General features: G+C 31.7%; 218 protein-coding genes, 5 tRNA genes and 1 pseudogene (2 of these 224 cut by a window edge). 154 read left to right on the top strand and 70 right to left on the bottom strand.

Features of this window, described 5'->3' with window-relative positions; all coding sequences use genetic code 11:
- From Q0739_RS02165 to Q0739_RS02145, 5 genes are all read left to right on the top strand, one after another.
- Positions 1 to 1,051 carry the 3' portion of a TonB-dependent receptor gene (locus tag Q0739_RS02165; protein ID WP_298237049.1) on the top strand. Its footprint begins 2,099 nt before the window's first position, so the window shows 1,051 of its 3,150 coding nt (coding positions 2,100–3,150); the start codon falls outside the window, past its left edge; the stop codon is at positions 1,049 to 1,051.
- Between the two features lie 13 nt (positions 1,052 to 1,064).
- Positions 1,065 to 2,609 carry a RagB/SusD family nutrient uptake outer membrane protein gene (locus Q0739_RS02160; RefSeq protein WP_298237048.1) on the top strand — a complete coding sequence of 515 codons (1,545 nt, stop codon included), beginning with the start codon at positions 1,065 to 1,067 and terminating at the stop codon, positions 2,607 to 2,609.
- Between the two features lie 16 nt (positions 2,610 to 2,625).
- The gene (locus Q0739_RS02155; RefSeq protein WP_298237047.1) at positions 2,626 to 3,741 is read left to right on the top strand and encodes a hypothetical protein; all 1,116 of its coding nucleotides are present in this window, start codon (positions 2,626 to 2,628) and stop codon (positions 3,739 to 3,741) included.
- Positions 3,742 to 3,765: 24 nt separating this feature from the next.
- The gene (locus Q0739_RS02150) at positions 3,766 to 6,072 is read left to right on the top strand and encodes a fasciclin domain-containing protein (protein ID WP_298237046.1); all 2,307 of its coding nucleotides are present in this window, start codon (positions 3,766 to 3,768) and stop codon (positions 6,070 to 6,072) included.
- Positions 6,073 to 6,256: 184 nt separating this feature from the next.
- Entirely contained in the window at positions 6,257 to 7,942 is a 1,686-nt protein-coding gene (locus Q0739_RS02145; RefSeq protein WP_298237045.1) for a glycosyl hydrolase, read from the top strand.
- A 98-nt stretch (positions 7,943 to 8,040) separates the two neighbouring features.
- On the opposite strand, the gene Q0739_RS02140 is transcribed toward Q0739_RS02145, so the two are convergent.
- Positions 8,041 to 11,310: a VCBS repeat-containing protein gene (locus Q0739_RS02140; RefSeq protein WP_298237044.1), complete on the bottom strand. Its 3,270-nt coding sequence runs from the start codon at positions 11,308 to 11,310 to the stop codon at positions 8,041 to 8,043.
- Between the two features lie 303 nt (positions 11,311 to 11,613).
- On the opposite strand from Q0739_RS02140, the gene Q0739_RS02135 reads away from it, so the two are divergent.
- Positions 11,614 to 12,612, top strand: coding sequence for a sugar phosphate isomerase/epimerase family protein (locus tag Q0739_RS02135; protein ID WP_298237043.1), 999 nt, complete (start codon positions 11,614 to 11,616; stop codon positions 12,610 to 12,612).
- A gap of 75 nt (positions 12,613 to 12,687) precedes the next feature.
- Here Q0739_RS02135 and Q0739_RS02130 read toward each other — a convergent pair whose 3' ends face one another.
- The 4 genes from Q0739_RS02130 to Q0739_RS02115 form a co-directional block, all read right to left on the bottom strand.
- Entirely contained in the window at positions 12,688 to 14,208 is a 1,521-nt protein-coding gene (locus tag Q0739_RS02130) for an aminotransferase class V-fold PLP-dependent enzyme (protein WP_298237042.1), read from the bottom strand.
- Positions 14,209 to 14,318: 110 nt separating this feature from the next.
- Complete coding sequence (locus tag Q0739_RS02125) at positions 14,319 to 15,389, bottom strand: TlpA disulfide reductase family protein (protein WP_298237041.1); 1,071 nt, start codon at positions 15,387 to 15,389, stop codon at positions 14,319 to 14,321.
- 12 nt (positions 15,390 to 15,401) lie between these two features.
- Positions 15,402 to 17,393, bottom strand: a complete 1,992-nt coding sequence (locus Q0739_RS02120; RefSeq protein WP_298237040.1) for a thioredoxin family protein — start codon at positions 17,391 to 17,393, stop codon at positions 15,402 to 15,404.
- Between the two features lie 874 nt (positions 17,394 to 18,267).
- A complete protein-coding gene (locus tag Q0739_RS02115) occupies positions 18,268 to 18,573 on the bottom strand; it encodes an EF-hand domain-containing protein (protein WP_298237039.1) in 306 nt (101 codons plus the stop codon).
- Between the two features lie 190 nt (positions 18,574 to 18,763).
- Here Q0739_RS02115 and Q0739_RS02110 point away from each other — a divergent pair, with 190 nt between their 5' ends.
- Genes Q0739_RS02110 through Q0739_RS02100 form a run of 3 tightly spaced genes read left to right on the top strand, consistent with a single transcriptional unit; the run spans position 18,764 to position 20,484 of the window.
- Positions 18,764 to 20,047: a DEAD/DEAH box helicase gene (locus Q0739_RS02110; RefSeq protein WP_298237038.1), complete on the top strand. Its 1,284-nt coding sequence runs from the start codon at positions 18,764 to 18,766 to the stop codon at positions 20,045 to 20,047.
- Positions 20,048 to 20,054: 7 nt separating this feature from the next.
- On the top strand, positions 20,055 to 20,279 hold the full coding sequence (locus Q0739_RS02105) for a DUF6500 family protein (RefSeq protein ID WP_298237037.1): 225 nt from the start codon (positions 20,055 to 20,057) through the stop codon (positions 20,277 to 20,279).
- On the top strand, positions 20,260 to 20,484 hold the full coding sequence (locus tag Q0739_RS02100; RefSeq protein WP_298237036.1) for a VF530 family protein: 225 nt from the start codon (positions 20,260 to 20,262) through the stop codon (positions 20,482 to 20,484). The genes Q0739_RS02105 and Q0739_RS02100 overlap by 20 nt, the downstream gene beginning before the upstream one ends.
- Positions 20,485 to 20,669: 185 nt before the next feature.
- Here Q0739_RS02100 and Q0739_RS02095 read toward each other — a convergent pair whose 3' ends face one another.
- The 10 genes and pseudogenes from Q0739_RS02095 to Q0739_RS02050 form a co-directional block, all read right to left on the bottom strand.
- A complete protein-coding gene (locus Q0739_RS02095) occupies positions 20,670 to 22,103 on the bottom strand; it encodes an AbgT family transporter (protein ID WP_298237035.1) in 1,434 nt (477 codons plus the stop codon).
- Between the two features lie 112 nt (positions 22,104 to 22,215).
- Positions 22,216 to 22,674, bottom strand: coding sequence for a tRNA (cytidine(34)-2'-O)-methyltransferase (locus Q0739_RS02090; RefSeq protein WP_298237034.1), 459 nt, complete (start codon positions 22,672 to 22,674; stop codon positions 22,216 to 22,218).
- A 42-nt stretch (positions 22,675 to 22,716) separates the two neighbouring features.
- Positions 22,717 to 23,481, bottom strand: a complete 765-nt coding sequence (trpA, locus tag Q0739_RS02085; protein WP_298237033.1) for a tryptophan synthase subunit alpha — start codon at positions 23,479 to 23,481, stop codon at positions 22,717 to 22,719.
- 119 nt (positions 23,482 to 23,600) lie between these two features.
- Entirely contained in the window at positions 23,601 to 24,782 is a 1,182-nt protein-coding gene (gene trpB / locus Q0739_RS02080; protein WP_298237072.1) for a tryptophan synthase subunit beta, read from the bottom strand.
- A 33-nt stretch (positions 24,783 to 24,815) separates the two neighbouring features.
- Positions 24,816 to 25,403: pseudogene (locus Q0739_RS02075) on the bottom strand (phosphoribosylanthranilate isomerase); the annotation flags it as partial.
- A gap of 17 nt (positions 25,404 to 25,420) precedes the next feature.
- On the bottom strand, positions 25,421 to 26,206 hold the full coding sequence (gene trpC, locus Q0739_RS02070) for an indole-3-glycerol phosphate synthase TrpC (protein ID WP_298237032.1): 786 nt from the start codon (positions 26,204 to 26,206) through the stop codon (positions 25,421 to 25,423).
- A gap of 121 nt (positions 26,207 to 26,327) precedes the next feature.
- Entirely contained in the window at positions 26,328 to 27,320 is a 993-nt protein-coding gene (gene trpD, locus Q0739_RS02065; protein ID WP_298237031.1) for an anthranilate phosphoribosyltransferase, read from the bottom strand.
- A gap of 332 nt (positions 27,321 to 27,652) precedes the next feature.
- Positions 27,653 to 28,219, bottom strand: a complete 567-nt coding sequence (locus tag Q0739_RS02060) for an aminodeoxychorismate/anthranilate synthase component II (protein WP_298237030.1) — start codon at positions 28,217 to 28,219, stop codon at positions 27,653 to 27,655.
- Positions 28,220 to 28,475: 256 nt separating this feature from the next.
- Positions 28,476 to 29,882, bottom strand: coding sequence for an anthranilate synthase component I family protein (locus tag Q0739_RS02055; RefSeq protein ID WP_298237029.1), 1,407 nt, complete (start codon positions 29,880 to 29,882; stop codon positions 28,476 to 28,478).
- 299 nt (positions 29,883 to 30,181) lie between these two features.
- Complete coding sequence (locus Q0739_RS02050) at positions 30,182 to 30,643, bottom strand: MarR family transcriptional regulator (protein WP_298237028.1); 462 nt, start codon at positions 30,641 to 30,643, stop codon at positions 30,182 to 30,184.
- Between the two features lie 145 nt (positions 30,644 to 30,788).
- Here Q0739_RS02050 and Q0739_RS02045 point away from each other — a divergent pair, with 145 nt between their 5' ends.
- The 6 genes from Q0739_RS02045 (at position 30,789) to Q0739_RS02020 (ending at position 34,269) form a co-directional block, all read left to right on the top strand.
- Positions 30,789 to 31,337: a TlpA family protein disulfide reductase gene (locus Q0739_RS02045; RefSeq protein ID WP_298237027.1), complete on the top strand. Its 549-nt coding sequence runs from the start codon at positions 30,789 to 30,791 to the stop codon at positions 31,335 to 31,337.
- A gap of 6 nt (positions 31,338 to 31,343) precedes the next feature.
- The gene (locus Q0739_RS02040; protein WP_298237026.1) at positions 31,344 to 31,973 is read left to right on the top strand and encodes a thioredoxin family protein; all 630 of its coding nucleotides are present in this window, start codon (positions 31,344 to 31,346) and stop codon (positions 31,971 to 31,973) included.
- A gap of 127 nt (positions 31,974 to 32,100) precedes the next feature.
- The gene (locus Q0739_RS02035) at positions 32,101 to 32,418 is read left to right on the top strand and encodes a rhodanese-like domain-containing protein (protein ID WP_298237025.1); all 318 of its coding nucleotides are present in this window, start codon (positions 32,101 to 32,103) and stop codon (positions 32,416 to 32,418) included.
- Positions 32,419 to 32,429: 11 nt separating this feature from the next.
- Positions 32,430 to 32,816 (top strand): rhodanese-like domain-containing protein, encoded by a 387-nt coding sequence (locus Q0739_RS02030; protein WP_298237024.1) that lies wholly within the window; start codon positions 32,430 to 32,432, stop codon positions 32,814 to 32,816.
- Positions 32,817 to 33,054: 238 nt separating this feature from the next.
- The gene (locus Q0739_RS02025; protein WP_298237023.1) at positions 33,055 to 33,825 is read left to right on the top strand and encodes a hypothetical protein; all 771 of its coding nucleotides are present in this window, start codon (positions 33,055 to 33,057) and stop codon (positions 33,823 to 33,825) included.
- Positions 33,826 to 33,984: 159 nt separating this feature from the next.
- Entirely contained in the window at positions 33,985 to 34,269 is a 285-nt protein-coding gene (locus Q0739_RS02020) for a hypothetical protein (protein WP_298237022.1), read from the top strand.
- Between the two features lie 117 nt (positions 34,270 to 34,386).
- Here Q0739_RS02020 and Q0739_RS02015 read toward each other — a convergent pair whose 3' ends face one another.
- The gene (locus Q0739_RS02015) at positions 34,387 to 37,656 is read right to left on the bottom strand and encodes a glycosyl hydrolase (protein ID WP_298237021.1); all 3,270 of its coding nucleotides are present in this window, start codon (positions 37,654 to 37,656) and stop codon (positions 34,387 to 34,389) included.
- 106 nt (positions 37,657 to 37,762) lie between these two features.
- Positions 37,763 to 38,410, bottom strand: a complete 648-nt coding sequence (locus tag Q0739_RS02010) for a hypothetical protein (RefSeq protein ID WP_298237020.1) — start codon at positions 38,408 to 38,410, stop codon at positions 37,763 to 37,765.
- Positions 38,411 to 38,442: 32 nt separating this feature from the next.
- Between Q0739_RS02010 and Q0739_RS02005 the strand changes: the two genes are divergently transcribed.
- Positions 38,443 to 39,243 carry a class I SAM-dependent methyltransferase gene (locus tag Q0739_RS02005; protein WP_298237019.1) on the top strand — a complete coding sequence of 267 codons (801 nt, stop codon included), beginning with the start codon at positions 38,443 to 38,445 and terminating at the stop codon, positions 39,241 to 39,243.
- Positions 39,244 to 39,376: 133 nt separating this feature from the next.
- Here Q0739_RS02005 and secA read toward each other — a convergent pair whose 3' ends face one another.
- The 5 genes from secA to Q0739_RS01980 all read right to left on the bottom strand — a co-directional run bounded on the left by secA (position 39,377) and on the right by Q0739_RS01980 (position 47,269).
- The gene (gene secA, locus Q0739_RS02000; protein WP_298237018.1) at positions 39,377 to 42,730 is read right to left on the bottom strand and encodes a preprotein translocase subunit SecA; all 3,354 of its coding nucleotides are present in this window, start codon (positions 42,728 to 42,730) and stop codon (positions 39,377 to 39,379) included.
- A gap of 164 nt (positions 42,731 to 42,894) precedes the next feature.
- Positions 42,895 to 43,116 carry a DUF2795 domain-containing protein gene (locus Q0739_RS01995; protein ID WP_019387375.1) on the bottom strand — a complete coding sequence of 74 codons (222 nt, stop codon included), beginning with the start codon at positions 43,114 to 43,116 and terminating at the stop codon, positions 42,895 to 42,897.
- Between the two features lie 545 nt (positions 43,117 to 43,661).
- Positions 43,662 to 44,234 (bottom strand): cob(I)yrinic acid a,c-diamide adenosyltransferase, encoded by a 573-nt coding sequence (locus tag Q0739_RS01990; protein WP_298237017.1) that lies wholly within the window; start codon positions 44,232 to 44,234, stop codon positions 43,662 to 43,664.
- A 253-nt stretch (positions 44,235 to 44,487) separates the two neighbouring features.
- Positions 44,488 to 45,261 (bottom strand): class I SAM-dependent methyltransferase, encoded by a 774-nt coding sequence (locus tag Q0739_RS01985; RefSeq protein ID WP_298237016.1) that lies wholly within the window; start codon positions 45,259 to 45,261, stop codon positions 44,488 to 44,490.
- A 145-nt stretch (positions 45,262 to 45,406) separates the two neighbouring features.
- Positions 45,407 to 47,269 carry an ABC-F family ATP-binding cassette domain-containing protein gene (locus Q0739_RS01980; RefSeq protein ID WP_298237015.1) on the bottom strand — a complete coding sequence of 621 codons (1,863 nt, stop codon included), beginning with the start codon at positions 47,267 to 47,269 and terminating at the stop codon, positions 45,407 to 45,409.
- Between the two features lie 153 nt (positions 47,270 to 47,422).
- Here Q0739_RS01980 and Q0739_RS01975 point away from each other — a divergent pair, with 153 nt between their 5' ends.
- The 50 genes from Q0739_RS01975 to Q0739_RS01730 all read left to right on the top strand — a co-directional run bounded on the left by Q0739_RS01975 (position 47,423) and on the right by Q0739_RS01730 (position 96,838).
- The gene (locus tag Q0739_RS01975) at positions 47,423 to 48,226 is read left to right on the top strand and encodes a polysaccharide biosynthesis/export family protein (protein WP_298237014.1); all 804 of its coding nucleotides are present in this window, start codon (positions 47,423 to 47,425) and stop codon (positions 48,224 to 48,226) included.
- Position 48,227: 1 nt separating this feature from the next.
- Positions 48,228 to 50,702: a tyrosine-protein kinase family protein gene (locus tag Q0739_RS01970; RefSeq protein ID WP_298237013.1), complete on the top strand. Its 2,475-nt coding sequence runs from the start codon at positions 48,228 to 48,230 to the stop codon at positions 50,700 to 50,702.
- A 21-nt stretch (positions 50,703 to 50,723) separates the two neighbouring features.
- Entirely contained in the window at positions 50,724 to 52,016 is a 1,293-nt protein-coding gene (locus Q0739_RS01965) for a nucleotide sugar dehydrogenase (RefSeq protein WP_298237012.1), read from the top strand.
- 233 nt (positions 52,017 to 52,249) lie between these two features.
- Positions 52,250 to 52,609, top strand: coding sequence for a GIY-YIG nuclease family protein (locus Q0739_RS01960; protein WP_298237011.1), 360 nt, complete (start codon positions 52,250 to 52,252; stop codon positions 52,607 to 52,609).
- 797 nt (positions 52,610 to 53,406) lie between these two features.
- The gene (locus Q0739_RS01955) at positions 53,407 to 53,703 is read left to right on the top strand and encodes a GIY-YIG nuclease family protein (protein ID WP_298237010.1); all 297 of its coding nucleotides are present in this window, start codon (positions 53,407 to 53,409) and stop codon (positions 53,701 to 53,703) included.
- Positions 53,693 to 54,658 (top strand): SDR family oxidoreductase, encoded by a 966-nt coding sequence (locus Q0739_RS01950; RefSeq protein WP_298237009.1) that lies wholly within the window; start codon positions 53,693 to 53,695, stop codon positions 54,656 to 54,658. The genes Q0739_RS01955 and Q0739_RS01950 overlap by 11 nt, the downstream gene beginning before the upstream one ends.
- 25 nt (positions 54,659 to 54,683) lie before the next feature.
- Positions 54,684 to 55,529 carry an ABC transporter permease gene (locus Q0739_RS01945; protein WP_298237008.1) on the top strand — a complete coding sequence of 282 codons (846 nt, stop codon included), beginning with the start codon at positions 54,684 to 54,686 and terminating at the stop codon, positions 55,527 to 55,529.
- A gap of 2 nt (positions 55,530 to 55,531) precedes the next feature.
- Positions 55,532 to 56,734 carry an ABC transporter ATP-binding protein gene (locus Q0739_RS01940; protein ID WP_298237007.1) on the top strand — a complete coding sequence of 401 codons (1,203 nt, stop codon included), beginning with the start codon at positions 55,532 to 55,534 and terminating at the stop codon, positions 56,732 to 56,734.
- A gap of 11 nt (positions 56,735 to 56,745) precedes the next feature.
- Complete coding sequence (locus Q0739_RS01935; protein ID WP_298237006.1) at positions 56,746 to 57,813, top strand: DegT/DnrJ/EryC1/StrS family aminotransferase; 1,068 nt, start codon at positions 56,746 to 56,748, stop codon at positions 57,811 to 57,813.
- A gap of 4 nt (positions 57,814 to 57,817) precedes the next feature.
- A complete protein-coding gene (locus Q0739_RS01930) occupies positions 57,818 to 58,534 on the top strand; it encodes a WbqC family protein (RefSeq protein WP_298237005.1) in 717 nt (238 codons plus the stop codon).
- 17 nt (positions 58,535 to 58,551) lie between these two features.
- A complete protein-coding gene (locus Q0739_RS01925; protein WP_298237004.1) occupies positions 58,552 to 59,268 on the top strand; it encodes a class I SAM-dependent methyltransferase in 717 nt (238 codons plus the stop codon).
- Entirely contained in the window at positions 59,265 to 60,077 is an 813-nt protein-coding gene (locus Q0739_RS01920) for a sulfotransferase domain-containing protein (protein WP_298237003.1), read from the top strand. The genes Q0739_RS01925 and Q0739_RS01920 overlap by 4 nt, the downstream gene beginning before the upstream one ends.
- A 2-nt stretch (positions 60,078 to 60,079) precedes the next feature.
- Complete coding sequence (locus Q0739_RS01915; RefSeq protein ID WP_298237002.1) at positions 60,080 to 61,087, top strand: glycosyltransferase family 2 protein; 1,008 nt, start codon at positions 60,080 to 60,082, stop codon at positions 61,085 to 61,087.
- Positions 61,084 to 61,956 carry a sulfotransferase gene (locus Q0739_RS01910; RefSeq protein WP_298237001.1) on the top strand — a complete coding sequence of 291 codons (873 nt, stop codon included), beginning with the start codon at positions 61,084 to 61,086 and terminating at the stop codon, positions 61,954 to 61,956. Before Q0739_RS01915 ends, Q0739_RS01910 begins: the two co-directional genes overlap by 4 nt.
- 67 nt (positions 61,957 to 62,023) lie before the next feature.
- Entirely contained in the window at positions 62,024 to 62,767 is a 744-nt protein-coding gene (locus tag Q0739_RS01905) for an FkbM family methyltransferase (RefSeq protein WP_298237000.1), read from the top strand.
- Between the two features lie 3 nt (positions 62,768 to 62,770).
- Positions 62,771 to 63,565, top strand: coding sequence for a glycosyltransferase family 2 protein (locus Q0739_RS01900; protein ID WP_298236999.1), 795 nt, complete (start codon positions 62,771 to 62,773; stop codon positions 63,563 to 63,565).
- Positions 63,566 to 63,569: 4 nt separating this feature from the next.
- A complete protein-coding gene (locus Q0739_RS01895; protein ID WP_298236998.1) occupies positions 63,570 to 64,391 on the top strand; it encodes a glycosyltransferase family 2 protein in 822 nt (273 codons plus the stop codon).
- 1 nt (position 64,392) lies between these two features.
- Positions 64,393 to 65,397 (top strand): glycosyltransferase, encoded by a 1,005-nt coding sequence (locus tag Q0739_RS01890; protein ID WP_298236997.1) that lies wholly within the window; start codon positions 64,393 to 64,395, stop codon positions 65,395 to 65,397.
- 14 nt (positions 65,398 to 65,411) lie between these two features.
- Positions 65,412 to 66,125, top strand: coding sequence for a glycosyltransferase family 2 protein (locus tag Q0739_RS01885; RefSeq protein ID WP_298236996.1), 714 nt, complete (start codon positions 65,412 to 65,414; stop codon positions 66,123 to 66,125).
- Between the two features lie 34 nt (positions 66,126 to 66,159).
- Entirely contained in the window at positions 66,160 to 66,975 is an 816-nt protein-coding gene (locus Q0739_RS01880) for a glycosyltransferase (protein WP_298236995.1), read from the top strand.
- Positions 66,968 to 67,855 carry a glycosyltransferase gene (locus Q0739_RS01875; protein WP_298236994.1) on the top strand — a complete coding sequence of 296 codons (888 nt, stop codon included), beginning with the start codon at positions 66,968 to 66,970 and terminating at the stop codon, positions 67,853 to 67,855. Before Q0739_RS01880 ends, Q0739_RS01875 begins: the two co-directional genes overlap by 8 nt.
- Positions 67,856 to 67,859: 4 nt before the next feature.
- A complete protein-coding gene (locus Q0739_RS01870; protein ID WP_298236993.1) occupies positions 67,860 to 68,426 on the top strand; it encodes a glycosyltransferase family 10 in 567 nt (188 codons plus the stop codon).
- A gap of 8 nt (positions 68,427 to 68,434) precedes the next feature.
- Positions 68,435 to 68,779 (top strand): hypothetical protein, encoded by a 345-nt coding sequence (locus Q0739_RS01865; protein WP_298236992.1) that lies wholly within the window; start codon positions 68,435 to 68,437, stop codon positions 68,777 to 68,779.
- Positions 68,773 to 69,684, top strand: coding sequence for a glycosyltransferase (locus Q0739_RS01860; RefSeq protein ID WP_298236991.1), 912 nt, complete (start codon positions 68,773 to 68,775; stop codon positions 69,682 to 69,684). Before Q0739_RS01865 ends, Q0739_RS01860 begins: the two co-directional genes overlap by 7 nt.
- Before the next feature lie 102 nt (positions 69,685 to 69,786).
- The gene (locus Q0739_RS01855; protein WP_298236990.1) at positions 69,787 to 70,749 is read left to right on the top strand and encodes a glycosyltransferase family 2 protein; all 963 of its coding nucleotides are present in this window, start codon (positions 69,787 to 69,789) and stop codon (positions 70,747 to 70,749) included.
- A gap of 74 nt (positions 70,750 to 70,823) precedes the next feature.
- Positions 70,824 to 71,738: a sulfotransferase gene (locus Q0739_RS01850; protein ID WP_298236989.1), complete on the top strand. Its 915-nt coding sequence runs from the start codon at positions 70,824 to 70,826 to the stop codon at positions 71,736 to 71,738.
- 178 nt (positions 71,739 to 71,916) lie between these two features.
- On the top strand, positions 71,917 to 72,750 hold the full coding sequence (locus Q0739_RS01845) for a glycosyltransferase (protein ID WP_298236988.1): 834 nt from the start codon (positions 71,917 to 71,919) through the stop codon (positions 72,748 to 72,750).
- A gap of 236 nt (positions 72,751 to 72,986) precedes the next feature.
- Positions 72,987 to 73,622, top strand: a complete 636-nt coding sequence (locus Q0739_RS01840) for a class I SAM-dependent methyltransferase (RefSeq protein WP_298236987.1) — start codon at positions 72,987 to 72,989, stop codon at positions 73,620 to 73,622.
- Positions 73,622 to 74,392 (top strand): glycosyltransferase domain-containing protein, encoded by a 771-nt coding sequence (locus tag Q0739_RS01835; RefSeq protein WP_298236986.1) that lies wholly within the window; start codon positions 73,622 to 73,624, stop codon positions 74,390 to 74,392. The genes Q0739_RS01840 and Q0739_RS01835 overlap by 1 nt, the downstream gene beginning before the upstream one ends.
- The gene (locus Q0739_RS01830; RefSeq protein ID WP_298236985.1) at positions 74,382 to 75,041 is read left to right on the top strand and encodes a methyltransferase domain-containing protein; all 660 of its coding nucleotides are present in this window, start codon (positions 74,382 to 74,384) and stop codon (positions 75,039 to 75,041) included. The genes Q0739_RS01835 and Q0739_RS01830 overlap by 11 nt, the downstream gene beginning before the upstream one ends.
- Positions 75,031 to 75,948: a glycosyltransferase family 2 protein gene (locus tag Q0739_RS01825; RefSeq protein ID WP_298236984.1), complete on the top strand. Its 918-nt coding sequence runs from the start codon at positions 75,031 to 75,033 to the stop codon at positions 75,946 to 75,948. Before Q0739_RS01830 ends, Q0739_RS01825 begins: the two co-directional genes overlap by 11 nt.
- The gene (locus Q0739_RS01820) at positions 75,941 to 76,888 is read left to right on the top strand and encodes a glycosyltransferase family 2 protein (protein ID WP_298236983.1); all 948 of its coding nucleotides are present in this window, start codon (positions 75,941 to 75,943) and stop codon (positions 76,886 to 76,888) included. Before Q0739_RS01825 ends, Q0739_RS01820 begins: the two co-directional genes overlap by 8 nt.
- Positions 76,885 to 78,267, top strand: a complete 1,383-nt coding sequence (locus Q0739_RS01815) for an asparagine synthase-related protein (RefSeq protein WP_298236982.1) — start codon at positions 76,885 to 76,887, stop codon at positions 78,265 to 78,267. Before Q0739_RS01820 ends, Q0739_RS01815 begins: the two co-directional genes overlap by 4 nt.
- A gap of 104 nt (positions 78,268 to 78,371) precedes the next feature.
- Positions 78,372 to 79,502 carry an acyltransferase gene (locus Q0739_RS01810; RefSeq protein WP_298236981.1) on the top strand — a complete coding sequence of 377 codons (1,131 nt, stop codon included), beginning with the start codon at positions 78,372 to 78,374 and terminating at the stop codon, positions 79,500 to 79,502.
- A gap of 155 nt (positions 79,503 to 79,657) precedes the next feature.
- The gene (locus Q0739_RS01805; protein WP_298236980.1) at positions 79,658 to 80,428 is read left to right on the top strand and encodes a class I SAM-dependent methyltransferase; all 771 of its coding nucleotides are present in this window, start codon (positions 79,658 to 79,660) and stop codon (positions 80,426 to 80,428) included.
- A gap of 128 nt (positions 80,429 to 80,556) precedes the next feature.
- The gene (locus tag Q0739_RS01800) at positions 80,557 to 81,666 is read left to right on the top strand and encodes a glycosyltransferase family 4 protein (RefSeq protein ID WP_298236979.1); all 1,110 of its coding nucleotides are present in this window, start codon (positions 80,557 to 80,559) and stop codon (positions 81,664 to 81,666) included.
- Positions 81,667 to 81,676: 10 nt separating this feature from the next.
- Positions 81,677 to 82,846, top strand: a complete 1,170-nt coding sequence (locus Q0739_RS01795; protein ID WP_298236978.1) for a glycosyltransferase family 4 protein — start codon at positions 81,677 to 81,679, stop codon at positions 82,844 to 82,846.
- 1 nt (position 82,847) lies between these two features.
- Complete coding sequence (locus Q0739_RS01790) at positions 82,848 to 84,041, top strand: glycosyltransferase family 4 protein (RefSeq protein WP_298236977.1); 1,194 nt, start codon at positions 82,848 to 82,850, stop codon at positions 84,039 to 84,041.
- Positions 84,042 to 84,108: 67 nt separating this feature from the next.
- Positions 84,109 to 84,840: a methyltransferase domain-containing protein gene (locus Q0739_RS01785; protein WP_298236976.1), complete on the top strand. Its 732-nt coding sequence runs from the start codon at positions 84,109 to 84,111 to the stop codon at positions 84,838 to 84,840.
- A gap of 15 nt (positions 84,841 to 84,855) precedes the next feature.
- A complete protein-coding gene (locus Q0739_RS01780) occupies positions 84,856 to 85,473 on the top strand; it encodes a sulfotransferase family protein (protein WP_298236975.1) in 618 nt (205 codons plus the stop codon).
- 28 nt (positions 85,474 to 85,501) lie between these two features.
- Positions 85,502 to 86,341: an FkbM family methyltransferase gene (locus Q0739_RS01775; RefSeq protein WP_298236974.1), complete on the top strand. Its 840-nt coding sequence runs from the start codon at positions 85,502 to 85,504 to the stop codon at positions 86,339 to 86,341.
- A 16-nt stretch (positions 86,342 to 86,357) separates the two neighbouring features.
- Complete coding sequence (locus Q0739_RS01770) at positions 86,358 to 87,434, top strand: glycosyltransferase family 4 protein (RefSeq protein WP_298236973.1); 1,077 nt, start codon at positions 86,358 to 86,360, stop codon at positions 87,432 to 87,434.
- Between the two features lie 50 nt (positions 87,435 to 87,484).
- Complete coding sequence (locus Q0739_RS01765) at positions 87,485 to 88,816, top strand: glycosyltransferase family A protein (RefSeq protein WP_298236972.1); 1,332 nt, start codon at positions 87,485 to 87,487, stop codon at positions 88,814 to 88,816.
- On the top strand, positions 88,813 to 89,910 hold the full coding sequence (locus Q0739_RS01760; RefSeq protein ID WP_298236971.1) for a glycosyltransferase family 4 protein: 1,098 nt from the start codon (positions 88,813 to 88,815) through the stop codon (positions 89,908 to 89,910). Before Q0739_RS01765 ends, Q0739_RS01760 begins: the two co-directional genes overlap by 4 nt.
- 87 nt (positions 89,911 to 89,997) lie before the next feature.
- Entirely contained in the window at positions 89,998 to 91,128 is a 1,131-nt protein-coding gene (locus Q0739_RS01755; protein WP_298236970.1) for a glycosyltransferase, read from the top strand.
- Positions 91,128 to 91,931 carry a transglutaminase domain-containing protein gene (locus Q0739_RS01750; protein WP_298236969.1) on the top strand — a complete coding sequence of 268 codons (804 nt, stop codon included), beginning with the start codon at positions 91,128 to 91,130 and terminating at the stop codon, positions 91,929 to 91,931. The genes Q0739_RS01755 and Q0739_RS01750 overlap by 1 nt, the downstream gene beginning before the upstream one ends.
- Positions 91,932 to 91,948: 17 nt before the next feature.
- Positions 91,949 to 93,307 (top strand): O-antigen ligase family protein, encoded by a 1,359-nt coding sequence (locus tag Q0739_RS01745; protein ID WP_298236968.1) that lies wholly within the window; start codon positions 91,949 to 91,951, stop codon positions 93,305 to 93,307.
- On the top strand, positions 93,264 to 94,274 hold the full coding sequence (locus Q0739_RS01740; RefSeq protein WP_298236967.1) for a glycosyltransferase family 4 protein: 1,011 nt from the start codon (positions 93,264 to 93,266) through the stop codon (positions 94,272 to 94,274). The genes Q0739_RS01745 and Q0739_RS01740 overlap by 44 nt, the downstream gene beginning before the upstream one ends.
- A 60-nt stretch (positions 94,275 to 94,334) precedes the next feature.
- The gene (locus Q0739_RS01735; RefSeq protein ID WP_298236966.1) at positions 94,335 to 95,279 is read left to right on the top strand and encodes an NAD-dependent epimerase/dehydratase family protein; all 945 of its coding nucleotides are present in this window, start codon (positions 94,335 to 94,337) and stop codon (positions 95,277 to 95,279) included.
- A gap of 161 nt (positions 95,280 to 95,440) precedes the next feature.
- Complete coding sequence (locus Q0739_RS01730) at positions 95,441 to 96,838, top strand: sugar transferase (RefSeq protein ID WP_298236965.1); 1,398 nt, start codon at positions 95,441 to 95,443, stop codon at positions 96,836 to 96,838.
- A gap of 158 nt (positions 96,839 to 96,996) precedes the next feature.
- On the opposite strand, the gene Q0739_RS01725 is transcribed toward Q0739_RS01730, so the two are convergent.
- Complete coding sequence (locus Q0739_RS01725; protein WP_298236964.1) at positions 96,997 to 98,178, bottom strand: DUF4105 domain-containing protein; 1,182 nt, start codon at positions 98,176 to 98,178, stop codon at positions 96,997 to 96,999.
- A gap of 12 nt (positions 98,179 to 98,190) precedes the next feature.
- A complete protein-coding gene (locus Q0739_RS01720; RefSeq protein ID WP_298236963.1) occupies positions 98,191 to 99,261 on the bottom strand; it encodes a PorV/PorQ family protein in 1,071 nt (356 codons plus the stop codon).
- Between the two features lie 177 nt (positions 99,262 to 99,438).
- On the opposite strand from Q0739_RS01720, the gene Q0739_RS01715 reads away from it, so the two are divergent.
- Together Q0739_RS01715 and Q0739_RS01710 are read left to right on the top strand one after the other, a co-directional pair.
- Complete coding sequence (locus Q0739_RS01715; protein ID WP_298236962.1) at positions 99,439 to 100,164, top strand: CDP-alcohol phosphatidyltransferase family protein; 726 nt, start codon at positions 99,439 to 99,441, stop codon at positions 100,162 to 100,164.
- A gap of 9 nt (positions 100,165 to 100,173) precedes the next feature.
- Positions 100,174 to 100,953 (top strand): tellurium resistance protein TerC, encoded by a 780-nt coding sequence (locus Q0739_RS01710; protein WP_298236961.1) that lies wholly within the window; start codon positions 100,174 to 100,176, stop codon positions 100,951 to 100,953.
- A 94-nt stretch (positions 100,954 to 101,047) separates the two neighbouring features.
- On the opposite strand, the gene lptB is transcribed toward Q0739_RS01710, so the two are convergent.
- From lptB to Q0739_RS01690, 4 genes are all read right to left on the bottom strand, one after another.
- Positions 101,048 to 101,788, bottom strand: coding sequence for an LPS export ABC transporter ATP-binding protein (lptB, locus tag Q0739_RS01705; protein ID WP_298236960.1), 741 nt, complete (start codon positions 101,786 to 101,788; stop codon positions 101,048 to 101,050).
- Positions 101,789 to 102,030: 242 nt separating this feature from the next.
- On the bottom strand, positions 102,031 to 102,375 hold the full coding sequence (locus Q0739_RS01700; RefSeq protein WP_298236959.1) for a carboxymuconolactone decarboxylase family protein: 345 nt from the start codon (positions 102,373 to 102,375) through the stop codon (positions 102,031 to 102,033).
- Positions 102,368 to 103,186 carry a twin-arginine translocase subunit TatC gene (gene tatC, locus Q0739_RS01695; protein ID WP_298236958.1) on the bottom strand — a complete coding sequence of 273 codons (819 nt, stop codon included), beginning with the start codon at positions 103,184 to 103,186 and terminating at the stop codon, positions 102,368 to 102,370. Before tatC ends, Q0739_RS01700 begins: the two co-directional genes overlap by 8 nt.
- The gene (locus tag Q0739_RS01690; RefSeq protein WP_298236957.1) at positions 103,186 to 104,151 is read right to left on the bottom strand and encodes a KpsF/GutQ family sugar-phosphate isomerase; all 966 of its coding nucleotides are present in this window, start codon (positions 104,149 to 104,151) and stop codon (positions 103,186 to 103,188) included. The genes tatC and Q0739_RS01690 overlap by 1 nt, the downstream gene beginning before the upstream one ends.
- Positions 104,152 to 104,353: 202 nt before the next feature.
- Between Q0739_RS01690 and Q0739_RS01685 the strand changes: the two genes are divergently transcribed.
- A complete protein-coding gene (locus tag Q0739_RS01685; protein ID WP_298236956.1) occupies positions 104,354 to 106,558 on the top strand; it encodes an ATP-dependent DNA helicase RecQ in 2,205 nt (734 codons plus the stop codon).
- Between the two features lie 32 nt (positions 106,559 to 106,590).
- Here Q0739_RS01685 and Q0739_RS01680 read toward each other — a convergent pair whose 3' ends face one another.
- The gene (locus Q0739_RS01680) at positions 106,591 to 106,809 is read right to left on the bottom strand and encodes a GNAT family N-acetyltransferase (RefSeq protein ID WP_298236955.1); all 219 of its coding nucleotides are present in this window, start codon (positions 106,807 to 106,809) and stop codon (positions 106,591 to 106,593) included.
- A gap of 298 nt (positions 106,810 to 107,107) precedes the next feature.
- Between Q0739_RS01680 and Q0739_RS01675 the strand changes: the two genes are divergently transcribed.
- The 3 genes from Q0739_RS01675 (at position 107,108) to Q0739_RS01665 (ending at position 109,323) form a co-directional block, all read left to right on the top strand.
- Positions 107,108 to 108,040: a peptidylprolyl isomerase gene (locus Q0739_RS01675; RefSeq protein WP_298236954.1), complete on the top strand. Its 933-nt coding sequence runs from the start codon at positions 107,108 to 107,110 to the stop codon at positions 108,038 to 108,040.
- A gap of 254 nt (positions 108,041 to 108,294) precedes the next feature.
- Entirely contained in the window at positions 108,295 to 108,837 is a 543-nt protein-coding gene (locus Q0739_RS01670) for a YfiT family bacillithiol transferase (protein WP_298236953.1), read from the top strand.
- Positions 108,838 to 109,323 carry a GNAT family N-acetyltransferase gene (locus Q0739_RS01665; protein WP_298236952.1) on the top strand — a complete coding sequence of 162 codons (486 nt, stop codon included), beginning with the start codon at positions 108,838 to 108,840 and terminating at the stop codon, positions 109,321 to 109,323. It begins immediately after the preceding gene.
- Here Q0739_RS01665 and Q0739_RS01660 read toward each other — a convergent pair.
- Positions 109,320 to 109,877, bottom strand: a complete 558-nt coding sequence (locus Q0739_RS01660) for a thioredoxin family protein (RefSeq protein WP_298237071.1) — start codon at positions 109,875 to 109,877, stop codon at positions 109,320 to 109,322. The genes Q0739_RS01665 and Q0739_RS01660 overlap by 4 nt on opposite strands.
- 46 nt (positions 109,878 to 109,923) lie before the next feature.
- Between Q0739_RS01660 and Q0739_RS01655 the strand changes: the two genes are divergently transcribed.
- From Q0739_RS01655 to Q0739_RS01645, 3 genes are read left to right on the top strand one after another with little or no spacing between them, the layout of a single operon-like run.
- Entirely contained in the window at positions 109,924 to 110,259 is a 336-nt protein-coding gene (locus tag Q0739_RS01655; RefSeq protein ID WP_298236951.1) for a tRNA-binding protein, read from the top strand.
- Between the two features lie 3 nt (positions 110,260 to 110,262).
- The gene (locus tag Q0739_RS01650) at positions 110,263 to 111,156 is read left to right on the top strand and encodes a bile acid:sodium symporter family protein (protein WP_298236950.1); all 894 of its coding nucleotides are present in this window, start codon (positions 110,263 to 110,265) and stop codon (positions 111,154 to 111,156) included.
- Between the two features lie 13 nt (positions 111,157 to 111,169).
- On the top strand, positions 111,170 to 112,201 hold the full coding sequence (locus tag Q0739_RS01645) for a lysophospholipid acyltransferase family protein (protein WP_298236949.1): 1,032 nt from the start codon (positions 111,170 to 111,172) through the stop codon (positions 112,199 to 112,201).
- Positions 112,202 to 112,250: 49 nt separating this feature from the next.
- Here the strand turns inward: Q0739_RS01645 and Q0739_RS01640 are convergent, their stop codons facing one another.
- Complete coding sequence (locus tag Q0739_RS01640) at positions 112,251 to 112,643, bottom strand: PUR family DNA/RNA-binding protein (protein ID WP_298236948.1); 393 nt, start codon at positions 112,641 to 112,643, stop codon at positions 112,251 to 112,253.
- A gap of 153 nt (positions 112,644 to 112,796) precedes the next feature.
- Positions 112,797 to 114,560 (bottom strand): ABC transporter ATP-binding protein, encoded by a 1,764-nt coding sequence (locus Q0739_RS01635; protein WP_298236947.1) that lies wholly within the window; start codon positions 114,558 to 114,560, stop codon positions 112,797 to 112,799.
- A 218-nt stretch (positions 114,561 to 114,778) separates the two neighbouring features.
- Here Q0739_RS01635 and nusB point away from each other — a divergent pair, with 218 nt between their 5' ends.
- From nusB to yajC, 3 genes are all read left to right on the top strand, one after another.
- Positions 114,779 to 115,723 (top strand): transcription antitermination factor NusB, encoded by a 945-nt coding sequence (nusB, locus tag Q0739_RS01630; protein ID WP_298236946.1) that lies wholly within the window; start codon positions 114,779 to 114,781, stop codon positions 115,721 to 115,723.
- A gap of 82 nt (positions 115,724 to 115,805) precedes the next feature.
- Positions 115,806 to 116,285, top strand: coding sequence for a DUF1573 domain-containing protein (locus tag Q0739_RS01625; RefSeq protein ID WP_298236945.1), 480 nt, complete (start codon positions 115,806 to 115,808; stop codon positions 116,283 to 116,285).
- A gap of 13 nt (positions 116,286 to 116,298) precedes the next feature.
- Entirely contained in the window at positions 116,299 to 116,586 is a 288-nt protein-coding gene (gene yajC, locus Q0739_RS01620) for a preprotein translocase subunit YajC (protein ID WP_298236944.1), read from the top strand.
- Between the two features lie 169 nt (positions 116,587 to 116,755).
- Here yajC and Q0739_RS01615 read toward each other — a convergent pair whose 3' ends face one another.
- Together Q0739_RS01615 and pepT are read right to left on the bottom strand one after the other, a co-directional pair.
- Positions 116,756 to 117,355 (bottom strand): DUF1801 domain-containing protein, encoded by a 600-nt coding sequence (locus Q0739_RS01615; RefSeq protein WP_298236943.1) that lies wholly within the window; start codon positions 117,353 to 117,355, stop codon positions 116,756 to 116,758.
- A 16-nt stretch (positions 117,356 to 117,371) separates the two neighbouring features.
- Positions 117,372 to 118,610 carry a peptidase T gene (pepT, locus tag Q0739_RS01610; protein WP_298237070.1) on the bottom strand — a complete coding sequence of 413 codons (1,239 nt, stop codon included), beginning with the start codon at positions 118,608 to 118,610 and terminating at the stop codon, positions 117,372 to 117,374.
- A gap of 91 nt (positions 118,611 to 118,701) precedes the next feature.
- Here pepT and Q0739_RS01605 point away from each other — a divergent pair, with 91 nt between their 5' ends.
- The gene (locus tag Q0739_RS01605; RefSeq protein WP_298236942.1) at positions 118,702 to 119,733 is read left to right on the top strand and encodes a quinone-dependent dihydroorotate dehydrogenase; all 1,032 of its coding nucleotides are present in this window, start codon (positions 118,702 to 118,704) and stop codon (positions 119,731 to 119,733) included.
- Here the strand turns inward: Q0739_RS01605 and Q0739_RS01600 are convergent.
- Positions 119,704 to 120,399: a spondin domain-containing protein gene (locus Q0739_RS01600; protein ID WP_298236941.1), complete on the bottom strand. Its 696-nt coding sequence runs from the start codon at positions 120,397 to 120,399 to the stop codon at positions 119,704 to 119,706. The genes Q0739_RS01605 and Q0739_RS01600 overlap by 30 nt on opposite strands.
- Positions 120,400 to 120,490: 91 nt before the next feature.
- On the opposite strand from Q0739_RS01600, the gene Q0739_RS01595 reads away from it, so the two are divergent.
- The 6 genes from Q0739_RS01595 to guaB all read left to right on the top strand — a co-directional run bounded on the left by Q0739_RS01595 (position 120,491) and on the right by guaB (position 126,061).
- Entirely contained in the window at positions 120,491 to 121,354 is an 864-nt protein-coding gene (locus Q0739_RS01595) for a hydroxymethylglutaryl-CoA lyase (protein ID WP_298236940.1), read from the top strand.
- A 169-nt stretch (positions 121,355 to 121,523) separates the two neighbouring features.
- A complete protein-coding gene (locus Q0739_RS01590; RefSeq protein ID WP_298236939.1) occupies positions 121,524 to 122,702 on the top strand; it encodes a hypothetical protein in 1,179 nt (392 codons plus the stop codon).
- Between the two features lie 78 nt (positions 122,703 to 122,780).
- Entirely contained in the window at positions 122,781 to 123,305 is a 525-nt protein-coding gene (locus tag Q0739_RS01585) for an FMN-binding protein (protein WP_298236938.1), read from the top strand.
- Positions 123,306 to 123,794, top strand: coding sequence for a hypothetical protein (locus Q0739_RS01580; protein WP_298236937.1), 489 nt, complete (start codon positions 123,306 to 123,308; stop codon positions 123,792 to 123,794). It abuts the gene before it with no gap.
- 33 nt (positions 123,795 to 123,827) lie between these two features.
- A complete protein-coding gene (locus Q0739_RS01575; RefSeq protein ID WP_298236936.1) occupies positions 123,828 to 124,532 on the top strand; it encodes an Insecticidal toxin complex protein in 705 nt (234 codons plus the stop codon).
- 56 nt (positions 124,533 to 124,588) lie between these two features.
- Positions 124,589 to 126,061 carry an IMP dehydrogenase gene (guaB, locus tag Q0739_RS01570; RefSeq protein ID WP_298236935.1) on the top strand — a complete coding sequence of 491 codons (1,473 nt, stop codon included), beginning with the start codon at positions 124,589 to 124,591 and terminating at the stop codon, positions 126,059 to 126,061.
- A gap of 299 nt (positions 126,062 to 126,360) precedes the next feature.
- Here the strand turns inward: guaB and msrA are convergent, their stop codons facing one another.
- From msrA to Q0739_RS01555, 3 genes are all read right to left on the bottom strand, one after another.
- Positions 126,361 to 127,023, bottom strand: coding sequence for a peptide-methionine (S)-S-oxide reductase MsrA (msrA, locus tag Q0739_RS01565; RefSeq protein ID WP_298236934.1), 663 nt, complete (start codon positions 127,021 to 127,023; stop codon positions 126,361 to 126,363).
- 123 nt (positions 127,024 to 127,146) lie between these two features.
- Positions 127,147 to 127,926, bottom strand: coding sequence for a C4-type zinc ribbon domain-containing protein (locus tag Q0739_RS01560; RefSeq protein WP_298236933.1), 780 nt, complete (start codon positions 127,924 to 127,926; stop codon positions 127,147 to 127,149).
- Positions 127,927 to 127,929: 3 nt separating this feature from the next.
- The gene (locus tag Q0739_RS01555; RefSeq protein WP_298236932.1) at positions 127,930 to 129,024 is read right to left on the bottom strand and encodes a Nif3-like dinuclear metal center hexameric protein; all 1,095 of its coding nucleotides are present in this window, start codon (positions 129,022 to 129,024) and stop codon (positions 127,930 to 127,932) included.
- A 54-nt stretch (positions 129,025 to 129,078) separates the two neighbouring features.
- Here Q0739_RS01555 and lpxK point away from each other — a divergent pair, with 54 nt between their 5' ends.
- Complete coding sequence (gene lpxK, locus Q0739_RS01550) at positions 129,079 to 130,089, top strand: tetraacyldisaccharide 4'-kinase (protein WP_298236931.1); 1,011 nt, start codon at positions 129,079 to 129,081, stop codon at positions 130,087 to 130,089.
- On the opposite strand, the gene Q0739_RS01545 is transcribed toward lpxK, so the two are convergent.
- From Q0739_RS01545 to Q0739_RS01520, 6 genes are all read right to left on the bottom strand, one after another.
- Positions 130,086 to 132,323 (bottom strand): ATP-binding protein, encoded by a 2,238-nt coding sequence (locus Q0739_RS01545; protein ID WP_298236930.1) that lies wholly within the window; start codon positions 132,321 to 132,323, stop codon positions 130,086 to 130,088. The two genes, lpxK and Q0739_RS01545, sit on opposite strands and share 4 nt — an antisense overlap.
- 28 nt (positions 132,324 to 132,351) lie before the next feature.
- Positions 132,352 to 133,368, bottom strand: coding sequence for a type I glyceraldehyde-3-phosphate dehydrogenase (gene gap / locus Q0739_RS01540; protein WP_298236929.1), 1,017 nt, complete (start codon positions 133,366 to 133,368; stop codon positions 132,352 to 132,354).
- 3 nt (positions 133,369 to 133,371) lie between these two features.
- Positions 133,372 to 134,250, bottom strand: a complete 879-nt coding sequence (gene lipA, locus Q0739_RS01535; protein WP_298236928.1) for a lipoyl synthase — start codon at positions 134,248 to 134,250, stop codon at positions 133,372 to 133,374.
- 99 nt (positions 134,251 to 134,349) lie between these two features.
- Positions 134,350 to 134,898, bottom strand: coding sequence for a sigma-70 family RNA polymerase sigma factor (locus Q0739_RS01530; protein WP_298236927.1), 549 nt, complete (start codon positions 134,896 to 134,898; stop codon positions 134,350 to 134,352).
- Positions 134,889 to 136,001 carry a glycosyltransferase gene (locus Q0739_RS01525; RefSeq protein ID WP_298236926.1) on the bottom strand — a complete coding sequence of 371 codons (1,113 nt, stop codon included), beginning with the start codon at positions 135,999 to 136,001 and terminating at the stop codon, positions 134,889 to 134,891. Before Q0739_RS01525 ends, Q0739_RS01530 begins: the two co-directional genes overlap by 10 nt.
- 6 nt (positions 136,002 to 136,007) lie before the next feature.
- Entirely contained in the window at positions 136,008 to 136,211 is a 204-nt protein-coding gene (locus tag Q0739_RS01520; protein ID WP_298236925.1) for a membrane or secreted protein, read from the bottom strand.
- Positions 136,212 to 136,358: 147 nt separating this feature from the next.
- On the opposite strand from Q0739_RS01520, the gene aqpZ reads away from it, so the two are divergent.
- Complete coding sequence (gene aqpZ, locus Q0739_RS01515) at positions 136,359 to 137,045, top strand: aquaporin Z (RefSeq protein ID WP_298236924.1); 687 nt, start codon at positions 136,359 to 136,361, stop codon at positions 137,043 to 137,045.
- A 175-nt stretch (positions 137,046 to 137,220) separates the two neighbouring features.
- Here aqpZ and Q0739_RS01510 read toward each other — a convergent pair whose 3' ends face one another.
- From Q0739_RS01510 to Q0739_RS01495, 4 genes are all read right to left on the bottom strand, one after another.
- On the bottom strand, positions 137,221 to 138,009 hold the full coding sequence (locus Q0739_RS01510; RefSeq protein ID WP_298236923.1) for an anti-sigma factor: 789 nt from the start codon (positions 138,007 to 138,009) through the stop codon (positions 137,221 to 137,223).
- A gap of 12 nt (positions 138,010 to 138,021) precedes the next feature.
- Positions 138,022 to 138,552 carry an RNA polymerase sigma factor gene (locus Q0739_RS01505; RefSeq protein ID WP_298236922.1) on the bottom strand — a complete coding sequence of 177 codons (531 nt, stop codon included), beginning with the start codon at positions 138,550 to 138,552 and terminating at the stop codon, positions 138,022 to 138,024.
- A 67-nt stretch (positions 138,553 to 138,619) separates the two neighbouring features.
- The gene (murB, locus tag Q0739_RS01500; protein WP_298236921.1) at positions 138,620 to 139,633 is read right to left on the bottom strand and encodes a UDP-N-acetylmuramate dehydrogenase; all 1,014 of its coding nucleotides are present in this window, start codon (positions 139,631 to 139,633) and stop codon (positions 138,620 to 138,622) included.
- On the bottom strand, positions 139,633 to 140,823 hold the full coding sequence (locus tag Q0739_RS01495) for a pyridoxal phosphate-dependent aminotransferase (RefSeq protein ID WP_298236920.1): 1,191 nt from the start codon (positions 140,821 to 140,823) through the stop codon (positions 139,633 to 139,635). The genes murB and Q0739_RS01495 overlap by 1 nt, the downstream gene beginning before the upstream one ends.
- Before the next feature lie 125 nt (positions 140,824 to 140,948).
- On the opposite strand from Q0739_RS01495, the gene Q0739_RS01490 reads away from it, so the two are divergent.
- Positions 140,949 to 142,283 carry an aspartyl protease family protein gene (locus Q0739_RS01490; protein WP_298236919.1) on the top strand — a complete coding sequence of 445 codons (1,335 nt, stop codon included), beginning with the start codon at positions 140,949 to 140,951 and terminating at the stop codon, positions 142,281 to 142,283.
- 161 nt (positions 142,284 to 142,444) lie between these two features.
- Here the strand turns inward: Q0739_RS01490 and Q0739_RS01485 are convergent, their stop codons facing one another.
- Positions 142,445 to 142,861: a DUF1573 domain-containing protein gene (locus Q0739_RS01485; RefSeq protein WP_298236918.1), complete on the bottom strand. Its 417-nt coding sequence runs from the start codon at positions 142,859 to 142,861 to the stop codon at positions 142,445 to 142,447.
- Positions 142,862 to 143,162: 301 nt separating this feature from the next.
- On the opposite strand from Q0739_RS01485, the gene Q0739_RS01480 reads away from it, so the two are divergent.
- On the top strand, positions 143,163 to 145,793 hold the full coding sequence (locus Q0739_RS01480; RefSeq protein ID WP_298236917.1) for a valine--tRNA ligase: 2,631 nt from the start codon (positions 143,163 to 143,165) through the stop codon (positions 145,791 to 145,793).
- 36 nt (positions 145,794 to 145,829) lie between these two features.
- Here the strand turns inward: Q0739_RS01480 and Q0739_RS01475 are convergent, their stop codons facing one another.
- Positions 145,830 to 146,225, bottom strand: a complete 396-nt coding sequence (locus tag Q0739_RS01475) for a DUF2721 domain-containing protein (RefSeq protein ID WP_298236916.1) — start codon at positions 146,223 to 146,225, stop codon at positions 145,830 to 145,832.
- A gap of 98 nt (positions 146,226 to 146,323) precedes the next feature.
- On the opposite strand from Q0739_RS01475, the gene Q0739_RS01470 reads away from it, so the two are divergent.
- The 24 genes from Q0739_RS01470 to Q0739_RS01355 all read left to right on the top strand — a co-directional run bounded on the left by Q0739_RS01470 (position 146,324) and on the right by Q0739_RS01355 (position 168,241).
- Positions 146,324 to 147,601, top strand: coding sequence for a DUF2851 family protein (locus tag Q0739_RS01470; protein ID WP_298236915.1), 1,278 nt, complete (start codon positions 146,324 to 146,326; stop codon positions 147,599 to 147,601).
- 36 nt (positions 147,602 to 147,637) lie between these two features.
- On the top strand, positions 147,638 to 147,865 hold the full coding sequence (locus Q0739_RS01465; protein ID WP_298236914.1) for a PspC domain-containing protein: 228 nt from the start codon (positions 147,638 to 147,640) through the stop codon (positions 147,863 to 147,865).
- Positions 147,862 to 148,881 carry a potassium channel protein gene (locus Q0739_RS01460; RefSeq protein ID WP_298236913.1) on the top strand — a complete coding sequence of 340 codons (1,020 nt, stop codon included), beginning with the start codon at positions 147,862 to 147,864 and terminating at the stop codon, positions 148,879 to 148,881. The genes Q0739_RS01465 and Q0739_RS01460 overlap by 4 nt, the downstream gene beginning before the upstream one ends.
- Before the next feature lie 109 nt (positions 148,882 to 148,990).
- Positions 148,991 to 150,595 (top strand): alanine/glycine:cation symporter family protein, encoded by a 1,605-nt coding sequence (locus Q0739_RS01455; RefSeq protein WP_298236912.1) that lies wholly within the window; start codon positions 148,991 to 148,993, stop codon positions 150,593 to 150,595.
- Between the two features lie 16 nt (positions 150,596 to 150,611).
- Positions 150,612 to 151,502, top strand: a complete 891-nt coding sequence (locus Q0739_RS01450) for a helix-hairpin-helix domain-containing protein (RefSeq protein WP_298236911.1) — start codon at positions 150,612 to 150,614, stop codon at positions 151,500 to 151,502.
- A 2-nt stretch (positions 151,503 to 151,504) separates the two neighbouring features.
- Positions 151,505 to 152,671, top strand: coding sequence for an acyl-CoA dehydrogenase family protein (locus Q0739_RS01445; protein WP_298236910.1), 1,167 nt, complete (start codon positions 151,505 to 151,507; stop codon positions 152,669 to 152,671).
- An 84-nt stretch (positions 152,672 to 152,755) separates the two neighbouring features.
- Positions 152,756 to 152,950: a 30S ribosomal protein S21 gene (gene rpsU, locus Q0739_RS01440; RefSeq protein WP_298236909.1), complete on the top strand. Its 195-nt coding sequence runs from the start codon at positions 152,756 to 152,758 to the stop codon at positions 152,948 to 152,950.
- A 124-nt stretch (positions 152,951 to 153,074) separates the two neighbouring features.
- Positions 153,075 to 153,965 carry a tyrosine-type recombinase/integrase gene (locus Q0739_RS01435; RefSeq protein WP_298236908.1) on the top strand — a complete coding sequence of 297 codons (891 nt, stop codon included), beginning with the start codon at positions 153,075 to 153,077 and terminating at the stop codon, positions 153,963 to 153,965.
- 35 nt (positions 153,966 to 154,000) lie between these two features.
- Positions 154,001 to 154,303, top strand: coding sequence for a ribosome-associated translation inhibitor RaiA (gene raiA, locus Q0739_RS01430; protein WP_298236907.1), 303 nt, complete (start codon positions 154,001 to 154,003; stop codon positions 154,301 to 154,303).
- A gap of 100 nt (positions 154,304 to 154,403) precedes the next feature.
- Positions 154,404 to 154,477, top strand: a tRNA-Thr gene (locus Q0739_RS01425).
- A gap of 54 nt (positions 154,478 to 154,531) precedes the next feature.
- Positions 154,532 to 154,613: transfer RNA gene (locus Q0739_RS01420), tRNA-Tyr, on the top strand.
- A gap of 44 nt (positions 154,614 to 154,657) precedes the next feature.
- Positions 154,658 to 154,730 (top strand) — tRNA-Gly (locus tag Q0739_RS01415).
- Positions 154,731 to 154,861: 131 nt separating this feature from the next.
- A tRNA-Thr gene (locus Q0739_RS01410) sits at positions 154,862 to 154,933 on the top strand.
- Between the two features lie 68 nt (positions 154,934 to 155,001).
- Positions 155,002 to 156,189, top strand: coding sequence for an elongation factor Tu (gene tuf, locus Q0739_RS01405; RefSeq protein ID WP_298236906.1), 1,188 nt, complete (start codon positions 155,002 to 155,004; stop codon positions 156,187 to 156,189).
- Positions 156,190 to 156,311: 122 nt separating this feature from the next.
- A tRNA-Trp gene (locus tag Q0739_RS01400) sits at positions 156,312 to 156,384 on the top strand.
- A gap of 140 nt (positions 156,385 to 156,524) precedes the next feature.
- A complete protein-coding gene (gene secE, locus Q0739_RS01395; protein WP_298236905.1) occupies positions 156,525 to 156,722 on the top strand; it encodes a preprotein translocase subunit SecE in 198 nt (65 codons plus the stop codon).
- A gap of 10 nt (positions 156,723 to 156,732) precedes the next feature.
- Positions 156,733 to 157,287, top strand: coding sequence for a transcription termination/antitermination protein NusG (gene nusG / locus Q0739_RS01390; protein WP_298236904.1), 555 nt, complete (start codon positions 156,733 to 156,735; stop codon positions 157,285 to 157,287).
- A 72-nt stretch (positions 157,288 to 157,359) separates the two neighbouring features.
- Positions 157,360 to 157,797 carry a 50S ribosomal protein L11 gene (gene rplK / locus Q0739_RS01385; RefSeq protein ID WP_189360534.1) on the top strand — a complete coding sequence of 146 codons (438 nt, stop codon included), beginning with the start codon at positions 157,360 to 157,362 and terminating at the stop codon, positions 157,795 to 157,797.
- 20 nt (positions 157,798 to 157,817) lie between these two features.
- Positions 157,818 to 158,507: a 50S ribosomal protein L1 gene (gene rplA, locus Q0739_RS01380; RefSeq protein ID WP_298236903.1), complete on the top strand. Its 690-nt coding sequence runs from the start codon at positions 157,818 to 157,820 to the stop codon at positions 158,505 to 158,507.
- A gap of 20 nt (positions 158,508 to 158,527) precedes the next feature.
- The gene (gene rplJ / locus Q0739_RS01375; RefSeq protein ID WP_298236902.1) at positions 158,528 to 159,049 is read left to right on the top strand and encodes a 50S ribosomal protein L10; all 522 of its coding nucleotides are present in this window, start codon (positions 158,528 to 158,530) and stop codon (positions 159,047 to 159,049) included.
- Between the two features lie 64 nt (positions 159,050 to 159,113).
- Positions 159,114 to 159,488, top strand: a complete 375-nt coding sequence (rplL, locus tag Q0739_RS01370; RefSeq protein ID WP_298236901.1) for a 50S ribosomal protein L7/L12 — start codon at positions 159,114 to 159,116, stop codon at positions 159,486 to 159,488.
- 124 nt (positions 159,489 to 159,612) lie between these two features.
- A complete protein-coding gene (gene rpoB, locus Q0739_RS01365; protein WP_298237069.1) occupies positions 159,613 to 163,425 on the top strand; it encodes a DNA-directed RNA polymerase subunit beta in 3,813 nt (1,270 codons plus the stop codon).
- 32 nt (positions 163,426 to 163,457) lie between these two features.
- On the top strand, positions 163,458 to 167,759 hold the full coding sequence (rpoC, locus tag Q0739_RS01360; RefSeq protein ID WP_298236900.1) for a DNA-directed RNA polymerase subunit beta': 4,302 nt from the start codon (positions 163,458 to 163,460) through the stop codon (positions 167,757 to 167,759).
- A 164-nt stretch (positions 167,760 to 167,923) separates the two neighbouring features.
- Complete coding sequence (locus Q0739_RS01355) at positions 167,924 to 168,241, top strand: DUF3467 domain-containing protein (RefSeq protein ID WP_298236899.1); 318 nt, start codon at positions 167,924 to 167,926, stop codon at positions 168,239 to 168,241.
- A gap of 171 nt (positions 168,242 to 168,412) precedes the next feature.
- On the opposite strand, the gene Q0739_RS01350 is transcribed toward Q0739_RS01355, so the two are convergent.
- Together Q0739_RS01350 and Q0739_RS01345 are read right to left on the bottom strand one after the other, a co-directional pair.
- Positions 168,413 to 168,649 (bottom strand): (4Fe-4S)-binding protein, encoded by a 237-nt coding sequence (locus Q0739_RS01350; RefSeq protein ID WP_298236898.1) that lies wholly within the window; start codon positions 168,647 to 168,649, stop codon positions 168,413 to 168,415.
- A gap of 119 nt (positions 168,650 to 168,768) precedes the next feature.
- Positions 168,769 to 170,358 (bottom strand): peptide chain release factor 3, encoded by a 1,590-nt coding sequence (locus tag Q0739_RS01345; RefSeq protein WP_298236897.1) that lies wholly within the window; start codon positions 170,356 to 170,358, stop codon positions 168,769 to 168,771.
- Positions 170,359 to 170,477: 119 nt separating this feature from the next.
- On the opposite strand from Q0739_RS01345, the gene idi reads away from it, so the two are divergent.
- The 3 genes from idi (at position 170,478) to Q0739_RS01330 (ending at position 171,997) form a co-directional block, all read left to right on the top strand.
- Positions 170,478 to 171,008, top strand: coding sequence for an isopentenyl-diphosphate Delta-isomerase (idi, locus tag Q0739_RS01340; RefSeq protein ID WP_298237068.1), 531 nt, complete (start codon positions 170,478 to 170,480; stop codon positions 171,006 to 171,008).
- Entirely contained in the window at positions 171,001 to 171,414 is a 414-nt protein-coding gene (locus Q0739_RS01335) for a 6-carboxytetrahydropterin synthase (protein WP_298236896.1), read from the top strand. The genes idi and Q0739_RS01335 overlap by 8 nt, the downstream gene beginning before the upstream one ends.
- A 313-nt stretch (positions 171,415 to 171,727) precedes the next feature.
- Positions 171,728 to 171,997, top strand: a complete 270-nt coding sequence (locus Q0739_RS01330) for a hypothetical protein (protein ID WP_298236895.1) — start codon at positions 171,728 to 171,730, stop codon at positions 171,995 to 171,997.
- Positions 171,998 to 172,079: 82 nt separating this feature from the next.
- On the opposite strand, the gene Q0739_RS01325 is transcribed toward Q0739_RS01330, so the two are convergent.
- From Q0739_RS01325 to Q0739_RS01310, 4 genes are all read right to left on the bottom strand, one after another.
- On the bottom strand, positions 172,080 to 172,784 hold the full coding sequence (locus tag Q0739_RS01325; protein ID WP_298236894.1) for a DUF4369 domain-containing protein: 705 nt from the start codon (positions 172,782 to 172,784) through the stop codon (positions 172,080 to 172,082).
- A 58-nt stretch (positions 172,785 to 172,842) separates the two neighbouring features.
- Positions 172,843 to 174,105, bottom strand: a complete 1,263-nt coding sequence (locus tag Q0739_RS01320) for a DUF819 family protein (protein WP_298236893.1) — start codon at positions 174,103 to 174,105, stop codon at positions 172,843 to 172,845.
- 220 nt (positions 174,106 to 174,325) lie between these two features.
- Positions 174,326 to 175,045, bottom strand: a complete 720-nt coding sequence (locus Q0739_RS01315; protein WP_298236892.1) for an outer membrane beta-barrel protein — start codon at positions 175,043 to 175,045, stop codon at positions 174,326 to 174,328.
- 133 nt (positions 175,046 to 175,178) lie between these two features.
- Positions 175,179 to 176,108 (bottom strand): alpha/beta hydrolase, encoded by a 930-nt coding sequence (locus Q0739_RS01310; protein ID WP_298236891.1) that lies wholly within the window; start codon positions 176,106 to 176,108, stop codon positions 175,179 to 175,181.
- Between the two features lie 404 nt (positions 176,109 to 176,512).
- On the opposite strand from Q0739_RS01310, the gene Q0739_RS01305 reads away from it, so the two are divergent.
- On the top strand, positions 176,513 to 177,178 hold the full coding sequence (locus Q0739_RS01305) for a M15 family metallopeptidase (protein WP_298236890.1): 666 nt from the start codon (positions 176,513 to 176,515) through the stop codon (positions 177,176 to 177,178).
- Between the two features lie 58 nt (positions 177,179 to 177,236).
- On the opposite strand, the gene Q0739_RS01300 is transcribed toward Q0739_RS01305, so the two are convergent.
- Complete coding sequence (locus tag Q0739_RS01300; protein WP_298236889.1) at positions 177,237 to 177,581, bottom strand: DUF6249 domain-containing protein; 345 nt, start codon at positions 177,579 to 177,581, stop codon at positions 177,237 to 177,239.
- A 143-nt stretch (positions 177,582 to 177,724) separates the two neighbouring features.
- Here Q0739_RS01300 and Q0739_RS01295 point away from each other — a divergent pair, with 143 nt between their 5' ends.
- Both Q0739_RS01295 and Q0739_RS01290 read left to right on the top strand, forming a co-directional pair.
- Positions 177,725 to 178,312, top strand: a complete 588-nt coding sequence (locus Q0739_RS01295) for an RNA polymerase sigma factor (protein ID WP_298237067.1) — start codon at positions 177,725 to 177,727, stop codon at positions 178,310 to 178,312.
- Complete coding sequence (locus Q0739_RS01290; protein WP_298236888.1) at positions 178,293 to 178,706, top strand: hypothetical protein; 414 nt, start codon at positions 178,293 to 178,295, stop codon at positions 178,704 to 178,706. Before Q0739_RS01295 ends, Q0739_RS01290 begins: the two co-directional genes overlap by 20 nt.
- Before the next feature lie 12 nt (positions 178,707 to 178,718).
- Here Q0739_RS01290 and Q0739_RS01285 read toward each other — a convergent pair whose 3' ends face one another.
- From Q0739_RS01285 to htpG, 4 genes are all read right to left on the bottom strand, one after another.
- Positions 178,719 to 179,222 carry a cupin domain-containing protein gene (locus Q0739_RS01285; RefSeq protein ID WP_298236887.1) on the bottom strand — a complete coding sequence of 168 codons (504 nt, stop codon included), beginning with the start codon at positions 179,220 to 179,222 and terminating at the stop codon, positions 178,719 to 178,721.
- Positions 179,223 to 179,232: 10 nt separating this feature from the next.
- On the bottom strand, positions 179,233 to 180,474 hold the full coding sequence (locus Q0739_RS01280) for a DEAD/DEAH box helicase (RefSeq protein ID WP_298236886.1): 1,242 nt from the start codon (positions 180,472 to 180,474) through the stop codon (positions 179,233 to 179,235).
- A 44-nt stretch (positions 180,475 to 180,518) separates the two neighbouring features.
- A complete protein-coding gene (locus tag Q0739_RS01275) occupies positions 180,519 to 181,154 on the bottom strand; it encodes an MOSC domain-containing protein (protein WP_298236885.1) in 636 nt (211 codons plus the stop codon).
- A 171-nt stretch (positions 181,155 to 181,325) separates the two neighbouring features.
- Positions 181,326 to 183,236, bottom strand: a complete 1,911-nt coding sequence (gene htpG / locus Q0739_RS01270) for a molecular chaperone HtpG (protein ID WP_298236884.1) — start codon at positions 183,234 to 183,236, stop codon at positions 181,326 to 181,328.
- Positions 183,237 to 183,478: 242 nt separating this feature from the next.
- On the opposite strand from htpG, the gene Q0739_RS01265 reads away from it, so the two are divergent.
- Positions 183,479 to 184,486: a beta-ketoacyl-ACP synthase III gene (locus tag Q0739_RS01265; protein ID WP_298236883.1), complete on the top strand. Its 1,008-nt coding sequence runs from the start codon at positions 183,479 to 183,481 to the stop codon at positions 184,484 to 184,486.
- A gap of 453 nt (positions 184,487 to 184,939) precedes the next feature.
- Here Q0739_RS01265 and Q0739_RS01260 read toward each other — a convergent pair whose 3' ends face one another.
- Positions 184,940 to 187,417: a TonB-dependent receptor gene (locus Q0739_RS01260; RefSeq protein ID WP_298236882.1), complete on the bottom strand. Its 2,478-nt coding sequence runs from the start codon at positions 187,415 to 187,417 to the stop codon at positions 184,940 to 184,942.
- A gap of 99 nt (positions 187,418 to 187,516) precedes the next feature.
- On the opposite strand from Q0739_RS01260, the gene Q0739_RS01255 reads away from it, so the two are divergent.
- Positions 187,517 to 187,879, top strand: a complete 363-nt coding sequence (locus tag Q0739_RS01255) for a CoA-binding protein (RefSeq protein ID WP_298236881.1) — start codon at positions 187,517 to 187,519, stop codon at positions 187,877 to 187,879.
- Here the strand turns inward: Q0739_RS01255 and Q0739_RS01250 are convergent.
- Positions 187,850 to 189,292, bottom strand: a complete 1,443-nt coding sequence (locus tag Q0739_RS01250) for a sodium:solute symporter (protein ID WP_298236880.1) — start codon at positions 189,290 to 189,292, stop codon at positions 187,850 to 187,852. The genes Q0739_RS01255 and Q0739_RS01250 overlap by 30 nt on opposite strands.
- A 121-nt stretch (positions 189,293 to 189,413) precedes the next feature.
- Between Q0739_RS01250 and recR the strand changes: the two genes are divergently transcribed.
- The 14 genes from recR (at position 189,414) to ftsY (ending at position 201,162) form a co-directional block, all read left to right on the top strand.
- Entirely contained in the window at positions 189,414 to 190,031 is a 618-nt protein-coding gene (gene recR, locus Q0739_RS01245; protein WP_298236879.1) for a recombination mediator RecR, read from the top strand.
- A gap of 34 nt (positions 190,032 to 190,065) precedes the next feature.
- Positions 190,066 to 190,869 (top strand): glycosyltransferase, encoded by an 804-nt coding sequence (locus Q0739_RS01240; RefSeq protein WP_298236878.1) that lies wholly within the window; start codon positions 190,066 to 190,068, stop codon positions 190,867 to 190,869.
- A gap of 17 nt (positions 190,870 to 190,886) precedes the next feature.
- Positions 190,887 to 191,984: a glycosyltransferase family 2 protein gene (locus Q0739_RS01235; RefSeq protein WP_298236877.1), complete on the top strand. Its 1,098-nt coding sequence runs from the start codon at positions 190,887 to 190,889 to the stop codon at positions 191,982 to 191,984.
- A 76-nt stretch (positions 191,985 to 192,060) separates the two neighbouring features.
- Positions 192,061 to 193,380, top strand: a complete 1,320-nt coding sequence (locus Q0739_RS01230) for a dihydrolipoamide acetyltransferase family protein (RefSeq protein WP_298236876.1) — start codon at positions 192,061 to 192,063, stop codon at positions 193,378 to 193,380.
- Between the two features lie 89 nt (positions 193,381 to 193,469).
- Positions 193,470 to 194,246: a 3'-5' exonuclease gene (locus Q0739_RS01225; protein WP_298236875.1), complete on the top strand. Its 777-nt coding sequence runs from the start codon at positions 193,470 to 193,472 to the stop codon at positions 194,244 to 194,246.
- 93 nt (positions 194,247 to 194,339) lie between these two features.
- Positions 194,340 to 195,863, top strand: coding sequence for a Helicase associated domain protein (locus tag Q0739_RS01220; protein ID WP_298236874.1), 1,524 nt, complete (start codon positions 194,340 to 194,342; stop codon positions 195,861 to 195,863).
- A 144-nt stretch (positions 195,864 to 196,007) separates the two neighbouring features.
- A complete protein-coding gene (locus Q0739_RS01215) occupies positions 196,008 to 196,535 on the top strand; it encodes a hypothetical protein (RefSeq protein WP_298236873.1) in 528 nt (175 codons plus the stop codon).
- Between the two features lie 429 nt (positions 196,536 to 196,964).
- Positions 196,965 to 197,576 carry a fumarylacetoacetate hydrolase family protein gene (locus tag Q0739_RS01210; RefSeq protein ID WP_298236872.1) on the top strand — a complete coding sequence of 204 codons (612 nt, stop codon included), beginning with the start codon at positions 196,965 to 196,967 and terminating at the stop codon, positions 197,574 to 197,576.
- A complete protein-coding gene (locus Q0739_RS01205) occupies positions 197,576 to 197,917 on the top strand; it encodes an Hpt domain-containing protein (RefSeq protein ID WP_298236871.1) in 342 nt (113 codons plus the stop codon). The genes Q0739_RS01210 and Q0739_RS01205 overlap by 1 nt, the downstream gene beginning before the upstream one ends.
- A gap of 2 nt (positions 197,918 to 197,919) precedes the next feature.
- Complete coding sequence (locus tag Q0739_RS01200; RefSeq protein ID WP_298236870.1) at positions 197,920 to 199,170, top strand: competence/damage-inducible protein A; 1,251 nt, start codon at positions 197,920 to 197,922, stop codon at positions 199,168 to 199,170.
- Positions 199,171 to 199,252: 82 nt separating this feature from the next.
- Positions 199,253 to 199,489: a 50S ribosomal protein L28 gene (rpmB, locus tag Q0739_RS01195; RefSeq protein ID WP_298236869.1), complete on the top strand. Its 237-nt coding sequence runs from the start codon at positions 199,253 to 199,255 to the stop codon at positions 199,487 to 199,489.
- A 58-nt stretch (positions 199,490 to 199,547) separates the two neighbouring features.
- Positions 199,548 to 199,730, top strand: coding sequence for a 50S ribosomal protein L33 (gene rpmG, locus Q0739_RS01190; protein ID WP_298236868.1), 183 nt, complete (start codon positions 199,548 to 199,550; stop codon positions 199,728 to 199,730).
- Between the two features lie 11 nt (positions 199,731 to 199,741).
- Positions 199,742 to 199,891 carry a DUF4295 domain-containing protein gene (locus tag Q0739_RS01185; protein ID WP_298236867.1) on the top strand — a complete coding sequence of 50 codons (150 nt, stop codon included), beginning with the start codon at positions 199,742 to 199,744 and terminating at the stop codon, positions 199,889 to 199,891.
- 317 nt (positions 199,892 to 200,208) lie between these two features.
- Positions 200,209 to 201,162 (top strand): signal recognition particle-docking protein FtsY, encoded by a 954-nt coding sequence (ftsY, locus tag Q0739_RS01180; RefSeq protein WP_298236866.1) that lies wholly within the window; start codon positions 200,209 to 200,211, stop codon positions 201,160 to 201,162.
- 63 nt (positions 201,163 to 201,225) lie between these two features.
- Here ftsY and Q0739_RS01175 read toward each other — a convergent pair whose 3' ends face one another.
- On the bottom strand, positions 201,226 to 202,308 hold the full coding sequence (locus tag Q0739_RS01175) for a serine hydrolase (protein WP_298236865.1): 1,083 nt from the start codon (positions 202,306 to 202,308) through the stop codon (positions 201,226 to 201,228).
- A 320-nt stretch (positions 202,309 to 202,628) separates the two neighbouring features.
- On the opposite strand from Q0739_RS01175, the gene rimO reads away from it, so the two are divergent.
- The gene (gene rimO, locus Q0739_RS01170) at positions 202,629 to 203,930 is read left to right on the top strand and encodes a 30S ribosomal protein S12 methylthiotransferase RimO (protein ID WP_298236864.1); all 1,302 of its coding nucleotides are present in this window, start codon (positions 202,629 to 202,631) and stop codon (positions 203,928 to 203,930) included.
- A 2-nt stretch (positions 203,931 to 203,932) separates the two neighbouring features.
- Here the strand turns inward: rimO and Q0739_RS01165 are convergent, their stop codons facing one another.
- Positions 203,933 to 205,195 (bottom strand): carboxypeptidase-like regulatory domain-containing protein, encoded by a 1,263-nt coding sequence (locus Q0739_RS01165; RefSeq protein WP_298236863.1) that lies wholly within the window; start codon positions 205,193 to 205,195, stop codon positions 203,933 to 203,935.
- A gap of 153 nt (positions 205,196 to 205,348) precedes the next feature.
- Between Q0739_RS01165 and bshC the strand changes: the two genes are divergently transcribed.
- The 6 genes from bshC (at position 205,349) to Q0739_RS01135 (ending at position 213,005) form a co-directional block, all read left to right on the top strand.
- On the top strand, positions 205,349 to 206,947 hold the full coding sequence (gene bshC / locus Q0739_RS01160) for a bacillithiol biosynthesis cysteine-adding enzyme BshC (protein ID WP_298236862.1): 1,599 nt from the start codon (positions 205,349 to 205,351) through the stop codon (positions 206,945 to 206,947).
- Between the two features lie 3 nt (positions 206,948 to 206,950).
- Positions 206,951 to 208,321: an aminotransferase class V-fold PLP-dependent enzyme gene (locus Q0739_RS01155; protein ID WP_298236861.1), complete on the top strand. Its 1,371-nt coding sequence runs from the start codon at positions 206,951 to 206,953 to the stop codon at positions 208,319 to 208,321.
- 63 nt (positions 208,322 to 208,384) lie between these two features.
- Positions 208,385 to 209,920 (top strand): glutamine-hydrolyzing GMP synthase, encoded by a 1,536-nt coding sequence (guaA, locus tag Q0739_RS01150; RefSeq protein WP_298236860.1) that lies wholly within the window; start codon positions 208,385 to 208,387, stop codon positions 209,918 to 209,920.
- A 334-nt stretch (positions 209,921 to 210,254) separates the two neighbouring features.
- The gene (locus Q0739_RS01145) at positions 210,255 to 212,186 is read left to right on the top strand and encodes a LysM peptidoglycan-binding domain-containing protein (protein ID WP_298236859.1); all 1,932 of its coding nucleotides are present in this window, start codon (positions 210,255 to 210,257) and stop codon (positions 212,184 to 212,186) included.
- A gap of 48 nt (positions 212,187 to 212,234) precedes the next feature.
- On the top strand, positions 212,235 to 212,774 hold the full coding sequence (locus tag Q0739_RS01140; protein ID WP_298236858.1) for a DUF922 domain-containing protein: 540 nt from the start codon (positions 212,235 to 212,237) through the stop codon (positions 212,772 to 212,774).
- 3 nt (positions 212,775 to 212,777) lie between these two features.
- Complete coding sequence (locus Q0739_RS01135; RefSeq protein ID WP_298236857.1) at positions 212,778 to 213,005, top strand: DUF3820 family protein; 228 nt, start codon at positions 212,778 to 212,780, stop codon at positions 213,003 to 213,005.
- A gap of 218 nt (positions 213,006 to 213,223) precedes the next feature.
- Here Q0739_RS01135 and Q0739_RS01130 read toward each other — a convergent pair whose 3' ends face one another.
- Positions 213,224 to 213,583: a hypothetical protein gene (locus Q0739_RS01130; protein ID WP_298236856.1), complete on the bottom strand. Its 360-nt coding sequence runs from the start codon at positions 213,581 to 213,583 to the stop codon at positions 213,224 to 213,226.
- A gap of 473 nt (positions 213,584 to 214,056) precedes the next feature.
- Here Q0739_RS01130 and Q0739_RS01125 point away from each other — a divergent pair, with 473 nt between their 5' ends.
- The 3 genes from Q0739_RS01125 to Q0739_RS01115 all read left to right on the top strand — a co-directional run bounded on the left by Q0739_RS01125 (position 214,057) and on the right by Q0739_RS01115 (position 218,586).
- Positions 214,057 to 215,685: a CTP synthase gene (locus Q0739_RS01125; protein ID WP_298236855.1), complete on the top strand. Its 1,629-nt coding sequence runs from the start codon at positions 214,057 to 214,059 to the stop codon at positions 215,683 to 215,685.
- Positions 215,686 to 215,762: 77 nt separating this feature from the next.
- Positions 215,763 to 217,670, top strand: coding sequence for a membrane protein insertase YidC (gene yidC / locus Q0739_RS01120; protein ID WP_298236854.1), 1,908 nt, complete (start codon positions 215,763 to 215,765; stop codon positions 217,668 to 217,670).
- A gap of 169 nt (positions 217,671 to 217,839) precedes the next feature.
- Positions 217,840 to 218,586, top strand: coding sequence for a toxin-antitoxin system YwqK family antitoxin (locus Q0739_RS01115; protein WP_298236853.1), 747 nt, complete (start codon positions 217,840 to 217,842; stop codon positions 218,584 to 218,586).
- An 80-nt stretch (positions 218,587 to 218,666) separates the two neighbouring features.
- On the opposite strand, the gene Q0739_RS01110 is transcribed toward Q0739_RS01115, so the two are convergent.
- The gene (locus tag Q0739_RS01110; protein ID WP_298236852.1) at positions 218,667 to 220,067 is read right to left on the bottom strand and encodes a fasciclin domain-containing protein; all 1,401 of its coding nucleotides are present in this window, start codon (positions 220,065 to 220,067) and stop codon (positions 218,667 to 218,669) included.
- A gap of 181 nt (positions 220,068 to 220,248) precedes the next feature.
- On the opposite strand from Q0739_RS01110, the gene mnmA reads away from it, so the two are divergent.
- The 3 genes from mnmA (at position 220,249) to Q0739_RS01095 (ending at position 223,109) form a co-directional block, all read left to right on the top strand.
- Positions 220,249 to 221,436, top strand: a complete 1,188-nt coding sequence (gene mnmA, locus Q0739_RS01105; RefSeq protein ID WP_298236851.1) for a tRNA 2-thiouridine(34) synthase MnmA — start codon at positions 220,249 to 220,251, stop codon at positions 221,434 to 221,436.
- A gap of 53 nt (positions 221,437 to 221,489) precedes the next feature.
- Entirely contained in the window at positions 221,490 to 222,431 is a 942-nt protein-coding gene (locus Q0739_RS01100; RefSeq protein WP_298236850.1) for a nitronate monooxygenase, read from the top strand.
- A 114-nt stretch (positions 222,432 to 222,545) separates the two neighbouring features.
- Positions 222,546 to 223,109 (top strand): DUF4870 domain-containing protein, encoded by a 564-nt coding sequence (locus tag Q0739_RS01095; protein WP_298236849.1) that lies wholly within the window; start codon positions 222,546 to 222,548, stop codon positions 223,107 to 223,109.
- Here Q0739_RS01095 and Q0739_RS01090 read toward each other — a convergent pair.
- Entirely contained in the window at positions 223,090 to 224,016 is a 927-nt protein-coding gene (locus Q0739_RS01090; protein WP_298236848.1) for a hypothetical protein, read from the bottom strand. The genes Q0739_RS01095 and Q0739_RS01090 overlap by 20 nt on opposite strands.
- Positions 224,017 to 224,402: 386 nt before the next feature.
- Here Q0739_RS01090 and Q0739_RS01085 point away from each other — a divergent pair, with 386 nt between their 5' ends.
- The 3 genes from Q0739_RS01085 (at position 224,403) to Q0739_RS01075 (ending at position 226,682) form a co-directional block, all read left to right on the top strand.
- Positions 224,403 to 225,794, top strand: coding sequence for an MATE family efflux transporter (locus tag Q0739_RS01085; RefSeq protein WP_298236847.1), 1,392 nt, complete (start codon positions 224,403 to 224,405; stop codon positions 225,792 to 225,794).
- Positions 225,795 to 225,861: 67 nt separating this feature from the next.
- The gene (locus Q0739_RS01080) at positions 225,862 to 226,089 is read left to right on the top strand and encodes a hypothetical protein (RefSeq protein ID WP_298237066.1); all 228 of its coding nucleotides are present in this window, start codon (positions 225,862 to 225,864) and stop codon (positions 226,087 to 226,089) included.
- Positions 226,090 to 226,109: 20 nt separating this feature from the next.
- Positions 226,110 to 226,682, top strand: coding sequence for a phosphatase PAP2 family protein (locus tag Q0739_RS01075; protein ID WP_298236846.1), 573 nt, complete (start codon positions 226,110 to 226,112; stop codon positions 226,680 to 226,682).
- A gap of 84 nt (positions 226,683 to 226,766) precedes the next feature.
- On the opposite strand, the gene meaB is transcribed toward Q0739_RS01075, so the two are convergent.
- The gene (gene meaB, locus Q0739_RS01070; protein ID WP_298236845.1) at positions 226,767 to 227,837 is read right to left on the bottom strand and encodes a methylmalonyl Co-A mutase-associated GTPase MeaB; all 1,071 of its coding nucleotides are present in this window, start codon (positions 227,835 to 227,837) and stop codon (positions 226,767 to 226,769) included.
- Positions 227,838 to 227,888: 51 nt separating this feature from the next.
- Positions 227,889 to 228,443, bottom strand: coding sequence for a DUF2911 domain-containing protein (locus tag Q0739_RS01065; RefSeq protein ID WP_298236844.1), 555 nt, complete (start codon positions 228,441 to 228,443; stop codon positions 227,889 to 227,891).
- A 176-nt stretch (positions 228,444 to 228,619) separates the two neighbouring features.
- On the opposite strand from Q0739_RS01065, the gene Q0739_RS01060 reads away from it, so the two are divergent.
- The 3 genes in view from Q0739_RS01060 to Q0739_RS01050 are tightly spaced (at most 10 nt apart) and all read left to right on the top strand, a layout consistent with a single transcriptional unit that may run on beyond the window.
- Positions 228,620 to 229,171, top strand: coding sequence for an RNA polymerase sigma factor (locus Q0739_RS01060; RefSeq protein ID WP_298236843.1), 552 nt, complete (start codon positions 228,620 to 228,622; stop codon positions 229,169 to 229,171).
- Positions 229,155 to 229,727, top strand: coding sequence for a hypothetical protein (locus Q0739_RS01055; RefSeq protein WP_298236842.1), 573 nt, complete (start codon positions 229,155 to 229,157; stop codon positions 229,725 to 229,727). Before Q0739_RS01060 ends, Q0739_RS01055 begins: the two co-directional genes overlap by 17 nt.
- A gap of 10 nt (positions 229,728 to 229,737) precedes the next feature.
- On the top strand, positions 229,738 to 230,686 hold the 5' portion of the coding sequence (locus Q0739_RS01050) for a hypothetical protein (RefSeq protein ID WP_298236841.1). It continues 554 nt past the right edge of the window; only the first 949 of its 1,503 coding nucleotides appear in the window; it begins with the start codon at positions 229,738 to 229,740; its stop codon lies beyond the right edge, outside the window.

Here is a 230,686-nt window from a genome sequence, read left to right as displayed (position 1 = left end):
TTCACTTTTTAATGGTCATTTACAAACCACGGTTGAGGTATATAGAAAAGTGAGTAGTGATTTCTTATTTCAATTAGCCTTAACAGACTTTGCGCTTGGTGGAACAAATACAGGATTGGGGTCAATTGCACCTCAATGGGTAAACTTAGGTGAAATGGAAAATAAAGGAATTGATTTAACATTAAACTTTGATACCTTAAGTAGTGGAGATTTTTCATGGAATTCAACACTTACTTTTTCACATTACAAAAACAAGGTTTTAGAATTGAAGGACGAAGTTACCATAAATGGTCAGACAAATTTGTTGGATACCAATGAGATTTTAACGGAAACATCTGTGGGACAGCCAATAGGTGTGTTTTATGGGTATCAGGTTGAAGGACTTTTTAGAACTTTAGACGATTTAAATGGAGCTCCAATACAATTTGGACAACCAGTTGGAGATGCTAGTGTTGCTGGTAGAACTTGGGTTGGAGATATTAAATACAAAGATGTTAATGGTGATGGTATTGTTGATCCTACGGATAGAACCGTAATTGGAAACCCGCATCCTGATTTCACTTTTGGATGGCAGAACAATTTAAGTTATAAAAACTTTGATTTGGCTTTCTTTTTGCAAGGTTCGGTTGGAAATGATATCTTTAATGCTAACGGAAGAACTTTAACTACAAGTAATCTTACTTATAGAAATCAATTAGAATCAGTAAGGGATTTTTGGTCGCCACAAAACACCAATTCAACGCACCCAAGATATACTCAAAATGCAACCAGTAATATCTTTATCTCTGATCGATATATTGAAGATGGTTCATACCTAAGAATTCAAAATGTTAGATTGGGCTATAATTTACCATCTGAGATATTTGAAAAAATAGGACTTAGTAGAGTGAATATTTACGGATCGGTTCAAAACCTTTACACCTTTACTGACTACTCGGGATATGATCCTGAGGTAGGTTCCTTAAATCAGAACCCATTGTTGCAAGGTGTTGATAATGGTAGATACCCTACTCCAAGAACATTTACTGTAGGTTTAGATATTGAATTTTAAAAAAAGCTTGATTATGAAAAATTTTAAAATAAGAAAAGAATTATTAGCGATATCAGCACTTCTTATGGCATTTTTGTCATCTTGTAGTGAAGAGTTTTTAGATCGACCGCCAGAAGACTCATATAGTGCCAGTGAGTTTTATCAAACATCTGAACAAATAGCCACGGCAACAAATGTTTTATATACAGTACCTTGGTATGATTATGTATCGAGCGTTTCTTGGTGTATAGGAGACCTTGCAGGTGGTACAGGAAGAACGTGGGATCCTCGAAATCAAGATTTTGATTTATTCGCAGTTAACGGTAGTCATAACACCTTAAGTAGAGGCTGGTCTTCACTTTGGGCAGTTGTGGCGCAATCAAATGCTGTTATCAATGCGATAACGGTTTCAGCAGGTGCAGATGTGCCCGTCTCAGAGGTAAATAATGCCATTGCAGAAGCGAGAACTATGAGAGCACTATCCTATTTTCACTTGGTTAGGATATTTGGTTCAGTTCCAATTATAGAGGATAATACCTTATGGGTAAACGAATCATACATACCTAGGCATTTGGTTGATGATATTTATACATTTATTAAAACTGATTTACAGTTTGCTGTTGACAACCTAACTAATACAAAGACAACCGAACCAGGGAGAGTTTCTAGTAATGGTGCTAAGGCCCTTTTAGCAAAGGTTCATCTAACTAGAGAAGAATATCCAGAAGCTTATCAGTTAGCTTCAGAAGTTATTGCTGCTGGAGAGTTCAAGCTATTGGGTGGGACTGGTGCTGATGGAGCTCCTGGAAATTACAATGATTTATTCTTGACAGAGAATGATAATAACCTAGAAAGTATTATTGCATGCCAATGGACAGATTCTGGCGCTCAAGGTGAAGGAAATGCGGTACAATCCTTATATGCGTTATCAGGAATTACTGGATTTAATGATGGATGGTCTGCAATTGGACCTTCATTAGATTTACAGGATAGTTATGAAGATAAGGTGTTAGATCAACGATACAAGGCAACCATTATGGATCCAGAATCGTTCTACCCTGATTTAAATGGTGGATATACTGCGCCTCCCCCTGCAAACTGTAATGCGCAAGGTACTGGGGTAGCTATTAAAAAGTATGTAGTAGGTAAAGTAGGTGGTTCCCAGCAGCAATATCCAAACAATACATACATGTTGAGATATGCTGATGTGTTACTTATTCATGCTGAAGCCATTATACTAGGAAGTATTGGGTCAATGGCAGAAGCAGAACAATCTATTAATAAGGTTAGAAATAGAGCAGGTTTAGGCTCCATTTCAAATCCTACTTTTGATGATGTTTTTCAAGAGAGAAAGATTGAGTTTGCTTTAGAAATGGAGCATTGGTTTGATGCTATTAGAAGAGATGATGCTACTACTTACCTCTCAAACATTGAAAGAGGGTGGTACGAGATAGATAACAATAATGCTTTGTTTTCTAGAAAAATAACAGTGACTGAAGATAAGTTATTGTTTCCATATCCTACAAATGAGGTTTTGAATAATCCAGCGTTTCTGGATCCACCAGTACCTTTTTATTAATTAAAAAAAATTAAAAATGAAAAAACTTATAAATTTTAGAAATATTTTTTATGCCCCAGCAGTCCTCATCATGGTGCTGTTGGTAGGAAGTTCATGTAGCAATGAATTTCATGACCCTGATTCTGTAGGTAATGAGGCACCTCCAATAATTACAAGTGTTGTCTCAGCCGAATCAAATGCTTCGGTTGGTACTGGCGTATTGAATAATGTATATTATATCAAGGGAGAGAATTTAGGCTCTCTTAAATCAATAAAGTATAATGGTTTTGAATCAGGTTTCAACCCTGTTTTTGTTACAGAGAATGTAATAATTTCAAGAATTCCAAGAGAAGCACCGTTTTTAAATGTGCCAAATAAATTAACTGTTGAAACCGCTTATGGAATTGCAGAATTTGACTTTACACTTTTTACAATTACAGGTTTTGATGAACAGGTGGTAGATGGTAAAAATGCCGTTATATTGAACGGTGGAGATTTTTCTGGAGCCAATAAAGTAGTCTTTGCTTCAGGATCAGAAGAAGAAGGAAATCTTGTAGAACGAGAAGCAAATATTTTGGATGTTTCTGTAGAAACTTTAACTGTTGAAGTACCAGCGGGTGTGATTCAAGCCTTTATTCAAGTACATAATGATGGTGTTGTTGCTACATCAACATCTTACGGGTTTAACTATCCAATATTTACTGATCAATCATTTGATTGGGACTTGGCTGGATGGAGTGGTACTCAGGAGTTATCTAGTGAGATTACTATAGGAAGTACTTCTGTAAAAAGAACTAGTGATAATTGGGGAGGTTTTACTTTAAGACCTTCAGACTTAGCACCGCCATTAAGATTTGGAGATTATAGTACATTTTCATTGAGTATATACCCAACAAACCCTAGCGGTACTGGAATTGCTTTTATTATTAATGGATATGATGATGCGGATGATGCATGGAAACTTAAGATCGAAAACTTAGTTCCTAATCAATGGAATAAGTTAAACATACCTATTACAGACTTTTTAAGTGTGTTAGCGCCTTCTGCTTTTACAAAAGACGAAAAGATATTTGAAATTTCAATTCAAGAATATTCAAGGTCTGGTAATGGACCATACGTATTTTATTTTGACCAAATCGGGTTTATAGAATAAGGTAATAATTTAAAAACTAAGAAAATGAAACATATATATAAATCCTTTTTTAAATATTTCTTGGCTGTTTTGACTGTGGTAAGCTTTTCATCATGTAACAATGATGATGATTTATACCCATCTTTAGGCAATGAAATAAAGAGTATATCCGATATTTTGGATGAAACCGCAGAGATTTCAGCATTAAAGGGAGCATTAGAGCAGGCAGGTTTGTATGCCACTTTGAAGGATAACACGACATTTACATTATTTGCTCCTACCAATACAGCTTTTGGTGGTGCCGATTTATCTGGACTTTCTGATGATGAGCTGGAGAACTTGTTGTTAAACCATGTTTGGAATACATCTACCGCAGATTTTTCTAAAAACCTTCAAACAGGTTATAGAAATACTATGGCAGCAGGCTATGATGGTAACAACCTCAGTTTTTTTGTAAATACATCCGACCCAATAACATTTAATGGTGGGGTTTCACCTGTAAGCGGCATGTTTGATAAGGGTGCTATAAATGGTGTGGTACATGTTGTTGATGGTGTAATTGATTTGCCCACAGTAGTAGATCTTATTGCACCTAATCCTGAATATTCTTCATTGGCAGCCGCATTGGCTAATGCTGATTTGGTAGATACATTAAAAGGAGACGGACCATTTACTATTTTCGCTCCTGATAACGCAGCTTTTGATGTATTAATGACTCAATTAAACGATATTTTTGGTTGGGCAACAATTGAAGATATCCCCTCAGAAGTACTCACGGCTGTCTTACAATATCATGTTATTGAGGGAATAAATACTATTTCTGACGAGGTAAGTGGAAAAACATTTAATTCTATGCAAGGAGAACCTTTTCTTGTTACGGGAACAACTATTGATGATGCATCGTATACTAATGGAGAAATCAATTTGTTAGATGTACAGGGAACAAATGGTATAGCACACGGAACAGATAAGGTGCTTTTACCAGATGCTGTTTTTCAACAAGTATTGTCAGCAACATTACCGTTAAATGAAAGGTTGGCTGATAAAGGATATTCTTCATTTTTAGCAGCAGCAGAATTGGCTGGATTGACTGATATGCTTACTCAAGATCAATTGACAGCTTTTGTTCCAAACAATGCAGCATTTGATGTACTTTTCTTAATTATTGAAAACTTTGATAGCTTAAGTGATTTTGATACACCAGAGGAAATAGATGCGTTGAGAGCGCTACTTGAATATCATTTAACGGCAGGAATAACAATGAGTAACCAATTGAGCAACACTGCACTAACTACAGTTCAAGGTGAAGATATTACTGTTGATATATCAAATGGAGTATCTCTTACTCCAACTCGTGAAAATGCTCCTGCTGCTATAGTTGGTATGGCAGATATTGGAGCTAGTAATGGGGTTATCCATGAGATTGATAATGTGTTAATACCTGAAGGGTTAGCAGAAGCATTAGGATATCCAGAGCCTATTACAGATGGACAACCAGTTTATGGATTCGAAATTTATGATGATGCCTTACGTGAAGGTATGTGGGTAGGTGGATGGACAGCACCTGATTTCTCAAATACAGATCCAGTAAAATCGGGTGTTTATTCTATTGGAGTAACATTCCCTAATGGTGATGAAGGCTGGCAAGTTGGTGGTGCATCATTAAATGTACAAGACTATAGTTTTGTAAATGCGTCTATTTATTCAGAAACTGGAACAACCGTTGGTTTCGTATTAAATGAACAATGGGGAAGTACCTTTAATGTAGAAATCCCTGCAGGAGAATGGACAGAAGTTGCAGTTCCAATTTCATCTGTAGCAAATGGTACAACAACATTTACTCAATTAGTAATTAGAGGTGCTGCAGGTACTCCTGGAGATACTATTTATATTGATGAGGTCGGTTTTGATGTGACTTTTGTATCATCTGTACCATCTTTAGCAGTTGAAGTTTATACTGATGCTTTAGCTGATGGCATGTGGGTAGGAGGATGGACAACTCCAGATTTCCTTAACACAGATCCAGTAAGAGAAGGTATATATTCTAGTGCTGTTACATTCCCTAATGGAGATGAAGGATGGCAAGTAGGTGGTTTAGCTTTGAATGTACAAGATTATGATTTTGTTAATGCATCTATTTATTCTGAGTTAGGAACTACTGTAGGTTTTGTATTGAATGAACAATGGGGAAGTACATATAATGTTGAAATTCCTGCAGGAGAATGGCTTGATATAGCTGTCCCTATATCGCAAGTAGCCAATGGTACTGAAGCATTTTCACAGTTAGTGATTAGAGGTACTGGTGTAAGAACAAATGACACTGTATTTATTGATAACGTAGGTTTTAATTAAAAATTGAGTTAGTTTGAGTTAGTTTGATAATTAATACTCCATGATGCTTGTTTGGCTTCATGGAGTATTTAATGTATTACTCATTATATATTTAATTTAATGAATAAATAATACATTTTAAGAAAAGCTTTTACCCAATTGCTTGATATAGAAAAAGAAAAATAACTAAAAAAAAAGAAAAAAAATGAAGTATTTTAAGTTTTTGGTAGTAACATTATTATTATTCTCTTGTTCTAGTGATTCTGATGAAGAAGTGTTTTTAAGTAGTAATAAATCACTCTTTTCTTTCTCAATTGAAGAAATGCCAAGTCTTGTGTTTTCAGGCTTAAGCCAGAATAAATTGGAAGCAACTTTAGAAGACGTAGCAGATTTAAGCCAATTAACAGCTGTTTTTACAGTATCAGAAGGCGCTAGTGTTTACATTGGTAATACCAAGCAACAATCTGGTGTTACAAAAAACAATTTTAATAGCACTGTTACTTATATTATTGAAGCTGAAGACGAAAGTAGAGTAGAATTTACTGTTCTTATTAATCCTAAAGAAAATACTGCTCCTGTGGCTGATGCTGGTGATAATCAGATAGCATTTTTGGGTTCTGGGGGTAGTAATGCACAAGTTACTTTAGATGCATCGGCATCAAGTGATGCGGATGGAGATACACTTACTTATGAGTGGAAAATAGATAATAGTGTTGTTGGTTCAAGTGAAATTGTGCAGGTGGATTTAGCATTAGGTAATTATACTGTTGAACTTACCGTTACAGATGGAAAAGGAGGTTCTGATACTGCGATTATAACAGTAGAAGTAAAAGAACTACCAGTACAAGTAGCTATAGATTTGAATGCATCGGCTGAGACACAAAATTTATTAACGAATCTAGTTGCTTTAACAGCTAGTAATCAATTTGCTTTTGGTCAAGAGTTTCCATTATCATTTAAATTAAATGGTTTAAGTTTTGATTTGAATACATCAGACTGTAAAGATGTTTCTGGTGATCACCCTGGCGTTTTCGGTATAGATCCACATTATATGCTGTATAAAGGTGCTGCAGAGCGTCAATTACACATTGATGAAGCTAAGGCGGCATACGATAATGGGGCTATTGTTACTTTCGATTTCCATCAACGAAGTAGAACAGATGGAAAGATATATTATAACGAAATGACCACTGATACTGATAAAAGCTTAGTGTATGATATTGTAAATGATTTAAATACGGCTAAAGCTTGGTATTTTAGTGAAATTGATGAGGTTTTAGATATTATTAATAATGATTTAGGATTTCCAGTAGTCTTTCGCCCTTTACATGAAATGAATGGTAACTGGTTTTGGTGGGGTACAAACACTCTAAATCACTCACCTTCTCTTTATATCGATTTATACAGGTTAACAGTAGATTATGTTAAGGATAGAACTAATAATGTACTTTTTGCTTGGTCACCAAATTGGGATGCAGATGAAGCATATTATCCTGGAGATGATTATGTAGATGTTGTGGGTGTTGATTATTATGAAGCCACTAAGACTGCTTTAGGACAAAGTTTAAGAGACCTTACTACGTTTGCGGCACAACATAATAAAGTAGCTGCATTAACCGAAACAGGCGATCAAGGTTTTGTGAGTACTAATCCAGATTTTTGGACAGATAATATACTTTCTGTAATAGAAGATGGTGGTAACGATATTAGATTGGCTTGGGTTCTAGGATGGTTTAATGCACCTTGGGATAATAGTCAGGATAACTTATTTATACCTAATGCTAGTAGTTCACAAAATGCAAAAGATGATTTTGTTGCTTTTAAAAATAATAGCAATGTCCTCTTTCAGGAAGAAGTAAAAGCATTGAATGTCTATAGTTCCAGTAACTAAAGAAAAAATAAATTAAAAACTATAAAACTGGTCAGGTAATCTATAATTGAATATCTGACCAGTTTTTTTTGGATAGGATTGTAAGGACATAAAAACTTCTATAAAACCTTCAAAAACCTCAAAGGCTGATTATTATTTGCAATAATTAAGTAAGTGTCATTATTAATTATAATCTTTTTCATGTCTTTCACATTTCCAGATTCATAAAAACTAATATCCGTTTTTGGATTAAAATTTCCCTTAGAGTCTCCTAATAGAATATACCCAGTATTACCATCATAACGAATAGTTTCCACCTCTGCTTCATGAATAGCACCCATTCCTAAAATATCTAAATGACCATCGTTGTTTATATCCATTATTTCAAACGAAAGCGTAGGGCCTACTTGTGCAGTAGCAGGCAGCTTTTTAATAGTAAACGAACCATTACCATTATTTATAATGAGTGAAGAACTAAAGGTATGCGCTTTTAAATGATAGGCTTCATTTATATTATCTTCTCCATAAATATCGGTTAAAGACGCATTGGCAAAAGCATTGTAAGATTGTATTTTTTGATTCAAAAATGGTGTTTGTTGTGAGGAACATTCTTTACCGCGTGTAGGTACTAAAGTCCCTTTGTATTTTTTACTTAAAAGCATATCATACGATGCATTATCATCAAAATGATTGGCATAAATATGGAGCGGTTTTTCAGCAGTGGGTTTAAATTTATTGTTGTCACCCAAATTTCCTACTATATAATCTTCATCACCATCACCATCAATATCAATAGCTTTAGTAGTATTCCACCAACCTTCGGTTTGAGAAAAAGAGGGGGTATTTAATTTTGTAAAATGCCCATTGTTATTTTCAAATAAGGTTAAAGGCATCCATTCGCCGACAACAAAAAAATCAGTATCACCATCATTGTCAAAATCCGAAAGTGTGATATCATTTACTAACCCTATTTTCTGAAATTCAGAAGCTACCTCTAGAGTAACATCTATGAATTTACCATCGTCGTTTCTTAATACGTAAGAGTTAGTTGCTAATGGATACTTATTCGGTACAACCTGACCTCCAATAAGTAAATCCATGTCACCATCATCATCAAAATCGAAAGGTGTGATGCTTTTTGTTGACGTTTTTATATTGTTGAAGGACTTGTTTTTTGAGAAATGCCCTTTGCCGTTATTCAAGTACAATCTATCTTTTAAAAGATGTTCATCTTCTGAAAATTCATAACCCCCACTGCTTACCAATAAATCTAAATCACCATCATTATCAGCATCAAAAAAATCAGCATCTTGATCTTCAAAAGAAGCATCTTTTTTAAATAGTGATGAGTTAGTTGCTTTAAATTTCCCCGAAGAAGTTTGTATAAATATACTAGAGGGTTGGTCTTTAGCACCGCCAACAAAAAAATCATCTAAACCATCATTATTAATATCAGCCACAGCAATGGTAGGGCCTTTGGCAGATTGTTTTTGAGGTAAAAGGACTTGGTCTTTAAAATCGTCAAAAACATTTTCTTGATGACTATAATTAATACCTAATGTTGTTGGGTCGATAGATGTGAATAATGGCTCTTTTTTTGGTTTGTTAATTGGAGTTGCTATGGAGTTTTTATCTATAATAATAGTTTGGTTAGCCTTAATATTTTTTAAAACGGAGGTTTTACCATCTCCCCAAATCACTTCAATTTTATTTACAACATTATCTGTATGCAAACCAAAATTTAAAACATCAGAGACTGAAGATTGAAACCCTCGGCTATTGTAATTTTCTTGGGATTGTTGTAAATGCTCACTAAAAACAGAAACTTTTGACCCTATAGCTTGAAGGTTTTTAGTGCCGCCTTTCAATTTTATTTTAATATAATTATTGGTCGAATTATTTTTATACACTATGGCTTTATCAGATAGGTTGTTACAAACAAGATCTAAATCACCGTCGTTATCTAAATCTGCATAAGCTACCCCATTGGTATTAATAGCTTTATCTAAACCCCATGCTTTTGTCATTTTTTCAAAAGTAAGATTGCCATTATTTTTCAAGACATAGTTTGGAAGTTTAGTAGCTGGCATTAAGTTTATCGCATCCTTAAGAGTTAATGTCGTCTGTTTTGCTGGATTACTTGCCACGTTCTTTTTATAATCTTGATTCGCCAAATCTCTTTCAATACCGTTAGATACAAAAATGTCTTTATAGCCATCATTATCATAATCTGCAATTAAAGGTGCCCAACTCCAATCTGTTTTTGAGACACCAACTAATTGTCCAATATCTTTAAAAGTACCATTCCCATTATTGAGTTGTAATACATTTGCCATATAGCTATGATGGTAGTTGTGTTTTACCATAAACTCAAACCCTTTAGTACTCATCGTTGCCATGTTTTCTTTACTACGTTTATGGTCTTCGGCAGACATGTCTAAGACTAATAAATCGGGTAGCAAATCGTTGTTAATGTCGGCGTAATCAGAACCCATACTGTTGTAAGATATGTGTTTGAAGGTGTTTAAAACATCATCTGTAAAAGTGCCATTTTGGTTGTTTATATAAAGATGGTCAGGTTGAATATAATCATTACCTACATAAATATCATCCCAACCATCATTATTAAAATCTCCAATAGATGCACTTAGTCCCCACGCTTTATTGATTAGTCCTGCTTCTTCTGTTACATTTACAAAAGTGTTTTGGTCGTTTCTGTATAATTGATCTGATAATTCATAATAGTATGTAGTATATTCTGGTTTATCAATTTGTCTAGCCATATTAAAATCTGGACGATGACTTACTAAATACATATCTAAATCACCATCTTTATCATAATCAAAAAAATAAGATTGTGTCGAGTAGCCATAATTATCTAATCCCCATTTTTTGGCTTCTTCTTTAAATGTTAAATCTCCTTGATTGATGTAGAGTTTGTTTTTTCTTAGTGCGTCATGTTTTATTGAAGCAGATTTACAAACATATATATCTAAAAAACCATCGTTATTAATGTCTATAACGCTCACTCCAGTTGTCCAACCTTGAGCGTCTTCAACATGAGCAGATTTGGTAATATCTTCAAATTTAAAATCACCTTTGTTGAGGTATAATTTATTAGAGTTTTGGTTTGCTGTTAAATAAATATCTTGTAATCCGTCATTATTAAAATCACCAATAGCTACACCACCACCATTATAGATGTATGGATAATTTATGAAGTTGAGATTATAGTCTTGCTGAATAGTATTCGTAAAATTAATGTTAGATTCTGTTTCTGATACAATAGAAAATAGTGTGGTTTCTATATTAGAATTTGTATCTTTAGGTTTGCATCCAAATATAAAAGCTACAGATATTAAGATTGTTATATAGTTTTTAAAAATCATACTTTTTCAGGTTGCTAGAGTTAAAAGAGAAATTGTAAATACGGCTTCTTCAATAATTCAAATTGAAAGAGAACATCTGTTGATGATTTAGTTGCCAATTTAGTCTTAAAAATAGGAATAATTTTATTGATTTTTAGTTAAAGGCTGTTATATAATAAGCAATAGACAAAATAATATTAGTGTCGCTTTGAAGCTTGGTTTAGTTTTGATAAATACCAATGAAAGTGATATCCAGTAAGGAATTTCTGTATAGGATTTTGTGTTTAAGAAGCTCAATAAATAAGAAAATATAAAAAAATAGCCATGGCGAAAAATGAAACATTATTAATGAGTAGAGGAGCATTTATTAAATCAAGTGCTATGGTATCCGCATCATTGCTTTTAGGGGGCTGTAATTTTTTAGGTTCTCAAAAGAAGAAGCAAAAGCTGTCACTTTCGCAATGGTCTTTACACAGAGCACTTTTTGGAAATAGTAAAGAAAACTACAGTCTATGGCAAGAATGGTTAGCAACAAATCCAGATAAGGTACTACAAGGTACTTTAAACTCGTTAGACTTTCCGTCGGTTGCCAAAAACACTTATGGATTTAATGCTGTAGAATATGTAAACACTTTTTTTTACGGTAAGCAAGAAGACTATTTTAACGAGTTAAAAAAACGTTGTGATGATGTAGATGTGGAAAGCCTACTGATTATGGTAGATGAAGAAGGAATGTTGGGAGATCCTAGCTCTGAAAAAAGAAAAGAATCTGTTGAGAGGCATAAAAAATGGTTATATAATGCAGCTATTTTAGGATGTCATTCGGTACGAGTAAATGCCCATAGTAAAGGGACAAAAGCCGAACAACAAGATTATGTGATTGAAAGTTTAACAGCGTTATGTGATTTAGCAAAACCTTTAAGTTTAGATATTATTATAGAAAACCATGGCGGAATGTCTAGTGAGCCTAATTGGCTTGTAGATACCATAAAGAAAATAGATAAACCTAATCTAGGAACCATGGTAGATTTTGATAATTTCAAGTATTCTGAAACCAAAATATGGAATGGCGAATTAGTTTACGACCGATATGAAGGTGTTGAGTTATTGATGCCCTATGCAAAATCGGTGAGCGCAAAATCCTATTCTTTTGATGCTAATGGTTTGGAAGAAACCGTCGATTACAAGAGAATGGTAGAAATTATTGAAAAATCAAACTTTTCAAATCACATTAGTGTAGAATACGAAGGAGAAGGGGAGCATAGCCTTAATGAGAAAGATGGTATTTTTGCTACTAAAAATTTATTGGAGCGGTATATTTAAATTTTTGACTTTTTTCTGGTTCTTAAAATTATACGAGGTCTATTACCAAGAAAAACAATATGGTTTAAAAAGTAATTATAAACTAAACCAATCCTGTGTAATCTCCTTTTCAACCACTTTATTGCTTTTATGAATAAACTCATTTTTAGAAGCGTTGTATTCATAATCTGCGCCCCAGATTTTATGGTTTTTTGCAACGTCACTTATAGATTTACATATAAATTTAACCTCCTCATTAGTCATTGTTGGGTGGATAGACATACGAATCCAACCTGGTCTTTCAATTAGGCAACCATCTAATATTTTTTGTTCAATAGATTTAGATGTAGATTCATCAACATTTAGTAGATAATGTCCGTAAGTACCTGCACAGGAACAACCACCACGAGTTTGTACTCCAAATTTATCATTCAGAAGCTTTACAATTAAATTATAGTGTACATCTTCAATATAGAAAGAAAACACGCCTAATCTATCTGTGTGGTCTGGTGCTAAGATTTTTAAGTTTTCAATGGCATTTAACTTTTTGAATATAATGGCATTTAATTCATGTTCTCTATCTAAGATGTTTTGAACTCCCATTTTATCTTTAAGTTGAATGGACAGTGCAATTTTTATGGCTTGTAAAAAACCTGGTGTTCCTCCATCTTCACGGGTTTCAATATCATCAATATAATCATGATCGCCCCAAGGGTTGGTATAGCTTACTGTTCCACCTCCAGGGTTGTCTGGTACCAAGTTCTTATATAGCTTTTTATTGAAAACTAAAACGCCTGAAGATCCAGGGCCACCTAAAAATTTATGCGGAGAAAATGTGATGGCATCTAAATATTCATCTTCATTTTCGGGATGCATATTAATATCAATGTAAGGAGCAGAACAGGCAAAATCTACAAAACATAATCCATTATTTTGATGCATGATTTTTGCAATTTCGTGATAGTTAGTTCTTATGCCTGTAACGTTAGAACATCCTGTAATTGCTGCTATTTTTATAGGGCAATTTTTATGTTTTTCTATGAGCTTTTCCAAATGTTTCAAGCAAGGGAGTCCTTTTTCGTTAGAAGGAATGACTTCAACTCTTGCTATGGTTTCCAACCAAGACGTTTGGTTAGAGTGATGTTCCATGTGAGACACAAAAATAATGGGTCTTAACGCCTCTGGAACTTGGGTATGATCTTTTAAGTTTTCATTAAGTTTTATGCCTAAAATACGTTGAAATTTATTTATAGCTCCTGTCATACCTGTACCAACAGTAATAAGCACATCATCTTCTGAAGCATTAACGTGTTTTTTGATGATGTTTCTTGCATTGTGATATGCTAAGGTCATCGCTGATCCTGTAATAGAAGTTTCAGTATGTGTATTGGCAACAAAAGGCCCAATATCATTTAATAACTTTTCTTCAATAGGTCTGTATAATCTCCCGCTAGCAGTCCAGTCGGCATAAATAATTTTTTGGCTACCATAAGGCGATGTAAATTCTTTATCTATACCTACAATATTAGTTCTAAACGGTTTAAAATACTGTTCTAAATTAGTGGGTTTAGACTTTGTAGATAATATTTTTTTTATACTGTTAGTTATTGAATTCATAGAAAAATATGCCTTATTAAATTAATACAAAAACCACTTTAACTTAAAAAGTTAAAGTGATTTCTAACACTAAAACAAACGAGTAAATTATTACAATTTACTTGCGCTTTCTATATGTTTAACTCTGTAAACAAATCCTTTAACTTCTCATCAGAAGGTCTAGGAGCATCTGGAGTTACTATATTACCATTTGGATCTATCAAAATAAATCTTGGAATACCTTGAATAGCATAGTCTTGAACAAATTGGGATTTCCAATCGGCATCGGCCAATAATTGTACACCTCCTAATTCTTTGTCAGCTATCATTTTTTTCCATTTTTCATGGTCGCTAGCTTTATCAATTGAAATGCTTACAAATTCTATATTTTTATTATGATATGCTTTTTCTACCTTTTTTAAGAAAGGGATTTCTCTTTTACAAGGCCCACACCAAGTTGCCCAAACATCAACATATACATATTTTCCTTTTAAATCGTCTAAAGATGTAGTACCTCCTGCATTGTTTTCGTAATCTGTAAATTTTGGAGATGCTTTTCCTTTGGTTAAGGCTGTTAACTTTAAATTATTTTGAAACCTATTAGTTAATTGTTTTGAGACACCTTCTATATCTTTTTGCTGACGAGACATAAATGCGGTATCAGCTTCTTTTATTGGCTTAATAGTTTCTACCAATGCTTCATAATCTTTAGTTGTAGTGGCTATTCTTTCATTAAAAGCTTCCTCACTCAAATCATATAAACTTTCATCATAAAACAATTTAGAAAGTAACTCATTTTTTTTGTTTATATAGGTGTTTACTTCCGAACCAATTCCGGTAAAAGACATGTTTTCATTAAAAGATTCACCATTTAATGTAACTTGTAAGTCATAGCCGTTTTCTAAATATAATCGACTACGTTCTTTACCATCCATAATCATGAAATTTCCTTTTTCTACTTTTAAAGTATCAGAAAAAGTGCCATCTTCATTCACCGTGATTTTTTTTGAGAAAAATACTGGTTTCATTTCCATTTTATTGGTTTCAGGATTGAGAACCTCTTTCATACTACGAGACATGACTACTAAGGAATCGGAATTTTTGTTTGTAATGGTTCCTGAAAGTGTAGCATAGTCTTTAGGAGTTTCTTTGCAAGAAACAAATGCTAGGGCTATTGATAATATGTAAATTAATTTTTTCATTGTGATTGTTTATTATTTCAGAGATTGCTTTTTAAAAGTTTTTAATCCACTTTCTAAAAATTGAGCATATTCTTCTTCGTCTGGTGTATATCCCACAGGTTTAGTTAACATTTTATTTCCTTCAGAATTTAGTAACACGTAGTAAGGCTGTGAATTCGATTTAAAAAATTGAGTTTGAAAATTTGCCCATTTATGCCCATAATTTTTTAAAAGTCTATTACCTCCGTTAACTCTACTAACTTCAACTTTTTCGTTTTCAGGGAGTTCTTTTTTATCATCAACATATAATGAGATTAAAACATAGTCATTCCTTAAGTAACTATCTATTTTTTCTAATGGCCATACATGTTCTTCCATTTTCCTACAGTTTACACAAGCGTACCCCGTAAAATCAATCATAATTGGTTTGTTAACCTCTTTTGCGTAAGCAATACCTTCTTTTAAATCTTTAAACGTTTTCAAATTGTTTGTGGTGCTACTTGGATAAAACCAACTATAACCTACAGGAGGTGCTAAACCACTTAAAAGTGTTAATGATGTAAAGGTGTTTGTTTCTTTATTTACTCGAAATCCTGAAGCTAAATAAATAGTAAAAGCTGATACCAAAATTGCAAATGAAATTCTGAAAAAGGACAGCTTTTTGATTGGTGAATCATGGGGAAACTTAATTTTACCAAATAGATATAGAGCTAAACCTCCAAAAACAATAATCCAAATAATTAAAAATGGCTCAATTTTTAAAAGCCCCCAATGAGCAACTAAGTCGGCATTGGATAAAAATTTAAAAGCCAATGCCAGTTCTAAAAACCCTAAAATAACTTTGGTTGTATTTAACCAACCTCCAGATTTAGGTAAGGCGTTCATCATATTTGGAAACATTGCAAATAACGCAAAGGGAAGACCTAATGAAACACCAAATCCAGCCATACCAGCAGTTAATTGCCATGCGCCTCCATCGGAACTTAAAGAACCTGCTAACAAAGATCCTAATATTGGACCCGTACACGAAAAAGATACAATGGCTAAAGTTAATGCCATAAAGAAAATGCCTATTAATCCACCTGCGTTTTCTCCTTGAGTTGTTTTATTTGTCCAATTAGAAGGTAAAGTCAATTCATAATATCCAAAAAATGAAAATGCAAAAAATAGAAATATTACAAAGAATATAATATTGAGCCAAATGTTTGTGGAGATTTCGTTTAAGATGTCTGGATTTACCGAATCTAAAAGATGAAATGGAATACTTAGAATTAAATAGACTAATAAAATAAAGAAGCCATAGAGTAAGGCTTTAGACACACCAGTACCTTTACTTTGATCTCCCTTTTTAGTAAAGAAGCTTACTGTTAAAGGTATCATTGGAAATACACAAGGTGTTAACAACGCTAGTAAACCTCCTAGAAATCCTAAACCAAAAATTGTCCAAAGTGATTTTTTTTGTACAACTTCACTTTCTGCTAATGTTATATCCTCTGGGTTCATGCCGTAGAGTGCTTGATTAACATTGTTATTGTCAATATTTGGAGAGACAGGCGCATTTGTTTTTAATTCTTCTTTCTTATTAAGATTAAAGACCAAATCTACCTCAGTTGGAGGTAAACATCTGGTGTCATCACATACCATAAACTCTACAATACCTTTAATTGAGGTAACGTCTCCAGTAATCTCGATTTTTTGTTCAAAAGCGACACTTTTTTCAAAAAACGTAATCTCCATTTCAAACACCGGGTCGTTAACGGTATGTCCTTCTTCTTCTGAAGTATTGCCTATTATTTTGAATGCTCCGCTAGAATCATCAAATGTGAAAGTAGTTGGAATAGGACCGTCTTCAGGCACGTTTTGAGAATATAGATGCCATCCAGATTCAATGGATGCTTTGGCAATTAATTTGTATTCGGTATCCGAAAGCTTTTCAACGGATGTTTTCCATTTTACAGGTTCTAAAATTTGTGAATGGCTTATTGTGAAAACCAATAAGGAAACTAATAAAACAAGTTTTTTCATGTGCATACTATTTAATATTGAAAGGCAAATGGCAAAGGTATTAATTCTGATACAGTCACTTTTCTTATTAACTCTAATTTAACTGTGGTTTAAATACAATTTCGTACGATTTGTAGTCGGTTAAAACTGTAATTGCAATATCTTGAATATCTTTTTTGGTAATTGAATTTACAATATCTTCAAAATTTTTGGTAACTCTATATTTGATGCTTCCGATTTTGTTTCTTTAAACAATTTCCCAAGTGCTTACATACCAATTGGTGCCAACTTCTTCTTCTCTTAATATTGCCTATGTGTTTCTTAAATCATGTTTGCTTAAGCTAAGAGTGAAAAAATAGGTTTAACCCCTATTAATAAAATGTTAAAATTTTATATGTTTCATGAATTAAAGAGTTTTCTCCTTTTCTGATTAGGGGTGTTATCCGTAAAAATATTGCATTTTTGGTTAAAAAGATAAAGTTGGGGATTCCCAAACTTATTGAGAGTATTTATATTCTTTAAAAACAACAAGCATCTACAGTTTGATTGGTACTTATGAGAAAATGACACAATATGTAGAATCATTTTCTTAAAATTTCATTTAATTGGTACGTCCTAAATTTTTCATTTGTCTGGCTATAAAATTTTCAAACATTTTTATGTCGGTTAAGTGTCCAAACACTTAAGAGGTGAATTTCCTGAGCTAGTGCTTACAGCCATAGGGTAGAACTCAAAAGGACAAAGTTTTATACCTTTAGTCATTTATTTACTTCAATGTGCTAAAAAGAATCTTGTGTTTTTATGAGGTTAAATGTTTTCTAGATGCCTAAAAAAATCAGAAAATCGCCTAAAAACTCCTTTTAGACGACCTCTTTTTAAATTATAATATTGCGGTTTATTTTTTACCTTTTTTCTTGCCTCTACCTTTACCCCAATTAGCTTTCATTTCACCTAAGGTTAATTGGCCATTACCATCAGTATCCATTGCTGCGTAGTTTTTTTCTAATCGTTCTATAGGTATTTCTTTTTTTCTTTTAAACGAAGTCCATTCCTCCAAAGAGATAAATTCATTTTTATCGGTATCAAACCGTTTGAACATTTTTTCAAAGTTTGGGCCTTTTGGTTCTTGAGCAGAAATGGTTAGGGTAAAAGCGAAAGAAAGTAACGATAAAACGCCTAATTTTAAAATTCTTGATTTCATTTGTATTTAATTTAGTTAATAATAATGCTAAAATTTAGACTCTTAAAGTACTAAATGGTTTAAAAGTAAAGAGTTCTTAATGAATATTTTCTTTTAAACTCTAGTGGTAATTTCCGTTAAAATTAGGTGTATCTTTGCAGCTATATAAAAAATGACATTAAAAAAGTTTGTCATTTTACAAACAATGTTTATGTCATTTCAATCATTAGGCTTATCCGAAGCCTTGCTAAAAGCAGTTAGCAAAAAAGGATACACAACCCCAAGTCCCATTCAACAAAAAGCCATTCCTCCAGTTTTAGAAGGTAAAGATGTTTTAGCATCCGCACAAACAGGTACAGGAAAAACAGCAGGTTTTACATTACCACTTTTACATTTACTTTCTGAAAATCCGAAACAAAAATACAGACCCATTCGAGCGTTAATTTTAACGCCAACACGGGAATTAGCAGCTCAAGTGTATGCGAATGTTAGAGAGTATAGTGAGTTTTTAAACTTACGAAGTGCGGTCATTTTTGGAGGCGTTAATCAAAAACCACAGGCGGCAACCATTCGTCAAGGTGTTGATATTTTAGTCGCTACTCCAGGGCGTTTGTTGGATTTGCAAAGTCAAGGTTTATTATCACTAAAGCGCATCGAAATTTTTGTTTTGGATGAAGCCGACAGAATGCTAGATATGGGCTTTTTAAGAGACATTCAAAAGGTAATTAATTCAATGCCAGAAAAACGTCAGAACTTGATGTTTTCGGCAACTTTTTCAAAAGATATAAAGACGTTAGCACATGGTATTTTAAATCATCCAGTACAGGTTGAGGCTACGCCAGAAAACACTACTGTTGAGGCGATTACCCAAAAAGTATATCGCGTTGCTAAAGGCAAAAAAACAGGTTTAATAATTAAACTAATTTCTGAAGGCAATTGGAAACAAGTTTTGGTATTTACGAGAACAAAACATGGTGCGAATAGACTTTGCGAAAAAATGATAAAGTCGGGTATTACAGCTGCTGCTATTCATGGTAATAAAAGTCAAGGTGCAAGAACAAAAGCGTTGGCAGGGTTTAAAAGTGGACGCGTTCGTGTTTTAGTAGCCACCGATATTGCTGCAAGAGGGCTAGATATTCCTTTGCTTCCGCATGTTATTAATTTTGAATTGCCTAATATCTCTGAAGATTATGTGCATAGAATTGGTAGAACAGGTAGAGCTGGGGCAAGTGGTGAAGCATTATCTTTAGTTAGTGCAGATGAAACCTCTTTCTTGAGAGCTATTGAAAAGTTGATTGAAATGAAATTACCTGTTCAAATTATAGAAGGGTTTGAACCAGATCCAAATGCATCAACAGTGCCAATAAAGCAAGGTCAAGGTCGTCAAAGTCGTAAACCAAGAAATAAGTCTAATAACTCCGGTAATTCTAGCAGAAATTCTAATAGAAACAGTAATTCTAGACGTCCGAAGCGTAACAATGATAGACGTAATTAAGTTTTTAATGCAGAAAATTCTAAAAGATAAAATTATAGAAGTTTGCAATAAAAAAATTGCAGCTAAAGGTGAAAACGTAGGGATATCATTTTATGCGTTTTTCAAAAACAAAAATGATAATCCAGAATTATTAATGGAAGCCGCTACTTGGTGGATAAAAACACACAAGTTAGATCACTTTGAAAAAGCAGTAAAAATTAAAAGCCTTGTAAATGCCATCTCAACCCAATAATCCACTTCATGGCATAAAGCTAGAACAAATCATTAACGATTTAGTGGCGCATTATGGTTGGGAATACATGGGTTATACTATAAAAATAAAATGCTTTACAGATAACCCATCAGTGAAATCTAGCTTGAAATTTTTGAGAAGAACCCCTTGGGCAAGAACTAAGGTTGAGGATATGTATTTAAACATGTTGAGAAATAGGATGTAATATTTGGAGAAGTTGGTTTAAAGTTAGGAACACTACTTGAAGTTAATTAGATAACATTCATTATACGCGTCTTAAGCTTTTCTTTAATGGCATTTATAACCAATAAAAAGAAAGAACAAAAGAGAAATAAGGATAGTATAAACCGTGAAATTAAACTTCTACAACTTCATGGGTAACCATACCTCTTAATAGCCAGTAGTAATTGCTATAGCTATAAATACTAAAGCTAAAATCATACTAATGATGAATAATGGTAATATTAATTTGAACCACTTTTCAAATGATACCTTAGCCAAACCTAGCATAGCCATTAAAACTCCATTTGTTGGTATAATAAGGTTTGAAAGTCCGTCACCTAATATGTAAGCGAGTACTGCAGTTTGGCGAGATATACCCAATAAATCGGACATTGGTGTCATCAAGGGCATAGAGACCAAGGCTTGACCAGAAGCAGATGGAATGAAAAAATTTAGTGTTGATTGGAAAAACAGCATGCCTTCGGCAGCGACAATTTTTGGCATTGACATAAGTACTTCACTGGCGTTGTAAAGTATGGTGTCAATAATCATTCCTTCTTCAAGAACTACAGATATGCCGCGTGCTACACCAACAACTAAGGCAGGAACAATCATAATCTTAAGACCTTTTGTAAATGCCACCATAGACTCATCACCAGACATACCTGCAATTTTTGCTATGATGATTAAAATTCCAATGAAACATGCACTCATTTCTATCAGTCCCCATCCAATTGTTTGAACAGCTACAAGTATAGCTGCATAAGACAGAATAAAAAAGAGCAGAATATATATGTGTTTTCTTTCCAAATTTTCTTTTTCAAACGACCCAAATTCATCCAAATTGAAGGGGTCATTTTTCATAAAACTAAGTGAAGGCTTTTTCTTTATTTTATCTCCATATCGAGAAATGAAATAGAAACCAACTGCTGCATAAACTACATATAAAACTAGTCGAAAACCTATTCCAGATCCTATTGGTAGCTCAGCAATAGTTTGGGCAATCTGTACAGTAAATGGATTTGTTACACCAGAACTCCAACCTAAATAAACGGGTACACTTAATAAGGCAAAACCAAATAGTCGGTCGTAACCTAAACGCTTTGATAGAAAAAGAAAAACAGGTATTAAAGCTATTGTTTCACCTCCAATTCCCATAAATGATGAACCAGAGAAAATTGTTATGTAGATTAAAAAAAGAAGTAATTTAGGTCTACTCTTAAACTTTGCAATCAATAAAAAGAGAAAGGCATTAATGGCGCCCGTATGCTGAATTAGTGTGAAAAGAGCTCCGATAATGAAAACATAAAACACAAGTATAGCTGAGTCTCCTAAACCTTTTGGTATTGCACTAAGAATACCAAGCATAGAAACTGGTGAGGATTTCCCAACGATATTTTCACCAACTAGAGCCGCCTTTAATGAATAGTACTTGGGAACCTCTTTATAACTATTAGGCACAACAACAGTCTGTGACATACTACCATAATCTTTTGTTATTCTTTCGAAACTCCCACTAGGTATAACATAAGATAGTAAAGAGCAAATTATTATAATCCAAAAAAGGAATATAAAAACATGAGGGATTTTAAAGTTTTTCATTGGTTAATGGTTAGTTATAATGAAGTACGATGCTTTAATGATATGAAATCGTTTTAACATTTTTTATATCATCAGTTAAACGAATATATCACTTTTTTCTGACAAAATTAAGCTAAAGACTGGACAAGTGTTTCAAGCCTTCATAAACAACAATACTAACGGCATTAGCTAAATTTAAACTTCTCACGTGTTTACTATACAAAGGGATTTTGAAAAGTAAATTTTTATGCTCTTGAAGTAAAGGTTTTGGTAAACCAACAGACTCTTTTCCAAAAACTAAAAAGAGGTCATCTTCAAAAGGAATGTCCCAATGATTTTTTGAACCATGACTTGAAAGGAAAACCATGGTTTGATCTTTGTTTATTCTAAAAAACGCTTCAATATTTTCGTAATAAGTGACTGATAAGTGTTGCCAATAATCTAAACCAGCTCGTTTTAAACGACTGTCGTCAATTTCAAACCCAAAAGGTTTAACCAAATGTAAGTGAGACCCAGAAGCCAAAGCTAAACGCCCAATATTTCCAGTATTATTAGGTATTTCAGGTTCTATTAAAACAATGTTTAAAGGCATATTTATCATTCTTGTTAACACAAGAATCTTATTAATTGAAATTTAATTCTTAATGTTTTCTACAAACTCATTTATAGTATTTACACCATGATTGGTTACATGCTTTACAAAAGCACTACCAATAATAGCGCCCTTAGCGTATTTAGTAGCTTGAGTAAACGTTTCATTATTACTAATCCCAAAACCTATTACTTGAGGATTTTTTAAGTTCATTTTAGCAATACGCTCAAAGTAAGCAGTTTGTTCATCCCCAAATCCAGATTGTGTACCAGTAGTGCTTGCGCTACTTACCATGTAAATAAACCCGTTTGAAATAGAATCGATATATCTAATACGTTCATCGCTGGTTTGTGGTGTAATTAAAAATACATTTATAAGTCCGTATTTCTCAAAAATAGTTTGGTATTCCTCGTGATAAACATCCACAGGTAAATCTGGAATAATCAATCCGTCTATACCTAATTCTTGACATTTTTTACAAAATGCTTCAACACCATATTGAAACATTGGGTTAAAATATCCCATGATAATCAGGGGAATATTTACTGTTTTTCGAATGTCTTTTAACTGATTAAAAAGAACCTCTGTAGTCATGCCATTTTTTAAGGCAGTAGTAGAGCTATCTTGAATGGTTGGACCATCGGCTAGAGGGTCGCTAAAGGGTAATCCAATTTCAATCATATCCACACCGTTTTTTTCTAGGTCTTGAATGATAGAAGTGGTATCATCAATATTTGGATATCCTGCTGTGAAATATATGGACAATAATTTTTTGTCCTCTTGTAGTTTTTGATTTATTCTATTCATCTTTTTTCTATGAATTTTTATCAATTATCCCAACCCGCGTTAGGGATTGAGCGATTGTTGGAGCTCCTCGCAGAGAGCGACTCGTGAAAGCCCGACCCCTTGTGGGTAACGCCCAAATACTAAATTTTAAAATACTCTATATAATTTTGTAAATCCTTATCACCACGTCCAGATAAACTTACTACAACCACATCGTCTGGCTTAAATGCCTTTTTACCAAAAATAGCTAAGGCGTGCGAGGTTTCAATAGCTGGAATAATGCCCTCTAACTTGGAGAGTTCTAAGCCAGCTTCCATAGCATCACTATCTGTAATAGACATAAATTCTGCACGACCAGTTTTTGATAAATGCGCATGCATTGGACCAACACCAGGATAATCTAACCCTGCCGAAATGGAGTAGGGTTCGGTTATTTGTCCGTCCTTAGTTTGCATTAAAAGTGTTTTGCAGCCATGAATAATGCCTTCTTTTCCAAGAACAGAAGTAGCTGCACTTTCACCAGAATCAATACCCAAACCAGCAGCCTCAACCGCTATAATACCAACATCTGGTTCGTGTAAATAATGGTAATAGGTTCCAGCGGCATTACTGCCGCCACCAATACAAGCTACCACGTAATCTGGATTTTCTCGCCCTTCTTGTTCTCTTAATTGCCATTTAATTTCTTCTGAAATAACGGCTTGAAAACGTGTTACCATATCTGGATATGGATGCGGACCAATGGCAGAACCAATAATGTAATGTGTATTTACAGGGTTGTTTATCCAATCACGAATGGCTTCATTTGTGGCATCTTTTAATGTTCGACTTCCTGATAATGCAGGTACTACTGTAGCGCCTAGCATTTTCATTCTAGCTACGTTTGGAGCTTGTCTTGCAATGTCAATTTCGCCCATGTAAACAATACATTCTAGCCCCATTAAAGCACATACTGTAGCTGTGGCTACACCATGTTGTCCAGCTCCAGTTTCGGCAATAATTCTAGTTTTTCCCAAACGTTTTGCCATTAAAATCTGACCAATAGTATTGTTGATTTTATGGGCACCAGTATGGTTTAAGTCCTCACGCTTTAAATAAATCTTTGCATTGTATTTTTCCGAAAGGCGCTTTGCAAAATAGAGTGGAGAAGGACGTCCCACATAATCTTTTAAAAGCTGATCGAATTCCTTTTGAAAATCAGGTTCTGCCATAACTTTTAAATAGTTTTGGCGTAACTCTTCTACATTAGGATATAGCATTTCTGGGATGAATGCACCACCAAATTCACCATAATAGCCTTTTTCATCTACATTATAATTCATTGTTTTTTTATCATTCAATTTGTTAATGAATTCTCTTAAAATTGAAGTATTTTTGAGTCCAGGTTCGGTTTCAAACTTGCTGTTTACATCAATAGCATAACAATATTTTGAAGCGTTACTTGCTTTAAAGTTTTTGATGTCGTCGATTTGATCCAATCCAATACCTCCACTTAAAAAGAATGGTTTTGTGGATGGATAATCGTTTAAAAGACTCCAATCAAAAGTATAGCCATTGCCACCGGGAAGTTTGCCTTTAGTATCAAATAGATAATAGTCGCATACGTTTTCGTATTGATCTAAAACTTCAAAATTAAATCCGTCTTTAACTGAAAATACTTTAATGAGTTCAATAGGTCTTGAAACTAAACTTGTGGAACGTAAAATACTGCAAAAATATGGGGATTCTTCACCATGAAGTTGAACAGCATCCAATTTAAACTCGTTTATTTTTTCAACTATTGTTGCAATTTCAGCATTTACAAAAACACCAACTTTTTTAATGTTTTCTGAAATTTCCGGAATCTTAGTATCAAAGTGCCTAGGCGTTTTTTCATAGAAAATAAAACCAAGATAATCGGGCTGCAATGCAGCAACACGCTCAATATTATCTTGATATTTCATACCGCAAACTTTTAATTTCATAGCTCTAGTTTTTTAATAAATTCTGTTGCGCTTTCACCTGGATTATCTGTTTTCATAAAATTTTCACCAATTAAAAACCCTTTATAACCATAAGGCTGTAATTCTTTTATCGCTTCAATATTACTAATACCACTTTCTGAAACTTTTACAAAATCGTCTGGGATACTACTGCTTAAACTTTTGCTGGTTTCTAAACTCACTTCAAAGGTTTTTAAATTTCTATTGTTTACACCGAGCATGTCTAAACTTGGCATTATAGATTTATGTAATTCTTCTTCGTTATGCACTTCTAAAAGCACATCTAAATTTAGGCTTTTGGCAAATTCTGAGAATTGTTTAATTTCAGCTCTCGAAATAATGGCAGCAATTAGTAAAATTACATCTGCTCCATAGGCTTTAGCTTCTAATATTTGGTATTCATCAATAATGAATTCTTTCCTCAATAATGGTAAACCACAACTGGCTCTTGCGGTTAATAAATCATCAAGAGAGCCTCCAAAGTATTTACCATCGGTTAAAACGGACATACCACAAACACCAGCAGCTTCATAACCTTTTGCTACATCCTGAACATTAAGTCCGTTGTTAATAACCGACTTTGATGGTGAACGACGTTTGTGTTCAGCAATAATTCCAGATTTACTATTACGCAAGTTATTTGCAAGTGAGACTGTTTCTCTTTTAAATAAAATAGACTGTTCTAGTTGAGAGACAGGAATCAATCCTTTTCTTAACGCAACTTCTTTTCTTTTATCTAATGTTATTTTATCTAATATATTCATTTTTTCTTTTTTCCGTTCATTTTGTCTTGATACAAAATCCTTCGACTACGCTCAGGATAAACCAAACCAAAAAATTAAGTTAAAGCCGAGGGTTTTTTTAACTTTTTCCAATAACCAATAACTATTTACTCAATTCAATCAACGTATCTAAACTCGCTTTTGCTTTTCCAGAAAACAGCGACTCTTTTGCCATTTCAAATCCTTCTTGATGTGAAATTTGTTTAGTAGTAGCAATGGCTAATCCTGCATTAGCACAAACTACATTATTTTGGGCTTCTGTACCTTGGCCACTTATAATGTCAACAAATATTTTTGCGGCATCTTCAACGGTATTGCCTCCAAAAATGGCTTCTTGTTGTATAGTTTTTAGACCTAAATCTTCTGGTGAAAATAATTTTTCGGAATGATTGGAAACAATTTTAGCTTTTCCTGTTAATGAAATTTCATCATAACCATCTAAGGCATAAATAATATTATAATTTTTGTCTGTATTTTGATATATGAAACTGTATAGGCGTAACAATTCTAGGCTAAACACGCCTAACATTTGATTTTTTGGAAATGATGGGTTTACCATTGGTCCCAACATGTTGAAAAAGGTTTTAACGCCTAATGCTCTACGAATGGGTGCAACATTTTTCATGGCTGGATGAAATAACGGGGCATGTAAGATGCATATACCTGCTTTGTCTAAACAGCGTTTTAAAAAATCTTCATCATTAGAAAATTTTACGCCTAAATTTTCCATAACATTTGATGACCCAGAAGTTGAGGATACCCCATAGTTGCCATGTTTTGAAACATGAACTCCTGCACCTGCTGTTATAAATGATGATAGCGTGGAGATATTGAATGTGTTTTTACCATCACCTCCGGTGCCAACAATATCTATAGCATTAAAATCGCTCAGGTTAATAGATACGCAAAGTTCTAAAAGGGCATTTCTAAACCCTGTTAGTTCTTCAATAGTAATGCTACGCATCATATAAACCGATAGAAAACATGCTATTTGGCTTGGGTTATACATATCGTTTGATATGTTTACAATAACCTGTTTAGCCTCTTCTGTTGAAATGGTTTCGTGGTTTATAAGTCTGTTTAAAATGTCTTTCATTTTTTGTTATTCCTGCGAAGGCAGGAATCTATTTTTAATTATACTTTTTTATTTCTGTTCATTTTGCCTTGATGCAAAACGAACCAAAAAATCAAGTTCAAGCCGAGGAATTTTTAATCCCGATAAAAATCGGGATTAAAACCGATTTGAAAACTCCGTGTCGAACTGCGTTCTCCTGTTCTCGGAGCTTTTCTTCATCTATTCTGCGCCTTGACAATCAATTCTATCGAATTGACTTGGGACTTGATATTCTATTGTATTACTGTTTAATTTCAAACTTAGTTACTTTTTTCAATCGAGTAAGTACTGATTACTGCTACTGAATACTGCGACTAGTTATTAACCCAATTTTCTAATATCTTTTTTCCATCTGGTGTTAAAACCGATTCTGGGTGGTATTGCACACCTCTAACATCATACACTTTATGCCTAAGAGACATGATTTGTCCGTTATCATCAAAGGAAGTAGCCTCTAAACTTTCGGGTAAATCTGGATTGACTACCCATGAATGGTAGCGACCTACTTCAATGTCTTTTTTTAGATCTTTAAAAATATATTCGTCATCTACACTTATGGTGACATTAGTTGCAACACCGTGATAAACTTCATCTAAATTAATTAATGAACCACCAAAAACTTCGCCAATAGCTTGTTGCCCTAAGCAAACGCCAAAAATACTTTTAGTAGCTGCATATTTTTTGATAATTGGTTTTAATAAACCCGCTTCATCTGGAATTCCAGGACCTGGTGATAATACAATTTTATCAAATGGTTCAACATCCTCTAAAGCCAATTTATCGTTTCTTACTACGGTAACGTCACAGTTTAAATCTTCTAAATAATGGACAAGATTGTATGTAAAACTGTCGTAATTATCTATAACTAATACTTTTTTCATAAGCCTTTCTTAATCTCCTCAAAAGGGAGAAACTGTTTATGTTATAATTTATTTGAATAAGAAAGCATAATTGATTTCTTATCTACTTTTTCAATTTTCCTAACTCCTAACTCCTAACTCCTAACTCCTAACTCCTAACTCCTAACTCCTAACTTCCTTTTAAGTACTTTCCTGCGTTAGGGATTGAGCAATTGTTGGAGCTCCTCTTTTCGAGAGCGACTTGTGAAAGCCCGACCCTTGTGGTAACGCCATAATTTTAAATATCTTCTGCTAATTTAATAGCTTTAGTTAATGCGCCTAGTTTATTGTAAACTTCTTGTAATTCGCTTTCTGCATCAGATTTTGAAACTAATCCTGCGCCTGCCTGCCAGTTGAGTTTATAGTCTTTGCTCAAGAAAGTACGAATCATAATAGCATGATTAAAATTGCCCTCAAAATCCATAAAACCAATAGCACCTCCGTAAAATGCGCGACTTGTTTTTTCGTACTCTTCAATGAGTTGCATGGCTCTGTGTTTTGGAGCTCCACTTAATGTTCCTGCAGGAAATGTATCTGCTACTACTTGCATGGTTGAGGTGGTGTTGTGCTTTTGCCCTGTAACTTTACTGACTAAATGAATGACGTGCGAGAAAAACTGAACTTCTCTATATGTTACCACTTTTACATCGCTTCCGTGTCGGCTTAAATCGTTTCTTGCTAAATCGACTAGCATGACATGTTCGGCATTTTCTTTATCGTCTTTCTTTAGTTTTTCAGCTAGAATTTCATCTTTTTGCTCATCTCCAGTTCTTTTGAAGGTTCCAGCAATTGGATGAATTTCGGCTAAGCCATCATCAACAATAAGTTGTGCTTCTGGAGAGCTTCCAAAAATTTTGAAATCGCCATAGTCAAAATAAAATAGGTAAGGTGATGGGTTAATGCTTCTCAAGGCACGATAAATATTAAAATCGTCTCCAGTAAATTCTTGAGAAAAACGTCTTGATAATACCAGTTGAAATACATCACCGCGTTGGCAGTGTTTTCTAGCTATTTCAACATGTTCTCTAAACTCATCATCGGTTAAATTAGATTTTATATCGCCTTTAGCATTGAAATTGTAAGCGGCAAAGTTTTGAATGTTGATTAATTTATCAATTTCATCAATATTGTTTGGTGTGCCTTCATAGCAATGTGCAAAAATATAAGCTTCGTTTTTAAAATGGTTAATGGCTATGATGTTTTGGTAAACGGCATAGTACATGTCTGGAATAATTACCGAATCGTCTTTTTTGCTAATTTCTACATCTTCAAAATAACGTACCGCATCGTAAGCCGTATAACCAAATATCCCGTTGTTGATGAATTTGAAATTTTCTTCAGATTTGGTGTCAAATTTTTTAGTGAAATTGTAAATTTCATCAACTACATTAACATCATCTTTTATTTCTATAGATGTTGAACTTCCGTCGGGAAACGTTTCAGAAATCACTTCGTTTTCAACTTTTATAGAAGCTATTGGGTTAAAACAGATGTACGAGAAATTTTTATGACTTCTATGATAATCACCACTTTCTAATAAAATACTATTAGGATATTTGTCACGAATTTTATAATAAACCGTAACGGGTGTAATCGTATCTGTTAAGATGCGTTTGTGATGTGTATAGAGGCTGTATTTTTTCATTTTTCATTTTTTTATATTCTGAAACGGGTTCAGAACTCAAAGAAAAAGGCTTGTCGTGAATGACAAGCCTTTTTGATATTTTAAGTTTTAAATATACTAGGGAGTTACTTCACGAATGTTAGTTTCGAAAGCACCACCACCAAGTATTATTTAAAATAGATTTCATCTTATTTATTTTGGAAGTTCAAATATAGAAATGAAAATATAATTACCCAAGAAGTTTACCTTATTTTTTTAAAATAAAAAAACTGCCATAAAAATGGCAGTTTTAAGATGATTATTAAGTGTAGAGAGAATTTTTAGTTTGCTATTAACCTTATCTTTCCTAATAATCGAATAAGTTCTAAGGTTTCATCCTTAGTTAAAGATTTTACAATATCTTGTTCTGTACTATCAATTAAATAATCTATTTTACTCAGAAAATCGATGCCTTGACTTGTGATTATGATATTTACTTTTCTTTTATTCTTTTCATTAATTTCTTTTTCAACATATTTTTTTTTGATGAGTTTGTCTATTAATCGTGTCGTATTACTCATTTTGTTTATCATACGTTCCTGTACTATTGAAAGGGACGCTGGGTTTCCATTTTGACCACGCAAAATTCTTAAAACATTGAATTGTTGAATAGAAACATCAAAAGGTTTAAGAACGTCATTTAGTTTACCATTAATTATTCCGTAGGTATACAAAATGTTAACTACAACTTTTTTTGATAAAGGTAGATTCGAACTAGTTTTTAGGATACTTTCTATTTTCATCTACAACTGTTGTATATACAAATGTATATAATTTTTTGTTTAAAAATGCATTTTTTATAAAAAATTGTTAAACATCGTGTAAATAATTGAAGATTATCTACATTTATATCAATTAATTTGAGTTTACACTAAATAAATTTATTTAATGAAAATCACATATATATTTATAATCCTGTTCGCCTTTTTAGGCTGCAAAGACACAAAGAACAAAGATGATTTTGCGGAGTCTAATAATAAAGTTACTAGCACACCTTTAGGAGAAAATGTTGAAGCAATAGATTTAGAGATATATGATTTTAGTGGATTTAAGAAGTTTTTAAATAGAAGGGATGATAAAGTTTATGTAATTAACTTTTGGGCTACTTGGTGCGCTCCTTGTGTAAAAGAATTACCCCATTTTGAAAAGTTAAATCAACAATATAAAAAGGATAATGTAGAAGTTATTTTGGTAAGTTTAGATTTTCCACATCTTTATGAATCTAAATTAAAACCTTACATAAAAGAAAAAAACATACAGTCTAAAGTTATTGCTTTGGATGATTTAGATATGAATTCTTGGATACCACAGGTTAACGAAAATTGGTCGGGTTCTATCCCAGCCACCATAATTTATAAAAGAGAAAACAGTAAATTTTATGAACAATCATTTAATTACAATGAACTTGAATCGGCATTAAAGCCATTTTTAAAATAAAATAAAATGAAAAAGTTAATTAAATTAATTTCTGTAGCAGTTGTTCTGCTTTTTGTTAGTGCATTTACTATAAATAACAGTATAGGTGAAGGATATAAAATAGGGGACGTGGCCGAAGATTTTTATCTTAAAAACATTGATGACAACATGGTTTCTTTATCCAATTACAAAGATGCCAAAGGCTTTATAATTACTTTTACTTGTAATACATGTCCGTTTGCGGTTATGTATGAAGATAGAGTACAAGCTTTAAATGAAAAATATGAACCGAAAGGGTTTCCTGTTATTGCTATTATGCCTAATGATACTAGTGTAAAACCAGGTGACGCATTTCCTGAAATGAAAAAAAGAGCGAAACAAAAAGGATTTACGTTTCCTTATTTAATTGATGAGGAACAAAAAGTGTATCCGAAATTTGGAGCTACTAAAACACCTCACATGTATGTATTAGAAAGAACAGAAAAAGGACATGTTGTAAAGTATATTGGTGCTATTGATGATAATTACAGAGATGCATCAGCTGTTAAAGTTAAATATGTTGAAAATGCTGTAGATGCGTTATTGAGTGGAAAAGAAGTTGAACAAAAAGAAACAAAAGCAATAGGTTGTTCAATAAAAACTGCAAAAAACAACTAGTAATTTTGATTAAATGAAGAATATGTGTGTGTCTAGTCCTAAAAACCGAAGTGTAATAACTTCGGTTTTTTTTCGTCTATACGTTTAGTTGTATTAGTTTTGTAAAATATTAAATTTAAAATATCTTATGGAAGATTTAACACAAGAAGAATGGGCAGAACAATTGGCTAACGATGAAAATGCAGTAGTATTAGATGTTAGAACTGAAGCAGAAGTAGCAGACGGAATTATTCCTAACGCCATTCATATAGATATATATAAAGGACAGGATTTTGTAAATGACATAGAAGATTTAGACAAAAGTAAAAATTACTATGTATATTGTAGATCGGGCAATCGAAGCCATCAAGCTTGTCAAATAATGGAACAACTAGGTTTTGAGAACGCTTATAACCTTGAAGGAGGTATTCTGAACTGGGTAGGTGATGTGGTTGATATAGATTAAAATATAATTAAATGAGACAGATTTTATTTTTAATAGTTTTAGTTTTATGCATAGGATGCAAGAAAACTACCAATTCAAATGAGCAAACAAAAATAGTCTCTCCAGAAGAAATGCAAACTCTCTTGCAACTTGATGATGTACAGTTAGTAGATGTTAGAACCCCCCAAGAGTATAAAGATGGATATATTGATAACGCACTAAATATAGATTTTTTATCTTCAGATTTTAAAGAAAAAATTGAGAAGCTAGAGAAAGAAAAGCCTGTAATAGTATATTGTCGCTCTGGAAAGCGAAGTTCTAAATGTACTGAAGTACTCGTTGAAGCAGGTTTTAAAAAAATATATGATTTGGAAGGTGGTTTTACCAAATGGAAGCAAAAAGGACTAAAAAGTCAATAATTAAAATGGCTCTCAGATTTGAGAGCTTTTTTTATACCTAATTAGTTATATAAATTCGTGAGATTCCATTATTTAAATTTTTATTATATTTGAATTACTCCAAACAACGATCTATTATCTTAAATGATTAAATAGCATTTTTCATTTATTATACGTTTTATTACTTCCTAATATATTTTTAATAGCACTCTAGGCTATACAATAGTGTATGGCTAACTAACCAATTAAATTATTTATTATGATTAAAAAAGCAATTTCTTTAATTACCATGTTTGCTATGGTATTAAGTTTCGTGTCAACTTTAAATGCACAAGAGGATAAATCTTATAAAATGTGGGAGGATATTATGTTAACTCCAGATAACACAAAATTGAAAGTTTTAAGTGAAAACATGAGAAAACATAATGCAACTTACCATAAGGATGGAGCTTATGAAGCTACTGTTTACAATATTACCACTGGACCAAACGCAGGTAATATAATATGGGAGATGGGACCGATGATGTATAAGCATAATGATACAAGACCTAGTGAAGGCGGGCATGATGCCGATTGGAGAGACAATGTAATGCCATATATTAAAAAAATGCATACCATTGAATATTGGAAAAAAGACGATAAATTATCTAACACGAGCATGTTGGAAGGAGATGATAATAAGCATCCAATTTTATTTTGTAGATATGGGGAAATTGCTGATGGTCAAGCTTCTTCTGTAGTGCCTTTTTATACAATGGTGAGTGAAACAATAAAAGCCATGGAAGGAGAAAATCCTTGGGGTATTTATTGGAACGAATTCAGACAAGGAGATTTAGGAAGACACGTAGTTACTATCGGGTTTTATAAAAATTGGACTGAGTTCGATGAGGAAGATAATAAATTTAAAGAAACCTTTGAAAAAGTACATGGTAAAGAAAACTGGCAAATGTTTTTAGACATGGGAGAAAGAACTTTTTCAAATTCATGGGATGAAATTTGGGAGTATAATAAATTTATGAGTGGTAAATAATACTCATAAATAAAATATCGACGAAAAACCTTTACAGCAGATAGCGGTAAAGGTTTTTTTGTTTTGTCTTGTTTTTGAGTTATTTAGCTTATATTTTTTTAACATATAGTCTTTTTTATTAACTTTATAGAACTAAAACTTAACTAAAATTTCTACGTTATGAACATGATGAACGGTTGGCTTATTTTATCAATAGTAGCTTTACTCTTTTTAAGTATGTATATCTATGCTTATATATTTGTCTATTTTGAAAGAGTACAAAACAAAAAGCGAAAAAAAGAAGAGCTTATTAAACAAGAATTAAAAGCTCAAGAAAGGCAAAGAAAGCAAGAGTTAATTAACGAGAAAGTTAATAAAATAGCTGAACGAAGTAAACAAATAAAGCAGGAATTACGCCGTTTAGAACAAATGAAATCTATGAGATTGAAAACGCAAAAAACCTAATAAATTAGGTAGGTTTTTTAGCTTCAAATTATATATTAACTTAAAAGCCCATTAAAATAAATTTTAATTGGGCTTTTTTAATGATTAATATTATAAGCAATAACAATACAATTGCTGTTAATTTAAGCCTTGTCCTTCTATTGGAGGCGCACCAATTTCTTTTAGTTTTTCTTCTAATTGTGGTATTGATTTATTGGTAATTGTTATTAATTCAGATTTTAGTTTGACCAAGTTATTGTTTGCGTCGTTAAGTGCGTCTTTATGCATTCTTGTAGGGCCATAAGTTGAAGATGCAAGGGCAGCTTTGGCAATAAAACCTAAACTGTTAGCACTAGGGGCATTTTTTTCACCTATCTCATTTTTTGCTTTGTGTCCATTTAGAAGTCTATTAATTTTTAATAGTTTGCTTCTTTCGTTATGTAAATCCTTTGTCAAAGATCCAGACGAAACTTTTGCTTTTATTAATGCTCTTTGCATTGCACCTATTTTTAATAAAGACTTAGATAATACCAAATTGGTAGCTTTTAAATCTTGCTCAAATTTTTCAAAGGTTGCTCTAAAATCTTTTATTTCTTCATAAGTTGCACCTTCAAGAGACCCTTTTCTTAAAGGAATTATTTTAAAGAGTTTCGGTTGTGTTAAATTTGTTAATTCACCATCAACAAGTTTAGAAAGTGTAACGGTGTAATCCCCTGGAGTTGCCATTATATTGAAATTAAAATATTGGCTCATTGGTTTTGGAGGTGTTAACTTTTCGCCACTTCTATCTGCAAAGCTAAGGTCCCAGCTTACACGGTTAATACCTTTTTTATTAATGCCTTTTATTGTATTTACAACATTACCATTAGAATCCTTAATAGTCAAAATTATTTTAGGTTTTTGTTGTTCTTTTTCTGCACCTAAGGCATCCCAACCTGGAAAGGCAACCTCTTTATTATTTTTTATTAATTCTTTTTCGTTTTCTTTTCTAATTTCTTTTAGAGATTTTAATTTATCAGCTAGGTGATAAGTGAAAACAGCTCCAAATGGTGGATTTTCTCCAGAGTATTTGTCATTTCCTTGTCCATAAATTTCGTCTTTTTCTACATACCAATAAGCAGGTTTAATATCGAAAAGTAGATTATCAGTTTTCGTATTTATTTTGCCCAAATCTCTAATAGCTTGTATATCGTCAAGTATATAGAATCCTCTTCCAAAAGATGCAGCTATTAAATCATTTTCCCTTCGTTGTATTGTAATGTCTCTTATAGAAATGGTAGGCATTCCACCAGATAATTTGTTCCATTTAATACCACCATTTAGAGTGAAATAAACACCAAATTCTGTTGCCACGAAAAGTAAATCTTTATTTATATGATCTTGAACAAGTCTCCATGTAATTAATCTTTTTGGAAGATTACCGTTTATTGATGTCCATGTTTTTCCTTTATCTGTACTCTTAATTAGGTAAGGTTTGAAGTCACCGTATTTATGATTGTCCAATGCTGCATAAACAATATTTGCATTAAATAAATCGGCTCGTAAATCATTTACAAAGGCAGTAGATGGAATTCCTTTTATTGATCCAACTTCAATTTTATTCCAATTATCACCTCCATTTTCTGTTACTTGAATAATACCATCGTCTGTCCCAGCATAAAGCAAACCTTCTTGCTTTGGAGATTCGGCCAAAGAAGTAATTGTGTTATAGTTAGACATGGCTAAAACATCCCAAGCATTGTCCCAACTTTGTTGTTTCCCCATAATTGGTTGCCCAAGACGAACTTGATTCCTAGTGAGGTCTTGAGAAATGTTAGACCAAAAATCCCCCCGATTGTCTGATCTCCAAACGCGTTGAGAAGCAAAATATAATCGTTTAGGGTCATGTTGACTAACTAATATAGGAGCATCCCAATTGAATCTTTCAAAAGGCTCATTGATTTTAGCTTGTGGTTGGATAAAAACGGGCTCTTTAGTCGTTTGATCCACACGCCATAGTACACCTTCTTGAAATTCACCATAAGTTATATTAGGGTTTCCAGGTTCAGTGGCAGATTGATGCCCATCAGCAGAAAGCGTTATCCACCAATCTGCATTAGTGATACCTTCTTTTTTAGTTGTTCTTGATGGACCGCCATGAGACCCGTTATCTTGTGTTCCTCCATATATTTTATAGAAAGGGTACGAGTCATCAACAGCAACTTTATAGTATTGTGTAATGGGAAGGTTTCGAATAAAACTCCATGATTTAGTTAAATCGAAGGTTTCGTATAACCCACCGTCGGTTCCAAACATTAAATAGTTTGGATCACCTTTTTTAAAAGCAAGTGCATGACTATCTACGTGCTTTCTTTTTTCATTCATGTTATAAAATGTCTTTCCATGATTATCTGAAATCTGTACTGTATTACTCATTAAAAACAGTTTCCCTTCATGATGAGGAGACGCATATAATTCTTGATAATAGTGTGGTCCAGTACCTCCAGAAATTGCATCAGATTGTTTTACCCACGACGCACCTCTATTATTAGACATGAATAATCCGCCTTTTCTTCTTTCTAATTCAATTGCAGCGTAAATAATTTCAGGATTAAAAGGAGATATTGCTAACCCGATTTTTCCTAAATTAGATTCAGGGATTCCTGTTGTTAATTCAGTCCATGTTTCTCCTCCATCTGTACTTTTATGCAACCCAGATCCACGACCACCACCCATATATGCAGCAACTGTTCTGTGTCTTTGCCATGTTGCAGCATATAGATTATCTGGATTCGTATAGTCTATAACAATGTCGGTTACACCAGTCCACTCATTATCACCTAAGGTTTTCTTCCATGTATTACCTCCATCTATTGACTTGTATAATCCACGTTCGTCTCCTTTGCTCCAAAGTGGCCCTTGTGCCGCAACCCAAATGATGTTTGGGTTTTCTGGATGTACAATTATCTTAGAAAGGTGTTCAGAATTTTTGAGCCCCATGTTTTTCCAAGTACCACCATCGTCATGGCTTACATAAATACCATCACCAAATCCTGTATGGCGGCCACCTACATTTTCGCCAGTTCCTATCCAAATAGTATGAGAATTATTTGGATCGATAGTAATACATCCAATAGAATAACTGGTTTGTGTATCAAAAATCGGCTTCCAAGTGGTGCCAGAGTTTGTTGTTTTCCATACGCCTCCAGATCCTACAGCAACATACCATACATTTTCGTTTTCAGGATGAATAGCTATATCTGCAATTCTACCAGATGTAAGAGCTGGTCCAATACTTCTGAATTTTAAACCAGATAAGGTTTTTTCAATTTCAGAAGGTTCTTTTTCTTGTGCTAATAATGTTGCTGGTGAAAAAAATAATAGAAATAAAGTAAGGGCTAGTGTGTAATGTAGAGTTGTGTTTTTCATATTGGTGGTTTAGTGCCTTAAATTTAATTAAAAACTTAGTATTGTAAGAATTTAAACGGGTTTCAAATTGAGATTTAACATAATATTAGTAATTTATAAGTCTGCTTTATTCCAAAATAATATTAACGTTTGAGAGTTTAACTAGCTCATCTCCTTTGTCATTTTTGTGATCCAGAGCTATTTTTATACCATTGAAATCTCGAAGGTTTTCAAACGTATTAATCAGTCTAGCTTCAGCGCTATTACCCCTTCTAAATCCCCATTCCTTTATAATAAATTCATCATTATAATATAAATCATAGGCGTCTCCAGGAGTGTATCCTCCTTCGTTAGAGTAGGTTAGTGTTATTTTATTTATTTCAGCCTTACTTATTGGAGCAATTGTTTTACTAGGTGTAGATATAGAAATACCTTTATCCCAAATAAGTTGAAATGGTATTAGCAACCAAAATTTATCATTTATAAAAGCGCGATCTGTTTTAGTTAAAGTAGAATCAATTTTGTTTCTATTATAGGAAATTGTGTCATTATCTTTTATTAAAGTAATATGGTTAGTTTTTGGTTGCCATATCCAATTTCGTTTGTCATTAAAAGTAAAATAAACTTTCGAAACATTTTTCCAGTTTTCATAACCATGTGCGGTGGCTATTTTTTCTTCAATAGATAATGCTTCTACCTCAGGGATTGATTTTTTTTGTTCTTTGCATGATATAATTAAAGCTATATAACAGAATAGGTAAATGAAGTTTTTCATATTTTAGATTTTTATAAAGATAGAATTTCCAAATGAGTACACACGAAAATTATTTTGAAACAAATAAAACTACTTGGAACAAGAAAGTAAAAGTTCATTCTAAAAGTAACATGTACGATTTAGAAGCTTTTAAAAAAGGAAAGTCATCTTTAATGAAGTATGAATTAGAAGCTTTAAATGATGTAAAATATAAATCTTTGCTACACTTACAGTGTCATTTTGGTCAAGATACTTTAAGTTGGAGTAGGATGGGAGCAAAATGTGTAGGTGTAGATTTAAGTGACGAAGGAATAAAACTTGCAAGAAAATTAAATGCCGAATTAAAGTTTAATGCTCAATTTATATGCTGTAATGTCCTTGACACTTCAAAGTATGTAGCTGAAATTTTTGATATTGTATATACTAGCTATGGGGTTATAGGTTGGCTACCAGATTTAAAGCCTTGGGGAAAAATGATAGCAGAACGCTTAAAGAAGGGAGGTACTTTTTTTATGGCAGAATTCCACCCTATTGTATGGATGTTTGATTATTTAGATGATAAACCAATTATAAAACATGGGTATATGCAAGATGCTGTTATTTATGAAGAATATATGGGTACGTATGCAGATAAAGAATCAGAAATGATAAGTAAAGAATATGGTTGGAACCATGGTTTAGGTGAAGTTGTTTCTGCCTTAACCGAAGCAGGTTTGCATATAGAGTACTTAAAAGAACATGATGAAAGCCCTTATGATGTTTTACCAAATTTGACAAAAACAGATTCTGGAATGTTTGTTACTAAAGATAAATTGTACCCATTGATTTTTACGCTTAAGGCAATTAAAGTTTAAGTTTTCTGATGATTACATTACACTAAGGTTTTAGTGTATCGCTATTTCAGGACGGGACATCAAGCTATAAAAAAACCCGATAGAAGTTATCGGGTTTTTTATTTTACGGATTCCTGTTGTGGTAGGAATTAAACTAATCTTCAACCAAAACCCATTCACCTTTGGCAATTAATGGTTCTGCTTGTTTATACTTAACAGTTTTATTTTCACCATTCATAACGTGTTTAATTGTAACACGGTCGTTACGTCCAATTTTAGGTCTATCGCGAACAATGGTTTCAACTACTTCTTGATTGCGTTGTGTATTACCAGCTGCTCTATTTTGCGCTGATCGTTCATCTAAATTAGGGATTTCGTCTTTTTGTACATTAAGTTTTTCTTTTTTTCTAGCTCGTGCTTCATGAATGGTATCTTGTGTTTCTTGAGGTAATTCTCCTTTGAATAAGAAGGAAATGACATCTTTATTCACTTGATCTATCATGCTTTTAAACAATTCAAAAGCTTCGAATTTATAAATAAGAAGCGGATCTTTTTGTTCGTGAACCGCTAATTGCACCGACTGTTTTAACTCATCCATTTTACGTAAATGCGTTTTCCACGCATCGTCAATAATGGCCAGTGTAATGTTCTTTTCGAAATCGGTAATTAATTGTTTACCATTGGTTTCGTAAGCTTTTTCTAGGTCGGTTACTACATTTAAACTCTTAACACCATCTGTAAAAGGCACAACGATACGCTTGAATTTGTCGCGCTGGGTTTCATATACATTTTTAATAACAGGGAAAGCAATGTCGGCATTACGAGTCATTTTTTCTCTGTAATGTTCAAAAGCAGCTTTGTATATTTTTGAGGTTATATCTTGTGTCGATAATTTTCCGAATTCTTCTTCGGTAATAGGCGAACTCATTGAGAAATAACGAATCAATTCGAACTCAAAATTTTTATAGTCGTTAGCGCCTTTATTAGTTTCAGCTATACCTTCCGAAGTATCAAAAATCATATTTGCTAAATCGACACGTAAACGTTCTCCGTTTAAGGCATTATAACGACGCTTGTAAACCACCTCACGTTGTGCGTTCATAACATCATCATATTCTAACAAGCGCTTTCGAACACCAAATTGGTTTTCTTCAACTTTTTTCTGTGCACGCTCAATAGATTTTGAAATCATAGAATGCTGAATTACTTCGCCTTCTTTCAATCCCATTTTATCCATCATTTTAGCAATACGCTCAGAACCAAATAAACGCATCAGGTTATCTTCAAGAGATACGTAAAATTGTGAACTTCCTGGATCTCCTTGACGACCTGCACGACCACGTAACTGTCTGTCTACACGACGTGAATCATGACGTTCTGTACCTACAATGGCTAAACCACCAGCGGCTTTCACTTCGTCACTTAATTTAATATCTGTACCACGACCTGCCATATTGGTAGCAATAGTAACTTGTCCAGTTTTACCTGCTTGGTCTACAATTTCTGCCTCTTTTTTATGCTGCTTAGCATTTAATACGTTGTGAGGTATTTTACGAATACTTAGCATTTTGCCTAGTAATTCAGAAATCTCTACCGAAGTCGTACCAATTAATACTGGACGTCCAGCCTGAGATAAATTTGTAACATCATCAATAACTGCATTGTATTTTTCACGCTTGGTTTTGTAAACTAAATCTTCTTTATCATCACGAGCTATAGGACGATTGGTTGGAATTTCAACCACATCTAACTTGTAGATTTCCCAAAATTCACCAGCTTCTGTTACTGCAGTACCTGTCATACCAGATAGTTTGCGATACATTCTAAAGTAATTTTGGAGTGTTACAGTTGCAAAAGTTTGGGTAGCGTCTTCAATTTTTACATTTTCTTTGGCTTCAATCGCTTGGTGGAGACCATCAGAATAACGACGCCCATCCATAATACGACCAGTTTGCTCATCTACAATCATTACTTTGTTTTCCATCACCACATATTGGGTGTCTTTTTCAAACAAAGCATAGGCTTTTAAAAGCTGATTAAGTGTGTGAATACGTTCCGATTTCACACCAAACTCTTTAAATAATTCTTCTTTTAAGTTCGCTTCTTCTTCTGCTGAAAGGCCTTGATTTTCAATTTTAGCAATTTCTAAACCTATTTCTGGCATTACGAAAAAGTTAGGATTGTCCTTTCCAGAAAGATATTCAATACCCTTATCTGTTAATTCAATCTGATTGTTTTTTTCTTCAATAACATAATACAATTCGGCATCAACCTTTGGCATTTCACGATTGTTATCCTGCATGTAAAAGTTTTCTGTTTTCTGAAGTAACTGCTTAACACCTTCTTCAGATAAAAACTTAATTAGTGCTTTGTTTTTTGGTATACCACGATATACACGTAGTAATTGGATGCCGCCTTCTTTAGTGTCGCCTTCTTTAATTAGTTTTTTAGCTTCGGCTAAAACACCAGTTAAATATTTACGTTGTACAGAAACGATATCCTCAACTTTTGGTTTTAATTCGTTGAATTCATGACGGTCACCTTTAGGAATAGGACCAGAAATAATTAACGGTGTACGTGCATCATCAACCAATACCGAATCGACCTCATCGACTATAGCGAAATGATGCGGGCGTTGTACCAAATCGTTTGGAGAATGCGCCATATTATCACGTAAATAATCGAATCCAAACTCGTTATTAGTTCCATAAGTAATATCGGCGTTATAAGCTTTTTTACGTGCATCGGAATTTGGTTGGTGGTAATCTATACAATCAACACTCATGCCGTGAAATTCAAAAATAGGCGCCATCCACGCGCTATCACGTTTTGCTAAGTAGTCGTTAACTGTTACTAGATGCACTCCTTTTTCGGCTAATGCATTTAAATATACTGGAAGTGTAGCGACCAAGGTTTTACCCTCACCAGTTTGCATTTCGGCAATTTTACCTTGATGTAATGCAATACCTCCTATTAATTGAACATCGTAATGCACCATGTCCCAAGTAATTGGTTTACCTGCAGCATCCCAAGAATTTGCCCATATAGCATTATCGCCATCAAGGGTTACATATGTTTTATCGCCAGATAAGGTTCTGTCAAACTCATTGGCTTTAACCTTAATTTCTGTATTGTTTACAAAACGTTTTGCTGTTTCTTTAACTACTGCAAAGGCTTCAGGTAAAATAGTGTTTAAAACGCCTTCTGTAACCTGATAAATATCGTCTCTAAGCTTATCGATGTCTTGATAAATATCCTCACGTCTATCAATATCTTCTGTGTTTTCTGCTTCTTCTAAAAGATTAGTGATTTTCTCATTAATGTCTTTAGTAGCTTCGGCAATTTTAGCTTTAAACTCGAATGTTTTTCCTCTTAATTCGTCATGCGATAAGGCTTCAATGGCAGATTCAAAGGTTTTTATCTCAGCCACTAGTGGCGAAATAGCTTTTACGTCTTGTTTTGATTTGTCTCCTACAAAAACTTTTAGGACTGAATCTAAAAAACTCATATGTCTATATTTTATGTTTAACTAGGGCTTACCTAGGTTTTTTCGTTAAATCTTAAGTACTTTTTTAAGCACTCAAAGATACATTTTGTTGCGCTTATTTATTAAGAATAGGATAAAAAAAAAGCCTCAAATTGAGACTTTTTAACTATTCTTTATGCTTTTATTTAATATTCATCTTCATTCCAAAGATAATCTTCGTCAGTTGGATAATCAGACCAAATTTCTTCAATAGAATCATACGAATCACCTTCGTCTTCTATAGATTGTAAATTTTCAACAACCTCCAAAGGAGCACCCGTTCTAATAGCGTAATCTATTAGTTCGTCTTTTGTTGCTGGCCATGGTGCATCACTTAAATAAGATGCTAATTCTAAAGTCCAATACATACTTTATGCGTTTAATTTTTTGCAAAAATAATTTTTTAGTTTAAACACACAAGAAAAAAATGAATTATTTCATAATCATTTAAATTTTTAATTTTTTTAAATTAAAAATTAAAGATTTTTAGAATATCAATTGCTTCGCTTTCGTTTAAAAACCTTTATGAATATGTCTCAAATTATTCATTGGATTTTAAATCTCATTTAATCAGAAATTAAAAGAACGTATTTCTTTGTAATCTAAATTCTTGCAAATTATTTCTGCGATGTTAATAATTACAGTAGTTAATGGATTCCTTATGGGCGTTACACCTCCTTTCGTCGGTGTCGGGCTTTCCGTTATATCTTTTTAAAACGCTATTGCGAGAACGAAAGATATAGCAATCTGCCAAATCAAAGCATTCAAGCAATTATATTTCAATTAAATTTTAAAAAGGATGCCACTACAATCCTTAACGCAAGTTAGTCTGCAGTTTTTAGTATTCAGTCAACAGTAATTTGCTCTCTGTATACTTTTTTCTTCAAACTTCTGTCTTCCGTCTTCAAGCTTATCACTTTTTCTCAGGAATCCATTTAACTTCATTTGCTTGCAAGTCGTAAGTCAACTTTCGTGCCAATACAAAAAGGTAGTCAGAAAGGCGGTTTAGATAGGTTAGAGCATTCGATTCAAATGGTTCAATCTCATTTAATGCCGAAGCTAATCGCTCTGCACGTCTACAGACACAGCGCGCAATGTGACAGAATGACACCGTTTGATGTCCTCCAGGAAGCACAAAATGAGTCATTGGGGGCAAAGCATCATTCATGGTATCCATTTCTTTTTCCAGACGTTCTATATCTTCAGTAGTTATTTTTTGAATATTTAAGCGCTCTTTTCCATTTTTTAGAATGGCTTTTTTAGGGTCTGTTGCTAAAATAGCTCCTATAGTAAAGAGTCTATCTTGAATCTGTATAAGTGAATCTTTATAATCTTGATGTATATCTTGATCTCGAATTAATCCTAAGTGCGAATTTAGCTCATCAACTGTCCCGTAACTTTCAATTCTTATATGGTGCTTAGGTACTCTTGTACCACCAAATAATGCAGTGGTGCCTTTATCGCCTGTTTTTGTGTAGATTTTCATAGCTCAAAGTTAATAATTAAAAGTAAAACATTTTGTTATGAATTTTTAATTCAAAGTGTTTTTTGTCATTCAGTGCACAGCGAAGAATCTCACAGTTATTTAATCTTCTTTTCAAGGTAAGAAATGACCATTTATAAGTTGTTATTGTAAGGAATGGAATGACGTAACAATCTTCTTCTATACAGGCCTTATTGATAAAATTTGTCTCTTTTATTAAGCAGATTCTTCAGTCGTTCCTCCTACTGAATGACAACTAAACCCTAATGGTAAAATGCTCCTTTACCTGTTCTTTTCTAAAAAATACAAATCCCCAATAGAAGGTGTTAATCGTCACGGTTACTTTTGGGTGCTGTTTTATAATTTCCCATGCTTCTGTCATGCCTTTTGACCAGTAGATGTCATCAAAAATCCAAACAGAATTATTGTTTGCTGTTTCCAATAAAGATTCAAAATAGTAAAGTGTCGCTTCTTTTTGATGATTGCCATCAAAGAATATAAAGTCATATCTACTGGAATTAAGTGCTTTAATTTCATTACTAAAATCACCATTAATTAAATGAATGTTATTTAATTTAAATTTGTGAAATTGCTCTGTAGTAAATTCCGAAATATTAGGACAGCCTTCTATAGTTGTGATGTTCGACTTAGAATTCCCTAAATGCATGGCGTACGTTGCGATACCTAATGAAGTTCCTAATTCTAATATGTTCGTGGGTTTAAAATAGGTGATAAGGCGGTATAAAAGTTGTGCTCTTTCATTAGTTGTACCTGCATTTTTTGCCAAATTAGAGATGCTCCGGTATTGTTGTTTCATAACCTGAGATCCTGCGCCTAAATCGGTGACTTTAATTCGAGAACTGTTTTTTAACAGTGATTTTAGGTATTCTAAAATCTTATTATATTCGGAGTACTTCGTTTTGTCATAAAAGCATTTAGTAATCAAATCATAAACAAAAGGGGAGTGCACACCATGTTGATTGGTGGATTTGAAACGAAAATTTATGTATTGTTTTATTTGGTAAAACATGTTTTGTTCTCTATACATTTGGTTCTCGATACTAAATTCTTCTTACCTCAGAATTTCACTCGAACGGACATTAACTATTAATTAAGTGACAAGAATCTATGCTGTCACTTCAAGTGATGCGACGTAGGAGCATTGTATCGAGAAGTTATTCTTCAAGTTTAGACGATAACTCAAACCAACGGGCTTCTTTAGCATCAATAGTTTCAATTATGGCTTGTAACTCTTTAGAAAGCTTGTTTATGTCTTCTTGAGATAAATTTGGATTATTAAATTTAGACTCGAGTTCTTTCTTGTCATAAGTTAAAGCATTGAGTTTACTTTCAATATTTTTTAATTCTTTTTCTTCGTTGTATGAGAGTTTAGAAACTTCATTCTGTTTCCAAGACTGTTTGTCTTTTTTGTCTTCTGTAGAAGTTGAAATAACTGGTTGACTATCTTCATAGGCTCTATAATCGCTATAATTCCCAGGGAAATCTTCAATAATACCGTCGCCTTGAAAAACAAATAAATGATCGACAACTTTATCCATAAAATAACGGTCGTGAGACACAACAATAATACATCCAGGGAAATCTAGTAAAAAACTTTCCAAAACATTTAAGGTAACAATATCTAAGTCGTTTGTTGGCTCATCTAGAATTAAGAAGTTTGGGTTCTGGATTAAAACAGTACATAAATAGAGGCGTTTACGCTCGCCACCACTAAGTTTTTCAACAAAATCATATTGTTTTTTTCTACTGAAAAGGAAACGTTCTAAAAGTTGTTGTGCAGAAATTTGACGCCCTTTTTTTAATGGAATATAATCGCCGAATTCTTTTATAACATCAATAACCTTTTGTTCAGGTTTTATAGCAATACCATTTTGTGTGTAATACCCAAACTTTACGGTGTCACCTTTAACCACTTTTCCAGAATTAGGTTGGTCGGTATGGGTTAAAATATTTAAAAAGGTGGTTTTTCCAGTACCATTTTTTCCAATAATACCAACGCGTTCTCCTTTTTTAAAGGTGTAGTCGAAACCGTTAAGAATGGTTTTGTCTTTAAATGCTTTAGATACCTTATGGAATTCTAGAATTTTACTACCTAGGCGTTCCATATTTAGTTCTAACTGGACTTCATGGTCGTTTCTTCTTTGGTGTGCGCGATGTTTTATATCGGCAAAATCGTTAATTCTAGATTTCGATTTCGTAGTTCGAGCTTTAGGTTGACGACGCATCCAAGTTAACTCCTTTTTAAATAATTGTTTTGCTTTACCTGTTTCTACAGCATCACGTTCAATACGTGCATCGCGTTTTTCTAGGTAATAGGAGTAGTTCCCTTTGTAGCTGTATAGTTGCCCTTCGTCTAGTTCAATAATTTCGTTACAAACACGCTCTAAAAAATAGCGATCGTGTGTTACCATGAAGAGGGTTATGTTTTCTTTGGCGAAAAAAGATTCTAACCACTCAATCATTTCTAAATCTAAATGGTTAGTAGGTTCATCTAATATTAATAAATCTGGCTTGTTTATAAGCGCATTGGCTAAAGCAAGCCGTTTTTTTTGTCCGCCAGAAAGCGTGCTTACTTTTTGATCGAGATTATCTAATTTAAGTTTAAAGAGTATTTGTTTGTAAAGTGTTTCGAAATCCCAAGCTTGATGACGCTCCATAGCATCGAAAGCATCTTGGTATGCCCCACTATCTTCTGGGTTTAAAAGTGCTTTTTCGTAATTTGAAATTATTTTTAATATAGGATTATCACTAGCTAAAATGCTGTCTTCAATAGTAAGGGTATTATCAAATTTTGGGTCTTGAGATAGAAAGGACACTTTTATATCTTTTCTATACACAATAGTTCCAGAATCGGGTTGGTCGTATCCAGAAAGCATGTTCAATATGGATGTTTTTCCTGTTCCATTTTTAGCTACAAAGGCTATTTTTTGGTCTTTATGCACACTAAACGAGAGGGCTTCAAAAAGAACGAGTTCGCCGTAAGATTTTGCTATATTTTCTACTGTGAGGTAATTCAAAAGGTGTTTTTTTGCAAAGAACTGCTAAAGTATAAAATACCTGTTGATGCGAAAAGCTTTAAGCGTTGATATATTTATTAATTTGTAGTTGGAAGTAAAAGTGGCATAAATAAAAAAAATATGTAGATTTGTGATTAATCAACATGCCTCAATATGAAGAGATTTTTTTTTACTGTAATCCTAATAGTCAATACGGTATTAATATCTTGTATTCCTCATAAAGACACGGTTTATTTTCAAAATAAATCGAAAGCTTTAGACTCCATAAATCAAATAGTAGAAACTCAAAAACCTTATCGCGTTTTAATTAATGATATTTTAAATATCAATATAAAAGTTTTGGATCAAGAAAATGTTGAAATTTTTAACCCTTTAAGCTCTGGAGGAGGTGGAAGTAATAATTCAACATCGGCAGAACGAGCCTATTATGATGGATTTTCAGTCGATATGCATGGTGAAATTAGAGTGCCAACTCTTGGTAAGATAAATGTATTGGGTTATACCACGGAAGAAATTGAAGAGATTATTAAAGAAAAATTATTAACAGATCAATTTAAAGAAACTGCCAACGTATTTGTTACGGTTAGACTGGCAGGCATGCGCTTTACGGCAAGTGGTGAAATTGGTAGCCCTGGAACAAAAACACTGTTTCAAGAACGTGTTAATATTTATGAAGCTATAGCTAATTCTGGTGAGATTCCAGTTACAGGTAATTTAAAGGATGTTTTAATTATTAGACAATATCCACAAGGTCAAAAAATTCATCATCTAGACTTAACCGATATTGCTATAATGAATTCGCCATTTTACTATATACAACCAAATGATATCATTTATGTAAAACCTTTAAAGCAAAAAGCTTGGGGTACAGGTACTAGTGGGTTACAAACTTTAACCACCGTGTTAGGGACTTTTTCCATATTAGTTAGTACGTATTTAATTATAGACAGACTTTAGAATGGTTAATAACGATTTTGATAATTTAGACCATATTGATGCTAGAGAGGGTATGGTGTTTGATTTTAGAGGGTTCTTATTTAAAGTTTTAAACCTTTGGAAATTTGTGTTGCTTTCTGTTTCTGCAGCATTGCTTATTGCTTATTTTATTAATGTAAGAAAGCAAAGCGTGTATCGTTTAGATGCCTTAGTGTCTGTTGAAAGTGAACAAAACCCTTTTTTTACTGCTAATACGAGTATTTCATTTAATTGGGGCGGTGTCTCAGGAAAAATAGATAAAATTATTACGACATTGAAAACGCGAACCCATAACGAAAAGGTTGTAGATTCTTTACAGTTTTATGTCAATTACCTTACCGAAGGCAAGTATAATAAAATTGATATCTATAAAGGCGCACCATTCTATATAGATATAGATAAAACGAAAGGGCAAATGTTGGGTAAGCCTATGGGTGTAAGGTTTATTAATGATACGCAATTTGAATTATTTACAGAGTTCGAAAGCAATAGTGTTGGGGTACAGTTTTATCATAATAAATCTAGGGGTAGCGCCCCAGTGCCAATAGGATTATTTTCAAAAATAGTTACCATTGGAGATTCGGTGTCTTTGCCTTTTCTTAACTTTAAATTATACAAAAGAGTTAATGGAAAAATTAATCCTGAAACCATATTCTATATACAATTTTTGAATTTCGATGGGTTAGTAAACTCTTATAAAGGTAGAGTTCAAGCAAGCCCTTCTTCAAATAATGGTTCTGTTTTAAGATTATCTATGTCAGGAACTAACAAAATGAAGATTGTAGATTATTTAAATACCACAACTGCCATTTTAAGTAAAGAGGAGTTAGGGCGTAAAAATCTATATGCTACCAACACCATTAAGTTTATAGATAGTAGTTTGAATGCTGTAAATGCCGATTTGAAAGGTTTTAATGAAGAAATGAATGCTTTTAGAAAGAAAAATAAAGTATTTAATGTTACCGAAGAGGTAAGTCAGGTTAATTCCAGATTAAGGCAGTTAGAACTTGAGGAAGAAGGCGAACGTACCAAAATTAATTATTTAGATGGCCTCGAAGATTATTTAAAAACGAAGACCGATTATACCAATATTGCTGCACCAACCTCTGTTGGAATTGCTGAAAGTAACATCTTATCAAGCGTTACCAAAATAACGGCTTTAGCTATTGAACGTCAAAAATTAGAATATACAACACGAGAAGGTTCTAATCTTTTTAAAGATTTAGACAGGAAAATCGATGCTGAAAAAAGTGTACTTCTTGAAACTATTAATGCAACTAGAAATACCATAACAAATAGACGTCGTATTATTAATGGTAATATTGGTGAGTTAAGAACACAATTGAGTTCCTTGCCAGAAGACCAGCAAGAGTATTTAAAAATACAACGTAAGCTAAGCATAGGTCAAGATTCCTACAATGTGTATTTGGCAAAACGAAGTGAAGCTGCTATTGTAAAGGCTGCAAATGTATCAGATATTACAATGATTGATGAGGCTAAAGATATTGGAGGAGGCCGCATTGGGCCTAACCATTCTTTAAATTATATGATGGCTTTAATGCTAGGGTTTTTTATACCACTATTTTTAATTTTTGTCTTGTATCTATTAGATAACACTATTCATGGATCTGATGAGGTAGAGCGTTTATCAAGTATTCCAATTATTGGTCTTATTGGTAAATATAAGTATCCTAATAATTTAGTAGTCTTTGAAAAACCAAAATCTGCAGTTGCAGAATCATTTAGAGCCATACGATCGGGTTTACAATTTTTATATAAGCAACAAGACAAAGCAGGCGGTAAAACCTTAATGTTTACGTCTTCTGTAAGTGGAGAGGGTAAAACTTTTTGCTCTATAAATATAGCAACAGCTTACGCCTTATCTGGAAAGAAAACCATATTGTTAGGTTTAGATTTACGCAAGCCAAAAATATTTGATGATTTCGATTTGGATAACGGTAAAGGCATGGTTAATTACCTTATTGGAGAGTCTAGTTTTAATGATGTTGTAGAAACTACCCATATAGAAAATTTAAGCGTTGTTACTTCTGGTCCTATACCACCAAACCCTTCAGAATTATTAATAGGAGATAAATTAAAATATTTAATTGCACAACTTCGAGAAGACTACGATATTATAGTACTAGACACACCACCTTTAGGACTTGTTTCAGATTCCTTAGAGTTAGCACAATATGCAGATGCGACCTTATTTTTAGTACGTTTAGATTACACAAAAAAAGGCATGTTACAACTTATTAACGCAAAATATAGAGCTAAAGAAATAACGAATGTAAGTTTTGTGTTAAATTTTTACAAGCATAAATCCAATCATAATTATGGCTATGGTTACGGTTATGGGTATGGCTATGGTTATGGTACCTATGGCAATGCTTATCATGAAAAAGGTAATAAAAATGTCTTTAAAAAGGTATGGAATAAAATAAAGTCAATTTAAAAGATACGCTCTAAATTATTTATGTCAACTAAAACAATTGCAATAGTAGGGTTAGGTTATGTTGGTTTACCACTAGCTGTTGAATTTGCTAAAAAGTATAAAGTTTTTGGATTCGATATTAACGAAAAAAGAATCAATGATTTGAATAATGGAATTGATATTACTCACGAAGTCGACTATAATGCTTTGAAAGAAGTTTTAATATCTCAAAAGAATATACATGATAATGGCTTAATCATTACAAATGATCCAGCAGATATTTCAGAAGCCTCTATATATATTATTACGGTTCCTACACCCACAGATGCTAATAACAAACCTGTACTTTCACCTTTACTTATGGCAAGTAAAACAGTAGGTAAAATGCTCTCTAAAAACGATATCATTATTTACGAATCTACTGTATTCCCTGGACTCACAGAAGATATTTGTGTGCCTATTTTAGAAGAAACTTCTGGTTTACAGTTTAACACCCATTTTTATGTAGGCTATTCTCCCGAACGTATCAATCCTGGAGATAAAACACATACAGTCACAAAAATCCTAAAGGTAACTTCTGGCTCAACACCAGAAACAGCAAAAAAGGTTGATGCTCTTTATAAATCTATTATTACAGCAGGCACGTATTTAGCACCCTCTATAAAAGTGGCAGAAGCCGCTAAAGTGATAGAAAATGCACAGCGCGATATTAATATAGCTTTTGTTAACGAGCTGTCTAAAATATTTAGGTTATTAGATATAGATACTAAAGCGGTGTTAAAAGCAGCTGGTACCAAATGGAACTTTTTAAAGTTCACACCTGGTTTAGTTGGTGGTCATTGTATTGGTGTAGACCCTTACTATTTAGCACAAAAGGCTATTGAAGTGGGTTACGATCCAGAAATAATATTAGCAGGACGTAAGGTTAATGACAGTATGGGTAAATATGTAGCGCAGGAAACAGTTAAACTTATGGTGGCTAAAGGTCAGGCATTACAAGATACCCAAGTTTTGGTGCTTGGTATTACGTTTAAGGAAGACTGTCCAGATATTAGAAACTCTAAGGTGATTGATATTATTAATGAGCTTAAATCCTTTAGTATGCATGTAGATGTTTTTGATCCTCTAGCGTCAGCTGATGAAGTCAAAAAAGAATATAATATTAGTTTGATTAACTCAACACCAGAATTAAAACCCAATTATAATGCTATTATTTTAGCCGTTGCACATCAGCAATTTTTAGAGTTGGATTTAGACCATTTAAAATCAGAAAATGCAGTAGTATTTGATGTAAAAGCGATGTTACCCATAGATAAAGTTGATGCTAGGTTGTAATAGTGAAAACGATTGTCACACTGAGCTTGTCGAAGTGTCTTGAATAGATAAGTTTTAACTGGTCTTCGACCTTTCGACTATGCTCAAGGCTGGCGAAGCTCAGACTGACAATAAAACTAAATTGTAATAATGAAAATGATTATCACACTGAGTAAGCTTATGTTAGTTTGTCACACTGAGCTTGTCGAAGTGCTATCGGAACGATATTAAAATATAAAAAAGATTAAGCCATAATGAAAACTTATTATGTTTATATTTTGGAATGTTCAGATGGAACATTTTACGTAGGTATAAGCTCCAATATGGAAAGACGGTTGTATGAACATAAAAGCGGTTTAGATAAAAAGGCTTATACATATTTACGAAGACCAATAGTATTAAAGTGGTTGCAAGGGTTTAGTGATCCAAAACAAGCAATAGCTTTTGAAAAACAATTAAAAGGTTGGAGTAGACGTAAGAAGTTGGCTTTGATAAATGAGGATTGGGATAAGTTGGTGAAATATTCTAAAAACTATACGCAGTTTGGTAAATATGCGAGTTCGGAAGGGGCTTCGACCTTTCGACTAGCTCAAGGCAGGCGAAGCTCAGACTGACAATAAAATTAGATTGTAATAATGAAAATGATTATCACATTGAGTAAGCTTGTGCTGAGCTAGTCGAAGCATCGAAGTGTTATAAATATTTCGAAATTCAGATAGTAATTGGAAGATAAAGGTCTTCGACCTTTCCGACTATGCTCAAGGCAGACAAAGCTCAGACTGATTTAGAAACTAAATAGTAATAATAAAAATAATTGTCACATTGAGTATGCTTGTGTTGAGCTTGTTGAGGCATCGAAATGTATTGAATAGTTGAGGTTTTTATTGGTCTTCGATAGGCTCAGACTGACATTCTTAGTTCTTATTGACGAGATAAGTTAAGAATATAAATATTAAACTGATTTGTCACACTGAGTAAGCTTGAGTTAGCTTGTCACACTGAGCTTGTCGAAGTGTTATAAATATTTCGAAATTCAGATAGTAATTGGAAGATAAAGGTCTTCGACCTTTCCGACTATGCTCAAGGCAGACGAAGCTCAGACTGATATAGAAACTAAATAGTAATAATAAAAATAATTGTCACATTGAGTAAGCTTGTGTTGAGCTTGTTGAGGTATCGAAATGTATTGAATAGTTGAGGTTTTTATTGGTCTTCGACAGGCTCAGACTGACATTCTTAGTTCTTATTGACGAGATAAGTTAAGAATATAAATATTAAACTGATTTGTCACATTGAGCTTGTCGAAATGTAATTAGTAGTAATAGGTCAAAATGGGAAAAGATAAAATAAAAGAATATAGTTATTTAATTACAGGAGGCGCAGGGTTTCAACCCATGAAATAATGACAAATATGTTGACTCCATATTATTATGTGTATATATTATTATCTTTAAAAGATGGTAAGAAATATATAGGCTATACCAAAGATTTGTCATCAAGATTTAAGGCTCATCAAAAAGGTGAAGTACAGTCAACGAAACACAGAAGGCCTTTTGAATTAATTTATTTTGAAGGATGCTTATCACAAGAAGATGCTTTAAAGCGTGAAAAATATTTAAAAACGCATTATGGTAAGATGTTTTTGGGAAATCGCCTTAAATCTTATTTCATAGGTCAAGTTGAAATTAAGAAGACACATGAACAATAATCACATTAAAAACCATAGTTATTTAATTACAGGAGGCGCAGGGTTCATTGGCTCTAATCTCGTAGCCTATTTATTAAAGTATAATGCAAAAAAAGTTCGCGTATTAGATAATTTCTCTAATGGATATCGTAAAAATATTTCAGAGTTTGAACAACATCCCGCTTTCGAGCTTATTGAAGGCGATATAAGAGATTTAGAAACCTGTAAAAAGGCCATGAAAAATATAGACTATGTGTCGCATCAAGCAGCTTTAGGCTCTGTGCCTAGATCTATAGAAGATCCAATTACAACTAACGCAGTAAACATTAACGGGTTTTTAAATATCATGGTGGCTTATAAAGATAGTAATTCTGTTAAGCGGTTAGTGTACGCAGCATCGAGTTCTACCTATGGAGATAGTAAAACCTTACCTAAAGTTGAACATGAAATAGGTAACCCATTATCGCCTTATGCGGTAACAAAGTATGTAAATGAGTTGTATGCCGATGTGTTTGCCAAGACTTACAATACAGAAACCATAGGCTTACGCTATTTTAATGTCTTCGGGCCTAAGCAAAGTCCTAGCGGTGCTTATGCTGCCGTTATACCATTATTTATGGACGCAATTAAAAACAATCAACCCCCAATAATTCATGGAGATGGAAACCAGACGCGCGATTTTACCTATGTAGATAATGCAGTTCAGGCAAATATTAGAGCTTTGTTTGCCAACAAAAAAGCCTGTAACCAAGTATATAATATAGCATGTGGAGAACGCATAAGTATCAATGACTTATGGAAACATTTAAAAACATTGTCTAGTTCTAATTTAAATCCGAGATTTGTAAATTCTAGACAGGGAGATGTTAAAGACTCTTTAGCAGATATTAGCAAAGCTCAAGGCTTATTAAATTATAATCCAGAAGTTATGACACAACAAGGTTTAGAAATGGCTTGGGAATATTTAAAAAAGTAAAACATAAAATAATCTATATATTATAATGGCCCTAACCACACGAATTTATCAAAAAGAAAACAACACCAAGCTCTTTAAATTGTTACTGGATAGCTTAAAAGATATTTATGGTTCACGGTTTTTGGCAAAACAATTAACGGTTAGAGATATAAAGGCACAATACCGACAATCGTATTTAGGTATATTATGGGCTTTTCTAACACCAATAACAACAGCAGGAGTTTGGATATTTTTAAATTTAACAGGAACCATTCGGTTATCCGATACAGGAGTACCATACCCTGTCTTTGCATTTTCAGGTACCCTGTTATGGGCCATATTAATTGAAGCTATTAATTCGCCAACATCAAGCACTAAAGGAGCCAAAGGGATTATGTCGAAAATTAATTTCCCAAAAGAAGCCTTGTTAATCTCAGGTATCTATAAGCTACTCTTTAATTCCTCTATTAAAATAGTTTTGCTCCTAATCTTTTTTATAATATTTGGTGTCGAATTTCATGCAAGTATTTTATTGTTCCCACTAGCTTTACTTGCAATTATTATTTTTGGTACAAGCATAGGTTTGTTTATTACACCTGTGGCTATGTTATATAGCGATGTAAACCGCTTTTTAAGTATGGGATTTAGGATGTTGATGTACATAACACCTGTGGTTTATGTAATACCTAAAGGCGGCATCATGAAAACCCTAATGGAATACAATCCATTAACACCACTTTTATTAACAACTAGAGATATATTATTAGGGCAAACGCCTCAGTTTTTAACCTATTATGTCATAGTTATTTTGTTAAGTATTCCTTTATTATTTTTAGGCTTGGTAGTATATAGAATTTCCATTCCAATATTTGTAGAACGATTAAGTGCTTAGTTATGGAAAATGATATATTGGTAAAAGTAGAAGGCCTCTCTAAAAAGTTTTGTAAAGACTTAAAAACAAGTCTCTGGTATGGTGTTAAAGATTTGTATAGTAATGCCTTTTGGAATGAACAAGAACGCAAATTAAGACCTAAAGAATTTTGGGCAGTTAAGGATATTAGTTTTGAATTAAAACGTGGCGAATGCCTCGGACTGATAGGCCACAATGGTGCTGGAAAATCTACCTTGTTAAAAATATTGAATGGCTTAATTAACCCCGATGCTGGTAAAGTCACAATTAAAGGACGCGTAGGGGCCTTAATAGAGTTAGGTGCTGGTTTTAATGGAATTTTAAGCGGTCGTGAAAACATATATAATAATGGTGCGATTTTAGGATTTACAAGAAAAGAAATTGATGCCAAAGTAGAAGACATTATAGACTTTGCAGAGATACGTGAGTTTATAGATATGCCCGTACAAAACTACAGTTCTGGTATGAAAGTTCGTTTAGGTTTTGCTGTAGCTGCCCAAATGGAGCCAGATGTGTTAATTATTGATGAGGTGCTAGCCGTAGGAGATTTAGGGTTTGTGTTGAAGTGTTTTAAAACCATCGACCAAATACTGCCCAAAACAGCTATTGTATTTGTATCGCATTCTATGCCAATGGTATCTCGAATTTGTAACCAGATAATTTTAATGGATAAAGGATGTTCAAAATATCAAGGAAATAATATAGGTAAAGCTATTGATTTATATTACACTAGATTCATTAATAATGAAAGTAGTTTAGTATTAGACGATGGTACTTTAGTTCTAGAAAAATCTGAAATATTAGCAGGAGTAACTGTAGATGGGATAAAACAGATTGAGTGGAAAGAACAAATGAAGATACATATAAAATTTACAGTTCTAAAAGAAGCAAAAGATTTTGAGTTTGTTATAATTATTGTCGATAAAGAACAACGACCAGTTGCTTCATTTGAAAGAAATAAAATTGAGAATAATCTTAGTTTGAAAGAAGGCGTAATAGAATTTATTCTGCAGCATAATAATTTGCAGCTTTCAAAAGGAGTATATTCGATTAATATTGCTGTTAGGGATTTTAATAATAGAGAGCCTATTTATAGAATTAATAGCGCCATTAGTTTTCAAGTAATACACCCAGAAGAAATATGGGAATCAATGTTACTCGAAGCATCTTATAAAGCTTATAATTAACTATTAGTTGAATGATAACTGTAACCAAAACATTTTTTCCTCCAAAAGAAGAGTACCAGCATCAGGTTAATCGTATCTGGAAAAATGAATGGTTGACTAATAATGGCGAACTTTTTAAGGAATTACGTTTTAAGTTAAAAGAATATTTAAATGTAAATCATGTTATTCCAATGACCAATGGCACTTTGCCTATACAAATCGCACTAAATTTCTATGGTAATTGTGGAGAAATTATTACAACGCCTTTTAGTTATGTTGCAACCACTAGTAGTATTGTTTGGGAAAAATGCACACCAGTATTTGTAGATATACACCCTGAATATCTAACTATAGATGAAACTAAAATTGAAGAGGCAATAACTAATAAAACAACAGCAATATTAGTAACTCATGTCTATGGAAATGCTTGTGCGGTTGAAGAAATAGAAGCTATAGCCAAGAAACATAATTTAAAAGTTATTTATGATGCAGCCCATTGTTTTGGTGTAAAATATAAAGGGCAATCTATTTTTAATTATGGAGATATAAGTACTTGTAGTTTCCATGCTACAAAGTTATTCCATACAGGTGAGGGAGGTGCTTTGTTTTGTAATGATAAAAAAACAGAGCAAGAATTATGGTACAGACATAACTTTGGTCACAAATCCCAAGAAGTATTTCATGGCTTAGGTATTAATGCTAAGATGAGTGAATTACAAGCAGCAATGGGAATAACGGTGCTGCCTTATGTGAATTTTCTAATTGAAGAACGTAAAAAAATATGTGACCTCTATGATAAACTTTTAACATTTGAAAACATAAAACGTCAAAAAATAAGAGAAGGTGTAGAATGGAACTATGCCTATTATCCGATTTTCTTTCAGGCTGAAAAAAAATTATTAAGAGTTAAGCAACAACTAGAGAAAAATGATATATATTCTAGACGTTACTTCTTTCCGAGTTTAGAAAAATTACCGTATATAAATAAAAACACTTGTTCTATAGCAGATACTGTTTCTAAAACGGTATTGTGCTTGCCATTATATGATAGTTTGAAAATAAAAGAAGTTGAACTTATAGCAAACATTGTAAACAGTTGAAATCTTGAAAAATAATAAGTGTATTGCAATAATGCAACCCTATTTTTTACCTTATTTAGGGTACTTTTCATTAATTGATGCTTGTGACGAATTTATTGTTTTTGATACTCCCCAATATATTAGACATGGTTGGATTGAAAGGAATAGAATTTTAAAATTAAATGGAGAGCCTAATTATATTAAAGTGGCTTTAAATAAAAGCAAACAAAAAGATTCCATAAAATCTATTACAATAAATAATAATGTTAATTGGAAAAAAAAAATATTTGCTCAATTAACGCACTATAAAAAAAAAGCACCAAATTATAATAAGGTTATTGAGTTGTTACAACAAATTTTAAAAAACCCATATACATCAATTACTGAGCTTAATGTAGAGGCATTACGTGAAATTTGTGTTTTTTTAAATATTAAAACACCTATAAAAATTTGGTCAGAAATGAACATGGAAATTGAGCAAGTAAATACTCCAGATGAATGGGCATTAAATATATGTAAAGCCTATAATGCTAATTCATATATAAATGCTATTGGGGGTAAAGGCTTTTTTGATGTTACTAAGTATTTAAATGCAAATGTTGATATTAAGTTTTTAGATTTTGAACCAACAACTTATAAGCAGTTTGAAAATGAATTTGTACCTTTTTTATCAATAATAGATGTGCTAATGTTTAATGATATATATAAAACTAAAACAATGATTAATTCTTTTAGCTTTTAATCTACTAAAACTACATTATGGATAAGTTGGATATTCAAAATACGCAACATTGGAGGAATTATTATAACGATAAAAGTATTGTCGCAAAAAGTATTGATTTACAATTTAATGTTTCAAGAACAAGAAATGGTGAGAAAATATCTCAGAAAACTTGGTTAAAAACAATAGATTATATAAGAGATTTACTTTCTATAAAAGAAAATTCAGATGTTTTAGAATTGTGTTGTGGCAATGGTTTAGTAATTGGTGAATTAGCATCAACATGCAAGGAGGCTATTGGGATTGACTATTCTAATATTTTATTAAAGCAATTAAGTGAAAATTATGCTTGTGATAATTTAGTTACTATCAATGCAGATGTAAATAGTTATGATTTAGGATCAAATAAATACGATTCGATTATAATTTATTTTTCACTACAACATTTTAGCGAAAAAGAAACATATTTGGTAGTTAATAAATGTCTTAATGCATTAAAAAATGGAGGTAGAATGTTGTTAGGAGATATTCCAGATTTAGAAAAAAAATGGAGTTACATTAACAAACCCTCGTTTCATGTTGATTATTTTAAAAGATTAGAAGAAGATAAACCGAAGATTGGATATTGGTTTCAAAAGGATTATTTTCTCGCAATGAATTCAGTTTTCACTAATGTCGATTTTAAAATCATTGAACAACCAACTTATCAAATTAATTCGGATTATAGGTTCGACGTCTTGATTCAAAAAAAATGATGTATAATAAAATAGCAATTCATGGTGTTCCAAGATCTGGGACATCTTGGGTGGGTTCTTTATTTGACTCATCAAGAAATGTGGTTTACAGACATCAACCTTTGTTTTCTTATGCTTTTAAATCGTTTCTTAGCGAGAATTCGAGTAGAAAAGAAATTAATGAATTTTTTAAAAAAATTTCAACGAGTAATGATGATTTTATTACTCAAAAGAAAGAAAAAGAAAAAGGTTCAATCCCCAGTTTTAAAAAAGATAATATTACCCATATTGTTTATAAAGAAGCTAGATATCATCATATTTTAAAAAACCTTTTAGAAAAGAATAAAGAAATTAAGGTAGTTGGGATAATAAGAAATCCAAAGAGTGTAATTAATTCTTGGATTAATGCACCAAAAGAATTTGATAGTGAAAACTGGAACGTTTCAGCTGAATGGAGAAAAGCTCCTAAAAAAAACAAAAACTCAATTGAAGAGTTTTATGGCTATGAAAAATGGAAAGAAATTGCTAACCTTTTTATTGAATTAAAACAAAAATATCCAAATAGATTTTATATTTTAAATTATAAAATGTTATTATATAATACTGAGGATGAAGTAAAAAAAATGTTTAGATTTTGTAATCTTAATATTGACAATCAAGTGCTGGAATTTATTACTAATGGACAAAAAAAAGATATGTCGCATAATGCATATTCTGTGTTTAGGTTAAATCAAAAAGACGATAAATGGATTGAAAATTTACCAACTTGTATTATTGATGAAATAGACGACGATTTAAAAGAAACAAGTTTAGAACCTTACATCTACTAATAATGGATAAAAATTTAATGGTTTCAGTTAGCATAGTTACCTACAATCACAAAAACTACATTTCCCAATGTTTGGATAGTGTGTTAATGCAGGAAACAACTTTTCCATTTGAAATTATACTAGGAGAAGATGAGAGCAATGATGGCACAAGGGAAATCTGTATTGAGTATGCTAAAAAATTTCCAGATAAGATTAAGTTATTTTTGAGAAGTAGAAAAGATGTTATTTATGTAAATGGCTATGCCTCTGGACGTTTTAATATGTTGGAAAATTTAAAGAGTACGAATGGAAATTATATCGCATTGTTAGAGGGAGATGACTATTGGACAGATCCTTTAAAACTTCAAAAACAAGTAGACATATTAGAAGAAAATAAAACCTTAGTAGCTTGTCATCATTGGCAAAAAATTGCAATACAAAAAGATGAAAAGTATTTAGAAGTAGATAGTCCTAAAGATGGCTATTATTCTCAACCTGTTTCTAACGTTAAAGCAATTTTTTCAAATAAACTTAGATTAAAATCTAGAACCTTGATGTTTCGAAATATTATTGATGACAATTTTTTTCCAGATTGGTTTACTAAAATGGCCTTTGGTGATGTGCCATTAAGTTTTTTGTTAGGTAAACATGGTGATTTTGGCTTTTTAGATGAAGAAATGGCAGTGTATAGGCAAAGTGGTAAAGGTGTTTCAACTGCTGGGCTAAGTGAGTTAGGACATAAACAATTTACAGTGCAGCATTTTAAAAGCTGGATAGAAATTTGGGATTATGCCGACATGCACTATAATTATAAATTTCATAAAGAAGCAACAGCAACAGTATTTGAGTTTTATAATAAAATAATACCCAACCTCCCATTTACATTAGGTGCTTATATTGGGTTGTTAAAATATAATCTTACAGAAAGACAGTTGCTTTTTTATAAAACTTTACCACATACATTTTGGTTATTAAACCTTATTTTTAAGCTGTTTACTAAAAAAGTTAAAAAGAAACTTAAAAAACTATGAAAGAAGAGCAGCTTATTTTCATTGTTTCACAACCACGTAGTGGTTCTACTTATTTACAAAACTTGCTATCTAATAATGAGCAAACCAATACCTGTAGTGAACCATGGTTGCTATTAAATTTTTTAAATTTTATTAAACCAAGCTTAGTCTATTCAAAAACGGATAATGAGCTTACTATTCGTGCTTTAAATAATTACTTAAACAAATTTCCAGATTTAAAATACAAGGAACTTTACAAGGAATTCATTTTAAAATTATACGAACCTATGTTTAAAGATTATGAATTTGCTATAGATAAAACCCCTCGTTATTGGGAAATACTAGATGAACTAGTAGAGTTATTTCCTAAAAGTAAAATAATTGTGCTTCACCGTAATCCCATTAATGTTGCAAAATCTTTAATTAAAACTTGGAATTTCTCATCTATGGAAGATATAAAATTATTTAGAAGAGATTTGCTTTTTGCTCCAGAAAAATTGCATACATTTTGTCAGCAACAACAAAACAACTCAAATGTTTATAGTATGTATTATGAACACCTAATTGATAATACAGCTTTTGAGGTTGAAAAAGTTTATAAATGGATAGGGATGGATTATAAAGAAACAGTACTTGATGTTTCCAAAAATAATAAGTTTAAAGGAGAGTATGGTGATCCATTTCAAAACTCAGAACATGGTTATTTAAAATCTAGAATACAATCACAAAATAGACCGCTTAAAAAAATATTCAAAAACCTTTTAAGTGGATATACCCAATATTTAGGTAAAGAATTTTTAGAACAGTATGAAGGTTACGATATAACAGAATTTGGTTGTAAACGAACACGAGAATTTAAAAAGTTTTTAAATTCGAGAGAAGAAGATTAATCTAGTTTTAATTAAATAATATTAGTATTTGATTAGCAATATGCTTAATCAATTATAAAGTGGGTTTATGATAAAAAAAACAATTAAGAATATAGCTTTAAAATTTGGATATAGTATATATAAGGTACAACATCGGCAGCAGTCTTTAAAACAGCGTAATACGTTTAGCATGCAAAGTGCAATAGAGCGATGTGTAAAAAGGGGACTTAAAGTCAATACCGTTATAGATGTTGGGGCATCTGATGGTCGTTGGTCTAGAAATTGTATAAATACGATATCAAATGCAAAGTATTTATTGATAGAAGCACAAAAAGAGCATGAAATAGGTTTAAAACAGTTAAAAGAAGAATATCCAAACGCAAATTATGTGCTTGCTGCAGCAGGAAGATCAGAAGGCGAAATCTATTTTAACAATGGAGATCTATTTGGAGGTTTAGCATCAGAAAAACCTTTTAATATCAATTGTATTAAAGTGCCCGTAATAAGTTTAGATCATGAGGTTGCAAAACAAAAATTAGAACCACCATACTTGTTAAAGCTCGATACACATGGTTTTGAAGTACCCATTTTAGAAGGCGCAAAAAACATTATTAAGTCAGCACAATTAATTATTATAGAAACTTATAATTATAAATTAACAGATAATAGCTTAAAATACTATGAAATGTGTAGTTATATGGAGAAACTAGGTTTTTCGTCGATAGAAATGGTAGATTTTATGAATAGAGAATATGACGATTCATTTTGGCAAATGGATACGTTTTTTGTTCCTAGTACAAATAAAGAATTTTTATACAATTCATATACTTAAATAGTGATTTTAAAAAATGAATTTCCTAAAATTACGGTTGTAACACCCAATTACAACCAAGCCAAGTTTTTAGAGCTTACCATTCAGTCTGTTTTAAATCAAAACTATCCAAATCTAGAATATATAATAATAGATGGAGGTAGTACAGATGCATCTTTAGAAATTATTAAAAAATATGAATCGAAATTAGCGTATTGGATTAGTGAGCAAGACAATGGTATGTATGACGCTATTAATAAAGGATTTGAAATCTCAACAGGTGAGATTATGTGCTGGATAAACTCTGATGATGTTTTGTGGGAGGGGTCACTAAATTATATTGCAAACATATTTGTGGCTAATACTAATATTAGATGGTTACAAGGTTTTCCATCTGTTATTGATGAAAAAGGAGATTTACTTTTTCAAAGAAATCCAATAAATTCTAAATATTATTTTTATTTGTTAAAACACGAAAAAGATTTTTCATTTATTCAGCAAGAATCAACGTTTTGGACTAGAGATTTGTGGGAAAGAGCAGGAGGGCATCTTAATGTAAATTACGCATTGGCTGCCGATTTTGATTTATGGATGCGATTTTTTAATTTCGAAGCACTATACTGTACAAAAAGGCAATTAGCTGCTTTTAGAAAAAGAAAAGGTCAAAATTCTGGGGATTACAAGACATATCTGTTAGAAGCTAAAAAATCTGTTGATAATAGTTTTAGGCAATTAAGTTTTTTCGACAAATTTAAAATCAATATTTCAAAAAAACTTGGAATAAAGTATGGATATGAATCAATAAATTGGATAGATTAATATAGTGGCAAAATTCACGATAGTTATACCGACATTCAATTCTGAAGAAACCTTTAATTCATGTTTGAGGAGTCTTAAAAATCAAACATTTAAAGATTTTGAAGTTTTAATTATAGATAATCTTTCTACTGATGATACATTAAATATAGCAAACCAACACCAAAAAAAAATTGCAGATATGACTATTTTTTCTGAAAAAGACTATGGGATTTATGATGCTATGAATAAAGGTATAGAAATAGCTAATGGGAAATGGTTATTTTTTATGGGAAGTGATGATACACTTTACAGCAATACGGTTTTAGAGAATGTTTCTAAAATAACAGATAATACTAAAGCAAAGGTGGTTTATGGAGACGTTCGAATACTGGGCGATGCAGGATGGGCTAAAAATGGCGATATTTATGCTGGGGAGTTTACAATACCAAAATTACTAAACCAGAATATTTGTCATCAGGCTATATTTTATAATACACAGTTTGTAAAAGAGGAGATTGGTAATTTTAATTTAGAATATAAGAAAAGTAGTGATTGGGATTTTAATCTTAAATGTTGGGCAAAACAACCTTTTGAGTATGTAAATTTAATTGTTGCAAATTTTAAAGCAGGTGGCTTTTCAACGGATAGTTTTGATGCACAAATTTCAAATGATTTTTTAGATAATGTTTTAAAGTATTTTAGAATAAATTCCTTTCATCCTTATGTAAATACCCCTACTTTTATTTTTTATGATCAGGTAATTAAAAGACAGAAAAAAGATTATCCTTTTCGATATAAAATTGAAAGATTAAAAAGTAAAATCTTTAAAAAATTTAGCTTAAAATAAAATGTTGTCAACTACCTATTTAGCATTTACAATATGTTCAAACAACTATTTAGGGCAAGCTCTAGCACTAAAACAATCGTTTTTAAAACATAATCCAGATTTTGTATTTGTAATTGTTTTAATGGATAAATATTCTGATGAGATAGATTATAAGCAGTTTTCTCCAGCAAAATTTGTTTTAGCAGAAGCTTTGGATACTATTAATTTAGAAGATTTAATTTCTAAATATTATATAATTGAATTAAACACGTGTATTAAGGCTAGTGCATTTAAGTATTTAATTAAGCGAAACCCGAACTTAGAAGTTATTTATTATCTAGATCCTGATTTGTACTTTTATAATAGTTTAGATAGTTTAAACGAAAAACTAAAGACTAAGGCAGCAGTTTTAACACCACATATTTTAACACAGATAGAACGAGATGGTAAGTTTCCTGAAGAAAATACTTTTTTACAATATGGTGTTTTTAATTTAGGTTTTCTGGGTCTAAATCCTAAAAAAGAATCTACAAAAAAAATATTAGATTGGTGGGAACATAGAACTTTAAACTTTGGTTATGACAGTGTACATAAGGGTTATTTTGTTGACCAGTTATGGATGAATTTTTTGCCAGTTTTTTATGATGATATAGAGATTATTAAATCTTATGGCTATAATATGGCACCTTGGAATTTACATGAAAGAAGAATTATTAGTGTTGAGGCGAATAAAATTTTATTAAATGATAATAGTGAATTGGTATTTTATCATTTTAGTAAAATATCAAATAAATACCAGATATCTAAAGAATACAATAGGTTTGATTTGTTAGATTTTCCTTTATTAAGAACATTGTATATTGATTATAAGAGCGTTTTAAAAGCATTAAACTACGAAAAGTTTAAGGGCATAACTATTGCTTATCCAGTTAGGTTAACACTTCAAGAAACACCAAAAGAAAAGAGACGTAAATTTGTTAAAAATGAAAGCTGGTTAAAAAAGATATTAAAAAAAATACTGGTTTAAGCTAAACTGAAGTGATGTTATCTGTAATTACTGTAAATTATAATAATAAAGAAGGATTAGAGCGCACTATTAAAAGTGTGTGCTCGCAGAGTTACAGAAAATTTGAGTATATAATAATTGATGGTGGAAGTAATGATGGAAGTTTAGATGTTATAAATAACTTTAAGAATGACATAGATTATTTCGAAAGTAAAAAGGACAATGGTATTTACCACGCCATGAATAAGGGCATTAAAGTTGCGAAAGGAGATTATCTTCTTTTTTTAAATAGTGGAGATCATTTTTATTCCAATAAGTCATTATCATTTTTTAAACCATATCTTTTAAAACAAGATAAGATAGACATTCTTTATGGTAATATAATGGTTAAATCTCAAAAGGAATTTATTAAGACCTACCCAGAAGCGTTAACATTCTCCTATTTTGTAAAAGATACGTTACCACATCCTGGATCTTTAATTAATAAAAAATGCTTTAATCATTTTTTATATGACGAGGATTTAAAAATAACTTCAGATTGGAAGTTTTTTATGTTAGGTTTATGTAAGAAAAAATATACTTATATGTATATAAATCAAGTCATTTCGACATTTTATTTGGATGGTATAAGTAGCACCAATATAGATTTAGTTAAAAGAGAGCGGCACCAGGTGTTAACAAAAGAATTTTTTTGGCAATTGTATTTTAATAATTTATTAGAAAAAGTAAAACGGCATAATCCATTTTAAAGTAATAATCTTACTTAAGTTAGCATTAAACACCATGAAAGTTTCGGTAATCGTTCCATGTTATAATCAAGCAGCATATCTAGATGAGTGTTTACAATCTGTTTTATCGCAATCCTATAAGGATTGGGAATGTATAATTGTTAACGATGGAAGTCCAGATAATACTGAAGAAATTGCCAATAATTTTTTGAAATTAGACAGTCGATTTACATATATTGAAATTGAAAATGGAGGCGTAAGTAATGCCAGAAATGTAGGAGTTAAAAAGGCTAATGGTAAATATATTTTACCTCTAGATGCAGACGATAAAATTACACCTAGCTATTTGGAATTAGGGTTAAAAGCATTTGAAAAAGATAATGCGTTAAAAGTTGTTTATTGTAATGCCAAGTTTTTTGGGAAAAACAATAAATATTGGAAATTACCAAAGTACTCTTTTAGCGAATTATTAAAGAATAATATTATTTTTTGTTCAGCACTATTTAAAAAAGAAGATTTTATTGATATTGGAGGTTACGATATAAATTTGACAGTGGGTCTAGAAGATTGGGAGTTTTGGATTAATCTTTTAAAAAATGGCGGAAAAGTATTTAGAATTCCAAAAGTTTGTTTTTTTTATAGAATAAAAGAATTATCAAGAAATGCTGAGGTTTCAGTAAAGGATTTTGAAACGATTGTTAAATACATAAGTATAAAACATGCTGAATTATATGTGAATCATTTTGGTTCCTTTCAGTCATTGTTAGATGAAAACAAAGAATTAATGAAAGAAAATAAACGGTTAACAAAAGCCAACAAAGTAAACATTGTTCTAGTTTTAAAGAGGTTACAGAAATATTTTTATGGATAAACCTCTAGTTTCTATTTGCATACCTACTTTTAATGGTGCTCAGTTTATAACAGAAGCGCTGGATTCTACAATTTCTCAAACCTATAGTAATTTAGAAATTATAATTTCAGACGATGCCTCAACTGATGCAACTTTAGCTATTGTTGAGAGTTATAAATCAAAAACAGCTATTCCAATAAACATTTATCATCATGAACCTAAAGGGATTGGAGCTAATTGGAACAATAGTATAAAAAAAGCCAATGGAACTTATATAAAATTTCTATTTCAAGATGATGTTTTATATTCAAATTGTATTTCCGAAATGGTTGAAGTATTGGAAAACAATAAAAAACTAGGTTTAGTAGCTTGTAAAAGAGATATTATTGTGGATAATAATTACTTGAATGAAGAAACAGAAAAATGGATTGAAACCTATGGAGATTTACAGGAACACTTAAACATACCAATAGTTAATGGTGCTCAGTATTTAGATAAGTCTATTTTTAAATCTAATTTGTTCTTATCAAGGCCTTTGAACAAGATTGGTGAACCCACCGTTATACTTTTTAGAAAAGATATGGTAAAAGCTATTGGTTTTTATAAAGAAGATTTGTTTCAATTATTAGATCTTGAATTTTGTAATAGAGTTTTAAAAAAATATAAGATAGCCATATTAAATAAAAAGTTAGTTGGTTTTAGATTGCATAAAAATCAAGCAACAAATTCTAATAGCATTAATGTGAAAAAAGATATTCTAAAATATAATGAATTAATTTACAACGATTATTTTTACCTATTTAATAGACGCACGCAAGTGAAGTTATTGAAAAAACACAATTCATTATTTAAACTATTAATTAAATTGAAGAAACGCCTTAAACATTATAATAAGTTTTAAAAAAATGAAACTAAAGGTGGATTTTTCAGATTTTTGGCCTGATTTTGATAAGAAGGATAATTATTTCTATAATTTATTAGTTCAAAAATATACTGTAATTATAGATGAAAACCCAGATGTGCTTTTTTATTCAAGTTTTGGTAACGACTATTTAAAATATAATTGTAAAAGAATTCACTATACTGGAGAGAATTTTAGGCCTAATTTTTACTTATGTGATTTTGTTTTTTCTTTTGATTATACCTCTAGGAAAAATCATTTTAGATTGCCTTTGTATTCTTTATATATAGAACGCCATAAAGAGTATAAGAATTTTTGGTCCAAAAAAAGTAAAGAAGAATTAAAAAATATTTGGACTAAAAAAAACAAGCTTTGTTGTATGGTGGTATCTAATCCAAAGGCTAAAGATCGAATAGATTTCTTTGAAAATTTATCGAAATTTATACATATAGATTCTGGTGGAGCTGTATTAAATAATGTAGGTGGCAGGGTTAAAAACAAAACAGAATTTATAAAAGATTATAAATTTGTTATAGCTTTTGAGAATGATATACAATCGAGAAAATATTAGAACCCATAATGATGGACTGTATTCCTATATATTGGGGTAATAAACAGATAGATTTTGAATTTAACTCAAAACGTTTTATTAAATCTATAGAAGAACTTTCTAAAAGAATAAAGGAGATCGAGTGCAATCCAGATATCGCTATTAAAATGCTACAAGAGCCCATTTTTGCAAAAGATAGAATTGATTATGAGACCGAAAAAATGCTAGTTTTAGAACGTATTATAAACGTTATTGAGTCAAAGAAAAGACCAATTGCTAAAACTTACAGACCATATGTATATATGTTATTGAAAAAATATATTCGTTTTAAACAACTATTAAAAAGGAGTTTAAATAAAAGTTTAGCATGCTAGCTATAGTTATTCCATATTATAATTATAAGTTTTTTAATGAAACTCTTGATTCTTTAGCGAATCAAACAGATAAACGTTTTAAAGTTTATATTGGTAACGATGCAAGTTTTAATAACCCTCTACCATTATTAGAGACTTATAAGAATAAATTTGACTTTGTATATAAAAAGTTCAAAACTAATATAGGAAAGACATCATTAGTTAAGCAATGGGAAAGATGTATAGATTTATCTGCTAATGAAGAATGGTTAATGCTATTAGGAGATGATGATTATGTGAGTAACAATTTTATTGAAGAGTTTTATAAACAAATTGAAGATATATATGCATCAAACGCAAATGTTGTTAGATATGCCACTCAAATAGATAAGGTAGGTAATAAATTGTCTGACGTTTTTATGCACCCTAAAATTGAAACGTCTCCAGATTCTTTTTACCGAAATATTTTTAGCTTATCTAGAAGTTCTCTTTCAGAACATGTTTTTAAAAGGAAGGCTTATTTAAAGTATGGATTTAGAGATTTTCCACTGGCTTGGGGAGCAGATGATTTTGCCTGGTTAGAGTTCACTGAGTTTAAAAATATATATACCATAAACGAAGCTGTTGCCTACATAAGACTTTCATCTGAAAACATATCAAGAAAAGGATTTAAAGAAAAAGAAAAACTTGAAGCAAAATACCTTTACTTTACTTTAATTGTTAGTAAGTTATTAAATAAATTTAAAAAAGAACAGCATTATAAATTATTTAGATATTATGAGGGCTTAGTATATCGTTCAGATAATATTTCATTTAGATTTTGGTTCTTAACATCTAAATTTTACTTAACAAATAAGTATTTTTTGCAATTTCTAAAATTTCAGGTAAGGATTGTAATAAATTACTTTTTACATTTTAAAAAGTAAAAACATTTTGTTTATTTAATTATTACTTTACTTAATATAAATTTCTAAAACGTTTTGAAGCAGTTATTAATATACTATATTTATTGAATCTCTAGTTATATAATGAAAATGCCTTTAGTTTCAATTATTATCCCCACCTACAACCGAGAACATTTAATAGGTGAAACCTTAAATTCCGTATTGGCACAAACTTATACCAATTGGGAATGTCTTGTTATAGATGATGGCTCTGCAGACAACACTTCCTCACTATTAGAAACCTACTGTAAAAAAGATAGTAGAATTCAATATCATCATAGACCAAAAAATCAGCCAGGAGGGGGTAATGCGGCTCGAAATTATGGGTTTGAACTAAGTAAAGGCGAATATATCAATTGGTTTGATAGCGATGATATCATGTTACATGAGTTTATAGAAAAAAAAATAAATTTAATAAGTTCTAAGAAGCTAAAGGCCATTATTTGTTCGGGATATTTAACTGATTCTCAATTGAACATTTTAAGACCAACAAAATATTTTAATGATGGGAATTTATTTAAAGAATTTACATTACGAAAATCAGATATATTGACACCTTCCATTTTATTTAGAAAGTCTGCATTAAACTCAACAGAATTGTTTAATATTGGCTTAACTGATGGGCAAGAAACGGAGTTTTTTCATAGATTTTTTTTTGATTTAAAAAATGATGAATATAAATATATTGATGAAAAATTATTTTTATATAGAAAACATAGTAACTCTATTGGGAGTAATAAAATAGGAGATTATAATTTCAAAAATAGATTTTCACAAGCTTATGTTGAGTTTGAAAATCTAAAACGAATTATAAAAATAGGGGATAGAGAAATGATCAATTTTGTCTATAAAGCCTTATTAAATTTGCTCTTTCTTACCATGGACAATAAAGATAACCATACTTATAATTATATTTTAGACGGAATACGTGGCTATTATAAAGATATTGGGGTTTTTAACTATATGGTGTTAATTTGTTATTTAAAAGTAGTTTTGAATATTAATATGAGGAGCTATAGAATTGAAAAAATGATAAGGAGGAGATAATAAATTAAAAAACATCGTTTAATAAGTAGTTGCCAGCAATTAAAGAGCGCAAATTAGTTTAAAGAAATATTTTTATGTTAAAGAGATTTTATAATAGACCAATTATTGTTACGGGGTCTCATAGGTCTGGTTCAACATGGTTAGGGAAAATGTTATCACTAACCGATAAAATTAAGTATGTACATGAACCATTTAATAAAAATTACCCTCTTAATAGTTTAAGCCCAATTAAATATTGGTTTGAATATATAACTGACTCAGACAGTTTTACACATAAAAATCAATTTATTAAATATCTTGATGCTATTATTGGCTTACCATATCAATATTTTACTATTGATTTGATAAAAGCAATCGTGAAACTGAAACCTAAAATGTTAAAAAATAAAATAAGGTTAATTCAAATAAGATTAACGAAAAGATATTTAATCAAAGACCCGATTTGTTTATTTTCTGTGGATTGGATAGCTAGAAAATATCACGCAGATGTTGTAGTTATTATTCGACATCCAGCCGCCTTTGTTGCAAGTATAAAAGTTAAAGACTGGAATCATGATTTTAATAATTTTTTTAAACAAAAAAAACTAATAAAAGAAGTGCTAAAACCATTTGAATCTGAAATACAAAATTATGCTAATAAAAAACACGACATAATAGACCAAGGTATCATGATGTGGAATCTTATTCATTATAGAATTAAAGATTATCAAAACAAACATAAAAACTGGATTTTTATCCGTCACGAAGATATTTCAGTAGACCCAATTGAAGAATTCAGTAAACTGTACAAAAACCTTAAAATAAAAAATTTTGATTTGATTAAAGATGAAATTATTAATCACTCTAAATCTGATAAGGGGGATTTGTATAGAAATAGCAAAGAAAATATCTCCAGTTGGAAGAATAGGCTATCTGAGGAAGAGATATCAAGAATAAAAATTGGGACGAAGGAAATTTCTAAACATTTCTATACTGATAATGAGTGGTAAATTGTTAGCTATAATAAATAGAATTAAGCCTATTTATGATGGTATCTATAAGTTTAGTACTTTTACTTAAACGTGTACGGATAGACAAATCATAGCTCCTAATCCCGTCCCCTGAATATTGCCAATAGTTCGAGAAAAAAGATAAATGTTATACTGATTGATAAATAAAAATTAAAAAATGGAAATTAGTGTTATCATTCCTACAAGAAATCGAGTAAATTATATTAATCTTCTAGTCGAAGATCTATTAAAACAAGATATTTCTAATTTTGAAATAATTGTAGTAGATCAATCTAAAAACCCAGTGAATATAAAAAATTGTAAACACTTAGTTATAGATTCTACAGGGCCTTGTATTTCCAGAAATATAGGTGTAAAAGAGTCTAAAGGAGAAATTTTAGTGTTTTTAGATGATGATGCCAGAATTGAACCGAACTTTATTCGTGAAATTACATATCCTATAATACATGATAAATTTCATGCTGTTGCTGGTTCAAATTGTGATGTTAATGGGAACTATTTAGCAAAGGACAATGATTACTTTAATTATAACGTCGATAATTTTATAAAAGTTTTAACGAGGAACCCGAACACTAGTAAATCTAGAATCTGTATGTCTTTTCCTGGCTGCTGTTCGGCAATATTAAAAAGCGTATTTGATGACATTGGTGGGTTTGATGAGCAATTTGATCCTACTGGAGCAGGGGAAGACAGAGATATGGCTTTAAGACTTTTTAATAAAGGGTATATGACATGGTACAATGCTAAAGCTAAATTGTATCATATAGGTGCGACCACTGGAGGATCTAGAGATGTTGGTAGTAGAACTTTAATGTTAGATGTTCATACCTACTCAATGTGCAAAAAATATTTTTCATTAGAACTAGCAAACGCATTAAGAATAACAATTTTGGAAAATTACCGTAGAAATTTTTTTAAATCGCTATTTGCTTTAAATTTAATAAGAACAAAATTTAAATTATATCGTGAAGCAAAAAGTCTATTGAAATAAAGAAAATGAATATTGATATGTTTTGATAGGAAATAGTTTGTGTTTACACTTTTTAAAATGATTTTGTTGAACAAAAGACGGATGAAATATTTCTTTAAAACAAAAAATCAAATAATAAGCATATTTATAAAGATAAGATGAATATTATATCAAAAATTAAAAATACTATAAGGAACAATAATAAATCATACACTGAATTAAAACATCATTTAAAAAAATCTGATGATATATACTCAATGGCAATTCTACAATCGTTATTAGTTGGTTACCCATACTTGCCATTAAATGGTGGCGCTCTGAGACCAGTTTGTATAGCTTATATTTTAAATGAAATTACTATTAATCAAAGAAACAATATTTTAGAATTTGGTTCAGGGATTTCTACTATTATGATGGCTAGATTATTGAAAAAAAACAAACTCAATGCAAAAATAGTTACAATAGAGCACAATGAAGTATGGGCAAAAAATTTAAAAGATTATTTAAAAAATGAAGAATTGTTGCAATTTGTAGAGATGGTTAGAGTTGATTTAAAAGAGATAACTACAGCGTTTGGCGTAGTTAATTGGTATGATTATGGTAAAGTATCAATCGCTTTAAAAGAGATGAAATTTGACTTAATTATTATTGATGGACCTCCTGCAAATAATTCGAAATTAAAATATTCGAGATTTCCAGCATTAGATAAGTTGGAAGCTAATTTTAAAAGTGATTTTTGTCTAGTATTAGATGACGTCAATAGAAAAGGTGAGCAAGAATTAGTTGAGTTTTATAAAGAAAAAAATAACCATGTAAATTATACCGTTATAAGTGAAACATTAGGTGTTTTTAGGACAATAGATAAGTTTAACCCAATTCCAATACATTATTAATGTCATTAAAAATTGCAATATTTACAGCTGTTTATGGAGGGAAGGATAAACTTAAGGAACCTTTTAAATTCAAAAAAAACGAAAATATTGATTACTTTCTTATTACAGATGACCGTGTAATAGAATCAAAATTCTATCAGGTTATATATAAAGAGCCATTTGTTGATGATATAACAAAGAACGCCAGATATTATAAAATTATTGGTTTGGACTTATTTAATGAGTACGATTATGTAATTTGGCATGATGCTAATATACAAATGAATCATGACGAAATTCCTAACTTATTAAGTTTTGCGTCTAAAAATAGTTTTGCTTTTTATTGTCACCCCGTAAGGAACTGTATTTATGATGAGGCTATAAAATGTATAAAGCTTGAAAAGGATTATCCTTATAAATTACTTAAGCAGGTTTTAAAATATTTTTTGAAAGGTGTGAAAAATAATGATGGACTTTTTGCAACGGGTTTATATGTGAGAAATAATCAATTTATTAATGTTGATTTTATAAACCAATGGTGGATTGAGACAAAGAATTATTCGAGGCGAGACCAGATTTCATTATCTTATTGTTTAAAAAAATTTAAAATATATCCTGCGATAATTAATGGAGATATTAGACATAATAAGTATTCTAGTTTTCATAGACATAAACATTTTAAATATGAATTTTTAAGGGCACGTAGAGAAATATTTTTTTTCGAAAAGCAAAAAAAAATAGCAATAAAAATAATATTATTTTTAAAAAAAATAAATTTTAGTGGAGTATAACAAATCTTATATTGGTTTAAGAACAGATTTATTAAAATTAATTGAAGGTGATTTTAATAAAGTTTTAGATGTAGGGTGTGCTTTGGGTACAAATGGGGAATATTTACTAAAAAATAATATAGCTGATACTGTTTACGGAATTGAATTTGATGCTAAAATGGCAGAAGAAGCAGAAAAGTGTAACACAAAAGTTTTTTGTGGTGATTTAAATTCTACAGCGTTTAGAAAAACAATAATAAATGAATCTCCATTATTCGATTACATATTGTTTGGAGATGTATTAGAGCACTTATTAAATCCCCAACAAGTACTTACCGATTTAAAATCAAGATTAAATAAAAACGGTAAAATTATTATTTCACTACCCAATATAGCCCATGTTGAATTATTTATTCAGGTCTATATTAAAGGAACTTTTCCTCGAAATCCAAGAGGTATTTTTGATAGAACCCATCTACGATGGTTTACTCGTAAAGATGTTTTTAATTTACTTCAAGATTCAGAGTTGAAATTACTTAATTATATAAGAAATTATAGATCTCGCGATGCTATAGGCTCTAAATTCGATTGGAAATATAAATTATTGAAATTAATTAATAAAGATTTGGTGACATTTCAACATATTGTAGTTTGTACTCATGAAAATTAATCTATTCATAGTAATTGTTACATACAATGGAATGAAATGGCTTCATAAATGTTTAAGTAGTTGTGCATCATATCATGTTATTGTTATCGATAATAATTCCAGTGATGACACGGTATCTTTTATAAAGGAAGAATTCCCAAAAACTACAATCCTTCAACAAAAGAATAATCTAGGTTTTGGTGCTGCCAATAATATTGGATTCTCCTATGCATTAAAGCAAGGAGCAGATTATGTGTTTTTATTAAATCAAGATGCGTATTTAAAACCCAATACTGTTGAAGATTTAGTAAGGTGTCATAAAGACAATACCGATTTTGGTATTTTGAGCCCAATTCATTTAAATGGAGATGGGACAAAATTAGATTATAATTTTTCGAAGTATATTGCACTTAATAACGCATTGCAAAATGACATAAATAGGCAGTTATTTTCAAAACAAATTTACGAAATACCATTTGTTAATGCTGCAGCGTGGTTGTTACCAAGAAAAACCATTGAAACAGTTGGAGGTTTTGACCCCATTTTTTATCACTATGGAGAAGACATTAATTATACCCAACGTAACGAATACCATAAATTAAGAATTGGTGTTGTTTCTCAAATTTATGTGCTTCACGACAGAGAATTAAGATTAAAAAGACAGCTTGATAATAATTCTGAAAAATTAACGCATTTCGAACGCAGCTTAAAACAGAATTGGGCTAATATTAATAACGACATTGAAAATAATATTAGATTAAAGAAGCAAATTGTAGTAAAAGCAATTTTAAAATCACTAATAAAATTAAAGTTTAATGAGGCGATAATTAACATAAATAAATATAGGTTGTTAAATACAATTCTGCCTGACATCAGAAACAGTAGGAAGATAAATAAAGAAATTGGGTTACATTATTTAGATGATTAAAACTTGTATTACGGGTATTAGTATAATCACACCACATTTCAATGATTTTGAAGGTATAAAACGAACGCATGACTGTTTGTTAAAACAAGATTCAGAACAGTGGGAGTGGATTATAGTAGATGATTTTTCAGATGCAACTGTAAAAGAATTGCTAGTTCAATATTTTCAGGAAAATTCGAGCCAAAATATTAAGTTAGTTTTAAATGATAGAAAAGAAACGGCTTCTATTTGTAGAAATATTGGCGCAGATCATGCATCTTATAATCATTTAGTGTTTTTAGATTCAGACGATATTGTATCCAAAGATTTTGTAAGTAATCGATCTATTGAGGTTAAAGATTTTGTAGTGTTTAAGAATTTTAATCTTTTAGATGAGAAAGGAAATAATAAGCCTGCTCCTTCTGCTGATGGCAACTATTTAAACTTTTTTTTAAAGGCAAAATTTATTTGGCAAACCTCTGCTATTTTATGGAATAAATATTTTTTTATCAAGATCGGAAAATTTAATACTTATTTAAAAAGATTACAAGATGTGGAGTTATCTATTCGTGCACTTATTTTAAGTAATAATTACAGAATAATTGATAACAAAGTGGACTTTTTTTACACTGTTTCGCCAATTAATATCAAAAAGACGCCTATAAATGTAGTTTGTGAATCTGTAAATTATTTAATCACTTACATGAGCGAGCATTATTCTTTAGATAAGCAACAAAAAGACTTAGTAACAGGATATTATTTTTTATGTATACGTTATTTTAATCGCTCAGAAGATAAAGGTGATATGGTTCATGTTCAAAAAAGCTTAAAAGTATTTTATGAGAAAAACTATATGTCGTATTTCAGTTACTTTAGAGGCTTATTATTTTTAAAATTATATAAAATCAAATTAATTTCAAGTGATTTGTTTTTACGATTGAATAGATATTTCTATAAATGAAAACTATAAAAACACCTATACTCCCTATAAATAAGACCATAGTGAAAACTCAAGGGAAACATGAGTTAGACCTTGAAGCTATTTGTTTATTTATAGCATTTGGTTTTTTTTTCGATACAGATTCCTATTGGAAAGATGAAATGGTTTTAGCGCCAGGGACTAATTATCTGTTCGATGAAAATGATACATTACTTTCTTCTGAAAAATGGTTTGAATGGCATCATACTCCAAGAGCTATTAGTTTTCAAGATACACTTCAAGAATTTACCAATTTATTTGAAACTATAGTAAATGAACAGACTACAAATAAGAAGGTCATTTTCCCCATATCTGGTGGTTTGGATAGTAGGACACAAGCGGTAGCTTTAAGAAATCATCCTAACGTCAAATCTTATAGTTACGATTTCGAAGGTGGCTATCCAGAAACTAAAATAGCCAAGAAAATTGCAAACGCTTGTCATTTTCCATTTAAGTCATTCAAAGTTCAAAAAGGATATTTGTGGGATTGTATAGAAGCATTAGCAGAAATTACTCAATGTTATTCTGAGTTTACCCATCCTCGACAAATGGCTTTTTTTAGTGCTTTAAAAGATATGGGCAATCTTTTTTCTTTGGGTCATATGGGGGATCTTATGTTTGATTCATTTGGATTCAAACAATTAACTTTCGATCAAGAAGAGGATGTGCTAATTAAGTTACTGTTAAAAAAAGGAGGTGTTGAATTGGCAAGTACTTTATGGAAAACTTGGGGGCTAGATGGAAATTTTGAAGACTATTACAGAACAAGGTTACGGGCTCTTTTAAAAGCAATAAATATTGAGGATACAAATGCCAAGTTACGTGCCTTTAAAACACAGTATTTTGTGTCTAGATGGTCTTCTAATAATTTATCGATTTTCGAAGCCATGCAACCAGTAGCGCTACCTTATTATGATAATAGAATGTTTGAATTTATTTGCACCGTACCAGAAAAGTATTTAGCAAATAGACAATTACAAATAGCGTATATTCAACAAAATGCTCCAGACCTTGCAAAGATTACCTGGCAAGAGAAAAGGCCTTTTAGTTTAAATAATTATTATTTAAATGAGGCTCCATATAATTTACCATACAGAGTAGTCAACAAATTGAAAAGGGAATTTAAAGAGCTTATTGGAAAGCCTTATATATCAAGAAATTGGGAATTACAATTTGTTGGAAAAGAAAATGATAAACACCTAAAGAAATGGTTGTTTGAATCGAATTTAAAAGATCTTGTTCCAAAGAATATTATTCAAGAATACTATGATAATTTTAAAGAAAAGGATGCTGTTACCTATTCCCATTCTGTAAGTATGTTGCTAACGTTGGCATTTTTTCAAGAGAAGTTTAGTAAGTAAATGAGCTTATATTTAAACATATTTTGTTTGTAATATTCGAAAAACTGTTTAATATCCAATACTTAAAAAGATTTTATAAAATTATTAAAAATGATTATCCCTAGTTGAAAAAATTATTACATATTGAAATAAATCCTAATAGAATTTATGGGCTTGATATTTTAAGAGCTTTGGCAATTTTATTTGTGGTTGTGCAGCATGGGTCTTTTATAATGCCATGGAAATATTATAAATATATGAATATGTTCACTTTTGATGGTGTAAGTATTTTTTTTGTTTTGAGTGGATTTTTAATAGGGGGAATATTAATCAAACTGTTAGAAAATAATAGCATTAGTTATAAGCTAATTATTAATTTTTGGATAAGAAGATGGTTTAGAACACTTCCAAATTATTTTTTGATTTTGTTTCTTCTTCTACTATTAGGTTTTATTTTTAAAGATGATATTATTTTAATCGATAATAAAAAGTACATTATTTTCTCTCAAAATTTGTTTTCTGAGCATCCTAAGTTTTTTCCAGAAGCTTGGAGTTTAAGTATAGAAGAATGGTTTTATTTATTAATTCCTGTTTTTCTTTTTCTTTTTATAAAATTTTTTAATATCGAAGTTAAAAATTCAATTTTAATTTCAGCAATTGGGATAATATTATTTGTAACTTTATTTAGATATTACAGATATTCTGTTTTGTTAATAGATGATATCAATAGTTGGGATTTAATTTTTAGGAAGCAGGTTTTTACAAGGTTGGATAGTTTAATGTTTGGTGTGCTTGGAGCATATTTCAATTTTTACTGTAATGAATTTTGGTCTAAAAATAAAAGGTTGTTTCTAATTGTTGGCGTTATTCTTTTCATTTTGACAAAGTTTGATTATTTGATTTTTAATAGATTTGGCTTGTATCATTGTGTTTTTTCATTTTCGATTACATCATTGGGGACACTGTTTGTTTTACCTTTTTTAAGTTTATTAAGTAATGGAAAAGGATTTTCATATAAATTGATTACTTATATCAGTTTAATTTCTTATTCTATGTACCTCTTAAACCTATCAGTTGTTCAGTTATGGATATTGAGTAGTATTGATTGGTCATATTTATACGACTTTAATGGAAATTTGTTTTTGTTAATTAGATATATATTATATTGGTTTTTTACAATAGTCATTTCAATTTTAATTTATAAATACTTTGAAATCCCTATAATGAATCTAAGGGATAGAATTAAGGTGAAATAATTGGGAGAATAGGTTTTTTCAGGATTGTATAATCTCGTACATCTTTAATTATAGACGATCAATTATTCGGTAACAAGACAGCATTTCTTAATTTAAATTAATCATATATTTATACCATTGTTAACCATAACGAAAATGAAAGCCCCTAAAATTCAATGAAAGAATTAATTAAATCAATATTACCTCGAATAGTAGTAAACAAATATAGAGCATATAGAGCTTATAAAAGGTATAAAGGAAATTCTGTGTTATGTCCTATCTGTAATTCTTCATTTAAAAAATTTGCTCCTTTTGGTACTTCACAAAGAGAAAGTAGAAAATGTCACAATTGTGGCTCTTTAGAAAGACATCGCCTTATATTTTTATATCTAAACGAAAAATTTAATTTTTTTAATAATAATTCAAAAGATAAAATTCGATTATTGCATTTCGCACCAGAGAAAATGTTTTATAATATTTTTTCTGAAAACAATGGAATTGAATATACTGCTTGTGACTTATTTCCAAAGGAATACAATGGAAAAACGAAAATCACTAAAGCCGATATAACAAAAATTCCTTTTGAAGATAATTCATTTGATTTCATAATATGTTCCCATGTTTTAGAACATATCCCAAATGACCGTTTAGCTATGTCTGAATTGTACCGAGTTTTATCAAAAAAAGGTGATGCTATTTTGCAGGTTCCTATTGATTATAAAAGAGATAAAACCTATGAAGATCCTAATATTAATTCGCGAGAAGAAAGACTACAAGAATATGGTCACCCGGATCATGTTAGATATTATGGAAAGGATTATAAAGAAAGACTAGAAAGTTGCGGGTTCACTGTTAATGTAGATCATTTTATTTCTACTTTAAGCAAGAATAATATATTTAAATATGGTTTATTAGAATCAGAATTAATTTATCATTGTAAAAAATAATTTTTAAGTATCAAAACGCACAAACATTGTCCAATTGAATAAAATATAATGTTTCTGTCATAAAAAAAACTGAAGAAAACATTGGTTAATTAATATATCAAATTACAATTTTCCAAGCCTTAGGTGAAATGATTCAAAAAAAAATCAAAATATTATTTACGATTCCTAATTTCGATACAGCTGGAAGTGGTAAAGTAGTCTATGATTTGGTAAAAAATTTAGACCGAAGATTTTTTAATCCTGAAATTTGCTGTTATCATAATCGAGGTGCTTTTTTTAAGGAGGTTGAAAAGTTGAATGTAAAAATTCACTTATTCCCTTTTGCTATTAATTATCGGCCTTTTATTACGTTCCCATTTCGGCTTATTAAAACCATTCATTTTTTTAGAAATAATAAATTTGATATTATACATTCATGGCATTGGAGTTCTAATTTTTCTGAACCGCTAGCAGCAAAATTAGCAGGTGTTCCATTTCTTTATACCAAAAAATCTATGGGTTGGGGTAATAAAGCTTGGCGATGGAAAACGGCTTTAAGTTCTAGAATTATTACGATTAATTCTGATATGAAATCGTTTTATTCTGGGAAAACTCTTGAAAAGGTTGATGAGATTCCTTTGGGAGTTGATACAAATTTTTATACTCCTAGAATAAAACGAGATAAAGCACTTTTAAAAAAACTCAATATTAACCTAAATGACTTTGTTATTGTTTCGGTAGTGAATTTAATCCCTGTTAAAGGCATAGAAGTGTTAATAAATGCGGTTATTGTATTAGATAAACCTAATATAAAACTGCTTATCGTTGGAAGTGACAAAGGCGACTATGCCAATTCGTTAAAGGAAATGACTCAAGGTCTTTCTTCTATTCAATTTTTAGGAAAGAAGGCAGATGTGAGACCTTATCATGCCATTGCCGATGTGTTTGTTATTCCAACGTTGGAATTAGGGGAGGGGCTTCCTGTAGCTCCGTTAGAAGCTATGGCTTCAGGAAAAATTGTAATTGGATCAAATGTTAGTGGTGTTAAAGACATATTACATCCTTTTTCGAATTGTTTATTTGAGCCAAATAATGTTAAGAGCTTAAAAGATTGTATTTTAAATATTTTTGATATGAGTACTGAAGAGTACATTCAATTAGAAAAAGAAATGAGAACTCGAGTAGAAACAACCTATTCTATAGAAAGTTTTATCAAATCGCATACAAATCTTTATAAAGAAATAGTTTCACAAAATTGAGATAAAATTATTGAGCAAGAAAATTAAAATAGCCATTTATTCTGGAGATATTCCGAGTACTACTTTTATAGAACGCTTAATTAAGGGGTTAGCTAATAAAGGGGTTCAAATTTATCTATTTGGGTTCATAAAAAGCAAGATGGGGTATGAGAAAAATGTTTCAATTTTTGGATATCGAAATACTAAAATCAGTAAAGTATGGCATCTTTTAAAGTTTAGTGTTTTATTATTCTTGTTTAAGAATAAAGACAAATCAAAATTAGATAAGATGTTAAAAGACAAATCAAATAAACCTCTAATTGCTAGAGTAAAGTATTATCCAGTTTTATATTATAGCCCCGATGTTTTTCATTTGCAATGGGCAAAAGGTATTGATGAATGGTTATGGGTAAAAGAGTTTGGTATAAAACTGGTTCTAAGTCTTCGGGGTGCTCATATTAATTACTCTCCGTTGGCAGATAAAAGATTAACTAATATATATAAAACTAATTTTCCAAAAGTTGATGCCTTTCATGCAGTCTCTAAAGCAATTAGCCTTGAAGCACAAAAATATGATGCCCCAAAGGAAAAGATAAACGTGGTTTATAGTGGCATTAGTTTAGATACTTTCATTAATAAATATGAAAAGCAAAATAACGTTTTCAGAATAGTATCCATAGGTAGACCACATTGGAAAAAAGGATATAATTATGCTTTAAATGCTATTAAAATATTAAAAGATAAAAATATTGAGTTTAAATATGTGATAGTGGGTGGAAAAAAAAATATTGAGCTAGCCTATCAAATTAAGGATTTAGGATTAGAAGAAAATATAACATTACTAAATCAGTTAGCATTTAAAGACGTAGTTAATCAAATGCAATCATCAGACTTATTATTACTGCCTAGTGTTGAAGAAGGAATAGCCAATGTAGTTCTGGAGGCTATGGCGTTGAAAACATTAGTGGTAACTACCGATTGTGGCGGAATGAATGAAGTGATTACCAATAATTATAATGGATTTTTAGTCCCAATTCGAGATCCTGAAGCAATAGCCAAAACTATTGAATATGTAATAACACTAGCTAATGATGATAAAGAAAATATTGTAAAAAATGCACTTGAGACAATTAATAAAAACCATAATGAGCAATTAATGGTTGATAATATGATGAATATATACACTAAATTATTTAGTTGATTTGAAAGAAAAGAAATCACATATTAATGCTATAGGTATAGCTTTGTCTTATGTTCCGAAGTATTCTGAAACATTTTTTAAAAACAAAATTTCTGGGCTGCAAAAAAGCAATTATCGCGTCATTTTATTTGTAGATTATAAATGCTTAAATGATTATAATCACAAATGCGAAGTTGTTTATGCGCCTAAACGTTATCAAAATACTATAAAAACTATATTGAGCGGTTTTAGTACATTGGTTAAGGCATTTTTATTTAATCCTAAAAAAGCTATTAGTCTTTACTATTTAGATAAACAAGATGGTATTTCATTTGCTAATAGAATAAAAAATATAATTCTTAATCAGTTTTACTTTACAAAAAAAATAGATTGGTTACATTTTGGCTTTGGTATGAATGCTATTAAAAGAGAAAATGTAGCATCTGCAATTGGAGCTAAAATGGCTGTAAGCTTTAGGGGGTCAGACCTATATATAACCCCTTTAAAACATAACAATTGTTATGATTTATTATTTACAAAAGCTATAAAATATCATGTGCTATCTGAAGAAATGAAACAAACACTAATAGGCTATCAGGTTGATAAAAAGTACATTCAAGTTATAACGCCTGCTATTAATATTGATTTTTTTAAAAGCAGTAGTGCTTTTAAACCTGATGAAAATTTAAGATTAACCACAGTAGCGCGCTTGCACTGGAAAAAGGGTTTAGAATACACTTTAGAAGCACTATCTATATTAAAACAACAAGGCATCGATTTTAAATTTACTATAATAGGTGAAGGTGAGGAACGAGAGCGTCTTATTTTTGCAGCTCATCAGTTAGGTGTCATTAACAATGTAGCGTTTAAAGGTCAACTTAATCATGATGAGGTTAAAGCACATTTACAGCATACAGATATTTATTTGCAGTATAGTATACAAGAAGGCTTTTGCAATGCCGTATTAGAGGCTCAAGCTATGGGCTTATTGTGTATAGTATCAAATGCTGAAGGTCTGCCAGAGAATGTTATTAATAACCAAACGGGTTGGGTTATTAATAAAAGAAATCCCATGGCACTTGCTAAAAAAATAATGGATGTATATCATTTGCCTTTAGTTGAAAAAGAAGCTATAAGAAAAAATGCTATTCAGCGAGTCAATCAAAAATTTAATTTAGAAAAGCAAAATCGAGAGTTTGTAGAGTTTTATAAATAAAAGATTGATTAAAGTTGTTTCCATTTTAAATCTTTATTATTGTATTAATTAAATATTAATAATTTAAATGACCAAGTACGAATTTTTTCGTTGGATAACTTATCCAGTAATGCCCGTAATTTTAATAACAGTAAGGAATGATATTAAAAGCCTAATAAGGCGTTCTAATAAGGAAAAACTTAAGATTCTCGATGTTGGTGGTAGAAAGTCTCCATATACCATTAATCTTAACGCCCATATTACATTACAAGACATACCCCAAGAAAGTGAAACCCAAGAACAATTGAATCTTGGTTTTACTGAAGATATTTTAAGGTCAATTAAAAAAAAGCGTAGTAATATCAAAGATGTTATTATTGAAGATATGACTCAGTCAACTATTAAAAATGGCACTTATAATGCTATAGTTAGCGTTGAGGTTATAGAGCATGTTAGGGAAGATGATTTGTTTGTAAAAAACATATCAAAAGCCATTAAAAATGATGGTTGGGCCTATTTTACTACACCTAATGGTGATTTTATAAAAAATGAAGGGCCAAATAAAAACCCAGATCATGTTAGACATTATACAAAAGAAGAACTTAAAAAGCTTCTAGAAAAATACTTTAAAAAGGTAGAAGTTAAATATGCCGTTAAAACAGGTAAATATAGATTGTGGGGCTTAAAAAGTTTTAAAAAACAAAAACCTATTTCATTATTTAAATCTTTATTAGGTAATCTAGTAAATAGAATTCAGTCTTATAACGTACATAATAAATCAAAAGGCACAGCGCATTTAGTGGCGGTAGCTTATAAATAATCAAAAGTAACTAACTTGTCTGCTAATAAAGAAAAAGTATTTGTAATTGGATTTCAGAAAACTGGAACTACCTCTTTAGAGCATGCATTGCAGTTTTTAGGATATCGTGTTTATGGAGGTGATAAAAATTTAATGAAATACACTAATACTGAAGATTTAAAAGCATATATAAAAAAATCGCTAGATTCTTGGGATGCAGCGCAGGATATGCCTTGGCCTTTATTTTATAAAGAACTTTACGACCTTTATCCAGATGCAAAGTATATACTAACCATTAGAGATACCAATAAATGGCTTAGAAGTGTGGTGACTTACTTTGCAAGTATTAGAATACCATTGCATAAAAAGATTTATGACGTGCCATGTGCAGAAGGCTATGAGTACCGCTATAAAGAAGTTTATGAGCAGACTAATGAAGCGATTTTAGAGTTTTTTAAAAACAATCCTAATTTTTTAATTATGAAAATGGAAGAAAATTTTGATTACGAGACCTTATGTGGCTTTTTAAATTTAGACGAGATACCTCAAGATGCGTTTCCTCATGCTAGAAATAATAAAAAAAGAAAACTACCAAACTATAAATTATACAGAGATATACGTTCTCTATATTGGAATTATAAAAAAGGGTACTAATAATAAACTTTAGATTTTTATGAAAAAAATGATAAAGTCAATTTTGAAACCAATAGGCTTGTATGCCCCTTTATATAATTACTATATTAAGAAAAAGCGAGAGAAATATGCGAATTTTGATTTTTGTAGTATGGACTTTGAAGGTGTTAAACTTAAGTTTAATACAAAGGATAATTATTCTAAATCATGGTTTTTCCCAAGATTTGGAAATGGTTATGTACATGAGCCAGGAGCTACAAAAATTTTTATTGATAATGTAGATGAAGATGCTAATGTATTTGATATTGGTGGACATTTAGGTTATTTTTCATGTGTTGCAGGTATATTATCTAAAAATGGAAAGGTATGCGTTTTTGAAGTAGATTTTAATTGTATCGACTTAATCAATAAAAATATTGAATTAAATAAATTAAAAAATGTTAAAGTTCATAATATAGCGGTTTCTGATTTATGTGGAAATGTATCTATACCAGATTTAAAATTTCCTAATCCAGGTATTCGAATAGAATCTTTCAAAAATAAAGAGCAAATAAAAGTAGCGAGCTTAACCATTGATGAATATATTGGTCAAGAAAATATTATTCCAAACTTTATAAAAATAGATGTTGAAGGAGCAGAGTTTAAAATATTGAAAGGAATGACCAATACGTTAAAAAGTAATAAATTAATCTTGCTTATAGAAATACATGTGTCTCAATTATTGAAATATTATGATACAGATTATAAGGATGTTTTGAAGTTTTTAACCTACTATGGATTTAAATTAGAGAAGGTCAAATCTCATAGAACCAAACAAATAGATTTGGAAGAAATTAAGCCTACAGATATATTAGAAGGAAATATAATGATCTTATGTAGAAATCACTAATTATAAACAAAAATCATTGAAAATCGTCTTATTTTATACTTATAATCAAGGATACCTGTCTAGTTTCTTTCATGAGCTTTCTGTAAAGTTAACTCAAGAAGGTCATGAAGTGATTTGTTTTTCATGGAAAGCTTCAGAAAGTGAACGCGTTATAGATCATGTAAAAGTAATTGTAAAAATAAAGAAAGGCTATTTCACCAATTATTATAATGTTTATGCTATTATAAAAAAAAATAAGCCTGATGTTATTATTTCAAACTTTAGTTACTCAAATCCTGCGTTACTTTTCGGTAAATTATTAGGCGTTAAAAAAAATATTACGTGGTTTCATTCCTTAAATGAACAAATGAATCCGTCATTTAAAAATATTTTTATAAAAAAACTATTTCTAAAACTTGCAGATACCGTTATTGCAAATTCGTTTATTACAAAGGAGCAGTTAAATGAAGTTTATAAAGTACCAAAACATAATCTTGAAGTTGTACCTTTCTGGACAAATATAATACAACAGAAAGAAGAGGTAGCCCAATCAAGGTTTTGTAAAGACTCAAATTATTTAAAAATCGGTTGCCCTGGTAGATTAACAGCTAATAAAAATCAAAAAATTGTAATTCAAGCTTTATCAAAAATAGAAGAATTGCATGATTGTAAGTTTCATTTATATTTTGTTGGTAGTGGTCACAATAAATATAGTTTAAATAAATTGGTTTCCGATTCAAAACTTCTGGATAAGGTTTCTTTTATAGGAATGCTATCTCCTGAAGAAATGAAGAATTTTTATAAAAACATGGATGTTATTGTTTTACCAAGTTTACATGAAGCCTTTGGGTTAGTATTAATTGAGGCATTGGCTTTAGGAATTCCAGTATTAGTGTCGTCTCGATTTGGCGCATTGACATTTATTGATAATAATAAAGAACTATTGGAAAAAATGACTTTTAATCCTGAATCTGTTGACTCTCTGGCAGATAAATTGTTTCCTTATTTTGAAGGGAATAATATCCATAGGAGTCGTTTTAAGAAATTATATACCGATAACTTTAACAAGGATAAAATTTATTTAAAAATAAAAAGTATTCTATTGAAAGACTAATGGAAAATAATTATAATCATATACGTGTTTTATAAAATCACTATTTTAATATGTTGTTTCCTTTTTTAAAATATTTACAGCCTACACATTATTTTCAGTGTTCTAGAATTGATGGGAAATCAGTTTTCCCGAGAATTGATAAACTGCCTGATGCTATTTTAGATTATCTAAAACCTGATGTAAACTATCTGTCTAAACAAGCTCAAGATTATGATTTATCTTGGCAGGCTATTCAGCTCGGATACATAGGTAAAGCAGATAAATATGAGAATTTCCATGAGATATCATTACATGATAATTATATTTTTATTCGTAAATATTTTCATAGTGCTTGGGTATTCTATGTTTTTATAATTCGCATTTTGAGCTTTAATAATGTTTTTAAAGAATTCAGATCCTATTACAGAACAAAACATATTAGTAGAAAAGATTATTTAAAGCAACCCATAAAATATAATTCGTGGAAGGAATTTGATTCTCAATTACTTAAACAGAATCCTAAAATAAGTGTCATTATTCCAACCTTGAACAGATATAAATACTTGAAAGATGTATTAAAAGACCTAGAACAACAAGATTACAAACATTTTGAAGTTATTGTAATAGACCAAACAGATGATTTTAAAAAGCATTTTTATAAATCATTTAATTTGGATTTAATCGTTGAACATCAAAAAGAAAAAGCGTTGTGGTTGGCTAGAAATAATGGTGTTAGAAAAGCTAAAGGAGATTTTCTTTTATTTTTTGATGATGATAGTAGAATTAAAAAAGATTGGATTAAAAATCATATAAAATGTCTTGATTTTTTTAATGCTGAAATTTCTTCTGGTGTTTCAATTTCTAAACAAGGTGCTAGAGTTCCTGAAAATTATTCTTTTTTTAGATTAAGTGATCAGTTAGATACAGGTAATGTTTTAATAAAAAGAGGTGTATTTAAGAGTATCGGGTTATTTGATAGACAATTTGAAAAACAGCGCATGGGAGATGGCGAGTTTGGGCTTCGTGCTTTTTTAAATAATTTTTTAAATATCTCAAATCCATATGCTGAAAGGTTGCATTTAAAAGTAAGTACAGGAGGTTTAAGGCAAATGGGGAGTTGGGATGCGTTTAGAAGTAAAAAATGGTTTGCGCCTAGACCAATACCAAGTGTTTTATATTTTTTCCGGACTTATTTTGGGAATGTGCAATCAAGATACGAATTATTAAAATCAATACCCTTATCTATATTACCTTATCGCTTTAAAAGAAATAGATTAATGTTAGTTATTGGAGTTATAATTTCATTTATAATTTTACCATTAGTATTCGTACAAGTTTATAGATCGTGGCAATTAGCTAGTAAAAAAATTGATGAAGGACCTCTTATAAAAATCATTTATTGAATAAAAACACAAACATAACGATTGTGGCTTCAGAGTTCCCGCCTCAACCAGGGGGCATAGGAAACCATGCTTATAATCTTGCATGGTATTTATCTAAAGAAAATTATGAAGTTGAAGTGATTACTGATGTGAGATCTAAAGATAGTGTTGAAGAAAATGTGTTTGATAAAACTTTGCCATTTAAAGTTATAAGAATTAACCGTTCACGTATACAAGTTTTTACCTATTTTAAAAGATTGCTAATATCGTTTAGAAGATTAAAGAACGCAAATGTAGCTATTGCTACAGGAAAATTTTCACTTTGGAATGTGGCATTTTGTGGCTTATTTTTAAATTTTAAATCGTTGGCTATAGTACATGGCACAGAAGTTAATTTTAAGTCTTATACCCTTAAATCATCTATCGATAAGGCCTTGTTAAGGTTTGATAACATTATTGCTGTTTCTAAGTATACAAAGTCTCTAATTAATCATTTACATAGAGATATAGTTGTTATTCCTAATGCCATTAATACAGATAAATGGAAAGGTTTAAAATCATCATTAATACTAAAAGGAAATCCAGTTTTAACGACGGTAGGTAGAATAAGTGAACGAAAAGGACAATTACAAGTAATTAAACATTTACCAGAATTAATAAAGTACTATCCAGATATACACTATCATTGTGTAGGTATTCCATCTCAAATTAAGGTATGTTCAAAAATAGCTAAAGAATTAGGTGTTTTGTCTTATGTAACATTTCATGGTAGTGTTGATAATTATACTTTATTTTCTATTTTAAATCAAACAGATATTTTTGTTATGCTTAGTAAGGAAACTAGTTCTGGTGATGTTGAAGGCTTTGGGATAGCTATTTTAGAAGCTAATTTATTAGGTATACCTGCTATTGGATCTAAAGGTTGCGGCATTGAAGATGCTATAAATCATGATGAGTCAGGAATTTTAATTAACCCAAAAGATGATAAGGCACTACTAAGAGCTATTAATAGTATACTTAATAATAATGAAGATTACAGGCGTAATGCTTTAAATTGGGCACATCAATTTAATTGGTCTACTATTGTAAAATCTTATCTTTATATATTGAAATGAAACATTCTTGACAAAAGTTTCGATACATATTAGAATGATTATATGAATGTTACAGATGATAGCTAAAAAACAATAATTAATTAACAGATGAAAAAGCGATTGACTATCATATCACATACAGAACATTATATAAATGATAGAGGAGAGGTCGTTGGTTTAAACTCAACAGTTACAGAGATTAATCATCTGTTAGAAATTTTCGACGAGATTAATCATGTAGCCATGCTTCATAAAAGTTTAGCCCCTCCTAATACTAAAGCGTATAGCTCTAATAAGATAAAATTTATTCCATTACATGCTTTAGGCGGCAAAGATGTAAAGAGTAAATTAAAACTTGTTTTTTCAATTCCATTTGTTATAAATCAGATAAGAAAGACCCTTAAACAAACCGATTATTTTCAGTTTAGAGCTCCCACAGGAATTGGTGTATTTGTGATTCCTTATCTATTATTTAGTAAGAAAAAAGGATGGTTTAAATATGCTGGTAACTGGCAACAATATAATGCACCTTTGGCTTATCAATTTCAAAGATGGTTATTGAAAAAAAGCAATAGACTCGTTACTATTAACGGTGTTTGGAATAATCAACCAGAACAGTGTAAGTCTTTTGAAAACCCTTGCCTTACTTTGGATGAGCTTAAGCTAGGTGAAGAGTGCATTTCTAATAAAAAATTTAATAAATCTTCTATTAATTTTTGTTTTGTAGGACGGCTAGAGGATGAAAAAGGCATGAATTTATTAATAAATGCGTTTCTCAATTTAGATAAAAACAATAAAGCTAAAATAGGAGTGATACATATTGTTGGAAAAGGGTCAAAAATGAATCATTACAAGGCAATATCAGAAGCATCGGACTTAACTTTTATTTTTCATAACACTTTGTCCAGAGAAGCTGTACACGCTATTTACAAAGTATCTAATGCCATTATATTGCCATCAGCCTCCGAAGGATTTCCTAAAGTTATAGCTGAGGCGATTAATTATGGTTGTTTACCTATTGTTTCTAATGTTTCCTCAATTAGTCAATATGTCAAAAATGAGATAAATGGATTATTGTTAAACACTATTTCTGAAGAAGGACTGTTAGAGCAACTTGTCAAGTTCTTGAATTTTAATGTGATAGATTACTTTACAATGCTCCAATCTAGTGAACATAAACTGAATAAGTTTACCTACGAATATTATAATAATAGAATTAAAAATTATATTTTGAGCTGATGTTTAAAAAACTAGTTTGGATATTTAAAAGACATCCACTTTTATATAAAACCAGATTCAAATTATTGTCTAAGAACTCTACAATTGAAGAGATAAAAGACATTAGTTATAATCAAGTTAATGTCATAGATGATCTTCCTAGCTATTTTTTTGAAATTAATGCCAAAATTTTTAAAGACTTTAAACCAACAAGTGATTTGGATTTGGTAAAACATTTGAGTCTATGGTTAGAAAATAACATAAAAGGTGGCCCCGGTTTAAGTGAACCTTCAGAAAAAGCACTTAAAATAATGTTAGAAGGGAAAGGTGGGGTTTGTAGCGATATGACTCAAATATTTAATAATTTTTGTGTTATTAATGGCGTTAAGGTTCGAGAATGGGGAGTGACAAGAGCACCATTTGATAGTGAATTTGGAGGGCACTCTTTTAATGAGGTGTTTTGTAAAGAACTTGATAAATGGGTGTTAATTGATGTGTCTTATGGTATTATGTTTTATCATAATAATGAAATGCCATTATCTGTTGTTGAATTATATAAATTGGTAAGACAGGATATTAAAGTTAATTTTAAGTCTTTTCATGAAGTAAGACGATTTAAAATATCTGTTATTGTTAATAATTTTTTGGATAGAAGAAATGTTCCTTTTTTAATATGTGATTATTCTAATAAAGTTTATGATAGTTTTTTAAATTTTTTCAAAACCTTTGCCCCAGTGTTTGTAATTCACTTTCTTGTTTATCTTTTTGGTAAAAGTTATCATTATAAGTTTGCTTTAGATGATTACAGAAAAATTTTTGTTTAAACGTAAATTAAAAATTTGTGAAGCTAGATGTCACATATATTTCTGCAATTGTATTCCATTTTGCTCTGGGCATGTTAATTTATTTTAACGAATCACTAGCGAAAATATATTTTCTAATTGCCTTAGCATACTTTTTATATAGAACAATAATTGCACCTGAGCATCTAAAAACCGTAGAAATATTAAAAGCTTGTGCCTATTTTGTTGGAGCCGAATTAATTTTAAGAATTACCAAAGGCTCATTCTCATACGAAGCTTCTAAGTATTTGGTGATTTTGTTTATGATGATGGGTATGATTTATAAAGGCATTTCTGGGAAGGCTTATCCTTATTTTTTTTACTTGTTATTCTTAGTACCATCAATTTTTGTAGCTTCTACCACCTTAAGGTTTGATGCCAATTTTAGAACAAATATTACTTTTGTTTTGAGTGGTCCCATTTGTTTAGGTATAGCTGCTTTATTTTGTTTTGATAAAAAAATTACTAAACAACAATTATCTCAAGTCTTATTATATGTTTTATTACCTATTATAACTCTAACATCTTATGTGGTTTTTTATACGCCAAGTGTTAAAGAAGTTTTATCATCAACAGTTTCAAATCGAGCAGCATCTGGAGGCTTTGGACCTAATCAAGTTTCAACGGTTTTGGGTTTAGGAATGTTTATTATGACCATAAGACTGTTTGTAAACTCACCTAATATTAGTTTAAAGATTTTAAATGCGGTTTTATTAATTTTAATGTCTTATCGAGCCGTCGTTACTTTTAGTAGAGGGGGGGTAATTGCAGCTTTAATTGCGATATTTGGATTTCTAGTTATCTATTATTTTAAGGTTTCTAAAAGGCGTAGAAATGAGATTTTAGGTGTTTTTGTTTTATTCGTTATAAGCGGTTTTACAACTTGGGTAATTAGTACCAATCAAACTGGGGGGTTAATAGAATTGCGATATGCTAATAAGGATCATTTAGGTCGAGAAAAAGAAGATGTAACAACTGGAAGAGGAAAACTCTTTTTGCATGAACTAGAGGGTTTTATGGCTAATCCCTTTTTTGGGATAGGCTCAAGTAGAGCAAAAGATCAACGGATAGAAATAGAAGGTCAAGGAATTACATCTCATAATGAGGTAAGCCGGATTTTAGCAGAACACGGGATATTTGGTATTATTATTCTTTTAATATTGATTTTTAAACCTTTAGAAATGCGTATCAAAAACAAAAAAAATTATTATTTCTATGGGTTTATATTTTTTTGGTTCGCAACAATTAATCATTCATCCATGCGTATTGCTGCACCTGCCTTTATTTATGCTTTGATTCTGTTAAATGTCACACATGAAAAGAAACCTCTTATACATAGGAAACAAATTAAAGCATAAAAATAGTTCGTCTATTGATTTGTTAGGGAAGCAGTTTGAAAATGAAGGGTATTCTTTGTTTTATGCATCAAGCAAAACATTCAAATTATGGCGGCTTATAGACATGTTATGGGCCTGTTTATATTATAGAAACTCGATTCACTATGTATTGCTAGATACGTATAGCACTCAGAATTTTTATTATGCCTTTTTTGTGTCACAACTATGCAGGTTGTTAAAATTGAAATACATTCCTATTTTACATGGTGGTAATTTACCAGACCGTCTTAGAAATAATTCAAGACTAAGTAAACTCATTTTTAATTACGCATATAAAAATATAGCTCCTTCGAAATATTTAAAGCATAGTTTTGAAAACTTTGGCTATGATAATATAGTGCATATTCCCAATACAATTGAAATTAAAAATTACCCTTATAAAGAAAAAAAAATTGAAACAATTAGGCTGTTATGGGTGCGTTCTTTTTCGAAAATATACAACCCAAAATTAGCAGTTAGAGTTTTAAAAACTTTAATCGATGAAGGTTACGATGCTTTGTTATGCATGGTTGGACCCGATAGTGATGGCTCTTTAAAAGAAGTTAAAGATTTAGCTAGTAATATTAATGCGCCTGTAAAATTTACAGGGAAGCTATCAAAAGAGGAATGGGTAAGTCTTTCTAAAGATTATAATATTTTTATAAACACCACAAATTTCGATAACATGCCTGTTAGTGTTATTGAAGCCATGGCACTTGGTTTACCTGTCGTTTCAACTAATGTTGGGGGTATGCCATTTTTAATTAATAATGGTGTTGATGGCTTATTAGTTGAGCCAAATAGTGAAGAGGCGTTTGTTAATGCTATTAAAACTATTTTTAAAAGTTCAACTAAAACGGCGGAAATAGCATATAAAGCTAGAAAAAAAGTAGAACAATTTGATTGGAATGTAGTTAAAAAGCAATGGTTTTTGCTTTTAAATAACTAAAAATAGTTATTAAGATTGACTAGAAAAGTAAGTAATTTAACATAATAAAGTTTGAATTCAATGAATATATTAATTACAGGAGCTGCTGGTTTTATTGGTTCTCATACTGCTGAACGTTTTAAACAGTTAGGGCATCGAGTAATAGGGGTTGATAATTTCTCACCTTATTATGATGTTTACTTAAAAAAAAGAAATGCTGAAGTGTTAAAAAATCAGGATATAAGAATAATTGAATTGGATTTACGAACCGATTCATTAATTGAATTATTACCTAATAAAATGGATTGCATCATTCATTTTTCAAGTCATCCAGGAATTTCAAAGACTTCAACCTTTAGTGATTATTTAACTAATAATGTAAATGCAACTCAGAATTTACTTAATTGGGCAATAGGTTTAAAAAATAGACCGTATTTCATTAATATAGCAACTTCCTCAATTTATGGATTGGAAGCTACTTTATCTGAAGATCAGGCTCCTTTTCCTGTATCTTGGTATGGAGTAACAAAATTGGCAGCTGAGCAATTAGTTTTGTCATATGTTAGAAAAAAAGAATTAAAAGGAACCTCACTTAGGTTATATTCAGTTTACGGTCCTAGAGAACGTCCTGATAAATTGTATACTAAATTATTGGATTGTGGAATTAATAATAAAGAGTTTTCATTGTATGAAGGAAGCGAAAAACACCTAAGAAGTTATACCTATGTTCAAGATATTATAGATGGAATTGTTAGTGTTTTTGGTAAAGAGGAGCTGTGCAATGGCGAAATATTTAATTTAGGTACAGAAGTTGAAAATACCACAGCACGAGGAATACAAATAATTGAAGAATTATTAAACGTTAAAATAAAAAAGAAAATTTCACCTCCTAGACAAGGCGATCAATTAAGAACAAAAGCAAATATTAATAAAGCCAGAAAAGTTTTAAATTATAACCCTACTACGAAATTAAAAGAAGGTCTTCGGGCACAATTAAACTGGTTTAAAGATAATAATTATTGGTAGTATAGAATTAATTGTTAATAAAACTTGCTTTGAACGCAAGAAGAAAGGCAGAGCAATTCGATTGGGCAAATGTTAAAGAACAATGGATGAGAGTTTTAAGTTAAATATTGTCTATTCAAATTAAGGTCTTATATTTATACTTGCTATTAACCCTATCTCGCATGTCTAATCAAAGTATTCATTTTAATATTTCTGAACGGAAAGTCCTACTTAGAATTTTCGATATTTTATTTATTCTAGGAGTTTTATACTTCGTGGGTACGGTTTTTAACTTTGATTACTTTAGAATTGATAAAGAAAACTGGACATGGGTTGTGGTACTTGTTTTATATATATCAATTTTTGGTACCGTATTCGAACTTTACGACTTACAAAAATCAAGTAGAATAGATCAAGTGACATCTAATATTGTACTTACGGTTTCTGTAACAGTGCTATTCTATTTTCTAACACCATTCTTTACACCTTTTCTACCCGATAATAGATTACAGATACTCTACTTTTATTTTTCCATTTTAGCAGCTTTATTTATATGGCGTTATATGTATTTGAATTTTGTGGTTTCACCTAGATTTTATAAAAAAGTACTCATTGTTGGAGAAATATCCAATATCGAAACCATTATTAATGCTTTTAAAGATTCCGATCCTAATTATAAGATTGTGGGTTTTATAAATTGTGAAGCTGAAAATGTAGCAGTTGATAGTATTAGGTTCTTTGGTATTCCTGAATACAAGCCCAATGAAATCCATAAAGTAATTGAAGAAGAACAGATTAAGGAAATTGTTGTGGCAACTTATGATTCTGAAAATATTACTTCAGATATCTATCGTAAACTAATTACACTTTTAGAAACAGGCTTTTCAATTAAAGAGTATACACAAGTATACGAAGACATGACACAAAGAGTTCCAGTACAATTTGTTGGAAAAGATTTTTATAAGTATTTTCCATTTAGTCGTAGTAATCAGAACAAATTATACCTATTTTTTCATCGCCTATTTGATATATTAATAGCAATAATTGGTGTTTTATTTGGGGTTGTGTTTCTGCCTTTAATTGTAATTGGTAATCTTTTTGGCAATAGAGGACCTTTGCTTTTTATTCAAGATAGAATTGGTAAAAATGGTGATGTATTTAGGATGATTAAATTCCGAACGATGATTGAAAATGCAGAACAAAAAGGTGCTGTTTGGGCAGTTAAGAATGATTCACGTATTACAGTTTTTGGAAAATTTTTAAGACATACTAGATTAGATGAAATACCTCAGTTTATAAATATTCTTCTTGGTGATATGAGCATGATTGGCCCACGTCCAGAACGACCACATTTTGTTCGTGAGTTATCTCAATTGTTGCCATTTTACGAAACACGGCATATAATTAAACCTGGATTAACAGGATGGGCGCAGGTAAAGACACGTTACGGAGCAACTGTAGATGATAGTTTGCTTAAACTTCAATACGATTTGTATTATATAAAGCATCGTAGTTTCTTTCTAGATTTTAATATTTTAATAAAAACGATGAGTACAGTGGTTTTTTTTAGAGGGCAATAGTTTGAAATGGTTAATGGATGTTTTAAATTACATGAATAATTCTAAGGTCACTTCGAGTGACCCCGATGGTTATTGGGACTAAAAGAATTTAGTATCGAGAAGTACTTTTAACTAGAAAATTCATTTGTTTTCGATATACCAAATCTTAGATTTAGCACTCAAACTGACATAAATTTCTTGAAATTTAGAATTAAATACATATAACGAATAGCAAGTGCAATAAGTAAAGGAATTAAAGCTATAGCAAATACTTGCACGCCTATAATCCAATGCAAAGTTAATAAGCAAAGTAAAATAATTAGAAATTTTAGATATTTTAGAAACCATTTAGGTGTTTCTTTTTTGAAAAGCTGCGGGATAACAAATAAATTCAATGCAAAGGCCCAAAGTAAGTTGTAATTTTGATGTGTCCCATCGTGGTCAGTCGCAAACCATAGCAATAAAATGAGTACACCAATTATTCCCGTTATACCGAAAATAACAGTATCTAACCAACGACTTCGTTTATTGTTTTTGAAATCTTTATAGGTTATAAGAAGGATTAAAAAACCAATAACTCCCATAATAAAAAGAGGGCTTGAAAAGAAATTAAAAGGCGTAGGTTGCACTATTTTTTGAAATAGGATATTTGTTTTTTTAACTAATTTTTCACCCGTACCTTTAATCGTAGCACTTTCAAAAAAAGCAAAAATATTATCAGGTAAGAACATGTGTTCTCTTGGTGAAGCTTCTTTATCAATTACAGAACCGAGTGCGACGTCAATACCCAAGGATCCCCAAGAGTTTCTGTCTACTTTACTATGAATTAACGCCCTAAAATTTTCAGGCTTAAAATTTTCAGGCTCTTTAAATACAATACCTTTTTCTGATACAGATTCTAAAACATCTCTTATTTTAGTAGCACAATTATCATAAAAGAAATCGTATAAATAAGCTCTGTTTTCTGGTTTTATATTATTTAATAAATAGTCAAATAGTTTTTGTTTTTCAGTGGTAGACAGATTTAAAACCTGTTCTTTAATGGTTCGATTTTGCGAAACATAGCTTTCATAAAAGTCTTCATAATAATTTAAACCAATTAGATAATTTAGCTTGCCTTGAGCAAATTTTAAGTAGAAATTGGGCGTTTCAAAATCGAAAACACCATAATTAAAAACTAAATCGGTACCTTTTATAGGGTCTTTAATTCTGAAAGCGCTATGACCAAATGCATCATTAAGCGAAACACCTGGAGCAATGGTTAATACACTTATATCGGTTTGTGACGACAAAATGTTTTGCTGTCCTTTAGCATTTGAGAAAAATAATATAAAAATTAAAAGAAGTCCTTTTTTTAGCATCTATATTTGATATTATCTAAAGATACTGAAATCTAGTTTTAGTGAAAACACATTGGAATATAATGCGACACTTTGATCACCAATATCTGTAAAAGCATAATCAATTTGAACCCCATTATATTTAAATCCAACACCAAAACTAGGTTGAAACGTTAGCTGTTCGGTATTATCAATTTGTAATTCATTTTGAAAATTACCCATTCCAGCACGTAAATAAACCATGTCTATATAGCCAAATTCAAAACCTAATGCTGGGTTTATACTCGCAAATGAGGATGAAAAAACATCATTGTTTTCTTCAAATCGAACATTCAAATTTACTGCAGTTAGTAAAGTGTAGTCATAATGAAAGGTGGTAAGCTTAGAAATTCCTAATTGTAGTTTCGGGATTGTTATTTCAGTAGTTTCGGGTAATTCTTGATTTTGACCTGCTACAGCATCGCTAATTTTTGCAAATTCATCTTCATCGATAGCCCAAGCATTAAATGTAGTTGTAATATCACGTGCCATTAATCCGAATTTCCAATCATTATTCGTTTCAAACTGGACACCAACATCCAATCCAAAACCCCAAGAAGATGCAAAATCACCAATAATACGCCTTATAACTTTTGCGTTAACGCCATAATTTAAACCATCAATTGGAAGTGATCGTGCGTAAGAAAATGTTAGACCATAATCGGCAGTAGAGAATAGACTAATTCGGTCGTAGTTAATATTTCCTTGTTCATCAATTAATTGCGTTGTATTTAATATATCATCCACAGCAAAACGAATTAACGATACGCCTACTGCACTTCTATCATCTAATGGCATAGCGAAAGCTGCATAATCGTAGTTTGCAATATTAGCAAAGTAACTAGAATGCATTAGAGCCAATTGATTGTCTTCAATTTTTAAAAGACCAGCTGGATTCCAATAGCCTGAATTCACATCGGCAGTATGGGATGTTACAGCACTACTCATCCCTAATGCAGCGGCATCAACACCAATATTCATAAACTCATTAGAGTATTTTCTAGTGGTTTGCGCACATAGTGTGAGTGATAGAACACAAAGTATTGTAGTTATGTAAACTTTCAATCGCAATTTTTTTACAAAGATGCACATAATACCAATTTAATCATAATATAAAATGGTAGCATCGCTTTAAATCCCTGATTTTATAGTCTATAAACAGTAATTTATAATAGATATTGTCTGAAGCTTGTTTAAGACATGAATAGTTTGTTATTTTTACATAAATATTTCGAAGGTTTTATGACACGTTACATACCAAATGCTTTAACGCTTTTAAACTTGTTCTGCGGATGTATTGCGGCCATATATGCTGTAAATAATAATTTTGTTACGGCGGCATTCTTCGTTTTTCTTGGTATTTTTTTCGATTTCTTTGATGGTTTTGCAGCTAGAAAACTAAATGTGCAAAGCGAATTAGGGGTTCAATTAGATTCTTTGGCAGATATGGTAACTAGTGGCTTGGTTCCTGGTATTATTATGTATAAACTTTTAGAGTTAGTGGGGTCTGACTGGGGTGAAGTTGATTTATCTGGTAATTTCGAACTGCTTGCAATACCTTTAATTGGCTTAACAATAACTTTAGCATCGGCGTATAGATTAGCAAAATTTAATATAGATACTGAACAACAAACGTATTTTAAAGGACTGCCAACACCTGCAAATGCTTTATTAATATTGTCGTTGCCTTTAATAATTGAGTTTCAGGATAGTGATATTATTAATGCAGTTATTCTTAATAAATGGTTTTTAATTGGTTTAACTTTATTAAGTTGTTATTTGCTTAATTCTAATATAAAACTATTTGCATTAAAATTTAAAAGTTGGGATTTTATAAGCAATGCTACAAGATATATCTTTATCATATTATGCATAGTACTTCTTGCAGTTATTCAATTTGCTGCAATTCCAATTATTATTCTACTATATATTATCATGTCAATTTTAGATAACTTAACATCCAAATAATTAATTACAATGGTTGAAAATATTTTTACACTACTAATGTTAGTGCTGTTACAGGCTGTTTTAGGGTTCGATAATTTGTTATATATTTCTTTAGAAAGTAAGCGTGCTCCAAAAGAAAAACAAGCCTACGTTCGTAAAATAGGGATTCTTTTAGCCATTGCATTGCGTATTATTCTACTGGTAGTATTATTACAAGTAATTGAATTGTTCCAAGACCCTATTTTTGGTTTTGATTTTGAAGATGTTTTAGTTGGACAGTTTAATATTCATAGTTTAATTGTGCTAGGTGGTGGTGCATTTATTATTTACACGGCAATGAAAGAGATTTGGCACATGATTGCCATTCATGATGTAGGGCATAATATTGAGGATGGTTCTAAAAGCTCTGTTGGAAAAGTGATAACCATGATTGTAATAATGAATGTTGTGTTTTCATTCGATTCTATTTTAAGTGCAATAGCCTTAACCGATGTTATATGGGTGATGGCTGTGGCTATTATTGTAAGTGGGGTGATGATGATATGGTTAGCCGATAAAGTTTCAGATTTCTTAGCAAAAAATAGAATGTATGAAGTTTTGGGTCTGTTTATCCTTTTTATTGTAGGTATTATGTTGGTGACAGAAGGTGGCGAATTAGCACATTTAGAACTCTTTGGAAATCATGTAGAGCATATGAGTAAAACAACATTTTATTTTGTGATTGCTATTTTAGTAATAACAGATATTGTTCAAGGTCGTTATCAAAAGAAATTATTGAAAGAGCAGGAGCAAGAGGTTAAGGATAATTAATAAGTAGTAGCAAATTTATTAAATGAGTGTTTTAAGAGATTTAGAAAATGTTTGAATAACAAAGAATTTTTATTTTTGTTATAGCTAAAACAGCCTAATCCCGTATTTTCTTTTTACGTAACTCGAAGTTCTGTCCTAAATATACTTTACGCACCATCTCATCATTAGCAAGGTCTTCTGGGATACCATGTTTTAAAATACCGCCTTCAAACATTAAATAAGTTCTATCTGTAATAGCTAATGTTTCTTGTACATTATGGTCGGTAATAAGAATGCCTATATTTTTTTTGGTAAGTTGTGCTACAATACGCTGGATATCTTCAACCGCTACTGGGTCTACACCAGCAAAAGGCTCATCTAATAAAATAAAACTAGGATCGGTAGCTAGTGCACGTGCAATTTCTGTACGACGACGCTCTCCACCAGAAAGTAAATCGCCTCTGTTTTTTCGAATATGACCTAGTCCAAACTCTTCGATGAGTGATTCCATTTTATCGTGTTGTTGCTTCTTGCTAAGTTTGGTAAGTTGTAACACGCTTAATATATTGTCTTCAATGCTTAATTTTCTAAATACCGAAGCTTCTTGTGCCAAATAGCCTATGCCGTTTTGTGCACGTTTGTACATGGGATATTTAGTAATTTCTTGGTTATCCAAGAAAATATGTCCGCCATTAGGCTTTATTAAACCAACTATCATATAAAAAGAGGTTGTTTTTCCAGCACCATTAGGGCCTAATAGACCAACGATTTCGCCTTGCTTTACTTCTAGTGAAACATCTTTTACAACTTTTCGTCCGCTATAGGACTTCATTAAATTTTCTGCTCTTAGAATCATGGGTGCAATTACGGAAATTTTAATTAATTGTGGAAATTGTTGCAGCTGTATAACGTTTCATTAACCTTTTTAATTGTTAGATAGATATAATTTGCGGGGTAGTATTACCGTTAATATAGGTTTTAATATTGCTGAAAGGTGCGTTAGGGATTGCAGCGGTAGCTTTTGGCGAGGCGTGCATCGAGCCAAAACTATTAGCGTAAAGCCCGACCCTTAAGGGTAGCGCCCAAAGTACGATATAGCTATTGATTTTCTAGAGCATCCCAAAACTCGTAAGCACGTCGCAAATGTGGAATGACTATAGTGCCGCCAACTAAGGTTGCAATGCTTAAGGCTTCGACGACTTCTTCTTTTGTTAAACCTTCTTTATAACTCGTTTCTAAATGATATTTCACGCAATCATCACAGCGCAATACGGTAGATGCTACCAAACCAAGCAATTCTTTTGTTTTGACATCTAAAGCACCTTTGGAAAATGCGTTTGTATCTAAATTGAAAATACGTTTTATTACTTTATTATTATCTGAAAGAATTTTGTCGTTCATTCTTTCTCGATAATCATTAAACTCTTTAACAATATCAGACATTTTCTTTTCTTTTTTGATTTCTAATTACAATTTTAGAAATGTAAATACTTACTTGATATAATATTAAAATTGGGATTGCTACAATTACCTGACTTGCGATATCTGGTGGTGTAATTATAGCTGAAAGTATAAGAACTACGACGAGGGCATATTTTCTGTATTTTCTTAATATTTCTGGTGTTACTAAACCTATTTTGGTTAGGAAATAGATTATAATTGGTAGCTCAAAAATTAGGCCTGATGCCAGAGCCGAAGAGCGCACTAATGCTATATATGAGCTTATATCGATTTGATTATCAACGATTTCTGAAATACTGTAATTCGCAAGAAAATTAAGAGATAAGGGAGTTACTATGTAATAACCAAATAGTACCCCAATAAAAAATAATAGTGATGAAATTATAATAAACCCTCTAGAGTGCTTCCGTTCATTTGCATGCAAACCAGGGCTGATAAACTTCCATAATTGATAGATTACATACGGGAAAGAAATAACAAAACCAGCTAGGATAGCGGTCCAGATATCTGCCGAAAACTGTCCTGCCATCGTCCGGTTTTGTATAATCATTGGCATTTGTTCAGCACAAAATGTTGTGTCAAGCCCAATAAAATTAGCTGCATTACACAGAAATTTGTACGTAGGGAAACTCATATCCTTAGGCGCAAATATGATTTTATCAAATAAAAACCTGCTAAAGATAAAAGCAAAAGTTGCTACTATAATTACCGCTGTAATTATTCTTATTAAATGCCAGCGTAAATCCTCAAGATGGTCTAAAAAAGACATCTCATTTATGTTCTTTCGTGCCATTATATAATTCCTTCTTTTATTAAATCGTGCAGATGTACCACTCCTGCATATTTACCATGATCTTCTACGAGTAGCTGGGAAATTTCATTAGTCTCCATAACTTCAAGCGCATCAATTGCCATAGCTTCTGCTTCAATAAGCTTAGGATTTATACTCATAATATCTTTAGCAGTTAATGAGGCGAAATTATCAACTTTAGAAAGCATACGTCTTAAATCACCATCTGTAATTATGCCAATTACTTTTTCATTTTCAACAACCGCAGTAACCCCAAGCATTTTTTCAGAAATTTCAACAATTACATCTTTTATACTTGTGTTACTGGAAACGCTAGGTTTTTCGTTAGCTGACGAAATATCTTGAACCCTTAAATATAATTTTTTTCCTAAGGCGCCTCCAGGATGATATTTAGCAAAATCGTTACTAGAAAAACCTCGTAATTCTAACAAACAAACTGCAAGCGCATCACCCATAACTAATTGTGCAGTAGTACTGGTGGTAGGTGCTAAGTTATTTGGGCAAGCTTCTTTTTCAACAAACGTATTTAAAACATAATTTGCATTCTTACCCAGGAATGAATCTTTATTACCAGTAATGGCAATCATCGCATTTTTTGCGCTTTTAATTAAAGGTATTAGTACTTTTATCTCTGGCGTATTACCACTTTTTGATATACATATTACGACATCATCTTTTAGAATGAGACCTAAATCTCCATGTATTGCATCTGCGGCATGCATAAAAACAGATGGGGTACCGGTAGAATTTAAAGTTGCAACAATTTTGTTAGCGATAATGGCACTTTTACCAATTCCAGTAATTATAACCCGCCCTTTCGATTTGTAAATTAATTCTACTGCATTGGAAAAATCATCTGTAAGGAGGTGAGACAAATTTGAAATTGCCTGACTTTCCATTTCAATAGTTTGTTTGGCCGTATGAATAATAGAATCTTTGTAGTTCAAAATTTATTATTTTTTTGGTTGATGCTTTTAAAGATTTTGTTATCTTTAATGTTCGTCAAATAAAAACTTATTTGATTTATTAAATTTCGTTACAAAACTAACGAAAAAAAAACGAGGGTTCTCTAATAAGATTACTAAATTAATTAATAGCATTTGGGTGTTTAATTGTTGTTTAAACACATAAATTCATTATTTTTATTTCATGTTGACGGCAAAAAGTGACTTACACACTTCTCTAAAAAAATATTTTGGGTTTAATAAATTCAAAGGACTCCAAGAAGGTGTAATTGAGAGTTTACTATCAGGAAATCATACATTTGTAATAATGCCCACTGGTGGCGGTAAATCGCTTTGTTACCAGCTCCCCGCATTGATGCAAGAGGGCACAGCAATAGTAGTATCACCTTTGATAGCTTTAATGAAGAATCAAGTTGACGCTATTCGTGGTATTTCTGATGAAGAAGGAGTAGCACATGTGTTAAATTCTTCGCTTAATAAAACAGAAGTTAAACGCGTAAAAGAGGATATTGTTAGTGGGGTTACTAAATTACTTTATGTAGCACCAGAATCCTTAACAAAAGAAGAAAATGTTGAGTTCTTGAGGTCTGTAAAGATTTCCTTTATGGCCATAGATGAAGCACATTGTATTAGCGAATGGGGGCATGATTTTAGACCAGAATATAGAAACTTACGTAATATAATAGGTAGAATTGGTGATAATATTCCTATTATAGGATTAACAGCTACAGCAACGCCAAAAGTACAAGAAGATATTATTAAGAATTTAGGTATTGGTAACGCTAAAACGTTTAAAGCGTCCTTTAACAGACCTAATTTGTATTATGAAGTGCGTCCGAAAACTAAAAATGTGGATGCCGATATTATTCGTTTTATAAAACAAAATGCGGGTAAATCGGGGATTGTTTATTGCCTAAGTAGAAAACGTGTTGAAGAACTTGCGCAAGTATTACAAGTAAATGGTGTTAAGGCGGTGCCATATCACGCAGGATTAGATGCTAAATCTAGATCAAGCTATCAAGACAAGTTTTTAATGGAAGATGTTGATGTTGTGGTTGCTACTATAGCATTTGGTATGGGTATAGACAAACCAGATGTGCGATTTGTAATCCATCACGATATTCCAAAAAGTATAGAAAGTTATTATCAAGAAACAGGTCGTGCTGGTCGAGATGGAGGCGAAGGACACTGTTTGGCCTTTTATGCTTATAAAGATATTGAAAAGTTAGAAAAATTCATGTCTGGTAAGCCTGTTGCCGAACAGGAGATAGGACAAGCTTTGTTGCAAGAGGTTGTAGCGTTTGCAGAAACATCTATTTCACGTAGAAAATTTATCCTTCATTATTTTGGTGAAGAGTTCGATAACAAAACAGGAGAGGGAGGCGAAATGGATGATAATGTTAGATATCCTAAAAAGCAACATGAAGCAAAAGATGAACTAAAAATTTTATTAGAAACCATTAATAATACCAATGAGAAATACAAATCTAAAGATTTGGTTAATGTTATAGTTGGAAAAGAAAACGCATTAATTAATTCGCACAAAACCAACGAACAATCCTTTTTTGGTAAAGGAAAAAACAAAGACAACAAATATTGGATGGCATTATTAAGACAGGTTTTAGTTGCTGGTTATTTAAGAAAAGATATTGAAACCTATGGTGTTATAAAGTTGCATGATTCTGGTCGCGATTTTATTGCAAAACCAAAGTCTTTTATGATGACTGAGGATCATATTTTTGAAGGCGCACAAGAAGATGGTAGTATTATTACTGCTGAAAAAGGAGGAGGTGCGGTAGCAGATGAAGTATTAATGGGGATGCTAAAAGATTTGCGTAAAAGAAATGCTAAAAAATTAGGCGTACCACCATTTGTTATATTCCAAGACCCGTCTCTAGAAGATATGTCATTAAAATATCCAATAACTATAGCAGAATTAGGTAATGTGCATGGTGTTGGTGATGGTAAAGCTAAGAAATATGGTAAAGATTTTGTGACATTAATTGCTAACTATGTGGAAGAGCACGATATTATTCGTCCAGATGATATGGTTGTAAAATCTACAGGAAGTAACTCTTCGTTAAAGCTTTATATTATCCAAAATATAGATAGAAAATTACCACTAGACGATATTTCATCTTCCAAAGGAATGTCAATGACAGATTTTATTAAAGAAATGGAGGTTATTGTGTATTCGGGCACAAAATTGAATATAGATTATTGGCTAAATGATATTTTAGATGAAGACCAGCAAGAAGAAATTCATGAATATTTTATGGAGTCTGAAACTGATTCGATTGATGATGCCATTGAAGAGTTTGACGGCGATTATGATGATGAAGAGTTGCGTTTATACCGAATTAAATTTATTAGTGAAGTAGCTAATTAAAAAGTCTTACTCATTACCGGAAACTCAAAATTCTAATTTAAGATACCAAAGATATGCGTTCCTAATTTATGGTATCCATAGCGTTCATAAAATCTAATAACTTTAGGGTTATCTACGTACACAGATAACCATAGGTGGTTAGATTCTATTCGTTTTGCTTCTTCAAAAATTTCATTTTGTAACAGATACCCAATTTTACGATTTAGAAAGTCGTTAATTAGTTTGGCATATCCAACGGGAAGATCATCCAAAAAAGCCAACCAATATACATTATTGTTGTCATTTATTTTTTTGTCAAAGCTTCAATAGAAAATGACTTTGCGAAAAAACTAATAAGGGTTTCATTATCATGAAACAGATGACCGAAGGCTTCTCTAAATGTCACTCGTGCCATGAGCGCTAATAGAATAATGTCTTTAACAGTTACTTTTCTTACCACAATATGCATGATACTAAATATATCTATTTTTTAAATAAATACTTTTTAGCCTAGCCTACATACTTCTAACATAGTTTTCTATCTTTGCACTTTCTTAAAAAAATAGAATCATGCAAGACGGATTATACGCAAAATTTAATACGACTAAAGGAGAAATTTTAGTCACCTTAGAATATCAAAAAACACCAGGAACGGTTGGTAACTTTGTAGCTTTAGCTGAAGGTAATTTAGAAAACTCTGTAAAACCTCAGGGAACACCTTATTATGATGGATTAAAATTTCATAGAGTTATTCCAGATTTTATGATTCAGGGGGGATGTCCTCAAGGTTCTGGAGCTGGAAACCCAGGGTATAAATTTGATGATGAATTTCATCCAGATTTAAAACACGATGGACCAGGGGTTTTATCTATGGCTAATGCAGGCCCTGGGACAAATGGAAGTCAGTTTTTTATAACCCATGTTGAAACATCTTGGTTAGATAATAAACATACCGTATTTGGTAAAGTTAAAGAGGGGCAAGCTATTGTTGATGCTATTGCTCAAGGTGATAAAATTGAAAGTTTAGAGATAGTAAGAGTTGGTGATGATGCGGAAGCTTTCAATGCTGTTGAAGCTTTTAGAGCTTTTGAAGGTTCTAGAGAAAAAAGATTAGCAGAAGAAAAGGCAAAAGCAGAAGCAGAGCTTGATAAAATTGCTGCTGGTTTTAGTAAAACAGATAGTGGTTTACGTTATCAAATTTTACAAAAAGGAGACGGTAATAAGGCAGAAAAAGGTAAAACTGTTTCTGTACATTATAAAGGTCAGTTATCAGATGGGACTGTTTTTGATTCATCATACAAACGTAACGCACCAATTGATTTTCCTTTAGGTGTTGGTCAAGTTATTCCAGGATGGGATGAAGGCATTAGCTTATTAAAAGTAGGTGATAAGGCACGTTTAGTTATTCCTAGTCATTTAGGGTACGGAAGTGCAGGTGCCGGAGGCGTTATTCCACCAGATGCAACTCTTGTTTTTGATGTTGAGTTGATGGATGTAAAGTAAGTAGAGAACCAATTTTTATTTAAAAATTGAGTGAATCACTTATACTGAGCGTAGCCGAAGTATCTTTATAGATTTAAACTATGCTTAAGAACCAATTTTTATTTAAAAATTGAGTGAATCACTTATACTGAGTCTTTCGACTTTACTCAAGGCAAGCAAGTCGAAGTATCTTTAAAAATTTATTTAGTAAGCTAAAAAATAATATTATTATATAATGAAGCACTTCATTCGAGGTGCTTTTTTTATATTTATGCATGACAAATCAAGAACTAGAAAAACTAAAATATCCAATTGGGCAATTTGATTGTCCAAACAACATTTCTCAAGATCATATTAAAAGTTGGATATCCATTTTAGAGCATTTTCCTAATCGATTAGAGAATCTTGTAAAGAATTTAACCAATCAGCAATTAGATACAGCTTATAGACCAGATGGTTGGACTATCAGACAAGTGGTGCATCATGTATCCGATAGTCATCATCATAGCTATACGCGTTTTAAGTGGGCGTTAACAGAAGATAAACCTCTTATTAAGGCTTATAATGAAGCAGATTGGGCAAAACTTCAAGATTATAATGCCCCAATAGAAATGTCTTTAAATCATCTAAGGGTTATTCATTATAAACTTGTTTATTTATTAAATACTTTGTCTGTAAATGATTTTAATAAGCATTTTATTCACCCAGAAACAAATAGTGAAGTAAAATTAGATTATAACGTTGGTAATTATGCATGGCATAGTAATCATCATTATGCGCACATTGAAAATCTAATAAAACGCAAAGGTTGGAAGTAAATGATAAGACCAGTTCATATAAATGACGCTCAAGAATTACTTGATATTTATAATTATTATGTAATAAATACAACTGCTAATTTTGATATTGAACCTTTAACACTAGAAACTTTTACTAATAAGTTAAATCAAATTATTCCTAATTATCCTTATATCGTTTACGAGGAAAATAATGAGATACTAGGATATGCTTATGGAAGTAGGTTTAGACCAAGAGCTGCTTATGATTTTGTAGCAGAATCGACGGTTTATGTTAAGCACAATGTACATGGAAAACAAATTGGGACAAAACTCTATACAGAATTAATTAGACTACTTAAAGAAACCAACTTGCATACGGTTTTAGGTGTATTAACCATACCAAATGAAGCTAGTATAAAACTCCATGAGAAACTTGGGTTCGAGCAAGTAGCAAACTTAAAAGAAGTGGGAAAGAAATTTGGTGAGTGGCAGAATGTTGGTATTTGGCAATTAAGACTAACTTAAATTTTCCATTTTATATTGCATCCAATACTCGGTTTTTGTAATTGTGTGTTTTCCTTATTTTCAATTAAACAATCCAAAGCATTTTTTAAATTTTTTCCCGTAACAGGAATCCCATTACCAGGTCTTGAATCATCTAGTTGACCTCTGTAAGATAGTTTTAATTCTGAGTTAAAAACATAAAAATCTGGTGTACAAGCCGCATCGTAAGCTATTGCTACTACTTGTGTTTCGTCATATAAATAGGGGAAAGGGTAGCCTTCATTTTTAGCATGAATCTTCATGTTTTCCGGTGAATCTTGTGGGTAGTTAATCACATCATTACTAGAAATAGCAATAAAAGAAATTCCTTTGGACAGATAATCGTTAGCGATGGAAACCAATTTAGGGTTCACATGAATTACAAAAGGGCAGTGGTTGCATATAAACATAATTACGGTTCCTTTTTCACCTTTTAATTCATTCAAGCTTAATCTCGATCCTGAAATGGTATCTATAAGTGAAAAATCATGAGCTTTTGTTTCTAAAGGAAGCATATTTGAAGGTGTACGAGCCATAGCTAATATTTTTATCAAAGTTCGTTAAAATTTGTATTTTTAAAAAATGGATAACACAATTACTTTTGAAGATTTTACCAAAGTAGATTTACGCATAGGAACCATAATTGAGGTTAACGTTTTTCCTGAAGCTCGGAATCCCGCTTATAAATTAACCATAGATTTTGGGGATTTAGGAATTAAAAAATCTTCAGCACAAATAACAACGCTTTATAATAAAGAAGATTTGCTTCAAAGACAAATTGTAGCTATTGTAAACTTTCCTGAAAAGCAAATTGCTAAATTTATGAGTGAATGTTTAGTACTTGGAGCCGTTAATGGTAAGGACGTTGTACTTTTAAATCCAGAAACCAAAGTTAAAAATGGAAGTGTTGTGGCTTAGTTTATGCAGGATCTTGATACAGCTAAAATAAATTTTGATAGTACGGGTCTTTGGGTTTTAAATATTGCCCTCGCTATTGTTATGTTTGGCGTGGCCTTAGGTATTACAATAGATGATTTTAAAGCGCTTTTAAAACGGCCAAAATTAGTTTTCGTCGGAATCCTGTCTCAATTTATATTGTTACCCCTAATAACGTATGGTTTTATTATCTTAATTAAACCTCAACCAAGTATAGCACTTGGAATGATGTTAGTTGCTGCTTGTCCAGGCGGTAATATATCTAATTTCATGACGCATTTAGCGAAAGGTAATACAGCGCTTTCAATTAGTCTAACCGCGTTTGCTACTTTTGTTGCTGTTTTTATGACCCCATTTAATTTTCAATTTTATGGCAGTATGTATCAACCAACAGCTACGCTATTAAAAGATGTAGCATTAAACCCTTTTGAATTGTTGCAACTAGTTCTTCTCATTCTTGGCATTCCACTAGTTCTAGGTATGCTTGTGAGGTATAATTTTGCAAATACAGCTATGAAACTTTCTAAAATATTAAAACCACTTTCAATTATAGTATTTGGGGCTATTGTAGTTATTGCTTTTTCAAATAATATTGATGTTTTTAATGCTTATATACAGCATGTATTACTACTAGGCATATCACACAACATAATAGCCATATTGTTAGGACTTACAATGGCTAAACTATTTAAGTTATCTTTTAAAAATCAAAAAACAATAGCTATAGAAACGGGAATTCAGAATTCTGGATTAGGATTATTGCTCATTTTTACGTTCTTTAACGGACTAGGAGGTATGGCTATTTTAGCTGCTTTTTGGGGTATTTGGCATATAATTTCTGGGTTATTACTGGCATTTTATTGGTCGCATAAGAATTAAAAATTTCAACATATTGCAAAAACTTTGGTTATTTAGTGTACGAGCATATTTAAAATTGGGGTTCTTCTTCTACTTTAAAAAGATTAATGTTTTTAATAAAGAAAACATTCCTAAAAATAAACCTGTACTGTTTTTAGCGAATCATCAAAATGCGCTCTTAGACCCACTATTAATAGGAATAAATTGCGATAGGTTCTTGTTTTTTTTAACCAGAGCTGGTGTATTTAAAAAAGCATTTATAAGCAAAATATTTGCCTCTTTACAAATGCTTCCTGTTTACCGTATTAGAGACGGTTGGAATAATTTAACCAATAATACTGCCATTTTTGAAACCTGTACAAAATTATTAAACAAGGGTGAGTCTGTTTTAATTTTTCCAGAAGGGGGGCATAATTTAGTTAGAACTGTAAGGCCATTAAGTAAAGGTTTTACTAGAATAGTTTTTGATACTCTCGAAAAATATCCTAATACAGATTTGCAACTTATACCTGTAGGTTTAAATTTTAAGAATGCGATACATTTTCCAGACGGTACTTCTATATTTTACGGAAAACCTATTAGGGCTAAAGATTTTTTTTCTGGAAATAGACATGAAGATGTTTTAAAACTAAAGACAAAGATTCAATTAGAACTTTCAAAATTAACAGCTCATATTCCAACTGAAAACTACGATAGAACTCTTAAAAGATTGAACGATTTGAATGTTGATTTTTTAAACCCTCAACAAGTAAATAGCTGTATAAAAAGTGGTTTTCAAAATTGCCATAATCAACCAAAATCTAAGATTGAAGGATTAAGAAGTTTCTTTAAAATATTATTAATTGTAAACTTATTTGTGCCCTATTTTTTGTGGAAATTTATGGTTCAGCCTCAAATAAAAGAAATAGAGTTTATGTCTACATTTAGGTTTGCTGTGGCGGTAACTTTGGTGCCTGTTTGGGTTTTGTTATTAGTGTTTTTATGTGTTTTTAGTTTTGGATGGGGTATTGCTATTGCATATTTAATAGTTGTTTTAGGGATAGTTTTACTAGCAGTAAAGACATAAAAAAACCGTAACTTTTAAGTTACGGCTTGTATTTTTATTGCGAATTCTATTAAATATCGTCAAAATCTATATCTGTAAAACTTTCAGTAGAATCAGGTGTGTCTTTCACTTCTTTTACAATTGCTGGTGCATCGTCATATTCTTTCTTAAAATCTTTTTGGTGACGCTCACTTATAACTTCATCACCTTTTTCGCGAATTATATAATCGGTCATTTCAGCTAAAATTTCTTTGAATTCAGCAAAATCCTCTTTATAGATATATATTTTATGCTTTTTGTAGTGAAAAGACCCATCATCGTTGGTAAACTTTTTACTCTCTGTAATTGTAAGGTAATAATCTTCAGCTTTTGTCGCTCTTACATCGAAAAAATAGGTGCGTCTTCCAGCTCGTAATACTTTCGAAAAAATCTCCTCTCTCTCCATCATATCATTGTTGTTCATAGTTATTTTTAATTTATTGAATTAGTATTGTGTTCATCAAAAATCTAAAAAAAACCGAAACTTACCAACATTTTTTGAAGTTTCTTTTTACGATCTTCAATTTTGTTACATTTAATTTAATAATTAAAATGATTGTGCCTTTATTAATTGAGCTTAAGATTGGCTAGAAATATTCTCACTTAATTGTTTTAAGTAAAGGTCTTTGTAGTAGCCATCTTGATCTATAAGTGTTTCATGCGTACCCTCTTGTAATACTATACCAGCATCTAGAACAATAATTTTATCAGCATTTTTAGCAGAAGACACTCTATGACTAACTATTATAGTAGTTTTTCCTTTAGATATTTTATTAAGATTTTTTAATATTTTCTCTTCTGTTTCTGTGTCAACAGCAGATAAGCAATCATCAAATAATAGAATTTTTGGAGACTTTATAATCGCTCTAGCTATAGAAATACGCTGCTTTTGCCCGCCAGATAGTGTAATACCACGTTCTCCTAAAATGGTGTCATAAGCATTATTAAATTTTACTATGTTTTTGTGTACTTGGGCATTCTTTGCGGCTGTAATAACATCTTCTTCTGTAGCATCTTCTTTTCCAAACTTAATGTTGTTTTTTATGGTATCTGAAAATAAGAAAGCATCTTGAGGAACGTAACCAATGTTATCCCTTAAATTGGTTAAATTGTGTTTTGCTAAGCTTAAATTATTAATGATAATGCTACCAGAATCAATGTCATATAACCGTCCAATTAAATCTAAAATAGTCGATTTGCCTGCACCAGTTTTTCCTAGTATAGCAAGTGTTTCTCCCTCTTTAATACTAAAGCTAACGTCTTTTAAGGCCTGTATATTGGTGTCATCATAGGTGAACGATACGTTTTTAAACACAAGATCCCCATTGATTTCGGTGGAGGCTTCAGAATGATTTTTTATTTCAGGCTCAATCTTTAAAAATTCGTTGATGCGTTTTTGAGATGCTTCAGCTTGTTGTACAATAGAAGTTACCCAACCTACTGTTGCAACGGGCCATGTAAGCATGTTAACGTAAATAATAAACTCTGCTATAGTACCTAAACTTTCTATTTCGCCATTAATGTATTGCATGCCTCCAACGTAAATAACTAGGAGGTTACTGGTGCCAATTAGCAAAATCATCATAGGGAAAAACCACGCTTGTACTTTTACTAAACTTATTTGTTTTGCTTTACTCTCAGAAGCTAATTGGTTAAAATTTCTAGATGTTTTCGGCTCTATGCCATATGCTTTAATTACAGAAATGCCGCTAAAAGATTCTTGTGTATATGTAGAAAGTTTCGATAAGTATTCTTGAACTATGGTGCTTCGTTTGTGTATTTCTTTACTAAGTTTATAGATAATAACTGATAGAATTGGTAGTGGTAAAACGGTGTAAAGTGTTAATTTTGGTGAAGCATTAATCATATAAATAATAACAATTACAAAAAGTGCAATGGTATTTATACTATACATGATGGCTGGACCTGCGTACATTCGCACACGACCAACATCTTCACTAATGCGATTCATTAAATCGCCTGTTCTGTTTTTCTTGTAAAAATTGAGGGATAACTTTTGATATTGAGCGTATACCTCGTTTTTTAAATCGTATTCGATATACCGAGAGACATTAATAATGGTTTGCCGCATAAAAAAGGTAAGAATACCTCCAATTAATGCAGCACCAACAATATATAAGATAACTTCTGTTAATTCTGTTTTTATAGTACTTTCAGTTACGCCTCCTTTCAAATATTTTTCAATAATGACAAAAATTTCTTTTACGTAACGCGGAGTAAAAAGAAGGAAAATTCGAGCAACAATTGTAATGATGACACCAACAATTAAATGAAATTTGTATTTTAAAAAGTACTTGTTTAAGTGTTGTAATTCTTTCATTAAATTCTAACCATGACTTAAAAATGAGTTAGCAAAGATAAGGTAATAATCATTTAAAATTATTTGTCTTACTTGATGCTTGTGTTAAATATATCCAAAAGTCATTTATAGATTAATAAAACTAATAATATCGTCAGACTTTTTTAAAATAGTATTATTTTTGCAATCTAAATGAAACTAACTAAATAGTTATTTTGTAAATAAAGTTCTTTGTAATCATGCTAAACAGACGCCATATTCGTGTTAAAGTAATGCAATCTATTTATGCTTTTAAAGGAAGTGAAAGCGATGACCTTTCAAAAGATCAAAAGTTTTTGTTGTTTAGTATTGATAACATGTACAACTTGTACTTATTGTTAATGTCGCTGCTTATTGAAGTTCAAAAACGAGCTGAAGACGATTTACAAAAAAAGCAAAACAAACATTTAGCTACCCAAGAAGATAAACATCCTAATAAAAAATTTATTAATAACGAATTATTGAAAGCCATTAAAGGCAATATTTCGTTGAATGAGCAATTTAAATCTCATAATATTACAAATTGGGAGTTGGATAGTGAATACGTTGATATTCTATATAAAGCTATCGTTAAAAGTGATTTGTATACAGATTATATGCATACTAGGACAGCTACTTTTAAAGAAGATAAGAATTTTATAGTCGATATTTTTAAAGAAGTTATAGCTCCCAATGATAAGCTTTACGAATATATAGAAGATAAAAACCTAACTTGGTTAGACGATTTGCCAACTGTAAACACAACTATTTTAAAACTTCTTAGAAAAGCTAAGTCGGTAGAATCGCAAAATCTTTTTACGCCAAAGCTTTATAAAGATATAGAGGATAAGCAATTTGCAATTGATTTACTTAGAAAAACACTGCTTAACGCAACGTCTTTAAACAAAGAAATAGAGCTTAAAACACAAAATTGGGATTCCGACCGTATAGCAAATGTAGATTTTGTGTTACTTCAAATGGCTATTTGTGAATTAAAAGAATTTCCATCGATACCAGTTAAAGTAACTATTAATGAATATCTAGAAATTGCTAAAGAATATTCAACTCCGAAGAGCAGTATTTTTATAAATGGGATTCTAGATAAATTGGTTAAGGAATATCAAAGTGAGGATAAACTTAACAAGATAGGGCGAGGATTGTTGTAATTTTCTGTTAAGAAGTAAGCAAAAAATTTTAAAACGATTAAATTATTGCTATTTTTACAAACCAAATTAAAAAGTGAATATCATGAAAAAAGTATTTTTAGGATTTTCTGCATTGTGCATGATAGCATTTATGTCCTGTAAAGAAGATGCATCAAAAAAAATAGAAGAGGCTAATGTGGCACAAGCTGCTGAAAGAGATGCGGTTGCTTCTAAATTTCCAATAATTGAGTTCGATAAAAAAGAGCATGATTTTGGCGAAATTGAAGCTAAAACACCAGTTGAAACTGTATTTAACTATACAAATACAGGTGAAGCTCCTTTAGTAATTACCGATATTAAAAGTTCATGTGGATGTACTGTACCAAAAGATTGGAGTAGAGAGCCTTTAGCAGCTGGAGAATCTGGTAAGTTTACCGTGAAGTTTAATGGAAGTGGTACTAATAAAGTATCTAAAACTATTACGGTTACTGCAAATACAGAAAAAGGAACAGAAACAGTAAAGATTACGGCTTTTGTTAAGCCAGATCCTAACGCAGCAAAACCTGCTGCAGCAAAAAGCTAAATTTAAATAAAAGATGGGAGAAGGAATTGGGTCAATGTTGCCCTTTATTTTAATGTTTGTAGTTGTATATTTCTTTATGATTGCACCACAAATGAAACGTGCAAAAAAAGAAAAGAAATTCGCTGCAGAATTAAAACGAGGTGATAAAGTGGTTACTAAAAGTGGTTTACACGGAAAAGTATCCGATTTAAACGACAAAGACAATAGCTGCATTATAGAAACTATGGCAGGAAAGTTAAAGTTTGATAGATCTGCCATTTCTATGGAAATGAGTTCTAAACTTAATGCACCTGCAAAATAATAACAATCTATTTAGATTTGATAAAAGCATCCGTTTAGGATGCTTTTTTTATACTTTGAAATGGCTTAATGCGAGATTTGTCATTCCTGCGAAGCCAGTAATCTATTGGCAAATATTTATAAAGTGGATTCCCGTTTTCATGGGAATGACAAGTAGCAGATATTTATAATCAACATTTTTTATACTTATCGTTTAAACCAACACCTTGTATAATCATTGGTATTATTTTTTCTAATCGTGTTTGCTTAATAGCATCACGTTTTGCAGATGCTATATAGTCGCAATACTCCCTTTGTTTGTAATTAGACAAGGAATTAAAATTTGAATTTAATTCAGTATTACTACTTAAAGCATCTTGTAACTCTTTAGGAATAATTGTTTTCTTTTTTGTTCTGTCTGGCTTTATTTCTTTACCTAGTTTTTGATTCTCAATAGCTTCTTTTACGTATGCTAGAACGATATTTGGGTCAACATCAATAATGCTTTCAAAACGCATTTGTCGCATTGCTTTTGTTTTTCCTTCTTGTGCGTTAGCAAGTAGTTTTTGTTCGTCTTTTAAAAACACGCCGTTAAAAAACCAAATACCAAAATGGTTTTTAAAAGCACCAAGACTTAAAACGTTTTTTCCGTTTAAAGCATATACAGGTGCACTCCATTTAACAGTTTCTTCTAGTTCGGTTTCATTCATGATGTTTCGCAACAAAACTAACGCATCACTAAAATTTGAATTTTCTTCAATATATTCTTCAACGGAGTATATTTTTTTCATAGTTGAAATATGAAAATTATTTTTTTAAAGCTGTCAATTCAGCAATTTTACAAATAACCTCTATCGCCTTTAGCATGCTCTCTACAGGGATGTATTCATAACGTCCATGAAAGTTATGTCCACCTGCAAAAATGTTTGGACAAGGTAAACCCATGTAACTAAGTTGCGAACCATCTGTGCCGCCACGAATAGCTTTTATAAGCGGTTCTATGCCAACTTGCTTCATAGCTTCTTCTGCAATATCAACAATATGCATAACAGGTTCTACCTTTTCTTTCATATTGTAGTATTGATCTTTAATTTCAGTCTTAATAACTTCTCTTCCATATTGAGAGTTAAGCTCGTTAGTTAGTTTTTGCATCACTTCTTTTCGTGCTTCAAAGTGTCCTTTATCATGGTCTCGTATAATATATTGCAATACGGTTTTTTCAACATCACCATTTATAGAATGCAAATGAAAAAAGCCTTCATATCCCTTTGTATGTTCGGGCGTTTCAAGTCGTGGTAAGGAATTAATAAACTCTTGTGCAATATACATAGAGTTAACCATTTTTCCTTTAGCATATCCAGGATGTACAATTTTACCTTTAATAGTAATTACGGCAGCTGCTGCATTAAAGTTTTCGTATTCTAATTCACCTATTTGGCTACCATCCATGGTATAAGCCCAATCTGCACCAAATTTTTCAACATCAAATTTATGTGCACCTCGGCCTATCTCTTCGTCAGGTGTGAAACCAACGCGAATTTTCCCGTGTTTAATTTCAGGATGATTAATTAAATATTCCATAGCAGAGACAATTTCGCAAATACCTGCTTTGTCATCAGCACCTAAAAGTGTTGTTCCGTCAGTAGTGATTAAAGTTTGACCAACGTACATACGTAAATCTTCAAAATAGCTGGGAGAGAGTACAATATTTTCTTCTTTGTTAAGTAAAATATCACCACCATGATAATTTTTATGAATTTGTGGTTTAACATTAGCTCCTGTAAAATCTGGTGAGGTATCTAAATGAGATATAAATCCAATTGTTGGCACATTATGGTCTACATTGCTGGGTAAAGTAGCCATAATGTAGGCATTGTCATCAATAGTAACATCATGCATGCCAATTGCTTTTAACTCTTTAGCAAGTTTATTAGCCAAGTTCCATTGCTTTTCTGTACTAGGCGTGGTATTCGAATTTGGATCTGACTCGGTATCTATAGTTACGTAACCAATAAATCGGTCAATTATATGTTGCATAGTAGTAATTTGTTTGTACTAAAATACTATTAATTTTCAAATAACTTCGTGCTATTTTTTAAGAAATGAATGGTACTTTTGCTGTACAATTTACGGCACTATGTATAAACTAATTATCCGACCTATTTTATTTTGGTTTGATCCTGAGAAAGTTCATTATTTTACATTTTCAATAATCCGTTTTATTAATAAAATACCACTAGTTTCTTCAATTATAAATAGTATATACCGTATTGAAGACCCTAAATTAGAACGGGAGTTATTTGGTTTAAAATTTAAAAATCCGGTAGGTTTAGCTGCTGGATTTGATAAAGATGCTAAATTATTTAATGAATTATCAAACTTTGGTTTTGGCTTTATAGAAATAGGAACTTTAACACCTAAAGCACAACCAGGAAATCCAAAAAAGCGTTTGTTTAGGTTGAAGTTAGATTCAGCAATCATTAACCGTATGGGTTTTAATAATGGAGGTGTTATTGAAGCAGTTGAACGACTTAAGAAAAACCAGAATGTTTTAATTGGAGGAAACATAGGAAAGAATAAAGTAACTCCTAATGAAAATGCTGTAGATGATTATAAAATATGCTTTAATGCCTTGTTTGATTTTGTTGATTATTTCGTGGTTAATGTAAGTTCGCCTAATACACCTAACTTAAGAGCTTTGCAAGACAAAGAGCCTTTGACAAAATTATTAAAGGTTTTAAAAACTGAAAATTCTAATAAGGAAACCCAAAAACCGATCTTATTAAAAATTGCTCCAGATTTAACTGATGACCAATTATTGGATATTATTGATATTGTTAGTGATACAAAAATTGATGGTGTTATAGCCACAAACACAACAATTTCTCGCAAAGGATTAAGCTCAGATAATAAAAAAGAAACAGGCGGTCTTAGCGGTAAACCTTTGGCCAATAGATCAACTGAAGTTATTAGGTTTTTGGCGCAAAAAAGTAATAAAGCGTTTCCTATTATTGGTGTTGGTGGAATTCACACAGCAAAAGATGCTCTAGAAAAAATAGAAGCAGGTGCCGATTTGGTTCAGTTATATACTGGTTTTATTTATGAAGGGCCAAAGCTTATAAAAGAAATCAATAAAGCTTTAATTATCCAAAGTAGCAATACTTTGTAGTGTAATAGCTAACGAAGCTACTTTTTCGTTATTGAAAGGTACTATTCCTTGCAAACTTGAAATTGGTAAATGTGGTTTAATGTCAGAATTAGCGGCAGAATAGGACGAGCCACTATCTGTTCCCGAATCATAAACAGATAAATCTAGATTTACCAACGTTTTCCATTCCTCGTTGTTTTCATTTCTTAAATTAACACCATTAATAAATACCATCCAATCTGGACTCGGTGCAATCATTGAAATTAATGTAAGTAATGGATAGTCTTGGCTAATTTTTAAATCATTGATTTCGATTGTATTTCCGTTGGATAAAAATAAGCTACTCCCTTCAATATATTGCTCAGAGGTTCCATTTGCAATACTTTCTATAACATCATTATTAAAATTAGTGTTAACACCATTTTCTGCAATATCCTCTATGCCCTGGCTTGCAATACTTCCAGTTTCTAAAAATGTAATTTCACTACTATGGTTTACGCCTACTAATGGAGACCAATGTGGACTGCTTGGTAAAGGTCCATGATCTGCTTCATTCCAAAAGTTTGTGAAAGTTATATTGTAAGTCGCTATGGTTTTTACCGTTATAATAGTTTTTGCGTTATCATCGGAATTCGAACAAGATAATAAGGTTCCAAAAAGTAATAATGATAGAATAATATTTTTCATTTCAAATGAATAAGTTATTGTTTCAAGTCGTAACATTATGGTGTTACCTTACAAAAATTAATAGTATTTTTATCCCGAATCTAAAAGTTACATGCCAAAACCTGTAAAAATTATTGAATGCCCACGCGATGCTATGCAAGGTATAAAGCAATTTATTCCAACGGAGCAAAAAGTACAGTATATTCAGTCGTTATTGCGTGTTGGATTTGATACTATTGATTTTGGGAGTTTTGTTTCACCTAAGGCAATTCCTCAGATGGTTGATACTGCAGAGGTTCTATCACGATTAGATTTAAGTAAAACAACTAGTAAGCTTCTTGCAATTATAGCCAATACTAGGGGCGCAAATGATGCTTCAAATCATCAAGAAATAGATTACTTAGGGTATCCGTTTTCTATATCAGAGAATTTTCAAATGCGTAATACGCATAAAACGATTGCACAATCTGTAGTTACTCTTAAGGAGATATTGGAAATAGCGTATACCTCTAATAAGGAAGTTGTGGTTTATATATCTATGGGTTTTGGAAATCCTTATGGGGATCCTTGGAATGTAGATATTGTAGGTGAGTGGACAGAGCGTTTAAGTAATATGGGCGTAAAAATATTGTCTCTTAGCGATACGGTGGGAACGTCTAATCCTGAGAACATCGATTATTTATTTTCAAATTTAATACCACGCTATCCTAATATAGAATTTGGTGCACACTTACATACAACACAAACAACATGGTTTGAAAAAGTAGATGCTGCGTATAAGGCAGGTTGTAATCGTTTTGATGGGGCAATTCAAGGTTTTGGAGGATGTCCTATGGCAAAAGATGAACTTACAGGTAATATGCCTACAGAAAAATTACTATCCTACTTCACATCGAAGAAAAAAAATAATTTGAATGCCCTTAGTTTCGAGAGTGCTTATAACGAAGCTTCTAAAATTTTCAATTTTTCCCATTAAATATGTGATAGATAAACATCTGATATACAGTAGTTTGTTTAAGTGTTTAAAACTTTATTTAAAATTAATCTAAATAAAATTTGTCCAAGTAATTATGTGTTTTATATTTGCAGCTTCGAATCATATTATTATTTATAATCAATCTAAATAAAGACAAAGCAACTTTAAAATGAAAAAACTAACCCTACTTTTTTCAATCTTATTTGTATCGGTAGTAACGGCACAAACAGCACAGGATTCTATTACTTTCGATCCACAAAAACAATTAAATGCAGCACAGCGTTTATTGTCTGGTAATTATGGAAAAGCAGTTACTGTAGGTGCTTATGGAGAAATTACTTATAACCAACCAGAAGCACAAAATGGTGAATTAGACGTGCAACGTTTGGTATTGCTTTTTGGGTATAAATTTAACGATAGAACACAGTTTGTAACAGAACTAGAATTAGAACATGTAGAAGAAGTTTTTGTTGAGCAGGCATTTGTAAATTATGCCATTGCGCCCAATGTAAGTTTACGTGGTGGTTTAATGTTGGTTCCAATGGGGATTGTTAACGAATTTCACGAACCTACAACTTTTAATGGCGTAGAAAGACCAGCGGTTGATAATGCTATTATACCAACAACTTGGCGCGAAATAGGTTTTGGTGTTACTGGTCGTTTCAATGAAATTTCTTTAGGATATCAAGCGTATGTGTTTAATGGTTTTAAATCTACAATTGCCGATGGTGAAGGTGGTGTTAGCGGTTTTTTAAAAGGCTCTAATGGCTTACGTGGCGGTCGCCAAAAAGCAATTAAATCGACTATTGATAGCCCTACACTATCAACAAAATTTGATTATTATGGAGTACCTGGTCTACGTTTAGGACTTGCTGGCTATTTTGGTAAAACGCAAGCGGCCGATGATATAGAAGAAATTGATGGAGCCAATATTGGTATTTCAATGATTGGACTAGATGCGCGTTATGCTTATCGTCGTTTTACGGCAAGAGGGCAATTTATACATGCGAGTTTAAGTGATACCGAAGCTTATAATAATTTAACAGGCCGTGATTTAGGTAGTGCGCTTCAAGGATGGTATATAGAAGGTGCTTTTAATTTATTACCACAAGAGAAAGCACAAAGATTATTCGCTTTTGTAAGATATGAACAGTATGATACACATGCAGGTACCGATGGCGGCTTACCACAAAACGATGCCTACAATCGTAACGATTTAACAACAGGATTAAGTTATCATATAGCACCAGGTGTTGTGTTTAAAGGAGACTATCAATTTAGAGATAATGCAGTTTCTGGTGGCGATGTAGCTAATAGACTTAATTTCGGAATTGGTGTTTGGTTTTAGAAATCGAATATTCATTTCACAGTTAATAGGTGTTTGGCACTTTAGTTGCAAGAACAAAAAAAACAATACTTTTACAAGATGAAACTTAAATACCTCGTATTACTTTTAATTTTTGCGATGATGTCTTTTGGTTTGCCAAAAAACATTCAAAAGAAAGTAGATAAAGAAATAAGAGGTAGTTTTAATATTGAAACTTTTGACTTCACAGAAGTAATTATAGATTCAGAAATCACAGAAGAGTTACCATCAGAATTTAAAGAGAACAATCTTTTCAAAATATTAAATGACACTAACCTTATTGGTTATGCTTATTTATCAAAAGCACCAAGTAAAACCGCTGAGTTTGACTACCTAGTATTATTAGATAAAGATTTAATAGTTGTAAAATCGAAAGTTCTAATGTACAGAGAAGAGTATGGAGGCGAAATAGGGAGTAAGCGTTGGTTAAAACAATTTATTGGAAAAAAAGGTGGAGATCACCTTAAATATGGAGATAATATCATGGCTATTTCTGGTGCAACTATCTCTGTGCGTTCAATGACAAACGCGATGAATGATTTACTTGAATCACTAAAAATACTTCACGAAAAAAATATCTTGTAAATGCAATTAAACGGATTAATACTTACCCTTCCTAAAGAGATTAAGCTATTAATCGGAGCATTCATTATTGTGTTGAGTATTGGTTTTTATACAGGTCTATTATTTGTAGAAGAAACCTCTTCTGCGAATCCAAATGGCATTGAAGAGCAATATTTAGGAAATGAAGATGACGAAAATGCAGAGGTCATGCATTTTAAAAAAAGTGACCAAGAAATGCTTACGTTGGTACATAATCATATTTTGTCTATGTCTATCATTTTTTTCTTAGTGGGTCTTATTGTTTCAATAACTAAACTAGGAAGAAAGTTAAAACTGTTTTTAATAATAGAACCTTTTGTATCGGTCATTCTTACGTTTGGAGGTCTTTATTTTCTGTGGAAAAACCTTCTATGGATGAAATATATTGTAATGTTTTCTGGTATATTAATGACACTTACTTTCACAATTTCTGTCATTATTATTCTTAAGCAGTTACTTCAAAAAAGATAATTCATTTTAATTTCTTGTATTTTTATCACAATCATGAGGTGGAGAATACTTGTCATACTATTACTTTTTAGCAATTTACTTTTAGCTAAGGAGTGGCGTAGTTTAAGAATTTATCAAAAGACGACTCAAAAAGAATCGCTATCAGCTTCAGATTGGTTAAAATCAGATAGAATAAATAATACGATAATTTGGCATCGTGCAAATGTTTATAATTTAGAAAATAATTTGCCTCAAGAGTATAGTAAGATTGTACAACGAAGAGATTTTTATGAATGGCTTTACAAAGCTTTAGATGACAAAAAGCACGAAATTCTTTGGGTGAAAATGGCACATTTCATTTCAAAAAAAATGCATTTGTTAGAAGTATTTCCATATTCATTGTTTTCAAAAAAGCGTATTAAGCAATATGCTTTTAATGGAAGTGAAACAGTTTTTAAAAATGCGTTCCAAGAACTAAAAGAACTTTACCATTTAAAATCAATTTTAAAAGGAGAAGAGGCAAACAATTGGGATAATAACATTTTAAAACAAGAACAATATATTTGGCTTGATTCTATTTATAAAAATATAAAAGAAAAAGATCTTAAAACCTTGCACCGAATAGCAAAGGGCACGTTTTTATATAGTTTGGTTGTGCCTAAACCTATAAGGTTTCATGATAATTTATCGAATGCGAAACACCGTTTGGATTATGCGATAAGTCAATTAAAACCTTACTGTAAAGAAGCCTATAAATAATCCCTTTTATCTTAGAATTTAATTGTATATTTGCACGCAATTATAACGTAATTGCCATGACTGCACATCAAGATAAAATAGTAGGAGAAGGTCTTACTTACGACGACGTTCTATTAGTTCCAGCTTTTTCAGAAGTTCTTCCTAGAGAAGTCAACATTCAAACAAAATTTACGCGTAACATCACTATTAATGTACCTGTTATTTCGGCTGCTATGGATACAGTAACCGAAAGTAAAATGGCTATAGCTATGGCGCAAGAAGGTGGTATTGGGGTTTTGCATAAAAACATGTCTATTGAAGCGCAAGCTACCAAAGTAAGAAAAGTAAAACGTGCAGAAAGCGGGATGATAATCGACCCAGTTACATTACCATTAAAGGCAAAGGTAAAGCATGCAAAGCAGTACATGGCAGAGTATGGTATTGGTGGGATTCCAATTGTGGATAATGAAGGGATTTTAAAGGGTATTGTTACCAATCGCGATTTACGCTTCGAGCATGATAATAAAAGATCTATTACCGAAGTTATGACAAGTGAAAACTTGGTAACAGCGGCAGTTGGAACTTCTTTACAAGATGCTGAAGCTATACTACAAGAACATAAAATTGAAAAACTACTTATTGTAGATGATAATTTTAAATTATCTGGACTAATTACCTTTAGAGATATTACAAAGTTAAGTCAGAAGCCCAATGCCAATAAAGATCAATATGGACGTTTACGTGTAGCAGCTGCAATAGGTGTTACTGGAGATGCTGTTGAAAGGGCAGAAGCTTTGGTTAATGCAGGCGTTGACGCTGTGGTTATTGATACGGCGCACGGGCATACCAAAGGTGTGGTTAATGTACTAAAAGAAATTAAAGCGAAGTTTGCCGAGTTAGATGTTATTGTTGGAAATATCGCTACGGGTACAGCAGCTAAATATTTAGTTGAAGCAGGTGCCGATGCAGTTAAAGTTGGCATTGGACCAGGGTCCATTTGTACAACTAGAGTTGTGGCAGGTGTTGGGTTTCCACAGTTTTCTGCGGTTTTAGAAGTTGCGGCAGCAATTAAAGGCACAGGTGTTCCAGTAATTGCAGATGGCGGTATTCGTTACACAGGGGATATTCCAAAAGCCATTGCAGCTGGTGCAGATACTGTAATGCTGGGGTCGCTCTTAGCAGGAACAAAAGAATCTCCTGGAGAAACGATTATATACGAAGGAAGAAAGTTTAAGTCTTATCGCGGGATGGGTTCTGTTGAAGCCATGAAAGAAGGTAGTAAAGACCGTTATTTCCAAGACGTAGAAGACGATATTAAAAAATTAGTACCAGAAGGAATTGTAGGTCGCGTACCGTATAAAGGCGATTTATATGAAAGTATTCACCAGTTTATTGGTGGGTTACGTGCTGGTATGGGGTATTGTGGTGCCAAGGATATAGAAACGCTAAAAGAAACGGGACAGTTTGTTAAGATTACAGCTAGTGGTATTAATGAAAGCCACCCACATGATGTAACCATTACTAAAGAATCGCCTAATTATTCTAGATAAGGTTCGTATAAAGTGTTTGTATACACCGCTAGTATTTATTAGCTTTATGTTTCAACACTATTGTTTTAAACGAATATTTTTCAGAGTCTTTAAGAAAGCCTGTTTTATTCGGTTTGCAAGTGTATGTTTAATTTGTTAGGTTTTTAAGTAGTCCAAGCTGTATAAACGAATTTTATAGATGTACAATTATTATATAAGAATCGAAGTAAACCGAGATTACAGCATAGGTGAGTTATATTAGAAGTATAACTAAGGCCAGCTAAAATTTTTCACAAATTTAGGCTTGAAAATATTGAAGACTAATGGTCTTTTTCTTTTAATAACTCTTTAGGAACCTGAGCTTGAAACCTTTTTAATCTTGGGATTGATACATTTCTTATATAACCGTTATTAGGATGCAAACGCTCATAATTTTGATGGTAGTTTTCTGCAATCCAGAACTTTTGAAATGGATAAACTTCGGCAGCAATAGTCGCATTTAATTTTTTAGCTAAAGCTTCTTTTTTTTGTAAAATAATTTGCTTTTGCTCTTCATTTTGATAAAAGATTATAGATCGATATTGGGATCCCTTATCTGAACCTTGGCCATTAACTTGTATCGGATTTTGCGAGGCAAAATATACATCTACTAAAGTAGAGAAACTAACAACTTGTGGATTGTAAATAACTTCTACCGCTTCAGCATGTCCAGTTCGTCCTGTATTGCTGGCTTCATAAGTTGGGTTTTTACTATAGCCGCCAGAATAACCGTTTATTACTTCATTTACTCCTTTTACACTTTCATAAACAGCTTCAACACACCAAAAGCACCCGCTAGCAAAATAAGCTTTTGCCTTACCATTCTGTAATGGTACTTCTACGGGTTTTGCATTTATAACTGCTTGTTGCTTGGGGTTTACTTGAGCGGTATTTTGGCAACTAAAGAATAGACTAAAAAATAGTAATGGTAATAAAGGTTTCATAAGTTTTCTTTATCCAATAGACGAATAAAAATACAAAACCTTATAAAAATATCGTGTGAAAGTTTTCATAATAAAAAAAGCCTTCAGAAAACTGAAGGCTTTGAATATATTTTTTAAAATGTTTTATAGTTTAGAAAACATTTTTTCCATTTTTGATTTTTGTTCTTCAGCTAATGCGGCATCAACTAAAATACGCCCACTATGCTCATCTGTAATTACTTTTTTACGAGAAGCAATTTCAACTTGTACTTGAGGTGGAATAGTAAAGAAAGAACCTCCAGATGCACCTCTTTCAATTGGCACAACGGCAAGTCCGTTTTTTACATTTTTACGAATTCTATTGTATGCAAATACCAAACGCTCTTCTAATTGTGTTTTGTATTCTTCAGATTTTCCAATTAATGCTTTCTCCTCTTTTTCTGTTTCAGCTAAAATAGCGTCTAACTCACCTTTTTTGTGCTTAAGATGATTATCACGCTCCTTTAAACGCTCTTTTGTTTCAGCAATAACCTCTTTCTTTTGTTCTATTTGAGCTTTAAACTCTCTTATGTGCTTATCTGCTAGTTCAATTTCTAATTCTTGAAATTCAACCTCTTTAGTAAGGGAGTTATATTCTCTGTTATTCCTAACGTTTTTTTGTTGCTCTGTATATTTTTTTATTAGCGCTTTAGATTCTTCAATAAGATTCTTTTTAGAAATAATATCGTTATCAATTAGTTCTAAATTTGAAACTAATTTTTCTAATCTAATGTTTAGTCCAGCTACTTCATCTTCTAAATCGCGTACTTCTAAAGGAAGTTCTCCGCGAACGTTTCTTATTTCATCAATGCGGGAATCGATTAATTGTAAATCGTATAAAGCTCTTAAACGCTCTTCTACAGTTGCTTCTTTCTTTTTAGCCATACTTTAAAAATACTTAACAGGATTGGTATTTGTGTTTGATAAAACGACTGCAAAATTAGTAATTTTTTTTGTTAAATATGCTACTAAAAGATTTTTTGTGAACTGTTCGCTCTCATAATGTCCAATATCTGCTAAAAGTATACTGTTTTCGGCGGTAAAAAAGTCATGATACTTTAAATCGGAAGTTACAAAAGCATCGGCACCAGAAGATTTTGCAGCTTTTATTGCAAAACTACCAGAGCCTCCTAAAACAGCAACTTTTTTAATGTTTTTATTAATGAAGGCTGAATGTCTAATAGCTTTCGCATTCATTTTGTTTTTTAAATAGTCTAAGAACGAAGATTCTTCCATAGGTGTTTCAAGTTCTCCAACCATTCCCATTCCTATGTTTTGATTTTTATTTTCAATAGTTGTTACTTCATAAGCCACTTCTTCGTAAGAGTGCGATTTAAAGAGAGTTTCAAGTACTTTAGATTCTAAATGTTTGGCAAATGTTATTGTAATTTTAGTTTCGCTCTCAGTGTGTGTTTTACCTTTTTTACCTTTAGTTGGTGAGGATTGCTCGTTACCATTAAATGTACCATGCCCTTCAACGTTAAAACTGCAATTACTATAGTTTCCAATATTTCCTGCTCCAGCTTCAAACAGAGCTGTTCTTAATTTTTCAGCTTCATTTTTGGGGACATAGGTAGTCAGTTTTTTTATAGTACTGCTTTGTGGAATTAATATACGCCTGTTTACTAGTTTTAACTGATTGCAAATCATATTATTGACACCAAGTGATGCATTATCTAAAGCTGTGTGTATGCTGTAAATTGCTATATCATGCTTTATGGCTTTCATAACCACACGTTCTACATAAGATTTACCTGTAAGCTTTTTTAAGCCTTTGAAAATAATTGGGTGAAAACTAATAATGAGATTGCATTTTTTAGAAATAGCTTCGTCTACAACACTTTCTAGTGTGTCCAGAGTTACAAGAACGCCAGTAATTTTAGCGTTTTTGTCGCCAATCAAAAGACCAACATTATCAAAATCTTCGGCATAGGCCAATGGGGCAAGTTCTTCTAAATGATTTATAACGTCTTGAATAACCATATTATTTGTTGAGATGGGTTATAAAACAAATATAAATATTATATTTTCGCTATAGTGAAAATTTTACGATACATATTATTTCCTATTGTGCCTATATATTATTTGGTAACCAGGTTGCGAAATAGACTATATGATTTGGGTATAAAAAAATCGACTTCTTATAATTTACCTATAATATGTGTTGGTAATTTAAGCGTTGGTGGAACAGGAAAAACACCAATGATTGAATATTTAATTAGGCTTTTAAAAGATGATTATAAAGTTGCCACATTAAGCAGAGGTTATAAAAGAAAAACCAATGGTTTTCAATTGGCTAATAAAAATTCTACCAGTGTATCAATTGGTGATGAACCCTTTCAGTTTTATACTAAGTTTAAAAAAGATATCGATGTTGCTGTAGATACTAATAGAAATAATGGAATACAAAAGTTGCTTGCTATTGCGAACCCACCAGAGGTAGTTTTGCTTGATGATGCTTTTCAGCACAGAAAAGTAAAAGCTGGTTTTAATATTATGTTAACCACTTACCAAAACCCATATTTTAATGATATTGTTTTGCCTACTGGTAATTTAAGAGAGCCTAGAATTGGAATGAATAGGGCAGATGCAATAGTTGTTACTAAATGTCCTGATAATTTAGCTTCAACAGATAAGGAAACTATTTTAAAACGTATTAATAGGCAAGAAAACCAACAAGTGTTTTTTAGTTCAATTGCTTATTCAGATTTTGTTTTTTCTTCAGAAGGAAAGAAAAACTTAACTAAATTAAATGAGTTTACTCTGGTTACGGGTATTGCGAATGCCAATTCTTTAGTTGATTTTTTGAAGGAAAGAAAATTAAAGTTTGAGCATCTTAATTTTAAAGACCATCATGAGTTTACTGCTCAAGATATTAAAGATATTGAGAAAAAAGAATTAATACTTACAACAGAAAAAGACTTTATGCGATTAAAACAATATAATTTACTAAAGCATAAACTGTTTTATTTGCCAATTCAAATTAACATAGATAATGAGGCTAATTTTTGTAGTCTGATAGAAAGTTTTGTTAAAAGCTACAACTAAGCAGATTTATTAGATTTGGTATTAGATTTTAATGCATTAAATAGTTTTTTCTCGAACTCTTCTTGTTTAAATGGTTTAGGGATAATATCTGTAAATCCTGCTTCATCAAATTCATGCATTTTATCTTCAATAGTTACGGCTGTGAGCGCAAAAATAGTAAGTTCTTTGTCGAATGTTCTAACAATTTTAGTAGCTTCAATACCGCTAATTCCAGGCATGTGAATATCCATTAAGATAATATCATAGTTATTAGTCTTAATCATATTTACGGCATCTTCACCATTATCAATGATATCGCATTTAAGATTCATTTTTGTTAGAATCTTTTTGGTAATCATCTGGTTTATTTTATTGTCTTCTACCACTAAAATTTTCACTTTAGTTAAGTCAATTTCGTTATCTTTATTAAAGTAAGAAGGTTTATTATCAACAGATGTTTCTTCTTTTGGTGTATATTCTAAAGGAATTTCAAAATAAAAGGTTGTCCCTTTTTCCAACTCACTTTTCAAGTAGATTTTACCTTTTAAAATATCGATTAAACCCTTCACAATTGATAAACCTAAACCTGTACCTCCATACTTTCTATTGATTTGTATAGAACCTTGCGAAAAGCTTTCAAACATATTTTCTTGCTTTTCTTTACTAATACCAATACCGTTGTCTTCTACTTCAAAACGTAAGATGTAAGTGTTATCTTTTTGATCAATTTTATAAACACGTATCCAAATATCGCCATCCTTTGTAAATTTTATAGAGTTTCCAATAAGATTTATAAGAATTTGAGATATTTTTAATTGATCTGCAATATAATTTTGGGGTAAGTCTTTATCGAACTCAAAATGAATTTTTATGTTATTGTCTAAAGCTGAATTGTTTAATGCTAAAACAATATTGTTTATTTTCTTTTTTAAGTTGAATGATTCGGGTTCAATTTCAACTTTATTTGCTTCAATTTTATTAATTTGAAGAATGTCATTTATAAAGGTTAAAAGATAATCTCCAGAGAACTTAAGCGATTTAAGATGCTGAACTTGTTCTGGTTTTGGATTTTCATCTAGCAGCATATTACTCAATCCTGTAACTGCATATAAGGGTGTACGAAGCTCGTGCGTTACTGTTGATAAGAAATTAGCTTTAGTTTTAGAGGCTAGTTCGGCTTTTTCTTTGGCAATAATAAGCTCACTATTTTTTTTATGAAGCATATTATTCGTTTTTAAACGAATGTTATTGTTCTTATAAAGCGATAAGGTTAATAAGGAAAGTATAGTGATTAAAGCGACACTTAATATTGAGATAAGGTTACTTAAATCGTTTTTACTATTCGCTTCAGCTAATTCTTCTTTTTGTTTTTTATTATTCTCAATTTGGTCATTTATTAAATACTGGATTTTTTTCTCTGGAGATAGGTTTTCACGTTTAACTAAGCGGAGTGAATCGGATATTTTTAAGTGCGTTTTCAGATAGTCGTTTGACGACTTAAAATCTTCTATCTTATAATGTATCTCGCTAAGTGATAGATATAAATCACTCAAAATATCGGCGTAGTTATATTCTCTAGCAATTGTTAAACTTTCGTTGGTAAATACTAATGCTTTATCTGCATCTCCCTGTGCTAAAGATATTTTTGCAAGATTAGCTAAACTGTTGCTTTCTGTTCTTTGTAAATTGAATCTTTTTGCTAAAGAAATTGACTGTTCAAAATGTATTCTGGCATTTTTAAGATCCCCCAATTTTATATAGGCTAAGCCTTCACAAAATAGAACTTCTGCCATATTTCTTTCAAGGTTTTCTTCTTCAAATTTTGTGGTTGCTGCTTTATAAGAATCTAATGCCGCATAGTATTCTTTTTTCTTTAAATAGATGTCTCCAAATATCTTGTATGAAACACCAATATTAATATTATCATTAATAAGTCTTTGGTTTTCTACAGCTTTGGTAAGAGATTTGATTGCTTGATCCTCTTCTTCTATCAATAATTGTAGTTTTCCTTTTGTGGCATGAATAATTCCTATGCTAATTTTGTTATCTATCTTTTTTGCTAATGCTAAAGCTTCATCAAGCTTTTTTTGTGCTTCGAAGTAATTGTAATTGTCAACATCTTTTTTTGATTCAGAAATGTGATAATCAATGCTGTTTTGAACCATTTCTGGATCATCACTAATCGACTCTTGAGAGAACACAGTCGTTGCTATAAGCAAAACTAATGCAAATATGTAGTGTTTAATTTGGGACATTATAACGCTTAATTAATGACAAATATAATTATTTTATCGACAAAACACTCTTTTTTTCCGATAAATTGCACAATAAGTCAATAATTCTTTGAGAATATCCTGTTTCGTTATCATACCATCCAATAATTTTCACCATGTTTCCTATAACCGATGTCATTTGGGAGTCAAAGATGCAAGAATGTGTATTTCCAACAATATCAATAGACACAATAGGATCGTTTGTGTACTCAATAATCCCTTTGTAGTGATTTTGAGAAGCCGTTTTAAATGCATCATTAATTTCTTCTATTGAAACGGTTTTTTTAACATTAAAAGTAATATCGGTTAAAGAACCATTTATTACAGGTACTCTTATCCCGCAACCTCCAATAACATCAGATAAATTGGGAAATATTTTAGTTAGTGCTTTTGCAGCACCAGTGGTTGTTGGTACAATAGATTGACTTGCAGCTCTAGCACGCCTTAAATCTCTATGTGGCTGATCGTGTAAACTTTGATCGGTGGTGTAGGAGTGAACCGTAGTAATATATGCTTGGTTTACACCACAAAGTTTATTTATAACATCTATCATTGGAGCAGCGTTGTTTGTAGTGCAAGACGCGTTAGAAATAATAGTTTCAAATCCATCTATAATGGCATCATTAACACCAAGTACAATTGTTTTAATGTCGTTTTCAATTGGCGGGACACTTAAAATCACACACTTTGCACCATTTGAGATATGACTTTGTAAATCTTGGGTAGTTTTAAATTTTCCGCTTGACTCAATAACAAAATCGACATTAAAAGGTTTCCAGTTAATATTTTTAGGGTGATTTTCGTTAAGAAGTGAAATATGCCTGTTATTAACATCTAGCTTACCTGTTTCAAAAGATATGTTTCCATTGAAAATACCATGAACACTGTCATACTTTAGAAGGTGACTTAATGTTTTACCATCTGCTAAATCATTTATTGCAACTACTTGAATATTAGATTGGTTTTCTAGAAGTCTAAAAACACGTCTTCCTATTCTTCCAAAGCCGTTTATAGCAACATTAATCATGATTTAATTAATGTGTTTTTGCGCTCTGTAAGATGAACGCACTAATGCACTACTTTCAACATGTCTAAAGCCTAATTCTAATCCTATTTCTCGATACTCATCAAATTGGTCTGGATTAATAAATTGTTTTACAGGTAAATGCTTTTTACTTGGTTGAAGGTATTGACCTATAGTAACAACGTCAACATTATTCTCTTTTAAATCATGAAGAGTTTCAATAACTTCTTCTCTACTTTCACCTAGGCCTAACATAATTCCCGATTTAGTTCTTCGTTGTCCTTGTTGTTTTAAATACTTTAAAACACCCAAACTTCTATCGTATTTTGCTTGTATGCGTACTTCGCGAGTTAAACGTCTAACAGTTTCTATATTATGCGATACAACTTCTGGAGCGACGTCTATAATTCTATCAATATGTTGCTCAACTCCTTGAAAATCTGGAATAAGTGTTTCAAGTGTTGTTTCAGGATTCATTCTACGAACAGCTTTTACGGTTTCACTCCACATAATGCTTCCCATATCTTTTAAATCGTCTCTATCAACACTGGTTAAAACCGCATGCTTTATTTGCATAATTTTTATTGAACGCGCTACTTTTTCGGGTTCATCCCAGTCTACAGTTTCTGGTCTTCCAGTTTTTACCCCACAAAACCCACAAGAACGTGTACACACGTTGCCTAGAATCATAAATGTGGCTGTACCTTCTCCCCAGCACTCACCCATGTTTGGGCAACTACCCGAAGTACAAATTGTATTTAGTTTATATTTATCAACTAAACCTCGTAATTCTGTGTATTTTTTACCAGTTGGTAACTTGACACGAAGCCATTTTGGTTTCGCTTGTCTCTCTGGTAATATGTTTGAAGTGGTTTCTGAATTCATACTATAACAATGTAGCGACAAAGATACAAAGTATTCTATTTATAATGCCTTAAATCTATCTTTGATAGGCTAAAGGAATTGAAGTAAAAAATGAGAAATTTATTTAGTTTGACTTATAATATTTGCTAATAATTTTTTTGCACGCAATAGCTTCACTTTTACATTATTAATAGGTTCGTTAAGTTCCTTAGAAATTTCTTTGTAACTCAATTCTTGAAAGTATCTTAGATTAATTACTTTTTGGTAATGCGGCTTTAACTTTTTTATATCTCGAAGTAATTTTGCTAAATGCTGCTCTGTTATAAGTTTATCTTCAGGGGTAGGAGATTCATCTAAAACTTGAAAAATACCTCGATTATCTTTTGTAATAACTTGAGTAATGGAATTTTTCTCTTTTCTAAGTAAGTCAATATGAATGTTTTTTGAAATAGCAATTATCCATGTTTTAAAGTTGTAAGATTCATTAAAAGTTGAAATTTTATCAAAAGCTTTTGAAAATGCACGAATAGTAACATCTTCGGCATCATTTTCATTTTGAATCCGTTTTAATTGAAAGCCATATACGTCATCCCAATATAGATCTAAAAGATAATTAAATGCTTTTTGATCATTTTTCTTGGCACGCTTAATAGCTTCTTCTATTTCCAATGATTTGGTTTTGATACGATATTATTTATAAATATAAATAATTGAACAGTAACTAAGAAAATTTCTAAGAACGGAAGTAAAATTAATAAATCTGTCTCTTTTAATTTTTTTGATGAAAATCCAACTACAACATACTGAATTAATAGTCGTAACAAGAGTAAACCAATTACGAATGGCCATTTAAATATTGAAATTAAAAGAATAGTAGCAAAAATCCAGAATAAGAGATTAAGACAATATGATAAAGCCAACACTAACTTGTGTTTTCTCTTATAATGTTTAGCTGTAGAAACATGACGCCTCTTTTGATTAATCCAAGATTTTAAATTTGGTTTCGGTACCGATTCTGTAAAACTTTTTTCTGAAAAACAAATGGCTGTATTATCTTTTGTAGCGACTTGATTTATAAATAAATCGTCATCACCAGATTTAATATTCATGTGTCCCATAAAACCATTAGCATTAAAGAAGGAAGCTTTTTTATATGCTAAATTTCTACCAACACCCATGTAAGGGATACCAATTTTGGCAAACGAAAAGTATTGAATGGCAGTAGTTAATGTTTCGTATCTAATAAGTTTGTTTAAAAGTGAATTTTTAATTTTGGAATGTGCTCCATAACCTAAAACTAAAGAGGTTTTATTACTAAAATGAGCACTCATTTCTTTAATCCAATGTTTGGAAACTGGTTTGCAATCGGCATCTGTAAACAAAAGAAAATCATGCTTTGATGCTTTTATACCAAGTGTTAAGGGGTATTTTTTATTACCCCAAAAAGTTTCAATAGGTTTTACATCTACAATCTTTATATGTGAATATTTGTTTTTAAAGTCTTCCATGACTTCTAGAGTCTTATCATGGGAACCATCATTAATTAAAACGATTTCAAATTCTGGATATTCTTGATTTATTATTGCTGGTAAAAATTGACGTAAATTTTCAGCTTCATTCTTAGCGCAAACTATTATAGAAACAGCAATATTTTTTTGAGTAGATTTTTTACTTTTCGAGAAAGCAAAACTTCCATATATAAAAAGATAAAAAGAAACTTGAAGACATACAACTACAATAAAACTGTAGAATAAAATATCAAGAATGGTCATAAGACTCTAAGAATGTTGAGGTTCTTTGCAGTCGCTAAATTGGTCAGGTGTTTTTCCGCAAAAGCCACAGGCTTCGCCTTCTTTATTTAGTATGGGATTTTGACTAGCGCAAGTTCCAGCAAATTTACCATCCTTTTTTGCCCAAATTTTAATAGCAATTCCTGCAATTCCTAGACCTAATAAAACAAACGTAATTAAAACAAGTTTCATCTAAATATTTTTTGCAAAGATAATGTTTTTACACTGTAAATTTAATGCGATATAACTAGAAATGAGATGTGACTAAATTATTTTTTAGTGTCTAATTATTAATTATTTGTACTTTTAAAAATACTAACCAATTAAAATTATTTAATTATGAAAAAATTATTTGCAGAGTTTTTTGGAACCTTTTGGCTTGTTTTTGGAGGCTGTGGAAGCGCAGTTTTTGCAGCAGGTTATCCAGATTTAGGAATTGGATTTGTTGGCGTTGCTCTAGCCTTTGGTTTAACAGTCTTAACTATGGCTTATGCAGTAGGGCACATTTCTGGCGGTCATTTTAATCCAGCGGTTTCACTTGGATTATGGGCTGGAGGAAAATTTGAAGCCAAAAATTTAATTGGATATATATTAGCCCAATTAGTTGGAGCTATTGTAGCTGCGGGTGCTTTATATTTAATTCTAACCAATAAATCCGATTTTGTTTCCATTGGAGGTTTTGCCGCTAATGGTTATGGTAGTTTATCTCCCGATGGTTATTCTATGACTGCAGCATTGATTGCTGAGTTTTTATTAACAGCATTTTTCTTATTAATTATTTTAGGAAGCACAAATGATAGAGCACCTAAAGGATTTGCTCCAATTGCAATAGGTCTTGGGTTAACTTTAATTCATTTAATAAGTATACCTATTACAAATACATCTGTTAATCCTGCGCGTTCAACAAGTCAAGCGTTGTTTGCTGGTGGCGAATTTACATCACAGCTTTGGTTGTTCTGGGTTGCTCCAATAGCAGGTGCTATTGTGGCAGGATTTATTCATAAGGCTTTATTTGATAAAGAATAATTAGAAACAGCAGTATAACAAAAGAGGCTGTCTAAAAGTGTTTATAATTTCATTTGTCAGGTTGAGCTTGTCGAAACCTATATTGATTATCAGTAAGTCAAAAATATTTCGACAGGCTCAATATGACATTGAACTTACTTTTTAGACAGCCTCTTTTGTTTATTTTAAGCTCAATTTATTGCAAGCTTATTGTAGCTACAGAGTTTTCCAATGAAGCTATATTATTACCACCTTTTGGCTCTATGGTTATATTTAAAGCAAGTGCATTTTCGGTAAATGGCATAGCTCTAAGCCTTCTGTCTGCCTTATCTAAAATACCTAAATTTACCATTTTACCTTGTAGTTCTGCCCAAATTTGATAGCATTGTTCTTCAGGTAATTCTGGGAGAGATACAATGTCAATCATTGACGTTTTTTCCTTAGGGTTTATGTATGCAACAGTTTTTAAGTCTTTGGCTCTTTCATTTCCTTTAATAATGTATTTTTCAGTTTCAGGATTGTTAAGCTTTAATAACTGCCTTAAAACATTATCGAGCATCATATTATTCTTCGCAATATCGCCACGTAAATCTTCAATTTCATTATCTACAATTAAAGATTCGTTTTGTAATACTTTATTTTGATTGTAAAAATAAATTGAAGTTCCAGCGAAAATTAAAGCAGCAATACTAGCTGCAATGCTAAATTTATACCAAGAAATATGTTTTACCTTTTTATTTAAATTAACAACAGGTTTTTCGTCAAGTTCATCTAGAATATTATTCAAGATGCTTTTAGGAGCTTCAACAGCATTGCTTTTAGCAACCACTTCTAGATTGAATTGCAACGTATTGTAGGTATTCTGTACTTCTGGGTAATTTGAAATATAAGTTTCAACCATTTCTGTTTCGGCAGAAGTAGTTTCACCTACTAGATATTTTTCTAATAGGCCAGAATTTAAAAAAGTAGTTATTTTCTCATTCATGACTTTGTTTAGTTAAGGATTGTAAATTTTTTTCAATTCCCGCAATCCAATTTTTAATCTCGATTTTATAGTACCTAGCGGAATACTTAATTCATCACTAGCTTCTTGTTGTGTCATGCCCTCAAAAAAGAGCGCATTAATCACTATTTGATATTTTTCATCTAAGGTTTTTAGATGTTTTTTAATATCTAAAACATCTTGATTTAACTCATTTGATGTTATTTTATATACGGATGAAGTCTCGATTTGGACTTCTTTATCTTTTTTATTCTTGAAGGATCTTATTTTATCTATAGCAGTGTTATAGGCTATTCTGTATAACCAAGTAAAAAGTTTTGCTTTACTAGAATCATATTTTTTAGCATAACGCCATATTTTTATAAAACTTTCTTGAAGAACGTCTTGCGCGGTATCATCATCTGAAATTACTTTTTTAATTACGCCGTATAGGGAATCAGCATAGTTTTCATATAGCAGCGTTATAGCTTTTTTATCGCCCTTTTCAAGTAAGCTTACTATTTCCTTTTCTATTGCTGAAATCAAATGTTGTAGGTTTTAAAGTATTATTTTTTGAAATTTAATGAAACCAAAGTTAGAAATTTCTTTTTTATCATAAGATATTTACTTCAGCTTCTATAGAAATTCCAAATAATCTTTTAACTGTTTTTTGAATTAGTTGTGAGAGATTTAAAATATCAATTCCTTTGGCATTACCATAATTTACAAGTACTAGTGCTTGTTTTTTATGAACACCACAATCTCCAAAACGTTTGCCTTTAAAGCCTGCTTTTTCAATGAGCCAACCTGCAGGAATTTTTACCATATCTTCTGAGACTTTGTAACTGGGCATGTCTTCAAAACTTTGAAGTAGTATATGATAATGTGATTTAGGAACAACTGGATTTTTAAAAAAACTACCACTGTTTCCAATTTCTTTTGGGTTTGGTAACTTACTTTCTCTTATAGCAATAACTGCTTTAGAAATATTTTGAATTGTTGGGTTGGTAATTCCCATATAGTCTAATTGCGACTTTATGGTACCGTAATTAATATGAAGATTGTGTTTTTTTTTGGTTAACTTAAAAACGACACTTGTAATTATATATTTTCCTTTAGCTTCTTGTTTAAAAATGGAGTTTCTATAATCAAAATGGCAATCATCTTTATTAAATGTAACAAAGGTATTGTTTTCTATTGATAATGCTTCACAAGAAACAAAGTGGTTCTTAAGTTCCACGCCATAAGCACCAATATTTTGTATAGGTGCTGTGCCAACATTACCAGGAATTAGCGATAAATTTTCTACACCGCCGAAATCGTTTTTTAAACACCAAAGAACAAATTCATGCCAATTTTCGCCTGCATTAGCTTTAACTAAAACAAAATCTTCAGTTTCAGAGACAATTTCTTTTCCTTTTAAATTAATGTGAATTACTAAACTGTCTTGATTTTTAGTAAGTAGTATATTGCTGCCTCCTCCTAAGATTAACTTGTTAGAATGTTCTTTTAAATTTAAAACACCTTTAAGGTCGTTTATTGAGTTAACAGTGGTAAAGTATTTCGCATTAACATCAATACCAAACGTATTGAGAGGTTTTAAAGATATGTTTTGGTTGATTTGCACTAGTCTTTATAAACTTTTAAGGCCTCTTTTAAAATTTTCACAGCTTTTACTAAGCTTTCTTTTTTAAGTACGTAAGCAATTCGAATTTGGTTTAAACCAACTCTTGGTGTAGAATAAAATCCACCCGCAGGAGCGACCATAATTGTCTCACCATCAACATCAAAACTTTCTAAAAGCCATTGTGCAAAATCATCTGAATTTTTTACAGGCAATTCCGCAATGCAATAAAAAGCACCTTTAGGCTTAGCAACTTTTACACCATCAATTTTTTGTAATTCGCTAATTAAAGTATTTCGTCTGTCAACATACTCTTCAATTACTGCATCAAAATAACTTTGAGATGTTTCTAATGCTGCTTCACTTGCAATTTGAGCCAAAGTAGGCGGACTTAAACGAGCCTGAGCAAATTTTAGCACCGTTTCAATAACATTTTTGTTTTTTGAAACCAAACAACCAACTCTTGCGCCACACATACTATATCGTTTTGATACCGAGTCAATCATAATAGCGTTTTCTTCTATGTCTTCTTCTTGCATTACTGAATAATGTACATTACCGTCATAAACGAATTCGCGATAAACTTCATCAGCAATTAAGAATAAATCATGTTTTTTAACAATGCTTGCGAGTTTTTTAATTTCTTCTTTTGAATATAAATAACCAGTTGGGTTTCCCGGATTACAAATTAAAATAGCCTTGGTTTTTGGAGTAATGAGTTTTTCAAATTCTTCAATTGGTGGTAAAGCGAAGTTGTCTTCAATTTTTGAAATTACAGGAACTACTTTTACACCTGAAGCCGTTGAGAAACCATTATAATTTGCATAAAATGGCTCTGGTATTATTATTTCATCATCAACATCCATAATGCTTCCAAATGCAAATAAGAGGGCTTCACTACCACCAGTAGTTACAATTATGTTATCATGTTTTACCAATATATCATGCTTTGCATAATAGGAAGCAATTTTATCTCGGTAAGTTTCAGAGCCTTCAGATCTTGAATATGCTAATGTTTCAATGTCGAAATTTTTTACGGCATCTAGTGCTATTTTAGGGGTTTTTATATCAGGCTGCCCAATGTTTAGATAGTAAATAGATTTACCTTCTTTAGTAGCTTGTTCTGCAAAAGGGACAAGCTTTCTAATAGGTGATTGCGGCATTAGTTGCCCTTTATTTGAAATTGCTGGCATTAAAAAAGTATTTAATGCTACAAAGTTGAGAAAATTATCTTAAAGTTTATTTAAAAAATGAGGTGATTTGACATCTCTTATCTAAAGATTCGTAAATTGAATGTGTAAATTTTATATTCTTGTTAATGAAACGTATTTTTCACCTTATTTTCTTATTTATATGCTTCTCGCAAATTGGTTTTTCACAAGGCAAATTTTTTATTCAGAACAAGAAAAAATCAGCTAAAATTAAGTTTAAGTTAATAAATAACTTGATTGTTATTCCAGTTGAAATAAATGGTGTTGAGCTTTCTTTTCTTTTAGATACAGGTGTAAGTAAACCTATTATATTTAATTTTTTGAATGTGTCGGATACCTTAAAAATTAAAGACACAGAAACTATTATGTTAAGAGGTCTAGGTGAAGGAAATTCTGTTGAGGCGTTAAAGTCAAGAAACAATATTTTTAGAATTGGTGATGCCATTAAGTTAAATCAAGACTTATATGCAGTTTACGACTCTAATTTAAATTTTGCTCCTAGACTTGGTATACCTGTTCATGGTATTTTAGGTTACGATCTTCTAAAGGATTTGGTAGTTGAGATTAATTATTCACACAAATTTATTAGACTCACAGAACCACAAGAATTTAGCTATAAAGATTGTAGAAATTGCGAAAGATTAAATTTAGAGTTTTATAACAATAAGCCCTATATTAATGTTAAAGTTAATATTAACGAAAAAGATATTCCTATAAAATTATTAATTGATTCTGGAGGGAGTGATGCGTTATGGTTATTTGAAGATGCTTCTTTAGGGATAAAAACAGATAACAAATTTTTTTATGACTTTTTAGGTCATGGTTTGAGTGGGAGTGTTTACGGTAAGCGTTCTAGAGTTAAAGCGTTTTCAATAAAAAATTTTACTTTAGAGAAGGTTAATGTTGCTTTTCCAGATTCAACATCTATATTATTTGCAAGACGTTTTAAAGATCGAAACGGAAGTATTTCGGGTAATATTTTGAAGCGATTCAATATTATATTTGATTATCAACATGCCATTATCACCTTTAAACGGAATGGTTATTTTAAAGAGAAATTCAGCTATAATAAAAGTGGTATAGAGTTAGCTCATGATGGTGTAAGATTAGTAAAAGAAAGGGAAGATGTTATTTTACAAGACAGAAATTCTACAAGTAATACTCAAAATGGGACAAAGATAGTATTAGATACCCGTTACAGAATGTCTTTAAAACCAGCTTACAGTATAGTAGAATTAAGAAAAGACTCGCCAGCAGAAAAGGCTGGCCTTGAGTTAGGAGATGTTGTTTTGTCTATAAATGGAAAACAGGCGCACCAATTTACATTACAAAACCTCATGTCTCTTTTTTATGGAAAAAGAGGAGACAGAATAAAGTTAAGGGTTAGTAGAAACGGAATAGATATGTATTTTAATTTTATATTGGAAGACCTATTTAAATAAAAAAAGGGGTGTCTAAAAAGTCTTTATAATTTGATTTGTCAGGTTGAGCCTGTCGAAACTGATATTGATTATCAGTAAGTTAAAAATATTTCGACAAGCTCAATATGACATCGAACTTACTTTTTAGACACCTTCTTTTTATAATTTGTAAGTAAAGTTTCTTATTGCTGAACGATACTTTTATTCTTTTTCTCAAGTACGCTTTCTTTACTAGAATCTACCACCAAACCTTTAATTTTCAAAGCAACGGTAGGTGTGTCAGCATTAGATATTACTGTTATTGTTTTTCTAATAGGATTTACTCTGTTAGTATCATATTTCACTTCAATTTCTCCAGTTTTCCCAGGCATAATTGGGTTTTTTGGTTTTTTAGGAATAGTGCATCCGCAACTTGAACTCACTTTAGAAACTATAAGAGGTTCATCACCTGTATTTGTAAATTCAAAAACTCGAACACCGTCTGAACCTTTTTCAACGGTTCCATAATCTATAGTATCAGATTTAAATTCTATTTTAGCTTGTGCATTTACAGCAAAACTTACTAATCCAATAAATAAAATAGTAATTAATTGTTTCATCTTTTCTATCTTTAATTGTTAATAATTGTCATTTGTATAAGCTTAGTATTTATCTAAGCTTAAGGTTATTTTAGTACTAATAACATGTCAAACATACTCACTTTTTTAGCAACCTACAAAATTTTTAGATGTAATGCATAAGTATTAACATATTCAACTTACTTAAAAGTACATACAGCTTTAATTTTAAATTTCTTAATTACTGCGTTATACGAATACATCATATTGCTATGTATCTACTTTCACAGAAAAAGAAATATAAGTACTTTTGCACATCAATTGTCAAAAACTATTCCAAAGTATGCAAATTCCATCAAAATATGATGCAAGTCAGGTAGAAAATAAGTGGTATGACTACTGGATGAAGAATAATTATTTTCATTCTACACCAGATAAAAGAGAGCCTTATACTATTGTAATTCCGCCACCAAACGTTACTGGAGTATTACACATGGGGCACATGCTTAATAATACAATACAAGATGTATTAATTCGTCGTGCACGTTTACAAGGGAAAAATGCCTGTTGGGTTCCTGGAACAGATCATGCATCAATTGCCACTGAGGCTAAGGTAGTTGCAAAACTTAAGGAACAAGGTATTGATAAAAATGATTTATCCAGAGAAGAATTTTTAAAGCATGCATGGGATTGGACAGATGAGTACGGTGGTGTTATTTTAGAGCAACTTAAAAAATTAGGATGTTCTTGCGATTGGAAGAGAACCAAATTTACTATGGACAAGGACATGAGTGAAGCGGTTATTGATGTTTTTGTTGATTTATATAATAAAGGCTTAATATATCGTGGTTACCGAATGGTAAATTGGGATCCTGAAGCAAAAACAACCCTGTCTGATGAAGAAGTAAATCATATTGAGCGCACAGATAAATTATACTATGTGAAGTATAAAATACAAGATGAGAACGAATTTGTAACTATTGCAACTACACGTCCTGAAACAATTCTTGGCGATACTGCCGTTTGTATTAACCCAAATGATGATCGTTTCATACACTTAAAAGGAAAACAAGTTGTTGTGCCAATTTGTAACCGAGTTATTCCAATTATTGAAGATGATTATGTTGATATTGAATTTGGAACGGGATGTTTAAAAGTAACACCTGCACACGATGTAAACGACAAAGAAATAGGTGATAGACATAATTTAGAAATTATTGATATTCTTAATGAAGACGCTACTTTAAATAGTTATGGACTACATCATGAAGGTAAAGACAGGGAGGTAGCAAGAAAAGATATTGCTAAAGAATTGACCGATATGGGGATTTTGGTTAAAACCGAAGATATTACTCATAAAGTTGGAACCAGCGAACGTACACATGCTGTTATAGAACCTAGATTAAGTGACCAGTGGTTTTTAAAAATGGAAGGGCTAGCAAAACCAGCCCTAAAAGCTGTATTAGAAACTGGAGAGGTTAAGTTATTTCCAAAGAAGTTTGAAAACACTTATCGACATTGGATGGAAAATGTGCGCGATTGGAATATTTCAAGGCAACTACGCTGGGGACAGCAAATACCCGCATATTATTATGGAAATGGTAAGCAAGACTTTGTAGTAGCTAAGAATATAGAAGAAGCATTGAAATTAGCTATACATAAAACGAATAACTCACAGTTAACCAGTAGCGATTTACGTCAAGAATCAGATGTGGTAGATACATGGTTTTCGTCTTGGTTGTGGCCAATAAGTGTATTTGATGGTATTAGAAATCCAGATAATGAAGAAATTGAATACTATTACCCAACAAACGATTTAGTAACTGGACCAGATATTTTATTCTTTTGGGTAGCAAGAATGATTGTTGCAGGTTACGAATATAGAGATGAAAGACCTTTTCAAAATGTATATTTAACAGGTTTAGTACGCGATAAGCAACGTCGTAAAATGAGTAAGTCTCTAGGCAATTCACCAGATGCTTTAAAGCTTATTAACGATTATGGAGCCGACGGAATTCGTGTTGGTTTATTGTTAAGCGCTGCTGCCGGAAACGATTTAATGTTTGATGAAGCACTTTGTAATCAAGGAAAAGGTTTTGCTAATAAAGTATGGAATGCCTTTAGATTAATAAAAGGCTGGGAAATAGCAGATATCGAACAACCACAAGCGTCTAAAATAGCGGTAGAATGGTATGAAGCCAAGTTTCAGAATACTTTAACAATTATTGAAGATCATTACAGTAAGTACCGTATTAGCGATGCGCTTATGGAAACTTACAAGTTGATATGGAATGACTTTTGTTCATGGTTTTTAGAAATGATAAAACCTGGTTACCAACAACCTATAGATAAGAAAACATACGATGCAGCTATTTCTATTTTAGAAAATAATTTAAAAATATTACATCCATTCATGCCATTTTTAACTGAAGAAATTTGGCAACATATTACTAAAAGAACAGCCGATGAAGCATTAATAGTAGCTAAATGGCCAAAAGCTAAAACGGTTAATAAATCATTAATTACAGAATTCGATTTTGCTTCAGAAGTTATCTCAGGAATTAGAAGTATAAGAAAACAAAAGAATATTGCTTTTAAAGAGACTATTGGTTTTTCTGTAATTAATAATGAAAATGTACAAAATACTTTTGATGCGATAATATCTAAATTAGGAAACCTTGAGTCTATTAATTATATATCTGAAGCTGTCGATGGTGCTTTAACCTATAGAGTGAAATCTAACGAGTATTTTATTCCTATGGCAGGTGCTATAGATTTAGAAGCTGAGGTTAAAAAATTAACAGAAGAACTAAGCTATACCGAAGGATTTTTAAAATCGGTTCAAAAAAAACTATCTAACGAACGTTTTGTTTCTGGAGCTCCAGAACAAGTGGTTGCAAGCGAAAAGAAAAAAGAAGCGGATGCTTTAGCTAAAATTGAAACGTTAAAGGCTAGTTTGGCTAGTTTAGGATAAATACATGATTTATTTACTTTAATAATAGGCAGCTCCCTATTTTCCCTCAATATCACTAATATGATGCTCTAAAGCTTTTACCGAAATTTGAATTTCAACAATTAAAAGCCCTAGAGATATAATTAGAAAAATTAAAGCCAATCCAAATACCCAAATAGCAATGGTGTTCTGGTCTATGTAAATTAAAAACATGGTAAGTACACAAAGTAATAGGCTACTTATTCCAAAAATTTGCATTGAGCGCGTTAGGTAAAGACGTTTTTTTATATTCTTTATTTGTTCAATTAAAATGGAATCATTCTTTTGTAAATACTTATCATGTAAACTGCGTATAACAGAGGCGTACGCTAGAAACCTATTGGTGTAAGCTAGCATAATTAAAGATATTGCCGAAAATAAAAGAGCGGGCGTTGTAAGCGTTAATTCTTCCATGAAAATAACTTGTTGTCTGAAACGACTAAGTTATATAATTAATCAAGAAATTTCATTTTGAATTTGGCATTTTTAAATGGGAATTTTATCTTTCGTTGATGCAAGAAGATTTTTTACATTATCTGTGGAAGTATAAAAAAATGAAAATAAACCTGCTTAAAACTACACAAGAAGAATCGGTAGTTATTAAGTCGGTAGGGGAGCATAATCACAATACAGGTCCCGATTTCTTTAACGCACAATTACAAATAGGAAATCAACTTTGGGCAGGAAACTTAGAAATTCATGTAAAATCATCCGATTGGTTTGTACATAACCATGAGCAGGACAAGGCTTATGATAATGTTATACTGCATGTGGTTTGGGAACACGATACAGAAGTTTTTAGAAGCGATAATTCGCAAATACCAACATTACAATTAAAAGACTTTGTGCAGAAGGACATTTTAAAAAAATATGAAAAGCTGTTTTCTAAACAAGGTAAATGGATTAATTGTGAGAATGATTTTGGAATTATTGATGACTTCCTCTTAAAAAATTGGCTAGAGCGATTATATTTTGAACGTTTAGAAAGAAAATCGAAAACTATTGAGTTGCTTTTACAAGATTCAAAAAATGATTGGGAAGCAGTTTTGTTTAAAATGTTGGCTAAAAATTTTGGGCTTAAGGTTAATGGAGAATCGTTTTTTAGTTTAGCGAAATCTATAGATTTTTCAATAATAAGAAAAGTGCAAACCAATCAAAAAACTTTAGAATCTTTATTGTTGGGGCAGGCAGGATTATTGGATAGTGATATTCAAGATGCCTACTATTTAAGTTTGGTAAAAGATTTTCAGTTTTTAAAGCAGAAATTTAATTTAAAAAATAGTCAAGTATTACCTATTGATTTTTTCAGATTGCGACCATCAAATTTCCCAACAATTCGCTTATCGCAACTAGCAAGTTTATATTACAAACACCAAAATTTGTTTTCTAGAATTATTGAATACAATAATGTTAAAGATTTTTACGAATTGTTTAAGGTTTCGGCATCAACATTTTGGAGTTCACATTATACGTTTCAGAAAGTGTCAAAAACATCAACAAAAACAATAACAAAATCATTTATAGACTTGATTTTAATTAATACCATTTTGCCCATAAAATTCTGTTATGCAAAGCAAAAAGGAATGGAGATTGAGTTAAGTGATCGTATTGTTAAAATAGCTTCAGAAATAGCTTCAGAAAAAAATAGTATTATTGATGCTTTTAATAAATTAAAAAAAGTGTCTAAATCTTCCTTAGAATCTCAGGCACTAATTCAGCTAAAAACAGAATATTGTAATAAAAATAACTGTTTAAAATGTGCAGTGGGTAATTCACTTTTAAACAAATAAACTTTTAAACAAATAAACTTAGTGTTAAATTGCGGCATGAACAACATCTACAAACCATTACTTTTTTTTCAAAAACATGGGTACTATGTATGTCAGCGAATTGCCGATAGATTAGGTATTCGAGCAAAAGTGGTAAGAACATCATTCATGTATCTCACTTTTGTTACAGTTGGTTTTGGTTTTGCTTTATATTTATTTTTAGCTTTTTGGATGCGAATTAAAGACTTAGTTTATACCAAACGTTCATCTGTATTTGATTTATGAATCCAATAATTCGATTTTTTAGAACTAAAATATATACAGCCGTATTTTTATTGGTTGTTATCATGCTAATAGGTGTTATTGGTTATATCATGATTTCTGGCTATACATGGATTGATGCTTTGTATATGACCGTTATAACCATGACAACTGTTGGTTTTGGAGAAGTAGTACCACTAGATGATGAATCAAAAATTTTCACAATTTTTTTAATTTTAGCAAGTGTTGTAATTGTTGGTTATGCACTTTCCATTATTACTGAATATATTTTAAGTAAAGATCATATTGAAGAATTAAAACATAAAAAGATGCAAAAGAAAATAGATGATTTTAAAAATCATGTGATTGTTTGCGGTTACGGAAGAAACGGTAAACAAACAGTTAGAAAGTTATCTGCTCATAATAGATCCTTTGTTGTTGTTGAAAAGAATAAAGAAATGGAAGAACGTTTGCAACTAGATAATGTGCCATATGTTATAGGAAATGCAAACGAAGATGATGTGCTTTTACAAGCAGGAGTTGATAGAGCGTCAAATTTTATTTCGGCACTACCAAGTGATGCCGATAATTTGTTTGTAGTGTTATCTGCAAGGCAAATGAATAAAAACATAAATATTATTAGTCGAGCATCTCAAGAATCATCCTATGATAAGCTAAAGTTTGCGGGAGCAAATAATGTTATTCTACCAGATAAAATAGGTGGCGATCATATGGCATCTTTAGTTGTTGTTCCTGGTTTAATGGAGTTTATAGATAATTTGTCTATTGTAGGAAAGTCAAATATTAACATTGAAGAAGTGGCTGTAGAAAAATTATATAAGAATAATGGTATTAGAACAATACGAGATTTAGATCTTAGAAAGAAAACGGGTTGTACCGTAATTGGCTACAAAGACGAAAAAGGAGAATATACAGTAAACCCAGAGGCAGATTTAGAGCTTGCAGCCAATTCTAAAATTATAATTTTAGGAAAGCCAGAGCAGGTAGAAGCATTAAATTCTGAATACAATATAGAATAGAGGATCCTTACTATTTAACAATTATTTTTTTTAAATAATCAATTATTTTTAGCATCTTGCTAACTTTAATAAAGATTTTTCCATAAACACTAATTAACTTAAAATTCTCATGAAGAAACATCTTCTTTCAATTTTCACATTAATATTTCCATTTTTAACATTTGCACAGGAAACTGTAGAAAAAGGAATTGACCAAATAATAGATGAAAAATTTGGTGCAGCCACAGGATGGTTTGTTAATTTTATTTTTTATAAGATTCCTTTTGGTGAAGAAGTTCAAGTTTATTGGGTGTTATTCCCTTTAATTCTTGGAGCGACCTATTTCACATTTTATTTTAAGCTGATAAATTTTACAGGGTTTTGGACTTCTATAAATATTGTTAGAGGGAAATATGACGATTTAGAAGAAAGAAAAGATCATAAAGTAGAAATTTCAAAGTCGAAATTCACAGATGAAGAAGATAACCCAGATACTATAAGAATTGAAGGGCATGAAGGCGAAGTTTCTCATTTTCAAGCCTTAACAGCGGCATTATCTGCTACTGTTGGTTTAGGTAATATTGCTGGCGTTGCAATAGCAGTGTCTATTGGTGGTGCTGGAGCAACCTTTTGGATGATTGTTGCAGGCCTTTTAGGAATGGCATCAAAATTTGTAGAGTGTACTTTGGGAGTTAAATATCGAGATATTGAAGATGATGGAACGGTATACGGAGGTCCTATGTATTATTTAACAAAAGGATTAAAGTCAAAAGGGTTTACCAGATTGGGTAAAGTTTTAGCTGCCTTATTTGCGATTTTTGTAATTGGTGGTTCTTTTGGTGGAGGAAATATGTTTCAAGTTAATCAAGCATTTCAATTAGTTGAAAATATTACTGGAGGAGAAAGTTCCTTTTTACATGGTAAAGGTTGGTTGTTTGGTATAATTATGGCTGTTTTTGTTGGTATCGTAATAATTGGAGGTATTAAAAAAATAGCTAAGGTAACAGATAAAATTGTACCTTTTATGGTTGTTATTTATGTAGTAGCATCGTTATTTGTAATATTTGCAAACTATACCATGATTGGAGACGCCTTTCTTCAAATTTTTAATGGTGCCTTTAGCCCAGAAGGAGTAGCTGGTGGTGCTATTGGAGTCTTGGTTCAAGGATTTAGGCGAGCAGCTTTTTCAAATGAAGCTGGTGTAGGATCTGCATCAATAGCGCATTCTGCTGTTAAAACGAAATATGCTGCTAGTGAAGGAATGGTTGCTTTGTTAGAACCTTTTATTGATACTGTTGTAGTTTGTACCATGACAGCTTTGGTGCTTATTATTACTGGAAATGTTACCGCAGAGAACGCTTCATTAAACGATGCGCAAGCTATATTATTAACATCAGGTGCTTTTGAATCTGCTATTTCTTGGTTCCCGTATGTTCTAACGATAGCAGTTGTATTATTTGCATTTAGCACCATGATTTCTTGGTCTTATTATGGTTTCCAAGGATGGGCTTATTTGTTTGGAAGAACTAAAAAAATGGAATACACTTATAAATTACTATTTTGTGTATTCGTTGTAATTGGTGCTGCTGCAAGTTTAGGCTCTGTAATAGGATTCTCTGATGCCATGATATTTGCTATGATGGTTCCGAATATGATAGGACTTGTAATATTGGCTCCAAAAGTTAAAGATGAGCTTAATAAATATTTAAAAGCCATTAAAGACCTTAAAACATAAAAGATAAAAAAATAAAATGCGAAAATTTAAATCCCATTTCACGTTTTCAAAAAAACAACGAAATGGGATTTTTTTATTATTGCTACTTATAATAATTGGACAGTGCGTTTATTTTTTTATTGATTTATCTTCAGAAAAAATTCAAGTAAACAAAGATTTGCTTACCGAGTATAAAAATGAAATGGACTCGTTACGACTGGCATCTATTGAAAATAGAAAGCCAAAAATATATCCGTTCAACCCAAATTATATAACAGATTTTAAAGGATCAAACTTAGGAATGACTAATGAAGAAATTGATAGGTTGCTTCAATATAGAAAACAAAACAAGTGGATAAATTCGGTTAATCAATTTCAGGAAGTTACCAAAGTTTCAGATTCTTTGCTTAATGTTATTTCACCATATTTTAAATTCCCAGAATGGGTATTACACCCAGTTACAGCAACAAGTTGGAATAGTGAAAAGAAGTATAACAATAAACAAAAAGCCTACGCACAAAAACAAGATTTAAATACTGCCACAGCAAAGCAACTTCAAAAAGTAAACGGTATTGGCGAATATTATTCTGAACGTATAATAAAATTCAGAAATAAATTTGCTGGAGGTTTTATTGCGGACGTTCAGTTATATGATGTGTATGGTTTATCACCAGAGGTTATTGAAAGTATTACCAACCATTTTACCGTAAAAACTCCTAGAAAAATAGATAAGATTAGTTTAAATAAAGCAACTATAGAAGAGTTGGTAACTATTCAGCATATAGATTACGATTTGGCACATCAAATTATAGAACAACGCCAGTTAAGAGAGGGTTATAAATCCTTTGATGAATTAAGAAAAGTTAAAGGCTTTCCAATAAATAAAATCGAGATAATTAAATTATATTTGCATCTTGAAAAAGAATAAAGATGAATAACATTTACTTCACCGAAGAACACAATCTTTTTAGAAAAAGCCTTCAACATTTTTTAAAGAAAGAAGTTGTTCCATATATAGATACTTGGGAAAAAACAGGTGTAATTGATAGGTTTATTTGGAAAGAGTTTGGTGAAATGGGCTTCTTTGGTATTAATTACCCCGAGGCATATGGTGGAATGAATTTAGATTTATTTTATACCGTAATATTACTTGAAGAACTACAAAAAGTTAACTCAGGTGGCTTTGCAGCAGCAATATGGGCACATGTTTATTTAGCAATGACGCATCTTAGTGTTGAAGGAAATGAAGATATAAAACAACGCTATTTAGTGCCAAGTATTACTGGAGATAAGATAGGGTGTCTCTGTGTTACCGAACCTTTTGGAGGGAGTGATGTTGCAGGTATGAGAACAACAGCTGTAAAAGACGGTGATAGTTATATAATTAATGGTTCTAAAACTTTTATTACTAACGGGGTGTATAGCGATTACTTGGTAGTTGCTGCAAAAACTAATCCTGAATTAGGAAATAAAGGCGTAAGTATGTTTGTTATTGACAGAGATATGAAAGGCGTATCGGCAACCAAATTGGATAAATTAGGTTGGCGAGCATCAGACACGGGTGAAATAGCTTTCGATAATGTTAAAGTTCCAGTAGGTAATTTGTTGGGCGAGGAGAATAAAGGATTTTCATATATCGTTCAGCACTTTTCTTTAGAACGTTTAATTATGGGCGTTAATGCACATGCTCGTGCCGAATATGCCCTAGAGTATGCATTAAAATACATGTCTGAGCGTGTAGCCTTTGGTAAAACAATCGATAAATTTCAAGCACTAAGGCATTCTATCGCAGAATTATATGCAGATATGGAAATATGTAAAAATTACAATTATGCTGTAACTGCAAGATTAGAGAAAGGAGACTATGTTGTTAAGGAAGCAACCATATCTAAGCTTAAATCTACTAAAATGGCTGATGATGTTATATATCAATGTCTACAGTTTTTAGGAGGCTATGGCTATATGGAAGATTATCCAATGGCTAGATTGTTAAGAGATAGCCGATTAGGACCAATAGGAGGTGGGACTTCTGAAATACTCCGAGAAATTATATCTAAAATTATAATTGATAAAAAAGAGTATAAGCCAGCTACTTAAAATAATTTTCAATTATAATTGATAATTAACAATTGTTATTATATTTGCACCCGAAAAATCTAAAAGAGAGGAGGTTAAGACACTATGTTAATAATTCCAGTTAAAGATGGAGAAAATATAGATAGAGCATTAAAGCGTTACAAACGAAAGTTTGTAAAAACAACGCTTAAAAATCAGTTGCAAGAACGCAAGCAGTTTACCAAACCTTCAGTTGCACGTAGAGCGCAAGAAAAAAAAGCGCAATACATTCAAACATTAAGAGATGCAGAAGAAGTATAACAGATTCTAAAATTAAATAGTATTAAATTCCCGCCTAGCGGGAATTTTTTTTGCAATGTATTTAATGATTTTATAGTTGCACTATTAACCATAATCATTTAACTTTAAACTTTTAATACTTTAAATGTCATTAAAATCATTTACAGATTATTTGCTAATTGAAAAGAATTATTCGGTGTTAACCGTAAATGCTTATAAAAATGATATACAAAGTTTTTCTGAATTCATAAAAGAAGTATACCAATCAAGTAGTATTAGCCATGTTAATTACCCACAAATAAGAAGGTGGATTGTTTCATTGGTTGAAAAAGAAATATCAAACCGAAGTATAAACAGAAAAATTTCGGCATTAAATACGTATTATAAGTTTCTTTTGAAAATAGGTGACATCGAGTTAAATCCCTTAGCGAAGCATAAAGCTTTAAAAACTAGTAAAAAAATTCAAGTACCCTTTTCAGAAAAAGAAATAGAGTCCGTTTTGGATTATTTGCAATTTGATAATAGTTTTGAAGGTGTAAGAGATCGATTAATTATTGAATTATTTTATTCTACTGGCATAAGACGTATAGAGTTGGTAGATTTAAAATTAACTAGTATTAATTTTCAGAATAAAACGTTAAAAGTATTAGGAAAAAGAAATAAGGAACGGATTGTTCCGTTATTAGAATCTACAGTAAAATCGATGCATACTTATTTAGAGTTTAGAAGAAAGTTAGAACGTATTAAAGATTCAGATAAGTTGTTTCTAACAAAAAAAGGAATTAAAATATACGAAACTCTTGTTTACAGAATAATAAATGATTATTTTAGTATAGCATCTTCAAAAGTAAAAAAGAGCCCACATATATTAAGACACTCTTTTGCTACACATTTGCTAAATCAAGGTGCCGATTTAAATGCTGTAAAAGAACTTCTAGGACATTCAAGTTTAGCTGCTACACAAGTTTATACACATAATAGTATTGCAGAGTTAAAGAAAGTGCATGTTAATGCGCATCCAAGAAGTAAAAAATAGTAATGAAAATTATTGTCTAACCAAAAAGTAGAAGTATGAAAGTAAACACACAATCAGTTAATTTTAATGCTGATCAAAAACTCTTAGATTTTATTCAAAAGCGCATGGATAAGTTAGATTTGTTCTATGATAAAGTTATTAAATCAGACGTTTATTTGAAAGTTGAAAACACTAGCGATAAAGAAAACAAGATTTTTGAAGCACGTTTAAGTGTGCCTGGAGATAGTTTGGTAGTAAAAAAGCAATGTAAAAGCTTTGAAGAAGGGACTGATATGGCAGTTTCTTCACTTGAAAGGCAACTTAAAAAGCGAAAAGAAAAATTAAGAACATATTTATAGTAAAATTTTTCAAAAAATGTTTTGAATAAAAAAATAAATATATACATTTGCAGTCCGTTAGAAATAGCGGGCTTTTTTTATGCGAAAAAAGTGAAAAAAAGCCGATGTAGCTCAGCTGGCTAGAGCAGCTGATTTGTAATCAGCAGGTCGTGGGTTCGAGTCCCTCCATCGGCTCTAAAAAAAGTCTAAAAAAAGCAATAGCAATTTTTAGCAATGTTCTTTAAAATTGGGGAGATACTCAAGCGGCCAACGAGGGCAGACTGTAAATCTGCTGACTACGTCTTCGCAGGTTCGAATCCTGCTCTCCCCACAAAATATTGAAAACCTTCAACTTGTAATATAGTTGTAAATAATGCGAGAGTAGCTCAGTTGGTAGAGCGTCAGCCTTCCAAGCTGAATGTCGCCGGTTCGAACCCGGTCTCTCGCTCTAAGCGAATGTCGTCACGCCAAAAGCGTGATCTCTCGCTCTAAAATTCCTGCGAAGGCAGGAATCTCTTCTTTCAATTGATATAACCTTATGTATAGGTTATTTGAAAGAAAAGGAAATAAAAACTTTACGCCGGTGTAGCTCAGGGGTAGAGCGTTTCCTTGGTAAGGAAGAGGTCACGAGTTCAAATCTCGTCATTGGCTCTATATTAGAGTTTAAAATAGAATACACTAATATTATTATATAACTAAGATTAAATTATTAAAAAAACATGGCAAAGGCAACTTTCGATCGTTCAAAACCACACTTAAATATTGGTACAATTGGACACGTAGATCACGGTAAAACAACTTTAACTGCTGCTATTACTAAAGTATTAGCTGATGCAGGTTTCTCAGAAGCAAGATCATTTGATCAAATTGATAACGCTCCAGAAGAAAAAGAAAGAGGTATAACAATTAATACTTCACACGTAGAATATCAAACAGCAAATCGTCATTACGCACACGTTGACTGTCCAGGTCACGCCGATTACGTAAAGAACATGGTAACTGGAGCTGCGCAAATGGATGGTGCAATATTAGTTGTTGCTGCTACAGATGGTCCAATGCCACAAACTCGTGAGCATATCTTATTAGGTCGTCAAGTAGGTATTCCTCGTATCGTTGTATTCATGAATAAAGTGGATATGGTTGATGATGAAGAATTACTTGAATTAGTTGATATGGAAATTAGAGATTTATTATCTTTCTATGAGTATGATGGAGATAATGGACCTGTAGTATCTGGTTCTGCTTTAGGAGCACTTAATGGTGAGCAAAAATGGGTTGATACTGTATTGGAATTAATGAAAGCTTGTGATGAGTGGATTGAAGAGCCAGTACGTGATATGGATAAGCCATTCTTAATGCCTATTGAAGATGTGTTCTCAATTACAGGTCGTGGTACTGTTGCAACTGGTCGTATTGAGACTGGTGTAGCAAACACAGGAGATCCTGTTGAGATTATTGGTATGGGTGCTGAGAAATTAACATCTACTATTACTGGTATCGAAATGTTCCGTCAAATATTAGATAGAGGTGAAGCTGGAGATAATGCAGGTATCTTATTAAGAGGTATTGAGAAATCTCAAATCTCAAGAGGTATGGTAATTACTAAGCCAGGTTCTGTAACTCCACATAAAAACTTCAAAGCTGAGGTTTATATCTTGAAAAAAGAAGAAGGTGGACGTCACACACCTTTCCATAACAACTACCGTCCACAGTTTTACGTTCGTACAACTGATGTAACAGGAAATATTGCACTTCCTTCAGGAGTTGAAATGGTTATGCCTGGAGATAACTTAACGATTACTGTTGAGTTAATTCAGCCAATTGCAATGAACGTAGGTTTACGTTTCGCTATCCGTGAAGGTGGTAGAACAGTTGGTGCAGGTCAAGTAACTGAGATTTTAGACTAAACAATAGTTTAATGTAAATAAAGAGTCAAGGTATCATGCTTAAAAGCGTGATGCCTTTTGACTTATATTTACGAGTTTAGCTCATTACAGATAACTATCTGGAAGTTGAGCAAAATTCAAATACGGGTTTAGCTCAGTTGGTAGAGCACTGGTCTCCAAAACCAGGTGTCGGGAGTTCGAGTCTCTCAACCCGTGCAAGTATAGTACGAGACGAGAAGTTTATGCTGAGCGCAGACGAAGTAAGTCTTTCAACCCGTGCTAATAAATTGGAGACAAAGAGTTTCTCAATAAGTTTACACTAAGTGAAATTAAAGTGTATAATAAAAAATAGATAAATGGCTGGATTTGTAAATTACATAAAAGAATCATTTGGAGAGTTAAAGAATAATGTGACCTGGACTCCATGGGCAGAAGCACAACGTTTAACGGTTTTAGTAGCCGTATTCTCAATTATTTTTTCTCTTGCTATTTGGGGAGTTGATACAGTTTTCAGTAAAATTATAACACTATACTTTGATTGGATTAACGGTTAAAAACAAATTTATGTCAGAAGTAAGTGAAAAAAAATGGTACGTTGTTAGGGCTGTAAGTGGTCAAGAAAATAAGATTAAGACTTATATAGAGAATGAAATAGCTCGTTTAGGTCTTCAAGATTATGTAGATCAGGTATTAGTTCCAACAGAACGTGTTATACAAATTCGAAATGGAAAAAAAGTGCACAAAGAAAAAGTGTTTTTTCCAGGTTATATAATGGTGCAAGCTAATTTGACAGGTGAAGTTCCTCATATTATTAGATCGGTGACTAATGTTATTGGTTTTTTAGGGGAAACAAAAGGAGGAGATCCAGTGCCGCTAAGACAATCTGAAGTTAACAGAATGTTAGGTAAAGTTGACGAATTATCTGTTGAAGAAAGTGCTAATGTAGCGATACCTTTTACTAAAGGAGAAACAGTTAAAGTTATTGATGGTCCATTTAACGGGTTTGATGGAACGATTGAAAAAATAAATGAAGAAAAGCGTAAACTTGAAGTAATGGTTAAAATTTTCGGAAGAAAAACACCATTAGAGTTAAGTTATATGCAAGTTGAAAAAGTATAATAGTGTTACATTATATAGGTGAGTCTTTCGCTTCCAAAAGAAAGATAACATCAAAAAATTAAATTATTAAAAATGGCAAAAGAATTAGGTAAAGTAGTTAAGTTACAAGTTCGGGGAGGTGCTGCGAATCCATCGCCACCGGTTGGACCCGCTTTAGGAGCTGCAGGTGTTAACATCATGGAGTTCTGTAAGCAATTCAATGCCAGAACCCAAGATAAAGCTGGTAAAGTATTACCAGTGGTTATATCTGTTTACAAAGACAAATCATTTGACTTTGTAATTAAAACTCCACCAGCAGCAGTTCAATTATTAGAATCTGCTAAGGTGAAGAAAGGGTCTGGAGAGCCAAACCGAAAAAAAGTAGCTAAAGTATCTTGGGATCAGGTTAAAACCATCGCAGAAGACAAAATGGTAGATTTAAATGCATTTACAATAGAGTCTGCTATGAAAATGGTTGCTGGAACAGCAAGATCGATGGGAATAACTGTAACAGGAAAATTTCCATCTTAATCGATTAAAGACATTATAAAATGGCAAGATTAACAAAAAAGCAAAAAGAAGCTTTAGCGAAAATAGAAAAAGGAAAAATCTATTCTCTTGATGAAGCGTCTTCATTAATTAAAGAGATTACCAATACTAAATTTGATGCATCTGTTGATTTAGCAGTCCGTTTAGGAGTAGATCCTCGTAAAGCAAATCAGATGGTTAGAGGTGTGGTTTCATTGCCACATGGTACTGGTAAAGACATGAAAGTATTAGCATTAGTTACACCAGATAAAGAAGCCGAAGCTAAAGAAGCGGGTGCTGATTACGTAGGTTTAGACGAGTACCTTGAAAAAATTAAAGGTGGTTGGACAGACGTTGATGTTATCGTTACTATGCCAAGTGTTATGGGTAAGTTAGGTCCTTTAGGACGTGTATTAGGTCCTCGTGGTTTAATGCCTAACCCAAAGACTGGAACTGTAACTATGGATGTTGCTAAAGCTGTAGCCGAAGTAAAAGCTGGTAAAATTGACTTTAAAGTTGATAAGACTGGTATTGTACATGCGGCTATTGGTAAAGCATCATTTAGTGCTGATAAAATTGCGGGTAACGCAAATGAATTATTAACTACATTAATGAAACTGAAACCGACAACAGCTAAGGGAACTTATGTAAAAAGCATATTTATGTCTTCTACAATGAGTCCAAGTTTAGCTATTGATCCTAAAATTGGTTAATTAGGTTAAAACTTTAAATTATGACAAGAGAAGAAAAATCGCAAGTAATTCAAGACTTAACTGCACAATTGACTGATAATGCAAATATCTATTTAACAGATATTTCAGGGTTAAATGCAGGTACTACGTCAGATTTACGTCGTGCTGCTTTTAAGGCAAACGTACAAATGGCAGTTGTTAAAAATACATTACTTGAAAAAGCAATGGAAGCTTCAGACAAAGAATTTGGAGAACTTCCTACGGTTTTAAAAGGCAATACTTCAGTAATGTATTCTGAAACTGGTAACGCACCAGCTAAAGTAATTAAAGCTTTCAGAAAAAAATCTGAGAAGCCTTTATTAAAGGGAGCGTTTATCGAAGAAGCTATATACATTGGTGATGACCAATTAGACATGTTAGTAGATATCAAATCTAAAGAAGAATTGATAGGAGAGATTGTTGGATTATTACAGTCTCCTGCTAAAAATGTTATTTCTGCACTTAAATCAGGTGGAGGAACAATAGCAGGTATTATTAAAACATTATCCGAAAAAGAAGGATAATCAAAAGAGTACGCACTTTATTACAATTATATTAAAATTAAAAATTTATTAAAACGATAGAAAAATGGCAGATTTAAAAGATTTCGCAGAACAATTAGTTAACCTTACTGTAAAAGAAGTAAACGAGTTAGCAACTATATTAAAAGATGAGTATGGTATCGAGCCTGCTGCTGCTGCTGCAGTTGCTGTTGCTGGTCCTGCTGGAGGTGGAGAAGCTGAAGAAGCTCAAACCGAATTTGATGTTATTTTAAAAGCAGCAGGTGGTTCTAAATTAGCTGTTGTAAAATTAGTTAAAGAATTAACTGGTTTAGGATTAAAAGAAGCTAAAGGTTTAGTTGATGAAGCACCAAGTGCTATCAAAGAAGCTGTATCTAAAGATGAAGCAGAAGCTTTAAAAGCATCTTTAGAAGAAGCTGGAGCTGAGGTTGAGCTTAAGTAAGCTTAACAACTCAAAAACATAAAGGTTTAGGTCTGGAGAATGTTCTTCAAGACCTAAACCATTTTGCGTATATAATGATTACATACGCTATAACTATTTTTTTTAATCAAAATTCCGTCCATTGATGTTATCAACACAAGCCGAAAGATTAAATTTCTCTTCTATAGTAAATAGAACAGAATATCCAGATTTCTTGGATATTCAGATAAAATCCTTTCAGGATTTTTTCCAATTAGAAACTAAATCTGAAGAAAGAGGAGATGAAGGTCTATATAATACCTTCATGGAAAATTTCCCTATTACAGATTCTCGTAATCAATTTGTTTTAGAATTTTTAGATTACTTCGTAGATCCGCCAAGGTATGCTATTGATGAGTGTATTGAGCGAGGACTTACATACAGTGTTCCTTTAAAAGCAAGGTTAAAGTTATATTGTACAGACCCTGAACATGAAGATTTCGAAACCATTGTTCAAGATGTGTACTTAGGAACTATACCTTACATGACACCAAGTGGTACATTTGTTATCAATGGTGCAGAACGTGTTGTAGTATCGCAATTACACAGATCTCCAGGTGTATTCTTTGGTCAATCATTTCATGCTAATGGAACAAAATTATACTCTGCAAGGGTAATTCCTTTTAAAGGTTCTTGGATAGAATTTGCTACAGATATCAATCAGGTAATGTATGCATACATCGATAGAAAGAAAAAGTTACCAGTTACAACTTTGTTTAGAGCTATTGGTTTTGAACGCGATAAAGATATCTTAGAGATTTTTGATTTAGCTGAAGAGGTTAAAGTATCAAAATCTGGATTAAAAAAATACTTAGGAAGAAAATTAGCAGCTCGTGTATTAAATACATGGCATGAGGATTTTGTTGATGAAGACACGGGTGAAGTAGTATCAATAGAACGTAACGAAATTGTACTTGATCGTGATACTATTCTCGATAAAGAAAATATTGAAGAAATTCTTGAAGCTGGTGTTAAAACCATTCTTTTACATAAAGAAAGTGCAGAACAAGGTGACTATGCCATTATTCATAACACACTTCAAAAAGATCCAACAAACTCTGAAAAAGAGGCTGTTGAACATATTTATAGACAATTACGTAATGCTGAACCACCAGACGAGGAAACGGCTCGTGGTATTATAGATAAATTATTCTTTTCAGACCAACGTTACTCTCTTGGAGAAGTAGGTCGTTATAGAATGAATAAAAAATTAGGTCTTGATATTGGAATGGATAAGCAGGTGCTTACCAAAGAAGATATCATTACTATTATAAAATATTTAATTGAGCTTATTAACTCTAAAGCAGAGATTGATGATATTGATCACTTATCTAACCGTCGTGTACGTACAGTAGGAGAACAGTTATCATCTCAATTTGGTGTTGGTTTAGCACGTATGGCACGTACTATTCGTGAGCGTATGAACGTTCGTGATAACGAGGTATTTACACCAATAGATTTAATTAATGCCAAGACCTTATCGTCGGTAATTAATTCATTTTTTGGTACTAACCAATTATCTCAGTTCATGGATCAAACAAATCCATTGGCAGAGATTACTCATAAACGTCGTTTATCAGCATTAGGACCTGGAGGTTTATCCAGAGAAAGAGCAGGGTTCGAAGTACGTGATGTTCACTATACTCATTACGGAAGACTTTGTCCAATTGAAACACCAGAGGGACCGAATATTGGTTTAATATCGTCACTTTCTGTATTTGCTAAAGTGAATTCTATGGGATTCATCGAAACGCCTTATAGAAAAGTTGAAGATGGAGTTGTAGATATTAAAAACGCACCAACTTATTTAAGTGCAGAAGAGGAAGAAGAAAAATTAATTGCTCAAGCTACAGTTGAAGTAGATAGCGATGGTAAAATTCTTCATGATAAGGTAATTGCTCGTATGGAAGGTGACTTCCCAGTAATTGATCCAAAAGGATTACATTATACTGATGTAGCACCTAATCAAATTTCTTCAATTTCAGCATCTTTAATTCCTTTCTTAGAGCATGATGATGCAAATAGAGCTTTGATGGGGTCGAATATGATGCGTCAAGCAGTTCCATTATTATTACCTCAAGCACCAATTGTTGGTACTGGTTTAGAGCGTCAAGTAGCATCAGATTCTAGAGTATTAATTAATGCTGAAGGAACTGGAGAAGTATTGTATGTTGATGCTAATGAAATTAAAATAAAATACGAACGTACCGAAGATGAAGCTAAAGTAAGTTTTGATAGTGATATTAAAACTTATGAATTGGTGAAGTTTAGAAAAACAAATCAGGGTACTTCTATTAACCTTAAACCAATTGTGGTTAAAGGAGATAAAGTAGCGAAGGGTCAAGTTTTATGTGAAGGGTATGCAACTCAAAAAGGTGAGTTAGCACTTGGTAGAAATATGAAAGTTGCCTTTATGCCTTGGAAAGGGTATAACTTTGAGGATGCGATTGTAATTTCAGAAAAAGTAGTTCGTGAAGATATATTTACATCAATTCATATTGATGAATATTCTTTAGATGTTCGTGACACTAAATTAGGTAACGAAGAATTAACGAATGATATTCCAAACGTTTCTGAAGAGGCTACTAAAGATTTAGATGAAAATGGAATGATTCGCGTTGGTGCAGAAGTTAAACCTGGAGATATCTTAATAGGTAAGATAACACCAAAAGGAGAATCTGATCCAACTCCAGAAGAAAAATTATTACGTGCCATTTTTGGTGATAAAGCAGGCGATGTAAAAGATGCATCCTTAAAAGCATCACCTTCATTACACGGTGTTGTAATTGAGAAGAAATTATTTGCAAGAGCGGTAAAAGATAAACGTAAGAGAGCTCAAGATAAAGATGATATCTTACAATTAGAAGATATTTACGACGCGAAGTTTGATGAGTTAAAAGATGTTTTAATCGAAAAACTTTTCACCATTGTAAATGGAAAAACGGCTCAAGGTATTTTTAACGATTTAGGGGAAGAAGTATTACCAAAAGGTAAAAAATTCACACTTAAAATGTTAAATGCTGTTGATGATTATGCGCATTTAGTGTCTGGAAAATGGACAACAGATACACATACTAATCAATTAGTAGCAGATTTAATTCATAATTACAAGATTAAAGAAAACGACTTACAGGGTTCTTTACGTCGTGAGAAGTTTACTATTTCTGTAGGAGACGAATTACCAGCAGGTATTATTAAGCTAGCTAAAGTTTATATTGCAAAGAAGCGTAAACTTAAAGTTGGAGATAAAATGGCAGGTCGCCATGGTAACAAAGGTATTGTTGCTCGTATTGTTCGTCAAGAAGATATGCCATTCTTAGAAGATGGAACACCAGTTGATATTGTATTAAATCCTTTAGGTGTACCATCACGTATGAATATTGGTCAAATTTATGAAACTGTTCTTGGATGGGCAGGTCAAAAATTAAATCGTACTTATGCAACACCAATTTTTGATGGTGCAAATATCGATCAGATTAATGCCTTAACTGATGAAGCTGGTATTCCAAGATACGGACATACTTATTTATACGATGGAGGAACTGGTCAGCGTTTTGATCAACCAGCAACAGTTGGTGTAATTTACATGTTGAAACTAGGACACATGGTTGACGATAAAATGCACGCACGTTCTATTGGACCTTACTCATTAATCACGCAACAGCCTTTAGGTGGTAAAGCACAGTTTGGTGGTCAGCGTTTTGGTGAGATGGAAGTTTGGGCGCTGGAGGCTTATGGAGCATCAAGTACCTTACGTGAGATCTTAACTGTAAAATCTGATGATGTAATTGGAAGAGCTAAAACTTACGAAAGTATAGTTAAAGGAGAACCAATGCCGGATCCAGGATTGCCAGAATCATTCAATGTATTAATGCACGAATTGAAAGGTTTAGGATTAGACATTAGATTAGAGGAGTAGTAAATTAATTAAATTCATTTCAACCATTTATTATGGCAAGAAAACAAGATAAAAATACAGTTAAGAGATTTAATAAAATCTCCATTGGTTTAGCATCACCAGAATCTATTTTAGCAGAATCTAGAGGTGAAGTTTTAAAACCAGAAACTATCAATTATCGAACTCACAAACCAGAACGTGACGGTTTGTTCTGTGAGCGTATTTTTGGTCCTGTAAAGGATTATGAGTGTGCTTGTGGTAAGTATAAAAGAATTCGCTACAAAGGTATTGTTTGTGACCGTTGTGGTGTTGAAGTAACAGAAAAGAAAGTACGTCGAGATAGAGTAGGACACATTAATTTAGTGGTTCCTGTAGCTCATATCTGGTATTTCCGTTCTTTACCTAACAAAATTGGATACTTATTAGGATTACCATCTAAGAAATTAGATATGATTATTTACTACGAACGTTATGTAGTAATTCAACCTGGTAATGCTAAAAATGAAGAAGGGGAGCCATTACAAAAAATGGATTTCCTTACTGAAGAAGAATACTTAAATATATTAGAAACTCTTCCGCAAGAGAATCAATATTTAGATGATTCTGACCCAGAAAAGTTTTTAGCTAAAATGGGTGCTGAATGTCTAATTGAGTTATTGTCTAGAATTGATTTAGAAGCCTTATCATACGAATTACGTCATAAAGCAAATACCGAAACGTCTAAACAACGTAAAACAGAAGCTTTAAAACGTTTACAAGTTGTTGAAGCGTTACGTGAATCTAACAACAATAGAGAAAACCGTCCAGAGTGGATGATTATGAAGGTTATTCCAATCATTCCACCAGAATTACGTCCATTAGTGCCTTTAGATGGTGGTCGTTTTGCAACGTCAGATTTGAATGATTTATATCGTAGAGTAATTATCCGTAACAATCGTCTTAAGAGATTGGTTGAAATAAAAGCTCCAGAAGTAATTTTACGTAACGAAAAACGTATGCTTCAGGAATCTGTAGATTCATTGTTTGACAATACACGTAAGTCTTCAGCAGTAAAAACAGATTCTAACAGACCATTAAAGTCGTTATCAGATTCACTTAAAGGTAAGCAAGGACGTTTCCGTCAAAACTTATTAGGTAAGCGTGTTGATTATTCTGCACGTTCGGTAATTGTTGTTGGTCCAGAATTAAAATTATTCGAATGTGGATTGCCTAAAAATATGGCAGCTGAGTTATATAAGCCTTTCGTAATTAGAAAATTAATTGAAAGAGGTATTGTAAAAACAGTAAAGTCTGCAAAGAAAATTATAGATAAAAGAGAGCCAGTAGTTTGGGATATATTGGAAAATGTACTTAAAGGACATCCAGTATTACTAAACCGTGCTCCTACATTACACAGACTAGGTATACAAGCATTCCAGCCAAAATTAATTGAAGGGAAAGCAATCCAGTTACACCCATTAGTGTGTACTGCATTTAATGCCGATTTTGATGGAGACCAGATGGCAGTGCATTTACCATTAGGACCTGAAGCTATTTTAGAGTGTCAGTTACTAATGTTAGCATCTCATAATATATTGAATCCTGCAAACGGTTCGCCAGTAACAGTACCATCACAAGATATGGTTCTTGGTCTTTATTATATGACTAAGCTGCGCAAGTCTACACCAGAAGTACCAATTAAAGGTGAAGGATTAACATTCTATTCTCCAGAAGAAGTAGAAATTGCTTTTAATGAGAAAAGAGTTGACTTAAATGCAGGTATCAAAGTAAGAACTATTGATATTAATGAAGATGGTAAGCTTGACAGAATGATTGTTGAAACTACCGTTGGTAGAGTATTATTTAACCAACATGTTCCGCAAGCGGCAGGATACATCAATCAGGTATTAACTAAAAAGTCATTAAGAGATATTATTGGAGATATCCTTAAAGTAACATCTGTTCCTGAAACAGCCGATTTCTTAGATGCTATTAGAACTTTAGGGTTTAAATTCGCATTCCAAGGTGGTTTATCATTCAGTTTAGGAGATATTATCATACCGCCAGAAAAGCAAGGAATGATTGATAAAGCAAATGGTTTAGTTGATGGTATTACAGGTAACTATAATATGGGACTTATTACCAACAACGAACGTTACAACCAAGTTATTGATATCTGGACTTCTACTAATGCTGAATTGACTGAGTTGTCAATGAAACGTATTCGTGAAGATCAACAAGGATTTAACTCGGTGTTTATGATGCTTGATTCTGGGGCTCGTGGATCTAAAGAACAAATTCGTCAGCTTACAGGTATGCGTGGATTAATGGCAAAACCTAAAAAATCTAATGCAGGAGGAGGTGAGATTATTGAAAATCCAATTCTTTCTAACTTTAAAGAAGGGCTATCAATTTTAGAATACTTTATTTCTACTCACGGTGCTCGTAAAGGTTTAGCAGATACCGCTCTTAAAACAGCGGATGCTGGTTATTTAACACGTCGTTTAGTTGATGTATCTCAAGATGTTATTATCAATAGCGTAGACTGTGGAACACTTAGAGGTGTTGAAGTTGAGCCATTAAAGAAGAATGATGAAATTGTTGAAAAATTAGAAGAAAGAATCGTAGGTCGTACATCTTTAAATGATGTTTATAACCCATTAACTGACGAGTTGCTTGTTGCTGCTGGACAATTAATTGAAGATGATATAGCAAAGGCTATAGAAGAATCACCAATTGAAAGTGTAGAAGTACGTTCAGCCTTAACTTGTGAAGCATTACAAGGTATTTGTGCTAAATGTTACGGTCGTAATTTAGCGACTGGTAAAATGGTACAACGTGGAGAAGCAGTTGGTGTAGTAGCCGCTCAATCTATTGGAGAACCAGGTACACAGTTAACACTTCGTACATTCCACGTAGGTGGTATTGCAGGTAACATTTCTGAAGAAAATAAATTAGCTGTTAAATTTGATGGTATTGCTGAGATTGAAGACTTAAAAACAGTAAAAGGTCAAGATGGAGATGGTAACGATATTGATATTGTAATCTCTAGAACTTCTGAGCTTAAACTTACAGATAAGAAAACAGGTATTGTTTTAAGTACAAACAATATTCCTTATGGTTCGACAATTTATGTTAAGAATGGTCAAAACCTTAGTAAAGGTGATGTTGTATGTCAATGGGATCCATATAATGGTGTGATTATTTCAGAATTTGCAGGTAAAGTAAAATACGAAAATATTGAGCAAGGGATTACTTATCAAGTTGAAATTGATGAGCAAACAGGATTCCAAGAAAAAGTTATTTCAGAATCAAGAAATAAGAAACTCATTCCAACGCTTCATATTGAAGATGGAAAAGGTGAAATTATTCGTTCATACAATTTACCAGTAGGAGCTCACTTAATGATTGATGATGGTGAGAAAATTATTGTTGGTAAAATTTTAGTTAAGATTCCTCGTAAATCTGCAAAAGCAGGTGATATTACAGGTGGTCTTCCTCGTGTAACTGAGTTATTCGAAGCACGTAACCCATCTAATCCAGCAGTTGTAAGTGCTATTGATGGTGTGGTTTCATTTGGAAAAATTAAAAGAGGTAACCGAGAGATAATCGTTGAATCTAAATTAGGAGATGTTAAGAAATACTTAGTAAAATTATCTAATCAAATTCTTGTTCAAGAAAATGATTATGTAAAAGCTGGTATGCCATTGTCTGATGGTTCAATTACACCTAACGATATCTTAAATATTAAAGGCCCTTCAGCGGTTCAACAATACTTAGTAAATGAAGTACAAGAAGTATATCGTTTACAAGGTGTGAAAATTAATGATAAGCATTTCGAGGTTGTTGTAAGACAAATGATGCGTAAAGTTAGAATTATTGACTCTGGTGATACTATTTTCTTAGAAGATCAATTGGCTCATAAAGCAGATTTCATTAAAGAAAATGACGATATCTTTGGTATGAAAGTAATTGAAGATGCAGGTGAGTCGGCAAATCTAAGTGCAGGTCAAATTATTTCACCTCGAGAGTTAAGAGATGAGAATTCTATTTTGAGACGAGAAGATAAGCAACTTGTAGTAGCTAGAGATGCTAAGCCAGCAACGGCAACGCCTATTTTACAAGGTATTACAAGAGCATCGCTTCAAACAAAGTCATTTATCTCTGCAGCATCTTTCCAAGAAACTACCAAGGTTCTTAACGAAGCAGCAGTAGCAGGTAAAGTAGATACTTTAGAAGGCTTAAAAGAGAATGTAATTGTTGGACATAGAATTCCAGCAGGTACAGGAATGCGAAACTATACTAACATTATTGTTGGCTCAAAAGAAGAGTTTGACGAAATGATGCAGGTAAAACAAGAGTTAAATTATAATTAAATGATACTCAGGTTTTTCAAGCCGAAGGCGAAGTTAAACCTGTAAGTAGAATTTATCTCAAATTTGTTTGAGATCTCTCTATTGAGAATTAAATTAACATTATTATAAAAAAGCCTTCATGTATTAACACTTGAAGGCTTTTTAATTTTAAAATATATAATATTATGGCAGATCAAAACGATAAACCAAAACAAAGTCAAATCAATATAGAATTAGACGAGAAGATAGCGGAAGGAACGTATTCTAACTTAGCTATTATTAATCACTCAGTGTCTGAGTTTGTTGTTGATTTTGTCAACATCATGCCTGGTGTTCCTAAAAACAAAGTAAAATCAAGAATAATATTAACACCACAACATGCTAAGCGTTTACTTAAAGCTTTAGGGGATAATATAACGAGATTTGAAAATGCACATGGTGAAATTAAAGATTACGAGCAACCACCAATACCTTTAAACTTTGGGCCAACAGGACAAGCTTAAATTAGATATTTAATTGTTGGTGTAAAGTTAAATATTTGTTGCTCGAAATATTTAAATGAGCAACCACCACCAATACCTTTAAATTTTATACCATTGGACAAGCATAATATTAAAAAATCCTTTGAAATTAATTTCAAAGGATTTTTTTTAATCAACACTTATTTATTGAATTTAACTAGCTTGTTTTTTATCGTGCAAGTAATATTTTAATGCACCAGAAGGGCATCTATTAATTTGTTTGATAACACTTTCAGTTTTTTTAGCATTATCTAAATTTATCCATGGTATTATAGAATTACTAAATACATCAGATAATTCTCTAGCACAAGTTTCAGATAAAGTACATTCACACGGGTTATAGGTTACAGTAATGTCATTATTACTAAACTCTTTAGCATTAATTTCCATAGTTAATCATTTTTGGGGTTATGATTCTCTTTTAAAAGTAAAACACAGATTATCAATGACTTAAATATATTGGTTTAAAAGTTTAAAAACTCCGATTAATAGATGAAATACACGGGCTATTAATTAAATTCTGAAGTAAAATGGAATTTAATATTTGGGTATTTCTGTTGGGTCATTTGAAGGGAAAAAGAAGAATCTGCTAAAAAGACCAACTGGTTTTGTTTGTCTTTAGCTAAAAAGCGTTGTTTTACTCTAACAAACTCTTTATACTCTTCACTTTGAGAACCTTTAGGGTCGACCCAACAAGCTTTAAAAACATTCAGATTTTCGTAGGTACATTTTGCCCCATATTCATGTTCTAATCGATATTGAATTACTTCGTATTGTAAGGCACCAACAGTTCCTATAACTTTACGACCGTTCAGTTCAAGAGTAAACAACTGCGCTACACCTTCATCCATAAGCTGATCTATACCCTTGTATAGCTGTTTAGATTTTAAAGGATCCGCATTATTAATGTATCTAAAATGTTCTGGAGAGAAACTAGGAATTCCTCTATAATTTATTTGTTCGCCTTCGGTAAGCGTATCACCAATTTTAAAATTACCAGTATCATGTAAGCCAACAATATCGCCAGGATAGGAAATGTCTACGATTTCTTTTTTTTCAGCAAAAAAAGCATTCGGACTGGAAAATTTCATTTTTTTGTTATTTCTAACATGTAAATATGGTTTATTTCTTTCAAACTTTCCAGATACTATTTTAATGAATGCAAGACGATCCCTATGGTTAGGATCCATATTTGCGTGAATTTTAAAAACAAAACCTGTAAATTTTTCCTCATCTGGTTTAATAAGACGTTCTTCACTTTCTTTAGGTCTAGGTTTTGGTGCTATTTCAACGAAGCAGTCTAATAACTCTCTAACTCCAAAATTATTTAAAGCGGATCCAAAAAATACAGGTTGAAGATTACCATTTAGGTAGTTTTCCTTGTCGAATTTTGGGTATACACCATCAACAAGCTCTAAATTATCCCTAAGATTATCGGCAGATTCTTTTCCAATTAGTGTGTCTAATTCATTCGACCCTAAATTGGAAACATTTATAGTTTCTTCAATATTTTTTCTACTATCACCACTAAATAAATTAATGTTCTTTTCCCATATGTTGTAAATACCTTTAAAGTCGTAGCCCATACCAATTGGAAAGCTTAAAGGTGTTACGCTTAAACCTAGTTTTTGTTCTACCTCATCAAGTAAATCAAAAGCATCCTTACCTTCACGATCTAGTTTATTTATAAAAACAATCATTGGAATGTTACGCATCCGGCATACTTCAACTAATTTCTCAGTTTGCTCTTCAACACCTTTTGCAACATCAATAACTACAATAACACTGTCTACCGCAGTAAGTGTTCGAAATGTGTCTTCAGCAAAATCTTTATGCCCAGGCGTATCTAATATGTTAACTTTAATACCATTGTATTCAAAAGCTAAAACAGATGTAGCAACAGAGATTCCACGTTGTCGTTCAATTTCCATGAAGTCACTAGTAGCACCCTTCTTTATTTTATTACTTTTAACAGCACCAGCTTCTTGAATCGCTCCACCAAAAAGTAATAACTTCTCGGTTAGTGTTGTTTTACCAGCATCTGGATGCGAAATAATACCAAATGTTCGTCTACGTTGTATCTCCTTTAAAAAACTCATAAATAATTGTGCAAATGGGTTGCAAAGATACTTTATAATTTACGATTTCAGAATTGCGATATCAGATTTTATATGATAGAATGAGAATATTAATATATTACTTGGTATTTTTGTTTTCTATGGAAGAAGAAAAGGTAATTCTAGTAAATGAACTAGATGAACAAATAGGTTTAATGCCTAAGTTGGAAGCACATGAAAAAGCGGTGTTGCATCGTGCATTTTCTGTATTTATTTTTAATGATGCTAATGAATTAATGTTGCAACAAAGAGCATTACATAAATATCATTCACCTGGACTGTGGACTAATACTTGTTGCAGTCATCAGCGTGATGGTGAGAGTAATATTGAAGCTGGTAAAAGACGACTACAAGAAGAAATGGGCTTTGTTGTAGATTTACAAGAAACTATATCTTTCATTTACAAAGCGTCTTTTGATAATGGTTTGACCGAGCATGAGTACGACCACATTATGGTTGGAAAACATAATGAATCTCCTAAGATTAATATAGATGAAGTAGCCGATTGGAAATGGATGCCTTTAGAAAATGTAAAAGTCGATATTGAGTTACATCCGCAATATTATACAGAATGGTTTAAAATTATTTTCAAAAAATTTTACCAACATATAAATATAACATCAAATGAGTAAAGTAACAGTTAGTAGAAAGGCGCACTTTAACGCAGCTCATAGGTTGTATAGAAAAGATTGGAGCAATGAGCAAAATGAGGAAGTCTTCGGAAAATGTAATAACCCAAGTTTTCATGGCCATAATTACGATTTAATTGTAAGTGTTACAGGTAGTATAAATGTAGACACGGGTTATGTTATCGATATTAAAATTTTGAAAGAGATTATTAAAGAAGAGGTTGAAGATGCTTTCGATCATAAAAACTTGAATCTTCAAGTTGAAGAATTTAAAAATTTAAACCCAACAGCTGAAAATATTTCTGTTGTAATTTATAATAAGATAAAACCACGTTTAGAAACTCATTTAGAATTAGAAATCACACTTTTTGAAACACCTAGGAATTTTGTAACCTATTCTGGAAATTAATTATGAGTCATATTTTATAACAAATTATTTTGTTGTAACACAATTATACAAAAATAGAACACGTTCGATTCCTTTATAATAGACATATATATTGGAAGTGAAGCACAAATATTTACTATTACTTTTTTTTGAAACATTAAAAATTAGGAGAAACTATATTACTTCTTAGTACGATTAAGAATTATAAACTAAGAAGCTACTAATTAAAAATTATTAGAAGTCTTCGCTTAAAATAAATGGAATTCGTCTCATATTCAAAATGATGTTATGAATAATTTAATTATTTTTGTTTCAACTTTTAAAAACTGAAAAAATGGCAAATGTTAGAGATCTAAAGAAAGATATAAACTATGTTTTAGGCGATATTATTGAAGCAGTATATGTTTGGGAATATGCTAATACAGATAAAGACACAAAAAAGAGCGAAGCGATTATAGATGAAGCTATTGAGGCTTTTGACGAATTAATTACAAAAGCTAATGACAAAAGTGTCGAGAATAAAAAATTACATTTTAAAGCTATTCGTAACGACCTTGAATTGAAAGGAAAGTCTCTAATTGAAAAAATTAATAAATTAGCATAGCCTATAATAGACTTGTAATAAACAAAAAGACCTTTCATTTGAAAGGTCTTTTTGTTTATTACATTTATTACTAGTTAATACATTATTTATCGTTTTCTTGATTCTTAATTTTGTCAATAAAAGTTTGTAATTGTTTACCATATTTTGAAGCTTTTACTTCTGGAGTTAGCATTTTATTTATGGTATCTAGAAACTTAACTCTGGCGTTGTAAATTTCAGTTAAGGCTAAATAAGGTGCTACTTCGCTATCATTATTATTTAAAGCAAAGTTTACAGTTTGTAAGTAGCGATTTTTTAAAAGGCTATTTTGTTTTTCTTCATAAATTTTTCCAGCTAATGAGTCTCCTCTTTTTTGAGCTTCAAAACTTTCCTTAATTAAGTCTAAGTTTCTATTGTTTAGACGAGACATTAATAGTTGATATTCTTCTAAAGTTTTTTGTTGTTTTGAGCCTTTTATTTTTGCATCAAAAACAAAATTTTTAAGTGTTGTATTTATTTCTATTACTCCTTTATCAGCAAAAAAAGTAATTCTGTCTTCTTCGTTACTGTTTTTATCTAAGTACAAGAAAAATATTTCAGGGGATTTAATAGAGCTTTGTAACTCAAAAGTGTCATTGCCACTAACAATTACAGAATCTACTGTTACAATAGTTGAATCTTGAGCTTTTTTTAGGTAAACAATTCCTTTTTTTAAGCCTTTTATATTTGTTTTTACCAATAAATCTGGTTGTTTTTCATTACATGAAAATATTAAAAAGAGTGCAAAAAGAAAGGCTAGTTTTTTCATTTAAATATGTTTGGATTTTTGTCTCGCAAATATCTAAAAATTTAATTTAATACCTAATTTAAGGAGCAACCAATTCCATTAAGTTAGCACAAAATAAAGCAGAGAATGTGCCTATGGCGTATCCTACAACGGCTAGTAAAACTCCTACCGTTGCCAATGAAGGATGAAAAGCTGCTGCAACAACAGGAGCAGAAGCAGCACCGCCAACATTAGCCTTGCTTCCAACGGCTAAAAAGAAATAAGGAGCTCTTATTATTTTTGCAGTTATGACCAAAAGGATAACATGAATTGCCATCCAAATAATGCCCACAACTAATAAGCCAGGGTTTTCAAAAATTGATGCTATATCCATCTTCATTCCAATACTGGCAACTAGAACATATATAAAGACACTTCCTAGTTTGCTAGCACCAGCACCTTCATATTTTTTTGCTCTAGTGAAAGATAGTATTATTCCAATTATAGTAGCTATGGTAATCATCCAAAAGAAAGTGGACGTAAATGATGCTAGTGCTGAAGTTTTATCGTTAAAAACATCAAAATTTGATGTTAAAAAAGTTGAAATCTTGTTAGAACCATAATGAGCTATTCCAACTGCAGCAAAAGCGATTCCGAACATAATCATATAATCTGTTAAATTTGGAATTTTCGAAACGCTTTTTTCATAATTAATTACTTTTTGCTTTAGTTTTTCAATTGCTGAAGTGTCCGCTTTTAGCCATCTGTCTATTTTGTTTTTTTGCCCAATACCAAATAACAAAACAGCCATCCATAGCTGAGCTACTACAATGTCTACTAAAATCATAGCGCCAAATTTTTCTGGATTGTATTTAAAAATTTCATACATAGCAGTTTGATTAGCACCACCACCTATCCAACTTCCTGCTAATGTTGAAAGGCCACGCCATACAGCATCTGGCCCAGCGCCACCAACTGTTTCTGGACTTACTATAGACACTAAAAGTATAGCAATTGGGCCTCCAATAACAATTCCTACAGTACCTACAAAAAACATTGTTAATGCTTTTGGACCTAGATTAAAAACGGATTTTAAATCTAAACTTAACGTCATAAGTACTAAAGCAGCTGGTAGTAAATAGTTTTTGGATATATCATAAACTTTTGATATTTCAGGAGAAATTAAGCCCAAGGAGTTTAATATAGCTGGCAAGAGATAGCACATTAATAATGCTGGGATAATACTATAAAACTTAGACCAGAATCCTGTTTTTTTTGCAGAGGTATAAAATACCAATGCCAACATGAGCATTAATAGTCCAAATACAATAGTATCATTTATAAATATTGGTTGACTTTCCATACAATTCTAGCTTAAAAAGTACAATATAAAGAAAATATAGAAAGGAATAATTTTAGTTTGGCACGCCATTTGATATATAAATAGTAATTACATTAATTATAATAGTTTATTGAGTGGTTACTTTAAACTATTGAATTGTAATCCATATTTTTGGTTGGTTAGTTAGTAAAAAAGCATCCTATTTAGGATGCTTTTTTAATTTATAACGATTTTGCTTTTTTTATTTTGGACACCAGCATTTATTACTCTTAAATAAATTAGAGAAAAAGCCATCAATATCATCACCATCTGTTCTAAATAAAAATATATTTAAACTTAAACTTACCTGCGAAGGCTCAAAGGCTTTTATGTCTGCTTGATTAACACCATATTCAGAGAAATTAAAATCATTCCTCGTAGTAGGAATTTCTTTAGCTGGAAGATTATAGCGAACATCAACTCCAAATTGTTTAAATTCTACTTGAATTCCAATACTAAAGTGCGCTAAACTTTCTTCGTAAGGAATAATTGATGCTCCAACTTCGTTGTTAGCGCCATCTAAAGTTACATCTTGATTAAAACTAAAAGTAGGACCAACATATATAGCCACAGGGTCAAAAATTTTATAACCTATTAAAATTGGAATATCAACTTTTGAAGTTTTCCATTCCGAAGTTTGATTAGGAAAATCGTAATTATTATTTATAGAACCGAAAATGACTTCGGGTCTTACAAAAAAATCACCAAAGGAGATATCTAAAAACGCCCCGAAATGAAAATTTAATTCATTATTGGGAGAAAAGATTTCGTTAGGTGCTCCTTGTTGAAAAGAACCACCAAATGATAATACTTCACCTATGTTATACTTATTAATTCCTCCTTTGATACCAAGTGCAAATTCTTGGGCGTTAATAATGGTACAAAACAAAAAAAGGAGTAGTGCTATTTGAGGTTTTTTCATAGTTGGGGTCTTGTTTAAAATACTAAAACTAAAAGAGTTGCCCTTATCACTCATAATTTAATCGCTAACATTAAGCTTTTTTTCGTTAAACTCGCATATTTACTTTGTTTACTGTTTACTGTTTATTGTAATACTAGTTTGAGTTTATAAATTTCGATATATGCTCAATAAGCTCTTCTGATATTTCACGGTTAGGTTGATTGTAAGATTTTGAGTTATCCAAGTTATCACCAGCTATTGGAACAAGCACATGGTTCATGTTTTTTACAATCATAAGTTTAGCTTTAGGAGCCGCTTTTTTTAGTGTATTAGCCTCTTCAACGCTTACTTGCAAGTCTTTATCTCCGTTAATTATAAGAATGGGTATTTTCAACTCAGTAATTATTTCTGTAGGCTTATATTGTATCCAATTTCTCATAAAACCTTGAATATCTTCTTTAAAAATGGAAGTTAGAGCTTGTGGGTAATCTTTTACTGTTCTTCCTTTTTTTAAAGCTGCGAATATGCGTTTTGTCTCTTCATTAAACTGAGGAGCGGTTAAATTAATTTGTTCAATAATAACATTATCTATACTTTGTCCTGCACCAGCTATAGAAATAAAGCCATCGGCTCGATTTTTAGCAGCGACCATTCCTACTAAACTTCCTTGACTATGACCTACTATATAAATTTTATTAAAGAGTCTTTGTTTTTTAAAATAGTTACTGGTAGATATTGCATCATCAATAAAATCATCAAACATAATGTCCTTATCTATAATGCCTTGTTTTATTTGTTTTACAACACGTTTATCGTACCTAAAAGTTGCAATGCCCTCAATAGATAAAGCTTCTGCTAATTTTTTTAAAGAATTATTTTTTTGAAAATTTTGATTGCCATTTCTGTCAGTTGGTCCAGAACCACCAATAATAATTGCTAATGGAGTGTTAGTTTTATTCGAAGGAAGAAGTAAGGTGCCTTCAATAAATTTGTTAATCGATAAATTTTGCTCAGTGAAGTATTTGTTTTGAGTAATACCTATATTATAACAGAAGAAAGCTAATATTAATATTTTAATTTTCATTTATATATTATTGTTAAGTAATAAATCAAATTTACTAATAGAAATAACTAAATAAACAATGTTTTATTGTTTTTTATTCTATTCGTATTTTGTGTATTTCGTCGATAATATGGTTTATTACGACGATAAATGTTAAAAAAAAGTGTATTTCATCGATTTTATATGTTTTTTGTCGTCTTGTTTCATTTATATTTTTACTTTTGGTGTGTACTAAATAACATACTTTTTAGTTCAATGGATTAATTAATTAATATTTGCATTATGTTGTTGATATAGAGACCCTAAATCTAACTTCGTAAGTAAAAAGCAAATTAAGAAAGAACCGAGTTTGAGGGAACTCGGTTTTTTTGTGTTTAAAACTTTAGATAAACTTATTTTATATAAATTAGCCGTAACTCAAGTTTATGAAATTCTGTAGTTATATATATTGTTTATTCTTTTGCATTATTAGTTTTGCACAATTACCTAAAGGATTTGTATATGCAAATGATGTTATTCCAGATATTGATGTAGAATTAAGGTATTATTCATCAAACAATTTTGTTGGAACAGCCATTAATGGTTATAATGCGAATAAACTTATACTAACAAAACAAACTGCGGAAGCACTTAAAAAAGTGCAGAGTTATTTACAACAACAAAACTTATGTTTGAAAGTTTATGATGGCTATAGACCACAACAGGCTGTAGATCATTTTATATTTTGGGCACGTGATATTAATGATACTTTAAATAAGCATGTTTTTTATCCAGATGTAAAGAAGAAAGACTTATTTAAAGAAGAATATATAGCTTCAAAATCGGGTCATAGTCGTGGTAGTACAGTAGACATAACAATAATTGATGGAAATACGAGTTTGCCAATAGATATGGGAAGTAAATATGATTTTTTTGGAAAAGAATCTTGGGTGAATTTTAATAATATTTCTGAAGAACAGAAGGCTAATAGAAAACTTTTACAAAGTGTTATGCTGAAATTTGGATTTAGAAATTATCCTAAAGAATGGTGGCATTTCACTTTAAAAGGAGAACCATTTCCTAATACATATTACAATTTCCCTATTGAATAAAAAAACCTGCTTTCGTTTTGAAAACAGGTTTTAATGTTTTTTTGATTGATGATGTTTACTATTCTTTATCTAAGTCTTTAGTCATTTTAAAACCAAGGAATAGAGATGCTCCCGCCATAAAGAAAATGATAGCAGGATATACAGCATCTTCATTTAATGTTGTAAATTCGGTAAGGAGCATTGCTAAGAATACACCAATACCAATGCCCATTAGTAATAAGGCTAAATTTAAAAGAAGTACTTTCCAGATTGGAGATGTATGGCTTTTTCCTTTCATAAAAATACTAGCATCGGCTCCTTTTTCAATAAGCGCTAAACGTTCTTTATTTCTTGTAGATAAATGCAAATAGATAACTCCGAAAACTGCTAAAAAAAAGCTAATTGGTATTAAAATTCCTTCCATAATTGTTTGTTTTTAATTGATTAAATTTCATGTGTTCATAGCTTATGACGATTTGTTTTTGGTTTTGGTTACAATTTTTGCAAAAAAAATATTTTAAAGAATAATTGTAACCTAAAAGAGCATTGAGTCGTCTCATTAATAAAATGACCACCAACGACCAATATTATATTAGTTTAGTAATTGATGGCGACACTAATGCTTTTTCAGTATTAGTAGATCGCTATAAGGATTTGGTTTATACTTTAGCATTGCGCATGCTAAAGAATAGGGAAGAGGCAGAAGAAGTTTCGCAGGACACTTTTATAAAGATATATAAATCCATAAATAAGTTTAAAGGGGATTCTAAATTTTCAACATGGGTGTATAAAGTAACTTATAACACATGTTTGGATAGATTGAAAAAGAATAGAAAACATTTTAATGATATTCCTATTAATGAATTTACCGAGCATCAAGTAAAAACAATTGATAATGCATTGGATAGTTTAGAACAGGAAGAGTATAGCAAAGCTATTCAAGAATGCATAGCTTTATTGCCAAGTGAGGATGCTTTTTTACTAACTTTATACTATTTTGAAGAATTATCTTTAGAAGAAATATCTAAAGCAGTTGGTTTAAAAGCTAATAATGTTAAAGTAAAAATATTTAGAGGAAGAAAAAAATTAGCAACGATATTAAGAGAGCATCTAGAACCAGAAATAATTGAAAGTTATGAAAGAACAGGAAGATAATTATTTAGACAATTTTGCAAAGAAAATTATAAGGAATAGCGTTGTAGAAACTCCATCTTTTAATTTTACAGAAGATGTTATGTCCAGAGTTTCAGAGTTGAGTAAAAGCTCTGTTATAGCTTATGAACCTTTAATTTCTAAAAAATCTTGGATAGTAATTGGTGTTTCTCTAATGGTTTTAGTACTTTATTTACTTTTTGGAAATCAATTAGAAACGTCTAATTGGTTTGGGATGTTAGATTTTAGCGTTATATCAAATAATGCTATTAATAATGTATTTTCTGGTATTACAATTTCTAAAACATTTGGTTATGCTATAATATTCTTTTGCTTGATGTTTTGTATTCAAATACCATTTTTAAAGCATCATTTCAATCAGCGATTGGAGAGTTAGATTAAGGGTTTTCTAGATTCTCGTTAGTTTAGTTATAATATTTTCATGTTGAGGGAATATTGATATTAATTTTGATCTATTAGCAAGTTCAAAATCTTTAAAATCGAAACCAGGAGCAACAGTACATCCCACTAAGCTATAATTATCATTTTTTATAACCTCTGCGGCAAACCAGTGTTTTGCTAATACGGTATATTGAAGCAATTCGTCATTTTCTATGTTGCTACCAATAATTACATTCCAATAATCACCCTCTTGAGAAATTATATGAAGTTTTATTGGAGAACCTTTGTAGAAATGCCAAATCTCGTCTTGGTTTATTCTATGAAAAGCAGAGAAACTATTAGAGGTTAGTAAAAAATAAATTGATGTAGAATAATTTCGTTCACTTGAAAAGTCAGAATTTAAGCTGTCTTTATTTATTACTTCTTTACTTCTGTAAACCTCTTTAAAAAAGCCTCCTTCAGGATGAGGTGCTAATTGGAGTTTATTTACAATTTGCTCAATTTTAGTCATACTTTACATTTTAATACCAACGCTTTTTCTTCTTTTTTGAAGCAACGCTTTTACGTCTTTTTTTGTGTTTACTTCCTGTTTTTGTAGACTTATGAATAATAGGTTTAGCCTTAGGATCTAGTGGATATGGATGCTCTTCAATTATATCTAATTGAAGCTGAATAAGTTGTTGTATGGATTTTATATAATTTTTTTCATCTGCAGAACAAAACGAATATGCTGCCCCAGAGTTTCCTGCTCTTGCCGTTCTACCAATTCTATGAACATATGTTTCAGGTATGTTAGGTAAATCAAAGTTTATTACCGCATCTAATTCGTTAATGTCAATGCCACGAGCAGCAACATCTGTAGCTATTAGAATATTTACTTCACCTTTTTTAAATCGATTTAAGGCGTCTTGTCTTGTTGTTTGACTTTTATCACCATGAATACTATCTACTTTGTATCCATTTTTCAATAGTGTTTTTTCAAGTTTGTCTACACCAAATTTTGTGCGTCTAAAAATAATAATGTTCCCTTTTATGGTATTTCTCAAAACATGTAAACACAATTCTATTTTATTGCGTTTGGGAACGTAATATAACCATTGATTTACATTTTTTGAAGTAGATGAATTCTGAGCCACTTCAACACGTTCAGGATTGTTTAAAATAGTATTTGCTAAAAATTCAACTTTATGAGGAATCGTCGCCGAAAATAAAAGAGTCTGCTTATCTCTAGTACAAAGGCGTTCAATTTTTTTAACATCATCAATAAAACCCATATCTAACATTAAATCGGCTTCATCTAAAACAAGTGTTTCCACATAATCAAGATTTATAACATCTTGTTTGTGTAAATCTAGTAAACGTCCAGGAGTAGCAATTAAAATATCAATTCCCTTTTTTAAAATATCTTTTTGAGGTTCTATAGATGTGCCGCCATAAACAACAGTTGTTCTTAAATTGGTATATGTGCAGTAAGTATTAAAATTATTCTCTATTTGTATAGCTAATTCCCTTGTTGGACTTACAATTAAAGCTTTAATTGTTTTTCCCTTTTTAGGAGCGTCTTGTTTATCTAAAAGTGATTGCAAAATTGGAAGCGCAAAAGCAGCCGTTTTTCCTGTTCCTGTTTGCGCAGAAACAATCACATCTTTTTTTTCTAAAACCAGAGGAATAGTTTTTTCTTGAACTAAAGTGGGGTTGTCATATCCAGCTTCTGCTACAGCACGTAAAAGGGGTTTACTTATTTTTAAATCTTTAAAAGACATTTATGGTATAATTTGATGCAAAGATATGATAAAGCAAATCAAAGCTACTTCAAAAAAGATTTCAGTTTGTCCCTTTTCCGTTTAGGTAAAGCATTGTTGTTCATTATTAACTTAATATGTTCTTGGTTTTTGTCTTTAATAAATAATAAATTAAATAACTCCCATGTACTAATACTGTCTTTGGCCTTTTCAATTAACTCTACAGAGTCACCTGTTTTTACATAACCTTCTTCTAGTACACGAATATAAGTTCCTGGAAACCCCCGATCTATAAATTGTTTTAGAGCGAGCTGCGTACCAAACTTTAACCCAAACTTAAAGCATGGTTCTCGAGGTTGTGTTATTTGTACAAGAGCAGCCCCAATTTTATAAATGTCGCTTATATGAATATCTTTTTCATTTAATCCAGATATGGTGAGATTTTCTCCAAACATACCGTATTTCCAATCTAAATTTGGATATAGATTTTTCCAGTAATCATATTGGTTTTCAGAAAACAAGTAACATGCTTTAAACTCACCTCCGTGTACTTTCTTATCAGAAATTTCATCGTTTTGTACACCTTGATTACCTAAAAATATTGGATGATTTACAGGGTTTTTATAAATACCTGTTGTTAGTTCTTTACCATTCCAGATAATGGAGGTAGGATTTGCTATGTTGGTTGAGATTATTTTCAAAAGATTCGTTTAATGCTAAGATAAAGTTCTGTTTCAATGAACTTTAACTGGTAGTTAAACGAAGTTCGCTAATTTTTCTGACAAAGTCAATTTTTTTCAACAAAAAACCACTTTGTGAAAACAAAGTGGTTTTAGATTTATATAGGATGCCGATTGAATCAGCGTGTCAACTTATTTTATCATATCGTAGCTGCGCTTGATAAAGTTTGTAAGTTCTTCACCTTTTAATAAACCTTGCGATAATCGTGCCAAATCTAAACTTTGATTTATTAAACGTTCTTGTTTCTTTTTGGTTTTAGTGTTCAAAATCTCACCTACCAGTTCAGAATTTGTATTTACTATCAAGTTATACATTTCTGGCATGTTGCCCATGCCAAACATACCGCCTCCTCCAGTTTGTTGCATCTCTTTCATACGACGCATAAATTCTGGTTGCGTGATAATAAATGGACTTGCATTGCTATCCATGGCTTCTAATTGCACCATAAACTTTTCAGAAGGAATGACTTCTTTCAGCAATTCATCAAGATTTTTCTTTTGGTCTTCATCTAATTTAGAAATTGTTGTATCGTCTTTCTTAATTAGATTGTCAATATGATCACCATCTACACGTGCAAAAGAGATTTTTTCTTTAGTACTCTCTAACTTTTGGATTAGATGAGAAACAATTGGAGAATCTAATAACAATACTTCATAATCTTTTGCTTTAGCAGCTTCAATATAACTGTGTTGTGCATCTTTATCTGACGTATAAAGTATTACTAATTTATCATCTTTATCTGTTTGTTTCGCTTTGATTTTATTGTAAAGCTCTTCATAAGTATAATATTTGCCATCTACTGTTGGGTATAATGCAAAGGCATCTGCTTTTTCAAAGAATTTTTCTTCAGAAAGCATACCGTATTCAATTACAATTTTAATATCGTTCCATTTAGCTTCAAAATCTTCACGGTTATTATTGAATAGTGATTTTAATTTATCAGCTACTTTTCTTGTAATGTATGATGAAATCTTTTTTACAGCACCATCGGCTTGTAAATAAGAACGTGATACGTTTAATGGAATATCTGGAGAATCTATAACACCACGAAGCATGGTTAAAAATTCTGGGACAATACCTTCAACATTATCTGTTACAAAAACTTGGTTTTGGTATAATTGAATTTTGTCTTTTTGAATGTTTAAATCATTCGTCATTTTAGGGAAATATAAAATCCCTGTTAAATTGAACGGATAATCTACATTTAAGTGAATGTTGAATAAAGGCTCTTCAAATTGCATTGGATACAATTCTCTATAGAATCCACTGTAATCTTCATCCTTTAAATCTGATGGCTGTTTTGTCCATGCTGGATTAGGATTATTAATAATATTATCTACAGTTATTTGTCTGTGAGGTTCGGTTGTTTCCTTACCGTCTTTATCTTTAGTTGTTTTTGGTTCGTGCTCAGGGTCGTTTACTTCCTTAGTTCCAAATTTAATTGGAATAGGCATAAACTTATTATACTTATTAAGTAACTCACGAATGCGAGATTCTTCAAGGAATTCGGTTGAATCTTCTGCAATATGAAGAATAATTTCTGAACCTCTTTCTGTTTTTTCTGAAGGTTCTAAAGTAAATTCGGGAGAGCCATCACATGTCCAGTGTGCTGCTGGTTCATCTGTATAAGATTTTGTAATAATCTCAACTTTTTCTGCAACCATAAATGCCGAGTAGAAACCAAGCCCAAAGTGACCGATAATTCCTGAATCTTTTGCAGAATCTTTGTACTTGTCTAAAAATTCTTCGGCTCCAGAAAATGCTACTTGGTTTATGTATTTTTCAACTTCTTCAGCCGTCATACCTAAACCTTGGTCTATTATGTGAAGTTTTTTGTTGTCTTTGTCAATTTTTACCTCAATTTGAGGATTACCATACTCAACTTTAGCATCTCCAATATTTGCTAGATGTTTTAACTTTAACGTCGCGTCTGTTGCATTACTAATTAACTCACGTAAAAATATTTCGTGGTCGCTATACAAGAATTTTTTAATGAGAGGGAAGATGTTTTCTACCGATACATTAATGTTTCCTTTTGTCATGATATTAATTTATTTGTTATTCCCTAGAGGTAGGGAACCTGATTAATGATAGTTTAACTTATTTGGTTTTGGGTAGACAACAAAAATGCCAAGACTTAAAATGTGACAAACTGGCATTAATATTTAATATTTAAGAATAGCTATTTTTGATTTTTGAAATATAATCGTATTATTTTGTACTTTGGTTATTCCAATATAAACAGATTTCCGATTTCTCGGGAATAGAAAAACATGCATATTATATGTACAATTCAAAAATAACAGGACTAGGTAAATATGTGCCAGATAATGTAGTTACTAATGATGATTTGTCTAAGATGATGGACACTAGTGACGAATGGATTCAAGAGCGCACAGGAATAAAAGAACGTAGATGGATTCCAAAAGGTTCAGACGACACATCTGCTGTTATGGGGGCAAAAGCTGCTAAAATTGCTATTGAGCGAGCTGGTTTAACTAAAGATGATATAGATTTTATTGTTTTTGCAACTTTAAGCCCAGACTATTATTTTCCAGGTTGTGGTGTTCAGATTCAAGATTTGCTTGATATGCCAACCATTGGTGCACTGGATATAAGAAACCAATGCACAGGATTTGTGTATGCCGTGTCTGTGGCAGATCAGTTTATAAAAACAGGTATGTACAAGCATATTTTGGTTATTGGCGCAGAGTATCATTCTGGAGGGTTAGAGAAATCTACTCGTGGTAGAGGTGTTACAGTTATCTTTGGCGATGGTGCTGGTGCTGCTGTTATGAGTAGAACTGAAGACAATACCAAAGGTGTTTTGTCATCTCACTTACACTCCGAGGGTAAATACGCCAAAGAGCTTGTAGTTGAAGGACCAAGTATTAAGCATTGGGTGCCTGAAATTTTGCAAGCTAATGATCCAAATGACACATCTTATTATCCATACATGAATGGAACTTTTGTTTTTAAGCATGCAGTAGTTCGTTTTAGTGAAGCTATTGTTGAAGGTCTTCAAGCTAATAATTTAAAGAAAGAAGATATTGATATGTTAATCCCACATCAAGCAAACCTTAGAATTTCACAATTTATTCAAAGGAAATTTGGATTACGTGATGATCAAGTGTTTAATAATATTCAGAAGTATGGGAATACTACCGCAGCATCGGTTATTATTGCATTAACCGAGGCTTGGGAAGAAGGTAAGATAAAGGACAATGATACTGTGGTTTTAGCAGCTTTTGGTAGTGGGTTTACGTGGGGAAGTGTTATTATTAACTGGTAATAAATATAAAAACCCGAAACATTGTTTCGGGTTTTTAAGCTATTAATCAACTCCAATTAACACTATCTTGTGTGAAGTATATTATTATAGACGTAAAAAAATGAATTTTATTTCATTCTTAACAAACTTTAACATTTTATACAAAAAAACTCGAAATTAACCATTTCGAGTTTTTAAATTTTACTACTCTTTATCATACGAATGTTATTATGTGAAGGTGACTAACTCTAAATAATTAAATCTTCGTTTTTGGTTTTTGAGTATAGACCTGTAACGTATAACATTATTATATATTGTAATAATTATAGAAATTTAACAATTTTAACATTTAAATTATAGTTTTTAGTAATAGATGTAAAGCAAATCCCTTAAAAGATTACCTTTAAGGGATTATATTTAATAATCTATTAATAATACTAACCATCAACTAAAATAGACTATTAAAGCTTTTTATTATAAGAAGCCACCACCAGATTTTTCGTTATCGTCACGACGTTTTCTTGATTTGGCTCTATATTTTCCACCTCCAAATTTATACGATAGACCAACGAAAAATGTTCTAAACTCGGGTACAAACTCAGCTGTTTGGCTAAACGGACGATTACTGGTAATGCCAATTTCCTGAGTATTTAAAACGTCATTGAAATTAAGACTAAACGTGGCTTTGTTATTTTCTAAGAACGAATAACGCATACCTAGATTTACAAAATACATGGGATCCATTTCAAAGTTTAAACCAGTGTTTTTTCCTCGATACATTCCAAATGCAGAGAAGGACAATTTTTTGCTTGCTTTAAAATTATTAAATACTCTAAAATTCCAGATGACATTATCTACTTCAACAGATTCAACTATTATGTCGTTTTCTGTAGGATTAATTAAAGTTGGGTCTATACGTTCTGCTATTCCTTTTTGGGTTTGAGAATATAGGTCGAAACTAGCATTTAAGCTCCACCATTTTGTGGGTCTGTAATTACTCGATAATTCAAGTCCGTAAGCGGTTGTATTATCAAAGTTATCGAAGGTTAAAATAATTCTGTTCGATGTTAAATCTGATCGGTCTACCTTAACGGCTCTGTTAATTTCGTCTTCAATAATTCTATAGAATATGCCACCAGTAATGCTTCCTTTTTTTAGCTGCTTCGTGTAATTGGCTTCAATTGAGTTTGTGAATTGCGGTTCTAATTCTTGATTTCCAAAATTAGAAACTAATGGTGTATTCCATTCTGGTATAGGGTTAACTTGACCAACACCGGGTCTATCTACGCGTCTGCTATAGCTTAATTGATATGAGTTTTTTTCTGATGGATTAAATGTAAAAAATAATGAAGGATATATTTGAAAGTAATCATTTTCAAAAGGAAATACGGTTTCATTATTTGTACTTAAATCGGTTTCAATAGCATTTGCATCTACGTTAACACTTTCTGCTCTTAAGCCTATTTGATAAGACCATTTTTCGAATTTCTTATTGTAGTTGGCATAGGCAGAATATATATTGCGTTTGTAATCATAATTAGTAAGCGTGGGTATGTAAACACCGTTTTGATTTCTAACCCTAGCATCAGATTCGTATTCAATTAAATTGTCGAAAAGTCTAGCTTGTAAACCTAATTCTAATTTAGCTTTATCGGAAATTGGGTCTACATAATCTAAATTTATAGTGGTTCTTTCTCTATCGGTCTCAGTAAATTCAATGAAGTTAGGTCTAATGTTGTTACCTATTTGAATGTTATCTGTGTCAATTTCATTTTCGAAATCATTATAGTCAACTTCTAATTCCAAATTCCTCCCTTCTTTGTTAAAGTCTAATTTGTAGTTGAAGTTGTATTGGCTTGAACCATTTTCATTCATCGAGTTGGTGAATTGCCTTTGATTGTCTAGCATGTTGTTCCTAAATATATAGTCAGATCTAAAATCATTTTTACTGTCAAAGGTGTTTTGATTGGTAAAAATGGAGATGGTGTTCTTATCATTCAAATAATAGTCTATTCCAATTTTATATAAATGAGATTTGTTATTATCTAAGATATTCAAGGTTTGGAAGGAATTATTTTCTATTTGTGAGATAAGTCCTGTGTTGACGCCTTTTCTAATGTTATTACCATAGCTTCCATAAAGATTTACTTTACCATTTCTATAATTCATATTTATAGAACTGTTAAACTTGGCTTCTTTTTGATAACGAAGCCCTACATTTAAACCACCATTAAACCCAATGTTGGTATTCTTGTGAAGAATAATATTTATTAATCCGCTCATACCTTCAGGATTATATTTGGCAGAGGGATTGGTTATAAGTTCTATTTGTTTAATGGAAGAAGAGGGTAATTGCCTTAATAACTGTGCTGTTGGGATGTTTGATAATTTTCCATCTACCATAACGCGAACGTTTTGGTTTCCTCTTAAACTTATATCACCAGTTTGAGCATCTACATTTATTGAAGGAACCGCTGTCATAATTTCGGTAGCTGTTCCCATATTGGCTAAGTCCTTACCAACATTAATAACCTTTCTATCTACTTTTTGCTGTATTGTTGAGACTTCAGCTATTACTGTTACTTCATCAAGTCCTTCGACTTCTTCTTCTAGCAATATAGAACCTAGGTTTACCTTGTAGTTGTCTTTGCCAATTTTAACTTCATTGTTATATGTTTTATATCCAATATATTGAATGCTGATAAAAATATTTCCTTCAACTATTTTGTCAATTTTAAAGGTGCCATCTTCATTAGTGATGCCACCAGTTATTATTTCTTTATTACTGTTTTTAATAATTACATTTACGTATGGTAAGGGTTGGTTTAATTTAGCGTCTAACACTTTTCCAAATATGGAACCAGTTTTGTCAATGGTTTTTTCGGGGGATGTGTTTATTGCTTTAGTGCTTGTTGCTAGCAATAAGAAACACATGAAAATTAGATTTTTCATTTGATTGTTCGTTTTTTTGATTGATTTATGATGATATATGGTAGACGATTCGAAAAGTTTTTCGTTACCACATTTAACAACTATTAACATTTTTTTAACATGAGTAAAAAAACATTGGTGTTTGGGGCATCACTAAAGCCAAATAGATATTCAAATTATGCGATACAACGTTTGGTTGCGCATAATAAAAAAGTGGTTGCTTTTGGTCTTATGAAGGGTAAAGTAGCAGATGTAGATATTGATAGTGAATTAGTACAATATGAAAATATAGATACTGTCACACTCTATTTAAACAAAAAAAAGCAGGTTGCGTACTATGATTATATTGTTTCGTTGCGTCCTAAACGCGTTATTTTTAATCCAGGAACAGAGAATCCAGAATTTTATAATCTTTTGAAAGAAAATAATATAGCTTACGAGGCATCTTGTACCCTAGTTCTGCTTGCTACGAATCAATATTAGTCCTAAAAAGGTTAGGAAGCCGTTTAAAATAAGAATGAAGAAACCAAACTCAAAACCAAACCATTTTGTACTATTAACGCTTATTATATAAGATAGAATAGGCGATAGCAAAGCCACTATAGGTACTAGTTTATCTTTTACCTGCAACTTAGTAAATAACCCGAAAGCGTATAAACCTAATAACGGACCATATGTGTAACCCGCAAAAACGAATAGCTTCGCAATAACACTAGCATCTTTAATTATATATTTAAATATTATAATTACTAAGATTAAAATCAAAGAGATTAGTACATGAATGCGTTTTCGAACTTGGACTTGTTTTTTAGAATCGTATTTTTTTTCAATATTTAAAATATCTATACTGAATGATGTTGTAAGTGAAGTCAAAGCTGAATCTGCACTGCTATATGCGGCAGCGATTAAGCCCAATAAGAAAAAAGCAAAAACACCAATACTCAAATGGTTTTTTGCAAGAATTGGAAATAAATCATCTTTATTGGCATCAATACCGTTTTGTTGTGCATAAATGGTAAGTAATAAGCCCAGGCTTAAAAAAATAAAGTTTACAATGGTTAATACAATGGTGAACCAAAACATGTTTTTTTGTGCATCTTTAAGTGTTTTACAAGTCAGGTTTTTTTGCATCATATCTTGGTCTAAGCCCGTCATAACAATCGCTATAAATGCCCCAGAAATAAATTGCTTCCAAAAGTAGTTGCTAGATTTAAAATCATCAAAAAAGAATGTTTTACTCAAGTCACTATCCGCTATAAAACTTAATAAACTACTAGTGTTTAGATCTAATTCACTACTAACAAAATAAATAGCAACCCCTACAGCAATAAGCATAAACAGTGTTTGTAGGGTATCTGTCCATACAATAGTTTTTATGCCAGATTTAAATGTGTACAACCAAATAAGAAGTACAGTAATTGTTACAGTTTGCCAAAATTGAATACCCAAGTCATCAAACAAAATTATTTGTAATACGTTGGCCACCAAATACAATCTAAAACTAGCGCCAACTACTCTTGATATTAAAAAGAAGGAAGCTCCTGTTTTATATGCGTAATTGCCAAAACGTTCTTCTAAATAAGTATAAATTGATGTTAGGTTTAATTTGTAATATAAGGGAAGAAGTATTGTCCCGATAACAAAATAACCAACTATATAGCCTAATACAACTTGCATATAGCTAAATTGTGAGGCTTCAACCCACCCAGGAACCGATATAAATGTTACGCCAGATAGAGAAGCTCCAATCATTCCAAAAGCGACAACGTACCAAGGCGATTGTCTATTGCCTTTAAAAAAAGCATCATTTCCAGACTTTTTTCCAGTTAAATATGATATTAAGATTAATAGCCCAAAGTAAGAAGCTATTAATAGAATAATTTGAGTGGCAGTCATAAATTTAATTCAAGTTTTGAAAATACAAATATTAAACTTCAAATTCCAAAAGAAGACTTGGTTATTTAAATGCATTCATTAAAATTAGCGAAATTCGTATCGAAATAGTAAATTTGCAACCATGGAATTTTCGTCGAAATTGTTGGAAAATGCAGTTAGTGAAGTAGCTCAACTTCCAGGTATAGGTAAGCGAACGGCTTTGCGTTTGGCACTTCATTTATTACGTCAGCCTATTAATCAAACTGAGTCACTTTCAAAGGCATTGCAAAATATGCGTAACAATATTAAGTTTTGTAAATCATGTAATAATATAAGTGATTTAAATATTTGCGACATATGCTCAAATCATAAAAGGAATAACGGAATAATATGTGTTGTAGAAGATGCGCGCGACGTTATGGCAATTGAAAGTACAAGCTCGTTTAAAGGATTATATCATGTTTTGGGAGGTAAAATTTCTCCTATGGATGGTATAGGTCCTCATGATTTGAATATTAAGCTTTTAGTAGATCGTGTTAAAACTGGTGAAATAAAAGAATTGATCTTTGCATTAAGTTCCACTATGGAGGGAGACACAACCAATTTTTATATTTATAAGCAAATTCAAGAATTTAATATTGCTATTTCTACCATTGCTAGAGGGATTTCGGTAGGAGATGAATTAGAATATGCAGATGAAATAACACTTGGGAGAAGCATTATGAATAGAGTTCCATTTGAATCTTCATTAAAATTGTAATTTAGTTTTATCATCATCTAACGATTCTTTTCTTATGAACAGACAAATAGCAGTTCTGTTACCACATTATAATAATCAAGTTGGTTTGCAGCTTACTTTGAATTCCTTGTTAAGCGAAAGTGAGGAATTTACTGTATTTGTGTTTGATGATGGAAGTGATGAAGTAGATAAGACTGATGAAATAATTAAAAATTTTAGAGATCAATTAGATATTAGATTTATTAAAAATGCTGAAAATATTGGCATAGCAAAAACGCTAAATAAAGGTTTAAAGTTTATTATTGAATTAAATCAATATGAATTTATTGCTCGAATAGACGCAGGAGATGTTAATTTAAATGATAGATTCAAGCATCAAAAACAAGCTTTTCTAAATGATAATGATTTAGGTTTGGTCGCATCGTGGGTAAGATTTGTTGATATGGAAAGAAAGAAACTTTTTGAATTTAAACCACCCTCAAGCCATAATGATTTAAAGGAGGTTATTCATTTGTATAACCCTTTTGTCCACCCTTCAGTCATGTATCGTTGTGAGTTAGTAAGTAAATTGGGCTATTACCCAGAAAATTATCCAGCACTTGAAGACCACGCTTTTTTTTTCAAAATTAAAAAAACATATACAACAAAGGTGTTAGAAAATATTTTACTTGAATATGAAGTTAATCCAGAGAGTATTTCAACCAAGAATAGACATAAACAAACAAAAAGTAGAATAAAACTTTTTTTGAATGAGTATAAATTTGGTTTTTATACTACATTAGGTTTATTTAGGGCAATATTAACACATATATTACCGCAAAAACTATTGATTTTAATGAAGCGGTTTTTATATAAATAATTAATCAAGATTTTAATTTGAAGCTGTCTGTCGTCATACTAAATTATAATGTTCAATACTTTTTGCACTTATGTCTTAAAAGTGTTTATAAAGCAGTTGAAAAAATCGAAGCTGAAATTATAGTTGTTGATAATAATTCTCATGATAACAGTTGCAAAATGGTAAGAGAAGTTTTCCCTGAGGCAATTCTAATTGAGAATAAAGAAAACTTTGGTTTTTCTAAGGCTAATAATATAGGTGTTTCAAAAGCGAAAGGAGAATATATATGCATATTGAATCCAGATACTGTTGTTAGTGATGATACATTTATTAAGCTTTTAGAGTTTTCAAATCAAAAAGACAAACTAGGTGTTGTAGGTTGTAAATTATTAAATGGTGTTGGCAGCTTTCTTCAAGAAAGTAAGAGGAATATCCCCTCTGCCATCACTTCGTTGAAAAAAATATTAGGTTTTCCTAATAAATATTATGCAAATAACTTGGTTGAAGATGAAATCGGAGAAGTAGATATTTTAGTAGGCGCTTTTATGTTTATAAAAAGAACATGTTATGAAGAATTAGGTGGTTTTGATGAGGATTATTTTATGTATGGTGAAGATATAGATTTGTCTTATAGAATGTTAATGGCTGGTTATAAAAATTATTATTTTGGAAAAACTAGCTGTATACATTTTAAAGGAGAAAGCACGTTGCGAGATAAAAATTATGCGCGTAATTTTTATGGGGCTATGCAAATATTCTATAAAAAACACTTTTCAAAAAATAGTATATTCGATTTACTTATTTGGATTGGTATAAAATTGTCTTATTTTATTAGACAAACACCTAAAAAAGAAATTAAAAATATAAATAGGTATCTTTTTATTTCAGATCAAATGAATTATAAATTACAATCTGCGTTAAAATGTAAAGTTTTACTTCAAGATAGTATGGCAAATGTAAAAAACAGTGATGAAGTCATTTTTAATGCTAACTTCTTGAATTATAAAAATATAATTGAAATGATTGAAAATTCAAATAATAGCACAATAACTTATAAAATATTACCAGATAATTCTAATTTTATTATTGGTAGTGATAATGCTACAAGTAGAGGAGAAGTAATTCATTTTCAATGAGAATAATTTACAAAAACACATATTTTTTAATTAATTTTGCAAACAGAATATAAAAAATAAGTATTATAATAAGAATATGGCAAAGTTTGAACTTAGGTTACCAAAAATGGGAGAAAGTGTTGCAGAAGCAACTATTACATCTTGGTTGAAGGAAGTTGGCGATACTATTGAGTTAGACGAACCTGTATTGGAAATAGCTACAGATAAGGTTGATAGCGAAGTCCCAAGTGAAGTTGATGGTGTTTTAGTCGAGCGTTTGTTTAATGTAGATGATGTTGTTCAAGTAGGGCAGGTGTTGGCTATTATTGAAACAGAAGGGGAAGACGAATTATCAGACAATGGCCATGATGAAATAGAAACAAATCAGAATGAAAAAGCTGTTGAAGAGATAGTACAGACTATTTCTCTTGCTAAAGAAACAGTTGCTCCTCCAGTGTCAAGTAGCGAACGTTTTTACTCGCCTCTAGTAAAAAATATAGCTAAGGCAGAAGGTGTTTCTCAAGAAGAATTAGATGCTATAGTTGGAACAGGAAAAGATAATCGTGTTACAAAAAATGATATTTTAGGCTATATTCAAAATAAAGGGACTGCTATAAAGCAAGTATCTCAAAATGTTGAAGCAATTCGTGTTTCTACAAAAAAAGTTGAGGCTCCTAAAGTTGAAAAACCAGTTGTGGTTTCAAGTGGTGAAGATGAGATTATAGAAATGACCAGAATGGGCAAATTGATTGCACATCATATGGTTGAGTCTGTACAAACGTCTGCACATGTACAAAGTTTTATAGAAGCCGATGTTACTAATATTTGGAATTGGAGAAAGAAAGTTAAATCAGATTTCATGAAACGTGAGGGTGAAAACTTAACCTTTACACCCATTTTTATGGAAGCCATAGCTAAAGCATTACGAGATTACCCAATGATGAATATTTCTGTGCAAGGCGATACAATTGTTAAAAAGAAAAACATCAACTTGGGTATGGCAGCGGCATTACCAGATGGAAATTTAATTGTACCAGTTATAAAAAATGCAGATCAGCTTAACTTGGTTGGAATGACGAAGCAAGTTAACGATTTGGCTAATCGTGCTAGAACAGGTAAACTAAAACCAGACGATACACAAGGCGGAACATATACCGTTACTAATGTTGGTACCTTTGGAAGTATTATGGGCACACCAATAATTAATCAGCCACAAGTTGGTATATTGGCACTTGGTGCTATTAGAAAAGTACCAGCGGTTATTGAAACCCCTGATGGTGATTTTATTGGTATTCGTTATAAAATGTTTTTATCACATTCATACGATCATCGTGTGGTTAATGGGGCATTAGGAGGGCAGTTTGTAAAAGCTGTTACAGACTACCTTGAAGCTTGGGATATAAATAGAGAAATTTAAAATTAAAAAAATAAACAATAGCTAAACCTAACCTTAAAACGGTTGGGTTTTTTTATTTTTACAAAAACAACATTAAGTAAAATCTTAAAATGCAATTAAACCTAACAAAACCGATCTGTTTTTTCGATTTAGAAACTACAGGAATAAACATTACTCACGATAGAATTGTTGAAATTTCAATATTAAAAGTGTTTCCTAACGGTACTGAAGAAAGTAAGACTTGGTTGGTGAATCCAGAAATGACGATTCCTAAAGAAGTTACTGAAATTCATGGAATTACTAATGAAAAAGTAGCAAACGAACCAACATTTAAAGAACTAGCTAAGGATATTCATAACATGATTAAAGATTCTGATTTGGGTGGTTTTAATTCTAACCGTTTTGATATTCCGTTATTAGCAGAAGAAATGTTGCGTGCTGAGGTTGATTTTGATATGAAAAACAGAGTAGCAGTGGATGTGCAAACCATTTTTCATAAAATGGAACAACGAACACTAAGTGCAGCATATAAGTTTTATTGTGATAAGAATTTGGATGGCGCGCACAGTGCTGAAGCTGATACGAATGCAACCTACCAAGTTTTAAAAGCGCAGTTAGATAAGTATGAAGATTTAGAAAATGATACTAAGTTTTTGGCAGAGTTTAGTTCGCGTAGAAAGTTTGCAGATTTTGCAGGTTTTATATCATATAATAAAGAAGGAAAGGAGTGTTTTTCTTTCGGGAAGCATAAAGGAAAATTAGTTACCGAGGTTTTAGAAAAAGAACCTGGGTATTTTGGATGGTTACTAAATGCAGATTTTCCGTTATATACTAAAAAAGTATTGACTGCTATTAAATTGAGGAGTTTTAATAATAAGTTGGGGTAACAACGGCAAAAAAAACTTACTATATCCTAACTTGTTTACGGGATATAAAAATATAAAAGTAACTATATAACAAGTTGTACAACATTACCGCAGATGAACATAATAGACAATTTAGAATCAGACAAAAATCATAAAGAGCATATTCTCGGAATGATAAAGATGTCAGATGAATTGTTAATTACAAGTCCATATTTGATGAGAGATTTTAGTCTTTTCTTTAAAGATGAAATCCTATTAAATATTAAAAAAATAAATCTGATTACGACTTTAGTACCAAATTCGCTAGACCAAATAAAAAAAGTCCATTCTTTAAAGTCATTAATTGAAATCCCTAAAATAAAGTCAGGAGAAATTGAATGTAATATTTCTCTGAATAATAAACTGCATGGGAAAATTTATATTTTCAAAATGTCTGGAAAATATATTGGTGGTTTAATCTCATCAGCAAATTTCACAGATAGTGGTTTATGGCTTAATCACGAATGGGGAATTACTTTAAAAGGAGAGGGTAATTTAGAAGAATTAGAGACTTCAATTACCAATACGATTGAGCCTAAATATAAAAATTTATCGCATAAAAGTATTCTTCGTCTATTAAATCGACTGAATTCATTTCTAAATAAAAATGGAACTAAAAAAGAGGAAGAAATAGACCTTGATTTAACTGAATTTTTAGAAACCAACGAATCCGAAAACAATAAAAACAACTCGAATAAAACTTATGAATTCAAAATTACTGAAAAGTATATGGAAACTTGGCAGGAATATTTTGATGAATTCGTAATATTTAAACAGAAAAATAATGAAGTAACCGTTCCACGTGATTATAAGAATTATCATCTTTATATGTGGTATAGAAAACAAAAGATATTTTATGCTAACGATACTATACCACCAGAACATAAAAGAAAATTAGAAGAAACAGGGTTTTATTTTGGAGATGGTCATGAAATTAGATGGGCAAAAATTTGGGAAGAAAACTATCAACTATTAAAAGCATATTATGATGAATACGGAGATTCTGACGTTCCACATACTAGCGATAATACTGATGCATTTTATTCACTTGGCAATTGGGTTGCTATCCAAAAAACCTATAACAACAATGAGGTCTTAAGTGATTATAAAATCGAAAAACTAAATGACCTAGATTTCATATGGAGCAAGGAATCTGCGGAATTTAATCCAAAAAATAAGCGTTGGATGGCACGTTACGAAGAATTGAAAGAATGGGCTGAAAAATATGGAGAAGCGCATGTACCACAAACTAATCCTGATAAAACCCCAAACAAATTAGGGAAATGGCTTAATGACCAAAGAGGTCTAAAAAGGAAGGGAAAAGTAAGGTCTGATGGTACAATGCGATATTTAGAGCAAGAAAGAGTAGACTTATTATTAGAAATTGGTGTAGATTTTGACCACGAAGAAAATAAACATATAGATGGATTTGAGAAACAGATACAAGAATTTTTAAGTTTTCGTTTTCAGCATCCAAACCTAAATCCACCTATGGGAACTTTTAAGAAAGAAAGAGAAGTTTTAGCACAATGGAAACATAAAATTGATAAGTTACCTGAATGGAAAAAGAAAAGATTAATTGACGAAAGAATAATATAATAACGTTGTACAACACCGTATAAAATTAATTGCTGGTTATAGCATATTTACGAAAGTCCGTGAGGACTTTCTATCTGTGATTTATTTGCTAACTTTAGTTCTTAAACCACGCAACTAATCTTACACAAAACCGTTAGCTACTATTTGAGGAAAACGAAAATACATATAACTAAAAAATTAGAAAAGTTAGTCAAGAAACTAATCACAACTGACGAAAAAACTGATTGCGGAATTCTCGGAAAATGGAATGCGACAGTATTTTATGTTGACAGAAAAAAATGCTGGTTACTCACAAATGGACTGACCAAATACAATGTAATTCTGACTGATATAAAATCATCAGATTTGAGCAAGATTGAACAAATTTTTAAAGACACTCTTTTCGGACAACTAATTTTTGATGGAATAATAATTGACTTTGAAACTCTAAATTTAATTATTGGCGGACTGGACTTTCTGCCAACAGATAACGACCGAAGTACGACTGGATTTCAAAACCAAAGACTTTATGAATTAGATTTTTGGAAAAATGATTTTGGGAAATTAGAAAATATGCCAATAAAAGACTTGACTAATCGAATGAATACAAGTCCTATTCATATTGGAAAAGGCAGTAAAATGTCTGATTATACAGATTCGATTGAAGAAATGAAAAAATTATTAACGAAATAAAAACGGTAGATAGCACAGTATATAAAAAATTGCTAGTTTTAGTTAAACCAAAGTTTGTTGCTCGTTTGCTAGCTTCTGATTTTCCTACGGAAAATCCTCGTACATAAAATCGACTATTCTTAAACTTAGCCGATATACCACATAAAACACAAGTAAATTTCTTATTAGAAAAATCAAAATCATAAATTTGCAGGATAAGCAAGCAACTTTGAGTTAAAAACAACTTTTGGCAAGCTATCCCGCGTTAGGGATTGTAGTGGATAGCCCACAGCTTTTGCGCCTTAGCGCATAAGCGAGGACTTGTAACGGAAAGCCCGACTTTTTGTGATCCTGCAAGGTTTTGAAAACCTTGTAGGTATGAGCAAAAAGTAACGCCCAAATAAAAATTTTACGTCTTAGTGTCTTTGTGAGAGGAAAAAAATAAATAGCATGAAACTAATTTGCATCGGTAGAAATTATACTGAACATATTGAAGAGTTACAAAACGAAAAGCCAGAGGAACCCTTGGTATTTTTAAAACCTGATACGGCAATTCTTTTGAAAAAGCAACCTTTTTTTATTCCAGATTTTTCGGATGAGGTGCATTATGAGGTTGAGGTTTTGGTGAAGATAAATAGAGTAGGGAAGCATATTGATAAAAAATTTGCGCATAAATACTATAATGAAATAGGGCTGGGAATTGACTTTACAGCACGCGACTTACAGAACAAATTAAGGGCTAAAGGCTTACCTTGGGAAAAAGCAAAATCTTTTGATGGGGCTGCTGTAATTGGTAAATGGATTGATAAAAGTGCGGTAGATAATGTAGATAATTTTGAATTTTCCTTAAAAAAGAACGATGAAATTGTGCAAAATGGAAATACGAGCCACATGCTTTGGAAAATTGATGAATTAATAGAATATGTGTCAAAATATTTTACTTTAAAGATTGGAGATATTATATTTACAGGAACACCAGCTGGAGTTGGCAAAGTAATTGCTAACGATAAATTAAAAGGATTTATAGAAGACAAAGAAATGTTTTCAATAACAGTAAAATAATGGAACAACATTACAAATTATTTAGGGTAAGAGAATTAGCAGATAACGATGAAGACTTTATTCTAACTCTTGCCGAAACTTTTTTAGAAGAAGTTTCTGTTGATGCTGAGCGATTAAAAGTGGCAGTTGCAGAAAAGAATTATCAAGAAGCATATCAAGCAGCTCATAAAATGAAACCAACGGTGGACTTATTTGAATTAGGCATTCTAGACGATTTAATTGAGGTTCAAGATTGGGGTAAATTCACAAAAACAGAATTGGATATTACCGATAAATTAAATATTGTTATTTCTGCGGTAAATAATGCTTTGGCAGAAATAAAAACCGATTTTAATTTATAATCATGCTTGCCGAAATAATTACTATTGGAGATGAGCTACTCATAGGTCAGGTAATTGATACAAATTCTGCATTTATAGCCAAAGAACTTAATAAAATTGGCGTTTCAGTTTTTCAAATCACATCAGTTCAAGACGATAAAAATCATATACTACAAGCTTTTAAGGATGCTGAAGATCGTGTTGATATTATTATCATTACTGGAGGTTTAGGTCCAACCAAAGATGATATCACAAAAAAAACAATTGCCGAATATTTTGATGATGTTTTAGTAAGAGATGCGTCAGTTTTAAAAAATATAGAATCACTTTGGGATAGATATATACGTCAAACCTTATTACAAGTAAACATAGATCAGTCGTTAGTTCCTTCTAAAGCCACTATTTTAATGAACAAACTAGGAACAGCACCTGGTATGTGGTTAGAGAAACAAGACAAGACATTTGTTTCGCTTCCTGGTGTTCCCTATGAGATGAAAACACTAATAGTTAATGATGTTATTCCTAGACTAAAAGCTAAGTACCATTGTCCATTTATTTTACACCGCACACTTATAGTATATGGGTTAGGAGAAAGTACTTTAGCAGCTAGAATAGAATCATGGGAAGATGCATTACCAAAACATATTAAATTAGCTTATTTACCAAACATAGGAAAAATGCGACTACGCTTATCCGCAAAGGGTTTTGATGAAAATAAGATAAAAGAAGAAGTTCAAGAGCAAATAAATAAAGTACTACCTTTAATAGAAAAAGAGTTTTTTGGTTTTGAAGATGAAGATGGTAATGAAGAAGCTGTTGTTGCTAATCGATTAACAAAAAAAGGAAAAACACTTGCTATTGCCGAGAGTTGTACCGGGGGTAAATTGGCGCAATTGTTTACAGCAAAAGCTGGAGCTTCTAATTACTTAAAAGGAGGTGTAGTTGCTTATGCAACACAATCAAAAATTGATGTTTTAAATGTTCCCGAAGCGTTAATTCAAGAATTTTCGGTAGTAAGCGCGCAAGTAGCAGAAGCTATGGCTCAAAATGTTCTAAAATTATATAAGTCAGATTTTGCGATTGCCACAACTGGAAATGCAGGGCCAACAAAGGGAGAATCCAATGCCGAAGTAGGTACCGTTTTTATTGCTATTGCTACAAAAAAAGGTATTTTTTCAGAGCAATTTAACTTCGGAAATCATCGCGAAAAGGTAATTAATAAAGCCGTTAATAAAGCTCTTGAAATGCTTCAAAAACAAATTTTTAAAAATTGATAAAAATTAGGTTGTCATAATATAAAGAATTTGTATATTTGCACCTCGATTTTAAGCAACAAAGAATTTAAAGTTATATAGAATGTCAAGAGTTTGTGAACTTACAGGAAAGAAGGCAATGGTTGGTAACAACGTGTCTCACGCATTAAATAGAACTAAGCGCAAATTTAACGCTAACTTAGTTAAGAAACGTTTTTACATTCCTGAAGAGGATAAGTGGGTAACTTTAAAGGTTTCTACATCTGCATTAAAAACTATTAACAAAATAGGCATTTCTGCAGCAATCAAAGAAGCTAAAGCTAAAGGATTTTTAAAATAATAGCTGCAAAAAAAGATGAGGTTTCCGTCTTCGCGGAAATGACAATAAATATTATAACATGGCAAAGAAAGGCAATAGAATACAAGTAATCTTAGAGTGCACAGAGCACAAAGAGTCTGGGAAAGCAGGAACTTCAAGATATATTACTACAAAAAACAAAAAAAATACGCCAGATAGAATGGAGATTAAAAAATTTAATCCTATCCTTAAGCGTATGACAGTTCATAAAGAAATCAAGTAAAAATATAGATCATGGCAAAGAAATCAGTAGCATCATTACAAACAGGATCTAAAAGATTAACAAAAGCAATCAAAATGGTAAAGTCTCCAAAAACAGGAGCTTACATGTTTGTTGAATCAATAATGAGTCCAGAGCAAGTTAACGACTTTTTAAACAAATAAAAGGTTTCGTTTCAAGATATTATAAGCTGCTTTCTAACGAGAGCAGCTTTTTTATTTTATATTTATCTGCCATAATAACAGTTTATTAAAAGTGGTAAGATAATTGACTGTTATATTTTGGGCGTTACCCTTAACGGGTCGGGCTTTTCGCTGTATCTTTTTTGAGAAAAACAAAAAAGGATGTCGCTTCAATCCCTAACGCGCTAGTCTGCAAATGGCAGTAATTAATAACCAATTGTGTACATATTTGTAAAACCAAACCATAACAACCCTGTTATTGAGTTAAGTAGCTCAACAACAAACAACAAACAGTAATAATGAGTTTTTTTAAAAAAATATTTTCAACAGAAAAAAAGGAAACCCTAGAAAAAGGATTAGAGAAATCTAAATCCAGTTTTTTTGGTAAATTAAGTAAAGCTGTAGCAGGAAAATCTAAGGTAGATGACGAAGTTTTAGACAATCTCGAAGAAGTTTTAGTGTCAAGCGATGTAGGCGTTAATACTACCTTAAAAATCATTGAGCGTATAGAAGAACGTGTTTCAAAAGATAAGTATTTAGGAACCGATGAGTTGAATCAAATATTACGAGAAGAAATCGCTGCTTTATTAAGTGAAACTAACACAGGAGAGGAAATTGAATTTACTGTCCCCCAAGATAAAAAACCTTATGTAATAATGGTTGTTGGCGTAAACGGCGTTGGAAAAACAACAACTATTGGTAAGTTAGCTCATCAATTTAAAAAACAAGGGTTAAATGTGGTATTAGGAGCGGCAGATACGTTTAGAGCCGCGGCAATCGACCAACTTCAAGTTTGGGCAGATAGAGTAGGTGTGCCTCTTGTAAAACAGTCTATGGGAAGTGATCCTGCATCAGTAGCGTTCGATACGTTGCAAAGTGCTGTAACTCAAAATGCCGATGTGGTTATTATAGATACAGCAGGACGTTTACATAACAAAGTAAACTTAATGAATGAGCTTACCAAAGTAAAACGTGTCATGCAAAAAGTAGTGGATGATACGCCTAATGATGTATTGTTAGTTCTAGATGGTTCTACAGGACAAAATGCCTTTGAACAGGCAAAACAATTTACGGCAGCTACCGAAGTAACCTCGTTAGCCGTTACCAAGTTAGACGGAACCGCCAAAGGAGGAGTTGTTATTGGTATTTCAGACCAGTTTAAAATTCCGGTAAAATACATCGGTGTTGGCGAAGGTATCGAAGACTTACAAGTTTTTAATAAATACGAGTTTGTAGATTCTTTCTTCAAATAATCTGTCATTCCTGCGAAGGCAGGTGTCTATTTTAAATAAATTTAGGTGACAACTTTTAATTTACTAATTAATGAGTGTGTTAAGTCGTCCCCATAAATCATTATCAAAACTAGAAAGCGCAAAAACTTCATTGTCCGCAGCTTCACCCATTCTAATAACAACTAATTTTTTACTATGTACAACATAGATTTTCTGATCGTTCTTTCCTAAAGCAGCGTACATGTCATTTGGTGCATTTGGTATTAATTCATCACTAAATTCAAATTGACTTTGTGGTAAATGATAACTTGACTTTCCATTAAGCCACCATAAATACCCGTAAGATTTATTAATATCTTGAGATGTGTTAGTAGCTTCATTTAAAAATGTTTCAGAAACAATTTGGGTATTTCCCCATTTTCCATTCGCGTAAATCATCAATCCAAATCTAGCCATACTTCTGGTATTGCTCCAATAAACATTAAAATTACCAAGTTGTAACCACCCACCAGCAGTATTAGTCATTCCAATTTTATCTCTAAGTTTAGTGTTAAAATAGCTAACAAAAGTAGAACCACTTGCAGAGGCAATAACGTCTTGCATTTTTTTATACACATTGTGATAAGCCCAACGTGTACCTGCATCAGCTTCATATTGTAAATCTTCAGGATTTTCAACAGCATCTATACTATCGTCTAAACCAGAGTTCATAGACAATAGATTTTTACAAGTGATTAGATTTTCTTTTTCTAACGGAGCACTCGTCCAACCCGTTCCTAAATAATCGGAAACCTTATTGTTTATATCAATAAAGGCTTCTTCTTGAGCAATTCCAGAAAGTGTAGTAGTTAATGTTTTACCTGCGCTTGCCCAATACCAAAGTTTTGTAGCATCATGACCATGCATATACTCTTCAATAACAATTTTACCATCGTAAAGAATCATAAAACTTTTTGTGTTATTGTCCTCTAAGAAATCTAATAAGGGTTGTAGTTCGCTTTCATTCCAACCTAATTCTGAAATAGATTTGATGGCCCAAATGTTAGAGTTAAATGGTGGGAAATATATTGCTGCTTCTGCAGGATCTGGTTCTGTAATTGTTTCATTTTCAGAACAGCTATAACAAAAAAGTAAAGCTATTATAATTGGGTATATAAACGCTTTCATATGGGCAGGTTTTTATTTTGAGACATTCAAATATATAAAAGGTTTAATTGAAAAAAGACTGAGGCTGTCTAAAAAGTAAGTTCGATGTCATATTGAGCTTGTCGAAATATTCTTAACTTACTGATAATTAATATTGTTTTCGACAGGCTTAACTTGACAAATCAAATTATAAAGACTTTTCAGACAGCCTCTTTCCTTAGAAATTGTCATTCGTGAGAAGGCAGGAATCTTTCTTTCAATTTAAAAGGGAGTTTAGCATAAAGTATACAATTATATATCCTAAATCATTCCGTATCTTTGCGCACTCATTTAATAAAGGTATGCGTACAAAATCCCTAAAGAAAAATAAGATTAACGTTGTCACCCTTGGCTGTAGCAAAAATGTTTACGATAGCGAGGTGTTAATGGGGCAATTAAAGGCTAGTGGTAAGGATGTTGTGCATGAAGAAGAAGGCAACATTGTAGTGATTAACACCTGCGGATTTATAAATAATGCCAAAGAAGAAAGCGTAAATACGATTTTGGAATACGTACAAAAGAAAGAAGAGGGTGATGTAGATAAAGTATTTGTAACAGGTTGTTTAAGTGAGCGCTATAAACCAGATTTGGTTAAAGAAATTCCGAATGTAGACCAGTATTTTGGCACCACCGAATTACCAGGATTACTAAAAGCATTAGGTGCAGATTATAAGCACGAGTTAATAGGTGAGCGTTTAACTACCACACCAAAAAACTATGCGTATTTGAAGATTGCTGAAGGCTGTGACAGACCTTGTAGTTTTTGTGCAATTCCTATTATGCGTGGTAAACACAGAAGTACACCTATTGAGGAGATTGTAATTGAAGCCGAAAAATTAGCGGCTAACGGTGTAAAGGAATTGATTCTTATAGCTCAGGATTTAACCTATTACGGTTTAGATTTATATAAAAAACGAAACTTAGCCGAATTACTTGAAGCCTTAGTAAAAGTGGAAGGTGTAGAATGGATTCGATTACATTATGCATTCCCAACAGGCTTTCCGTTGGATGTCTTGGATGTAATGAAGCGTGAGCCTAAAGTTTGTAATTATTTAGATATTCCGTTGCAACATATTTCCGATTCTATTTTAAAGAGTATGCGTCGTGGTACAACAAAAGATAAAACGACGAAATTGCTCAAAGAATTTAGAGCGAAAGTTCCTAATATGACTATTAGAACCACGCTAATTGTTGGATATCCAGGTGAAACCGAAGAAAATTTCCAAGAATTAAAGCAATGGGTCGAAGAGATGCGTTTTGAGCGTTTAGGCTGTTTTACCTATTCTCATGAAGAAAATACACATGCTTATAATTTAGAAGATGATGTGCCTGAAGATGTTAAAATTGATAGAGCAAACCAGATTATGGAAATTCAATCTCAGATTTCTTGGGAATTGAATCAACAAAAAATAGGGCAGGAGTTTAAAGTAGTTATAGATAGAAAAGAAGGTAACTATTTTATTGGTCGTACCGAATTTGATTCGCCAGATGTGGATAATGAAGTACTTATTGATGCCACAAAAACATATCTAAAAACAGGCGAATTTGCTACTGTAAAAATTATTGAAGCGGAAGACTTCGATCTGTATGCAGAGGTTGTTTAAGTTTAAGTGCGCTTCAATTGCTTTTGAATTTTTCGTATAGCATTCTCAATCGACTTTTCTGGCTCAATAATATTGTATTCGCCCCAAAATTTTGGGTCTGAAAAACCGGACGCTTTTTCACTTAAAATGGTAGTCGGCCTAATTAATTGACTACGCACTTTAGCAATTTTTGTGTCTTTAATCTCCCAATCGGTTATGGCCATTTCGCTGTTTAATGAATAAACACTATTAAACAACTTGCCTTTCCAATTTACTTTAAAAGTTAATGATATATTGCTATAAGAATAATGCCATCTACCATCTCTAGTTCTGTAATTTACACGATACATAGCATTAGTAGGATACACGTCTACTTTTCTCGGTTTTTTACGAATATACATTCGGCTTGATAGTTCTTTATTCGATACATTTAAGCTGTATACTGCACTTGTTAAAGCTAAAGTATTGGCATCTATATAAAGCTTACCAAAATACATTGGTGTGTTTGTATTTTCTTTTTGTTTAAAGTTAACAACATACACCAAGCTTTTATTTATCTGGGTAGATTGACCAAAACTAAAATCATAGTAGGGCAAGTCATTTTCGGTAAATATAAATTCAGGGTATTTTATAATATCGGTATACAAATTACTAAACGGTCCTCCTTGTAGTTTTAAGGCAAGCGTATCTAGTTTAGAGTAATCTGTGTTTTTGCGCGCTTTTATAAGCTCAATATTGTCATTTCTTTGGTTGTTGTATGGTTGCTTATGGATTTTAAATACAGCTTCAGACAACGAAGCATTTTTACGTCTTTTCTTTATGGTTTCCCTATAAAAAGCAGTCATCAAAGTGTTGTTATTATTATAAATGGTGCTTTTTCTTGATAAAGTTTCTAATACAAGAGAACGCGCATCATCCTTATAACGTATTATGCTCACTTCATTTAAGGTAGTAATTGCAGGAGTTAGTCTTATTTTAGAATGGTTTTTGAAGTTAGAAATTTTAAGATTAAGTTTTTCATAACCCAAATGAGTTATAGATAATACACCGTTTAGTAATGCATTTGGTATTTTTAAAAGGAATTCACCATCGGTATTTGTAACCGTACTTATGTTAGTTTCATTAAGGACAATATCTGTAAATACTAAAGGTTTTTTAGTATTCTCATCAATAATAATACCTTGTAGCTCTTTAAAAGTTTCATCGTTTTGAGCATTGGTATGTGCTATTAAACAGATACAAAGTATACAAAACATTTTAAAAACGTGGATTGATTTTGTTTTCATAACATTGATATTTAGAGATATAAGGTGCTTATAAGTTACAAAAAAATAACGATTCACATGAATTTTTAACGGAATTTAACTACTAATTCTTAACTAAATTTTTAGAATTGCGAATTTGAATAACTGTATATTTACATGATATTAATTTGAAGTATGGGGCAACAACATATTCCTTTTTACAAAACCGGTTATTTTTCACCGTTAATATGTAATTATCTGGATGAAAAAACAGAATTAAAAACGTTTTATAATCGATTTCCTAAGTTCGAGAATTTCAAGGCTCAAATAGAAGAGAAACAACATTCTGAGCATACTACAAAAACACATAAAAAAGTTTTGGTTAAGGTTTTAAAGAATCAATACCAAAACATTGATACTTCCTATTTAACAGAAGAAAATATAGATTTATTAGAGAATAGTAACACATTCACAATTACCACAGGGCATCAATTAAATTTATTCACAGGACCACTTTATTTTTTATACAAAATAGTTTCTGCAATTAATCTTTCTAATCAATTAAAGAAAGAGTATCCAAATTATAATTTTGTACCCGTTTACTGGATGGCGACTGAGGATCATGATTTTGAAGAAATAAATTATTTCAATTTTAAGGGTAAAAAAATTCAGTGGAATAGAGAGTCGAGTGGCGCTGTTGGAGATCTGTCAACAAAAGGTCTTAAGGAAGTGTTTACAGTTTTTTCAAATCAATTAGGCACCGGTGAAAATGCCGAATTTTTAAAGCGTTTGTTCGAAAAAGCGTATTTAGAGCATTCTAATTTAGCTGATGCCACTAGGTATCTAGCTAATGCGTTATTTAAGGATTACGGATTGGTAATTATTGATGCAAATGATGCCGATTTAAAAAGACAATTTATACCATTCATTGAAGACGAATTATTAAATCAAACATCTTATAAAGCGGTTTCTAATACTAATGAAAAACTTGTAAAATCCTATAATATTCAAGTAACTCCTAGAGAAATTAATCTATTCTATTTAACTCAGAATCTAAGAGAGCGTATTGTTTTTCAAAATGAAAAATATAAGGTTTTAAATACAGATATTTCTTGGACTAAAAGTGAAATACAAGAGATGCTCTTAAAGCATCCTGAACGCTTTTCGCCCAATGTTATTATGCGACCCTTATACCAAGAGGTTATTTTGCCTAATCTTTGCTATATAGGTGGTGGTGGCGAATTAGCTTATTGGTTTCAGTTAAAACAACTTTTTAATGAAGTTAATGTACCATTTCCAATTTTATTACTGCGTAATTCTGTTCTCATTCAAACCGAAAGCCAAGCAAAGAAACTTAAAAATTTGAATATTACTGCTGAAGAAACATTTTTAAAGCGAGATGCCTTAATTAATAAAAAAGTAAGGGAAATTTCTAATATTAATATTGATTTTTCCGAACAAAAGAAACATTTAAAACAACAATTTGAAGACTTATATAACCTTGCAGAACAAACAGATAAGTCTTTCGTTGGTGCTGTAAAAGCACAAGAAGTTAAGCAAATAAAGGGTTTAGAGAATTTAGAAAATAGACTATTAAAAGCGCAGAAGAGAGCATTATCAGATCAGGCATCTAGAATGACAGATATTCAAAATGTGTTATTTCCTAATCAAAGTTTGCAAGAACGAAATGCCAATTTTTCAGAGTTTTATCTCGAATATGGCGAAACACTCATACCTAAACTAATTGAAAATTTACAACCCTTAAACGGTACGTTTTTAATTTTAAATATGTAAGCAATGCATAAAATAGATATTGATCTAGTCGAAATGACACTAGATGTTATGAAATATACTATTGATAGGCTTTCGTCTACAAAACATAAAATAGGAAAACCAAAAAAAGAGGAAGAATTAAAAGCGCTTGTTGGCGAAACTGTAACCAAAGAAGGTATAGGAGGAGAGAATGCTTTAAAACTTTGGAAGAAACACTTATCCAAGGCAACTGTTCCAATAGATCATCCAAGGCATTTAGCTTTTGTTCCAGCATCACCAACCAGAGCGGCAATAATGTTCGATTTGGTTACATCTGCATCAAGTATTCATGGTGCTTATTGGATGGAAGGTGCAGGTGGTATTTTTTGTGAAAATGAAGCTATGAAATGGATAGTATCGCTAACAGGTTTACCAAAAGGAGCTTTTGGTGTTTTTACCAGTGGTGGTACAGCGGCTAATCTCTCTGCTATGGTTACTGCACGCGAACATTGGAGAGAGAATGATGCTTTTAAAGGAGAAAAAGGACTTATAATAACCTCTATTGGGGCGCATTCATCAATAAAAGCGATGGCAAAAGTAATAGATGTCGATTTGTTATTGGTAGATTCAGAAGATAGATTGATTGGTGAAGAATTACAGGAAATAATTGATTCTCTAACAGCGCATCAACGAAAACGACTTTTTTCTGTGGTCGCTACAGGGGGAACAACTAATGCAGGTATAATTGACGACCTAGAAGGTATTGCAAATATCTGTGAGAAAGAAAACCTTTGGTTTCATGTAGATGCTGCTTATGGAGGCGGCGCCTTGGCCGCAGGTTCGGTTAGGCATTTGTTTAATGGTATAGAAAAAGCAGATAGTGTAACCATTGACCCTCATAAATGGATGTTTTCGCCTTACGATTGTGGGGCAGTAATTTATAAAAACCCTGAATTGGCTAAAAAGGCACATTCACAGCAAGGGTCTTATTTAGATATTTTTAAAGATGAAGGTGCGCACGGTTTTAATCCAACCGACTATCAAATTCAATTAACAAGGCGTGTTAGGGGGTTGCCCTTGTGGTTTTCATTGGCAACACATGGAACTGATAGATATAGAGAAGCAGTTGAAAGAGGAATTGAATTAGCTCAAATTGCGGGCAAGATGATTGAAAAAAATCCTAATTTAGAATTGGTAAGAGCACCGAGTTTGTCTTGCGTTTTGTATAGAAGAATAGGTTGGAAGCCCGAAGACTATACGCATTGGACTTATGAAAACCATAAAAAAGGATTTGCCTTAGTGACACCAACAAAATGGAAAAATAAAGACGAATATGAAACCGTTTCAAGATTCTGTTTTATTAACCCAGATACATCGGAAGAAGACATAAAGGCTATTTTAGATTCTATGATGTAAAAAAAAAAGGAAAAAAGTAGTTGAGGTAATGTGGCATTATAAAATCAATTATTACTTTTGCGCATGCAACATGACAAGGTATTAATTTTAGACTTCGGATCGCAATACACACAACTTATTGCTCGTCGAGTTAGAGAACTTAACATTTACTCCGAAATACACCCATTTAACAAGATTCCATCAAATATAGAAGAATACAAATCTGTGATTCTTTCTGGTAGCCCATTTTCTGTTAGAGGCGAAGAAGCTTTACATCCAGATTTAAGCAATATTCGAGGAAAAAAACCAATGCTTGCTGTTTGTTACGGCGCACAATATTTAGCCCATTTTTCGGGAGGTGAAGTTGCTCCATCGAATACCAGAGAGTATGGACGTGCTAATTTATCTTTTATTAAAAGTAATGAGCCATTTTTAGCTCATATTCATACGGGTAGCCAAGTTTGGATGAGTCATAGCGATACTATTAAGCATTTGCCAGATAATGGTGTTTTAATAGCCAGTACACATGATGTAGAAAATGCTGCGTATAGAATAGATGGCGAGGAAACTTACGCTATTCAATTTCATCCAGAAGTTTATCATTCAACCGATGGAAAACAATTATTGGAGAATTTCTTGGTACACATTGCAGGTTTAAAACAAGATTGGACACCAGATTCATTTGTTGAAGAAACTGTTGAAGCTATTCAGGAAAAAGTAGGCGATGGTAAAGTTGTTTTAGGACTTTCAGGAGGTGTAGATTCAACCGTGGCAGCTGTTCTTCTTAATAAAGCTATTGGCAAAAATTTGTATTGCATATTTGTAAATAATGGTTTGCTTCGTAAAAATGAGTTCCAAAACGTCTTGAATCAATACGAAGGTATGGGACTAAATGTAAAAGGGGTTGATGCTTCGAATAGATTTTTGGATGCACTAAAAGGAATTGAAGACCCAGAGAAAAAACGAAAAGCAATCGGCAATGCTTTTATTGAAGTTTTTGATGATGAAGCGCATAAGCTAGAAGATGTTGATTGGTTGGCACAAGGAACTATTTATCCTGATGTTATAGAAAGTGTTTCGGCTACTGGAGGCCCTTCAGCAACTATTAAAAGTCATCATAATGTAGGTGGCTTACCAGATTTTATGAAACTTAAAATTGTTGAACCACTTCGAGCTATTTTTAAAGATGAGGTAAGACGTGTTGGAGCTACTCTAGGAATCGACCCAGAATTATTAGGGCGTCACCCATTTCCAGGTCCAGGATTAGGAATTCGAATTTTAGGAGATATAACTGCAGAAAAAGTAAGAATACTACAAGAAGTAGATGCTATTTTTATAAACGGATTAAAAGAATGGGGACTTTACGATAAAGTATGGCAAGCAGGAGCTATGCTATTACCAGTTAATAGTGTTGGCGTTATGGGAGATGAGCGCACTTACGAAAAATGTGTGGCACTAAGAGCAGTAGAAAGTACCGATGGTATGACAGCCGATTGGGTAAATTTACCGTATGAGTTCCTTCAAAAAACATCTAACGATATAATAAATAAAGTTAAGGGCGTTAATAGAGTAGTTTACGATATTAGTTCTAAACCACCAGCGACCATAGAGTGGGAATAGATAAATGTATCTATTTAAGAAAATCTGTGTCTAAGAATTAAAGTTACCGTAGTACATTTTGTTTTATTCAGTTAAATCAAATCTAAAGGAGTGATTTTCAATAGAAAATTGTTACCGATAGCTATACGGAGAGAACAGATTTTGAATTGGCATATTTTATTTATTGCTAATGAGTTAAAGTTATGTTTTGGCATGCTATATGTTAATAGTATAAGAAAAACTGAACAACTCTTTAATTTTTTAGTTTATAACTGCCGTCTTAAAGAGTAAAAAGAAACGTATATAGGTTTAATTAACCTAGTTTATTATATTTATCCTAAGTAGAAAATAACGCATGAATAAATTCATATTAGCCCTAATTCTAGTTTTAGCATTCAGCTTTACATCGGTTAAAGCCCAAAATTTCAGTACACATCAAGTAAAGAAAGGTGAAACGATTGAACAAATCGCTAAACGTTATTATGTAACCCCCTTCGATATATACAGTTTAAATCCAGATGCAAAAAAAGAATTAAAGCCTAATACGGTTTTAATAATTCCAATTTCTAAAGCCGTTAAACCAAAGGTTAGCACAACAAGAGAGTTGCAAGGTTTTAAAGAACACAAAACCAGACGTAAAGAAACCTTATATAGTTTAGCCAAAAAATATCAAGTTACCGAAGATGAAATAAAAAAGCACAATTCTTTTTTATACGCAAACACATTAAGAAAAGGAGATAAGCTTCAAATACCCATATTTAAAAATATAACGGTTGTTGAAGAAGTAAAACCTAAGACCACATATAAGGTTCAGCCCAAAGAAGGCAAATGGCGTATTGCTTATAAATTTGGCATTACGGTAAAGGAACTGGAAATTTTAAATCCAAACATGGGTGATGTGCTTAAAGAAGGGCAAGAAATAAATGTACCTAATATAGAAAAAGAGGAACTTAAGTCTATAGATGAGAAGTATAGTTACTATAAGGTTTTACCAAAGGAAGGCTTTTATAGGTTAAAATTAAAACTAGGATTAGAACAGGCCGAATTAGAAGCTTTAAACCCAAGTTTAAAAGAAAGTGGACTTAAAGATGGAATGATTCTTAAAGTACCATTTTCTGGAAAAGTAGCATTAATGCCAATCGAAGGCGATAAGGTGAATTTAGCCGACAGTATTTCCAGTTTCAAGACCAAGCATATTGCTATTATGTTGCCATTTAGATTAAATCGTGTGGATTCTGATTCTGTATCAGGAATGAAAAATAGTATTAAAAAAGACCCTTACTTAAATGCATCGCTTGATTTTCATTCGGGTGTTTTAATGGCAATAGATTCTTTAAAAAAAATAGGTATATCCCTAAAAGTAGATGTATACGATACAAAATATCAAGTAAGTGAGGTCTCTAAGATTATTAGAAATAACGATTTTGAAAACCTTGATGCTGTTATAGGGCCATTAACACCTAATAATTTTAAACAAGCAGCTTCTGCTTTACGAAAATACAACGTGCCTATAGTGTCCCCTATAGGAACAAATTTAGAGTTATACGATAACGTTTTTCAATCGAAGCCTCAAGACAATTTATTAAAGAAAAAAATTATTTCTCATGTAAAATCAGATAGTTTACCGCATCATGTCATTATTATTGCAGATTCAAAAAACATGGCAATTGCAAATGAGCTTAAACGCGAGTTTAATCATTCAAAAATAGTTTTTTCAAGAAAAAATAAAGAAGGTAAAGATGAAAACTATGTCCTTGTAGACGATATTAGAGGGGCTTTAAAAGATGGAAAGAATATTGTATTCTTAGAAACACAAAATGAAGGATTTGCATCTAATGCAACAAGTATTTTAGCTTCGTTAATTCAAGAAGAGAATATTGAAGAAAAGAAAGCCGAAATTTCTATTGTATTAACAACTACTAATTTTAATAGAGCTTTCGAAAATGATGAAATTTCTAACGAACATCTTTCAAAATTACAATTTCAATTCGCAAATGGCTCCAGAAATTATAATGAAAACGAAAATAATTTATTCGTAAAAAAATACAAGCGACTTTATAATACAACACCTAATGGTGCTGCTGTAAAGGGTTTCGATTTAACCATGGATGTTGTATTGCGTTTAGCCTCTTCAGACGATTTGTACATGTCTGCAAACGAAACACCACTTACCGAATATGTAGAAAACAAGTTTGGCTACAAAAAGAAATTATTAGGTGGTTATTATAATGATGCTGTGTACTTATTAAAGCATCAAGATTTAACAATTGTTGAGGTTGAGCAATAAGGCAATTCTCGAAACGTTTTAATAAAACACAATTAATAAAAATCTTCTGTGATTAAATTTCTTATTCTTTTTGGTCTTATTCTTTTGGTTCAAAACGAACCTGTCTTAACTTGGGATGAAGACACCAAATTAACTTGGGCAGATTTTAAGGCATCCCCTAAAAGTAATTCGGGAGCCGTGGCAATTACCGCATCGGGTATCACATTTGGTTTTTCTATTAAAAGCACCGATAAAAACGAGGTGCTTAGCTTTACAACTAATGTGAATGCCTATTTTTATCCAGAACAATCTTGGTATAAACCAGAACGTGCTACAAATCATGTTTTAGGACATGAACAATTACACTTTAGTATTACCGAATTATACGCACGTAAGTTTAGACAACGCATTGGTAAACTTAAGGTTACTAATACTATTAGAGAAGAGTTAAAAGCATTGCAAAAAACAATTAATAAAGAACTTGCACAAACACAAGAGCGTTACGATAATGAAACCGATTATTCTAGAAACGAGGAAAATCAAGCAAAGTGGGAGCAATATATAAATGCAGAGCTTAAAAAGTATGCAGCATACAAATCTTCTGTTTAATTAATGACTCCAGATAAAAACTTCCTAATAAAATTGGCACACACGAAAATGCCCTATGGTAAATATAAAGACCGTTATTTAATTGATTTACCAGAGCATTACATTGTTTGGTACCATAACAAAGGTTTCCCAAAAGGGAAATTAGGCGATATGTTAACTCAGGTTTACGAGCTTAAATTAAATGGATTAGAAGATTTGATTCGGAATATTAAGAAGCGGTATCCTAAATGAATTAACTTTCCCGATATTAACGAAAGCCAAATAAACAATCTAATAAATTACATCATTATTCCAGATGGGTTCGATTACCGGTTTGGTTATGGTTTCGTTGCGTGAAAATCCGCAAGGATTTTCCGCCGTAAACCGAAGATAGCAAATTTGCGAGGACTTTCCGAGAGGAAAGTCAGAAGCAATGAACTATAGCCGTTGTTGGCAGTAGTTTTTATTATTTATTTATGTTCTTGTGTAAAATACAATCCAGATTCAACAATATCATTAATGTCAGAAGAAGAACTGGCTTTGGCTATATCAGAATATAATTCAGATAAGGCTTTTGCGTTAGGTTCATCTAAATTTCGATTTTTTATAATTAATTCAATTGCTTTAGATAATCTTTCTTTAATTTCAGATAATTGTTTTTCTCCGTTTGGAAGAAACTTATGTCTAACTCCATTTTCAAAATCAATCAAATTCGCCAGTTCACTTTTATGAGCTCTTCTCAAACGTTTATTAAAGCGAAAACCTCTCTTTAGAAAAGTTTCGTAACTCATTGCTTTTATTTCATTTTCTATTCGCTCAGCGTGTTCCATTTAATCAGTTTTTATTCATTTTTTTCATAAAGAATGGTTTTATTAGATTTCTCAATATCAAATAACCAACTATAAAAGTCCATACTTTAATTAGGCCGTTTTGACTAATTTCTTTGTCTTTCATTCCGTCTAAAATGTAGATTAGTGTTATAATTCCAACAAGTACAGAAAGGATTATCATTATCGCATAAAAGAAACTAATTAGTTTCCAGATATACTCAAACAATATTGCTTTGTCAAATTTGTCCAATATGGTTGTTCTCAAATTACTGCTAACTTTAGTGATATACGTCCGTTTTAATGACTTATATCAGACGGTAAACGAAGTTAGCTAATTTTTCTCACAAAACAAGGCTGATTAGTTCTGTTTTTTATACAATTGTTCCTGTTAATAACAAGCTTCAAATAACTAAAAACTAATTCTAAATTAACTATTTTAATTTTGTAAATTTGCCTGCGTTTATAAGCGCAACATGGCAAGTACTACAAAATACATTTTCGTAACTGGTGGAGTTACCTCGTCCTTAGGAAAGGGCATAATCGCAGCATCTTTAGCTAAATTATTACAAGCACAAGGGTATCGGGTTACTATTCAAAAACTAGATCCATATATTAATGTAGATCCAGGAACCTTAAATCCTTACGAACATGGCGAATGCTATGTTACCGAGGATGGAGCAGAAACCGATTTAGATTTAGGTCACTACGAACGCTTTTTAAATGTGCCTACAAGTCAAGCAAACAACGTAACCACAGGTCGTATTTACCAGAGCGTCATTCAAAAAGAACGCCGTGGTGAGTTTTTAGGAAAGACAGTTCAAGTAGTCCCTCATATTACAGACGAAATTAAAGAACGCGTTCAGATTTTAGGAAAGTCTGGCGATTACGATATTGTTATTACAGAGATTGGTGGTACCGTTGGTGATATTGAATCTTTGCCATATATAGAAGCAGTTCGTCAATTACGCTGGGATTTAGGAGAAAATAACGGGATTGTTATTCATTTAACGTTAGTACCTTATTTATCTGCTGCGGGTGAGTTAAAAACAAAACCAACACAACATAGTGTAAAGACACTCATGGAAAGTGGAATTCAAGCAGATATCTTAGTTTGTAGAACAGAACACCACTTACCAGACGATTTAAAACGAAAACTAGCGCTATTTTGTAATGTAAAAAAGGAAGCCGTTATTGAATCTATAGATGCTTCTACTATATATGATGTGCCAAATCTTATGCTAAAAGAAGGCTTGGATAAAGTGGTTTTAGAAAAATTAGCTTTAAAAAATTCAAAACCAGATATTGCAAGATGGAACACATTTTTAAAGCGACATAAAAACCCTAAAACCGAAGTTACTATTGGTTTAATTGGTAAGTACGTAGAGTTACAGGACTCTTACAAATCTATTTTGGAAGCCTTTATACATGCCGGTGCAGAAAATGAAGTGAAAGTAAATGTGGAGTCTATACATTCCGAATATTTAAACGCTGATAATATTGCAATTAAATTAGGACATTTAGACGGTATCTTGGTTGCTCCAGGTTTTGGTGAGCGAGGTATTGAAGGTAAAATTGATGCAGTAAGATATGTACGTGAAAATAATATTCCTTTTCTAGGAATTTGTTTAGGGATGCAAATGGCAGTTATTGAATTTTCACGAAATATTTTAGGATTGACCGATGCAGATTCTACCGAAATGAACCCCCATACAAAGAATCCTGTAATCGATTTAATGGAAGAGCAAAAAACTATTACAGAAAAAGGAGGTACGATGCGTTTAGGCTCATGGGATTGCGAATTACTAATAGGTAGCAAAGTTAGAGATGTCTATAAGGCAGAAAGCATTAGTGAACGTCATAGGCATCGTTACGAGTTTAATGGGAATTACAAAGAACAAATTGAAAATGCTGGTATGAAGGCAACGGGATTAAATCCTGATACAGGTCTTGTTGAGATAATTGAAATACCAGAACATCCTTGGTTTGTTGGGGTACAGTATCATCCTGAATATAAAAGTACGGTTGCATCGCCTCATCCATTATTTGTGGCTTTTGTTAAAGCAGCTTTAAATCATAAAAAAAGAAAAGTGGTGTCAGTATGACACAAAATTAAATTTGGATAGCTTATTGATAAGATGAATTGTCCTCTCCTTAAAAAAATAGGAGAAATTATAAAAATATGGAAGAAAAGAAATTAGACATTAATTCGATTATAGGGTTTGTACTCATTTTTGGAATTTTAATGTATATGCTTTGGCAAAATCAACCAACGCCAGAAGAACTTGAAGCTCAGGAAAAAGCAAAGCAAGAACAAGTTCTAGAAGAAAATAAAGTTGAAGAACAAAAAGAAACCATTGTAACTACTCAGGAGGATTTTGCAATCACTTCACCAACAGATTCTCTTGGTCAAGTTAATTTAAAAAACAAGCATGGAGATTTTGCTTATGCTTTTAGCATTGCAAAAGCTTCTGATGCAGAAACAGTGGTTGAAAGTGATTTACTCGCTTTAAAGTTTAGCAATAAAGGAGGGTATCTATCTGAAGTTAGATTAAAACAATTTGTAGATTATGATTCGCTTCCTATTTATTTAATAAAAGATAACAACGCATCTTTTAATATTAATTTCGGGACTACAGATAGTCGTATTAGAAATACCAAAGATTTACCTTTTCAGCCTAACATTACTAAAAATGGTGATGTTACTGTAGTTTCAATGAAGCTAAAAGTATCGGAAACTAAGTACCTTGAATACCGTTACGAATTAAAAGAAGGTGACTATATGATGGACTTCTCTATTCGTTCTCAAGGTTTAAGTAATATAATTAATAGTTCTCAAGCTATAAATTTAGACTGGGGATTAAAAGGATATCGCCATGCTAAAAGTATTTCTTATGAAAATAGATATACCGATATTCATTATGAATACGAAGGCGGAAAAGATGATTATACAGGCATGAGCGATGTCGATGAAGATATTGAGGATGTTACTTGGATTGGCTATAAACAACATTTCTTTACTTCGGTATTACTTACAGATAAACCATTTAAAACGTCGCGTATTAAATCTGAAAATTTAGTAGAAGACGAAACTATAGATACGGTTTATACTAAAAGTTTTGCTGCAACAATACCTTTAGAATTGCAAGGTGGTGAGTTAAATCAATCTATGGATTGGTATTACGGCCCAAGTGATTTTAAAGTATTAAATGCTTACGATAGAAATTTAGATGAGATTGTGCCTTTTGGTTGGGGTATTTTCGGATGGATAAATCGCTATATATTTATGCCATTGTTTAGTTTCTTAGGTGGTTTTATGCCTTATGGGATTGCTATTGTAGTGATGACAATTCTGGTAAAAATACTGCTGTCTTTTGTGCAATACAAGCAGTTCTTATCTCAAGCAAAAATGAAAATTCTAAAACCAGAATTAGACGAGATTCGTACCAAGTATAAGGACAATAAAATGAAAGCACAGCAAGAAACTATGGCGTTGCAAACCAAGGCAGGCGCAAGTCCGTTGTCGGGTTGTTTGCCAGCTTTAATTCAGCTTCCAGTATTTTATGCCTTGTTTCAATTCTTTCCATCGGCATTCGATTTACGACAAAAATCATTCCTTTGGGTGGAAGATTTATCTTCTTATGATGTTATTGCTGAATGGGATGTAGATATTCCTGTTATTTCAACTTTTTATGGAAATCATATGAGTTTGTTTCCAATATTAGCATCTATTGCCATATTCTTTTATATGCGACTAACAACAGGGCAGCAAATGAATACGCAGCCACAGCAAGAGGGTATGCCAGATATGGCTAAAATGATGAAGTATATGATGTACTTTTCACCAATAATGATGTTGTTTTTCTTTAATAATTATGCATCAGGATTGAGTTTATATTATTTCATTTCTAATGTAATTAGTATTGGTATTATTTTGGTTATCAAGAATTATATTCTTGATGAAGATAAAATTCATGCACAAATACAAGAGAATAAAAAGAAACCTAAAAAAGAAAATCGTTTTCAAGCAAAAATGAAGAAAATGATGGAAGAGGCAGAAAAACAAAAACAAGCGCAAAAACGCAAATAGTTAAAGCCTTCTTGAGTTATTTTTAACAAGGTTAAAGGTGTTATCTATAAAAAATATAAAGCTGCCATTATTTTTTGGCAGCTTTTTTGTTATACAATTTGAAACTAATTTTAGCGTTACATTTTTGTCATTCCTGTGTAGGCTGGAATCTATATATAAAATTCAGATTATGAAATTTCTAAAGTCAGTATTAATATTTTTTCTATTTGCAACTACTTTAGTCTCTGCGCAAGAGATCAATCAATTTGATTCTAATGGAAAACGACATGGTGTCTGGAAAAAGAATTTTGAAGGCACCAATGTGTTGCGTTACGAAGGTGCTTTTGAGCATGGTAAAGAACTAGGGCTTTTTAAGTTTTATAAGAATATAAATAACAAGTCGGTTTTGGCTGCAACTAGAAATTTTTCAAATGATAGTGATTTGGCTGAGGTAAAATTTTTTAATGATAAAGGAAAAGTAATAAGCGAAGGAAAAATGAATGGTAAGGTTTATGTGGGAATCTGGAAATATTACCAAAATAAATCAGGTAAGTTATTAACGCTTGAACATTATGATGATGAAGGAAATCTACATGGAGAGCGATTGGTTTATTATGATAATGGACAAATAGCCGAGAAGCAAAATTACAAACAGGGAAAACTACATGGTTTTTCTACTTGGTATTCAGAGAACAACATGGTTTTAAAAGCGTTTAATTATGTGAATGGCGATTTACATGGGAGTTCCAAATATTATAACCCTAAAGGGCAATTAATTACAGAAGGTCTTTATAAAAACGGAAAGAAAGATGGTATCTGGAAGTTTTACGAAAACGGTAAATTAATTGAGGAAAAAGATTTTACTTATGTGCCTAAGTATATTAAAAAAGGCGATAAGTATTATAAAAACCCTAAAAAAAATAAGCCCCTCAACTAGATGTCGAGGAGCCTCTTTTTCATAGACAATTTTGAGAGAACTAATTCATTGTCTACAATCAACAAACCAAACTAAAATTATTAACTAGAAGGTAGCAACACCTTATCAATTACATGTATAACACCATTAGTTGCAAATACATTTAGTAAGCTAGCAACTAATCCAGCAGCAGGGTTCGATCCAGCTGCATCTTGAACTGTTAAGCTTCCTAAACTAATTGTTACATCTTGACCATTTAACATTGGGACTGCTCCATCTGTTAAATCTGTTGAGAATACATAGGCATTTGGTTCTACAACATGATGTGTCAAAATTCCTGCTACTGCAGCAGGATCTGTAGCATTTATTGCAGCTTCATCTAATCCAGCAGCTAAAAATGCTGCATCAGTTGGAGCAAAAACTGTATATGGACCATCTCCAGAGAAGAAATCTGCTAAACCAGCTCTAGATAATGCTGCAGCTAGTAAAGTAAATTCTCCAGGATTACCTGATGTAAAACTTCCTACTATTTCATTTATAGTATTTGTAGGAGGAAGTAAAGTTCTGTCAATTACGTGCACAACACCATTTGATCCAGTGATGTCTGTTGCAATTACAGTTGTTGTGCCATTTATTGAAACATCGCCGCCATTATTTGTTACATAAATGTTTCCTCCTAAAGTAGGAACCCCTGTAGCAGCAATACCTGATGTAGGCAGCATATCTTTCATGATGGTGCCATCTATTACGTGGTAAGCTAATACGGCATCTACAACGTCTACTACGGCTGACAGATCTGTGATACCAGCAGCTGTAAAGGCATCGTTAGTAGGAGCAAACAGTGTTAAACCATTATTATTTGGTCCGTTGCTTAATAGAAGTTCTAATATACTAGGGTCAGCAGCTTGAACAGCAGCTATTAAGGTGGTAAACTCTTTATTAAAATAGGCTGGAGCTACAATTGTACCTACAATAGGTAAAATAGATGGCGGAACCATTACGTTGTTAATAACATGAACGATACCATTTGTTCCCATTACATCTGGTAGAATAACTTGTGCACCTTGGGCGGTTACCCCATTAGTATTGGAAACTAAAGCGGCAGATTCTCCATTAGCCATAGTAATTGAACCTGTAGTAACAGCAGTAGATTCAACAGCAGCAGCGGTAAAAACATGATACTGTAAAACATTCTTCAGTACATCTTCTGGGATATCATTAATATCTGTTTGACCTATTGCAGCTAATAATGCATCAAAAGCATCATTGGTTGGTGCAAATACAGTATAAGCACCATCATTACTTAGTAATTCTACTAAATCTGGAAACTTTGTTAAGGCATCTACTAAATCTGATAATTCATTAGTTGATTCTGCCAGTTCTACTATGTTACTAGTTGGCTCTGGAATAATAATCGTGTTATCATCATCACTACATGATATGATACATATTAATCCTGCCATCAGGAAAAATAGTTTGGTAAATTGTGCAAAATTTTTCATAGTACTTTTTTTAGATTTATTTTGTTTAACAAAAATAGTAAAATGTTAAACATAAAACCAAATTTTGTTCAATATTTTTTAAAATAAATTAAACAAAAGGTCTATTCATCGATATTTTGACTTTATACAAATCAAGATAATTACCTTAATAATATGTATCTTTGTGCCCTAAATTTTTTAAATGAAACGAGTTATAATTGGATTGTCTGGTGGCGTAGATTCTAGCGTTGCAGCTTATTTGCTAAAGCAGCAAGGTTATGAGGTTATAGGCTTGTTTATGAAAAATTGGCATGACGATTCTGTAACTATTTCAAATGAATGCCCATGGTTAGATGATAGTAATGATGCCATGCTTGTCGCAGAAAAGTTAGGTATTCCTTTTCAAACGGTAGATTTAAGTGAACAATATAAAGAACGTATTGTTGATTATATGTTTAACGAATATGAGAAAGGAAGAACGCCAAATCCAGATGTTTTATGTAATCGAGAGATAAAGTTTGATGTTTTTATGAAAATTGCCTTAGATCTTGGAGCAGATTATGTTGCAACTGGGCATTATTGTAGAAAAGGCGTAATTAAGAAAGATGGAAAAGAACTATATCAATTACTTGCTGGTGCAGATAATAACAAAGATCAATCTTATTTTTTATGTCAATTATCGCAGGAGCAGTTAGCAAAATCATTATTCCCAATTGGAGAGTTAACAAAACCAGAAGTTCGGGAGATTGCTAATAAGTTGGACTTAGTTACAGCAGAAAAAAAGGATTCTCAGGGCCTTTGTTTTATAGGTAAGGTTAAATTACCTGACTTCCTTCAGCAGCAATTAAAGCCAAAAGAAGGTGTAATTGTCGAAGTATCAAAGGAGCAATCTATATTTAATGAAGAAGTGCCTGATTTTAATTCAGAAGAGGAAAAACTTAAATATTTGTCACGAAAAATTGAGTATTCATTCGATAAAGGCAAAGTAGTAGGCAAACATCAAGGAGCGCATTACTTTACAAAAGGGCAACGAAAAGGTCTCGCAGTTGGTGGAACTATTGAACCATTGTTTGTTATAGATACCGATGTAAGGGATAATATTATATATGCAGGTCAAGGGAAAGAACATCCAGGGTTGTTAAAAAAAGCTCTATTTGTCAATAATAAAGAATTACACTGGATACGAGAAGATTTAGCGTTGAATGTGGATGAAACATTACATGTTATGGCTAGAATTAGATACAGGCAAGCTTTAGAGAAAGCAAAACTTTATAAAGTGGATAGTGGCTTGTATGTTGAATTCGAGAATTTTCAATCTGCAATAACAGAAGGTCAATTTGTCGCTTGGTATTTAGATGACGAACTTGTGGGCTCAGGTGTTATTTCTTAAAAAAATGTTTAAAATGTTACCTTGAGCGCAGTCGAAAGGTGTTGATTTATATCATGTCAAACAGAATTACCGAATTATTCAATATTAAATACCCTATTATCCAAGCAGGCATGGTATGGAATAGTGGTTGGCGATTAGCTTCTGCTGCATCTAATTCTGGAATACTAGGAATAATAGGAGCTGGATCTATGTATCCTGAAGTATTACGTGAGCACATTCAGAAATGCAAAAAAGCAACCAATAAGCCTTTTGGGGTTAACATACCTATGTTATATCCAAATATTAAAGAGCTCATGGATATTATTGTAGAAGAAGATGTAAGAATTGTTTTTACTTCAGCAGGAAATCCAAAGACATGGACGTCATGGTTACAACAAAATGGAATAACAGTTGTGCATGTAGTAAGTAGCGTAAAATTTGCTTTAAAAGCTCAAGATGCTGGCGTTGATGCTATTGTTGCCGAAGGATTTGAAGCTGGTGGCCACAATGGAAGGGATGAAACAACTACATTAACGCTTATACCAATGGTTAAAGAACAAATTACTATCCCATTAATTGCAGCAGGTGGTATTGCTACAGGAAAGGCGATGCTGGCTACTATGGTATTAGGAGCAGATGGTGTTCAAGTAGGTAGTAGGTTTGTTGCCAGTGAAGAAAGTTCTGCCCACGAGGCGTTTAAACAAGTTGTTGTTGATGCTAAAGAAGGGGATACCCAATTAACTTTAAAGGAGTTAGCTCCGGTACGTTTAATAAAGAATAAATTTTATGATGATGTACAAAAACTTTATAAAACATCGCCAACTACAGAGGAATTAAAAGCACTATTGGGACGAGCACGTGCAAAAAAAGGTATGTTTGAAGGTGATTTGGATGAAGGTGAATTAGAAATTGGACAAATTGCTGGACTAATTCACGATATTAAGCCTGTATCTCAAATAGTTGAAGAGATGATGAATGAATTTGAAGAAGCTAAACTTAAAGTGTCTGAATTTTAATAACTCCAATGTTTTTAGGTGATTAGCACATATGGCGTAAATAAGTCATAAGCATGACGCTACCATAATTATTGTTTGAAACTAGTTTTGTCTCAAATAATAAATTTATAAAAAATGAAAAATAAAACATTAGCCCTACAAGTAAAATCATTAAGAAAGAAAAATGGTTTTTCTCAAGAAGAATTAGCTGAAACATCAGGTTTGAGTTTGCGTACCATCCAAAGAATTGAAAATGGCGAAACCGAATCTAGAGGCGATACACTCAAACGATTAGCCACTACCTTAAATGTTACTCCAGATGAATTAGTTGATTGGACAGTTAAAGAGGATAATGGTTATTTACAAGCATTAAACTTATCTGCATTTGCATTTCTATTCTTTCCTTTATTAGGAATACTGATACCCTTTATAATGTGGGTTGCTAAAAAGGACAAAATTAAGAGCCTTAATAAATCTGCAAAATCTCTTGTTAATTTTCAAATAACTTGGTGTTTAGTTTTATTCACTCCGTTTATATTGTTTTTCACTAATGTGCATTTTGGAGTCTTTAGACAATTCATGCTATTTCATTTAACTTTATATGTGTTCAATTTTGTAATGATTTTAGTTAATTCTTACAGAATTCATAAAGAAAAAGAAGTGAAATTTTTTCCGAAGATTAATTTTTTAAGGCCTTAGTTTTTAGCAAAAATTCGATATCAACGTTATAAAGTCTACTTAAGCCATTATCATATTGGTTAAATACATTATCTAATTCGTTAATTGATAATGGTTTTTTAAACTCTGTATTTGTATTATCTCGTTTACTGGTAAAATATAGGGTGTTGGTCTTTTGGTCTACAAAAGGACAATAATCCATCTGTTTACTGTTAATAGTATTTCCTAAGTTTTTAGCTTGAGACCAGTTTCCATTTTCATTAAAGCTAATGTATAGGTCACCGCTTCCCAAACCGTCTTTTCTGTTATAGCAACCAAAAATCAAGTACGATTCATCTGGAGCTATAAATGCATTGTATTCGTAACCGTCAGAATTTATTGCATCAGGTAATAATTTGGGTTCAGTATACTTACCAATCTTAAATTCACTTACATAGATATCATCTTTTCGTTTTAACTCAGGATTATCACGAGTAAAATAGAAATTACCGTTTGTAGCTATAGAAGGGTAAAACTCGCCATGTTCAGAATTTATTGGACTTCCCATGTTTTTAGGTTCAGACCATATACTGTTAGTTGTTTCTCTTTCAACATACCAAATATCAAAATCTTTAGGTTCGAGAGTTGAGTTGTCTATCGGTCTGGTAGAGGCAAAATATAGTTTTAATCCGTCATGTGAAAAGAAAGGCTCTAAATCGAAAAATTGACCAGAAAAAGAAGCAATTTCAGGATCACTAAATGTGTTTTCGTTTTTTTTAACATATATAATGGTAGAAATATTACCCATAACGCTTTGTGCAGAAAACATAATATCGTTACCATCTGGCGAAATGGCTATATCTCTTACATTCAGAAATTTTTTAACAATATCAGGGATGAGGGGTTCTACTACATTTTGACCTAATGTAGAATAAAAATTAGTAAACATTAGAAAAATTAAAAAGGAACGCATAGTAATTTGTCTTAAATTAACAATATAAAAAAAGTCAATAATACTATTTGTGAATAGAATGTTAATCTTATAAATGAAAAAAGGGGAAATTTAATTTTCCCCTTTTAATATTGAAACTTATAAGCTGTAGTATATTTTTAATCCCTATAAAATAAAAGCTAAATGTTTCTATATATTGTTATTTCGATTTTAAAGTATTTACTAACTGGGGAATTAGATAAGTCAAAACTACAAAAAATAACTACTTCATTTTAAGTTACTTGTATTGATTTATTAACAATTTTTAATTTAAATATAATTGTATTTATTAAATCTATGTATTTCATTACTAAAAAGAAAGGTCTAAATATTACTTTAGCAATATGCAATTAACGGCTTATACAAAAGAATTTAAATATAATTGGCGGCTCGCAGCCCCTGTTATGCTTGGAATGCTTGGGCATACATTTGTGAGTTTTGTCGATAATATTATGGTTGGCCAATTGGGAACAGCAGAACTAGCGGCTGTTTCTTTAGGTAACAGTTTTATGTTTATAGCTATGTCTTTAGGCATAGGTTTCTCTACTGCAATTACACCATTGATAGCCGAGGCAGACTCTGAACAAAATTTTATAAAGGGAAAATCGTCCTTTAAGCATGGGTTATTTTTATGCACAGTATTAGGAGTGCTCCTTTTTTTACTAGTGTTTTTTGCAAAGCCACTTATGTACTTAATGAAACAACCTCCAGAAGTTGTTCAACTTGCTATTCCTTATTTAGATTTAGTAGCATTTTCATTAATACCGTTAGTAATTTTTCAAGGCTTTAAACAATTTAGTGATGGTTTGTCAATGACTAAGTATCCTATGTATGCCACTATTTTAGCGAATGTTATTAATGTTATTCTTAATTATATTTTAATATTTGGGAAGTTTGGTTTTCCAGAACTTGGTATTGTTGGTGCTGCTTACGGAACCTTAATTTCTAGGTTTGTAATGGTAGGGCACCTTTGGTTATTACTAAAAAGTAAAGAAGTATCTAAGGACTTTGTTACCAATATTAAGTTCTTTGTATTAGATAAATTAATGCTTAAAAAAATAATTAATTTAGGCGCACCAAGTGCTATGCAAATGTTTTTTGAAGTAGCCATTTTTACTGCTGCTATTTGGTTAAGTGGTTTGTTGGGTAAAAATCCGCAAGCAGCAAATCAAATTGCTTTAAACTTGTCTTCCATGACATTTATGGTAGCTATGGGTTTAAGTGTCGCTTCAATGATTAGGGTTGGAAATCAAAAGGGATTGCAAAAGTATTTTGAGTTACGCCGAATAGCTTTTTCGCTATTCCTTATGGGAATATTATTTGCCACAATTTTTGCATTAATTTTCTTTTTGTTTCACAAAATATTACCAAAGATTTATGTCGATTTTGATGATGTGAAGAATCTCACTGATAATACCGAAGTAGTTAAGATTGCTGCAAAGCTATTGTTGGCTGCGGCTGTATTTCAAATAAGTGATAGTATTCAAGTTATTGTTCTTGGTGCTTTAAGAGGTCTGCAAGATGTAAAAATACCAACTATAATCACCTTTATATCCTATTGGCTTATAGGGTTTCCTGTAAGTTGGTTTTTAGGAAAGGAGGAAGCTTATGGTAGCTTTGGAATCTGGTTAGGTCTACTAGCTGGCTTATCTACTGCAGCAGTTTTATTATACATTCGATTTAATTATTTAACAAATAAATTAATTAAAACCGAAGTTCTAGAGACAAGTAGCTAGAAATCTATAAATTTGTCACTTGTATAATTCCGAATACTTTCGGAAAATGAATCTAACAAAAAACGAAATGACTCTTCCAAAATTTATATTAGGTGATAATACAGAACATCCAAATGCTATTTTTGTAATTCATACAGAGTTTCCAAGATTTATAATTAATCTAGAGGATGATGAAGTTGAATGGTTTGAAGATTTTGATTCTGAAGACCAAAAAGAACTAGAATCTGAAACAGAAAATGCTATAAAATTAGCCACCGAGTTTTACGACAACGAAATAGCAAAATATGAAGATTAATACCTTTTAAAGATCTTAAGATGCTCGATCAAATTTTACAATTAGACACAGAACTTTTTCTTTACTTAAATAATTTAGGTTCTGAAACATGGGATAATCTTTGGCTTCTTATTACTAATAAATTGACATTTATTCCTTTATATGCCATTTTGTTATTCTTACTTTATAAAAAATTTGGTTTAAAATCTATATTAGTTTTTGTAGTAGTTATCGCTTTAATGATAACATTTACAGATCAAATAACAAATGTATTCAAGCGTGGCTTTGAGCGCCCTAGACCATGTAGAGCAGAAGGTGTTATGGATCAAATGCGATTTATAGCGGTTCGTTGTGGGCTCTATGGGTTTTTCTCTGGGCATTCATCAAACTCAATGGCAGTGGCTATTTTTGCAGGATTGTTGTTAAGACCTTATTTTAAAAACTTAATTTTTATATTATTATTTTGGAGCGCAGTCGTTGCGTATAGTAGAATTTATGTAGGTGTTCATTACCCATTGGATATTATTTGCGGGTTAACCTTTGGAGCTATAGGAGGTTTCATTTTTTATAAATTAGCTCGCTATCTTTTAAACCGATTTGTACCTTCACCCTAGCAGGTATTTACAATGTTAACTTATAATATTTTATGAAAATTTTAATTGCTTAATGCCGTTAAAAGTCAGGTGACTTGATACCAATTATAAGCTCAATAAATAATCGGCAGCAGCAAAAGGTGTTGTTTCATTTCTATCAATAAGCTCTAACTGTTCTGTTAAGGCTTTTTTTATAGTAGATTTATTAAAGAAATCAGACTTTAACTGCTCTTCAATAGTTTGAATGAGCCAAAATTTATTTTGCTCTTGTCTTTTTTTGTTGAAATAATTGTTAGCTGAAGTTGTTTCTACATAGCTTAAAACAATTTCCCAAATATCAGAAACACCATCATTATTTAAAGCACTACATAAGGTTACTTTTGGTTGCCAATTCGATGACTTTTCTGGGTAGAGGTGAAGTGCTCTATTAAAATCTACTTTTGCCAATTTCGCTCGTTTTATATTATCACCATCAGCCTTATTAATAGCAATAGCATCAGCCAATTCAATAATACCTCTTTTAATACCTTGAAGTTCATCTCCAGCGCCTGCTAATTTTAAAAGTAAAAAGAAATCGACCATACTATGCACTGTAGTTTCACTTTGCCCAACACCAACAGTTTCAATAATTATAACATCAAATCCAGCAGCTTCGCATAGAATTATAGTCTCGCGCGTTTTTCTAGCGACACCACCTAAAGAATCACCTGAAGCAGAAGGCCTTATAAACGCATTCTTATCTTTTACTAAAGATTCCATTCTGGTTTTATCACCTAATATACTTCCTTTGGTAATGGTACTACTTGGGTCTATTGCTAAAACAGCCACGCGCTTTCCTAAACTTGTTAAGTGCATACCAAAAGATTCTATAAAAGTACTTTTACCAACCCCTGGAACACCAGTTATACCAATTCGAATAGATTTATTCGCATGTGGTAAACAAGATTTAATAATAGCTTTGGCGTCGTTAGAATGTTTAGGGTTTTTACTTTCTATTAATGTAATTGCTTTGCTTAAAGCTGTAATATCCTTCTTCAAAATAGCAGAAACTAAAGTGTTATTGCTTATTTTTTTTAAGCGCTTTTTCTTTATTTGGTTTATGGAAGAAATATTGGTGATTTCAGATTGCGAAACTCCTTTTTGTTCACTTAAAGCCGATTTTTTTTGCTTTGCCACGAATATGCGAATGTTTATCTAATTTACAATTAATTTTGGCCCGACTAAAACTTACTTTAAAGGGACTTCAATTTTTACATTATCCCAAGCCATAGTTAAGGTAAGATTATCAGTAGAATTATCAAAGGCTATCGTAAATTGTTCTACTACACTATTTATTTTTTGAACTGGAACGATAATGTTTATAACATCAAACTCGGCTTCGCGCATGGGTTCTAAAGTTTCATGATCGACACCCCATTCATATTGCTTTCTATTAAATATTACATTCCAAGCTGTATCATTTGGTATAGTCCAAAGCGTATATTTACCAGCTTGTAACGAATCGTTGCCAATTTTAAGCACTTTATTAGTTTCAAAAGTTGTTGCTTCATTCGCACCCGTTCGCCAAATTTTGTTATATGGTACTAGAGCACCAAAAATTTCTCGATTGCGTTTAGAGGGACGATTATAAAAAACTTCAAGTTTTAAATCGTCAACTTTAAAACTTACTGTTTTTTTTGGACTTTTAGGTTTTTTAAGACCATCATTAAAGTAGGAATAAGCAAAAACACCAATAGCAATGGAAAATAAAATAGCTATAACGCGTTTTAAAAAGGTATTCATGGAGTGCAATTTTTTATGTGTATAAAGATAATTTAATTACTAAACAATTAATAAAATTGAAACGCATATTTATTTAGCTTTGTTATACTTAGTAGAAAAAATACTCTTTTTTGCAACAGTCTGTTTTTTTTATCGTCTTTTAATCGAACTAACTTAAGCCAAAAGTAATCGAAAGCATGTTTCAAGTTGACATTATTGAAAAATGTAAACAAAACAATCGCAAAGCACAACTGCAGTTGTACAACCAGTACTGCGATGGTATGTATATTGTTGCTAAGCGTTTTTTAAAAGATGCTGCCGATGCCGAAGATGTGGTTCAAGAGTCTTTTATAAAGGCTTTTACCAAACTACATCAATATAAAGCAGAAGTTACTTTTGGTGCATGGTTAAAACGTATTGTTGTTAATAAAAGTATCGATTTTTTAAAATCTAAAAAACAACGTTTAGTTGAATTAGAAGAGGTGCACCTAAAGGTAATCGATACTCCAGATGATGACAAATGGTTAGTAGAAGACACTATTACGTTAAAAGAGGTAAAACAGGCGATTAATAATTTACCAGAAAAGTATCAATACGTTGTGATGCTGTACTTAATTGAAGGGTACGATCATCAAGAAATTTCAGAGATATTGGGGATTTCCGAAGTAGCATCGCGAACACAATTATCTAGGGGTAAAGCGAAATTAAAAGAACAATTAATACCAAAAACACATGGCACAGGATATTAGAGATATGTTTAAAGAAGATACCTTGAGTGGCGAAAAAATGCCTAATAACCATGAGAAACGATTCCTTAATAAGTTAGATAAAGCAATGCCTATTAGCAGTAAGCCTAGTTTTAATTGGTTTTATTTAGCTGCCAGTATAGTGGTTTTATTAGGACTCATTGGGGTTTATAATTATTTTCAACCTGAAAATGTAGGCACAACAGAGATTGCTTCTACAGATGTAGTTAAAACCAAAACTTTGGGTGATGTGTCACCAGGACTTAAAAAAGTTGAAGATTATTATTTGGCTAGTATCAATTTAGAATTATCTAAAATGAAACCGACTCCAGAAACCAAAGATTTATTCGATGGTTATTTGAAACAATTAAGCGAGCTTAATAAAGAGTATGAATATTTATCTGCAGAGTTAAATGAATCTGGACCTAGTGAATTAACAATAAACGCTTTAATTGATAATTTAAAATTTCGTTTGACGCTTTTATATAGATTACGAGAACAAATTAAGAATTTTAACACTTCAAATGATGCCTTATCAAATGCATCACAATCAATCTAAAAATCAAAAAATGAACAAGACAATCATAAAATTGAAATTATTGACAGTATGTTTTCTTATAACAGGAAGCTTAATAAGTCAAGAGAAATTAACTAAAGTATCGCAATCTATAAAAGTAGATAAAGATGTTACTATAGATTTAAACACAAGCTATTGTAATATTGAATTTGATACTTGGAACAAAAATACCATTGAAATTGAAGCTTATATTGAAGCCGATGATTTAAGTAGAGACGCTTTACAAAAAGCTTTAGATAATTGGGATGTAGATATTGATGCTGAGACAGATAACGTAAAAATTAAAACAAAAGGAAAAGGTCGCATTGCTTGGGCATATCATGGCGATTTTGATGGAGATGCTGTCAAAGCCGTTCTAGAAGAATTAAAATTCGAATTGGCAGATTTGCCAGAAATGAATTTTGATTTCAATTTTGAGATGCCCGAAATACCAGAGATGCCAGAGATGCCTGAATTACCAGAATTACCTGAGTTACCAGAAGGTTTAAATAATATACATTTCGATTTTGATGCTTATCAAAAAGATGGAGACAAATATTTAGAGGAATATACAGAACAATTTGAATCTACCTTTGGAAAAGAATTCGCCGAAAAAATGGAAGCTTGGGGTGATAAGTTTGGAAAAGATTGGGGTGAGAAATACGGTAAAGAAATGGAAGAATGGGGTGAGAAATTTGGTGAGAAATACGGTAAGAAAATGGAAGCTTGGGGCGAGCGCTACGCTGCGCAAATGGAACGTCAAGCCGAAAGAACCGAAGCACAAGCTCATCGCATAGAGAAAGCACATGAAAAGCGAGCTAAGGCACACGAGAAACTAGCTAAAGAACGCGAAAAAATGCATGAAGAACGCGAAAAATTAGCTAAGCATAGAAGAGCAGAAATAGAAGAGATGGTGCATCGCGAGTCTAATTCTAAAGTTAAAAAGACTATCAAAATTAAAA

Origin of the sequence: uncultured Algibacter sp. (assembly GCF_947487605.1) — a bacterium.
GTDB lineage: Bacteria > Bacteroidota > Bacteroidia > Flavobacteriales > Flavobacteriaceae > Algibacter_D.
Note: the sequence above shows the minus strand (reverse complement) of the source record. Positions and strands in the feature narration are given on the sequence as shown.

What these genes read in the sequence shown, in the direction of transcription:
- Q0739_RS01890 (WP_298236997.1), top strand. Translation starts at nt 64,393, where the DNA reads ATGTTGTCAACTACCTATTTAGCATTTACAATATGTTCAAACAACTAT.
- Q0739_RS01355 (WP_298236899.1), top strand. Translation starts at nt 167,924, where the DNA reads ATGGCAGATCAAAACGATAAACCAAAACAAAGTCAAATCAATATAGAA.
- Q0739_RS01135 (WP_298236857.1), top strand. Translation starts at nt 212,778, where the DNA reads ATGACTCCAGATAAAAACTTCCTAATAAAATTGGCACACACGAAAATG.
- Q0739_RS01995 (WP_019387375.1), bottom strand. Translation starts at nt 43,116, where the DNA reads ATGTATTGGACTTTAGAATTAGCATCTTATTTAAGTGATGCACCATGG.
- aqpZ (WP_298236924.1), top strand. Translation starts at nt 136,359, where the DNA reads ATGAAAAAATTATTTGCAGAGTTTTTTGGAACCTTTTGGCTTGTTTTT.
- trpD (WP_298237031.1), bottom strand. Translation starts at nt 27,320, where the DNA reads ATGAAAGACATTTTAAACAGACTTATAAACCACGAAACCATTTCAACA.
- Q0739_RS01200 (WP_298236870.1), top strand. Translation starts at nt 197,920, where the DNA reads ATGCTTGCCGAAATAATTACTATTGGAGATGAGCTACTCATAGGTCAG.
- Q0739_RS01840 (WP_298236987.1), top strand. Translation starts at nt 72,987, where the DNA reads ATGGCAATTCTACAATCGTTATTAGTTGGTTACCCATACTTGCCATTA.
- gap (WP_298236929.1), bottom strand. Translation starts at nt 133,368, where the DNA reads ATGATTAATGTTGCTATAAACGGCTTTGGAAGAATAGGAAGACGTGTT.
- Q0739_RS01710 (WP_298236961.1), top strand. Translation starts at nt 100,174, where the DNA reads ATGGTTGAAAATATTTTTACACTACTAATGTTAGTGCTGTTACAGGCT.
- Q0739_RS01080 (WP_298237066.1), top strand. Translation starts at nt 225,862, where the DNA reads ATGACTCTTCCAAAATTTATATTAGGTGATAATACAGAACATCCAAAT.
- Q0739_RS01850 (WP_298236989.1), top strand. Translation starts at nt 70,824, where the DNA reads ATGTTAAAGAGATTTTATAATAGACCAATTATTGTTACGGGGTCTCAT.
- mnmA (WP_298236851.1), top strand. Translation starts at nt 220,249, where the DNA reads ATGAAACGAGTTATAATTGGATTGTCTGGTGGCGTAGATTCTAGCGTT.
- Q0739_RS01685 (WP_298236956.1), top strand. Translation starts at nt 104,354, where the DNA reads ATGTTGACGGCAAAAAGTGACTTACACACTTCTCTAAAAAAATATTTT.
- idi (WP_298237068.1), top strand. Translation starts at nt 170,478, where the DNA reads ATGGAAGAAGAAAAGGTAATTCTAGTAAATGAACTAGATGAACAAATA.
- raiA (WP_298236907.1), top strand. Translation starts at nt 154,001, where the DNA reads ATGAAAGTAAACACACAATCAGTTAATTTTAATGCTGATCAAAAACTC.
- Q0739_RS02090 (WP_298237034.1), bottom strand. Translation starts at nt 22,674, where the DNA reads ATGCCTTTAAACATTGTTTTAATAGAACCTGAAATACCTAATAATACT.
- Q0739_RS01260 (WP_298236882.1), bottom strand. Translation starts at nt 187,417, where the DNA reads ATGAAAAATCTAATTTTCATGTGTTTCTTATTGCTAGCAACAAGCACT.
- nusB (WP_298236946.1), top strand. Translation starts at nt 114,779, where the DNA reads ATGCTAAACAGACGCCATATTCGTGTTAAAGTAATGCAATCTATTTAT.
- Q0739_RS01205 (WP_298236871.1), top strand. Translation starts at nt 197,576, where the DNA reads ATGGAACAACATTACAAATTATTTAGGGTAAGAGAATTAGCAGATAAC.
- Q0739_RS01655 (WP_298236951.1), top strand. Translation starts at nt 109,924, where the DNA reads ATGGATAACACAATTACTTTTGAAGATTTTACCAAAGTAGATTTACGC.
- Q0739_RS01220 (WP_298236874.1), top strand. Translation starts at nt 194,340, where the DNA reads ATGAACATAATAGACAATTTAGAATCAGACAAAAATCATAAAGAGCAT.
- Q0739_RS01730 (WP_298236965.1), top strand. Translation starts at nt 95,441, where the DNA reads ATGTCTAATCAAAGTATTCATTTTAATATTTCTGAACGGAAAGTCCTA.
- Q0739_RS01700 (WP_298236959.1), bottom strand. Translation starts at nt 102,375, where the DNA reads ATGTCTGATATTGTTAAAGAGTTTAATGATTATCGAGAAAGAATGAAC.
- ftsY (WP_298236866.1), top strand. Translation starts at nt 200,209, where the DNA reads ATGAGTTTTTTTAAAAAAATATTTTCAACAGAAAAAAAGGAAACCCTA.
- Q0739_RS01295 (WP_298237067.1), top strand. Translation starts at nt 177,725, where the DNA reads ATGACCACCAACGACCAATATTATATTAGTTTAGTAATTGATGGCGAC.
- Q0739_RS02020 (WP_298237022.1), top strand. Translation starts at nt 33,985, where the DNA reads ATGAACATGATGAACGGTTGGCTTATTTTATCAATAGTAGCTTTACTC.
- rpoB (WP_298237069.1), top strand. Translation starts at nt 159,613, where the DNA reads ATGTTATCAACACAAGCCGAAAGATTAAATTTCTCTTCTATAGTAAAT.
- yajC (WP_298236944.1), top strand. Translation starts at nt 116,299, where the DNA reads ATGGGAGAAGGAATTGGGTCAATGTTGCCCTTTATTTTAATGTTTGTA.
- Q0739_RS01835 (WP_298236986.1), top strand. Translation starts at nt 73,622, where the DNA reads ATGTCATTAAAAATTGCAATATTTACAGCTGTTTATGGAGGGAAGGAT.
- Q0739_RS01600 (WP_298236941.1), bottom strand. Translation starts at nt 120,399, where the DNA reads ATGAAAAATATTATTCTATCATTATTACTTTTTGGAACCTTATTATCT.
- Q0739_RS01325 (WP_298236894.1), bottom strand. Translation starts at nt 172,784, where the DNA reads ATGAAAAAACTAGCCTTTCTTTTTGCACTCTTTTTAATATTTTCATGT.
- secE (WP_298236905.1), top strand. Translation starts at nt 156,525, where the DNA reads ATGGCTGGATTTGTAAATTACATAAAAGAATCATTTGGAGAGTTAAAG.
- Q0739_RS02095 (WP_298237035.1), bottom strand. Translation starts at nt 22,103, where the DNA reads ATGAAAAACTTTAAAATCCCTCATGTTTTTATATTCCTTTTTTGGATT.
- Q0739_RS01290 (WP_298236888.1), top strand. Translation starts at nt 178,293, where the DNA reads ATGAAAGAACAGGAAGATAATTATTTAGACAATTTTGCAAAGAAAATT.
- Q0739_RS01185 (WP_298236867.1), top strand. Translation starts at nt 199,742, where the DNA reads ATGGCAAAGAAATCAGTAGCATCATTACAAACAGGATCTAAAAGATTA.
- Q0739_RS01935 (WP_298237006.1), top strand. Translation starts at nt 56,746, where the DNA reads ATGATAACTGTAACCAAAACATTTTTTCCTCCAAAAGAAGAGTACCAG.
- Q0739_RS01815 (WP_298236982.1), top strand. Translation starts at nt 76,885, where the DNA reads ATGAAAACTATAAAAACACCTATACTCCCTATAAATAAGACCATAGTG.
- Q0739_RS01265 (WP_298236883.1), top strand. Translation starts at nt 183,479, where the DNA reads ATGTACAATTCAAAAATAACAGGACTAGGTAAATATGTGCCAGATAAT.
- Q0739_RS01940 (WP_298237007.1), top strand. Translation starts at nt 55,532, where the DNA reads ATGGAAAATGATATATTGGTAAAAGTAGAAGGCCTCTCTAAAAAGTTT.
- Q0739_RS01960 (WP_298237011.1), top strand. Translation starts at nt 52,250, where the DNA reads ATGAAAACTTATTATGTTTATATTTTGGAATGTTCAGATGGAACATTT.
- Q0739_RS01725 (WP_298236964.1), bottom strand. Translation starts at nt 98,178, where the DNA reads ATGCTAAAAAAAGGACTTCTTTTAATTTTTATATTATTTTTCTCAAAT.
- Q0739_RS01925 (WP_298237004.1), top strand. Translation starts at nt 58,552, where the DNA reads ATGGATAAGTTGGATATTCAAAATACGCAACATTGGAGGAATTATTAT.
- Q0739_RS01335 (WP_298236896.1), top strand. Translation starts at nt 171,001, where the DNA reads ATGAGTAAAGTAACAGTTAGTAGAAAGGCGCACTTTAACGCAGCTCAT.
- Q0739_RS01225 (WP_298236875.1), top strand. Translation starts at nt 193,470, where the DNA reads ATGCAATTAAACCTAACAAAACCGATCTGTTTTTTCGATTTAGAAACT.
- Q0739_RS01740 (WP_298236967.1), top strand. Translation starts at nt 93,264, where the DNA reads ATGAAAAGAAACCTCTTATACATAGGAAACAAATTAAAGCATAAAAAT.
- Q0739_RS01230 (WP_298236876.1), top strand. Translation starts at nt 192,061, where the DNA reads ATGGCAAAGTTTGAACTTAGGTTACCAAAAATGGGAGAAAGTGTTGCA.
- Q0739_RS01975 (WP_298237014.1), top strand. Translation starts at nt 47,423, where the DNA reads ATGAAGAGATTTTTTTTTACTGTAATCCTAATAGTCAATACGGTATTA.
- Q0739_RS01525 (WP_298236926.1), bottom strand. Translation starts at nt 136,001, where the DNA reads ATGACCATTCTTGATATTTTATTCTACAGTTTTATTGTAGTTGTATGT.
- Q0739_RS01455 (WP_298236912.1), top strand. Translation starts at nt 148,991, where the DNA reads ATGAAGAAACATCTTCTTTCAATTTTCACATTAATATTTCCATTTTTA.
- Q0739_RS01520 (WP_298236925.1), bottom strand. Translation starts at nt 136,211, where the DNA reads ATGAAACTTGTTTTAATTACGTTTGTTTTATTAGGTCTAGGAATTGCA.
- tatC (WP_298236958.1), bottom strand. Translation starts at nt 103,186, where the DNA reads ATGGCACGAAAGAACATAAATGAGATGTCTTTTTTAGACCATCTTGAG.
- trpC (WP_298237032.1), bottom strand. Translation starts at nt 26,206, where the DNA reads ATGAATATATTAGATAAAATAACATTAGATAAAAGAAAAGAAGTTGCG.
- guaB (WP_298236935.1), top strand. Translation starts at nt 124,589, where the DNA reads ATGACTGCACATCAAGATAAAATAGTAGGAGAAGGTCTTACTTACGAC.
- bshC (WP_298236862.1), top strand. Translation starts at nt 205,349, where the DNA reads ATGGGGCAACAACATATTCCTTTTTACAAAACCGGTTATTTTTCACCG.
- Q0739_RS01100 (WP_298236850.1), top strand. Translation starts at nt 221,490, where the DNA reads ATGTCAAACAGAATTACCGAATTATTCAATATTAAATACCCTATTATC.
- Q0739_RS01300 (WP_298236889.1), bottom strand. Translation starts at nt 177,581, where the DNA reads ATGGAAGGAATTTTAATACCAATTAGCTTTTTTTTAGCAGTTTTCGGA.
- rplJ (WP_298236902.1), top strand. Translation starts at nt 158,528, where the DNA reads ATGACAAGAGAAGAAAAATCGCAAGTAATTCAAGACTTAACTGCACAA.
- Q0739_RS01580 (WP_298236937.1), top strand. Translation starts at nt 123,306, where the DNA reads ATGCAATTAAACGGATTAATACTTACCCTTCCTAAAGAGATTAAGCTA.
- Q0739_RS01805 (WP_298236980.1), top strand. Translation starts at nt 79,658, where the DNA reads ATGAAAGAATTAATTAAATCAATATTACCTCGAATAGTAGTAAACAAA.
- Q0739_RS01450 (WP_298236911.1), top strand. Translation starts at nt 150,612, where the DNA reads ATGCGAAAATTTAAATCCCATTTCACGTTTTCAAAAAAACAACGAAAT.
- Q0739_RS01660 (WP_298237071.1), bottom strand. Translation starts at nt 109,877, where the DNA reads ATGGCTCGTACACCTTCAAATATGCTTCCTTTAGAAACAAAAGCTCAT.
- Q0739_RS01615 (WP_298236943.1), bottom strand. Translation starts at nt 117,355, where the DNA reads ATGAAAAAAATATACTCCGTTGAAGAATATATTGAAGAAAATTCAAAT.
- Q0739_RS01085 (WP_298236847.1), top strand. Translation starts at nt 224,403, where the DNA reads ATGCAATTAACGGCTTATACAAAAGAATTTAAATATAATTGGCGGCTC.
- Q0739_RS02105 (WP_298237037.1), top strand. Translation starts at nt 20,055, where the DNA reads ATGCAGAAAATTCTAAAAGATAAAATTATAGAAGTTTGCAATAAAAAA.
- Q0739_RS01250 (WP_298236880.1), bottom strand. Translation starts at nt 189,292, where the DNA reads ATGACTGCCACTCAAATTATTCTATTAATAGCTTCTTACTTTGGGCTA.
- Q0739_RS01670 (WP_298236953.1), top strand. Translation starts at nt 108,295, where the DNA reads ATGACAAATCAAGAACTAGAAAAACTAAAATATCCAATTGGGCAATTT.
- recR (WP_298236879.1), top strand. Translation starts at nt 189,414, where the DNA reads ATGGAATTTTCGTCGAAATTGTTGGAAAATGCAGTTAGTGAAGTAGCT.
- Q0739_RS01175 (WP_298236865.1), bottom strand. Translation starts at nt 202,308, where the DNA reads ATGAAAGCGTTTATATACCCAATTATAATAGCTTTACTTTTTTGTTAT.
- Q0739_RS01470 (WP_298236915.1), top strand. Translation starts at nt 146,324, where the DNA reads ATGCAAGAAGATTTTTTACATTATCTGTGGAAGTATAAAAAAATGAAA.
- Q0739_RS02100 (WP_298237036.1), top strand. Translation starts at nt 20,260, where the DNA reads ATGCCATCTCAACCCAATAATCCACTTCATGGCATAAAGCTAGAACAA.
- Q0739_RS02050 (WP_298237028.1), bottom strand. Translation starts at nt 30,643, where the DNA reads ATGAAAATAGAAAGTATCCTAAAAACTAGTTCGAATCTACCTTTATCA.
- Q0739_RS01950 (WP_298237009.1), top strand. Translation starts at nt 53,693, where the DNA reads ATGAACAATAATCACATTAAAAACCATAGTTATTTAATTACAGGAGGC.
- Q0739_RS01145 (WP_298236859.1), top strand. Translation starts at nt 210,255, where the DNA reads ATGAATAAATTCATATTAGCCCTAATTCTAGTTTTAGCATTCAGCTTT.
- lipA (WP_298236928.1), bottom strand. Translation starts at nt 134,250, where the DNA reads ATGAATTCAGAAACCACTTCAAACATATTACCAGAGAGACAAGCGAAA.
- secA (WP_298237018.1), bottom strand. Translation starts at nt 42,730, where the DNA reads ATGAGTTTTTTAGATTCAGTCCTAAAAGTTTTTGTAGGAGACAAATCA.
- trpB (WP_298237072.1), bottom strand. Translation starts at nt 24,782, where the DNA reads ATGAATTATAATGTAGATGAAAAAGGCTATTATGGTGAATTTGGTGGT.
- Q0739_RS01065 (WP_298236844.1), bottom strand. Translation starts at nt 228,443, where the DNA reads ATGAATACCTTTTTAAAACGCGTTATAGCTATTTTATTTTCCATTGCT.
- Q0739_RS01575 (WP_298236936.1), top strand. Translation starts at nt 123,828, where the DNA reads ATGAGGTGGAGAATACTTGTCATACTATTACTTTTTAGCAATTTACTT.
- rpmG (WP_298236868.1), top strand. Translation starts at nt 199,548, where the DNA reads ATGGCAAAGAAAGGCAATAGAATACAAGTAATCTTAGAGTGCACAGAG.
- Q0739_RS01545 (WP_298236930.1), bottom strand. Translation starts at nt 132,323, where the DNA reads ATGTCCCAAATTAAACACTACATATTTGCATTAGTTTTGCTTATAGCA.
- Q0739_RS01590 (WP_298236939.1), top strand. Translation starts at nt 121,524, where the DNA reads ATGAAAAAACTAACCCTACTTTTTTCAATCTTATTTGTATCGGTAGTA.
- Q0739_RS02140 (WP_298237044.1), bottom strand. Translation starts at nt 11,310, where the DNA reads ATGATTTTTAAAAACTATATAACAATCTTAATATCTGTAGCTTTTATA.
- Q0739_RS01855 (WP_298236990.1), top strand. Translation starts at nt 69,787, where the DNA reads ATGAAAATGCCTTTAGTTTCAATTATTATCCCCACCTACAACCGAGAA.
- Q0739_RS01115 (WP_298236853.1), top strand. Translation starts at nt 217,840, where the DNA reads ATGAAATTTCTAAAGTCAGTATTAATATTTTTTCTATTTGCAACTACT.
- Q0739_RS02010 (WP_298237020.1), bottom strand. Translation starts at nt 38,410, where the DNA reads ATGAAAAACTTCATTTACCTATTCTGTTATATAGCTTTAATTATATCA.
- Q0739_RS02060 (WP_298237030.1), bottom strand. Translation starts at nt 28,219, where the DNA reads ATGAAAAAAGTATTAGTTATAGATAATTACGACAGTTTTACATACAAT.
- trpA (WP_298237033.1), bottom strand. Translation starts at nt 23,481, where the DNA reads ATGAATAGAATAAATCAAAAACTACAAGAGGACAAAAAATTATTGTCC.
- Q0739_RS01820 (WP_298236983.1), top strand. Translation starts at nt 75,941, where the DNA reads ATGATTAAAACTTGTATTACGGGTATTAGTATAATCACACCACATTTC.
- Q0739_RS01625 (WP_298236945.1), top strand. Translation starts at nt 115,806, where the DNA reads ATGAAAAAAGTATTTTTAGGATTTTCTGCATTGTGCATGATAGCATTT.
- Q0739_RS01055 (WP_298236842.1), top strand. Translation starts at nt 229,155, where the DNA reads ATGGCACAGGATATTAGAGATATGTTTAAAGAAGATACCTTGAGTGGC.
- Q0739_RS01870 (WP_298236993.1), top strand. Translation starts at nt 67,860, where the DNA reads ATGAAACTAAAGGTGGATTTTTCAGATTTTTGGCCTGATTTTGATAAG.
- rpoC (WP_298236900.1), top strand. Translation starts at nt 163,458, where the DNA reads ATGGCAAGAAAACAAGATAAAAATACAGTTAAGAGATTTAATAAAATC.
- Q0739_RS01640 (WP_298236948.1), bottom strand. Translation starts at nt 112,643, where the DNA reads ATGAACAACAATGATATGATGGAGAGAGAGGAGATTTTTTCGAAAGTA.
- Q0739_RS01350 (WP_298236898.1), bottom strand. Translation starts at nt 168,649, where the DNA reads ATGGAAATTAATGCTAAAGAGTTTAGTAATAATGACATTACTGTAACC.
- Q0739_RS01495 (WP_298236920.1), bottom strand. Translation starts at nt 140,823, where the DNA reads ATGCCAGCAATTTCAAATAAAGGGCAACTAATGCCGCAATCACCTATT.
- Q0739_RS01210 (WP_298236872.1), top strand. Translation starts at nt 196,965, where the DNA reads ATGAAACTAATTTGCATCGGTAGAAATTATACTGAACATATTGAAGAG.
- Q0739_RS01880 (WP_298236995.1), top strand. Translation starts at nt 66,160, where the DNA reads ATGAAAGTTTCGGTAATCGTTCCATGTTATAATCAAGCAGCATATCTA.
- rplA (WP_298236903.1), top strand. Translation starts at nt 157,818, where the DNA reads ATGGCAAGATTAACAAAAAAGCAAAAAGAAGCTTTAGCGAAAATAGAA.
- Q0739_RS01875 (WP_298236994.1), top strand. Translation starts at nt 66,968, where the DNA reads ATGGATAAACCTCTAGTTTCTATTTGCATACCTACTTTTAATGGTGCT.
- Q0739_RS01320 (WP_298236893.1), bottom strand. Translation starts at nt 174,105, where the DNA reads ATGGAAAGTCAACCAATATTTATAAATGATACTATTGTATTTGGACTA.
- guaA (WP_298236860.1), top strand. Translation starts at nt 208,385, where the DNA reads ATGCAACATGACAAGGTATTAATTTTAGACTTCGGATCGCAATACACA.
- Q0739_RS02150 (WP_298237046.1), top strand. Translation starts at nt 3,766, where the DNA reads ATGAAACATATATATAAATCCTTTTTTAAATATTTCTTGGCTGTTTTG.
- Q0739_RS02110 (WP_298237038.1), top strand. Translation starts at nt 18,764, where the DNA reads ATGTCATTTCAATCATTAGGCTTATCCGAAGCCTTGCTAAAAGCAGTT.
- msrA (WP_298236934.1), bottom strand. Translation starts at nt 127,023, where the DNA reads ATGAAACCTTTATTACCATTACTATTTTTTAGTCTATTCTTTAGTTGC.
- Q0739_RS01435 (WP_298236908.1), top strand. Translation starts at nt 153,075, where the DNA reads ATGTCATTAAAATCATTTACAGATTATTTGCTAATTGAAAAGAATTAT.
- Q0739_RS01800 (WP_298236979.1), top strand. Translation starts at nt 80,557, where the DNA reads ATGATTCAAAAAAAAATCAAAATATTATTTACGATTCCTAATTTCGAT.
- Q0739_RS01165 (WP_298236863.1), bottom strand. Translation starts at nt 205,195, where the DNA reads ATGAAAACAAAATCAATCCACGTTTTTAAAATGTTTTGTATACTTTGT.
- Q0739_RS02045 (WP_298237027.1), top strand. Translation starts at nt 30,789, where the DNA reads ATGAAAATCACATATATATTTATAATCCTGTTCGCCTTTTTAGGCTGC.
- Q0739_RS01885 (WP_298236996.1), top strand. Translation starts at nt 65,412, where the DNA reads ATGTTATCTGTAATTACTGTAAATTATAATAATAAAGAAGGATTAGAG.
- Q0739_RS01510 (WP_298236923.1), bottom strand. Translation starts at nt 138,009, where the DNA reads ATGAATGAGAAAATAACTACTTTTTTAAATTCTGGCCTATTAGAAAAA.
- rplL (WP_298236901.1), top strand. Translation starts at nt 159,114, where the DNA reads ATGGCAGATTTAAAAGATTTCGCAGAACAATTAGTTAACCTTACTGTA.
- nusG (WP_298236904.1), top strand. Translation starts at nt 156,733, where the DNA reads ATGTCAGAAGTAAGTGAAAAAAAATGGTACGTTGTTAGGGCTGTAAGT.
- Q0739_RS01490 (WP_298236919.1), top strand. Translation starts at nt 140,949, where the DNA reads ATGAAACGTATTTTTCACCTTATTTTCTTATTTATATGCTTCTCGCAA.
- Q0739_RS01735 (WP_298236966.1), top strand. Translation starts at nt 94,335, where the DNA reads ATGAATATATTAATTACAGGAGCTGCTGGTTTTATTGGTTCTCATACT.
- Q0739_RS02125 (WP_298237041.1), bottom strand. Translation starts at nt 15,389, where the DNA reads ATGAAAAAATTAATTTACATATTATCAATAGCCCTAGCATTTGTTTCT.
- Q0739_RS01970 (WP_298237013.1), top strand. Translation starts at nt 48,228, where the DNA reads ATGGTTAATAACGATTTTGATAATTTAGACCATATTGATGCTAGAGAG.
- Q0739_RS01990 (WP_298237017.1), bottom strand. Translation starts at nt 44,234, where the DNA reads ATGAAAATCTACACAAAAACAGGCGATAAAGGCACCACTGCATTATTT.
- lptB (WP_298236960.1), bottom strand. Translation starts at nt 101,788, where the DNA reads ATGATTCTAAGAGCAGAAAATTTAATGAAGTCCTATAGCGGACGAAAA.
- Q0739_RS01860 (WP_298236991.1), top strand. Translation starts at nt 68,773, where the DNA reads ATGCTAGCTATAGTTATTCCATATTATAATTATAAGTTTTTTAATGAA.
- Q0739_RS01280 (WP_298236886.1), bottom strand. Translation starts at nt 180,474, where the DNA reads ATGTCTTTTAAAGATTTAAAAATAAGTAAACCCCTTTTACGTGCTGTA.
- Q0739_RS01095 (WP_298236849.1), top strand. Translation starts at nt 222,546, where the DNA reads ATGAAAAATAAAACATTAGCCCTACAAGTAAAATCATTAAGAAAGAAA.
- Q0739_RS01125 (WP_298236855.1), top strand. Translation starts at nt 214,057, where the DNA reads ATGGCAAGTACTACAAAATACATTTTCGTAACTGGTGGAGTTACCTCG.
- Q0739_RS01825 (WP_298236984.1), top strand. Translation starts at nt 75,031, where the DNA reads ATGAAAATTAATCTATTCATAGTAATTGTTACATACAATGGAATGAAA.
- Q0739_RS01910 (WP_298237001.1), top strand. Translation starts at nt 61,084, where the DNA reads ATGAAAGAAGAGCAGCTTATTTTCATTGTTTCACAACCACGTAGTGGT.
- Q0739_RS02115 (WP_298237039.1), bottom strand. Translation starts at nt 18,573, where the DNA reads ATGAAATCAAGAATTTTAAAATTAGGCGTTTTATCGTTACTTTCTTTC.
- Q0739_RS01465 (WP_298236914.1), top strand. Translation starts at nt 147,638, where the DNA reads ATGAACAACATCTACAAACCATTACTTTTTTTTCAAAAACATGGGTAC.
- Q0739_RS01755 (WP_298236970.1), top strand. Translation starts at nt 89,998, where the DNA reads ATGAAAAAGCGATTGACTATCATATCACATACAGAACATTATATAAAT.
- Q0739_RS01985 (WP_298237016.1), bottom strand. Translation starts at nt 45,261, where the DNA reads ATGTTTTACCAAATAAAACAATACATAAATTTTCGTTTCAAATCCACC.
- rpsU (WP_298236909.1), top strand. Translation starts at nt 152,756, where the DNA reads ATGTTAATAATTCCAGTTAAAGATGGAGAAAATATAGATAGAGCATTA.
- rplK (WP_189360534.1), top strand. Translation starts at nt 157,360, where the DNA reads ATGGCAAAAGAATTAGGTAAAGTAGTTAAGTTACAAGTTCGGGGAGGT.
- Q0739_RS01750 (WP_298236969.1), top strand. Translation starts at nt 91,128, where the DNA reads ATGTTTAAAAAACTAGTTTGGATATTTAAAAGACATCCACTTTTATAT.
- Q0739_RS01110 (WP_298236852.1), bottom strand. Translation starts at nt 220,067, where the DNA reads ATGAAAAATTTTGCACAATTTACCAAACTATTTTTCCTGATGGCAGGA.
- Q0739_RS02035 (WP_298237025.1), top strand. Translation starts at nt 32,101, where the DNA reads ATGGAAGATTTAACACAAGAAGAATGGGCAGAACAATTGGCTAACGAT.
- Q0739_RS01965 (WP_298237012.1), top strand. Translation starts at nt 50,724, where the DNA reads ATGTCAACTAAAACAATTGCAATAGTAGGGTTAGGTTATGTTGGTTTA.
- Q0739_RS01315 (WP_298236892.1), bottom strand. Translation starts at nt 175,045, where the DNA reads ATGAAAAAACCTCAAATAGCACTACTCCTTTTTTTGTTTTGTACCATT.
- Q0739_RS01945 (WP_298237008.1), top strand. Translation starts at nt 54,684, where the DNA reads ATGGCCCTAACCACACGAATTTATCAAAAAGAAAACAACACCAAGCTC.
- Q0739_RS02160 (WP_298237048.1), top strand. Translation starts at nt 1,065, where the DNA reads ATGAAAAATTTTAAAATAAGAAAAGAATTATTAGCGATATCAGCACTT.
- Q0739_RS01460 (WP_298236913.1), top strand. Translation starts at nt 147,862, where the DNA reads ATGAATCCAATAATTCGATTTTTTAGAACTAAAATATATACAGCCGTA.
- Q0739_RS01155 (WP_298236861.1), top strand. Translation starts at nt 206,951, where the DNA reads ATGCATAAAATAGATATTGATCTAGTCGAAATGACACTAGATGTTATG.
- Q0739_RS02030 (WP_298237024.1), top strand. Translation starts at nt 32,430, where the DNA reads ATGAGACAGATTTTATTTTTAATAGTTTTAGTTTTATGCATAGGATGC.
- Q0739_RS01675 (WP_298236954.1), top strand. Translation starts at nt 107,108, where the DNA reads ATGCAAGACGGATTATACGCAAAATTTAATACGACTAAAGGAGAAATT.
- Q0739_RS01475 (WP_298236916.1), bottom strand. Translation starts at nt 146,225, where the DNA reads ATGGAAGAATTAACGCTTACAACGCCCGCTCTTTTATTTTCGGCAATA.
- Q0739_RS01090 (WP_298236848.1), bottom strand. Translation starts at nt 224,016, where the DNA reads ATGTTTACTAATTTTTATTCTACATTAGGTCAAAATGTAGTAGAACCC.
- rimO (WP_298236864.1), top strand. Translation starts at nt 202,629, where the DNA reads ATGCGTACAAAATCCCTAAAGAAAAATAAGATTAACGTTGTCACCCTT.
- Q0739_RS01480 (WP_298236917.1), top strand. Translation starts at nt 143,163, where the DNA reads ATGCAAATTCCATCAAAATATGATGCAAGTCAGGTAGAAAATAAGTGG.
- Q0739_RS02015 (WP_298237021.1), bottom strand. Translation starts at nt 37,656, where the DNA reads ATGAAAAACACAACTCTACATTACACACTAGCCCTTACTTTATTTCTA.
- Q0739_RS01555 (WP_298236932.1), bottom strand. Translation starts at nt 129,024, where the DNA reads ATGGTTATTCAAGACGTTATAAATCATTTAGAAGAACTTGCCCCATTG.
- Q0739_RS01060 (WP_298236843.1), top strand. Translation starts at nt 228,620, where the DNA reads ATGTTTCAAGTTGACATTATTGAAAAATGTAAACAAAACAATCGCAAA.
- Q0739_RS02025 (WP_298237023.1), top strand. Translation starts at nt 33,055, where the DNA reads ATGATTAAAAAAGCAATTTCTTTAATTACCATGTTTGCTATGGTATTA.
- Q0739_RS01345 (WP_298236897.1), bottom strand. Translation starts at nt 170,358, where the DNA reads ATGAGTTTTTTAAAGGAGATACAACGTAGACGAACATTTGGTATTATT.
- Q0739_RS02120 (WP_298237040.1), bottom strand. Translation starts at nt 17,393, where the DNA reads ATGAAAAAACTTGTTTTATTAGTTTCCTTATTGGTTTTCACAATAAGC.
- Q0739_RS01075 (WP_298236846.1), top strand. Translation starts at nt 226,110, where the DNA reads ATGCTCGATCAAATTTTACAATTAGACACAGAACTTTTTCTTTACTTA.
- Q0739_RS01255 (WP_298236881.1), top strand. Translation starts at nt 187,517, where the DNA reads ATGAGTAAAAAAACATTGGTGTTTGGGGCATCACTAAAGCCAAATAGA.
- Q0739_RS01785 (WP_298236976.1), top strand. Translation starts at nt 84,109, where the DNA reads ATGACCAAGTACGAATTTTTTCGTTGGATAACTTATCCAGTAATGCCC.
- Q0739_RS01845 (WP_298236988.1), top strand. Translation starts at nt 71,917, where the DNA reads ATGGAAATTAGTGTTATCATTCCTACAAGAAATCGAGTAAATTATATT.
- yidC (WP_298236854.1), top strand. Translation starts at nt 215,763, where the DNA reads ATGGAAGAAAAGAAATTAGACATTAATTCGATTATAGGGTTTGTACTC.
- Q0739_RS01865 (WP_298236992.1), top strand. Translation starts at nt 68,435, where the DNA reads ATGATGGACTGTATTCCTATATATTGGGGTAATAAACAGATAGATTTT.
- Q0739_RS01595 (WP_298236940.1), top strand. Translation starts at nt 120,491, where the DNA reads ATGCCAAAACCTGTAAAAATTATTGAATGCCCACGCGATGCTATGCAA.
- Q0739_RS01665 (WP_298236952.1), top strand. Translation starts at nt 108,838, where the DNA reads ATGATAAGACCAGTTCATATAAATGACGCTCAAGAATTACTTGATATT.
- Q0739_RS01305 (WP_298236890.1), top strand. Translation starts at nt 176,513, where the DNA reads ATGAAATTCTGTAGTTATATATATTGTTTATTCTTTTGCATTATTAGT.
- Q0739_RS02005 (WP_298237019.1), top strand. Translation starts at nt 38,443, where the DNA reads ATGAGTACACACGAAAATTATTTTGAAACAAATAAAACTACTTGGAAC.
- Q0739_RS01310 (WP_298236891.1), bottom strand. Translation starts at nt 176,108, where the DNA reads ATGAAAATTAAAATATTAATATTAGCTTTCTTCTGTTATAATATAGGT.
- Q0739_RS02135 (WP_298237043.1), top strand. Translation starts at nt 11,614, where the DNA reads ATGGCGAAAAATGAAACATTATTAATGAGTAGAGGAGCATTTATTAAA.
- rpmB (WP_298236869.1), top strand. Translation starts at nt 199,253, where the DNA reads ATGTCAAGAGTTTGTGAACTTACAGGAAAGAAGGCAATGGTTGGTAAC.
- Q0739_RS01560 (WP_298236933.1), bottom strand. Translation starts at nt 127,926, where the DNA reads ATGGCTAAAAAGAAAGAAGCAACTGTAGAAGAGCGTTTAAGAGCTTTA.
- Q0739_RS01715 (WP_298236962.1), top strand. Translation starts at nt 99,439, where the DNA reads ATGACACGTTACATACCAAATGCTTTAACGCTTTTAAACTTGTTCTGC.
- Q0739_RS01130 (WP_298236856.1), bottom strand. Translation starts at nt 213,583, where the DNA reads ATGGAACACGCTGAGCGAATAGAAAATGAAATAAAAGCAATGAGTTAC.
- Q0739_RS01585 (WP_298236938.1), top strand. Translation starts at nt 122,781, where the DNA reads ATGAAACTTAAATACCTCGTATTACTTTTAATTTTTGCGATGATGTCT.
- Q0739_RS01905 (WP_298237000.1), top strand. Translation starts at nt 62,024, where the DNA reads ATGATAAAAAAAACAATTAAGAATATAGCTTTAAAATTTGGATATAGT.
- Q0739_RS01650 (WP_298236950.1), top strand. Translation starts at nt 110,263, where the DNA reads ATGCAGGATCTTGATACAGCTAAAATAAATTTTGATAGTACGGGTCTT.
- Q0739_RS01775 (WP_298236974.1), top strand. Translation starts at nt 85,502, where the DNA reads ATGATAAAGTCAATTTTGAAACCAATAGGCTTGTATGCCCCTTTATAT.
- tuf (WP_298236906.1), top strand. Translation starts at nt 155,002, where the DNA reads ATGGCAAAGGCAACTTTCGATCGTTCAAAACCACACTTAAATATTGGT.
- Q0739_RS01240 (WP_298236878.1), top strand. Translation starts at nt 190,066, where the DNA reads ATGAACAGACAAATAGCAGTTCTGTTACCACATTATAATAATCAAGTT.
- Q0739_RS01605 (WP_298236942.1), top strand. Translation starts at nt 118,702, where the DNA reads ATGTATAAACTAATTATCCGACCTATTTTATTTTGGTTTGATCCTGAG.
- htpG (WP_298236884.1), bottom strand. Translation starts at nt 183,236, where the DNA reads ATGACAAAAGGAAACATTAATGTATCGGTAGAAAACATCTTCCCTCTC.
- Q0739_RS02155 (WP_298237047.1), top strand. Translation starts at nt 2,626, where the DNA reads ATGAAAAAACTTATAAATTTTAGAAATATTTTTTATGCCCCAGCAGTC.
- Q0739_RS01635 (WP_298236947.1), bottom strand. Translation starts at nt 114,560, where the DNA reads ATGAAAGAATTACAACACTTAAACAAGTACTTTTTAAAATACAAATTT.
- Q0739_RS01915 (WP_298237002.1), top strand. Translation starts at nt 60,080, where the DNA reads ATGGATAAAAATTTAATGGTTTCAGTTAGCATAGTTACCTACAATCAC.
- Q0739_RS02055 (WP_298237029.1), bottom strand. Translation starts at nt 29,882, where the DNA reads ATGAAAAAATACAGCCTCTATACACATCACAAACGCATCTTAACAGAT.
- Q0739_RS01955 (WP_298237010.1), top strand. Translation starts at nt 53,407, where the DNA reads ATGTTGACTCCATATTATTATGTGTATATATTATTATCTTTAAAAGAT.
- Q0739_RS02040 (WP_298237026.1), top strand. Translation starts at nt 31,344, where the DNA reads ATGAAAAAGTTAATTAAATTAATTTCTGTAGCAGTTGTTCTGCTTTTT.
- Q0739_RS01485 (WP_298236918.1), bottom strand. Translation starts at nt 142,861, where the DNA reads ATGAAACAATTAATTACTATTTTATTTATTGGATTAGTAAGTTTTGCT.
- Q0739_RS02145 (WP_298237045.1), top strand. Translation starts at nt 6,257, where the DNA reads ATGAAGTATTTTAAGTTTTTGGTAGTAACATTATTATTATTCTCTTGT.
- Q0739_RS01285 (WP_298236887.1), bottom strand. Translation starts at nt 179,222, where the DNA reads ATGACTAAAATTGAGCAAATTGTAAATAAACTCCAATTAGCACCTCAT.
- Q0739_RS01330 (WP_298236895.1), top strand. Translation starts at nt 171,728, where the DNA reads ATGGCAAATGTTAGAGATCTAAAGAAAGATATAAACTATGTTTTAGGC.
- Q0739_RS01920 (WP_298237003.1), top strand. Translation starts at nt 59,265, where the DNA reads ATGATGTATAATAAAATAGCAATTCATGGTGTTCCAAGATCTGGGACA.
- Q0739_RS02130 (WP_298237042.1), bottom strand. Translation starts at nt 14,208, where the DNA reads ATGAATTCAATAACTAACAGTATAAAAAAAATATTATCTACAAAGTCT.
- Q0739_RS01765 (WP_298236972.1), top strand. Translation starts at nt 87,485, where the DNA reads ATGTTGTTTCCTTTTTTAAAATATTTACAGCCTACACATTATTTTCAG.
- Q0739_RS01445 (WP_298236910.1), top strand. Translation starts at nt 151,505, where the DNA reads ATGAATAACATTTACTTCACCGAAGAACACAATCTTTTTAGAAAAAGC.